The 230,686-nt window shown below is 53.3% G+C and carries 211 protein-coding genes, 8 tRNA genes, 10 pseudogenes, 2 riboswitches and 1 other annotated feature (2 of these 232 only partly in view); of the genes and pseudogenes, 136 read left to right on the forward strand and 93 right to left on the reverse strand.

The genetic code is table 11. From position 1 onward, the window contains the following. The 5 genes from bglX to LRS40_RS14525 form a co-directional block, all read left to right on the forward strand. Nucleotides 1-1,288 carry the 3' portion of a beta-glucosidase BglX gene (gene bglX / locus LRS40_RS14505; RefSeq protein ID WP_231311884.1) on the forward strand. Its footprint begins 1,010 nt before the window's first position, so only the last 1,288 of its 2,298 coding nucleotides appear in the window; its start codon lies beyond the left edge, outside the window; the stop codon is at nt 1,286-1,288. A gap of 188 nt (nt 1,289-1,476) precedes the next feature. Next, nucleotides 1,477-2,394, forward strand: coding sequence for an ABC transporter substrate-binding protein (locus LRS40_RS14510; RefSeq protein WP_231311885.1), 918 nt, complete (start codon nt 1,477-1,479; stop codon nt 2,392-2,394). Between the two features lie 15 nt (nt 2,395-2,409). Continuing rightward, nucleotides 2,410-3,567 (forward strand): ABC transporter permease, encoded by a 1,158-nt coding sequence (locus LRS40_RS14515; protein WP_285130261.1) that lies wholly within the window; start codon nt 2,410-2,412, stop codon nt 3,565-3,567. Beyond that, nucleotides 3,560-4,495: an ABC transporter ATP-binding protein gene (locus LRS40_RS14520; protein WP_231311886.1), complete on the forward strand. Its 936-nt coding sequence runs from the start codon at nt 3,560-3,562 to the stop codon at nt 4,493-4,495. The genes LRS40_RS14515 and LRS40_RS14520 overlap by 8 nt, the downstream gene beginning before the upstream one ends. Further along, nucleotides 4,492-5,229: an ABC transporter permease gene (locus LRS40_RS14525; RefSeq protein WP_156264233.1), complete on the forward strand. Its 738-nt coding sequence runs from the start codon at nt 4,492-4,494 to the stop codon at nt 5,227-5,229. The genes LRS40_RS14520 and LRS40_RS14525 overlap by 4 nt, the downstream gene beginning before the upstream one ends. On the opposite strand, the gene LRS40_RS14530 is transcribed toward LRS40_RS14525, so the two are convergent. Both LRS40_RS14530 and mlrA read right to left on the reverse strand, forming a co-directional pair. Further along, complete coding sequence (locus LRS40_RS14530) at nt 5,204-5,317, reverse strand: protein YohO (RefSeq protein WP_072036698.1); 114 nt, start codon at nt 5,315-5,317, stop codon at nt 5,204-5,206. The two genes, LRS40_RS14525 and LRS40_RS14530, sit on opposite strands and share 26 nt — an antisense overlap. A 59-nt stretch (nt 5,318-5,376) precedes the next feature. Further along, nucleotides 5,377-6,111, reverse strand: coding sequence for an HTH-type transcriptional regulator MlrA (gene mlrA, locus LRS40_RS14535; protein ID WP_156264232.1), 735 nt, complete (start codon nt 6,109-6,111; stop codon nt 5,377-5,379). Between the two features lie 217 nt (nt 6,112-6,328). On the opposite strand from mlrA, the gene LRS40_RS14540 reads away from it, so the two are divergent. Genes LRS40_RS14540 through LRS40_RS14550 form a run of 3 tightly spaced genes read left to right on the forward strand, consistent with a single transcriptional unit; the run spans nt 6,329 to nt 9,248 of the window. Then, nucleotides 6,329-8,014 carry a sensor histidine kinase gene (locus LRS40_RS14540; protein WP_231311887.1) on the forward strand — a complete coding sequence of 562 codons (1,686 nt, stop codon included), beginning with the start codon at nt 6,329-6,331 and terminating at the stop codon, nt 8,012-8,014. Beyond that, complete coding sequence (gene btsR / locus LRS40_RS14545) at nt 8,011-8,730, forward strand: two-component system response regulator BtsR (RefSeq protein WP_106995315.1); 720 nt, start codon at nt 8,011-8,013, stop codon at nt 8,728-8,730. Before LRS40_RS14540 ends, btsR begins: the two co-directional genes overlap by 4 nt. A gap of 47 nt (nt 8,731-8,777) precedes the next feature. Continuing rightward, nucleotides 8,778-9,248, forward strand: a complete 471-nt coding sequence (locus tag LRS40_RS14550) for a DUF1456 family protein (protein ID WP_231311888.1) — start codon at nt 8,778-8,780, stop codon at nt 9,246-9,248. Between the two features lie 119 nt (nt 9,249-9,367). Here the strand turns inward: LRS40_RS14550 and metG are convergent, their stop codons facing one another. Further along, complete coding sequence (metG, locus tag LRS40_RS14555; protein ID WP_142486444.1) at nt 9,368-11,401, reverse strand: methionine--tRNA ligase; 2,034 nt, start codon at nt 11,399-11,401, stop codon at nt 9,368-9,370. A gap of 165 nt (nt 11,402-11,566) precedes the next feature. Between metG and apbC the strand changes: the two genes are divergently transcribed. Next, nucleotides 11,567-12,676, forward strand: coding sequence for an iron-sulfur cluster carrier protein ApbC (gene apbC, locus LRS40_RS14560; protein WP_156264231.1), 1,110 nt, complete (start codon nt 11,567-11,569; stop codon nt 12,674-12,676). 84 nt (nt 12,677-12,760) lie between these two features. On the opposite strand, the gene LRS40_RS14565 is transcribed toward apbC, so the two are convergent. Then, a complete protein-coding gene (locus LRS40_RS14565; RefSeq protein WP_142486441.1) occupies nt 12,761-13,093 on the reverse strand; it encodes an RcnB family protein in 333 nt (110 codons plus the stop codon). A 502-nt stretch (nt 13,094-13,595) separates the two neighbouring features. On the opposite strand from LRS40_RS14565, the gene LRS40_RS14570 reads away from it, so the two are divergent. The 3 genes from LRS40_RS14570 to LRS40_RS14580 are packed head-to-tail and all read left to right on the forward strand — an operon-like array spanning nt 13,596 to nt 17,382. Next, the gene (locus LRS40_RS14570; RefSeq protein ID WP_156264230.1) at nt 13,596-14,735 is read left to right on the forward strand and encodes a polysaccharide export protein; all 1,140 of its coding nucleotides are present in this window, start codon (nt 13,596-13,598) and stop codon (nt 14,733-14,735) included. After that, nucleotides 14,735-15,199 carry a protein tyrosine phosphatase gene (locus tag LRS40_RS14575; RefSeq protein WP_304608185.1) on the forward strand — a complete coding sequence of 155 codons (465 nt, stop codon included), beginning with the start codon at nt 14,735-14,737 and terminating at the stop codon, nt 15,197-15,199. The genes LRS40_RS14570 and LRS40_RS14575 overlap by 1 nt, the downstream gene beginning before the upstream one ends. Beyond that, nucleotides 15,181-17,382 carry a polysaccharide biosynthesis tyrosine autokinase gene (locus LRS40_RS14580; RefSeq protein ID WP_231311890.1) on the forward strand — a complete coding sequence of 734 codons (2,202 nt, stop codon included), beginning with the start codon at nt 15,181-15,183 and terminating at the stop codon, nt 17,380-17,382. The genes LRS40_RS14575 and LRS40_RS14580 overlap by 19 nt, the downstream gene beginning before the upstream one ends. A 45-nt stretch (nt 17,383-17,427) precedes the next feature. Here LRS40_RS14580 and LRS40_RS14585 read toward each other — a convergent pair whose 3' ends face one another. The 3 genes from LRS40_RS14585 to LRS40_RS14595 form a co-directional block, all read right to left on the reverse strand. Continuing rightward, the gene (locus LRS40_RS14585) at nt 17,428-18,894 is read right to left on the reverse strand and encodes an aspartate aminotransferase family protein (RefSeq protein WP_142486437.1); all 1,467 of its coding nucleotides are present in this window, start codon (nt 18,892-18,894) and stop codon (nt 17,428-17,430) included. An 18-nt stretch (nt 18,895-18,912) separates the two neighbouring features. Beyond that, nucleotides 18,913-20,295, reverse strand: a complete 1,383-nt coding sequence (locus LRS40_RS14590) for a diaminobutyrate--2-oxoglutarate transaminase (RefSeq protein WP_039031094.1) — start codon at nt 20,293-20,295, stop codon at nt 18,913-18,915. 226 nt (nt 20,296-20,521) lie between these two features. Further along, on the reverse strand, nt 20,522-20,998 hold the full coding sequence (locus LRS40_RS14595; protein WP_231311891.1) for a hypothetical protein: 477 nt from the start codon (nt 20,996-20,998) through the stop codon (nt 20,522-20,524). 233 nt (nt 20,999-21,231) lie between these two features. Beyond that, nucleotides 21,232-21,327: riboswitch (TPP riboswitch) on the forward strand. A 67-nt stretch (nt 21,328-21,394) separates the two neighbouring features. Here LRS40_RS14595 and LRS40_RS14600 point away from each other — a divergent pair. Together LRS40_RS14600 and LRS40_RS14605 are read left to right on the forward strand one after the other, a co-directional pair. Beyond that, nucleotides 21,395-22,696 (forward strand): tyrosine-type recombinase/integrase, encoded by a 1,302-nt coding sequence (locus LRS40_RS14600; protein WP_231311892.1) that lies wholly within the window; start codon nt 21,395-21,397, stop codon nt 22,694-22,696. A gap of 274 nt (nt 22,697-22,970) precedes the next feature. Next, nucleotides 22,971-23,426, forward strand: a complete 456-nt coding sequence (locus tag LRS40_RS14605; protein WP_231311893.1) for a toll/interleukin-1 receptor domain-containing protein — start codon at nt 22,971-22,973, stop codon at nt 23,424-23,426. Between the two features lie 189 nt (nt 23,427-23,615). Here LRS40_RS14605 and LRS40_RS14610 read toward each other — a convergent pair. Further along, nucleotides 23,616-24,313 (reverse strand): IS1 family transposase gene (locus LRS40_RS14610; protein ID WP_223216367.1). Its coding sequence is split into 2 segments (ribosomal slippage): nt 23,616-24,064 and nt 24,064-24,313, totalling 699 coding nucleotides; the frame shifts between segments, so codons are not numbered across the junction. 81 nt (nt 24,314-24,394) lie between these two features. On the opposite strand from LRS40_RS14610, the gene LRS40_RS14615 reads away from it, so the two are divergent. Then, entirely contained in the window at nt 24,395-25,090 is a 696-nt protein-coding gene (locus LRS40_RS14615) for an ATP-binding protein (RefSeq protein ID WP_231311894.1), read from the forward strand. 10 nt (nt 25,091-25,100) lie between these two features. Here LRS40_RS14615 and LRS40_RS14620 read toward each other — a convergent pair. Then, nucleotides 25,101-25,798, reverse strand: a protein-coding gene (locus LRS40_RS14620; RefSeq protein ID WP_223216367.1) for an IS1 family transposase whose coding sequence is annotated in 2 segments (ribosomal slippage) — nt 25,101-25,549 and nt 25,549-25,798 — 699 coding nt in all. Because the reading frame shifts where the segments join, the coding sequence is not laid out codon by codon here. A 105-nt stretch (nt 25,799-25,903) separates the two neighbouring features. Here LRS40_RS14620 and LRS40_RS14625 point away from each other — a divergent pair. Beyond that, nucleotides 25,904-27,082, forward strand: a complete 1,179-nt coding sequence (locus LRS40_RS14625; protein ID WP_231311895.1) for a hypothetical protein — start codon at nt 25,904-25,906, stop codon at nt 27,080-27,082. 277 nt (nt 27,083-27,359) lie between these two features. On the opposite strand, the gene LRS40_RS14630 is transcribed toward LRS40_RS14625, so the two are convergent. The 6 genes from LRS40_RS14630 to LRS40_RS14655 all read right to left on the reverse strand — a co-directional run bounded on the left by LRS40_RS14630 (nt 27,360) and on the right by LRS40_RS14655 (nt 33,420). Beyond that, nucleotides 27,360-27,953, reverse strand: coding sequence for a recombinase family protein (locus LRS40_RS14630; protein WP_231311896.1), 594 nt, complete (start codon nt 27,951-27,953; stop codon nt 27,360-27,362). 468 nt (nt 27,954-28,421) lie between these two features. Beyond that, complete coding sequence (locus tag LRS40_RS14635) at nt 28,422-28,787, reverse strand: hypothetical protein (RefSeq protein WP_115463298.1); 366 nt, start codon at nt 28,785-28,787, stop codon at nt 28,422-28,424. Between the two features lie 36 nt (nt 28,788-28,823). Next, nucleotides 28,824-29,603, reverse strand: a complete 780-nt coding sequence (locus LRS40_RS14640) for a hypothetical protein (RefSeq protein ID WP_231311897.1) — start codon at nt 29,601-29,603, stop codon at nt 28,824-28,826. Between the two features lie 888 nt (nt 29,604-30,491). Next, on the reverse strand, nt 30,492-32,021 hold the full coding sequence (locus LRS40_RS14645) for a DEAD/DEAH box helicase family protein (protein ID WP_231311898.1): 1,530 nt from the start codon (nt 32,019-32,021) through the stop codon (nt 30,492-30,494). A gap of 353 nt (nt 32,022-32,374) precedes the next feature. Further along, nucleotides 32,375-32,551: a hypothetical protein gene (locus LRS40_RS14650; protein WP_231311899.1), complete on the reverse strand. Its 177-nt coding sequence runs from the start codon at nt 32,549-32,551 to the stop codon at nt 32,375-32,377. A 171-nt stretch (nt 32,552-32,722) separates the two neighbouring features. Next, a protein-coding gene (locus LRS40_RS14655) for an IS1-like element IS1A family transposase (protein ID WP_103215986.1) occupies nt 32,723-33,420 on the reverse strand; the annotation gives its coding sequence in 2 pieces (ribosomal slippage) (nt 32,723-33,171 and nt 33,171-33,420; 699 coding nt in all). Nucleotides 33,421-33,779: 359 nt separating this feature from the next. Beyond that, nucleotides 33,780-33,876: riboswitch (TPP riboswitch) on the forward strand. A 35-nt stretch (nt 33,877-33,911) separates the two neighbouring features. Between LRS40_RS14655 and thiM the strand changes: the two genes are divergently transcribed. The 11 genes and pseudogenes from thiM to LRS40_RS14710 all read left to right on the forward strand — a co-directional run bounded on the left by thiM (nt 33,912) and on the right by LRS40_RS14710 (nt 44,661). After that, nucleotides 33,912-34,682, forward strand: a complete 771-nt coding sequence (gene thiM, locus LRS40_RS14660) for a hydroxyethylthiazole kinase (RefSeq protein ID WP_231311900.1) — start codon at nt 33,912-33,914, stop codon at nt 34,680-34,682. Further along, nucleotides 34,679-35,479: a bifunctional hydroxymethylpyrimidine kinase/phosphomethylpyrimidine kinase gene (thiD, locus tag LRS40_RS14665; protein ID WP_142486417.1), complete on the forward strand. Its 801-nt coding sequence runs from the start codon at nt 34,679-34,681 to the stop codon at nt 35,477-35,479. Before thiM ends, thiD begins: the two co-directional genes overlap by 4 nt. A gap of 106 nt (nt 35,480-35,585) precedes the next feature. Next, on the forward strand, nt 35,586-36,638 hold the full coding sequence (gene fbaB / locus LRS40_RS14670) for a class I fructose-bisphosphate aldolase (RefSeq protein ID WP_156264224.1): 1,053 nt from the start codon (nt 35,586-35,588) through the stop codon (nt 36,636-36,638). 330 nt (nt 36,639-36,968) lie between these two features. Further along, nucleotides 36,969-38,123, forward strand: coding sequence for a mandelate racemase family protein (locus LRS40_RS14675; RefSeq protein WP_231311901.1), 1,155 nt, complete (start codon nt 36,969-36,971; stop codon nt 38,121-38,123). Nucleotides 38,124-38,156: 33 nt separating this feature from the next. Further along, nucleotides 38,157-39,773 (forward strand): ABC transporter substrate-binding protein, encoded by a 1,617-nt coding sequence (locus tag LRS40_RS14680; RefSeq protein WP_231311902.1) that lies wholly within the window; start codon nt 38,157-38,159, stop codon nt 39,771-39,773. Then, nucleotides 39,770-40,807, forward strand: coding sequence for an ABC transporter permease (locus LRS40_RS14685; protein WP_231311903.1), 1,038 nt, complete (start codon nt 39,770-39,772; stop codon nt 40,805-40,807). The genes LRS40_RS14680 and LRS40_RS14685 overlap by 4 nt, the downstream gene beginning before the upstream one ends. Then, a complete protein-coding gene (locus tag LRS40_RS14690; RefSeq protein ID WP_231311904.1) occupies nt 40,804-41,709 on the forward strand; it encodes an ABC transporter permease in 906 nt (301 codons plus the stop codon). The genes LRS40_RS14685 and LRS40_RS14690 overlap by 4 nt, the downstream gene beginning before the upstream one ends. Then, a pseudogene (locus LRS40_RS14695) lies at nt 41,681-42,361 on the forward strand (ABC transporter ATP-binding protein); the annotation flags it as partial. The gene LRS40_RS14690 and the pseudogene LRS40_RS14695, both read left to right, overlap by 29 nt. Before the next feature lie 172 nt (nt 42,362-42,533). Beyond that, nucleotides 42,534-43,674 (forward strand): annotated as a pseudogene (locus tag LRS40_RS14700) (ISAs1 family transposase). A 9-nt stretch (nt 43,675-43,683) separates the two neighbouring features. Further along, nucleotides 43,684-43,878, forward strand: a pseudogene (locus LRS40_RS14705) (ABC transporter ATP-binding protein); the annotation flags it as partial. Between the two features lie 9 nt (nt 43,879-43,887). Then, nucleotides 43,888-44,661: an ABC transporter ATP-binding protein gene (locus LRS40_RS14710; RefSeq protein WP_231311905.1), complete on the forward strand. Its 774-nt coding sequence runs from the start codon at nt 43,888-43,890 to the stop codon at nt 44,659-44,661. A gap of 87 nt (nt 44,662-44,748) precedes the next feature. Here LRS40_RS14710 and yegS read toward each other — a convergent pair whose 3' ends face one another. From yegS to ycgZ, 6 genes are all read right to left on the reverse strand, one after another. Next, nucleotides 44,749-45,648, reverse strand: coding sequence for a lipid kinase YegS (yegS, locus tag LRS40_RS14715; protein WP_142486409.1), 900 nt, complete (start codon nt 45,646-45,648; stop codon nt 44,749-44,751). A gap of 127 nt (nt 45,649-45,775) precedes the next feature. Continuing rightward, nucleotides 45,776-46,114: an anti-adapter protein iraM gene (locus LRS40_RS14720; RefSeq protein WP_142486408.1), complete on the reverse strand. Its 339-nt coding sequence runs from the start codon at nt 46,112-46,114 to the stop codon at nt 45,776-45,778. A gap of 364 nt (nt 46,115-46,478) precedes the next feature. After that, complete coding sequence (yegQ, locus tag LRS40_RS14725; RefSeq protein WP_231311906.1) at nt 46,479-47,840, reverse strand: tRNA 5-hydroxyuridine modification protein YegQ; 1,362 nt, start codon at nt 47,838-47,840, stop codon at nt 46,479-46,481. A gap of 172 nt (nt 47,841-48,012) precedes the next feature. Next, nucleotides 48,013-48,291, reverse strand: coding sequence for a biofilm development regulator YmgB/AriR family protein (locus LRS40_RS14730; RefSeq protein ID WP_185902374.1), 279 nt, complete (start codon nt 48,289-48,291; stop codon nt 48,013-48,015). A gap of 39 nt (nt 48,292-48,330) precedes the next feature. After that, on the reverse strand, nt 48,331-48,645 hold the full coding sequence (locus LRS40_RS14735; protein WP_142486406.1) for a hypothetical protein: 315 nt from the start codon (nt 48,643-48,645) through the stop codon (nt 48,331-48,333). A 139-nt stretch (nt 48,646-48,784) separates the two neighbouring features. Next, a complete protein-coding gene (gene ycgZ / locus LRS40_RS14740; protein ID WP_142486404.1) occupies nt 48,785-49,024 on the reverse strand; it encodes a regulatory protein YcgZ in 240 nt (79 codons plus the stop codon). A 305-nt stretch (nt 49,025-49,329) separates the two neighbouring features. Here ycgZ and LRS40_RS14745 point away from each other — a divergent pair, with 305 nt between their 5' ends. Beyond that, nucleotides 49,330-50,550, forward strand: a complete 1,221-nt coding sequence (locus LRS40_RS14745) for a diguanylate phosphodiesterase (protein ID WP_142486403.1) — start codon at nt 49,330-49,332, stop codon at nt 50,548-50,550. A 114-nt stretch (nt 50,551-50,664) separates the two neighbouring features. After that, nucleotides 50,665-51,408, forward strand: a complete 744-nt coding sequence (locus LRS40_RS14750) for a MerR family transcriptional regulator (protein WP_156264217.1) — start codon at nt 50,665-50,667, stop codon at nt 51,406-51,408. 35 nt (nt 51,409-51,443) lie between these two features. Here the strand turns inward: LRS40_RS14750 and baeR are convergent, their stop codons facing one another. From baeR to yegD, 7 genes are all read right to left on the reverse strand, one after another. Further along, entirely contained in the window at nt 51,444-52,169 is a 726-nt protein-coding gene (gene baeR, locus LRS40_RS14755) for a two-component system response regulator BaeR (RefSeq protein WP_142486400.1), read from the reverse strand. Then, the gene (gene baeS, locus LRS40_RS14760; protein ID WP_231311907.1) at nt 52,166-53,569 is read right to left on the reverse strand and encodes a two-component system sensor histidine kinase BaeS; all 1,404 of its coding nucleotides are present in this window, start codon (nt 53,567-53,569) and stop codon (nt 52,166-52,168) included. Before baeS ends, baeR begins: the two co-directional genes overlap by 4 nt. After that, a complete protein-coding gene (locus tag LRS40_RS14765) occupies nt 53,566-54,981 on the reverse strand; it encodes an MFS transporter (protein WP_156264215.1) in 1,416 nt (471 codons plus the stop codon). Before LRS40_RS14765 ends, baeS begins: the two co-directional genes overlap by 4 nt. Then, nucleotides 54,981-58,058, reverse strand: a complete 3,078-nt coding sequence (gene mdtC / locus LRS40_RS14770) for a multidrug efflux RND transporter permease subunit MdtC (protein ID WP_231311908.1) — start codon at nt 58,056-58,058, stop codon at nt 54,981-54,983. Before mdtC ends, LRS40_RS14765 begins: the two co-directional genes overlap by 1 nt. Further along, a complete protein-coding gene (locus tag LRS40_RS14775) occupies nt 58,059-61,184 on the reverse strand; it encodes an MdtB/MuxB family multidrug efflux RND transporter permease subunit (protein ID WP_231311909.1) in 3,126 nt (1,041 codons plus the stop codon). Next, nucleotides 61,184-62,416 (reverse strand): MdtA/MuxA family multidrug efflux RND transporter periplasmic adaptor subunit, encoded by a 1,233-nt coding sequence (locus LRS40_RS14780; protein ID WP_231311910.1) that lies wholly within the window; start codon nt 62,414-62,416, stop codon nt 61,184-61,186. The genes LRS40_RS14775 and LRS40_RS14780 overlap by 1 nt, the downstream gene beginning before the upstream one ends. 226 nt (nt 62,417-62,642) lie before the next feature. Further along, a complete protein-coding gene (gene yegD / locus LRS40_RS14785) occupies nt 62,643-63,995 on the reverse strand; it encodes a molecular chaperone (RefSeq protein WP_142486394.1) in 1,353 nt (450 codons plus the stop codon). A gap of 133 nt (nt 63,996-64,128) precedes the next feature. On the opposite strand from yegD, the gene alkA reads away from it, so the two are divergent. Then, nucleotides 64,129-64,992: a DNA-3-methyladenine glycosylase 2 gene (alkA, locus tag LRS40_RS14790; RefSeq protein ID WP_231311911.1), complete on the forward strand. Its 864-nt coding sequence runs from the start codon at nt 64,129-64,131 to the stop codon at nt 64,990-64,992. Here alkA and LRS40_RS14795 read toward each other — a convergent pair. Beyond that, nucleotides 64,963-68,292 (reverse strand): diguanylate cyclase, encoded by a 3,330-nt coding sequence (locus tag LRS40_RS14795; protein ID WP_231311912.1) that lies wholly within the window; start codon nt 68,290-68,292, stop codon nt 64,963-64,965. The two genes, alkA and LRS40_RS14795, sit on opposite strands and share 30 nt — an antisense overlap. Before the next feature lie 344 nt (nt 68,293-68,636). Here LRS40_RS14795 and udk point away from each other — a divergent pair, with 344 nt between their 5' ends. From udk to asmA, 3 genes are all read left to right on the forward strand, one after another. Then, complete coding sequence (gene udk / locus LRS40_RS14800) at nt 68,637-69,278, forward strand: uridine kinase (protein ID WP_032612454.1); 642 nt, start codon at nt 68,637-68,639, stop codon at nt 69,276-69,278. A 91-nt stretch (nt 69,279-69,369) separates the two neighbouring features. After that, nucleotides 69,370-69,951, forward strand: coding sequence for a dCTP deaminase (gene dcd, locus LRS40_RS14805; protein ID WP_231311913.1), 582 nt, complete (start codon nt 69,370-69,372; stop codon nt 69,949-69,951). Between the two features lie 27 nt (nt 69,952-69,978). Further along, nucleotides 69,979-71,832: an outer membrane assembly protein AsmA gene (gene asmA, locus LRS40_RS14810; protein ID WP_231311914.1), complete on the forward strand. Its 1,854-nt coding sequence runs from the start codon at nt 69,979-69,981 to the stop codon at nt 71,830-71,832. 46 nt (nt 71,833-71,878) lie between these two features. Here asmA and LRS40_RS14815 read toward each other — a convergent pair whose 3' ends face one another. After that, nucleotides 71,879-73,462, reverse strand: coding sequence for a TerC family protein (locus LRS40_RS14815; RefSeq protein WP_231311915.1), 1,584 nt, complete (start codon nt 73,460-73,462; stop codon nt 71,879-71,881). 691 nt (nt 73,463-74,153) lie between these two features. Between LRS40_RS14815 and LRS40_RS14820 the strand changes: the two genes are divergently transcribed. From LRS40_RS14820 to LRS40_RS14995, 36 genes are all read left to right on the forward strand, one after another. Continuing rightward, nucleotides 74,154-75,290 (forward strand): polysaccharide export protein, encoded by a 1,137-nt coding sequence (locus tag LRS40_RS14820; RefSeq protein WP_156264210.1) that lies wholly within the window; start codon nt 74,154-74,156, stop codon nt 75,288-75,290. A 5-nt stretch (nt 75,291-75,295) separates the two neighbouring features. Further along, nucleotides 75,296-75,739, forward strand: coding sequence for a low molecular weight protein-tyrosine-phosphatase Wzb (gene wzb, locus LRS40_RS14825; RefSeq protein ID WP_142486387.1), 444 nt, complete (start codon nt 75,296-75,298; stop codon nt 75,737-75,739). Nucleotides 75,740-75,741: 2 nt separating this feature from the next. After that, entirely contained in the window at nt 75,742-77,904 is a 2,163-nt protein-coding gene (gene wzc, locus LRS40_RS14830; protein WP_231311916.1) for a tyrosine-protein kinase Wzc, read from the forward strand. Between the two features lie 20 nt (nt 77,905-77,924). Beyond that, nucleotides 77,925-78,764, forward strand: a complete 840-nt coding sequence (gene wcaA, locus LRS40_RS14835) for a colanic acid biosynthesis glycosyltransferase WcaA (protein WP_231311917.1) — start codon at nt 77,925-77,927, stop codon at nt 78,762-78,764. 2 nt (nt 78,765-78,766) lie between these two features. Then, nucleotides 78,767-79,255 (forward strand): colanic acid biosynthesis acetyltransferase WcaB, encoded by a 489-nt coding sequence (gene wcaB / locus LRS40_RS14840; protein WP_142490002.1) that lies wholly within the window; start codon nt 78,767-78,769, stop codon nt 79,253-79,255. Then, on the forward strand, nt 79,252-80,469 hold the full coding sequence (gene wcaC / locus LRS40_RS14845; RefSeq protein WP_156264208.1) for a colanic acid biosynthesis glycosyltransferase WcaC: 1,218 nt from the start codon (nt 79,252-79,254) through the stop codon (nt 80,467-80,469). Before wcaB ends, wcaC begins: the two co-directional genes overlap by 4 nt. Continuing rightward, a complete protein-coding gene (gene wcaD / locus LRS40_RS14850; RefSeq protein WP_231311918.1) occupies nt 80,444-81,664 on the forward strand; it encodes a colanic acid polymerase WcaD in 1,221 nt (406 codons plus the stop codon). The genes wcaC and wcaD overlap by 26 nt, the downstream gene beginning before the upstream one ends. An 11-nt stretch (nt 81,665-81,675) precedes the next feature. Next, a complete protein-coding gene (gene wcaE, locus LRS40_RS14855) occupies nt 81,676-82,422 on the forward strand; it encodes a colanic acid biosynthesis glycosyltransferase WcaE (RefSeq protein WP_142486382.1) in 747 nt (248 codons plus the stop codon). A gap of 15 nt (nt 82,423-82,437) precedes the next feature. Further along, on the forward strand, nt 82,438-82,986 hold the full coding sequence (wcaF, locus tag LRS40_RS14860) for a colanic acid biosynthesis acetyltransferase WcaF (RefSeq protein WP_156264207.1): 549 nt from the start codon (nt 82,438-82,440) through the stop codon (nt 82,984-82,986). Between the two features lie 27 nt (nt 82,987-83,013). Next, the gene (gene gmd / locus LRS40_RS14865) at nt 83,014-84,135 is read left to right on the forward strand and encodes a GDP-mannose 4,6-dehydratase (RefSeq protein ID WP_106993498.1); all 1,122 of its coding nucleotides are present in this window, start codon (nt 83,014-83,016) and stop codon (nt 84,133-84,135) included. Nucleotides 84,136-84,137: 2 nt separating this feature from the next. Further along, the gene (locus tag LRS40_RS14870) at nt 84,138-85,103 is read left to right on the forward strand and encodes a GDP-L-fucose synthase (protein WP_231311919.1); all 966 of its coding nucleotides are present in this window, start codon (nt 84,138-84,140) and stop codon (nt 85,101-85,103) included. A 2-nt stretch (nt 85,104-85,105) separates the two neighbouring features. Continuing rightward, nucleotides 85,106-85,579: a GDP-mannose mannosyl hydrolase gene (locus tag LRS40_RS14875; protein WP_142486379.1), complete on the forward strand. Its 474-nt coding sequence runs from the start codon at nt 85,106-85,108 to the stop codon at nt 85,577-85,579. After that, a complete protein-coding gene (wcaI, locus tag LRS40_RS14880) occupies nt 85,576-86,799 on the forward strand; it encodes a colanic acid biosynthesis fucosyltransferase WcaI (RefSeq protein ID WP_231311920.1) in 1,224 nt (407 codons plus the stop codon). Before LRS40_RS14875 ends, wcaI begins: the two co-directional genes overlap by 4 nt. A 3-nt stretch (nt 86,800-86,802) precedes the next feature. Beyond that, nucleotides 86,803-88,239 carry a mannose-1-phosphate guanyltransferase gene (gene cpsB / locus LRS40_RS14885; protein WP_231311921.1) on the forward strand — a complete coding sequence of 479 codons (1,437 nt, stop codon included), beginning with the start codon at nt 86,803-86,805 and terminating at the stop codon, nt 88,237-88,239. A gap of 109 nt (nt 88,240-88,348) precedes the next feature. Beyond that, nucleotides 88,349-89,719: a colanic acid biosynthesis phosphomannomutase CpsG gene (gene cpsG, locus LRS40_RS14890; protein WP_156264203.1), complete on the forward strand. Its 1,371-nt coding sequence runs from the start codon at nt 88,349-88,351 to the stop codon at nt 89,717-89,719. A gap of 49 nt (nt 89,720-89,768) precedes the next feature. After that, nucleotides 89,769-91,163, forward strand: coding sequence for an undecaprenyl-phosphate glucose phosphotransferase (gene wcaJ / locus LRS40_RS14895; protein ID WP_142486375.1), 1,395 nt, complete (start codon nt 89,769-89,771; stop codon nt 91,161-91,163). A 1-nt stretch (nt 91,164) separates the two neighbouring features. After that, the gene (gene wzxC / locus LRS40_RS14900) at nt 91,165-92,643 is read left to right on the forward strand and encodes a colanic acid undecaprenyl disphosphate flippase WzxC (protein ID WP_231311922.1); all 1,479 of its coding nucleotides are present in this window, start codon (nt 91,165-91,167) and stop codon (nt 92,641-92,643) included. Nucleotides 92,644-92,700: 57 nt separating this feature from the next. Continuing rightward, the gene (gene wcaK, locus LRS40_RS14905) at nt 92,701-93,981 is read left to right on the forward strand and encodes a colanic acid biosynthesis pyruvyl transferase WcaK (RefSeq protein WP_156264201.1); all 1,281 of its coding nucleotides are present in this window, start codon (nt 92,701-92,703) and stop codon (nt 93,979-93,981) included. Then, entirely contained in the window at nt 93,978-95,198 is a 1,221-nt protein-coding gene (gene wcaL, locus LRS40_RS14910; RefSeq protein ID WP_231311923.1) for a colanic acid biosynthesis glycosyltransferase WcaL, read from the forward strand. Before wcaK ends, wcaL begins: the two co-directional genes overlap by 4 nt. Nucleotides 95,199-95,211: 13 nt before the next feature. Then, nucleotides 95,212-96,597, forward strand: a complete 1,386-nt coding sequence (wcaM, locus tag LRS40_RS14915; protein ID WP_231311924.1) for a colanic acid biosynthesis protein WcaM — start codon at nt 95,212-95,214, stop codon at nt 96,595-96,597. Nucleotides 96,598-96,775: 178 nt separating this feature from the next. Next, complete coding sequence (gene galF / locus LRS40_RS14920; RefSeq protein ID WP_231311925.1) at nt 96,776-97,672, forward strand: GalU regulator GalF; 897 nt, start codon at nt 96,776-96,778, stop codon at nt 97,670-97,672. A 371-nt stretch (nt 97,673-98,043) separates the two neighbouring features. After that, a complete protein-coding gene (gene rfbB, locus LRS40_RS14925) occupies nt 98,044-99,129 on the forward strand; it encodes a dTDP-glucose 4,6-dehydratase (protein WP_231311926.1) in 1,086 nt (361 codons plus the stop codon). After that, nucleotides 99,129-100,028, forward strand: coding sequence for a dTDP-4-dehydrorhamnose reductase (gene rfbD / locus LRS40_RS14930; RefSeq protein ID WP_231311927.1), 900 nt, complete (start codon nt 99,129-99,131; stop codon nt 100,026-100,028). Before rfbB ends, rfbD begins: the two co-directional genes overlap by 1 nt. A gap of 44 nt (nt 100,029-100,072) precedes the next feature. Continuing rightward, on the forward strand, nt 100,073-100,957 hold the full coding sequence (rfbA, locus tag LRS40_RS14935) for a glucose-1-phosphate thymidylyltransferase RfbA (protein WP_231311928.1): 885 nt from the start codon (nt 100,073-100,075) through the stop codon (nt 100,955-100,957). 1 nt (nt 100,958) lies between these two features. After that, nucleotides 100,959-102,227 (forward strand): flippase, encoded by a 1,269-nt coding sequence (locus LRS40_RS14940; protein WP_231311929.1) that lies wholly within the window; start codon nt 100,959-100,961, stop codon nt 102,225-102,227. A gap of 133 nt (nt 102,228-102,360) precedes the next feature. Then, entirely contained in the window at nt 102,361-103,626 is a 1,266-nt protein-coding gene (locus LRS40_RS14945) for a hypothetical protein (protein ID WP_231311930.1), read from the forward strand. Next, nucleotides 103,623-104,480, forward strand: a complete 858-nt coding sequence (locus LRS40_RS14950) for a glycosyltransferase family 2 protein (protein ID WP_231311931.1) — start codon at nt 103,623-103,625, stop codon at nt 104,478-104,480. The genes LRS40_RS14945 and LRS40_RS14950 overlap by 4 nt, the downstream gene beginning before the upstream one ends. Before the next feature lies 1 nt (nt 104,481). Continuing rightward, on the forward strand, nt 104,482-105,678 hold the full coding sequence (locus LRS40_RS14955; RefSeq protein WP_231311932.1) for a glycosyltransferase family 4 protein: 1,197 nt from the start codon (nt 104,482-104,484) through the stop codon (nt 105,676-105,678). A 1-nt stretch (nt 105,679) separates the two neighbouring features. Next, nucleotides 105,680-106,714, forward strand: coding sequence for a UDP-N-acetylglucosamine 4,6-dehydratase/5-epimerase (gene fnlA / locus LRS40_RS14960; protein WP_231311933.1), 1,035 nt, complete (start codon nt 105,680-105,682; stop codon nt 106,712-106,714). Nucleotide 106,715: 1 nt separating this feature from the next. Beyond that, nucleotides 106,716-107,819 carry a capsular polysaccharide biosynthesis protein CapF gene (locus LRS40_RS14965; RefSeq protein WP_231311934.1) on the forward strand — a complete coding sequence of 368 codons (1,104 nt, stop codon included), beginning with the start codon at nt 106,716-106,718 and terminating at the stop codon, nt 107,817-107,819. Next, nucleotides 107,819-108,949 (forward strand): non-hydrolyzing UDP-N-acetylglucosamine 2-epimerase, encoded by a 1,131-nt coding sequence (wecB, locus tag LRS40_RS14970; RefSeq protein WP_231311935.1) that lies wholly within the window; start codon nt 107,819-107,821, stop codon nt 108,947-108,949. Before LRS40_RS14965 ends, wecB begins: the two co-directional genes overlap by 1 nt. After that, entirely contained in the window at nt 108,949-110,157 is a 1,209-nt protein-coding gene (locus LRS40_RS14975) for a glycosyltransferase family 4 protein (RefSeq protein ID WP_231311936.1), read from the forward strand. The genes wecB and LRS40_RS14975 overlap by 1 nt, the downstream gene beginning before the upstream one ends. Further along, the gene (locus LRS40_RS14980) at nt 110,148-110,552 is read left to right on the forward strand and encodes a WbuC family cupin fold metalloprotein (protein WP_231311937.1); all 405 of its coding nucleotides are present in this window, start codon (nt 110,148-110,150) and stop codon (nt 110,550-110,552) included. Before LRS40_RS14975 ends, LRS40_RS14980 begins: the two co-directional genes overlap by 10 nt. Before the next feature lie 108 nt (nt 110,553-110,660). Continuing rightward, nucleotides 110,661-112,067 (forward strand): NADP-dependent phosphogluconate dehydrogenase, encoded by a 1,407-nt coding sequence (gndA, locus tag LRS40_RS14985; protein WP_225758465.1) that lies wholly within the window; start codon nt 110,661-110,663, stop codon nt 112,065-112,067. 251 nt (nt 112,068-112,318) lie between these two features. Further along, nucleotides 112,319-113,485, forward strand: coding sequence for a UDP-glucose 6-dehydrogenase (gene ugd / locus LRS40_RS14990; protein ID WP_142486359.1), 1,167 nt, complete (start codon nt 112,319-112,321; stop codon nt 113,483-113,485). A 104-nt stretch (nt 113,486-113,589) separates the two neighbouring features. Beyond that, a protein-coding gene (locus tag LRS40_RS14995) for an IS3 family transposase (protein ID WP_231311938.1) occupies nt 113,590-114,845 on the forward strand; the annotation gives its coding sequence in 2 pieces (ribosomal slippage) (nt 113,590-113,941 and nt 113,941-114,845; 1,257 coding nt in all). Here LRS40_RS14995 and LRS40_RS15000 read toward each other — a convergent pair. Beyond that, nucleotides 114,826-115,848: an NAD-dependent epimerase gene (locus LRS40_RS15000; RefSeq protein ID WP_231311939.1), complete on the reverse strand. Its 1,023-nt coding sequence runs from the start codon at nt 115,846-115,848 to the stop codon at nt 114,826-114,828. The genes LRS40_RS14995 and LRS40_RS15000 overlap by 20 nt on opposite strands. 194 nt (nt 115,849-116,042) lie before the next feature. Between LRS40_RS15000 and wzzB the strand changes: the two genes are divergently transcribed. Next, entirely contained in the window at nt 116,043-117,023 is a 981-nt protein-coding gene (wzzB, locus tag LRS40_RS15005; protein WP_231311940.1) for an LPS O-antigen chain length determinant protein WzzB, read from the forward strand. A 43-nt stretch (nt 117,024-117,066) separates the two neighbouring features. Here wzzB and hisIE read toward each other — a convergent pair whose 3' ends face one another. The 9 genes from hisIE to hisL all read right to left on the reverse strand — a co-directional run bounded on the left by hisIE (nt 117,067) and on the right by hisL (nt 124,284). Beyond that, nucleotides 117,067-117,678: a bifunctional phosphoribosyl-AMP cyclohydrolase/phosphoribosyl-ATP diphosphatase HisIE gene (gene hisIE / locus LRS40_RS15010; protein ID WP_231311941.1), complete on the reverse strand. Its 612-nt coding sequence runs from the start codon at nt 117,676-117,678 to the stop codon at nt 117,067-117,069. Then, nucleotides 117,672-118,448 (reverse strand): imidazole glycerol phosphate synthase subunit HisF, encoded by a 777-nt coding sequence (hisF, locus tag LRS40_RS15015; protein ID WP_231311942.1) that lies wholly within the window; start codon nt 118,446-118,448, stop codon nt 117,672-117,674. The genes hisIE and hisF overlap by 7 nt, the downstream gene beginning before the upstream one ends. Continuing rightward, nucleotides 118,430-119,167: a 1-(5-phosphoribosyl)-5-[(5-phosphoribosylamino)methylideneamino]imidazole-4-carboxamide isomerase gene (gene hisA / locus LRS40_RS15020; protein WP_231311943.1), complete on the reverse strand. Its 738-nt coding sequence runs from the start codon at nt 119,165-119,167 to the stop codon at nt 118,430-118,432. Before hisA ends, hisF begins: the two co-directional genes overlap by 19 nt. Next, nucleotides 119,167-119,757, reverse strand: coding sequence for an imidazole glycerol phosphate synthase subunit HisH (gene hisH, locus LRS40_RS15025; protein ID WP_142486353.1), 591 nt, complete (start codon nt 119,755-119,757; stop codon nt 119,167-119,169). The genes hisA and hisH overlap by 1 nt, the downstream gene beginning before the upstream one ends. Then, nucleotides 119,757-120,824 (reverse strand): bifunctional histidinol-phosphatase/imidazoleglycerol-phosphate dehydratase HisB, encoded by a 1,068-nt coding sequence (gene hisB, locus LRS40_RS15030; RefSeq protein WP_231311944.1) that lies wholly within the window; start codon nt 120,822-120,824, stop codon nt 119,757-119,759. Before hisB ends, hisH begins: the two co-directional genes overlap by 1 nt. Beyond that, nucleotides 120,821-121,882: a histidinol-phosphate transaminase gene (hisC, locus tag LRS40_RS15035; RefSeq protein WP_231311945.1), complete on the reverse strand. Its 1,062-nt coding sequence runs from the start codon at nt 121,880-121,882 to the stop codon at nt 120,821-120,823. Before hisC ends, hisB begins: the two co-directional genes overlap by 4 nt. After that, nucleotides 121,879-123,183, reverse strand: coding sequence for a histidinol dehydrogenase (hisD, locus tag LRS40_RS15040; protein ID WP_231311946.1), 1,305 nt, complete (start codon nt 123,181-123,183; stop codon nt 121,879-121,881). Before hisD ends, hisC begins: the two co-directional genes overlap by 4 nt. Before the next feature lie 5 nt (nt 123,184-123,188). Then, complete coding sequence (hisG, locus tag LRS40_RS15045; protein ID WP_103180189.1) at nt 123,189-124,088, reverse strand: ATP phosphoribosyltransferase; 900 nt, start codon at nt 124,086-124,088, stop codon at nt 123,189-123,191. A 45-nt stretch (nt 124,089-124,133) separates the two neighbouring features. Beyond that, nucleotides 124,134-124,258, reverse strand: a sequence feature (His leader region). After that, nucleotides 124,234-124,284 (reverse strand): his operon leader peptide, encoded by a 51-nt coding sequence (hisL, locus tag LRS40_RS15050; protein ID WP_001364200.1) that lies wholly within the window; start codon nt 124,282-124,284, stop codon nt 124,234-124,236. Its footprint overlaps the feature before it by 25 nt. Before the next feature lie 174 nt (nt 124,285-124,458). Between hisL and LRS40_RS15055 the strand changes: the two genes are divergently transcribed. The 4 genes and pseudogenes from LRS40_RS15055 (at nt 124,459) to LRS40_RS15065 (ending at nt 127,882) form a co-directional block, all read left to right on the forward strand. Next, nucleotides 124,459-125,286: an SDR family oxidoreductase gene (locus tag LRS40_RS15055; protein WP_142486349.1), complete on the forward strand. Its 828-nt coding sequence runs from the start codon at nt 124,459-124,461 to the stop codon at nt 125,284-125,286. A gap of 40 nt (nt 125,287-125,326) precedes the next feature. Next, a pseudogene (locus LRS40_RS15060) lies at nt 125,327-126,312 on the forward strand (LysR family transcriptional regulator). A 159-nt stretch (nt 126,313-126,471) separates the two neighbouring features. Beyond that, the gene (gene yoeI / locus LRS40_RS24780; RefSeq protein ID WP_138370007.1) at nt 126,472-126,534 is read left to right on the forward strand and encodes a membrane protein YoeI; all 63 of its coding nucleotides are present in this window, start codon (nt 126,472-126,474) and stop codon (nt 126,532-126,534) included. After that, nucleotides 126,524-127,882: an APC family permease gene (locus LRS40_RS15065; protein WP_231311947.1), complete on the forward strand. Its 1,359-nt coding sequence runs from the start codon at nt 126,524-126,526 to the stop codon at nt 127,880-127,882. The genes yoeI and LRS40_RS15065 overlap by 11 nt, the downstream gene beginning before the upstream one ends. Before the next feature lie 88 nt (nt 127,883-127,970). Here the strand turns inward: LRS40_RS15065 and sbcB are convergent, their stop codons facing one another. After that, nucleotides 127,971-129,395: an exodeoxyribonuclease I gene (gene sbcB, locus LRS40_RS15070; RefSeq protein WP_231311948.1), complete on the reverse strand. Its 1,425-nt coding sequence runs from the start codon at nt 129,393-129,395 to the stop codon at nt 127,971-127,973. 204 nt (nt 129,396-129,599) lie between these two features. Between sbcB and dacD the strand changes: the two genes are divergently transcribed. The 4 genes from dacD to LRS40_RS15090 all read left to right on the forward strand — a co-directional run bounded on the left by dacD (nt 129,600) and on the right by LRS40_RS15090 (nt 133,031). Further along, complete coding sequence (dacD, locus tag LRS40_RS15075; RefSeq protein WP_231313898.1) at nt 129,600-130,772, forward strand: serine-type D-Ala-D-Ala carboxypeptidase DacD; 1,173 nt, start codon at nt 129,600-129,602, stop codon at nt 130,770-130,772. A gap of 121 nt (nt 130,773-130,893) precedes the next feature. Continuing rightward, nucleotides 130,894-131,367, forward strand: coding sequence for a DNA gyrase inhibitor SbmC (gene sbmC, locus LRS40_RS15080; protein WP_142486344.1), 474 nt, complete (start codon nt 130,894-130,896; stop codon nt 131,365-131,367). Between the two features lie 102 nt (nt 131,368-131,469). Then, nucleotides 131,470-132,528, forward strand: coding sequence for an FUSC family protein (locus LRS40_RS15085; protein WP_231311949.1), 1,059 nt, complete (start codon nt 131,470-131,472; stop codon nt 132,526-132,528). Nucleotides 132,529-132,695: 167 nt separating this feature from the next. After that, nucleotides 132,696-133,031: a DUF496 family protein gene (locus tag LRS40_RS15090; RefSeq protein ID WP_103180181.1), complete on the forward strand. Its 336-nt coding sequence runs from the start codon at nt 132,696-132,698 to the stop codon at nt 133,029-133,031. Nucleotides 133,032-133,141: 110 nt separating this feature from the next. Here LRS40_RS15090 and LRS40_RS15095 read toward each other — a convergent pair. After that, nucleotides 133,142-133,217 (reverse strand) — tRNA-Asn (locus tag LRS40_RS15095). Nucleotides 133,218-133,378: 161 nt separating this feature from the next. Between LRS40_RS15095 and LRS40_RS15100 the strand changes: the two genes are divergently transcribed. The 3 genes and pseudogenes from LRS40_RS15100 to LRS40_RS15110 form a co-directional block, all read left to right on the forward strand. Next, nucleotides 133,379-134,887: an EmmdR/YeeO family multidrug/toxin efflux MATE transporter gene (locus LRS40_RS15100; protein ID WP_231311950.1), complete on the forward strand. Its 1,509-nt coding sequence runs from the start codon at nt 133,379-133,381 to the stop codon at nt 134,885-134,887. Between the two features lie 80 nt (nt 134,888-134,967). After that, nucleotides 134,968-135,043 (forward strand) — tRNA-Asn (locus LRS40_RS15105). 182 nt (nt 135,044-135,225) lie between these two features. After that, nucleotides 135,226-135,743, forward strand: a pseudogene (locus tag LRS40_RS15110) (IS630 family transposase); the annotation flags it as partial. 72 nt (nt 135,744-135,815) lie between these two features. Here LRS40_RS15110 and LRS40_RS15115 read toward each other — a convergent pair. Continuing rightward, a protein-coding gene (locus LRS40_RS15115) for an IS1 family transposase (RefSeq protein WP_223216367.1) occupies nt 135,816-136,513 on the reverse strand; the annotation gives its coding sequence in 2 pieces (ribosomal slippage) (nt 135,816-136,264 and nt 136,264-136,513; 699 coding nt in all). Nucleotides 136,514-136,567: 54 nt separating this feature from the next. On the opposite strand from LRS40_RS15115, the pseudogene LRS40_RS15120 reads away from it, so the two are divergent. After that, nucleotides 136,568-136,954: pseudogene (locus LRS40_RS15120) on the forward strand (toxin-antitoxin system YwqK family antitoxin); the annotation flags it as partial. A gap of 15 nt (nt 136,955-136,969) precedes the next feature. Here the strand turns inward: LRS40_RS15120 and LRS40_RS15125 are convergent. Then, a protein-coding gene (locus LRS40_RS15125) for an IS1 family transposase (protein WP_223216367.1) occupies nt 136,970-137,667 on the reverse strand; the annotation gives its coding sequence in 2 pieces (ribosomal slippage) (nt 136,970-137,418 and nt 137,418-137,667; 699 coding nt in all). A gap of 55 nt (nt 137,668-137,722) precedes the next feature. Here LRS40_RS15125 and LRS40_RS15130 point away from each other — a divergent pair. Next, nucleotides 137,723-138,421, forward strand: a pseudogene (locus tag LRS40_RS15130) (hypothetical protein); the annotation flags it as partial. A 56-nt stretch (nt 138,422-138,477) separates the two neighbouring features. Beyond that, nucleotides 138,478-140,208: a hypothetical protein gene (locus LRS40_RS15135; RefSeq protein WP_231311951.1), complete on the forward strand. Its 1,731-nt coding sequence runs from the start codon at nt 138,478-138,480 to the stop codon at nt 140,206-140,208. Nucleotides 140,209-140,265: 57 nt separating this feature from the next. Here LRS40_RS15135 and LRS40_RS15140 read toward each other — a convergent pair. Continuing rightward, nucleotides 140,266-140,370, reverse strand: a pseudogene (locus LRS40_RS15140) (DUF520 family protein); the annotation flags it as partial. Between the two features lie 47 nt (nt 140,371-140,417). Between LRS40_RS15140 and LRS40_RS15145 the strand changes: the two are divergent. Continuing rightward, entirely contained in the window at nt 140,418-140,591 is a 174-nt protein-coding gene (locus tag LRS40_RS15145) for a hypothetical protein (RefSeq protein ID WP_231311952.1), read from the forward strand. 91 nt (nt 140,592-140,682) lie between these two features. Continuing rightward, nucleotides 140,683-141,261, forward strand: a complete 579-nt coding sequence (locus tag LRS40_RS15150; protein WP_231311953.1) for an RHS repeat-associated core domain-containing protein — start codon at nt 140,683-140,685, stop codon at nt 141,259-141,261. A 610-nt stretch (nt 141,262-141,871) separates the two neighbouring features. Here the strand turns inward: LRS40_RS15150 and LRS40_RS15155 are convergent. The 3 genes from LRS40_RS15155 to shiA all read right to left on the reverse strand — a co-directional run bounded on the left by LRS40_RS15155 (nt 141,872) and on the right by shiA (nt 146,492). Then, nucleotides 141,872-143,638: an aminopeptidase P family protein gene (locus LRS40_RS15155; RefSeq protein ID WP_231311954.1), complete on the reverse strand. Its 1,767-nt coding sequence runs from the start codon at nt 143,636-143,638 to the stop codon at nt 141,872-141,874. An 18-nt stretch (nt 143,639-143,656) separates the two neighbouring features. Continuing rightward, nucleotides 143,657-145,111, reverse strand: coding sequence for an AMP nucleosidase (locus LRS40_RS15160; protein ID WP_231311955.1), 1,455 nt, complete (start codon nt 145,109-145,111; stop codon nt 143,657-143,659). 70 nt (nt 145,112-145,181) lie between these two features. Further along, complete coding sequence (gene shiA, locus LRS40_RS15165) at nt 145,182-146,492, reverse strand: shikimate transporter (RefSeq protein WP_231311956.1); 1,311 nt, start codon at nt 146,490-146,492, stop codon at nt 145,182-145,184. A 234-nt stretch (nt 146,493-146,726) separates the two neighbouring features. Here shiA and ldtA point away from each other — a divergent pair, with 234 nt between their 5' ends. Beyond that, nucleotides 146,727-147,683 carry a L,D-transpeptidase gene (gene ldtA, locus LRS40_RS15170; protein WP_231311957.1) on the forward strand — a complete coding sequence of 319 codons (957 nt, stop codon included), beginning with the start codon at nt 146,727-146,729 and terminating at the stop codon, nt 147,681-147,683. A gap of 57 nt (nt 147,684-147,740) precedes the next feature. Here the strand turns inward: ldtA and LRS40_RS15175 are convergent. Then, nucleotides 147,741-147,816 (reverse strand) — tRNA-Asn (locus LRS40_RS15175). Between the two features lie 319 nt (nt 147,817-148,135). Between LRS40_RS15175 and nac the strand changes: the two genes are divergently transcribed. From nac to LRS40_RS15195, 4 genes are all read left to right on the forward strand, one after another. Beyond that, nucleotides 148,136-149,053 carry a nitrogen assimilation transcriptional regulator NAC gene (gene nac / locus LRS40_RS15180; protein WP_142486333.1) on the forward strand — a complete coding sequence of 306 codons (918 nt, stop codon included), beginning with the start codon at nt 148,136-148,138 and terminating at the stop codon, nt 149,051-149,053. Nucleotides 149,054-149,149: 96 nt separating this feature from the next. Beyond that, nucleotides 149,150-150,100 carry an HTH-type transcriptional regulator Cbl gene (cbl, locus tag LRS40_RS15185; RefSeq protein ID WP_142486332.1) on the forward strand — a complete coding sequence of 317 codons (951 nt, stop codon included), beginning with the start codon at nt 149,150-149,152 and terminating at the stop codon, nt 150,098-150,100. 133 nt (nt 150,101-150,233) lie between these two features. Then, the gene (locus LRS40_RS15190; RefSeq protein WP_231311958.1) at nt 150,234-150,491 is read left to right on the forward strand and encodes an antitoxin; all 258 of its coding nucleotides are present in this window, start codon (nt 150,234-150,236) and stop codon (nt 150,489-150,491) included. Next, nucleotides 150,492-150,824 (forward strand): type II toxin-antitoxin system PemK/MazF family toxin, encoded by a 333-nt coding sequence (locus tag LRS40_RS15195; RefSeq protein WP_142486330.1) that lies wholly within the window; start codon nt 150,492-150,494, stop codon nt 150,822-150,824. 69 nt (nt 150,825-150,893) lie between these two features. Here the strand turns inward: LRS40_RS15195 and LRS40_RS15200 are convergent. Continuing rightward, nucleotides 150,894-150,969 (reverse strand) — tRNA-Asn (locus LRS40_RS15200). Nucleotides 150,970-151,069: 100 nt separating this feature from the next. Beyond that, nucleotides 151,070-151,867: a DgsA anti-repressor MtfA gene (gene mtfA, locus LRS40_RS15205; RefSeq protein WP_156264165.1), complete on the reverse strand. Its 798-nt coding sequence runs from the start codon at nt 151,865-151,867 to the stop codon at nt 151,070-151,072. Nucleotides 151,868-151,960: 93 nt separating this feature from the next. On the opposite strand from mtfA, the gene LRS40_RS15210 reads away from it, so the two are divergent. Beyond that, nucleotides 151,961-152,050 (forward strand) — tRNA-Ser (locus LRS40_RS15210). A gap of 163 nt (nt 152,051-152,213) precedes the next feature. On the opposite strand, the gene dcuR is transcribed toward LRS40_RS15210, so the two are convergent. From dcuR to LRS40_RS15225, 3 genes are all read right to left on the reverse strand, one after another. Beyond that, nucleotides 152,214-152,939 (reverse strand): two-component system response regulator DcuR, encoded by a 726-nt coding sequence (gene dcuR, locus LRS40_RS15215; protein ID WP_156264164.1) that lies wholly within the window; start codon nt 152,937-152,939, stop codon nt 152,214-152,216. Further along, on the reverse strand, nt 152,936-154,549 hold the full coding sequence (locus LRS40_RS15220; protein ID WP_231311959.1) for a sensor histidine kinase: 1,614 nt from the start codon (nt 154,547-154,549) through the stop codon (nt 152,936-152,938). Before LRS40_RS15220 ends, dcuR begins: the two co-directional genes overlap by 4 nt. A 133-nt stretch (nt 154,550-154,682) precedes the next feature. Then, on the reverse strand, nt 154,683-155,756 hold the full coding sequence (locus LRS40_RS15225; protein ID WP_231311960.1) for a porin: 1,074 nt from the start codon (nt 155,754-155,756) through the stop codon (nt 154,683-154,685). Nucleotides 155,757-156,265: 509 nt separating this feature from the next. On the opposite strand from LRS40_RS15225, the gene LRS40_RS15230 reads away from it, so the two are divergent. The 5 genes from LRS40_RS15230 (at nt 156,266) to LRS40_RS15250 (ending at nt 160,143) form a co-directional block, all read left to right on the forward strand. After that, nucleotides 156,266-156,963, forward strand: a protein-coding gene (locus LRS40_RS15230; protein WP_223216367.1) for an IS1 family transposase whose coding sequence is annotated in 2 segments (ribosomal slippage) — nt 156,266-156,515 and nt 156,515-156,963 — 699 coding nt in all. Because the reading frame shifts where the segments join, the coding sequence is not laid out codon by codon here. Between the two features lie 213 nt (nt 156,964-157,176). Next, complete coding sequence (gene drpB / locus LRS40_RS15235; protein WP_142486325.1) at nt 157,177-157,449, forward strand: cell division protein DrpB; 273 nt, start codon at nt 157,177-157,179, stop codon at nt 157,447-157,449. Between the two features lie 42 nt (nt 157,450-157,491). Further along, on the forward strand, nt 157,492-158,187 hold the full coding sequence (locus LRS40_RS15240) for a phosphohydrolase (protein WP_231311961.1): 696 nt from the start codon (nt 157,492-157,494) through the stop codon (nt 158,185-158,187). Between the two features lie 50 nt (nt 158,188-158,237). Beyond that, nucleotides 158,238-159,668 carry a DNA cytosine methyltransferase gene (locus LRS40_RS15245; protein ID WP_185902372.1) on the forward strand — a complete coding sequence of 477 codons (1,431 nt, stop codon included), beginning with the start codon at nt 158,238-158,240 and terminating at the stop codon, nt 159,666-159,668. Then, nucleotides 159,652-160,143 (forward strand): very short patch repair endonuclease, encoded by a 492-nt coding sequence (locus LRS40_RS15250; protein WP_231311962.1) that lies wholly within the window; start codon nt 159,652-159,654, stop codon nt 160,141-160,143. The genes LRS40_RS15245 and LRS40_RS15250 overlap by 17 nt, the downstream gene beginning before the upstream one ends. Here LRS40_RS15250 and yedA read toward each other — a convergent pair. After that, nucleotides 160,115-161,029, reverse strand: coding sequence for a drug/metabolite exporter YedA (yedA, locus tag LRS40_RS15255; RefSeq protein ID WP_231311963.1), 915 nt, complete (start codon nt 161,027-161,029; stop codon nt 160,115-160,117). The genes LRS40_RS15250 and yedA overlap by 29 nt on opposite strands. 178 nt (nt 161,030-161,207) lie before the next feature. On the opposite strand from yedA, the gene LRS40_RS15260 reads away from it, so the two are divergent. The 3 genes from LRS40_RS15260 to dgcQ all read left to right on the forward strand — a co-directional run bounded on the left by LRS40_RS15260 (nt 161,208) and on the right by dgcQ (nt 164,170). Then, complete coding sequence (locus tag LRS40_RS15260) at nt 161,208-162,125, forward strand: DUF808 domain-containing protein (protein ID WP_231311964.1); 918 nt, start codon at nt 161,208-161,210, stop codon at nt 162,123-162,125. A gap of 78 nt (nt 162,126-162,203) precedes the next feature. Beyond that, nucleotides 162,204-162,386 (forward strand): YodC family protein, encoded by a 183-nt coding sequence (locus tag LRS40_RS15265; protein WP_156264151.1) that lies wholly within the window; start codon nt 162,204-162,206, stop codon nt 162,384-162,386. Between the two features lie 113 nt (nt 162,387-162,499). Then, nucleotides 162,500-164,170, forward strand: a complete 1,671-nt coding sequence (gene dgcQ / locus LRS40_RS15270) for a cellulose biosynthesis regulator diguanylate cyclase DgcQ (RefSeq protein ID WP_370649911.1) — start codon at nt 162,500-162,502, stop codon at nt 164,168-164,170. Here dgcQ and LRS40_RS15275 read toward each other — a convergent pair. Together LRS40_RS15275 and yodD are read right to left on the reverse strand one after the other, a co-directional pair. Further along, entirely contained in the window at nt 164,152-164,964 is an 813-nt protein-coding gene (locus LRS40_RS15275) for a mannosyl-3-phosphoglycerate phosphatase-related protein (RefSeq protein ID WP_231311966.1), read from the reverse strand. The genes dgcQ and LRS40_RS15275 overlap by 19 nt on opposite strands. Nucleotides 164,965-165,261: 297 nt before the next feature. Then, nucleotides 165,262-165,489: a YodD family peroxide/acid resistance protein gene (gene yodD / locus LRS40_RS15280; protein WP_039032546.1), complete on the reverse strand. Its 228-nt coding sequence runs from the start codon at nt 165,487-165,489 to the stop codon at nt 165,262-165,264. Between the two features lie 128 nt (nt 165,490-165,617). Between yodD and dsrB the strand changes: the two genes are divergently transcribed. Further along, entirely contained in the window at nt 165,618-165,806 is a 189-nt protein-coding gene (gene dsrB, locus LRS40_RS15285) for a protein DsrB (RefSeq protein WP_185902371.1), read from the forward strand. A gap of 99 nt (nt 165,807-165,905) precedes the next feature. Here the strand turns inward: dsrB and rcsA are convergent, their stop codons facing one another. The 14 genes from rcsA to fliF form a co-directional block, all read right to left on the reverse strand. Continuing rightward, nucleotides 165,906-166,529 carry a transcriptional regulator RcsA gene (gene rcsA / locus LRS40_RS15290; protein ID WP_142486316.1) on the reverse strand — a complete coding sequence of 208 codons (624 nt, stop codon included), beginning with the start codon at nt 166,527-166,529 and terminating at the stop codon, nt 165,906-165,908. Between the two features lie 293 nt (nt 166,530-166,822). Further along, nucleotides 166,823-167,608 (reverse strand): flagellar biosynthetic protein FliR, encoded by a 786-nt coding sequence (gene fliR, locus LRS40_RS15295; protein WP_142486315.1) that lies wholly within the window; start codon nt 167,606-167,608, stop codon nt 166,823-166,825. 2 nt (nt 167,609-167,610) lie between these two features. After that, nucleotides 167,611-167,880: a flagellar biosynthesis protein FliQ gene (fliQ, locus tag LRS40_RS15300; RefSeq protein ID WP_142486314.1), complete on the reverse strand. Its 270-nt coding sequence runs from the start codon at nt 167,878-167,880 to the stop codon at nt 167,611-167,613. Nucleotides 167,881-167,890: 10 nt separating this feature from the next. Beyond that, nucleotides 167,891-168,628, reverse strand: a complete 738-nt coding sequence (fliP, locus tag LRS40_RS15305) for a flagellar type III secretion system pore protein FliP (RefSeq protein WP_142486313.1) — start codon at nt 168,626-168,628, stop codon at nt 167,891-167,893. Continuing rightward, on the reverse strand, nt 168,628-169,002 hold the full coding sequence (gene fliO / locus LRS40_RS15310) for a flagellar biosynthetic protein FliO (protein WP_142486312.1): 375 nt from the start codon (nt 169,000-169,002) through the stop codon (nt 168,628-168,630). Before fliO ends, fliP begins: the two co-directional genes overlap by 1 nt. A 2-nt stretch (nt 169,003-169,004) precedes the next feature. Further along, entirely contained in the window at nt 169,005-169,418 is a 414-nt protein-coding gene (fliN, locus tag LRS40_RS15315; RefSeq protein ID WP_032612268.1) for a flagellar motor switch protein FliN, read from the reverse strand. After that, entirely contained in the window at nt 169,415-170,419 is a 1,005-nt protein-coding gene (fliM, locus tag LRS40_RS15320; protein WP_231311967.1) for a flagellar motor switch protein FliM, read from the reverse strand. The genes fliN and fliM overlap by 4 nt, the downstream gene beginning before the upstream one ends. Nucleotides 170,420-170,423: 4 nt before the next feature. Then, entirely contained in the window at nt 170,424-170,891 is a 468-nt protein-coding gene (fliL, locus tag LRS40_RS15325; protein WP_156264147.1) for a flagellar basal body-associated protein FliL, read from the reverse strand. Nucleotides 170,892-171,002: 111 nt separating this feature from the next. Then, nucleotides 171,003-172,196, reverse strand: a complete 1,194-nt coding sequence (gene fliK / locus LRS40_RS15330) for a flagellar hook length control protein FliK (RefSeq protein ID WP_231311968.1) — start codon at nt 172,194-172,196, stop codon at nt 171,003-171,005. Continuing rightward, complete coding sequence (fliJ, locus tag LRS40_RS15335) at nt 172,193-172,636, reverse strand: flagellar export protein FliJ (protein WP_231311969.1); 444 nt, start codon at nt 172,634-172,636, stop codon at nt 172,193-172,195. Before fliJ ends, fliK begins: the two co-directional genes overlap by 4 nt. A gap of 20 nt (nt 172,637-172,656) precedes the next feature. Further along, nucleotides 172,657-174,027 carry a flagellar protein export ATPase FliI gene (gene fliI / locus LRS40_RS15340; protein ID WP_142486306.1) on the reverse strand — a complete coding sequence of 457 codons (1,371 nt, stop codon included), beginning with the start codon at nt 174,025-174,027 and terminating at the stop codon, nt 172,657-172,659. Further along, the gene (gene fliH / locus LRS40_RS15345) at nt 174,027-174,734 is read right to left on the reverse strand and encodes a flagellar assembly protein FliH (protein WP_142486305.1); all 708 of its coding nucleotides are present in this window, start codon (nt 174,732-174,734) and stop codon (nt 174,027-174,029) included. The genes fliI and fliH overlap by 1 nt, the downstream gene beginning before the upstream one ends. Continuing rightward, a complete protein-coding gene (fliG, locus tag LRS40_RS15350; RefSeq protein WP_156264144.1) occupies nt 174,727-175,722 on the reverse strand; it encodes a flagellar motor switch protein FliG in 996 nt (331 codons plus the stop codon). Before fliG ends, fliH begins: the two co-directional genes overlap by 8 nt. Further along, a complete protein-coding gene (gene fliF, locus LRS40_RS15355) occupies nt 175,715-177,397 on the reverse strand; it encodes a flagellar basal-body MS-ring/collar protein FliF (RefSeq protein WP_142486303.1) in 1,683 nt (560 codons plus the stop codon). The genes fliG and fliF overlap by 8 nt, the downstream gene beginning before the upstream one ends. Nucleotides 177,398-177,624: 227 nt before the next feature. Between fliF and fliE the strand changes: the two genes are divergently transcribed. Further along, nucleotides 177,625-177,939: a flagellar hook-basal body complex protein FliE gene (gene fliE, locus LRS40_RS15360; protein ID WP_142486302.1), complete on the forward strand. Its 315-nt coding sequence runs from the start codon at nt 177,625-177,627 to the stop codon at nt 177,937-177,939. 68 nt (nt 177,940-178,007) lie between these two features. Then, nucleotides 178,008-178,421, forward strand: coding sequence for a lipoprotein YedD (gene yedD, locus LRS40_RS15365; RefSeq protein ID WP_156264142.1), 414 nt, complete (start codon nt 178,008-178,010; stop codon nt 178,419-178,421). 47 nt (nt 178,422-178,468) lie between these two features. Here yedD and amyA read toward each other — a convergent pair whose 3' ends face one another. From amyA to fliD, 4 genes are all read right to left on the reverse strand, one after another. Beyond that, nucleotides 178,469-179,956 (reverse strand): alpha-amylase, encoded by a 1,488-nt coding sequence (gene amyA, locus LRS40_RS15370; protein ID WP_231311970.1) that lies wholly within the window; start codon nt 179,954-179,956, stop codon nt 178,469-178,471. 98 nt (nt 179,957-180,054) lie between these two features. Further along, entirely contained in the window at nt 180,055-180,420 is a 366-nt protein-coding gene (fliT, locus tag LRS40_RS15375; protein ID WP_156264140.1) for a flagella biosynthesis regulatory protein FliT, read from the reverse strand. Beyond that, nucleotides 180,420-180,830 carry a flagellar export chaperone FliS gene (gene fliS / locus LRS40_RS15380; RefSeq protein ID WP_231311971.1) on the reverse strand — a complete coding sequence of 137 codons (411 nt, stop codon included), beginning with the start codon at nt 180,828-180,830 and terminating at the stop codon, nt 180,420-180,422. Before fliS ends, fliT begins: the two co-directional genes overlap by 1 nt. 20 nt (nt 180,831-180,850) lie before the next feature. Beyond that, the gene (gene fliD / locus LRS40_RS15385; protein ID WP_231311972.1) at nt 180,851-182,260 is read right to left on the reverse strand and encodes a flagellar filament capping protein FliD; all 1,410 of its coding nucleotides are present in this window, start codon (nt 182,258-182,260) and stop codon (nt 180,851-180,853) included. Nucleotides 182,261-182,526: 266 nt separating this feature from the next. Between fliD and LRS40_RS15390 the strand changes: the two genes are divergently transcribed. The 8 genes from LRS40_RS15390 (at nt 182,527) to sdiA (ending at nt 190,022) form a co-directional block, all read left to right on the forward strand. Then, the gene (locus LRS40_RS15390) at nt 182,527-184,167 is read left to right on the forward strand and encodes a FliC/FljB family flagellin (RefSeq protein WP_231311973.1); all 1,641 of its coding nucleotides are present in this window, start codon (nt 182,527-182,529) and stop codon (nt 184,165-184,167) included. 162 nt (nt 184,168-184,329) lie between these two features. After that, on the forward strand, nt 184,330-185,049 hold the full coding sequence (gene fliA / locus LRS40_RS15395; protein WP_032612078.1) for an RNA polymerase sigma factor FliA: 720 nt from the start codon (nt 184,330-184,332) through the stop codon (nt 185,047-185,049). Nucleotides 185,050-185,104: 55 nt separating this feature from the next. After that, nucleotides 185,105-185,656, forward strand: a complete 552-nt coding sequence (gene fliZ / locus LRS40_RS15400) for a flagella biosynthesis regulatory protein FliZ (RefSeq protein WP_231311974.1) — start codon at nt 185,105-185,107, stop codon at nt 185,654-185,656. Between the two features lie 88 nt (nt 185,657-185,744). After that, nucleotides 185,745-186,545, forward strand: a complete 801-nt coding sequence (gene tcyJ / locus LRS40_RS15405) for a cystine ABC transporter substrate-binding protein (RefSeq protein WP_142486292.1) — start codon at nt 185,745-185,747, stop codon at nt 186,543-186,545. A 107-nt stretch (nt 186,546-186,652) separates the two neighbouring features. Further along, on the forward strand, nt 186,653-187,639 hold the full coding sequence (dcyD, locus tag LRS40_RS15410) for a D-cysteine desulfhydrase (protein ID WP_142486291.1): 987 nt from the start codon (nt 186,653-186,655) through the stop codon (nt 187,637-187,639). Nucleotides 187,640-187,660: 21 nt separating this feature from the next. Further along, nucleotides 187,661-188,329 carry a cystine ABC transporter permease gene (tcyL, locus tag LRS40_RS15415; RefSeq protein ID WP_142486290.1) on the forward strand — a complete coding sequence of 223 codons (669 nt, stop codon included), beginning with the start codon at nt 187,661-187,663 and terminating at the stop codon, nt 188,327-188,329. Continuing rightward, the gene (tcyN, locus tag LRS40_RS15420; RefSeq protein WP_142486289.1) at nt 188,326-189,078 is read left to right on the forward strand and encodes an L-cystine ABC transporter ATP-binding protein TcyN; all 753 of its coding nucleotides are present in this window, start codon (nt 188,326-188,328) and stop codon (nt 189,076-189,078) included. The genes tcyL and tcyN overlap by 4 nt, the downstream gene beginning before the upstream one ends. A 221-nt stretch (nt 189,079-189,299) precedes the next feature. Next, the gene (gene sdiA / locus LRS40_RS15425; RefSeq protein WP_142486288.1) at nt 189,300-190,022 is read left to right on the forward strand and encodes a transcriptional regulator SdiA; all 723 of its coding nucleotides are present in this window, start codon (nt 189,300-189,302) and stop codon (nt 190,020-190,022) included. Between the two features lie 66 nt (nt 190,023-190,088). Here sdiA and LRS40_RS15430 read toward each other — a convergent pair whose 3' ends face one another. After that, complete coding sequence (locus LRS40_RS15430; protein ID WP_103180123.1) at nt 190,089-190,313, reverse strand: DUF2594 family protein; 225 nt, start codon at nt 190,311-190,313, stop codon at nt 190,089-190,091. Nucleotides 190,314-190,785: 472 nt separating this feature from the next. Between LRS40_RS15430 and uvrY the strand changes: the two genes are divergently transcribed. The 6 genes from uvrY to LRS40_RS15460 all read left to right on the forward strand — a co-directional run bounded on the left by uvrY (nt 190,786) and on the right by LRS40_RS15460 (nt 194,328). Next, nucleotides 190,786-191,442: a UvrY/SirA/GacA family response regulator transcription factor gene (gene uvrY / locus LRS40_RS15435; RefSeq protein ID WP_142486287.1), complete on the forward strand. Its 657-nt coding sequence runs from the start codon at nt 190,786-190,788 to the stop codon at nt 191,440-191,442. Then, the gene (gene uvrC, locus LRS40_RS15440; RefSeq protein WP_142486286.1) at nt 191,439-193,271 is read left to right on the forward strand and encodes an excinuclease ABC subunit UvrC; all 1,833 of its coding nucleotides are present in this window, start codon (nt 191,439-191,441) and stop codon (nt 193,269-193,271) included. Before uvrY ends, uvrC begins: the two co-directional genes overlap by 4 nt. Nucleotides 193,272-193,327: 56 nt before the next feature. Beyond that, entirely contained in the window at nt 193,328-193,876 is a 549-nt protein-coding gene (gene pgsA, locus LRS40_RS15445; protein WP_130588596.1) for a CDP-diacylglycerol--glycerol-3-phosphate 3-phosphatidyltransferase, read from the forward strand. 152 nt (nt 193,877-194,028) lie between these two features. Further along, nucleotides 194,029-194,104: transfer RNA gene (locus LRS40_RS15450), tRNA-Gly, on the forward strand. A 51-nt stretch (nt 194,105-194,155) separates the two neighbouring features. Next, nucleotides 194,156-194,229, forward strand: a tRNA-Cys gene (locus tag LRS40_RS15455). Between the two features lie 12 nt (nt 194,230-194,241). Further along, a tRNA-Leu gene (locus LRS40_RS15460) sits at nt 194,242-194,328 on the forward strand. 241 nt (nt 194,329-194,569) lie between these two features. Here the strand turns inward: LRS40_RS15460 and LRS40_RS15465 are convergent. After that, nucleotides 194,570-195,309, reverse strand: a pseudogene (locus LRS40_RS15465) (hypothetical protein). Nucleotides 195,310-195,389: 80 nt separating this feature from the next. Between LRS40_RS15465 and LRS40_RS15470 the strand changes: the two are divergent. The 7 genes from LRS40_RS15470 (at nt 195,390) to LRS40_RS15495 (ending at nt 199,776) form a co-directional block, all read left to right on the forward strand. Beyond that, nucleotides 195,390-196,592, forward strand: coding sequence for a site-specific integrase (locus tag LRS40_RS15470; protein ID WP_231311976.1), 1,203 nt, complete (start codon nt 195,390-195,392; stop codon nt 196,590-196,592). 376 nt (nt 196,593-196,968) lie between these two features. Then, on the forward strand, nt 196,969-197,340 hold the full coding sequence (locus LRS40_RS15475; RefSeq protein ID WP_231311977.1) for a hypothetical protein: 372 nt from the start codon (nt 196,969-196,971) through the stop codon (nt 197,338-197,340). Between the two features lie 25 nt (nt 197,341-197,365). After that, nucleotides 197,366-197,875: a hypothetical protein gene (locus LRS40_RS15480; protein WP_047741666.1), complete on the forward strand. Its 510-nt coding sequence runs from the start codon at nt 197,366-197,368 to the stop codon at nt 197,873-197,875. Nucleotides 197,876-197,968: 93 nt separating this feature from the next. Then, complete coding sequence (locus LRS40_RS15485) at nt 197,969-198,403, forward strand: DUF2787 family protein (protein ID WP_231311978.1); 435 nt, start codon at nt 197,969-197,971, stop codon at nt 198,401-198,403. 298 nt (nt 198,404-198,701) lie between these two features. Further along, nucleotides 198,702-198,935, forward strand: a complete 234-nt coding sequence (locus LRS40_RS24785; RefSeq protein WP_167350270.1) for a DeoR family transcriptional regulator — start codon at nt 198,702-198,704, stop codon at nt 198,933-198,935. A gap of 85 nt (nt 198,936-199,020) precedes the next feature. Beyond that, on the forward strand, nt 199,021-199,341 hold the full coding sequence (locus LRS40_RS15490; protein ID WP_047741669.1) for a hypothetical protein: 321 nt from the start codon (nt 199,021-199,023) through the stop codon (nt 199,339-199,341). 42 nt (nt 199,342-199,383) lie between these two features. Next, on the forward strand, nt 199,384-199,776 hold the full coding sequence (locus tag LRS40_RS15495; protein ID WP_139157090.1) for a hypothetical protein: 393 nt from the start codon (nt 199,384-199,386) through the stop codon (nt 199,774-199,776). Nucleotides 199,777-199,825: 49 nt separating this feature from the next. On the opposite strand, the gene LRS40_RS15500 is transcribed toward LRS40_RS15495, so the two are convergent. The 8 genes from LRS40_RS15500 to LRS40_RS15535 all read right to left on the reverse strand — a co-directional run bounded on the left by LRS40_RS15500 (nt 199,826) and on the right by LRS40_RS15535 (nt 208,307). Next, entirely contained in the window at nt 199,826-200,716 is an 891-nt protein-coding gene (locus LRS40_RS15500; protein ID WP_231311979.1) for a GTPase family protein, read from the reverse strand. After that, nucleotides 200,706-201,113, reverse strand: a complete 408-nt coding sequence (locus LRS40_RS15505) for a hypothetical protein (RefSeq protein WP_114386324.1) — start codon at nt 201,111-201,113, stop codon at nt 200,706-200,708. Before LRS40_RS15505 ends, LRS40_RS15500 begins: the two co-directional genes overlap by 11 nt. After that, nucleotides 201,106-202,032 carry a YafY family protein gene (locus LRS40_RS15510; RefSeq protein ID WP_231311980.1) on the reverse strand — a complete coding sequence of 309 codons (927 nt, stop codon included), beginning with the start codon at nt 202,030-202,032 and terminating at the stop codon, nt 201,106-201,108. The genes LRS40_RS15505 and LRS40_RS15510 overlap by 8 nt, the downstream gene beginning before the upstream one ends. A gap of 257 nt (nt 202,033-202,289) precedes the next feature. Next, on the reverse strand, nt 202,290-204,890 hold the full coding sequence (locus LRS40_RS15515; protein ID WP_370649912.1) for a hypothetical protein: 2,601 nt from the start codon (nt 204,888-204,890) through the stop codon (nt 202,290-202,292). Between the two features lie 60 nt (nt 204,891-204,950). Then, the gene (locus LRS40_RS15520) at nt 204,951-205,553 is read right to left on the reverse strand and encodes a hypothetical protein (RefSeq protein WP_231311981.1); all 603 of its coding nucleotides are present in this window, start codon (nt 205,551-205,553) and stop codon (nt 204,951-204,953) included. Nucleotides 205,554-205,584: 31 nt separating this feature from the next. After that, entirely contained in the window at nt 205,585-205,773 is a 189-nt protein-coding gene (locus LRS40_RS15525; protein ID WP_164530105.1) for an AlpA family transcriptional regulator, read from the reverse strand. A gap of 136 nt (nt 205,774-205,909) precedes the next feature. Beyond that, nucleotides 205,910-207,031 (reverse strand): site-specific integrase, encoded by a 1,122-nt coding sequence (locus LRS40_RS15530; protein ID WP_231311982.1) that lies wholly within the window; start codon nt 207,029-207,031, stop codon nt 205,910-205,912. A 148-nt stretch (nt 207,032-207,179) separates the two neighbouring features. Beyond that, nucleotides 207,180-208,307: a hypothetical protein gene (locus tag LRS40_RS15535; RefSeq protein ID WP_231311983.1), complete on the reverse strand. Its 1,128-nt coding sequence runs from the start codon at nt 208,305-208,307 to the stop codon at nt 207,180-207,182. Between the two features lie 330 nt (nt 208,308-208,637). Between LRS40_RS15535 and LRS40_RS15540 the strand changes: the two genes are divergently transcribed. Genes LRS40_RS15540 through LRS40_RS15570 form a run of 7 tightly spaced genes read left to right on the forward strand, consistent with a single transcriptional unit; the run spans nt 208,638 to nt 218,630 of the window. After that, the gene (locus LRS40_RS15540; RefSeq protein WP_231311984.1) at nt 208,638-210,161 is read left to right on the forward strand and encodes a type I restriction-modification system subunit M; all 1,524 of its coding nucleotides are present in this window, start codon (nt 208,638-208,640) and stop codon (nt 210,159-210,161) included. Continuing rightward, nucleotides 210,151-211,371 carry a restriction endonuclease subunit S gene (locus LRS40_RS15545; protein ID WP_231311985.1) on the forward strand — a complete coding sequence of 407 codons (1,221 nt, stop codon included), beginning with the start codon at nt 210,151-210,153 and terminating at the stop codon, nt 211,369-211,371. The genes LRS40_RS15540 and LRS40_RS15545 overlap by 11 nt, the downstream gene beginning before the upstream one ends. Beyond that, complete coding sequence (locus LRS40_RS15550) at nt 211,368-212,051, forward strand: YecA family protein (RefSeq protein WP_231311986.1); 684 nt, start codon at nt 211,368-211,370, stop codon at nt 212,049-212,051. The genes LRS40_RS15545 and LRS40_RS15550 overlap by 4 nt, the downstream gene beginning before the upstream one ends. Nucleotides 212,052-212,103: 52 nt before the next feature. Further along, complete coding sequence (locus tag LRS40_RS15555) at nt 212,104-215,388, forward strand: type I restriction endonuclease subunit R (RefSeq protein ID WP_231311987.1); 3,285 nt, start codon at nt 212,104-212,106, stop codon at nt 215,386-215,388. Continuing rightward, entirely contained in the window at nt 215,385-216,140 is a 756-nt protein-coding gene (locus tag LRS40_RS15560; RefSeq protein WP_097466141.1) for a M48 family metallopeptidase, read from the forward strand. Before LRS40_RS15555 ends, LRS40_RS15560 begins: the two co-directional genes overlap by 4 nt. Nucleotides 216,141-216,191: 51 nt before the next feature. Continuing rightward, a complete protein-coding gene (locus tag LRS40_RS15565) occupies nt 216,192-216,701 on the forward strand; it encodes a hypothetical protein (protein ID WP_231311988.1) in 510 nt (169 codons plus the stop codon). Between the two features lie 57 nt (nt 216,702-216,758). Further along, nucleotides 216,759-218,630, forward strand: coding sequence for a DUF262 domain-containing protein (locus tag LRS40_RS15570; RefSeq protein ID WP_032665646.1), 1,872 nt, complete (start codon nt 216,759-216,761; stop codon nt 218,628-218,630). Between the two features lie 539 nt (nt 218,631-219,169). Here the strand turns inward: LRS40_RS15570 and LRS40_RS15575 are convergent. The 4 genes from LRS40_RS15575 to LRS40_RS15590 are packed head-to-tail and all read right to left on the reverse strand — an operon-like array spanning nt 219,170 to nt 223,627. Continuing rightward, the gene (locus tag LRS40_RS15575) at nt 219,170-220,135 is read right to left on the reverse strand and encodes an ABC transporter permease (protein ID WP_231311989.1); all 966 of its coding nucleotides are present in this window, start codon (nt 220,133-220,135) and stop codon (nt 219,170-219,172) included. Next, nucleotides 220,132-221,112, reverse strand: coding sequence for an ABC transporter permease (locus tag LRS40_RS15580; RefSeq protein ID WP_231311990.1), 981 nt, complete (start codon nt 221,110-221,112; stop codon nt 220,132-220,134). Before LRS40_RS15580 ends, LRS40_RS15575 begins: the two co-directional genes overlap by 4 nt. Next, complete coding sequence (locus LRS40_RS15585) at nt 221,105-222,586, reverse strand: sugar ABC transporter ATP-binding protein (protein WP_231311991.1); 1,482 nt, start codon at nt 222,584-222,586, stop codon at nt 221,105-221,107. Before LRS40_RS15585 ends, LRS40_RS15580 begins: the two co-directional genes overlap by 8 nt. A 57-nt stretch (nt 222,587-222,643) precedes the next feature. Continuing rightward, nucleotides 222,644-223,627 (reverse strand): autoinducer 2 ABC transporter substrate-binding protein, encoded by a 984-nt coding sequence (locus LRS40_RS15590; protein ID WP_231311992.1) that lies wholly within the window; start codon nt 223,625-223,627, stop codon nt 222,644-222,646. A 613-nt stretch (nt 223,628-224,240) separates the two neighbouring features. On the opposite strand from LRS40_RS15590, the gene LRS40_RS15600 reads away from it, so the two are divergent. Then, nucleotides 224,241-224,435 carry a hypothetical protein gene (locus tag LRS40_RS15600; protein ID WP_231311993.1) on the forward strand — a complete coding sequence of 65 codons (195 nt, stop codon included), beginning with the start codon at nt 224,241-224,243 and terminating at the stop codon, nt 224,433-224,435. 231 nt (nt 224,436-224,666) lie between these two features. Here the strand turns inward: LRS40_RS15600 and LRS40_RS15605 are convergent. From LRS40_RS15605 to LRS40_RS15615, 3 genes and pseudogenes are all read right to left on the reverse strand, one after another. Continuing rightward, nucleotides 224,667-225,146 (reverse strand): annotated as a pseudogene (locus LRS40_RS15605) (Hcp family type VI secretion system effector). A gap of 197 nt (nt 225,147-225,343) precedes the next feature. Then, on the reverse strand, nt 225,344-225,871 hold the full coding sequence (locus LRS40_RS15610) for a hypothetical protein (protein ID WP_231311994.1): 528 nt from the start codon (nt 225,869-225,871) through the stop codon (nt 225,344-225,346). Then, nucleotides 225,826-226,011 carry a hypothetical protein gene (locus tag LRS40_RS15615; protein ID WP_231311995.1) on the reverse strand — a complete coding sequence of 62 codons (186 nt, stop codon included), beginning with the start codon at nt 226,009-226,011 and terminating at the stop codon, nt 225,826-225,828. Before LRS40_RS15615 ends, LRS40_RS15610 begins: the two co-directional genes overlap by 46 nt. Nucleotides 226,012-226,684: 673 nt before the next feature. On the opposite strand from LRS40_RS15615, the gene LRS40_RS15620 reads away from it, so the two are divergent. From LRS40_RS15620 to LRS40_RS15635, 4 genes are all read left to right on the forward strand, one after another. After that, on the forward strand, nt 226,685-227,830 hold the full coding sequence (locus tag LRS40_RS15620) for a transglutaminase-like domain-containing protein (RefSeq protein WP_231311996.1): 1,146 nt from the start codon (nt 226,685-226,687) through the stop codon (nt 227,828-227,830). Further along, nucleotides 227,808-228,164 (forward strand): mercuric transporter MerT family protein, encoded by a 357-nt coding sequence (locus tag LRS40_RS15625; RefSeq protein WP_231311997.1) that lies wholly within the window; start codon nt 227,808-227,810, stop codon nt 228,162-228,164. The genes LRS40_RS15620 and LRS40_RS15625 overlap by 23 nt, the downstream gene beginning before the upstream one ends. Further along, entirely contained in the window at nt 228,161-228,442 is a 282-nt protein-coding gene (locus LRS40_RS15630) for a heavy-metal-associated domain-containing protein (protein WP_156264106.1), read from the forward strand. Before LRS40_RS15625 ends, LRS40_RS15630 begins: the two co-directional genes overlap by 4 nt. Before the next feature lie 286 nt (nt 228,443-228,728). Beyond that, complete coding sequence (locus LRS40_RS15635; RefSeq protein WP_231311998.1) at nt 228,729-230,303, forward strand: sulfatase-like hydrolase/transferase; 1,575 nt, start codon at nt 228,729-228,731, stop codon at nt 230,301-230,303. Between the two features lie 38 nt (nt 230,304-230,341). Here the strand turns inward: LRS40_RS15635 and LRS40_RS15640 are convergent, their stop codons facing one another. Next, nucleotides 230,342-230,686 carry the 3' end of an ABC transporter ATP-binding protein gene (locus LRS40_RS15640; protein WP_142486277.1) on the reverse strand. Its footprint extends 372 nt past the window's final position, so only the last 345 of its 717 coding nucleotides appear in the window; its start codon lies beyond the right edge, outside the window; the stop codon is at nt 230,342-230,344.

Consider the following 230,686-nt stretch of genomic DNA (forward strand, 5'->3'; position numbering starts at 1 on the left):
CACTATGGCCGAGCTGGACGACGCCACGCGCCACGTGCTGAACGTGAAGTATGACATGGGGCTGTTTAACGATCCGTACAGCCACCTGGGGCCAAAAGAGTCCGACCCGGCAGACACCAACGCCGAAAGCCGTTTACATCGTAAAGAAGCCCGCGACGTGGCGCGCGAAAGTCTGGTGCTGTTGAAAAACCGTCTGGACACGCTGCCGCTGGCAAAATCCGGTACCGTGGCAGTGGTTGGGCCGCTGGCTGACAGCAAGCGCGACGTGATGGGCAGCTGGTCTGCGGCCGGCGTGGCCGATCAGTCCGTGACCGTGTTGACCGGCATTAAAGACGCGCTGGGCGACAAGGGCAAAGTGATTTACGCCAAAGGCGCTAACGTCACCAGCGACAACGACATCGTCACCTTCCTCAACCAGTATGAAGAGGCGGTGAAGGTCGATCCGCGCCCGGCGCAGGAGATGATCGACGAGGCAGTTAACGCCGCGAAGCAGTCCGACGTGGTAGTGGCCGTAGTGGGTGAAGCCCAGGGCATGGCCCATGAGGCCTCCAGCCGCACCGATATTACCCTGCCGCAGAGCCAGAAGGCGCTGATTGCCGCACTGAAAGCCACCGGGAAACCGCTGGTGCTGGTGCTGATGAACGGTCGCCCGCTGGCGCTGGTTGACGAGAACCAGCAGGCTGACGCGATTCTTGAGACCTGGTTCGCCGGTACCGAAGGCGGTAACGCCATTGCCGACGTGCTGTTTGGCGATTACAACCCGTCGGGCAAACTGCCGATGTCCTTCCCGCGCTCTGTCGGGCAGATCCCGGTGTACTACAGCCACCTCAACACTGGGCGTCCGTACAATGCGGATAAACCGAACAAGTACACCTCGCGCTATTTCGACGAAGCGAATGGCCCGCTCTATCCGTTTGGCTATGGCCTGAGCTACACCACCTTCACCGTTTCCGACGTGAAAATGTCGGCTCCGACGATGAAAGCGGACGGTAACGTCACCGCCAGCGTCGAAGTGACCAACAGCGGCAAACGCGAAGGGGATACGGTGATCCAGATGTACGTTCAGGATGTTACCGCCTCCATGAGCCGCCCGGTGAAACAGCTGCGTGGCTTCGAGAAGGTGCACCTGAAACCCGGCGAAACCAAAACCGTCAGCTTCCCGATTGACGTGGATGCGCTCAAGTTCTGGAATCAGCAGATGAAATACGCTGCCGAGCCAGGCAAGTTCAACGTCTTTATCGGCGTCGACTCTGCCCGGGTGAACAAGGGCGAGTTCGAGCTGCTGTAAATAACGTCCGGCAGTAAGGTAAAAGCACAGCGGTAACCTCCGGGTTACCGCTTTTTTTGTAAGCCCCAAAGGTACATCTCCACCCGGCAATACGCTAATACGCCTCGCACCGCGCTAAAACCCCGCTTATCGACTACGCTTTTCTCTCAAGCCACTGAAAACGGCGGCAAAATAATGAGGAAAGTGGGATGACTATCTTAAAGGGGATTGTTGGCTCAACGGCGCTGCTGGCGGCGTTGAGCCTGCCTTTGCAGGCAGCAGAGCCGGTAAAGGTCGGGTCAAAAATTGATACGGAAGGCGCGCTGCTCGGCAACATCATTTTGCAGGTGCTGGAAAGTCACGGCGTAAAAACCGTTAATAAAGTGCAGCTGGGCACCACCCCGGTGGTCCGCGGGGCTATCACCTCCGGCGAGCTGGATATCTACCCGGAATACACCGGCAACGGGGCCTTCTTCTTTAAAGATGAAAATGACCCGGCGTGGAAAAATGCAAAGAACGGGTATGAGAAAGTCAAAAAGCTCGACGCCGAGCAGAACAAGCTGATATGGCTTACCCCGGCGCCGGCCAATAACACCTGGACCATCGCGGTACGCAAGGACGTGGCGGAGAAAGGTAAACTCACTTCCCTCGACGATCTCAGCCGCTACCTGAAAGAGAAGGGCGATTTCAAACTGGCCGCCTCGGCGGAGTTTATTGAGCGCGCGGACGCGCTTCCGGCCTTTGAAAAAGCCTACGACTTCAAGCTTGACCAAAGCCAGCTGCTGTCGCTGGCCGGCGGCGATACCGCGGTCACCATCAAAGCAGCAGCCCAGCAAACTTCGGGCGTGAATGCCGCGATGGCCTATGGCACCGACGGCCCGGTAGCGGCGCTGGGTCTGCAAACCCTCACCGATCCAAAAGGCGTTCAGCCGATCTATGCGCCGACGCCGGTCGTGCGCGAAGCGGTGCTGAAGGCTTACCCGGAGCTGGACGCGTGGCTGAAGCCGGTATTTGCAAGTCTGGATGAGAAAACCCTGCAACAGCTGAATGCCAGCATTGCGGTGGAGGGGCTGGATGCCAAAAAAGTGGCGGCAGATTACCTGAAGCAAAAGGGGCTGGTGAAGTAGCCCCGGGATAGCGCTGTGCCGATAAGATGCCATAACCGCGTCCTGCTGCTGCTGACGATGATTGCCCTGGCAGCGGGCGCGTTACCTTTCGTCAATTTCGCCCCTAACCGGCTGGTGTCCGGGGAGGGGCGCGCCCTCTGGCAGGTGTGGACGTTTTCTCCTGCGCTGCTGCTGTTACCGCTGTGCCTGCTGATTGGGTTAACCGTTGCCCGCGGACGCTGGGCGCTGGCGGCGACGCTGGTGGCGTGCGAACTGCTGTTCGCCGCGCTGGTCTGGAGCGCCGGGCTGGCGGCATCCCACCTTGCCAGCAGCGAAAGTCCGCTGGCGCGCACTGCGGTGGGCAGCGGCCTGTGGTTGTGGCTGGCGCTCTGCCTGCTGGCCTGCAGCGATGCCATCCGTCGTCTCAGCCCGCAGCCGCTCTGGCGCTGGCTGCTACAGGTGCAAATCTGGATCCTGCCGCTGCTGCTGTTATTCAGCGGCGAGCTCAACAGCCTCTCCCTGTTGAAAGAGTATGCCAACCGCCAGGATGTCTTTAACGCGGCCCTTGCGCAACATCTGACCCTGCTGGTAGGTACCCTGGTTCCGGCGCTGCTGATCGGCGTGCCGCTGGGGATCCTCTGTTATCGTCGCCCGCCGACGCAGGGGGCGGTGTTTGCGGTATTGAACGTCATTCAGACCGTGCCCTCCGTGGCGCTGTTCGGCCTGCTGATTGCCCCGCTCGCCGGGCTGACCCGCGCCTGGCCATGGCTGTCGTCGCTGGGGATTGCCGGGACCGGCATGACTCCGGCGCTGATCGCGCTGGTGCTCTATGCCTTGCTGCCGCTGGCGCGCGGGGTAGTGGCAGGGCTGAGCCAGGTTCCCACCGAGGTGCTGGAGAGCGCCGATGCGATGGGGATGAATGCCCGGCAGCGCTTCTGGCAGATCCAGCTCCCGCTGGCGCTACCGGTGCTGCTGCGTGGCCTGCGGGTGGTGGCGGTACAGACGGTAGGGATGGCTGTCATTGCAGCATTAATCGGTGCCGGGGGCTTTGGCGCGCTGGTGTTCCAGGGGCTGCTGAGCAGCGCGCTGGATCTGGTGCTGCTGGGCGTGATCCCGACCATCGTGCTGGCAGTGGTAGTGGATGCGCTCTTTGCCCTGTGGATCGCCCTGCTGCGAAGGAGAACCGATGATTGAATTTCATGATGTAAACAAAACCTTTGCCGGGGAGCCTGCGGTCAGCGATCTGAACCTGACCTTTGCCGAGGGGGCTTTTTCGGTGCTGATAGGCACCTCGGGGTCGGGCAAATCGACCACCCTGAAGATGATCAACCGGCTAGTGGAGCACGACAGCGGCCTGATCCGCTTTGCCGGACAGGAGATCCGCAGCCTGCCGGTGCTGGAACTGCGTCGGCGGATGGGCTATGCCATTCAGTCCATCGGACTGTTTCCGCACTGGACGGTGGCGCGCAATATCGCCACCGTGCCGCAGCTGCAAAAATGGCCCCGGCAAAAAATCAACGATCGGGTGGATGAGCTGATGGCGCTACTCGGGCTGGAGCCGGCGCTGCGCGAACGCTACCCGCATCAGCTCTCCGGCGGACAGCAGCAGCGGGTGGGGGTGGCTCGCGCCCTGGCCGCTAACCCGGAGGTGCTGCTGATGGATGAACCCTTTGGCGCCCTCGATCCGGTGACCCGCAGCGCGTTGCAGCTGGAGATGACTCGCATCCACCGCATCCTGGGCCGCACCATTATTCTGGTCACCCACGATATCGACGAGGCCCTGCGGCTGGCGGACCAGCTGGTGCTGATGGATCACGGCAGGGTGGTGCAGCAGGGAACACCGCTGACCCTGCTGACCCAGCCCGCGAATGGGTTCGTGCGCGAGTTTTTTGGCCGCAGCGAGCTGGGCGTGCGCCTGCTGTCGCTGCGCACGGTGGGTGAATCGATGCGCCGGGAAATCGCACCGGGTGAGGAAACCCCGTTGCGGGCGTCCATGAGCCTGCGGGATGCGCTCTCGGCCTTTGTCAGCAGCGGCTGTGAAAGCCTGCCGGTGGTGGACGACCAGGGCAGGCCCTGCGGCACGCTCTGGTTTCGCGATCTGCTGGCCCGGGAGGCGTCATGAGGCGATTACGCGATCCGCTCCTGTGGCTGGTATTGTTGTTCGTGGCGCTGCTGCTGGTGATGCCCTACAGCGCGCCGCTGTTCAGCGCGCTGTTTCCCGAACTGCCGCGCCCGGTCTATCAGCAGGAGAGTTTCGTTAGCCTGACTCTGTCCCATTTCTGGCTGGTGGGAATATCGAGCCTGATAGCGATCGTGCTGGGTGCCGGGGCCGGGATTGCCGTCACGCGTCCGGCTGGCCGCGAGTTTCGCCCGCTGGTGGAGACAATCGCCGCGGTCGGGCAGACCTTTCCGCCGGTGGCGGTGCTGGCGATTGCGGTGCCGGTGATGGGGTTTGGACAACAGCCCGCGATTATCGCGCTGATCCTCTACGGAGTGTTGCCGATTTTGCAGGCGACGCTGGCGGGGCTGGCGTCAGTGCCCGCAGCGGCCATCAGCGTGGCGGAGGGGATGGGGATGAGCGGCTGGCAGCGGCTGCGTAACGTTGAGCTGCCGCTCGCCGCGCCGGTCATGCTGGCCGGGATCCGCACCTCGGTAATCATTAATATCGGGACGGCGGCCATTGCCTCGACGGTAGGCGCCAACACGCTGGGGACGCCGATCATCATCGGCTTAAGCGGTTTTAATACGGCCTATATTATCCAGGGTGCGCTGCTGGTGGCGCTGGCGGCGATTGTGGTGGATCGCGCGTTTGAGCGGCTGGCGCGGAGCCTCAGCCGACACCGCCACGGACAATAAACGAATATCCGGCCAGCATCACGCCCCCAATACCGCTAACGGCCATGAGAAAGAACAGGGTGATAACCGCGACTTTGGTTGCCTTCATAATGTGCTCCTGATGTTAACAGAGCGATTATACGGTGAAGCACGGCTGTTAATGAACCATTAATTGCCTTTTAACGGGAACACGGGATAGCCATGCGCCTGCCACTGGGTAAGCTGCTGCTCCTGCGCCGCCGTCGGTGACTCGCCGCACCAGACCAGCAGCGTCTGTCCATCAAACAGCTCCGGGCGCAGCTGCACCAGCGAGTGCGCCAGCACGTCGACGCGCCAGCCATCCTGCGCGGCAATCCACGCCTCCAGCCAAAGGCGGGTAGTATCCTGCACGTTCCAGCCAACAACCAGCGCATCCTTGCTGTTCTTCTTTCGCGCGGTGGCCAGACAGATGCAGATGTAGTTGATCAGCACCCCATCGAGTGCACTCAGCAGCGCCTGCAGGGTAGGCTGCTGCGACTGTAAACGTCGGCGTAACGGAATAAACAGGTGCGAAATTAACGTTTGCGCAGGGTATTCGCTCCCGCGCTCCTTGAGCCAGACGCGCAGGCGATGCAGATGGCCGGACTGCAGGTAACGCAGCAGCACCTCCTGCTGTTCGCGCCAGATGTCCTGCTCCTCCTGACCCTCCGGGCTCAGTAGCGTTTTAACCTTACCGACCTGAACGCCGTTATCGATCCAGCCCTTGATCTCACGGATGCGGTCGATATCCGCATCGGTAAACAGCCGGTGTCCGCCGTCGGTTCGCTGTGGTTTGAGTAATCCGTAACGTCGTTGCCATGCGCGTAACGTTACAGGATTGATATCACACAGGAGTGCCACTTCCCCAATCGTGTAGAGCGCCATGTTATCCCCCGGCTTGCACATACCCAGATTAACTGTAGACGCAGAATGCCGAACCAGGAAGGATCCCTCTTTTTTTGCCCTGTGAATGTGAATTTCAGATTACATTGGGCGAAAGGTGTGATGCCTGGCACGAAAACACATTTTTATCCTTATGCTGCCAGGAAAGTTAACGCGCTTCGGTGTATGTTACGCTGTTTTACAGTTGTGGTTTGTGGGCATGTACGAATTTAATCTGGTGTTGCTGCTGCTTCAGCAGATGTGTGTGTTTCTGGTCATCGCGTGGCTGATGAGTAAAACACGTCTGTTCATCCCCCTGATGCAGGTCACCGTTCGCCTGCCGCACAAGCTGCTCTGCTACATCACCTTCTCCATCTTCTGCATTCTTGGCACCTATCTGGGCCTGCATATTGAAGACTCCATCGCCAACACCCGTGCGATTGGCGCGGTGATGGGCGGCCTGCTCGGCGGCCCGGTGGTCGGCGGGCTGGTGGGGCTGACCGGGGGGCTGCACCGCTACTCGATGGGCGGAATGACGGCCCTGAGCTGTATGATCTCGACCATCGTCGAAGGGCTGCTCGGCGGTCTGATCCACAGCGTGATGGTCAGGCGCGGTCGCCCGGATAAAGTCTTTAGCCCGCTCACCGCGGGGATGGTCACCCTGGTTGCCGAGCTGGTGCAGATGCTGATCATTTTGCTGATCGCCCGTCCGTTCGAGGATGCCCTGCATCTGGTCAGCAGCATTGCCGCGCCGATGATGGTCACCAACACCGTGGGTGCCGCGCTGTTCATGCGCATTCTGCTCGACAAGCGGGCCATGTTTGAAAAGTACACCTCCGCCTTTTCCGCCACCGCGCTGAAGGTCGCAGCCTCGACGGAGGGGATCCTGCGCCAGGGCTTCAATGAAGAGAACAGCATGAAGGTGGCCCAGGTGCTGCATCAGGAGCTGGATATCAGCGCCGTCGCTATTACCGATCGCGAAAAACTGCTGGCCTTTACCGGCACCGGGGACGATCACCATCTTCCCGGCAGGCCCATTTCGTCCACCTATACGCTTCGCGCCATTGAGACTGGCGAGGTCGTCTACGCCGACGGTAACGAAGTGCCGTACCGCTGCTCGCTGCACCCGCAGTGTAAGCTGGGTTCGACGCTGGTGATCCCGCTGCGCGGTGAAAATCAGCGGGTGATGGGCACCATCAAACTGTACGAAGCGAAAAACCGCCTGTTCAGCTCCATCAACCGTACCCTGGGGGAGGGGATCGCCCAGCTGCTCTCCGCGCAGATCCTTGCCGGGCAGTACGAGCGGCAGAAGGCGCTGCTGACCCAGTCGGAGATCAAGCTCCTGCACGCCCAGGTCAACCCGCATTTTCTGTTTAACGCGCTGAACACCCTGAAGGCGGTGATCCGCCGTGACAGCGAGCAGGCGACGCAGCTGGTGCAGTTTCTCTCGACCTTTTTCCGCAAGAACCTGAAACGGCCGTCGGAAATCGTCACCCTTGCCGATGAGATCGAGCATGTGAACGCCTATCTGCAAATTGAACAGGCCCGGTTCCAGTCGCGCCTGCATGTCACGCTCTCGGTACCGGATGAACTGGCGTGGCAGCAGCTTCCGGCCTTTACCCTGCAGCCAATCGTAGAGAATGCGATCAAGCACGGTACCTCGCAGCTGCTGGGCACCGGAGAAATTGCCATTACCGCCAGCCGCTTCAACCGCTATCTGGTGCTGGATATTGAAGACAACGCCGGGCTTTATACCTCGGCAAAAGAGGGCGGCGGCCTGGGGATGGGGCTGGTGGATAAACGGCTGCGCGCCCATTTTGGTGAGGACTGCGGCATTACCGTCGCCTGTGAGCCCGACAGCTTTACCCGCATAACCTTAAGACTGCCTCTGGAGGAACCCGCATGATGAACGTGCTGATTGTCGATGATGAGCCTTTGGCGCGGGAAAACCTGCGGTTTTTGCTGCAGGAGCAGAGCGATATCGAGATTGTGGGCGAGTGCGCCAACGCCATCGAAGCCATCGGGGCGGTGCACAAGCTGCGCCCCGACGTGCTGTTTCTGGATATTCAGATGCCGCGCATCAGCGGCCTGGAGATGGTAGGGATGCTCGACCCGGAACATCGCCCCTACATCGTGTTTCTCACCGCCTTTGACGAATATGCGGTCAAAGCCTTTGAAGAGCATGCGTTTGACTATCTGTTGAAACCCATCGAAGAGCAGCGGCTGGAAAAGACACTGAATCGCCTGCGCCAGGAGCGCAACGTGCAGGACGTGTCCCTGCTGGCGGAACACCAGCAGCCGCTGAAGTTTATCCCCTGTACCGGCCACAGCCGCATTTATCTGCTGCAGATGGACGATGTGGCCTTTGTCAGCAGCCGGATGAGCGGGGTGTTTGTCACCAGCGGTGAAGGCAAAGAGGGCTTTACCGAGCTGACGCTGCGCACCCTGGAGAGCCGCACGCCGCTGCTGCGCTGCCATCGCCAGTATCTGGTGAACATGGCGCACCTGAAAGAGATCCGCCTGGAAGAGAACGGTCAGGCCGAGCTGGTGCTGCGGGCCGGGCAGACGGTGCCGGTCAGTCGTCGCTACCTGAAGAGTTTGAAGGAGGCGATAGGGCTGTAAAACTGCTACACTGCGCGCCATAGCATCATCGACAGTTAAAGGCACACATGATTAGCAATGACATTCTTCGTAGCCTGCGCTACACCCTGAAAGCAAACAATAACGACATGGTGCGCATTCTTGCGCTTTCCGATATGGAATCCACGTCGGCAGGTTTCGATACCTGGATGACCAAAGAGGATGAGGAGGGTTTTGTTCGCTGCCCGGACATTATCCTGTCAGGCTTCCTGAACGGTCTTATCTATGACAAGCGTGGCAAAGATGAGTCCGCGCCTGAACTGGCGCTTGAGCGCCGGGTGAACAACAACACGGTGCTGAAAAAGCTGCGTATCGCCTTTTCCCTGAAGACCGATGATATTCTGGCCATTATGACCGAGCAGAAATACCGCGTCTCGATGCCGGAAATCACCGCCATGATGCGCGCGCCGGATCATAAAAATTACCGCGAGTGCGGGGACCAGTTCCTGCGTAACTTCCTGCGCGGGCTGACCCATCGAGTGCATCACCCGAAAGCGTGATTTGTTTGCCCGGCGGCGCTGCGCTTGCACGGGCCAACGGGTTATGTAGGCCGGGTAAGGCGAAGCCGCCACCCGGCAAAAAGGCATAAAAAAAGCCGGATTTTAATCCGGCTTTTTCGTTATTTCACCTGCTGACCCGGCTTCGCGCCTTCGTCAGGGCTTAACAGGAAGATATCCTTCCCGCCAGGGCCTGCGGCCATCACCATCCCTTCCGAGATGCCGAAGCGCATTTTACGCGGGGCCAGGTTGGCAACCATCACGGTCTGACGACCAATCAGCACCTGCGGGTCCGGATACGCGGAACGGATGCCGGAGAAGACGTTACGCTTCTCGCCGCCCAGATCCAGCGTCAGGCGCAGCAGCTTGTCAGAGCCTTCCACAAACTCAGCGTTTTCGATCAGCGCCACGCGCAGGTCGACTTTAGCGAAATCGTCGAAGCTGATGGTCTCCTGAATCGGATCGTCCGCCAGCGGGCCAGTTACCGGCGCTGCTGCGGCCTTCACTTCTTCTTTAGAGGCGTCAACCAGAGCTTCAACCTGCTTCATCTCGATGCGGTTGTACAGCGCCTTGAAGGCGTTCAGCTTATGGCCGAGCAGCGGTTGGTTAATGCTGTCCCAGCTCAGTTCGGTATTCAGGAACGCTTCGGTACGCGCGGCCAGCTGCGGCAGAACCGGCTTCAGATAAGACATCAGTACGCGGAACAGGTTGATACCCATGGAGCAGATTGCCTGCAGGTCGGCATCGCGGCCTTCCTGTTTCGCCACAACCCACGGGGCCTGCTCGTCAACGTAGCGGTTAGCCAGATCGGCCAGGGCCATGATCTCACGTACCGCTTTGCCGAACTCGCGGCTTTCCCAGGCTTCGCCAATCACGGTAGCCGCGTCGGTGAAGGTTTTGTACAGGGCTGGATCTGCCAGTTCAGCCGCCATCACCCCGTCAAAACGTTTGGCGATAAAGCCCGCGTTACGGGAGGCCAGGTTCACCACTTTGTTAACGATGTCGGCGTTGACACGCTGGACGAAATCTTCCAGGTTCAGGTCGATGTCGTCAATGCGGGAAGAGAGCTTCGCCGCGTAGTAGTAGCGCAGGCTGTCGGCGTCAAAGTGGTTCAGCCAGGTGCTGGCCTTGATGAAGGTGCCGCGTGATTTGGACATCTTCGCGCCGTTCACCGTTACATAGCCGTGCACGAACAGGTTGGTTGGCTTGCGGAAGCCGCTGCCTTCCAGCATCGCAGGCCAGAACAGGCTGTGGAAGTAGACAATGTCTTTGCCGATGAAGTGATACAGCTCGGCGTCGGAATCTTTTTTCCAGTATTCGTCGAAGCTGGTGGTGTCGCCGCGCTTGTCGCACAGGTTCTTGAAGGAGCCCATGTAACCGATAGGCGCATCCAGCCAGACGTAGAAGTATTTACCCGGCGCGTTCGGAATTTCAAAGCCGAAGTACGGCGCATCGCGGGAGATATCCCACTGCTGCAGACCGGACTCAAACCACTCCTGCATCTTGTTCGCCACCTGCTCCTGCAGCGCACCGCTGCGGGTCCACGCCTGCAGCATTTCGCTGAACGACGGCAGGTCGAAGAAGAAGTGCTCGGAGTCACGCATCACAGGGGTTGCGCCGGATACCACGGACTTCGGCTCAATCAGCTCGGTCGGGCTGTAGGTCGCGCCGCACACTTCGCAGTTATCGCCATACTGATCCGGAGATTTACATTTCGGGCAGGTGCCTTTCACAAAACGGTCCGGCAGGAACATGCCTTTTTCCGGATCGTAGAGCTGAGAGATGGTGCGGTTTTTAATAAAACCGTTCTCTTTCAGACGGGTGTAGATCAGCTCCGACAGCTCGCGGTTCTCGTCGCTGTGCGTGGAGTGATAGTTGTCGTAGCTGATGTCGAAGCCAGCAAAGTCCGTCTGATGCTCCTGACTCATATCAGCAATCATCTGCTCCGGGCTGATACCAAGCTGCTGTGCTTTCAGCATGATTGGCGTGCCGTGTGCATCGTCTGCACAGATGAAGTTTACCTGATGGCCGCGCATTCGCTGGTAACGGACCCAGACATCAGCCTGGATATGCTCCAGCATGTGGCCGAGGTGGATTGAGCCGTTAGCGTACGGCAGAGCGCACGTCACCAGAATTTTTTTCGCGACTTGAGTCATAGTAGGTATTACTTCTTTTATCTGTAAAAAGGGTTTTTGATGTTACCCGAAAGGTAATAACTACGCCAAGTGATAAGGGCATTAATCCGTAAATGAATAATTGCTGTCTCTGGGGTAAACTTTGTAGTTACATGTCTTTTTCAGAACAACTACAAAGGAGTCGGGATGAGTTCTCAATCCCAGGCCAAATCACCGGAAGCCTTGCGTGCAATGGTCGCCGGGACGCTGGCTAATTTTCAGCACCCCACCCTGAAGCACAATCTCACCACGCTGAAAGCGTTACATCATGTGGCGTGGCTGGATGACACTCTGCATGTCGAACTGCAGATGCCGTTCGTCTGGAACCACGCGTTCGAGACGCTGAAAGAGGAAACCAGCGCTGAGTTGCTGCGCATCACCGGGGCGAAGGCGATTGACTGGAAATTGTCCCACGCCATCGCCACCCTGAAGCGGGTGAAGAACCACCCGGGCATTAACGGCGTGAAGAATATTATTGCCATCAGCTCCGGCAAGGGTGGGGTGGGTAAATCCTCCACCGCCGTGAACCTGGCGCTGGCACTGGCCGCCGAAGGGGCGAAGGTCGGTATTCTGGATGCCGATATCTACGGTCCGTCGATCCCGAACATGCTGGGCGCGGAAAATCAGCGTCCGACCTCGCCGGATGGCACCCATATGGCGCCGATCATGGCCTATGGTCTGGCGACCAACTCGATTGGTTATCTGGTGACAGATGACAACGCCATGGTGTGGCGCGGGCCGATGGCCAGCAAAGCGCTGATGCAGATGTTGCAGGAGACCATGTGGCCGGATCTCGATTATCTGGTGCTGGATATGCCGCCGGGTACCGGTGACATTCAGCTGACGCTGGCGCAGAACATCCCGGTGACCGGGGCGGTAGTGGTCACCACGCCGCAGGACATCGCGCTGATCGATGCCAAAAAAGGCATCGTGATGTTCGAGAAGGTTGAAGTGCCGGTGCTGGGCGTGGTCGAAAACATGAGCATGCACATCTGCAGCAACTGTGGTCATCACGAGGCGATCTTTGGCGCAGGCGGGGCGGAGAAGCTGGCGGCGCAATATCACACCCAGCTGCTGGGCCAGATGCCTCTGCACATTACGCTGCGTGAAGATCTCGACAGCGGGAAGCCGACCGTAGTTAACCGTCCTGAAAGTGAGTTTGCTGAGATGTACCGCCAGCTGGCGGATCGCGTCGCGGCACAGCTTTACTGGCAGGGGGAAGTGATCCCGGCCGACATCGCGTTCCGCGCGGTGTAACACGTGCCCGGCGGCGCTTCGCTTGCGCGGGCCTGAAGGTAGGGTAGGCCGGGTAAGCGCAACGCTACCCGGCACAACAAGCGATTAACGGTGGTAGAAGATATCGCCGTTATACGCTTTGTAGATCTTGCCGTCGGTGTCGCCGACCAGCACGTAGTTCTCACCCATATAGGTCCAGTGCGTGCCAGCCTGCGGTTCAGGCAGGTTGCGCAGTTTAAATTGCTTGATGGTGTACTCAGGTGTCAGATACTGCGCCGGCGCGAAATCACCAATCTTGAATTTCGTAAAATCGGCTACAAACTCCTGTTCCTCATAGGCCTGGATGCCAGAGGGTGCCGCTGCGGCTTGTGGTGCAGCAAAGGCCGCGCTCGCCAGTGACATCAGTACGCCCAGAAGTAGAATTTTACCTTTCGTCATTTTTTCTCCAGATTAACCATGGCCATCACTCTTGGTCTGCTGTTTCGTGACCGAGCAACAGATAGACATATTTTATGTTTTGCCGGCTGGCTGGGTGCGTAAAAAATGTAACAAATCAACACATCCCTTCACCTGTTGGGGCGGCTTTAATTATTTTTACCATGAATATAATATTATTTAAACGTTATATTATCGATGGTTTCTTTTATAAAATCCGAAACAAACCTCCACTGCTAATATAGTCGTATCCGGACTATGTTATTTCTTTCCGGGAATGATTATGATACGGCTTAATTCATTGATGCTGTTTTTGTTTTTCTCCAATTTAAAGAAGTGACCAGACAATGTTCAGCCCGGCTGGTGCGTTTCTTCTGTCAGGTTATTTTTATTATAACTTTCTGATGTTGCTCTGTATTTTTAATATTGAGTACCTGTGGTTATTATTGGAAGTTATCCAGAAATTAATGGGCTATTAACAAAATTCATAGAGTATTATTTATTAATGACCATATCATTCCGCACCGGAGCGGGGTTTTTTGTCGCCCTGTTATTGGCAGGTTGCACAATTACGCCCGGCCAACATATAAATACTTCTGGAAAAAATAACGTTGCTGTTGCCGACAATCCGCTTGATTTGGATAAAAAAGTGGATGTCTGGCCGTTAACGCCGTCCGTCATTGAACAGCTGCGGGGCGAACGCGAGAAATCTCAGGCAAATCCGAATCTGGATGAAGAATTAAAGCGCTGGGAATACCGGATTGGCCCCGGGGACGTGCTGATGATCACCGTCTGGGATCACCCGGAACTGACCACCCCAGCGGGTCAGTACCGCAGCGCCAGCGACACCGGTAACTGGGTGGGCGCGGACGGTACGCTCTTCTATCCCTATGTCGGTAAACTCCATGTTGCAGGTAAAACTCTGGCCCAGGTGCGCAAAGAGATCACCGCCCGGCTGGACAGGGTGATTGAAAGCCCGCAGGTCGATGTCACTATTGCGGCGTTCCGGTCGCAAAAAGCGTACGTAACCGGCGAAGTGGTGAAATCGGGACAACAGCCGATTACCAATATTCCGCTGACCATTATGGATGCCATTAACGCGGCGGGTGGTCTTTCGCCAGATGCAGACTGGCGCAACGTGGTGCTGACCCATGATGGCAAAGATACGCGGATTTCGCTGTATGCCCTGATGCAGCACGGCGATCTGACACAAAACAGGCTGCTCTGGCCGGGCGACATTCTGTTTATCCCGCGCAACGACGCCCTGAAAGTCTTTGTTATGGGCGAGGTGGTAAAACAGAGTACCCTCAAGATGGATCGCAGCGGCATGACGCTGGCAGAAGCGTTAGCCAGCGCCGGCGGTCTGAATCAGGACATGGCTGATGCATCCGGCATCTTCGTGATCCGCTCCACCTCCGGTAAAAGCCGTGACGGCAAAATTGCGCGTATCTGGCAGCTGAACGCCCGCGACGCGTCTGCCATGGTGCTCGGCACGGAATTTCAGCTCCAGCCCTACGATATTGTTTACGTGACCACGGCGCCAGTCTCGCGCTGGAATCGGGTGGTGGCACAGCTGGTTCCGACCATCAGCGGCGTGCACGATCTGACGGAAACCGTGCGCTTTATTAAGTCGTGGCCCGAATAATGATTCAATCCATTCTGGTCGTTTGCACAGGAAATATTTGCCGCTCACCCATTGGTGAGCGGCTTTTACAGCAGAAGCTACCCACCTTTACCATCGCCTCGGCGGGCATCTGCGGCCTCGCCGGACGCCCGGCAGATGCCCATGCGCAGAAAATTGCAGCCATGTATGGCGTATCGCTGGCGGATCACGTTGCACGCCCGCTGACGGCGGCAATGATGCGGGAATACGATCTCATCCTTGCCATGGAGTCAGCACAGATTAATCGGATCTCGCTCATTGCACCGGAGGTGCGCGGCAAAGCCTTACTGTTTAGGCAATGGCTAAGGGAGCAGGACATTCCCGATCCGTACGGTAAAAGCATGGAAGCGTTTGAATATGTTTTTCGCCTGCTTGGCGAAGCGAGTCAGGAATGGGCCAACCGACTTACAGTTAAGGGATTATGTACATGTCGTCGAAAAGCGTAAATGCACAGGGTTATTCAGTGGATAATCATGAGCTGGATCTGGCGCGTCTTCTGGGAGAGTTAATCGATCATCGCGTATGTATTTTTAGCTGTACGCTACTTTTTACGTTGTGTGGGGTGTTGTACGCGTTATTTGCCTCACCGTTATATATCGCTGATGCGATGGTGCAAATTGAAGATAAGCAGCAGAACAGCCTGCTTAAATCGTTAAACCAACTTTCGCCCACCTTATCATCCGATTCGTCCGCCGAAATTCCGCTACTGAAATCCCGCATGATCCTCGGTGAAACCGTGGAGGCGTTGCGCTTGCGGGATGAGGTAACCCCGATCCGTTTTCCCTTGATTGGGGAGGGCTGGGCCAGGCTGACCGGCCAGCAACCCGCTATCCTGAGGCTGGACAGGTTGACGCTGCCTCCCGGGCAGGGCAAAGCGATGTCGCTTACGATCACCGCCGAAGACAACGGAAAATATCTGCTGGAAGGAGCAGGGTTGAGCCTCCAGGGGACGGTCGGCACGTTGGTACAACGTGCCGGGGTGACGATACGGGTCAGTGAAATGTCGGCTCCCCCCGGAACACGCTTCCGGGTGCAACAGCGCACGCAGCTTGAGGCCATCAATGCCCTGAGCCGTCAGTTTAGCGTCACGGCGCAGGGTAAAGAGAGTGGCATGCTGACGTTGAGCCTGACGGGTACCGATCCCGTCCGGATCGCCAGCACGCTGAACCACATTGCTGAGAGCTATCTGCATCAGAACATTGCCCGACAGGCTGCACAGGACTCACAAAGCCTGGACTTTCTCCAGCGTCAGATGCCGCAGGTGCGCGGTGAACTGGAGCAGGCAGAGGAACGGCTGAACAGCTATCGCAAACAGCGCGATTCGGTGGATTTATCGCTGGAGGCCAAAGCCGTGCTGGAGCAGATCGTCAATGTCGACAACCAGCTGAATGAGCTGACCTTCCGCGAAGCTGAAGTGTCGCAGCACTTTAAAAAAGACCACCCGACCTATCGGGCGCTGCGTGAAAAACGCCAGACGTTAGAGAGCGAGCGGGAGCGGCTGAATAAACGGATAGGGACGATGCCGTCCACACAGCAGGAGATCCTGCGTCTCAGCCGTGACGTCGATTCTGGCCGGGCGGTTTACCTTCAGCTTCTTACCCGGCAGCAGGAGCTCAACATCTCCCGCTCCAGCGCGATCGGCAACGTGCGCATTATCGATTCGGCGGTGACGCAGCCTGCGCCGATCAAACCACGCAAGGCGCTGATCGTGATTATCACGACCCTGTTTGGCTTCTGCGTCTCGGCAGGCGGAGTGCTGGCAAGATCGGCATTGCGGCACGGCATCAACGCTCCGGAACAGCTGGAAAAAGAAGGGATTAGCGTCTATGCCACTTTGCCCCATTCGGAATGGCTGCACGCTAAAACCCGGGTGGGGAACCGCTATTTCTTCCACTACTGCAAACGGCACAAAACCCGCGACGTGCCCTTTTTACCGATAGACAGGCCGCTGGATAATTTTGTCGAAGCGGTGCGCGGGTTACGTACCAGCCTGCATTTCGCCATGATGGATGCCGAAAATAACATTCTGATGTTCAGTGGTCCTTCACAGGACTGTGGCAAAACGCTGGTCAGCACCTCGCTCGCGGCGCTGGTGACCCAGGTCGATCGGCGAGTGCTGTTTATCGATGCCGATATGCGTAAAGGCTACGTGCACAATATTTTTGGTCTGCGTAATGACGCCGGTCTGTCGGACGTCCTGTCAGGGAAAGCGTCCTTCACTGAGGCGGTTCAGACTTACGCCAGCGGCCAGTTTGATGTAGTGACCTGCGGGCAATATCCACCTAACCCATCTGAGCTGCTGATGCATGACCGTTTTCGGGCGTTTATGACCTGGGCCAGCGAGCAGTACGACATGGTGATTGTTGATACCCCGCCTATTCTGGCGGTCACGGATGCCGCGCTGGTGGGCCGGATTGCAGCCTCCACGCTGCTGGTAGCACGGTTCAACGTTACCAGCGTCCGGGAGATGGCCGTCAGCCAGGGGCGCTTGCAGCAGATGGGGGTCAACATTAAAGGGGCAATCCTGAACGACGTCGTGAAGTCGGCGGCCAGCTATTATACTTTTGGTTACGATGCGTATGGCTATTCCGCTGCGCAGAGCGAAAACGCGAAGAAAAAAGCGGGATAACGAGGGGATAAAGACCCGGCAGCGAACGCTGCCGGGTTGAACAACTTACTTCGCCAGCAGCTCGTGCGCCGTGCGTTCCACCAGTGACAGCAGGACTTTGACATCCTCCAGCGTCACGATTGGGTTCAGCAGGGTCAGCTTCAGGCAGGTGATACCGTTATGCTCGGTTACACCGACGTTGGCACGCCCCGATTCCAGCAGCGCATCACCAATTTTCTGGTTGAGCAGCGCAATGCCCGCATCGTCCAGATTCAGTTCAGGACGGAAGCGGAACAGCACGCTCGCCAGCTGCGGCGGCATCACCAGCTCCAGCTGTGGCTGTTCGGTAACATACGCGGCAACCTGCTGCGCCATGGTCACACCGTGATCGATGATCTCAGCGTATTTCTTCTGACCCAGCGCTTCCAGGCTCATCCACAGCTTCAGCGCGTCAAAGCGACGGGTGGTTTGCAGGGATTTGGATACCAGGTTCGGTACGCCAGCCTCTTCGTCAAACTCAGAGTTCAGGTACGCCGCCTGATAGCGCATCAGCTCATAGTGACGCGCCTCTTTCAGCAGGAACGCGCCGCAGCTGATGGTCTGGAAGAACTGCTTGTGGAAGTCCAGGGTTACGGAATCCACCAGCTCGATACCGTCGAGGTAATCGCGATACTTCTCAGACATCAGCAGCGCGCCGCCCCAGGCCGCATCCACGTGAACCCAGATATTCTGCTTCGCCGCCAGCTCCGCAATGGCACGCAGCGGATCGATAGCGCCCGCGTCGGTGGTCCCTGCGGTGGCAACGATCGCCAGAATCTGTTCGCCGTTGGCATTGCACTGCTCGATTTTCGCCGCCAGATCGGTCAGATCCATACGCGAACATTCGTCAGTTTTTACCTGAATAACGGACTGATAGCCGAGGCCCATCAGCGCCATGTTCTTCTGCACGGAGAAGTGCGCGCTGTCGGAGCACAGCACCCGGATCTTACGCAGATCGCCCACCAGACCATCCTGCTGGACGGAGTGGCCCTGACGCGCGAAGAAAGCATCGCGCGCCAGCATCAGTCCCATCATGTTGCTCTGGGTGCCGCCGCTGGTGAAGACGCCGGCGTCGCCAGGCTGGTAACCCAGACGAGTACGCAGCCACTCGATCAGTTTTATCTCGATAATGGTCGCAGACGGGCTTTGATCCCAGGAGTCCATGCTCTGGTTAGTGGCGTTGATCATCACTTCCGCCGCCTGGCTTACCACCAGGCTTGGGCAGTGGAGGTGCGCCACACACTGCGGATGATGCACCGCCAGGCTGTCTTTCAGGAAATATTCAACGGCACGCTCGATGGCGGTCTCGTTGCCCAGCCCTTCCGGGCTGAACTCCAGGTTGATGCGCTCGCGCAGCTCGGCGACCGTTTTACCCTGGTACATTTCCGGCTGTTTCAGCCACTGCATAACCGCCTGAGTGCTCTGCTCGATGGCCTGCTGATAGGCTTCGATGCTTTGCGCCGACGACGACAAAATCGGGTTTAAATCTGACATTGTATCCATTGTCTCCGGTTAGACTGGGCGAACGCCCGCAGCAAGCAGCGCCTGCTCAAATTTGTCCAGGAACACGTTCAGCTCCTGATCGCTGATCAGCAGGGAAGGCAGCAGACGCACCACGTTACCGTTACGGCCGCCACGCTCCAGAATCAGACCGGCTTCGAAGCATTTCTTCTGGATCAGCGCGGACAGCTCGCCGTCGCCCGGGAAGCAGCCCATATGGTCGGCAGCTTCGTGCGGTTTAACAATCTCGATACCAATCATCATGCCCAGACCGCGCACGTGACCAATAACCGGATAGCGTTTCTGCAGCTCAACCAGCTTCGCCTTCAGCCACTCGCCCTGGGCGGCAACTTTATCGGCAATGTTCTGCTCTTTGAGGATCTGCAGGGTGGTGAGGCCGGTCGCCATCGCCAGTTGGTTGCCACGGAAAGTACCGGTATGGTGACCCGGAGACCAGGCATCGAACTGCTTTTTGATACCGAGAACGGCCAGCGGCAGACCGCCACCGACAGCTTTGGACATCACCACGATGTCTGGCTGGATACCCGCGTGTTCGAAGGCGAAGAATTTACCGGTACGGGCAAAGCCAGCCTGCACTTCGTCGAGGATCAGCAGGATGCCGTGCTCTTCGGTCACTTTACGGATGCGCTGCAGCCACTCAACCGGTGCCGGGTTCACGCCGCCTTCGCCCTGGACTGCTTCCAGGATCACGGCAGCAGGTTTACGCACGCCGCTCTCAACGTCGTTGATCAGGTTTTCGAAGTAGTAGGTCAGGGCTTTCACGCCTGCTTCACCGCCGATACCCAGCGGGCAGCGGTACTCGTGCGGGTAAGGCATGAACTGCACTTCCGGCATCATGCCGTCAACCGCTTCTTTCGGAGACAGGTTGCCGGTCACGGACAGCGCGCCGTGGGTCATGCCGTGATAGGCACCGGAGAAGCTGATAATGCCGCTGCGGCCGGTCACTTTTTTCGCCAGCTTCAGCGCGGCTTCAACAGCGTCCGCACCGGATGGGCCGGTAAACTGCAGGCAGTACTCTTTGCCCTGACCTGGCAGCATGGAGAGCAGGTATTCTGAGAACGCGTCTTTCAACGGCGTGGTCAGATCCAGGGTATGTAACGGCAAGCCGCTGGTAATGACACTTTGGATGCTTTTCAGCACATCAGGATGGTTATGACCCAGCGCCAGCGTTCCCGCTCCGGCCAGGCAATCAAGATACTCTTTGTTATCCGCATCGGTGATCCACACCCCATCCGCCTTAGTAATGGCTAAAGGCAGCTTGCGCGGATAACTCCTGACATTGGATTCCATTTCGGCCTGACGGGCCAGATAGGTTTCGTTGGTTTTGAAAGAAGAGGCATTCAAAGTATCAATACGGACTTTATCCGTCATCATATCACTCCTACAACCGCAGCTCAGCACGTGGCCACGATTGAATAATTAATTAAGAAAATGAGAAGGGCATCAAAAATCGCGGCCAATATAGAGCCTTTTTGCGCGGGGCTCAATGGTTAATTGTTTATCGTTTTGTTACGCGCGTTGAAACAACGCGCGTAAGCCGTAACCCCGCATGGCTACTGAGGTTTCCTGGGGAGCGCTCTGCGGAAAAAAGTGGGGTATTTTAGAATGCTTTAGGAGTATTTTGAACGACGTTCAGAATCCCATGATCGCGACCCCTGGTTTTATTCCATGACGCATCGGTGATGCCGTCGATATCAAGGGAGATCGACAGAACGTAACCGGCCCCTTTAATTTCGTAGAAGTTCGCATTCGAACGCTTTACCGTGGCTTTTTTGCCATTGATGGTGGCCTGAGTGAAACCATTGTTGATGGTGGCTTTGATGCCGTTGGCGCTAAAAGAGGCTTTACGCAGCGGGTCGCCAATACGCGCTGCCTGCGCATGCTGTATGGCGGCATGAGCATTCTCCAGGGCCTGTTTCTCAGCGGCGGCATTGATGGTGGCCTGACGGTTCTGGTCGGCGATATAGCACGCATCACGGCTGACGCCTTTTGCCTCACACTGTGCTAACCGCTGTTCTTCAGAGACGCAGCCCGCGAGAAGCGCTGCAACCACACCCACCAACAGAATCTTTTTCATACATTAACCTTTATCTTTGTTCTGGAATTTCGTATCCGGTTTCTATATTAGTAACGCAGTCATTGCGCAGGGTTACTATCCCGGAAGGCAAGTGTCCTCAGGTTGATGAAGATCACATTTAGCACGAATAGCTAAAGTTATGGGCGTAATCCTGGTGAGGCATCGCGGTAGCAGAAAGGTTCTTGCTATTGCCAGACGCATCCTCTACGCTGCCGTGATTACATCATCTTATGTAATTTGACTCGGGGTGCCCTTCCTTGTGAAGGCTGAGAAATACCCGTACCACCTGATCTGGATAATGCCAGCGTAGGGGGCCAAGATTCCGATTAGTATTCATGAGATTGCATTTCTTTTTGTCCGTGCTGAATGCACTTGAGGTACAAAAAGGGCTTGATCATGAGGTACAAAACTCTTCCATACACGTTTCAACGAAACGGCAATTACTATCTGCAAATCCGGCTTTCAAATGGCAGGATGTATAAAAAATCTCTTCTCACTGATAGTTATCGTGAAGCATCTACTTTGATGGTTAGCATCACTGCACATGTTCCTTTTGTTAAATCATTAGCTACCCCGATCCCGATGTTTGATGCCTTTGTGTCAAACCTGATTGTGTCAGAACGTAAGACTGTGAAAGTTCCGCTCCTACTCAGCCAACCGATTGTTGTACCTGATGCAATCGTTGATCCAGCATCACGAGTCGAACCGGAAAAAGTGTTAGCCCTTTCTGATGCTTGGGCTTTGTACAAAGATGAAAAAGGGCGTAACTGGACAAAATCGATCTCAATGGCAAATGAACGTTACATGGCAGTGTTGCTAACTGTCTTGGGAGGGGAAACTGATGTAACGGCGATCACCAAGCAGGACATAAAACAGGTGATGGAAGTTGTTGAGAACCTCCCTAAGCGTGTTGTTCAGCCCTATAGGTCAATGACTATTCAGCAACTGGTAAATTGCGATGATGTTCCACCTGATGAGTTAGTTGGTGTTGAGGCAATCCATAAGCATCTCAAGCTGTATAAATCACTTTTTAAAACGTTTCTCACAGGAAACAAAGATATTTTAATGAAGTCGCCAACTGATGGTGTAGTTGCAGCACCTTCTAAAGCAAGGTTTGGTGCATACAGTCTGGCGGAGATGAAGAAGATTGTAGAGTGGGCACTTAAGCAGTCTGATGGCTGGCAGAAGTGGATTATATTGCTGTTGGCGTATACTGGAGCCAGGAGAGGTGAAATTGCAAAATTGGAAAAATCACAGATCAAATATGATGAGGATAGCCAGCGATATTACTTCTTGATAGCGGAAGGAGGGCAAGGGAAAACCGAAAACGCCACCCGGCAAGTAGTGATCCACCCTAAGCTTATCGAATGGGGGTTTATGGATTATGTTGATCGGCAATGGAAAGAGCGGGTTTTTTCAGAAGTGGCGGGTACTAACATGACAAAGATCGGCAAAGAATTTGCGGATGTGCGTAATCGGCTTGGAATTCCATACTTAGATGACTTTGGGCAGCGTAGGCTTCTGCATAGCATTCGTCACTCTGTCTGCTCTGCTGCGATGTCAGGATGGGTAACGAACATCTTGCATTTGCAACAAACGGTAGGTCATGAAAAAAGTGGAGGAATCACGAAACGCTATCTGCATACCTTCCCTCTATCGTCAATTTGTTACGTAATTGATGGGATTTTTTGGATTTAAGTTTATGTTTATATTAAGGATTTAATGAGGCTCTTTAACCATGATTTAGTTTTGAAGGTTTCGAGAGTATTTGTCAACAAATGACAATCCGTGGGTAAACTGCCATTTGAAGTACGGAGACTTGTGTGTAGTAACTAAGATATTTTGATAACACTGATGATGTGATCTAACTCGCATTTTTATGAGATAACCTGATTGTTTTAGAAGTTTGGATTCTGCTATGCTTGCGATAACTAACAGCTTGAAAACAATACAAATAAGGTAAGGGATTCTAATGGCGTTGAAAGTTTTTATTAGTTACTCGCACAGAGATGAAACATATAAAGAAACTTTAGATGAACATTTATCTTTGCTTAAACGTAATGAAATAATCGATACATGGAATGATAGAAGGTTAATTGCTGGACAAAAATGGGAGAATGAGATATCTGAAAATCTTTTGGAGTCAGATGTAATTATTTTCCTTGTAAGCTCAAGCTTTATTTCATCAGACTATTGTTATGGTATTGAGATGAAAAAGGCATTAGAACTACATAATAGTGGTAATAGTATCGTTGTACCATTAATTATTCGCCCTTGTGATTGGACATCGGCAGAATTCGGAAGTATACAAGGTTTGCCAAAAGATGCTCTCCCTGTTTCTAAATGGGAGAATGAAGATGATGCGTGGTTAAACGCAGTTAACGGTATCAAGAGGTTAATTGGTAGCATTAGTGAAAAAAAAAACTAACCACTTCATCATCTTCACAGATTTTAGTAAGCAAAGATACTTTAAAATGGTTGGATGACACAGAGGTAGTTCTAACACATAGAGCTGTAACAAAGGTCACGCTACGTGATATCTATGTGTCTTGTGACATGAAAAATGCTACAGCCGTTGATGTGGTTAAAAGTAATGAAGTTGGGTAATGACTCCAACTTACTGATAGTGTTTTATGTTCAGATAATGCCCGATGACCTTGTCATGCAGCTCCACCGATTTTGAGAACGACAGTGACTTCCGTCCCAGCCTTGCCAGATGTTGTCTCAGATTCAGGTTATGCCGCTCAATTCGCTGAGTGTAACGCTTGCTGATTACGTGCAGCTTTCCCTTCAGGCGGGATTCATACAGCGGCCAGCCATCCGTCATCCATACCACGACCTCAAAGGCCGACAGCAGGCTCAGAAGACGCTCCAGTGTGGCCAGAGTGCGTTCACCGAAGACGTGCGCCACAACCGTCCTCCGTATCCTGTCATACGCGTAAAACAGCCAGCGCTGACGTGATTTAGCACCGACGTAGCCCCACTGTTCGTCCATTTCAGCGCAGACAATCACATCACTGCCCGGCTGTATGCGCGAGGTTACCGACTGCGGCCTGAGTTTTTTAAGTGACGTAAAATCGTGTTGAGGCCAACGCCCATAATGCGGGCGGTTGCCCGGCATCCAACACCATTCATGGCCATATCAATGATTTTCTGGTGTGTACCGGGCTGAGAGGCGGTGTAAGTGAACTGTAGCTGCCATGTTTTACGGCAGTGAGAGCAGAGATAGCGCTGATGTCCGGCAGTACTTTTACCGTTACGCACCACGCCTTCAGTAGCTGAGCAGGAGGGACAACTGATGGAGATGGAAGCCACGGGAGCACCTCAAAAACACCATCGTACACTAAATCAGTAAGTTGGCACCATTACCATGAAGTTGAATACATAAATTCTGATTTGATTATTGGTGATCCAAAATATTATTTGATTACTGGGGAGGAACAGCAGGGGAAAACATCTCTTCTTAAAAATACTTTTAGAAAATTAGCTGAAAGTGGTTTTCCAGTAATTTATATTGATGCAAGAAATATCAAAACATCTGACATTAACATTGTTATTGGAAGTGAACTTAAGAAACAATATGATAATTTCGCTCTTGACAGTTTCTTGCAATCAGATGAAAAAGTCATTCTAATTGATGGAATAGACTTTATAGGCTTGAATAATAAATATCGCGAGCTTTTTCTCTCGAATGTGAAGAGTCAATTTCAGCACATAATAATTACTTGTAATACTTCCTATTCATATATCTATCCAGAAGTGTACGAATTAAATGACTTTACTGTCTATGACCTATTAGGGCTTGGTCATGCTAAACGTACCGAATTAATAGAGAAATGGATTTCATTAGGTAAAGAGGAGTCTATTGACGAATCGACACTGTATGAACAATGTGATGAGTTTAAACTCAAGTTAGATACTATTATTAGGAAAAACATTGTTCCGCCAAAACCAATTTATGTTTTGATTTTGTTACAGATGTTCGAAGCGTATTCTCAGCAAAATCTGGAAATGACTTCATATGGACACTGTTATCAGCAATTGGTTTATCAGTCCTTTGATCACGCAAAAATCCCTAAAAAAGACGGGTAATGACTCCAACTTACTGATAGTGTTTTATGTTCAGATAATGCCCGATGACCTTGTCATGCAGCTCCACCGATTTTGAGAACGACAGTGACTTCCGTCCCAGCCTTGCCAGATGTTGTCTCAGATTCAGGTTATGCCGCTCAATTCGCTGAGTGTAACGCTTGCTGATTACGTGCAGCTTTCCCTTCAGGCGGGATTCATACAGCGGCCAGCCATCCGTCATCCATACCACGACCTCAAAGGCCGACAGCAGGCTCAGAAGACGCTCCAGTGTGGCCAGAGTGCGTTCACCGAAGACGTGCGCCACAACCGTCCTCCGTATCCTGTCATACGCGTAAAACAGCCAGCGCTGACGTGATTTAGCACCGACGTAGCCCCACTGTTCGTCCATTTCAGCGCAGACAATCACATCACTGCCCGGCTGTATGCGCGAGGTTACCGACTGCGGCCTGAGTTTTTTAAGTGACGTAAAATCGTGTTGAGGCCAACGCCCATAATGCGGGCGGTTGCCCGGCATCCAACACCATTCATGGCCATATCAATGATTTTCTGGTGTGTACCGGGCTGAGAGGCGGTGTAAGTGAACTGTAGCTGCCATGTTTTACGGCAGTGAGAGCAGAGATAGCGCTGATGTCCGGCAGTACTTTTACCGTTACGCACCACGCCTTCAGTAGCTGAGCAGGAGGGACAACTGATGGAGATGGAAGCCACGGGAGCACCTCAAAAACACCATCGTACACTAAATCAGTAAGTTGGCACCATTACCAAAAAGACGTTGAAAAATATCTTAATGTTTTGACAGAATTAGCTTGGAAAATGCACACAAATAATGGTCAGATTCTTGAATCTGAGCTGCCATTATTTTTCAAAGACTATGGGAATGTTTATCTAACAGTAAATGGTGAAGAAATAATTAAGACACTTAGAAATAACTCTATACTCTATTCTGATGGATTTAATATAAAATTTAAGTACCCTTATCTATTCTATTTCTTCGCTGCAAAGAAAATTGCGGAACAGTATGTACAAGACGAACAGGTTCGCAATGATTTCCGCAATCTTTTGTCATCATTGCATAGAGAGGATTATGCAAATATTTTGGTTTTTGTAACCCATCATACAAAAGATTCTTGGGTATTAACTGAAATTAAAAACACTCTTTCTGAGCTTTTTCACGAACAGCAACCTGCGACTCTTGATAAAGAGCAGCTCATCTTTATGAGTGAGTTTATTGCACAAATTCCTGACTTAATTTTAGAACAAAGGGAAATCAAAACTGAACGTGAAAAGCATGATCAGCAGCTTGATAAAATCGAAAAAGCACATTCTGAAGTAAGCGATTCAGATGATGATTACGAGCAACCAGATATATTGGCAAAAATAAATAAAACCTTCAAAGGGATGGAGGTTTCAGGGCAAATTATTCGTAATAGATATGCAACTCTAACAAGACAAGATTTATATGAGTTAGCATCCAATGGTGCTGAAACTGGCTTGAGATTTTTAGATTACTTCATCCAGCTTTCAAATACTGCGAAGAGTGAAATTGTATCACTTATTGAGAATACGCTTAAAGAACATCCAAATCTAACTGATGAACAAATAAACAAGCAAGCCAAGCATGTATTCTTACAAATGACATATGGAGTAATTAATGGAGTTATCCGTAAAATAGCCTCGTCAATAGGTTCCAGAGAGGCTTCAGAAATTTATTCATCACTTAAATATAAGAACTCTGAATCTCCTGCTATTATCCTGCTTAATCAAGCCATTGAACTACAATTTATGCGAACAATTAATATTCCAAAACTTTCTGATACTACTCAAAAGTTAAAGGGTAATCCTGTCTTCATTAGAATACTAAAGGAGATGGTCATTCAGCATACCTATATGTTCCCGGTAGGATATAAAGAAAAACAACAAATAGCCGAGTTGCTCGACTTAAGTGTCAAGCAACAACGCATAATGGATTCGAAAAAAATAGGGAAGGCTTAATTTATACTAATGACTCATTTGTTCTATTGGTGCATTATTTTCCAATAGTTCTACTCTCATATTATGTAGCGATTTAGAATGCTTAATCGCTACATATCGACTATGCTTTTAACACTTGATTAACTGTTGCGAAATGCCTTGGTTGTTCATTATTACACTTTATAATTAAGTGCAATAGACTAATCAATACAAAGTGGGGCATTACACCGAATTAATTTCAGGCTCATAATGGATATCGAAAGGATTCGAATAGTATTAAACTGCAAGCCCGTTTAATTTATCCCATCCCACTATATTGGCGTTTAACGCTGCTAATATTAGCGAGCATTTCTTTCTTAACGCGAAACACTGTAGCTCTGCCACAATCACAAAGTTTTGCGATCTCGTCAGGTGTGTTCTTGTTGGCTTGAAGCATAGCAATAATCTTGCTGTGAAGCTCTTTGTTCTTTTGTTTGCCCTTGTACTTTTTAGCCTCTTTAGCGATGGCGATCCCCTCATTGCGTCTTGAGGCAATCATTCCCCTCTCAAATTCTGCTACCGCTCCCATCATGGTTAGAATCAGTCGAGATTGCTGGGAGTTGTCAAAGTTCATCGAGTTCGTATGAAAGCGAATGACAATTCCACGCTCAACAAGGCTATCAATCATTTCCAGTAAATCGCGAGTATTTCGTGCAAGTCTATCTATGGAGTGGACAATAAGTGTATCACCTTTGCGGAGGTGGGAAAGCAGGTTCAATAGTTCAGGTCTTTCGCTGGTGGTCTTCCCGGACTCTTTTTCTATGACGATTTTATCGCAGATAGGTTCCAGTGCTGCTAACTGACGCTCAAGGTTTTGATCTTTTGTTGACACCCTCGCGTATCCAAAAATCATTCGTCTGTCCTCGATTATCTTTAGTATCATTTAAATTAACTTAATGGTACTGTATCATTTGAATCCTTTCAACAAATAAATGATACTGAGTAAGACGAGAAAACCGAGTATCGATAGGTAGTACCCTAAAGAGATTCTTGATCGTTCCGTTTTTAGGCAATATAAGTTTAGTGGGAAGTTCGGCACTGAGAACTGAGCACACAGCATTTTATTGGCGGGGTAGAACATGATCAGGCGAACGAGATTTTAAATCAGGTAGATTTAAACTGATTGTACTTTTTTCTAAGTAAAAGATTACTTAAATTTTTTTGTCAAAAATTGATGGGCTGTGTTTCGATTATTTTTCACACTAAAGTCTGGTAACTTTAGCGAGAGAGGAAAAAGCTTTAAAAAAGTAAGAAATATCATTTTACATCCATTAAAAAAGGCCGCTTTGCGACCTCTTTTATTGCATTTAAAATTTGAATGCTACTTATAAGGCTGCATTAATTCTTCGTCTGACATACTTTGAACGTATTTGCTATTTAAATTAAAACATTCATCTGCATTTTTGGACCTTTTTTTATAATTAGCTTTACTTGCCCATATTTTTAACCCTTCTTTTTTTCCATCATTAAACTCTTGACTGTTCATACTCCCTAATTTATTCACTTCAATTTGAAAGTGCTTATATGACTCTTTAGCCTCTTTGCCTATTCCTGAAAAAGGTTGAGACTCATTTATACCGCTATAAAAACCAGAGCAAAATGAATTAATATTTAAATCATTACCAGCATATGCACTTACTGATAATGATAGAATAAAACATAAAAATAAAACATGAAATTTATTCATCGCTGATTCCTTATTATATATAAAATAAATGTTTCTTTATTGCATATCAACACTTAATACTTCACCTGTATCAGCGTTGTATGTGCAGGAGTACTGTATATTTTTGAACGCACCGAAACCGTTTTGAGCTTGTGCCCGATGCCCGTAAAGAGTTACTAATCTCCTATTTTTATCGTACCAACTTAGAGAGGAAAATTTTGGTTCTGTAATTCCATCAGTCCATTTAAATTCGTACTTAGCTGAATCCTCAACAGCTTTCGCACACATATAATCTCCACGCTCATGTTTCGATATATAGCATTCGGGATTATCAAGGCGTAGGCATTCAGCTTCTTCCTCTTTTGCTCTTTGTTCTTTTTGGGCTGCAAGCAATTCCTCGTGAGCGGCCTTTTCTGCCGCTTTAGTTTTCTGTTCAGCTAAGAATTTTACGTAATCAGCAGTATTTGTAATGTTATTTTCACGGGCGTGTGAAAACTCTCTGCCGTCCTTAAAACCAAGTTTTTGTGCTCTCGCTTCATCGCTTGAGGAACGGGCTGCACTTGCCGCAATAGCAAGTCCGATGATCAGTACTGGCACCGTATAATTATTAACGAATTTATAAGGTAAGTACTTCGCTTTAAGCGTACCGGAACCCAAAACAGCCCAGCCTATCGCGGTAGTACTTGCCAGTAGCTGGCACAATCCAGCGACGGAAAGCATCACTACCGACCAGATCCCCGTACCGATTGCGAAAAGATCACCAAATTTCTCCATTGACGCAAGGAATAAAAATACTCCCCAAATACCATAGATTCCTATTTTTAAATATTTACTCACCGCAATTATCCTTTAAGAATATTCCAAACCGATGGTTCATTCCATTTGAATTATCGGCAAGAATTCGTTTACCTTTAGGAATTTCCATTAAAAAGGGATCCCGCCAAAGTCCATAGATTATCAGTTGTACAACTCTCACAGCTTTATCACTCCCGTTAGCTTCTTTCAGGCCAAAAGTACGGACTTAAGGCCGTCCGTATTTAGGTACTCAAGAGTAACATGCACGCCAATATTGATCGATATTAACGATCAAAATTTCAGAAATTGATCGTTAAAAACTATCAAAATCTATTAATTCAATACAAATCAATAGGTAAAATCGATCAAGCGGATTCTTCATCCATGTAAGTGGTTATGTACCTGATTTCAATACGGAGAGTATTTGAGATACCATCACGCAAACGCTCTTTAAGCGTCGCTACGCCGTTTTATGGGGTCGGGAATGTCGATAATGAACATCGCATTCAGGGGCTTCCTGTCCGTTTTGTCCAAAACACCACCATGAAGGGGGATAGATCGGATCGGGGTCGCTTCGCTCTGGTCAGTACTGATAGGGCTTTTCCAGTAACTGAAACAGCAGATACCCCGCTAAGTACTTAAAGGAATTATTAGTAGAATAAGTAAGGAAATAACAGGCAGTTATGTACTTACTGACAGAACAATAAAACGCGATTGGGTTCGCTCTGTAAGTGACCGAAGGGAACGCAGCAGTAGAACCGAATCCAGCGAACAGTACTCGCTTGCGGGTACTGTTTAATCGTTTTATATGTATAACAATAAGATAAGCTATCAAGTACTCACTCCGCGAGTACTCTTACTAACTACCCGAAACAGTTCGCTTGCTTCGCCGCGTCTGCTTTCAGGTAGTTAATTCGCTTTCGCTCGTTGTTATGTCCGAAATTTATTAACTAAAGGTTTATAAGGTATTATTTTTCGGACATTTATCCGTTTATATGGTGGGGTTTTGGGCTTCAATTTCTGCTTGTTTTTTTGTATTTCATTTTCGTATTTTTCCCACATAGCCTTTTTTTCTTCAGTGCTGAGATCTGCATTGGTAGAACTGGCAAGAAACGCCCTGAACACTTTTAAATCAAGCCCTGGATTGCTGCGTTTCCAACGGCGAAAACGCTTTGCTTTGGTATCATCAAGAGTGAAACGCTTTTCCTTGTTCATGGAGCCTTGCGGTCTGCCTCTCTGCCCTTGCTCGTCGTCATCAATACCGAGATCTATGTACTCAATATTATCCGTAAGTGATCTGGCCTGCCATTCATCAAAAACATAAACGGTCTGGGTTTCAGTACTTTCAAAATTCCTCGAAATCCCTCGTAGTACGAACTGGTGTAAACTTTCATACTCCCTCGCAAGGTGAATCGCCTCGCCGTCAATCTCAAAGAACAATTCACACTGTTTAGCCTCTGTTTCAGAGGGACGCATACAAGCCAACCAGACGCACGTCATAAGGTTATGGTACTGGTTCAATCCTCTGGCATCCGGGCTTATCTCTTTGCCATTTTTAAGACTCTGAGAATCGCTTTTGTTCTTTGTCCAGTAGAATTCCTTCTTCTCAAGCTTTTTATCAATATAAGTGTATATTTTTTGTGCTTTATCAGGGTTGTTAGTTTTCCATGTCCTTGATAGTTTGAATTTTTTCGAGAAGTAATAAACTTTTAATCTGTCTTTAAGTTCTGTGTTGCGTTTCAGTAATCCTTCAAGTTCAGTACTTTTAAATAATTCTTTATTTCCTTTATAGATCAAGGAGTTTTCAAAATTAGCCCCCAGAAAGGTAATTGATACATCTTTGTACTTATTGAGATCTTTCCATGCCGTGATATTAAGCTGTACTTTTTCAGGATTAGTAAAGTATTCATTATTCATGATAAAAATATCGTTATCATTCAAAACGGAAAATTCTTTGTTAACTATATTTTTCATTATGTCCCCCTGTACATCAGGGTTCCTTTTTGCGGCAATATACATATTATTATCATCTAACGACCGTATACCTTTAATGAATGCCTCGTATATTATTTTTTTAATTTCAGTATTTCCATCATTGATGCTCTGGAAAGAGTGGAAATTAGTCACATCATCTATGTAAACAATTCTGTCGGATAGAAGTTCTACAGGTATTTTGAAAAATGTTTTATCTGTTATGATTAGTGTTTTTTTGCATCCCGATGAAAGAAAGTTAATGACAGAACTAATAACACTTTCCTCTCTTGAGACTGTATCAGTAATAATATACATACAATTATTAATTTTCTTTGCTGTCTGCTTAATAAGTTCTTGTGTATTTTGTACTACAAGATATTTTTCGGTACTGTTATTGATTATATTACATATGGCGGTAGTTTTACCTGAACCACATTCAGCAGATACGTACTTAAATTTGGTAAGGATAGATGTAGGATTAATCATTTGTACATGCTCCATATTGATTAATTTAGAAAGGCCGATTCATGTGAGTGAGTCAGCCTTTCATTTTTTTTGGTTTAGATTATTTTTTTAACTGGGGGGTTGTGTAAATGCTTAAGTTTTACTTTTTGATACCAGTTTTTGTATTTCGTGAGTTTGTTATTCCTTAGCTTCCCTATGTATCCTTTGGGTAATCGCACTTTTAATATGTTACATATTCGTGCTGAGGTCATATCGCTACATAGAATGTTTTCATATTGATCAAAAGTTAGTGATATTCCTGATGCAATTCTTTTTTTACGAACTGATTTATTCAGCGTCTTTCTATTGGTACGTATCCCATTTATCTTCATATATTATTCTCCATCATCTGTTTTTTTATTTCTCTTTGAGGTTCTTTTTTTAACCCATTCTGCTGCAATAGTTGAGGTGTCTAATGGAAAATTGTTAGTGTAAACCATTAGTTCATATTCTTCTTCTAATGCTTTTAATTTGGATAGTATTTCATTTTCATAATGATTTTTCATTTTCATTTGATTACCTATTTTATGATTTGCCTGTCACTGCAAATATAGGTCATTTTTGGTTTGCGTTTCGCAGAATTTTATACAATTTCATTACTGATGAGAGAGTTGTTTTTTATATGAAGTAATTACATGATAATACTTAAATGAAAAGAACCGGTATCTGGTAATGACTCCAACTTATTGATAGTGTTTTATGTTCAGATAATGCCCGATGACTTTGTCATGCAGCTCCACCGATTTTGAGAACGACAGCGACTTCCGTCCCAGCCGTGCCAGGTGCTGCCTCAGATTCAGGTTATGCCGCTCAATTCGCTGCGTATATCGCTTGCTGATTACGTGCAGCTTTCCCTTCAGGCGGGATTCATACAGCGGCCAGCCATCCGTCATCCATATCACCACGTCAAAGGGTGACAGCAGGCTCATAAGACGCCCCAGCGTCGCCATAGTGCGTTCACCGAATACGTGCGCAACAACCGTCTTCCGGAGCCTGTCATACGCGTAAAACAGCCAGCGCTGGCGCGATTTAGCCCCGACGTATCCCCACTGTTCGTCCATTTCCGCGCAGACGATGACGTCACTGCCCGGCTGTATGCGCGAGGTTACCGACTGCGGCCTGAGTTTTTTAAGTGACGTAAAATCGTGTTGAGGCCAACGCCCATAATGCGGGCGGTTGCCCGGCATCCAACGCCATTCATGGCCATATCAATGATTTTCTGGTGCGTACCGGGTTGAGAAGCGGTGTAAGTGAACTGCAGTTGCCATGTTTTACGGCAGTGAGAGCAGAGATAGCGCTGATGTCCGGCAGTGCTTTTGCCGTTACGCACCACCCCGTCAGTAGCTGAACAGGAGGGACAGCTGATAGAAACAGAAGCCACTGGAGCACCTCAAAAACACCATCATACACTAAATCAGTAAGTTGGCAGCATCACCCGGTATCTGCTTCATCATTTTTTAAATATGATTTAATACTCCATTTATTGATAGTTGCGGTCAATCCTTCTCGCACATTTTGCTTGAGGTGGTTTATATGAATCTGGATTGACATTGAATATGGAGATTTTAATAGATTAAGTAGGTTAGAAGTAGACTTAAAAGGTATTAAGTTCTTTTGTTTTTCTGTGGGGTACAAAATGGGGTACAAGGTGAGGTACAGCGTAAAATGTAATATTCATAAGTTCAATCTTGTATCAGCACGAGACTTGGCGTAACCTACTAATTGATAAAGAAATGTAATCAACATGACTCGGGGTGCCCTTCCTTGTGAAGGCTGAGAAATACCCGTACCACCTGATCTGGATAATGCCAGCGTAGGGAAGTCAGATGCCCTCCGGGCAATCGCTTCTTCGCGCAAGGCAGGAGCGATACCATGCAGCCTGACCTGCTCAATTTACACGCCTTACACCACTTCCGAACCCGTTCCCCGCTGACCCACTGCATGACCAACGACGTGGTGCAGACCTTTACCGCTAACGTACTGCTGGCCCTCGGGGCCTCTCCGGCGATGGTGATTGAAGCCGAAGAGGCCGAACAGTTCTCCGCTATTGCCGATGCGCTGCTGATTAACGTCGGGACCCTGACCTCCTCGCGCGCTCAGGCGATGCGCCGGGCGATTGAAAGCGCGGTGGCGGCGGGTAAACCCTGGACCCTCGATCCGGTGGCCGTGGGCGCCCTGGCGTACCGGACCCGTTTTTGCCAGCACATCCTCGCCCTGAAACCGGCGGCCATTCGCGGCAACGCCTCTGAAATCCTCGCCCTCGCCGGGATGAGCGCAGGCGGGCGCGGGGTGGACACCACCGACACGGCGGCCAGCGCGCTGCCTGCGGCACAGGCGCTGGCGCGGCAGACCAATGCCATTGTGGTGGTGACCGGGGAGGTGGATTACGTCACTGACGGACTGCGTACCCAGACAATTACCGGCGGCGATCCGCTGATGGCCCGGGTAGTGGGCACCGGCTGCGCCCTGTCGGCGGTAGTGGCGGCCAGCTGCTCGCTGCCCGGGGACCGGCTGGATAACATCGCCGAGGCCTGCGGCTGGATGAAGCGGGCCGGCACGCTGGCGGCGGCGCTTAGTCGCGGCCCGGGCAGTTTTGCCCCGGCGTTTCTGGATGCACTGTGGGAACTGGGGGCGCAACGATGAAACGGATTAACGCGCTTACCATCGCAGGCACCGACCCCAGCGGCGGGGCCGGGATCCAGGCCGACCTGAAGACCTTCTCCGCGCTCGGTGCGTACGGTTGCTCGGTGATCACCGCCCTGGTGGCGCAGAACACCCGCGGGGTGCAGTCGGTCTACCGCATCGAACCTGATTTCGTGGCGGCGCAGCTGGAGTCGGTGTTCAGCGATGTACGCATCGACACCACCAAGATCGGCATGCTGGCCGAAACCGATATCGTCGAGGCGGTGGCGGAGCAGCTCCTGCGTCATCAGGTGAAAAACGTGGTGCTGGATACGGTAATGCTGGCGAAAAGCGGCGACCCGCTGCTGTCACACGCCGCTGTCGACACGCTGCGTAAAAAGCTGCTGCCGCAGGTGGCGCTCATCACCCCCAACCTGCCCGAAGCGGCGGCGTTGCTGGATGCCCCCCATGCCCGTAACGAACAGGAGATGAAAGCGCAGGGTTATGCATTGCTGGCGATGGGGTGCGAGGCGGTGCTGATGAAGGGCGGACATCTGGACGATCCCGAGAGCCCCGACTGGCTGTTTACCCGCGACGGGGCCACGCGCTTTACTGCTCCTCGGGTGAATACCAAAAACACCCACGGCACTGGCTGCACCCTGTCGGCCGCGCTGGCCGCGCTGCGTCCGCGGCACGATAGCTGGGCGGATACCGTCCGCGAGGCCAAAGCCTGGCTCTCCTGCGCACTGGCGCAGGCGGACACGCTGGAAGTGGGGCAGGGCATTGGCCCGGTACATCATTTTCATGCATGGTGGTAGACGGCTGGCAATTTGACGACCCGCAGACCAGGCTTAGGGGGCTTACAATCCTGTGAGCCTGGATAAAACACGCCGACGCTTTGTCGGCACTGACGGGAGGAAAACCATGACTGATATTACGCAATTGCTTGGCAAAGACGCCGACAGCCTGTTACAGCATCGTTGTATGACCATTCCAGCCGACCATCTCTACCTGCCTGGCCACGACTACGTTGACCGCGTGATGGTGGACAACAACCGTCCGCCGGCGGTGCTGCGAAATATGCAGACGCTGTATAACACCGGGCGTCTGGGCGGGACCGGCTATCTGTCGATCCTGCCGGTGGACCAGGGTGTGGAGCACTCGGCGGGTGCCTCCTTTGCCGCCAACCCACTCTATTTTGATCCGAAGAATATCGTGGAACTGGCAATTGAGGCGGGTTGTAACTGCGTGGCGTCCACCTACGGCGTGCTGGCGTCGGTCTCCCGCCGTTACGCGCACCGTATTCCGTTCCTGGTTAAGCTTAACCACAACGAAACCCTGAGCTATCCCACCGAATATGACCAGACCCTGTACGCCAGCGTTGAGCAGGCCTTCAATCTCGGCGCGGTCGCGGTAGGGGCCACCATCTATTTCGGCTCAGAGCAGTCGCGCCGTCAGATAGAGGAGATCTCCGCCGCCTTCGAGCGTGCCCATGAGCTGGGCCTGGTGACCGTGCTGTGGGCGTACCTGCGTAACCCGGCCTTCAACAAAGACGGCACCGATTACCACGTTTCCGCCGATCTCACCGGTCAGGCCAACCATCTGGCGGCCACCATCGGAGCGGATATCGTCAAGCAGAAAATGGCCGAAAACAACGGCGGCTACAAGGCGGTCAAATTTGGTTATACCGACGATCGGGTTTACAGCAAACTGACCAGCGATAACCCCATCGACCTGGTGCGCTACCAGCTGGCGAACTGCTATATGGGCCGCGCCGGGTTGATCAACTCCGGCGGTGCAGCAGGCGGCGAAACCGATCTCACCGATGCGGTGCGCACGGCGGTGATCAATAAACGCGCGGGCGGCATGGGGCTGATCCTTGGTCGCAAGGCGTTTAAAAAGTCGATGGCCGACGGCGTGAAGCTGATTAACGCCGTGCAGGATGTTTATCTGGATAAGAAAGTTACGATCGCGTAACCGTACTCGCAGCATGCACAATACGTCGGCCCGGCAAGCGTAGCGCCGCCGGGCATTGCCGCATCTGGTGCGGTGCGGCAAAAAAGCCGGGTGGCGACTGCGTCTTACCTGGCCTAAAAACTTCATTCAAAGATCCCTCCCGATCCACTTCACACTTCCCCGGTCTTTTGTGAAAAGTGTCACTTCCCCCCGTGCAGATGCACAAGAAATGGTCAGCGCTTAGCGGAATTTGTCTAAGGCAGTGGATGAATTTTGCGCTTACAGTTAGTTTCGAAACAGCTTTTCAAAATGACAGAACATGCTGAACCTACGTTGTTTTAAGGACTGAAAATGAAAATCGAATCTGTAAACGTCACCGTCTTTCAGTATCCCACGCGCCGGGTCTCCGACACCGCCGGACACTCCCACCCGGGACCGGAAGGTCTGGCAAAAATGGCGATGCTGACCCTTACCGCAGACGATGGCACCAAAGGGTATTCATTTGCACCGCCGGAAGTGGTGCGCCCTTTTGTGGTCAACACCTTCTTTCGTAAAGTGATGGTCGGCCAGGACGCGTTTAATCGCGAGAAGATCTGGCAGGAGCTGGCCCACTGGCAGCGCGGCAGCGCTCACCAGCTGACCGAACGCGCGCTGGGTTTTGTTGAGCAGGCGCTGTGGGATCTGATTGGCCGTAAGCTCAATATGCCGGTGTGGAAACTGCTCGGCGGCTACCGCGACAAAGTCCCGGCCTACGGCAGCACCATGTGCGGGGATGACCTGCCCGGTGGCCTCTCGACGCCGGAAGAGTACGCCAGCTTCGCCGAGACGCTGGTGGCCCGCGGCTATAAGGCGATCAAGCTGCACACCTGGATGCCGCCGGTCTCCTTCGCCCCTAACCCGAAGATGGACGTCAAAGCCTGCGCCGCAGTGCGTGAAGCGGTCGGCCCGAACATTGACCTGATGATCGACGGCTACCACTGGTACAGCCGCACCGAGGCGCTGTACATCGGCAAGGAGCTGGAGAAGCTTAACTTCGCGTGGTTTGAAGAGCCGATGGAAGAGGAGAGCATGTCCTCCTACGCCTGGCTGGCGGAAAACCTCTCCATTCCGATTATCGGGCCGGAAAGCCTGGGCGGTAAGCACCACAGCCGCGCCGACTGGATCAAAGCCGGGGCCTGCGACATCCTGCGCGCCGGATCGAACGGCGTCGGCGGTATCTCGCCGACCCTGAAAGTAGCGAATCTCGCGGAGTCGTTCGGCATGGACTGCGAAGTGCACGGCAACGGCGCGGCGAGCCTGGCGGTGATTGGCGCCATCAAGAACTGCCGCTGGTACGAGCGCGGCCTGCTGCACCCGTTCCTCGATTACGACGAACCAGCGGCCTATCTGCACAGCCTGATCGACCCGATGGATGACGAGGGCATGGTCAGCCTACCGACGCGCCCGGGACTCGGCGAAGACATTAATTTTGCGTATATCGAAGCCAATACCGTCAGCCACGACTGACAGATAAAAACGTACCCTACAGGCGATATATACATGAAACGAACCTCTCTGGCTGGAGCGTGCTTACTCGCGCTCTCGCTGATGATGGGGAGCGGTGCGGCGTACGCGAAAACGCCGCCCGATCAGCTCATCATCGGTATGAACATGAACAACCTGCTGACCCTCGATCCGGCCGCGATGACCGGTAACGAAGTGGTCGGCATTGTGGTCAATCTCTACGATTCGCTGGTGGAACTGGATCCCAATACTCTCACCAACGTCAAACCGGCGCTGGCCAAGTCCTGGGACATATCACCGGACGGCAAAACCCTGACCTTCCACCTGCGCGACAACGTGACCTTCCACTCCGGCAACCCGCTCACCGCCGAGGATGTGGTCTGGTCGATGCGCCGCCTGCTGCACCTGAACCTCGCCCAGGCCTCGGTGTGGAAATCTTATGGGTTTTCTAAAAAGAACATCGACCAGCAGATTAAAGCCCTCGATGACTACACCGTGCAGCTCACCCTGCCGAAGGCCAACGATCCGCAGCTGGTGATCTACTCCCTCGGCGCGCTGGGCAACCTCGGCGTGCTGGACCGCAAAACGGTGCTCAGCCACGAGGTCAACAGCGACTGGGGCAACCGCTGGCTGACCACCAACGAAGCCGGTTCTGGGCCGTTTATGCTGGAGACCTGGCAGGCAAAAGACGTGCTGCGCATGCAGCGTAACCCGAAATACTGGCGCGAAGCGCCGAAGATGAACCGCGTGGTCCTGCGCCATTTCCAGGAGTCGCAAACCCTGCGCCTGATGGTGGAGAAGGGCGATCTGGATATTGCCAGCAATATGGCGGTGGCGGACATCAACGCCCTGCGTAAGGATCCGCAGCTGACGGTGGAAGCCGTGCAGAAGGGTACGGTCTACTACGTGGCGATGAGCATGAAGGAGGCGCACTTCGCCAACCCGAAAGTGCGCGAAGCGGTGCGCTACCTGATCGACTATCAGGGCATCAACAAGGCGCTGATGCCGGGCTACGGCGTGCTGCACCAGCGGCCTATCAAGGCGGGGATGCCGTCGACCCTGCCGGACCCCGGTTACAAGCTCGACATCCCCCGCGCCAAAAAGCTGCTGGCGGAAGCGGGCTACCCGGACGGCTTCGACACCACCCTGCGGGTGCTGGCGGATCAGCCGTTCCTTAATATCGCCATCGCCGTGCAGTCCACTCTGATGCAGGCGGGCATCAACGCCAAAATCATCACCGGCACCGGGAACCAGATCTACGGCGCGATGCGCGAGCGTAAGTTCGACATGCTGGTCGGGCGCGGCGGCAGCGGCGTGGAGCCGCATCCGCACTCCAGCCTGCGCGCGCTGGTCTACAACCCGGACAACAGCGACGAGGCCCGGCTGACCAACTTCCAGGGCTGGCGCACCGGTTTTTACGACAAGCCGCTGAACGAGATGATCGACAAAGCCCTGCTGGAGCGCGATCCGCAGAAACAGATCGCCGACTATCAGCAGATCCAGATGCGTTATGACCAGCTGATCCCGGCCCTGCTCCCGCTGTCGCAGATGGTCGACTCGGTGGTGGTGCGTAACGAAGTGAAAAACTTCCAGTCGCATCCGTCGGCCACCACCTTCCTGCGGGAAGTGTACAAAACCGGAGGTGAAAAATGAGCGTTGCGATCCTCGCCCCGGGCTCCCGCACCCGGCGTTTCTCGAAACGATTAACCCAGGTGCTGGTGACCCTGTTCGGCCTGCTGGTGCTGACCTTCTTTATCGGCCGGGTGATGCCGGTGGATCCGGTGCTGGCGATTGTCGGCCCGGATGCCGACCACAGCACCTATCAGCAGGTTTATCACCAGCTGGGCTTTGATAAATCGTTGCTGACCCAGTTCGGTATCTACCTGAACAACCTGCTGCACGGCGATTTCGGCAATGCCCTGCTGACCGGCAAACCGGTGCTGGACGACATTATGCGCGTCTTCCCGGCGACCCTGGAGCTGGCGACGATGGCGATTATTGTCGGGGCCGGGTTAGGCATTCCGCTGGGGATGCTGGCCGCCGCGCGTCGTAACAGCGTCTCAGATTATGTAGTGCGCATCATCAGCCTCGCCGGTTACTCCACGCCGATCTTCTGGGTCGGGATGATGGGGCTGCTGCTGTTCTACGCCTGGCTCGGCTGGGTGGGCGGCGCCGGACGGCTGGATCTGGGTCTGGATGGCCTGGTGCCGCGTCGCACCGGACTGATGACCGTCGATGCCCTGCTGGCAGGCAATAGTGCGGTGTTCTGGAACGCCATTAACCACCTGGTGTTGCCGGCTTCGCTGCTGGGCTTCCACTCCCTGGCCTACATCAGCCGCATGACCCGCAGCTTTATGCTGGCCCAGCTGTCGCAGGAGTTCATCATCACTGCCCGGGTGAAAGGTTTAACCGAGCGGCAGGTGATCTGGAACCACGCGTTTCGCAACATCCTGGTGCAGCTGCTCACCGTGGTGGCGCTGGCCTACGGCTCGCTGCTGGAAGGGGCGGTGCTGATTGAAACCGTCTTCTCCTGGCCGGGCTTTGGCTCCTATCTCACCGGCAGCCTGCTGCTGGGGGACATGAACGCGGTGATGGGCTGCGTCCTGCTGGTGGGGATGATCTTCGTGATGCTCAACCTGCTCTCCGACATGCTGTATCAACTCTTTGACCCGAGGACGAAATCATGACCGTTTCTCTGGATACACCGCTGCAGCCCGTTCGCAGCGAAGGACGCCAGCGCCTGGCGCGGATGGCCCGTCGCAGCTTCGGCTTTGTCGGGCAGATGGCGCGCAACCCGCTGACGGCCATTGGCGGCGGCATCATCCTGCTGCTGTTGATTGTTGCGGCCTTCGCGCCCTGGATCGCACCGTACAACCCGCTGGTGCAGGATCTGAATAACGCCCTGGTGGCGCCGAACGCGCAGCACTGGTTTGGCACCGACGAGTTTGGCCGGGATATCTTCAGCCGCCTGGTGTACGGCTCGCGCATCACGCTCTATATCGTGCTGCTGGTGTCGGTCACCGTCGGTCCGCTGGGGCTGCTGCTGGGGGTTACCGCCGGGTACTTTGGCGGCAAGGTCGACGCAGTGCTGATGCGCGTCACCGATATCTTTATCTCCTTCCCGAGCCTGGTGCTGGCGCTGGCCTTTGTCGCCGCCCTCGGTCCGGGGCTGGAGCACGTGGTGATTGCGATTACCATCACCGCCTGGTCGCCGATTGCCCGCCTGGCCCGCGCCGAAACCCTGTCGTTGCGCCAGGCCGATTTTATCTCCGCCGTGCGTCTGCAGGGGGCCTCCCCGGTGCGGGTGCTGTGGCGTCACATTGTGCCGCTGTGCCTGCCGTCGGTGATTATCCGCATCACCATGAACATGGCGGGGATCATCCTGACCGCCGCCGGTCTCGGCTTCCTCGGTCTCGGCGCACAGCCGCCGGAGCCGGAGTGGGGGGCGATGATCTCCAGCGGGCGTACCTACATGATGGAGTGCTGGTGGGTAGTGACTATTCCGGGGCTGGCAATTCTGATTAACAGCCTGGCGTTCAACTTCTTAGGAGATGGCTTACGTGACATCCTCGATCCTCGCAGCAACTGATGCGCCACTGCTGGACGTGCGCGATCTGCACGTCGACTTTATCAACGGACGCGCGGTGACCAACGCGGTGCGCGGCGTCTCCTTTCAGCTCGGGCGCGAGAAGCTGGCGATTGTCGGCGAGTCGGGCTCGGGGAAATCCACCGTCGGGCGGGCGCTGCTGCGCCTGCACCCGGCAAAGGCGCAGATCGCCGCCACCCGGATGCACTTCGGCGACGTCGATCTGCGCAGCGTCAGCGAAGCGCAGATGCGCGGCATTCGCGGCAAGCGCATCTCGATGATCATGCAGGATCCGAAATACTCCCTGAACCCGGTGGTCTGCGTCGGGGATCAGATCGCCGAGGCCTGGCTGACCCACCATCCGGGGCGCAAGGCGGAGGCGAAAGCCAAAGTGCTGGAGATGCTGGATGTGGTGCGTATTCGCCAGCCGGAACGGGTGTATCAGCTCTATCCGCATGAGATCTCGGGCGGGCAGGGGCAGCGCATCATGATCGCCATGATGTTAATCACCGACCCGGAGCTGGTGATCGCCGATGAACCGACCTCGGCGCTGGACGTCTCGGTGCGGTTGCAGGTGCTGGGATTGCTGGACGATTTAGTTCAGTCCCGCGGGCTGGGGCTGATCTTTATCAGCCACGATATCAACCTGGTGCGCAGGGAAAATTCATGAACATGCCCGTATTTACAGGCTTCGTAGTGTAGCAGGTTCTCAAATTTTGAACTTTATGAGTTAGCGCTATCACACAACAATCAATTATCCGATGATCGATTTGTAGATCATTTTCAGTGTTTTCTAATACCTCCATAGACAAATTGGAGGTCCAACGATGAGTAACCAGCACCCATTTATGCATTTCGATGCCATCCCAGATTATCGCCAACAAGGTAAAGTCGAGCACAAGTTAACTGATATCATTTTGTTAACAATTTGCGCGGTGCTTTCCGGTCAAGATGACTGGAAAGCTATCCATCTTTACGGCACTAGATGGTTAGATTTTCTCAAACGCTTTGGTGATTTTAGTCATGGTGTTCCCTCTGCCATTACCATTGCAAGAGTGATGGGAATGATTAGCGCGACACGCTTACAAAAGTGTTTTATCGAATGGATGAAATCCTGCTGTGAACTGACGGACGGTGAAGTGATCGCCATAGACGGTAAAACCGTGCGTGGCTCTTATGATGATTCCCGTGGGCTTGGTGCTATCCATATGGTTAATGCGTTTTGCGACAGAGAATGGCGTGTGCCTTGGACAACATAAAGTTTACGAGAAGTCCAATGAGATAACCGCTATCCCTGAGTTGCTTCAACTGCTTGATATATCGGGTTGTTTAGTCACAATTGATGCGATGGGATGCCAAAAGAAAATCGCGCAAAAGATCCTTGAAAAAAACGCTGATTACTTGCTGGCCGTGAAAGGAAATCAAGGCCGACTTGAGCAAGCTTTTGATAACTATTTTGATATGAGCATGCTGCAAAAACATGATGGTGATTCTTACAGTACCCAAGAAAAATCGCGAGGCAGACAGGAAACACGACTGGCTTTAGTGAATGAAGATTTAAGTGTTTTGGGCGATCTTGAGTTTGATTGGCCAGGGCTAAAAACGATGGGAATTGTGGTATCGATTAGACAAGAATCAGCAGTGGCCCAAGAGTCAGAAGTAACGGTGCGATATTATATTAGTTCGAAAGCGCTCAGTGCTAAAGAATTGTTAAATGCTTCACGCTCGCACTGGTTAGTCGAGTCGATGCATTGGATGTTGGATACTGCATTTGGTGAAGATGCTTGCCGTAAACGAGCGGAAGAACGAGCAGAGAATTTCGCAAGGATCAGACAGATGTGTTTAAACATGCTAAAAAGTGAAACGACACTAAAAGCGAGTATTAAACACAAAAGAGCGATGTGCGCGATGGATCCGGAGTACCTTTTGAAGGTTCTGGGAAGCCTTTATTTACGGGAATGTTCATGATTTTTCCGTGACCTGGTGCGCAGCTTCTGCGACCGGGTACTGGTGATGTACGCCGGGCGGGTGGTGGAGTCGATTGCCGCCTGTGACCTGCACAACGCAAAACATCCCTATACGCAGGGGCTGATCAATGCCCTGCCGGAGATGAACCACCGCCGTCCGGTGCTGCCGGTGTTGCAGCGCCAGGCCAGCTGGCTGACCGAATAAGGAGCGAAGATGATCGAGGTAAAAAACCTGAATCTGGCATTCGGCGAAGGCGAGAAACGCAGCCAGGTTCTGTATGACGTCAATATTAACGTCCAGCCGGGGGAGATTTACGGCCTGGTGGGGGAGTCGGGCTCGGGCAAAACCACGGTGCTGAAGTGCCTGGCCGGGCTGTTCACCCACTGGGACGGGGCGCTGGCGATCAACGGCCAGCCGCTGGAGCGGCGCATCAGCCCCCAGCGCTGTCGGCTGGTACAGATGGTGTTTCAGGATCCCTACGGTTCGCTGCACCCGCGGCATACCATCGGCGATATTCTGGAAGAGCCGCTGCAAATCCACGGCATCAACGACCGGGATCGCCGTATTTATGCCCTGCTGGATAAAGTCGGCCTCAACCGTGCCTTCCGCGATCGCTATCCCCATCAGCTTTCAGGCGGCCAGCGCCAGCGCGTGGCGATTGCCCGGGCGCTGATCCTTGAGCCGCAGGTGCTGCTGCTCGACGAACCCACCTCGGCGCTGGATGTCTCGGTGCAGGCGGAGATTTTAAACCTGCTGGCGGAACTGCAGCGCGAGTCGAAGCTCACCTACCTGATGGTGACCCACGATTTGGGCGTGATCGCCCATCTGTGCCAGAAGGTGGCGGTGATGCAGTACGGGAAAATCCTTGAAACGCTGACGGTAGATGATCTGGTGGCGGGGCAGGCGCAAACCGATTACACCCGGATGCTGGTCAACGCCAGCCAGCAGTACTCCCATGAGATGGCCAGGGAGGTGGCGGTGTATTAGTGCGGTTTGTTTGCCGGGTGGCGGCTTCGCCTTACCCGGCCTACGAAACCCGTAGGCCCGCGCAAGCGCAGCGCCGCCGGGCAAAACTCAGCGCAGAAGGGGACAATCCGGCGGTAGCCGGCACCGGATCGCGCCCGGTAACAGGGCGATGCGGAAATGGTCGCCACTCAGCGGCTCGCCGTCCAGGTTAAAGGTCATCCCGTGCGGAGCGACGACCTCGAACCAGGCGGACTGTCCGTCAATCACGTTCGGGCTCTCCTCCGGTTTAGTCAGGGTGGTCAGCAGGGCCGGGAGCAGTTCATTGGCAGAAAAAATTCGCAGCTGTAGTTGCCCGTCGTTAATCAGCGCATCCGGACAGAGCTGCTGCCCACCGCCCGCCTGACGGCCATTGCCAATACCGATCACCAGCGCATCACCCTGCCAGCGAAAGTTCTCGCCGCGAATTTCACAGGTGTCGGGTTTGAGCAAATCCATGCGTGCCAGACCGTGGATCAGGTACGAAACGCCGCCCAGCGCGGCTTTCAATTTTTCCGGGGTTTCGCTGGTAATACGGGTGCCAAACCCGCCCGTTGCCATATTGATAAAGCAGGTTTCATTGTTCACCCGGGCGATATCCACCGCCGTGGCTTTACCGGCGATTGCCAGCTGCAGGGCTTTATCGAGCGCCTCCGGGATCCCGGCGCTGGTAGCAAAATCGTTGGCGGTGCCCAGCGGCAGAATGCCCAGCGCCGGACGCTGCGCCTCTGGCAGGTCAATCAGCGCTGTCGCCACTTCATTTATGGTGCCGTCGCCGCCACCCGCAATGACGGTCTCCACCCCGAGGTCGCAGGCTTCCTGAATATAACGGGCTGCATCACCTTTCTCCCATGTCACGCGGACATGGATCACCACCCCTTCTTCACGAAGAAGCGTCACGGCCTCGCGCAACAGATCGTTGCCTGTTCCTTTGCCGTTCAGAATTAATAAACTTGCCGGATAGGTCGTCATCCACATTGCTCCTGTGCTGATCTTTCAAAAGTGTATCGCAGCGCGGGAAAAAGCGGGTAAGAAGAGGATGAAAGGAAAAAAATAAATGAGTGGCGAGCCGAAACGTGCGCCACTCGGACCGTAACTTTTATGATGCAATGGCGCCATACGGGCATAACGCGAAAACACAGTCGGGGTGATGTTTGCAGCGGGTCACCAGGGTGCCATCGTTACCGGGGCATCCCGAATTTGCGACAAATGATGACCAAAAGGTGGCGTTATAAGGAAAGGTTCGCAGGATGTGTAGCTTTCTGAGTGTGCCATCAACGGCAATGCCGAAGGGACTGGTAATAAGAACCGAGCCGGTGCTGATAAAGTAATCGCCTTTATACCAGATTATCAATCTAAGATTTTTAACAGTCAGAACGTGAATGAATATTGTTCCGGTACGAGGGCACACCATCCTGTTTTCAACCACCCAGTACATAGATTTCTCCTTCTCCTTAAGTGAAATTTCATTCATAAGAAGAATAGCATTCTGGATGTCTATGAATACCCTACCTTTAATAAATTGATGATTTCAGTTACTTCTCGTTGTAAATAAAGAAAAATTTACGTTAGGGACGCTAATGGTTGTATTGCGACAGCAGAGAGTGAAAGGGGGATGAGAGGAATTTCAGGCAAAAAAATTAGCCTGCGTAAGGGAGATTACACAGGCTAAGGAGGTGGTTCCTGGTACAGCTAGCATTTATGGGTTATGTTTTTCAGCGTCATAGATAATACCCGTATCAAACGCAGCGGTATGTGATCGGATTCTAAGAATCATCTCATACCAAAAATAACCCTTAATCTTAACCGGCGTGAGGATTACGGGTATTTTCCCCGATGAAGTTACGCATCAGCAGGGCATAGTCCAGCGAGATATCTTCCGGCACCGGCAGCCAGACGGTATGTCCGTCTCCCGGCGCGACCGATACCGCTTCCCCTTTACCATTCTCCATATGTTCGAGGGTGAAATTGACGTTGCCCTGCGGGGTCATCAACTCCAGGCTGTTGCCCACGAGGAATTTGTTTTTCACCGCTACCGCCGCAAGAGGACCCTTGCGCTCGCCGGTGAACTCACCGACAAACTGCTGGCGCTCGGAAAGCGAGTGACCGTAGTCGTAGTTCTGGTAATCGTCATGAGTATGACGACGCAGGAAGCCTTCGGTATAGCCGCGGTGCGCCAGCCCTTCCAGCGTTTCCAGCAGGGTCGGGTCGAACGGTTTACCCGCAGCCGCGTCGTCGATCGCCTTGCGATAGACCTGGGCGGTACGTGCGCAGTAGTAATAGGATTTGGTGCGGCCTTCAATCTTCAGGGAGTGCACGCCCATCTGGGTCAGGCGCTCAACGTGGGCGATGGCGCGCAGATCTTTGGAGTTCATGATGTAGGTACCGTGCTCGTCTTCGAACGCGGTCATGTACTCGCCCGGACGCTGGGCCTCTTCAATCATAAACACGCTGTCGGTCGGCGCACCGATGCCCAGCGTCGGCTCAATGGTCTGCACCGGAATAGGCTCGTGTTTATGCACGATGTTGCCCACCTCATCCTGCTTACCTTCCTGGACCTTATATTCCCAGCGGCAGGCGTTGGTGCAGGTGCCCTGATTCGGGTCACGCTTGTTGATGTAGCCAGAGAGCAGGCAGCGGCCGGAGTAGGCCATGCACAGCGCGCCGTGGACGAAAATCTCCAGCTCCATTTCCGGCACCTGGCTGCGGATCTCTTCGATCTCTTCCAGCGACAGCTCGCGGGATAAAATCACACGGGTCAGCCCCATCTGCTGCCAGAATTTCACCGTTGCCCAGTTAACGGCATTGGCCTGCACCGAGAGGTGAATGTCCATCTCCGGGAAGTTCTCCCGCACCAGCATGATTAAACCCGGATCCGACATAATCAGCGCATCCGGCCCCATCTCCACCACCGGTTTCAGGTCGCGGATAAAGGTTTTCAGCTTGGCGTTATGCGGCGCGATGTTGACCACCACGTAGAATTTTTTCCCCTGCGCGTGGGCTTCGTTGATGCCGAGCTGCAGATTCTCGTGGTTGAATTCGTTATTACGCACGCGCAGCGAGTAACGCGGCTGGCCCGCATAGACGGCATCGGCGCCATAGGCGAAGGCGTAACGCATATTTTTCAGCGTTCCCGCCGGGGAGAGGAGTTCCGGTTTAAACATGATTGTTCTCGTTCTGATGACAGGTCAGATGCGCACACCAGGTGGGCGCCGGGAGGAGATCCCATACTTTAAGGGCGGGCATTGTAACGCTGCGGGGCAGGGAGGTAAATCCTTCAGATAACAAAACGCCGACGGCAGGACAGTACCGTCGGCGTTTCATTCACCGGGGCGATTAGAGATCGTCCTGGGTATGATCGACAATAATTTCCAGCGTTTTACGGATGATATCGGCTTTGACGACGTCGCGCGTGGACTCAATCTGCTGGATCAATCGTAAAATAATCGCTTTGTTGGTCAGCGGTTCCTTCGCATCCAGAATTGCGCTCATGACAGATTCCAGCAACGCCCACTCTTCGGCTAACAAACCGCCGGCGCTGCGAAAATAGTTAGACAACGCGTCGTTTGGCAGTTCTTCATAAAAGTCTGATTTCTGGAGCATAGCCTGGCTCATAGGTGTCACACCGGTTTAGTTAATAAATTAATGTTACAGCTAGTGTTTTTTGCTGTTGGCTTGCTGGCTATTGCCAAACAGGGGATACACATTACTGTTGTTTCGACCATCCGTGTCCCAATCCTGCTGTTCACTTTTAGGTTCGCGCCGGGAGCCACCCTTGCCGTCGCTGGAAATTTCCAGAATGATTTGGGAAAGCACATTCCGACGCTGGCCGTCTCGCTCTGCCGATAACATCTGTTGCAGCCTCTGCAGCAAGAGCTTCATGCTGATAGGGCCGTTTTCCTTAAGCAGAGAAAGGGTGGCTTCGCCAATAAGTTCATCAGTAAGTCGTTCATGGTCACTTCTGTTCATAACTACGTCTCTGTTGCCACGTCCACCTGCAGGGGGAATCGCGGCATTAAGTCAGTCTGTAGCGACAGTATAAAAAACCTGGCCTGAAGAAAAAACTGACTTGAAAACAATTCAATTAGCGGCTGTGGGCGTACGTCTCTTAACGATCGAACAGCAGGCCAATCAGCGTTTGGTAACGGCTCTCCTCTTCCCGATCCGATGCCTGTTCCATCCGGTAAAGCAGTCGGGTGCAGATGGCTTTTCGGTTGAGGATTTTTCCTTCCCGAAGGATCTCCACCACAATTTGTCCCAGCGTCTCCTGCTGGGAAGGCTGGTTTGCTTTATTAAAATATTGGGCAATGGCATTGGCTGTATTCGGTGCAAACCCGTTCTCGCGCATATGTCACTCCTGAAATTTGCATAGCTAAAAAATGGTTAATGTCTTGTTAACTGGTAAATACTGTACATACTAATTGTACAACTTAACAAATATATTTTGATCATTATGTGCTAACTTATAATTATCAATGTGTTAACTGTAAAAAATTTGGTAAAAAAGAAAAGAAATATTGTACATTTTCGGCGATTTTCGCCATTACTCCCGAAACAGAAAAAGGGCGCGATAGCCCCCGGGTCGGTTAACAAGACGTAGCGCCAACCATCTGATACTGTGGACTTTCATTCACCTCCTCTATTGGAAACCCTATGCTCACTACCATCATTTACCGTAGTCACTTTCGTGACCACGTGCCGGTTACTGTGCTGGAAGACATGGTTGTTGCAGCAAACAAAAAGAACAGCGAAGCCGGGGTCAGCGGCATTCTTCTGTTTAACGGCAAGCTCTTTTTTCAGCTGCTCGAAGGGCCTGAGGAGAACGTAAGAGCCATTTACCGCGCGATATGTGAAGACCCGCGCCACCACAACGTAGTGGAACTGCTGTGTGATTACTCCCCTGCGCGGCGTTTCGGCAAGTGCGGTATGGAACTCTTTGATTTACGCAAATATATTCGGCATGAGGTACTGCAAAGCGTGCTGGATAAAGGCACGACCAGGTACCAGCTTACCTATAACGACAGGGCACTGCAGTTCTTCAGAACCTTCGTCGAGGAGAGTGAAAAAGAGAACTATTTTGAGCTGCCGTCAGGGGATCACTGGGAGTTTATTGCCGATACCGACGCCCCCAGCGTTCGCTCCCTGAAGCAGCGCTACAGCGAGGTGTGCAGCTTCGCCTTTCAGCCGATTATCGATCCGCTGGCACGGGAAATTGTCTCACTGGAAGCCCTGATCCGCACTGCGGAAGGGGAGGAGTCCCGCCACTGGTTCGAGGGGCTGGTGGGAGATGAACTCTACGAAGCCGACCTCAAAAGTAAGAGCGTTGCCTTTGCAATGGCCAGCGCGCTGGGGCTGGGGGATCAGAGCCTCTCTGTTAACCTGCTCCCGATGACCCTGGTCAAGGTGCCCAATGCGGTGAGCTATCTGATTCAGGAGATAGAGGCCCATGGGCTGGTGGCCGAGCAGATCGTCGTGGAGTTTACGGAGAACGAAGTTATCTCCCGTCTCGATGAGTTTACCGGCGCGGTGCGTGAGTTGAAGGCGGCGGGCATCGGCGTGGCGATTGACCACTTCGGCGGTGGGTTTGCCGGGCTACTGCTGCTGGCACAGTTCCAGCCAGACCGGATTAAGATCAACCGCGACCTGATCCGCGACGTACACAAGAGCGGCCCGCGTCAGGCTATCGTGCTGGCTATCATCAAATGTTGTACAGCTTTGGAAATTCTGATCTCGGCGGTGGGTATTGAGCAGCCCGAGGAGTGGATGTGGCTCGAATCGGCCGGCGTTTCTCACTTCCAGGGACACCTGTTTGCCCACCCTGAACTGGCCGGGGTCCCGCCAGTTTGCTGGCCTGAGCCGCGCGATACCTTCTGAAAGTGATACACCCCAGGCAGTGATACAATTCTGTTGTACAATATAACGGGTTGTACAGCCCGATGAGATTCGTTACTTTGTTTACAGAATATATCGGTCAGGCATGGGGAATTGATGGCCTTTTACAGTATTGGCGACGTGGCAGAACGCTGCGGTATCAACCCCGTCACACTACGCGCATGGCAGCGCCGGTATGGTCTGCTCAAGCCGCAGCGCAGTGAAGGCGGGCATCGACAATTTGACGACGACGACATCCTGCGCATTGAGGAGATCAAGCGCTGGATTGAACGTGGCGTGCCTGTCGGTAAGGTTAAAGCCCTGCTCGATCAGGACAAAGCCCCCGAGCCGGGGGACTGGGGCACGCTGCAAGATGAGATGATGGGCACGTTGCGTCAGGTCAGTCCGGGAAAATGCCGTGCCCAGATCGTGACGTTTTGCCAGCATCATCCTGTGGATGCGCTGATCGACCAGGTATTTATTCCTGTCCGGGAAACCCTCAGCCTCGATCAAAATACCGCGGGCATAATGTGCAGCATGCTGGACGGTATTCTGATTGAGCAGGCGGTCACCAGCCTGAGCGAATCACGCGCCAAAGCGGGCAGGGATGCATTGCTGATTGGCTGGAGCGTTGAGGACCGTACCCGCCTCTGGCTGGAGGCGTGGCGTCTTTCGCAGCGTGGCTGGCGTATTAACGTGTTCGCTGAACCACTGGAGTTACCCCATCCGGAGTTCTTCCCCGGACAGCATATCCTCGTCTGGGCCGGGCAAACGTTATCGCCGCAACAGCGCCTGCAGCTGGAGCACTGGCAAAAGCAGGGTTATAGCATTACCGCCCACGGGGCAGCCGAAGCTGCCTGAAAGATTACCCGCCGTAGCGGGTCACTTTTCACCTGTCACGCGCCGATCCGGCACGCATCCGCTTCCCAGCGATAACCCACACCGTATACCGCACGAATAAACGACTGATCCGCGTCGAGGGATTCCAGCTTGCGACGCAGGTTTTTGATATGGCTGTCGATAGTACGGTCGGTCACCACCCGGTAGTCATCATACAGATGGTTCAGCAGCTGCTCGCGGGAGAAGACCTTGCCCGGCTCGTGCGACAGGGTTTTCAGCAGGCGGAACTCGGCGGGGGTCAGGTCCAGCAGCTTGCTGCGCCAGCTGGCCTGGAAACGGCTTTCGTCGATGATTAACGGACTTTCGGCATCCAGCGCCTGCAGCTCGCGCTGCGGCTTGCAGCGACGCAGAATGGTTTTCACCCGGGCCACCACTTCGCGCGGGCTGTAGGGCTTGCAGATGTAATCATCAGCACCGATCTCCAGCCCCAGCAGGCGGTCGATCTCTTCGATTTTAGCGGTCACCATCACAATCGGCACTTCGGAGAAGCGGCGGATCTCGCGGCACAGGGTCAGGCCGTCGGTGCCGGGCAGCATCAGGTCCAGTAGGATCAGATCCGGCGGGGTCTGGCGCACGTAGGGCAGGACCCGATCGCCGTGGCTGATTAGCGACGGGGCATAACTCGCCGCCCGCAGATAGTCGATTAATAACTGCCCAAGCTTAGGCTCATCCTCCACGATCAGGATGCGGGGTGTGTTTTCGTCAATGGGTAACTCAGTCATGCTTCTCTCGATAAATCGCGTTCCAGCGGTAGCTCTACTGTAATGCTAACCCCGCCAAAAGGCGAATGGGCGGCGCGGAGGGTTCCCCCGTGGGCCTCGACGATATTCACGCAGATTGCCAGCCCCAGGCCGGATCCGCCGCTGGCACGGTTGCGTGAGCCTTCGGTGCGATAAAAACGTTCAAACAGCTTGCTGAGCTGTTCGTCAGAGACACCGGGCGCAGTGTCGGCAAAGGTTAGCGCAAAGCGGTGATCTTCGCATTTGCCGGAAATACGCAGCGCGCCGCCCGCGTCGGTATAGCGCAGGCAGTTTTCCAGCAGGTTGTTGAAGAGCTGCATCAGCCGGTCGCGATCGCCAAACACCACCGCGTTCTCCGGCAGCGACAGCTCGATGCGCAGGTCGCGGCTGGCAAAGCGTTCGCGGAAGGCGCCGCTGGCGACTTCCAGAATATTAATCACATCGACAGGCGCTTTCTGATAGGCTAGCGCCCCCTCGTCGGACATCGACAGCTGATGCAGGTCCTCCACCAGCTTGGTGAGGGTGCCCACTTCCGCCTGCAGTGAGGTGACGGATTCAGGGGTGAATTTGCGCACGCCGTCCTGGATCGCCTCCAGCTCGCCGCGCAGCACCGCCAGCGGGGTGCGCAGCTCGTGGGAGATATCGGCCATAAAATCCCGGCGCATCTGCTGATTTTTCTCCAGGGTGCTGGCGAGCTGGTTAAAGTCCTGCGCCAGCTTGCCCAGCTCGTCCTCGCTGCAGGTATCCACCCGGGTGGAGAAATTGCCCGCCGCCAGCTGATGGGTGCCGTCCACCAACCGTTTGACCGGGGCCAGCAGGCCGCGCGCCAGCGGGAAGGTCGCCAGCGCCGCCAGCAGGGTTGAGAGGGCGACAATCAGCCAGCTGGTCTGGCGCTGCTGCCGGTCGAAGTTGATGTCGGTATTGCGCGTCAAGCGTTCTACCGGGGAGGCGATCACCCAGCCGACGGCAGCGCCATTCACGGTGATGGCGCGCTTCGTGCCGTCCGGCGGCACCGGGGCGCGCGGGCCGACCAGCACCCGCATATCCTGGTCGATCACCCAGAACTGGGTACGCCAGCCGTGGGGCGGCATGCCGGGGCCGGGGCGATCGTCGTCGGTGTCGTGCTCCAGCGAGCGCAGGATCTGGAAAATAAAGCGGTCATTATTGCGTAAAAAACGCCAGTTGCCGTGCAGGGCGTACTGCTCGGCCAGGGCATCGCTTAAGCCCTGTAAACGCTGCTCATTACCGTGTTTGATGTAGTCGATAAAGCCGCGCTCAAAGCTGACCCGCACCGCCCAGTGCATAGTGATCAGCAGTACGATGCAGGTAGCAAAGATGGCCAGAAACAGCTTACCGGTAATGCCGGGCCGCCAGAACTTCATGGTTCACTCCTTTTGCGCCGCCTGATGACGACATTCTTGCTGGTATCATCCGGGACCCGGGCGAAAACAAAGGCCGGCAGGGCGATAATCACCGCCATGCTCAGGTAGGTGTAGAGGAACACCTGATGGACAACGGGGCTGTCCGCCGTCAGGTGATGCTGGCCGTACATGCCCAGCAGCAGCCCGGCAATGGTGACGCCGACGCTCATCGACAGCTGCATGATCATCGACAGCAGGCTGTTGCCGCTGCTCGCCTGCTCGTCGGGCAGATCCTTCAGGGTCAGGGTGTTCATGGAGGAGAAGCGGATGGAGTTAATCATCCCCTGGCAGAACAGCACCAGCGGCAGGACGTAGTACCAGCCGAGCAGCGCGACGCCCATAAACAGCAGGCTCACCAGCGCCAGCCCGAGGGTTGAGGCCACCAGCACCCGGCGATAGCCGAGAGCGTTCACCACCTGGACCACAATGCGCTTCATCCCCATGCTGCCGAGCACCATCGGGATCATCATTAGCCCGGCGTGGAACGGCGAGAAGCCGAGGCCAATCTGTAAAAATACCGGGGTCATAAACGGCAGCATCCCGCTGCCGATGCGTCCGACAAAGCTGCCGAGCAGCCCCAGCCGGTAAGTGGTATTGCGAAACAGGCTCAGGCTGAACAGGGCGCGATCGTTATCCCGGGCATGCCACAGATACCAGAGAATGGAAATCACCCCGATGGCGACCAGCCCGGCCAGCGACAGGGTGGAGATCCCCAGCCCCTTTTGACCGTCAAGGGCTAACGTCAGGGTCGCCATCCCTGCCGCCAGCAGGAAGAACCCCACCAGATCGAAACGCCGGGTCTGCATTTTGTAGTTTGGCATCAGCCAGAGGGTGGCTATCGCCCCGATAATGCCCACCGGCAGGTTGATCAGGAAGATCCAGTGCCAGGAAGCATACTCCACCAGCATCCCGCCAAGGGCCGGGCCGAGCAGCGGCCCCACCTGGCCGGGCAGGGTGACGAAGGTCATTGCCGCCATGTACTGCTCACGCGGAACGATCTTCATCACCGTCAGCCTGCCGACCGGGACCATCATCGCCCCGCCGACGCCCTGCAACACCCGGGACATCACCAGCTCGTTCAGCGTTTCCGCCCGGGCGCAGAACAGCGACCCGGCGGTAAACAGCACGATGGCGGTAAAGAAGATATTGCGCACCCCGACCTTGTCCGCCAGCCAGCCGCTGGCGGGCAGCATTACCGCCACCGTCAGCACATAGGCGACGATCACCATATGCATATGCAGCGGGCTCTCCCCCAGGCTCTGCGCCATTGAGGGGAGGGCGGTGTTAACGATGGTCGTATCCAGGGCCTGCATAAAAAAGCCAAAGGCGACAATCCATAGCTGCCAGCGAACGTTGCCGGGGAGATCAGTCATTAGCCGGTTACCGTCTCTTTCTGTTTACGTGAAAAACGCACCCGTAAGCGATCAAAGAACAGATAGACCACCGGGGTGGTGTACAGGGTCAGCAGCTGGCTCATCACCAGCCCGCCGACAATGGTGATCCCCAGGGGCTGACGCAGCTCTGCGCCATCACCGCTGGAGATTACCAGCGGCAGCGCGCCAAACAGCGCCGCCAGGGTAGTCATCATGATCGGGCGAAAACGCAGCAGGCAGGCCTGGAAGATCGCCTCCTGCGGAGTCATGTTGCCGTTGCGCTGTGCCTCCAGCGCAAAGTCGACCATCATGATGGCGTTTTTCTTCACGATCCCGATTAACAGCATAATGCCAATCAGCGCAATCAGGCTGAACGGGGCGCCAAACAGCTCCAGCGCCAGCAACGCCCCCACGCCCGCCGAGGGCAGGGTGGAGAGGATGGTCAGCGGATGGACGTAGCTCTCGTACAGCACGCCGAGAACGATATAGACCGTGGCGATCGCCGCCAGAATCAGGATCATCTGCGAGTTCATGGTCTCCTGGAACACCTGGGCGGTGCCGGCGAAGCTGCCGCGCACCGTTGACGGCACCCCGAGCTGGGTCATGGCGCGGGTGATGGCCTCGCTGGCTTCCGAGAGTGATTTGCCGGTCGGCAGGTTATACGACACGGTCGACGCCGCCGACAGCCCCTGGTGATTGACCGACAGCGGCGCGTTAGCGGGCTGCCAGCTGGCGAAGTAGGAGAGCGGGATCGCCTTGCCGTCGCTATTAATCACAAACATCTTATCCAGGGCGCTGATGTCCTGGGTATAGCGCGGATCGACCTCCATCACCACCTTGTACTGGTTCATCGGCTGATAGATGGTCGAGATCTGCCGCTGGCCGAAGGCGTTGTTCAGCAGGCTGTTGGCGGCGTTGACATCGATGCCCAGCTGGGACATGGTTTCGCGGTCGTAGGTCAGGGCCATCTCGGCGCCGTTGTCCTGCTGGTCGGAGTTAACGTCCGCCAGCTCCGGCAGGGCCGCCAGCGCCTTGCGGATCTTCGGCTCCCACTCCCTGAGGGCCGCGAGATCGTCCGACAGCAGGGTATACTGGTAGCTGGCGTTCGACTGACGCCCGCCGACGCGGATATCCTGCACCGCCACCAGGAACATGTTCGCCCCGGGCTCTTTGGCGAGCTTCACCCTCAGGCGGTCGATCACCTGCTGGGCGGTTTCGTTACGCTCGTCGCGGGCTTTGAGAGTGATAAACATCATCCCGCTGTTGACCCGCGACCCACCGGTAAAGCCGGTGACGTTATCCACCGCCGGATCTTCGCGGATGATCTTCATGAAGTCCTGCAGCTTGCCGCGCATCGCCTGGAAGGAGATGCTCTGGTCGGCCTGAATGCCGCCCATCAGCACCCCGGTGTCCTGCTCCGGGAAGAAGGTTTTCGGGATGGTGATGTACATCCAGACGTTAAGCGCAATGGTACCGACCAGCACCAGGCCGACGATCCGGGTGTGGTTCAGCACCCATTTGAGCGATTTGCCGTAGCCCGCCTGCAGCGCCATCAGCATCCGGCCAAAGCCTTTCTTGCGCGGCTGCGACTGGGGCGGGCTGCGCTTGAGCATCCAGCCGCACATCATCGGGGTCAGGGTTAAGGATACGAGCAGCGAAATGCCGATCGCCACCGACAGGGTGACGGCGAACTCTCTGAGCAGACGCCCCGGCAGACCGTCCATCAGCAGCAGCGGCAGGAACACCGCCACCAGCGACAGGCTCATGGAGAGCACCGTAAAGCCCACCTCCCGGCTGCCCTGCAACGCCGCCTGGAGCGGTTTCATCCCCGCTTCGAGGTGGCGGGAGATGTTCTCCAGCACCACGATGGCGTCATCCACCACAAAGCCGGTGGCGATGGTCAGGGCCATCAGCGACAGGTTGTTGAGGCTAAAGCCGCACAGGTACATGGCGGCGAAGGTGCCGATCAGCGACACCGGGACCGCCACCGCCGGGATCAGCGTCGCGCGCCCGGAGCGCAGGAACAGGAACACCACCAGGATCACCAGCGCCACCGAGATAATCAGCGACTGCTCCACCTCCTCCAGCGAGGCGCGAATGGTGGGGGAGCGGTCCTGGGCGATCTGCAGGTCAATGGCCGCCGGAATAGTCTCCTGCAGCTCCGGCAGCCGGGCGCGGATGCTGTTCACCGTCTCAATAATGTTGGCTTCCGGCAGCTTGCGGATCATCAGCAAAATGGCCGGTTTGGCGTTGGTCATCCCGGCGTTACGCACGTCCTGCACCGAGTCGGTGACGCTCGCCACGTCGCTTAAGCGCACCGCCGCGCCGTTGTTGTAGTGGATGATTAAGGGCTGATATTCCGCCGCGGTTTTCAGCTCGTCGTTGGTCTGGATCTGCCAGCGGTGGCTGCCGTCCTCCACCGACCCCTGGGGTTTACGCACGTTGGCGTTGCTGATGGCGCTGCGCACGTCGTCCAGCGACACGCCCTGGTTAAACAGCGCCTGCGGGTTGAGCCCCACGCGCACCGCGGGCAGGGAGCTGCCGCCGACGTCGACATCGCCCACGCCGTCGATCTGGGCGATGGTTTGCGCCAGCTGGGTGGAGGCGAAGTCGTACAGCTGCCCCTGGGAGTAGGTTTCCGAGGTGAGCGTCAGGATCATGATCGGCGCATCGGACGGGTTGGCCTTGCGATAGGTCGGCCGGCTCGGCATCCCGCTCGGGAGCAGGCTTTGCGCGGCGTTGATCGCCGCCTGCACGTCCCGCGCCGCGCCGTTGATGTCGCGGTTAAACTTGAATTCCAGAATGATGCGCGTGCTGCCGAGGGAGCTGCTGGAGGTCATCTCGTTGACCCCGGCAATGCGTCCCAGGGAGCGCTCCAGCGGCGTCGCCACCGATGAGGCCATGGTCTCCGGCGAGGCCCCGGGGAGTGAGGCGCTGACCATAATCACCGGGAAATCCACCTGCGGCAGCGGGGCCACCGGCAGCAGCCGGAAGCCGAGCACGCCGCAGAGGGTGATGGCGAGCGAAATTAAAATCGTCGCCACCGGGCGGTAAATGAAGAGGGCAAAAAACTTCACTTACGCCTCCTCTTCTTCACGTTTCGGGAAGCGGCTTTTGCTCCACAAGGCCAGGCGGTCAAACAGCAGATAGATCACCGGGGTGGTGAAGAGGGTTAACACCTGGCTCACCAGCAGACCGCCGACCATACCGATGCCTAACGGACGACGCAGCTCTGCCCCGACCCCGGTGCTGAGCATCAGCGGCAGGGCGCCGAGCAGCGCGGCCAGGGTAGTCATCAGGATCGGACGGAAACGCAGCAGGCAGGCCTGATAGATCGCCTCCCGCGGCGGCATGCCCTGCTCGCGCTCGGCGGCGAGAGCAAAGTCGATCATCATGATGGCGTTCTTCTTGACGATACCGATCAGCAGGATGATGCCGATAATCGCAATCACGTCCAGCTCGCTGCCCGCCAGCATCAGGGCCAGCAGGGCCCCCACGCCCGCGGTCGGCAGGGTTGAGAGAATGGTGATCGGATGGATAAAGCTCTCGTACAGCACCCCCAGCACGATGTACATCGCCACCACCGCGGCCACGATCAGCCAGATGGTACTCCCGAGCGCCGCCTGGAATGCCAGGGTACTGCCCTGGAATTTAGTCTGGATGTCGGTCGGGAAGCTGAGGTTTTTCTCCGCGTCGGTAATTGCCTGCACCGCTTCGCCCAGCGAGTAATCATCCGGGACGTTAAACGAGATGGTGGTGGATGGGAACTGATCCAAATGGTTCACCGCCAGCGGCGTATAGCGCTCCTCCACTTTGGCAATCGCGCTCAGGGGCACAACCCCGCCGTCTTTGCTGGTCAGGCGTACCGAATCCAGTGCCGCCAGGCCTGGCGTCTGCCGGGTGTCGTGCTCGAGCACTACCCGGTACTGGTTGGCCTGGGTGTAGATGGTGGAGATCAGGCGCTGACCGAAGGCGTTGTACAGCGCATTATCCACATCCGCCATGGAGATCCCCAGACGGCTGGCGCTGTCGCGGTCGACGTTGATGTACGCCGCCAGCCCTTTGTCCTGCCAGTCGCTGCTGACGTCGGAGAGCTGCGGCAGCTGCTGTAGCTCATCCACCAGCTGCGGCACCCAGGTGCTGAGGGCGTCGAGGCTGGTGGCCTGCAGAGTGAACTGATACTGGGTGCGGCTCACCGTAGTGTCGATGGTCAGGTCCTGAGTCGGCTGCAGATAGAGCGCCACGCCCGGCACTTTCGCCACCGCGCTCTGCAATCGTTCGATCACCGTGTTGACCCGATCGTCACGATCGTCCAGCGGCTTGAGGTTGATCTGCAGGCGGGCGCTGTTCAGCGACGGGTTGGTGCCATCGACGCCGACAAACGACGTCAGGCTCTCCACCGCCGGATCTTTCATGATCGCTTCCGAGACCGCCTGCTGGCGCTGGGCCATGCTGGCAAACGACACCGACTGCGGGGCCTGCAATGTGCCCTGAATAATGCCGTTATCCTGAACAGGGAAGAAGCCTTTCGGGATCATCACCCACAGCAGCACGCTCACGGCCAGGGTGCCCAGCGCCACGCCGAGGATGGCCCACGGGTGGTTCAGCACTTTCGTCAGCATGCGGCCGTAGGCGGCAATAATGCGCTCGAACATACGTTCCGAGGCGCGGGAGAAGCGGTTCTGCTTGCGCAGGGACTCATGGCTCAGCATGCGGGCGCACATCATCGGCGTCAGGGTGAGCGACACCACCGCCGAGATTAAAATCGCCACCGCTAGGGTCACCGCAAACTCGCGGAATAGTCGCCCGACGATATCGCCCATAAACAGCAGCGGGATCAGCACCGCAATTAACGAGAAGGTGAGGGAGATGATGGTGAAGCCGATCTCGCCGGCCCCTTTCAGCGCCGCCGCCAGCGGCTTTTCCCCTTTCTCGATATAGCGGGAGATGTTCTCGATCACCACGATGGCGTCATCCACCACAAAGCCGGTGGCGATGGTCAGGGCCATCAACGTCAGGTTGTTGATCGAGAAGTCGAGGAACACCATCACCGCGAAGGTGCCGACCAGCGACAGGGGGACCGCCACGGCGGGAATAATGGTCGCCGGAACGTTGCGCAGGAACAGGTAGATGATCATCACCACCAGCGCGATGGCCAGCATCAGTTCAAACTGGGTGTCGCTAACCGAGGCGCGAATGTTGGTGGTGCGATCCGACAGCACCTTGACGCTGACCGATTTCGGCAGGCTGTCGATAAGCGTTGGCAGCATGGTGCGAATGCTGTCGGCGGTATCGATGATGTTCGCCCCCGGCTGGCGCTGAACGTTCATCACGATCGCCTGCTGCTTGTTGGCCCATGCGCCGAGCCAGCTATTTTCAGCCCCTTGTTCGACGGTGGCGACATCCCCTAAGCGGATCGCCGCTCCGTTCTGATACGCGACAATCAGCTGACGATATTCGTCGGCAGACTGCATCTGGTCGTTGGCGGAAAGCGTCACTGCCCGGGTCGGGCCATCGAGCGAGCCTTTCGCAGAGTTGACGTTGGCGTTGCTGATGGCGGTGCGGATGGTTTCGCTGGTCAGCCCGAGGGAGGCGATCGCCTGGGCGTTCAGCTTCACGCGAACCGCCGGGCGCTGGCCGCCGGACAGGGTCACCAGCCCGACGCCGGAGACCTGAGAGATCTTCTGCGCCACGCGGGTTTCCACCATGTCTTCGACCTGGGTCATCGGCATGGCGGAGGAGGTGACGGCGAGGGTCATGATCGGCGGATCCGCCGGGTTGACCTTGCTGTAGACCGGCGGGTTAGGCAGGTCGGAGGGCAGCAGGTTGGTGGCGGCGTTGATCGCGGCCTGCACCTCCTGCTCGGCGACGTCCAGCGACAGGCTGAGCTGGAACTGCAACGTCACCACCGACGCGCCGCCGGAACTCTGGGAGGACATCTGCTTCAGGCCCGACATCTGCCCAAACTGGCGCTCCAGCGGGGCGGTAATGGCCGAGGTCACTACATCCGGGCTGGCGCCGGGGTAGAGCGTGACCACCTGAATGGTGGGGTAATCCACTTCCGGCAGAGCGGAGACCGGCAGGAAGCGGTAGCCGATGATCCCCGCCAGCAGGATCGCCACCATCAACAGGGTGGTGGCGACAGGGCGCAGGATAAACAGACGTGACGGCCCGCCTGTAGAGCTCGGGGGCATCACCTGCATCAGGCGTTCTCTCCCTGTTTTTTATGTTCGCGTTTTGCAGGCCCGGCAGGGGTGTCGGCGTGGGCTTCCACCACTTCCACTTTCGCCCCTTCGGTCAGACGGTCGATGCCGTCGGTTACCACGCGGTCGCCTGCCGATAATCCGGCGGCAATCACCACGCTCTGGCTGTCCTGAATCCCCGGTTTCACCAGGTGCTTGCTGACTTTGTTGTCGCTATTCAGCACCCAGACAAAGTTGCCTTCGTTACCCATCTGCAATGCCGCGGTCGGGATCACCACCGCGTTCTCTTCGGTGGCAACCAGCATCCGGGCGTTAACGAACTGGTTAGGGAACAGGGCATCGTCCTGATTGTTAAAACGCGCTTTCAGCTTGATGGTGCCGGTGGTGGTGTCGATCTGGTTGTCGAGGCTCAGCAGGGTGCCGTCGCTCAGCTTCTGCTTGTTGGCCCGGTCCCAGGCTTCCACGGTTAAGCTCTGACCCGCTTTCTGCGCCTGGATCACGGTAGCGATATCGCTCTCCGGCAGGGTAAACACCAGATCGATAGGGTGGGTCTGAGTCAGCACCACGATCCCGGTGGTATCTCCGCTGGAGATCTGATTACCGATATCCACCTGCTTCAAGCCGACGCGCCCGTCGATAGGGGCGGTGATGCGGCTCCAGTCGAGCTGGAGTTGCGCGCTGGCAACAGCGGCCTGATCGGCTTTAATGGTCCCCATGCTTTCGCTGACCAGCGCCTGCTGGGCATCAAGCTCCTGGCGGGAGACGAGATTGGTTTTCACCAGCTGTTGATAACGGGCCAGATCGCGGCGGGCATTGGCGAGGGTGGCGGTGTCTTTCGCCAGCTGGCCCTGGGCCTGAGCCAGCGCCACTTTGAACTGGCTGGGATCGACTTCCGCCAGCAGATCGCCGGCTTTCACCTGTTGCCCTTCCTGGAAGTGCAGGGCGATCAGCTGCCCGTCGACGCGGCTGCGCACGGTCACGGTATTGGCGGCGGTAATGGTGCCAAGCCCGGAGAGGTAGCGCGGCACGGATTTGCTGACCGCGGTCGCGGCCTGCACCGGCGCCAGCGCACCGCCACGCATCCCGTGGCGTCCACCGCCCGCCGGGCGCTGCGCCTGGCTGGTCGCACCGGCAGGGGCCGAAGAGTGTTGATGCCAGTACCACGCGGCGGCAAGGGCCACCACAATGATGCCAGCGGCGATTACCCAGCGGGATTTATTGCGGCCTTTCATCGTTATACGTACTCATCCTGAAACTGTGCGGAAAATAATACTAGTTTAGTGAGGCAATGGAGCAGAAAAATGGAGGAAATATGGAAGACTGTCGGGAATTGTCTGAATGGCGCGGGGCGCGGACGGTGCGGTCTGCATGCCGGGTGGCGGCGTTGCCTTACCCGGCCGACGTGTTGGTGCGGATTTTGTAGGCCGGGCAAGCGCAGCGCCGCCCGGCATTTCCACACTAGCTAAAGACCACCTGCGCCCAGCGGGCCAGCCCGGCGGTGACGGAGCCGAAATCATCGCCCCCGGCAATCGGGATGCCCGGCAATTGCTGCGCCAGCGCTTTTTTAATCAGCGGTGAGCGGGCGCTGCCCCCGGTGAGGTAGATCACGTCCGGCTTTTCGTTGCCGTTATCCAGCGCCAGCTGCACCTGTTCCAGAATGCGCTGTAACGGCTGAGCAAGCGCGGCTTCCAGCCCCTGCTGGCTGATGGCGGTCGCCAGCTCGTCGCTGATAAACGGCAGCGTCACGGCGTGCTCTGCGGCCCCGGAGAGCGCAATTTTGCTCTCTTCCGCGCTGCGCACCATCCGGTAGCTCAGGCGCTGGCGCCAGACTTTATGCAGCAGCGCTACTTTGTCGCCGTCCTGGGCGTCGCGCACCAGATCGTTAAGAAAACGCCCGTTGGCGACGCTGTAGAAATCGCTCTGGGCCGGCACGTCGTTGATCGCCACGGCGTTCCACCACGGCAGAATGGGCAGGGCGGTGCCTTTTTCAGTTTGTCCGCCCATGCCGAGCAGCGGCATCAGGCTTTTGAAGGCCAGGGCGATATCCAGGTCGTTACCGCCGATACGGCAGCCGCTGTGCCCGAGCAGGCTGGTTTCGCGATCGCGACGCTGGCGCCACTGCGGGCCCATCAGCAGCAGCGAGCAGTCGGTGGTCCCGCCGCCGATATCCACCACCAGCACCCGTTTTTCACTACTCAGGGTCGCTTCAAAATCCAGACCGGCGGCAACCGGCTCATACTGGAACACCACGTCGCGGAACCCGGCGCGCTGTGCGGCACGCTCGAGGATCCCCTGCGCCTGCTGGTTCGCCTCATCGCCCCCCAGCCCCTGGAAGTTGATAGGACGACCAATCACCGCCTGGGCGATCTCCTCCGTCAGCTGGGACTGCGCCTGCTGGCGAATATGCAGCATCATGGCGCAGACCAGATCTTCAAACAGCGCCACCTGCTGCGGCTTCAGGCCGCTGGCCCCGAGGAAGGATTTCGGTGACTTAACGAAGTACACCTCCTCCGGATCTTCAACGTAGTGACTCAGTGACGACAGGCCAAACTGCACGCTCCCCGGGGTGACGTCGATGTCTTCCTCGCGGTTAAAGTTGACCGCGCGGCGCAGCAGCGCCTGGGTTTCCGTACCGGTGGCCGGAACCTGGTGATGGCGGTACAGCCACTCGCTTACCGCCTCGCGGGTCGGTGCGCAGAGCATCGACGGCAGCAGCGTGCTGTTGTTTTCCATTTTCAGCAGCTGCGGCTGCCCGTTCTGCATTACCGCAACTGAGCAGTTGGCGGTGCCATAGTCAAATCCGATAAACACTTCAACGTCCCCATGCCATTGAGAAGGGGCGAGACTTTAGCGAAATGTCAGGCTGGCGACAACAGGAATATGAAAGCAAGGCGCAACCCGCCATCTCCGTTTATGCTGAGACAGGACAAAATAAGGAGCGACAATGTTTACCCTGACCTGGCAGCCGCCCTATGACTGGCAATGGATGTTGAAATTTCTTGGCGATCGTGCGGTCGCCGGGATTGAAATCGTGACCCCCACCTCCTACACCCGCAGTTTTGCCTGCGAAGGATACCGGGGGGTGATCCACGTGACGCCGCAACCCAGGGGCACGCTGGAGGTGGTGCTCAGCGACGGACTGTTGCCGATTGCCGATCTCTGCCTGGCGCGCATCACCCGCCTGTTCGATCTGCACTGCGATCCGCAGCAGATCGCCGCTGCGCTGGGCACTCTGGGAGCCGCACGGCCTGGCCTGCGCCTGCCGGGCTCCGTTGATACCTGGGAGCAGGGCGTGCGCGCGATCCTCGGGCAACTGGTCAGCGTGGCGATGGCCGCGAAGCTGACGGCTAAGCTGGTGGCGCTCTGCGGCGAACCCCTGCCTGAGGCACCGGGCTATCGTTGTTTCCCGACGCCTGCCGCGGTGGCGGGTGCCGATCCGCTGGCGTTGAAAGCGCTGGGCATGCCGCTGAAGCGCGCGGAAGCGCTGATTCATCTTGCGCAGTCGGTGGTGGCGGGGGATTTCCCCCAGGAGACCCCGGAGGATATCGACAGCGCGATAAAAGCCCTCCAGACCCGACCGGGGATCGGCCGCTGGACGGCGAACTACTTCGCCCTGCGCGGCTGGCAGGCCAAAGATGTCTTTCTGGCGGATGATTATGCGATTAAGCAGCGCTTTGCCGGGATGACCCCGGCGCAAATACGCCGCTATGCCGAACGCTGGCAGCCGTGGCGTTCGTACGCCCTGCTGCACATCTGGTATACCGAGGGCTGGACGCCATCAATTGATGGCGAAATAAGTGGTATTTAGCAGGAGTTCCAGCGGCTGCGGCTCACCGATGGTATTGCCGAAGATATAGTCAATACCAATGCCGGAGAGGGTATCCATCATGATCGGCTGATTGCTCGGCCCGGCAATGGTCTTGATGCCCAGACGGCGGGCATGACCCTGAATAATGGTCACCAGCATCTCATCCATCAGATTACCGTGGACGTTAATCACCAGCTCCGGATCGAGGAGCAGATAATCGGCCATCTGCGCGCTCAGGTGGTTGAACACCTCCATATCGCGGCCCACGTGGCTCAGGATAATCTGGCATCCGGCCTGACGCAGCTTGTCCAGGTTGTTGCGGCTGTGCTCATCCTCCAGCGTCAGCACGCTGACGTGCACCACTAGATGCAGCAGACGCGGCTGCAGCGGGCTGGCGCTCAGCATCTCCAGCAGTTCATCCACCAGCGTGGCGCTGGCGAGACCGGCCATCGACAGCGGCAGGGCGACCCCGGTGCCTTTGCTGGTCAGTGGCGTGGCGAAATTGCGGAAAAACTCCTGCAAAATACGTCTGTCGAGGGCGTGTACCAGCTCAGGCTCTGCCAGCCCGGCCCGGAAGGCTTGCTCTTCCAGCATCTCGCCGTCGTTGGTCCACAGTCGCAGGGCCAGCATACAGAAGGTGCTGCTTTCAGGGATCCGCGGCGACGCGACGCTGCGGGCGATCATCAACAGATGGTTGTCTTTGATCATGTGCCACTGTTCGTCGAGCGAGATGGTGCCCGGCGCGTCAAGCATCCGTTCCTGCTGCGGTTCATACACCGTCACTACGCCGCGACCGTTGTTTTTCGAGGAGTAGCAGGCGATATCGGCCTGCGACATCACCTCTGAGGCCTGATTGTTGCGCTCGTCGATCTGGGTGATCCCGGCGCTGGCGCCAATCCGGTGCAGGCGGTCTTCCCACATAAAGTGATACTCGTTGATAGCGTCAATGATGCGACCGGCAATGTAGCGCGCGCTTTCGGTATTGCAGTCCGGCAGCAGCAGGCCGAACTCATCCCCGCCGAGGCGCGCCAGCATGTCGGTGGAGCGCAGCATACTGAGCATCAGCGACGACAGCTCCCGGAGCAGCGCATCCCCCGCCGCGTGGCCTGCCGTGTCGTTGACCGCCTTAAAGCGGTCGAGATCGATAAACACCAGCGCATGACGCTGACGGGTATCCTGCACGGTGTGTAACATCCGCTTGAGATAGGCTTCAAAGCTGACGCGGTTCGCCAGGTGGGTAAGGGCATCGTGAGAGGCGTTATAGCTCAGCTCGCGCAGCATTTTGCGCGACTCGGTGACGTCCTGAATGACCAGCACCGAGCCAATGTTTTGCCCGTCGAGGGTGCTCAGCGGGGTAATGCTGTAGTGGATGTCGTAGCTGCCGCCGTTGCGGCTGTGCAGCACCACATCCTGTTCAATATCCGTCCGGGACATATCCCCGCTATGAATATTCTCCATCAGCGGGCCGTTATCCCCGAAGGTAATATGCAGCACCGAGAGGATCGGTTGCCCCAGCGCATCCTGCTGCAGCCAGCCGCTCATTTTCTCCGCCACCGGGTTCATAAAAGTGACGTTCATATTCACATCGGTACAGAGCACCGCTTCACCGATGGAGTCGAGGGTAATATGCAGACGCTCTTTTTCCTGGAACAGCGCCTCATTCAGCTCTTTGACCTCGGTCATATCCATATTGATGCCGAGCAGGCGTTCCACTTCCCCCTGCTTATTGAGAACCCGGTTCGCCAGGGCGCGGATATGGCGAATGCCATCCTTCACCCGGATGCGGAACTCCAGCTTGAACGGAATGCGGGCTGCCAGCGAATCACGTACCACCTGTTCTGCCAGGGCGCGATCTTCCGGCAGCATGCACTCGTGCCACAGCTGCCAGGTAGGTTTGACGTGCGCTGGCACTTCGTACATCTCGAACATGCGTTTGTCCCAGCTGATGACGTTAGGTTTAACGTCCCACTCCCAGATGCCGATACCGCCCGCTTCGTTGGCCAGGGTAATACGCTCCATCAGGCGCTTATTGACCCATTCGGTATGCTTGAGATCGTTAATGTCTTCGATCTGGGCGATAAAATAGAGTGGCGTGCCGTCGGCGTGACGCACCAGCGACACCGCCAGCAGCGCCCAGACCACCTCACCGTTACGGGTGTAATAGCGTTTCTCCAGCGAGTAACTGTTGATTTCGCCGTTCAACAGCTGCTCAAGCTGCTCCAGATCGCTTTCAAGATCTTCCGGCCAGGTTAATTGCTGGAAGTTAAGGGAGCGCAGCTCTGACTGGCTGTAGCCGAGGAACTGACACAGCGCCTTGTTGGCCTGTAGCCATTGGCCGTCGGTGCTGACCAGCGCCATGCCGATAACGGAATATTCCATCGCATTACGGAAACGCTCTTCGCTCTCGGTGATGTGCTTACGCTCTGCGCGAAACGCATACATCACCATGGTCATGATGTTAGCGGGGAGCAGCATCATCAGGAACGGCAGCCAGGGGGCGTTGATCATCGCGCTGGCATATTGTGTCGCCAGCGGGGTGGGGTTTTTGGCGATCATCAACGACACCATCATCACCGTGACCAGGAAGACCAGGAAGGCTTCCAGGCGCGGCAGCCGCACGGCGCTCCACATCAGCAGAACGATAATGGCCGTAAACGGCCACGGCAGAAACTGCAGGGAGATCCAGCTCAGAACCAGCGTTACCGCCATGGTCAGCAGGGTTTCAAACAATAACCGCGGATTGCGGTGACGCAGAAGATAGTGCGGCTTGAACAGCAGGCCTAAAGGCACCAGCGCCAGCGAGCCGATGGACTCCGACAGCACCCAGACCAGGAAACTGCGCAGCGGCTCGTCGCCCGGCACCAGCAGATAAATCAGCACCCCGCCCAGCAGGGGAGGGAGCACGGCGCTGCCGATCGCCAGACGGATCCAGTCGGCCAGATTCTGCAGCGGATTGTAGCTGGGCAGCAGTTTACGCAGCAGCAAGGCCCCAACGAAGGCCTCCGCGATGTTAACGCCGGCATACCAGAAGTTGATCGACGCCCAGGAGAAGATCAGCCAGGAGGCCAGGATGTTACCGAGGGTGCAGGCGAAGGCGATCCCGGGCCACATCTTTCCGGCGTGGCGGTAAAACGCCACCATCATAATGGAGGTCGGGAACCATAAAGGTGCCAGAAATGTTCCGAAACGGGTTAGTTCGAGCGAGAAAAGAGTGAAGATGAAGGTAACCAGACCAAGACTGACAAGCCGTAGTAAAGGATGTGGCGTAGTTACCAAAACGCGCTGGTATTTTTTATTCATTACCGCTTTATCCGAAGACGCCATGCCGCCAGGAGCCAACTCCGGACGAGTTCATTTTCTAATTTGGATCATGCTAGTACAAACAATTTACAATTAATATGGTATGTGCTCATAATTTGACATCACAGAGTTATTAAATACTTATCCTGCAAAAATTTCACCTTTGACGCTGGAAAAGTAACCGGGAAAATTTACCAGAGGGACGATCGGCACGGACTTTGAACGCGTCTCGCATAACATTTCTATTCGACTGGTATCAGGCCCGTGAAATCCCTATAATTGCCGCGTTTGACGCTCAGGCGTCGTCCTTCCTTACATCCAGGTTACTCAGGTCGCAAAAATTTATGACTGATAAGTCTCATCAGTGCGTCATTATAGGCATCGCCGGCGCATCGGCTTCAGGTAAAAGTCTCATTGCCAGTACACTTTACCGTGAATTACGTGAACAGGTCGGTGATGAGCACATCGGTGTGATTCCAGAAGACAGCTATTACAAAGATCAAAGCCATCTGTCGATGGAAGAGCGTGTTAAGACCAATTATGACCATCCAAGCGCGATGGATCACAGCCTGTTATTCCAGCACCTCCAGGCCCTGAAGAACGGCACCGCCATTGAGTTGCCGGTCTATAGCTATGTCGAACACACCCGTCTGCAGGAAACCGTGCGCATCGCCCCGAAAAAGGTCATCATCCTCGAAGGGATCCTGCTGCTGACCGACGCCCGTCTGCGCGAGTCGATGAATTTCTCGATTTTTGTCGATACGCCGCTGGATATCTGCCTGATGCGCCGCATCAAACGCGACGTGAACGAACGCGGCCGCTCCATGGATTCGGTGATGGCGCAGTACCAGAAAACGGTACGCCCAATGTTCCTGCAGTTCATTGAGCCCTCCAAACAGTATGCCGATATCATCGTGCCGCGCGGGGGTAAAAACCGCATTGCCATTGATATCCTGAAAGCGAAAATCAGCCAGTTTTTTGAATAACACGCGCGAATTGTGTACCGTTCAAAGATAATCGGGTTCGCCCTCCGGCTTTATCGGCCTGAGGGCGCGATGCACGAAAGGAGAAAGTGGCATGCGTCTTTGTGACCGAGATATTGAAGCCTGGCTGGACGAAGGCCGTCTGACCATCACCCCGCGCCCGCCGGTCGAGCGGATTAACGGCGTCACTGTTGATGTGCGTCTGGGGAATAAGTTTCGTACCTTCAGCGGACATACCGCGCCCTTTATCGACCTCAGCGGGCCGAAAGATGAAGTCAGCGCCGCGCTCGATCGGGTGATGAGTGATGAAATCGTGCTGGACGACGGCGACGCGTTTTACCTGCACCCGGGTGAACTGGCGCTGGCGGTCACTTTTGAGTCCGTCACCCTGCCGGCGGATCTGGTCGGCTGGCTCGACGGCCGTTCCTCTCTGGCGCGTCTGGGGCTGATGGTGCACGTCACCGCGCACCGTATCGATCCAGGCTGGTCCGGGCGGATTGTGCTGGAGTTTTTCAACGCCGGTAAGCTGCCGCTGGCGCTGCGCCCGGGCATGATGATCGGCGCGTTGAGTTTTGAGCCGTTAACCGGCCCGGCGGCACGTCCTTATAACGCCCGTCAGGACGCCAAATATCGCGACCAGCAGGGTGCGGTCGCCAGTCGTATTGATAAAGATTGAGCTTAAACCCGGTCCATTGAGGAAGCCATGAGAAGAGTTCTGACAACGCTGATGATTTTGCTGGTGGTGCTGGTTGCTGGCCTGTCAGCGTTGGTTCTGCTGGTCAACCCCAATGACTTCCGCGCCTACATGGTGCGTCAGGTCGAGGCGCGCAGCGGTTACGCTCTGAAGCTGGAGGGGCCGCTGCGCTGGCACGTCTGGCCGCAGCTCAGCATCCTGTCCGGGCGTATGTCGCTGACCGCACCGGGGGCGACAGTGCCTTTGGTTGCCGCCGACAACATGCGCCTCGACGTGGCGTTGATGCCGCTCTTTTCGCATCAGCTACAGGTCAATCAGGTGATGCTTAAAGGGGCAGTGATCCAGCTGACCCCGCAGTCTGAAGCGGTACGTAATGCCGATGCGCCGGTGGCCCCGCGTGAAAACACGCTCCCGGATAAAGCGGACGATGCCGGCTGGTCATTCGATATTGGCCGCCTGAAGGTGGCAGACAGCCTGCTGGTATTTCAGCATGAGGGTGACGAGCAGGTCACGGTGCGCAATATCAACCTGCATATGGAGCAGGATGAACATCACAAAGGCAAGATTGACTTTAGCGGCCGCGTTAACCGCAATCAGCGCGATCTGACCCTCTCCTTTGCAGCAAATGTCAACGCCTCTGATTATCCCCACCTGCTCAGCGCCGACATTCAGCAGCTGAGCTGGCAACTGACCGGTGTTGATCTGCCTGCGCAGGGCATCAGCGGGGAGGGTACGCTGCAGGCGCAGTGGCGCGAAGAGCAGAAGCAGCTTGAGCTTAACCAGCTCAGCTTACAGGCCAATGACAGCGCGCTCACCGGACAGGCGAGCGTGATCCTGGGCAAGGAACCGCAGTGGAACATGAACCTGCAGTTCGACAAGCTCAATCTTGAAAACCTCCTTCCGGCGCAGGACGCCGCAGCCGCCGACGGCGAGGTGGTACAGCAGGGGCAAACTCAGGCTAAACCGCAGCGCCCGGTGATCGCCTCCAGTCTGGAGCAGCCCGATTACAACGGCCTGCGCGGTTTTAGCGCCGATATTCTGCTGAAAGCCAATACCGTTCACTGGCGAGGGATGGATTTTACCCAAGTCTCCAGCCAGATGAGCAACAAAAACGGTCTTCTGACCATTGCTGAACTGAGCGGTAAGCTGGGGGAAGGGCATATCTCCTTACCCGGTACGCTCGATGTGCGTAAAGCCGTTGCCCGGTCGATGTTCCAGCCGCGTCTGGACAACATTGAGATCGGCACCATCCTGAAGGCCTTTAACTACCCGATTTCGCTGACCGGTAGCCTGACCATGGCGGGTGATTTCTCTGGCAGCAAGATTGACGCCGACGCCTTCCGTCACCACTGGCAGGGTCAGGCCCATCTGGAAATGCAGAATACCCGGATGGAAGGGCTTAACTTCCAGCAGCTGGTGCAGCAGGCCGTAGAACGCAGCAGCAATGTGAAGGTGAAAGAGAACGTCGATAACGCGACCCGTCTGGATAGCTTTGTCACCGATCTGCGCCTCGATGAAGGTCAGGTGACGCTGGATGATATGCAGGGCGCCTCGCCAATGCTGACGCTCGAAGGTAACGGCACCCTGGATCTGATCAAGGAGACGGCCGACACCCGCTTCAAAATCCGCGTGCTGGAGGGCTGGCTGGGTGAAGGTAAGCTGATCGATTTCCTCAAAACGACGCCGATCCCGCTGAACGTCTATGGCAACTGGCAGGCGCTGAACTACAGCCTGCAGGTGGATCAGCTGCTGCGTAAACATCTTCAGGATGAGGCGAAACGCCGTCTGAGCGGTTGGGCGGATAAGAATAAAGACTCGCAGAACGGCAAAGATGTGAAGAAGTTACTGGAGAAGCTTCAGTAAGCGCTCATTTCTCTCACACCCCGCCCGGGAAGGCGGGGTGAAAGTATCACAACTCGTAATCCACATCATCCTGCGTCATTAGCGGGATCAGCTGCACCTTCTGCACCCGGTGGTTTTCCACCTCCAGCGTTTTCAGCGCATAATCCCCCACCTGAACCTCTTCGCCCGGCTGCGGGATCCGCTGCAGGTTCTCCATCAACAGACCGGCAATGGTGTGATATTCCCGCTTATCGTCCAGCGGCAGCGGCACATACTGGACCAGATCTTCCAGCGGCATATGGCCGTTGGCAGTCCAGCTGCCGTCAGCATTCTTCTGAATATCGTGCCGGGCGTCGATCTCCTCCACTTCGTTCGGCAGGTTCCCGGCGATGGTTTCCATCACGTCGCTGAGGGTCACGAGCCCCTCTACGGAACCAAACTCATCCACCACGAAGGCGAAATGGGTACGCGCATTACGGAACTGCTCCAGCGCCTGCAGCAGCGGCAGCATCTCCGGGAACACCAGCGGCTGACGGATCAGCACCCGCAGGTTAAGCGGCTCGCCGCGCAGCTGCTGATTGAGCAGGTCGATAACGTGTACCACCCCCAGTAGCTCCTCTTCCTTTTCGCCACCTGTAACCACGATGCGGGTGTGCTGGTTTTTATCCAGCAGCGCACGAATGCTGCTCTCGGGTGTGTTGAGGTCGATATGCTCAATATCGTGGCGCGAGGTCATGATGCTGCTGACGGAGCGCTGGTTAAGGTGCAGCACCCGCTCAATCATCCGCCGCTCCTGCGGGGCAAAGATCGGGCTGTCGTCGTGGTCGGCCAGCAGCGAGGCGGCCTGCGCATCCAGTTCGGCATCCTCTTTTTTACCGCTCAGCAGACGAATAACCGTGTCGGCGGTACGCTGGCGCAGCGTCTGATTAGCGGAGAGGAAGCGGCGGCGGTTGAAGATCGCCAGCTGGTTCAGGGCCTCGATAATCACCGAGAAGCCAATCGCGGCATACAGATAGCCTTTCGGAATATGGAAGCCAAAACCGTCGGCCACCAGGCTAAAGCCGATCATCAGCAGGAAGCTGAGACATAAAATCACAATCGTCGGATGGTCATTCACAAAGCGCGTGAGCGCCTTGCTGGCCATCACCATCAGCGCAATGGCGATAATAACCGCAGCCATCATCACCGCCAGGTGATCGACCATTCCCACGGCGGTGATCACCGAATCCAGTGAGAAAACGGCGTCCAGCACCACGATTTGTGCGACCACGGCCCAGAATTTGGCTCCGCGCCGCTGGGTGGGGTTCTCGCTGTCCTTGCCTTCAAGCCTTTCGTTGAGTTCGACGGTGGCTTTGAAAATCAGGAAAAAACCACCAAACAGCATGATCAGATCGCGGGCGCTAAAGCCAAAACCGTGGACGGTAAACAGCGGGCGGGTGAGCGTCACCAGCCAGGAGATAGAGGCCAACAGCAGCAGGCGCATCACCATCGCCATTAACAGGCCGGTGATGCGGGCGCGGTCGCGCTGAGCAGGGGGCAGTTTTTCGGCGAGAATAGCGATAAAGACCAGGTTATCGATACCGAGCACGAGTTCCAGCACCACCAGGGTGACCAGACCGGCCCATATTGATGGATCTGCTATCCATTCCATAGTGTGAGTAATACCTTTCGTTATATGACAATTGTCACATTTCGATCATGGATACTGCGCCTGAAAAATGCAATGCCAGCCGGGCATTTATCTGCACAGATTTTCCTGAATCATGGGGGAAATAAACCCCGCACTCTGTAGGTTAATATTGTGAATAGTCTGTATTCTCGCAAAATAAGAAATATCGCAGGTCGAAGAGGGCTATTGAATAAAGTCAATATAAAGCTATTCCTAAAAATGCAGAAATGTCGGCGTTAATATTAATCTTAAAAGCCACGCCTTCGTTGATGTTTCCTTGCCTGCTATTCCGTTAGCTGCAACAATTCTTTCAGCATCAAATTGCGCTGCTTCCTGATGCTATTTCTGTGTCGGTTTAATGACGTGAAAAACTTATATCGGGTTCGGAATTTTCCTGCCTTTTATATTTTTCCGTTATGCCATATCAAAGAGGGTGTTTATCCCTAAATTACTGTTTATGCAGTGAATTGGTAACTGAAAGCCAAGGGCGGTAGCGTGCCTGAAGGCGTGATGATCAGCCTCGATTATTCTGTCAATAGCCTTAAGGTGAATAAGCTTCTTTTAGGACTGATGCCAGTTATATTTCTCTTTTATTAACTGCATGCTAAAACTAATACGCCTTTAGCTTATTTAAACGCACAGGGTAATTACCTGCCAAAGTGATAAATAATCAATGATGAAATCCAAAATGAAATTGATGCCATTATTGGTATCTGTGACCTTGATGAGTGGTTGTACAATCTTCCCCGGCAGCAATATCTCAACTTCCGGTAAGGATGTGATTAAACAGCAGGATGCTGATTTTGATATCAACCGCATGGTGAATGTTTATCCAATGACTCCGCAGCTGGTTGAACAATTACGCCCTCGTCCGGTCGTGGCGCGACCTAACAACAGCCTCGACCAGGAGATCGCCAACTACCAGTACCGCGTCGGGCCCGGGGATGTCATTAACGTCACCGTCTGGGATCACCCGGAGCTGACCACCCCGGCGGGGCAGTATCGTAGCTCCAGCGATACCGGCAACTGGGTTCAGGCGGATGGCACCATGTTCTATCCCTATGTCGGCAAACTTCGCGTGGCGGGCAAAACGCTCGCGCAGATCCGTAGTGATATTACCGGCCGTTTAGCGCAATACATCGCTGACCCGCAGGTGGACGTTAATATCGCCGCATTCCGTTCGCAGAAAGTCTATGTCTCCGGCCAGGTGAATAAATCCGGCCAGCAGCCGATCACCAACGTGCCGCTGACGGTGCTTGACGCTATCAACGCCGCGGGCGGCCTTACCGATGGCGCCGACTGGCGCAACGTGGTGCTGACCCATAAGGGCAAAGAGGAGCGTATCTCCCTGCAGGCGCTGATGCAGAACGGCGATCTGAGCCAGAACCGTCTGCTCTATCCGAGCGATATCCTGTTTGTGCCGCGTAACGACGACCTGAAAGTGTTCGTGATGGGTGAAGTGAAGAAACAGAGCACTCTTAAGATGGACTTGAGCGGTATGACCCTGACCGAAGCGCTCGGCAACGCGGAAGGGCTGGATATGAGCACCTCCGACGCCAGCGGTATCTTCGTGATCCGTCCGATTACAGGAAACGCTGGGAAGGGCAAGATCGCCAACGTCTACCAGCTGGATATGTCTGATGCCACCTCGCTGGTGATGGCAACCGGGTTCCGCCTGCAGCCGTACGACGTGGTCTACGTCACCACCGCGCCGATAACGCGCTGGAACCGTGTGATGAACCAGCTGATGCCGACCATCAACAATATCCATACCATGACCGACACGGTACATCAGTACCACAACTGGTGATAACGATGTTTAACAAAATACTGGTGGTTTGTGTGGGGAATATTTGCCGTTCCCCCACCGCTGAGCGGCTTTTGAAACAGTACCAGCCACAGCTGACCGTCGCGTCAGCCGGGCTGGGGGCACTGGTAGGTAAAGGTGCTGACGAGCGCGCAAGTCAGGTCGCGGCAGAGCATCAGCTTTCGCTCGATGGGCATTGCGCCCGTCAGGTGTCAGCCAGCCTGTGCCGTGACTATGACTTGATCCTCGCCATGGAAAAACGCCACATCCACGCCCTGTGCGATATCGCACCGGAGATGCGCGGCAAGGTGATGCTCTTTGGTCACTGGGATAACGAGCGTGAGATCCCCGATCCGTATCGCAAAAGCCATGAAGCGTTTGAGGCGGTTTACACCTTACTCGACCAGTCTGCCCGCCAGTGGGCACAGGCACTGAACGTTCAGCAGGGATAATAATGACAGCAAACGTAAAACCTTCTGCCGCCCCGAGTGCGGGCAGTGATGAAATTGATATTGGTCGTCTGATCGGCACCGTGGTTGAGGCGCGCTGGTGGGTGATAGGGATCACCGCGGTATTTGCCGTTGCGGCGGTGATTTACACCCTCTTTGCCACCCCGATCTACAGCGCCGACGCGCTGGTGCAAATTGAGCAGAACAGCGGCAGTTCGCTGGTGCAGGACATTGGTTCGGCGCTGGCGAACAAGCCGCCCGCCTCGCAGGCGGAAATCGAGCTGATTCAGTCCCGCCTGGTGTTGGGTAAAACCGTGGACGATCTGGATCTCGATATCGGCGTCAGCAAAAACACCTTCCCGGTGTTTGGCGCAGGCTGGGATCGGCTGATGGGCCGTCAGAACGATACCGTCAAAGTGACCACCTTTACGCTGCCAGCCGGGGGGGCCAGCCAGGTCTTCACCCTCGAGGTGCTGGGCAAAGATCAGTATCAGCTCACCAGCGACGCCGGGTTCAGCGCCCGCGGCAAGGTGGGTGAAATGTTGACGAAAGACGGCGTGAGCATGATGGTCAGCGCCATTCATGCCGAGAGCGGCAGCGAATTTACCGTCAGCAAATTCTCAATGCTGGGGATGATCAATAACCTGCAGGGCAACCTGACGGTCACCGAAACCGGGAAAGATACCGGGGTGCTGAGGCTGAACTTTACCGGGGAAGACAAGGATAAGATCCGCGACATTCTCAACAGCATCACCCGCAACTACCAGGCACAAAACGTGAAGCGCAAGTCGGAAGAGGCGTCAAAAAGTCTCGACTTCCTTGCCAAACAGCTCCCGGAGGTGCGCGGTCATCTGGATGAGGCCGAGAACAAGCTCAACGCCTTCCGCCAGGATAAAGATTCCGTCGACCTGCCGCTGGAGGCTAAGTCAGTGCTGGATTCGATGGTCAACATCGACGCCCAGCTCAACGAGCTGACCTTTAAAGAGGCGGAAATTTCCAAACTCTACACCAAACGCCATCCTGCCTACCGCACGCTGCTGGAAAAACGCCAGACGCTGGAAGAGGAAAAAGCGAAACTCAACGGTCGCGTCACCGCGATGCCAAAAACCCAGCAGGAAATCCTGCGTCTGACCCGCGATGTGGAGTCCGGTCAGCAGGTCTATATGCAGCTGCTGAACAAACAGCAGGAGCTGAAGATCACCGAAGCGAGCACCGTTGGCGACGTGCGGATTGTCGATCCGGCCATCACCCAGCCCGGCGTGCTGAAGCCGAAGAAGGCGCTGATTATTCTCGGCAGCATCATTCTCGGCCTGATGCTCTCTATCGTTGGGGTCCTGCTGCGCTCCCTGTTTAACCGTGGGATCGAAAGCCCGCAGGTGCTGGAAGAGCACGGCATCAATGTCTACGCCAGCATCCCGCTGTCGGAATGGCAGAAAACCCGTGACAACGTCAAAACCACGAACGGGGTTAAACGTTACAAACAGAGCCAACTGCTGGCGGTGGGTAACCCGACGGATCTGGCCATCGAAGCCATTCGTAGCCTGCGCACCAGCCTGCACTTCGCCATGATGCAGGCCAGCAACAACGTGCTGATGCTCTCGGGGGTCAGCCCGTCGATCGGTAAAACCTTCGTCTGCGCCAACCTGGCGGCGGTGGTCAGTCAGACCAACAAGCGTGTGCTGTTGATCGACTGCGATATGCGTAAGGGCTACACCCACGAACTGCTGGGCACCAACAACGTAAACGGGCTGTCGGACATCCTGCTTGGCAAGGGGGATATCAGCCAGTGCGCGATACCGACCTCCATCCCTAACTTTGACCTCGTCTCGCGTGGGCAGGTGCCACCGAACCCGTCGGAACTGCTGATGAGCGAGCGTTTCACCCAGCTGGTGAAATGGGCCAGCGAGAATTATGACCTGGTGCTGATCGATACCCCGCCAATCCTTGCGGTGACCGATGCGGCGATTGTTGGTCGCCACGCGGGTACCACTCTGATGGTGGCGCGTTATGCGGTGAACACCCTGAAAGAGGTCGAGACCAGCCTCAGCCGCTTTGAGCAGAACGGCATTGCGGTGAAAGGGGTGATCCTCAACTCCATCTTCCGCCGCGCTACCGGGTATCAGGATTACGGATATTACGAGTACGAATATAAATCGGACAGCAAGTAATGAGCCATTCGGGGAATACCATGACACCACGCCCTTTGATTTCTATTTATATGCCGACATGGAACCGTCAGCAGCTGGCGATCCGTGCGATAAAGTCGGTATTGCGCCAGGATTACGACCACTGGGAATTGATCATCGTTGACGACTGCTCCTCCTCCTGGGAACAGCTGCAGCAGTTTGTTACTGACCTCAACGATCCGCGCGTAGTCTATACCCACAACGCCATCAACTCTGGCGCCTGTGCGGTACGCAACCAGGCGATCCTACAGGCCAACGGCCAGTACCTGACCGGCATTGACGATGACGACGAATGGACGCCGAACCGGCTCTCTACCTTCCTGGCGCATCAGCACCATCTGGTGACCCATGCGTTCCTCTATGCCAACGACTATGTCTGCGAAGGGGAGGTCTACTCCCAGCCCGCCAGCCTGCCGCTCTACCCGAAATCGCCATACTCGCGCCACCTGTTCTACAAGCGCAACATCATCGGCAATCAGGTCTTTACCTGGGCATGGCGCTTTAAGGAGTGCCTGTTCGATACCGAACTGAAGGCCGCTCAGGACTACGACATCTTCCTGCGGATGGTGATGGAGTATGGCGAGCCCTGGAAGGTGGACGAGGCGACGCAGATCCTGCACATCAACCACGGGGAGATGCAGATCACCTCCTCGCCGAAAAAGTTCTCCGGCTACTTCCACTTCTACCGCAAGCACCGGGACAAGTTCGACCGCGCCAGCCGTAAGTATCAGCTGTTTACCCTGTATCAGATCCGCAACAAGCGCATGAACTGGCGCACGCTGCTGACGCTGATCTCGGTGCGTAACGGCAAGCGCCTGGCTGACGGACTGCGGGGGAAATAATGGTGCTGGAAGATTGTCGCGCAAACAGCTGGAGCCTGCGCCCCTGCTGCATGGTGCTGGCCTACCGGGTGGCACATTTCTGCTCCGTCTGGCGCAAAAAGAACGTCCTCAACAATCTGTGGGCGGCCCCGGTGCTGGTGCTGTACCGCATCATCACCGAGTGCTTCTTCGGCTACGAAATCCAGGCCGCGGCCACCATCGGACGGCGCTTTACCATTCACCACGGCTATGCCGTGGTGATCAATAAGTTCGTGGTCGCCGGGGATGATTTTACCATCCGTCACGGCGTAACCCTCGGCAACCGCGGCCCGGACAGCCTGGCCTGCCCGGTGATCGGCAATAACGTTGAGCTGGGCGCCAACGTGGTGATGATCGGCGATATCACCGTGGGCAATAACGTCACCGTGGGAGCGGGAAGCGTGGTGCTCGATAGCATCCCGGACAACGCGCTGGTGGTGGGCGAGAAGGCCCGGGTGAAGGTAATAAAATGAATATTCTGCAATTTAACGTGCGTCTCGCCGAGGGCGGGGCGGCAGGGGTGGCGCTGGATCTGCACCAGCGCGCGCTGCAAAAAGGGCTCCAGTCGCGCTTTATCTACGGCTACGGCAAGGGCGGCAAGAAGAGCGTCAGCCACGACCGCTACCCGCAGGTGGTGAAACACACCCCGCGGCTGACCTCGGTGGCGAATATTGCGCTGTTCCGTCTGTTTAACCGCGATCTTTTCGGCAACCTTAACAACCTGTATCGCACCGTGACCCGCACGCCGGGCCCGGTAGTGCTGCATTTTCACGTGCTGCACAGCTACTGGTTGAAGCTGGAGGAGGTGGTGGCCTTCTGTCAAAAGGTGCAGGCGCATAAGCCCGATACCACCTTCGTCTGGACCCTGCACGATCACTGGAGCGTCACCGGCCGCTGTGCCTTTACCGACGGCTGCGAAGGTTGGAAAGACAATTGCCAGAAGTGCCCGACGCTCGGCAACTATCCCCCGGTGAAGGTGGATCGCGCCCACCAGCTGGTGGCGGGTAAACGCCAGCTGTTCCGCGACATGCTGGCGCTCGGCTGCCAGTTTATCTCCCCCAGCCAGCATGTGGCCGACGCCTTTAACAGCCTGTACGGAGCAGGGCGCTGCCGCATCATCAACAACGGTATCGACGTGGCGACGGAAGCCATTCTGGCGGAGCTGACGCCGGTCGCCGTCACGCCGGGCAAACCGAAAATCGCGGTGGTGGCCCACGACCTGCGCTACGACGGTAAGACCAACCAGCAGCTGGTGCGCCAGATCATGGCCCTTGGCGATAAGGTCGAACTGCACACCTTCGGCAAGTTTTCGCCCTTTGACGGCGCCAACGTGATCAACCACGGCTTCGAAACCGACAAGCGCAAGCTGATGAGCGCCCTGAACGGTATGGACGCGCTGGTGTTCAGTTCCCGGGTTGATAACTACCCGCTGATCCTGTGCGAGGCGCTCTCCATCGGGGTGCCGGTGATCGCTACCCACAGTGACGCCGCCCGGGAAGTGCTGGAGAAATCAGGGGGCAAAACCTTCAGTGAAAACGAGGTGCTGCCGCTGGTGCAGCTGTCGAAGGCGGAGATCGCCCAGGCGGTTTTTGGCACTGACCTGGAATCGTTCCGCACCCGCAGCCGCCAGGCCTACAGTGGACAACAGATGCTGGAGGAGTATGTCTCGTTCTATCAGAATCTGTAGCTATCTGCTGCTGCCGCTGATCTACCTGCTGGTCAACGTCAAAATTGCCCAGCTGGGTGAGAGCTTCCCCATCACCATCGTCACTTTTTTACCGCTGCTGCTGTTGCTGTTCGTCGACAAGATTAGCGTGAAAAAGTTGATGATTGCGCTGGGATTGGGCGTCGGGCTGACGACCTTTAACTACATCTTTGGTCAGTCGCTGGACGCCAGCAAATATGTCACCTCTACCATGCTGTTCGTCTATATCGTGATCATTATCGGTATGGTATGGAGTATTCGTTTTAAAACTATCTCGCCGCACAATTATCGGAAGATCCTCAGGTTCTTTTATCTGGTCATCGGCATCATTGTTATGATAGCGGCGCTGGAGATGGCGCAAATTATTTTGACGGGCGGCAGTAGCCTGATGGAAATAATTTCGAAATATCTTATTTACAGTAATAGCTATGTACTGAATTTCATTAAATTTGGCGGCAAGCGTACCACGGCACTCTATTTCGAACCGGCATTCTTCGCTCTGGCGTTAATCTCAATTTGGCTCAGCATCAAACAGTTTGGTATCAAAACGCCCAAGAGCGATGCTATGATTCTTGCAGGAATAGTCCTGTCTGGATCGTTCTCCGGGGTAATGACCTTTATTCTTTTTTACCTCCTGGAGTGGGCGTTCCAGTATCTGAATAAAGAGGCCATCAAGAAAAAGTTACCTTTGGCGATCATTTCATTGTCAGTGTTTCTGGTCGGGGTGGTATTCGCCTTCCCGTATATTTCCGAGCGTCTGGGTGATTTAGGAACCGAAGGATCGTCATCCTATTACCGTATTATCGGTCCACTGGTGATGGTGGGTTACTCTTTAACCCATATTGATGGCGTTGTCAGATTTGGCTCACTTTATGAATATGTCGCATCATTCGGAATCTTTAACGGTGCGGATGTCGGAAAAACCATAGACAATGGCTTGTATCTGCTGATTATTTATTTTTCCTGGTTCGCAGTGTTATTAACGGCGTGGTATCTGTTCAAAGTTTTCAAAATGACGATCAGCGCCTTTGGTGATAATCAGAATTTTCGCGTACAGCTTTATCTTTTTACGCCGGTGTCGCTGTTTTTTACCGGGTCAATATTTAGCCCGGAGTACGCATTCTTAATTGTTTGCCCGTTTATTTTGCGCAAGGCGCTTAATATTACGCATTCATAACGAGGTGGTTTATGTTACTCAGCGTTATTACTGTTGCCTTCCGTAACCTTGACGGCGTGGTAAAAACCTGGCGGTCGCTGCGCAATCTGGCCCGCGATCCCAGCCTCAGCTTTGAATGGATTGTGGTGGATGGCGGTTCGAACGACGGCACGGCGGAGTTTCTCGAAAAACTGAACGGGGAGTTCAACTTACGTTACGTCAGCGAGAAGGACCGCGGTATCTACGATGCGATGAATAAAGGCATCGATATGGCCCAGGGGCGCTACGCTATCTTCCTCAACTCCGGCGATATTTTTCATGACGACGTGGCGCAGTTTGTACGCCAGCTCAACCGGGTGCAGGGTAACGCCATGGTCATGGGCGACGCCTTACTCGATTTTGGCGACGGCAATAAAGTCCGCAGGGCAGCGAAGCCGGGCTGGTATATTTACCACAGCCTGCCGGCCAGCCATCAGGCGATTTTCTTTCCCCTGAGTGGATTAAAAACGTACCCCTACGATCTGCAGTATCGCGTCTCGTCAGATTACGCCCTGACCGCCAGAATGTATAAAGCCGGTTATCCGTTTAAACGACTGCCGGGCCTGGTCTCTGAATTTTCGATGGGCGGGGTGTCAACCTCGAATAATCTTGAATTATGCCAGGATGCAAAAAAAGTGCAGCGCCAGATATTGCGCATGCCGGGCGTGCTCGCGGAATTATCTTATTTATTACGTCTGAAAACGACGGGTAAAACCAAAGCCTTATATAACAAAGCCTGAATATAAGGAAACACAATGCAGGAATTAAGTGGCTTCTCTGTGCCAAAAGGTTTTCGTGGCGCAGGCGGTATTAAGGTGCAGTTATGGTGGGCAGTGCAGGCAACGTTATTTGCCTGGTCACCACAAATAATGTACCGCTGGCGCGCCTTTTTATTACGCCTGTTTGGCGCAAAAATCGGAAAAAACGCAGTGATTCGACCGTCGGTAAAAATTACCTACCCGTGGAAATTAACCTTAGGGGATAACGCCTGGGTGGGCGACGACGCGGTGTTATATACGCTGGGTGATATTTCGATTGGTGCCAATTCGGTGGTGTCGCAAAAGTGTTATCTCTGTACCGGCAGTCACGATTATATGAGTCAACATTTTGATATTAATGCGCAGCCCATCACCCTGGGTGAGAAATGCTGGCTGGCGACCGACGTCTTTGTCGCGCCCGGCGTTTCCATCGGCGATGGCACCGTTGTAGGTGCGCGCAGCAGTGTTTTTAAATCGCTACCGGCAAATAAGCTTTGCCGTGGCAATCCCGCAGTGGCGATACGCGAACGCGTTGAAACTGAATAACTTCTGATAAGTCTGGAGAAAATAAACATGTCTAAAGTCGCTCTCATCACCGGCGTTACCGGACAGGATGGTTCTTATCTGGCGGAACTCCTGCTGGAAAAAGGCTACGAAGTGCACGGAATCAAACGTCGTGCCTCCTCGTTTAACACCGAGCGCGTGGATCATATCTACCAGGATCCGCATGCAGCAAACCCGAAATTCCACCTGCATTACGGTGACCTGACCGACAGCTCCAACCTGACCCGTATTCTGCAGGAAGTGCAGCCGGATGAGGTCTACAACCTGGGCGCGATGAGCCACGTAGCGGTCTCCTTCGAATCCCCGGAATACACCGCCGACGTGGATGCGATGGGTACCCTGCGTCTGCTGGAAGCCATTCGCTTCCTTGGTCTGGAGAAGAAAACCCGTTTCTACCAGGCGTCCACCTCCGAGCTGTATGGCCTGGTGCAGGAGATCCCGCAGAAAGAGACGACCCCGTTCTACCCGCGCTCGCCGTATGCCGTGGCTAAAATGTACGCCTACTGGATCACCGTGAACTACCGTGAGTCCTACGGCATCTACGCCTGTAACGGCATTCTGTTCAACCACGAATCCCCGCGCCGCGGCGAAACCTTCGTCACCCGTAAGATCACCCGCGCTATCGCCAACATTGCCCAGGGTCTGGAATCCTGCCTGCACCTCGGCAACATGGACTCCCTGCGTGACTGGGGCCATGCCAAAGACTACGTGAAAATGCAGTGGATGATGCTGCAGCAGGAAAAACCAGAAGACTTCGTTATCGCCACCGGCGTGCAGTACTCCGTACGTCAGTTCGTTGAGATGGCGGCAGCCCAGCTGGGTATCAAACTGCGCTTTGAAGGCACCGGCGTGGAAGAGAAAGGTATCGTCGTTTCCGTCACCGGTCATGACGCACCGGGCGTGAAGCCGGGCGATGTGATTGTTCAGGTTGACCCGCGCTACTTCCGTCCTGCTGAAGTGGAAACCCTGCTCGGCGACCCAAGCAAAGCGCACGAAAAACTGGGCTGGAAGCCGGAAATCACCCTCCAGGAGATGGTGTCAGAGATGGTGGCCCACGATCTTGAAGCGGCGAAGAAACACTCCCTGCTCAAGTCCCATGGCTACGAGGTTGCCATCGCGCTGGAGTCCTGAGTATGAGCAAACAACGAATTTTTGTTGCCGGTCATCGCGGGATGGTGGGTTCCGCGATTGTCCGCCAGCTGGAACAGCGCGGCAACGTTCAACTGGTGCTGCGCAATCGTGATGAACTGAACCTGCTGGATGCGGGCGCGGTACAGGCCTTCTTTGCCGAACAGCGTATCGATCAGGTCTATCTGGCGGCGGCAAAAGTGGGCGGTATTGTTGCAAACAATACCTACCCGGCGGACTTCATCTACGAAAACATGATGATCGAGAGCAACATCATTCACGCTGCGCATCTGCATAACGTGAACAAGCTGCTGTTCCTCGGATCCTCCTGTATCTATCCGAAGATGGCGAAACAGCCGATCGCCGAGAGCGAGCTGCTGCAGGGCACCCTTGAAGCCACCAACGAGCCCTACGCCATCGCCAAGATTGCCGGGATCAAGCTGTGCGAATCTTATAACCGCCAGTACGGTCGCGACTATCGCTCGGTGATGCCGACCAACCTGTACGGCCCGAACGATAACTTCCACCCGAGCAACTCGCACGTGATCCCGGCGCTGCTGCGTCGTTTTCACGAGGCGACCGTCAGCAACGCGCCGGAAGTGGTGGTGTGGGGCAGCGGCACGCCGATGCGCGAGTTCTTGCACGTGGATGATATGGCTGCCGCCAGCATTCACGTGATGGAGCTGGCTCGCGAGGTGTGGCAGGAGAACACCGAGCCGATGCTGTCGCATATCAACGTCGGCACCGGGGTGGACTGCACCATTCGCGAGCTGGCCGAGACCATCGCTCAGGTGGTGGGATACAAGGGGCGCGTGGCCTTCGACGCCAGCAAACCCGACGGCACGCCGCGTAAGCTGCTGGATGTGACCCGTCTGCATCAGCTGGGCTGGTTCCATGAGGTGACGCTGGCCGCAGGGCTGGCCAGCACTTACCAGTGGTTCCTGGAAAACCAGCAGCGCTTCCGGGGGTAGATATGTTTTTAAGTCAGGAAGATTTTGCCACTGTGGTGCGTTCCACGCCGCTGATCTCCATCGATCTGGTTGTGGAGAACGAGCGGGGCGAGTTCCTGCTCGGACAGCGTACCAACCGTCCGGCGCAGGGCTACTGGTTCGTGCCGGGGGGGCGGGTGCAGAAAGACGAGACGCTGGAAAATGCTTTCGCGCGTCTCACTGAGGCGGAGCTGGGGCTGCGCCTGCCGATGACGGCGGGGCAGTTCTACGGGGTCTGGCAGCACTTCTATGACGACAACTTTTCCGGCACCGGTTTCACCACCCACTACGTGGTGATCGGGTATCGCCTGCAGGTGAATCAGGCAGACCTGCGTCTGCCTGATTCCCAGCACGACGACTACCGCTGGCTGAAACCGGACGCCCTGCTGGCAAGCGATAACGTGCATGACAACAGCCGGGCCTATTTTCTGGATCAGGTTGGGGTACCGGGACTATGAAGATCCTCGTGTACGGCATTAACTACTCTCCCGAACTGACCGGTATCGGCAAATACACCGGCGAGATGGTGGAGTGGATGGCCAGCCAGGGTCATGAGGTGCGGGTCATTACGGCCCCGCCTTACTACCCGGAATGGAAAGTGGGCGAGCGCTATTCAAGCTGGCGCTACCGCCGTGAAGAGGGGGCTGCCACCGTCTGGCGCTGCCCGCTGTACGTGCCTAAGCAGCCCTCAACCTTAAAGCGTTTGATTCACCTGGGCAGCTTTGCCCTGAGCAGTTTCTTCCCGCTGATGGCGCAACGTCGCTGGAAGCCGGATCGCATTATCGGCGTGGTGCCGACCCTGTTTTGTACCCCGGGCATGCGCCTGCTGGGCAAACTCTCCGGGGCCCGCACCCTGCTGCACATTCAGGATTATGAAGTGGACGCCATGCTCGGTCTGGGCATGGCGGGCAAAGGCAAGGGCGGCAAAGTCGCGAAACTGGCCAGCGCCTTCGAGCGCAGCGGCCTGCACAACGTGGATTATGTCTCAACCATCTCCCGCTCAATGATGAACAAGGCGCAGGAGAAGGGCGTGGCGGCAGAGAAGGTGATCTTCTTCCCTAACTGGTCTGAAGTGGCGCGTTTTCGCGACATCACGCCTGAAGACGTGGCGGCGCTGCGCGCGCAGCTGGGTCTGGCTGAAGCGCAAAAGATTGTGCTCTATTCCGGCAATATCGGTGAGAAGCAGGGGCTGGAGAACGTCATCGACGCCGCCGCAGCGCTCAGCGATAAGCCCTGGCAGTTTGTGATTGTCGGCCAGGGAGGCGGTAAAGCGCGGCTGGAGAAAATGGCCCGCGAGCGCGGCCTGCAGAATGTTCAGTTTTTCCCGCTGCAGTCTTACGACGCCTTACCGGCGCTGCTGAAGATGGCCGACTGCCATCTGGTGGTGCAGAAGCGCGGCGCGGCGGATGCGGTTCTGCCCTCAAAGCTGACCAACATTCTGGCGGTAGGCGGCAACGCCGTGATCACCGCCGAAGCCCACACCGAGCTGGGCCAGCTGTGCGACACCCTGCCGGGGATCGCCGTGTGCGTGGAGCCCGAGTCGGTGCCCGCGCTGGTGGCCGGGATCGAACAGGCGCTGACGATGCCCAAAGAGAACAGGGTCGCCCGTGACTATGCCGAACGCACGCTCGAGAAAGAGAACGTGCTGAGCCAGTTTATTGCAGATATTCGGGGATAAATCATGAGTAAAAATACGTTGTACCCGGTGGTAATGGCAGGTGGCTCTGGCAGCCGGTTGTGGCCGCTCTCCCGCGTGCTCTATCCAAAACAGTTCCTCTGCCTGAAAGGGGAACTCACCATGCTGCAGACGACGGTTAATCGTCTGAATGGCGTGAATTGTGAAAGCCCGGTGGTGATCTGTAATGAACAGCACCGCTTTATCGTCGCCGAGCAGCTGCGTCAACTGAACAAGCTGACCGAAAACATCATTCTTGAGCCTGCCGGGCGCAACACCGCCCCGGCCATCGCCCTGGCGGCGCTGGCGGCGCAACGCAGCAGCCCGGATTGCGATCCGCTGATGCTGGTGCTGGCGGCGGATCACGTGATCCAGCAGGAAGAGGCCTTCCGCGATGCCGTGCGTTCAGCCATTCCCTATGCCGAAAGCGGCAAGCTGGTGACCTTCGGCATCGTGCCGGATCTGCCGGAAACCGGCTATGGCTACATTCGCCGCGGCAACGTCACGCCGGGCGAGGGCGACAGCCTGGCCTTTGACGTGGCGCAGTTTGTCGAAAAGCCGAATATGGAAACCGCCCAGGCCTACGTCGCCAGCGGTGAATATTACTGGAACAGCGGCATGTTCCTGTTCCGCGCTGGTCGTTATCTGGAAGAGCTGGCAAAGTTCCGTCCGGATATCCTGGATGCCTGCGAAAAAGCCATGGCAACCGTCGACCCGGATCTGGACTTTATTCGCGTCGATGAAGCCGCGTTCCTCGCCTGTCCGGAAGAGTCGGTGGATTATGCGGTAATGGAACGTACCGCTGATGCGGTAGTGGTCCCGATGGATGCGGGCTGGAGCGACGTTGGCTCCTGGTCATCGCTCTGGGAGATCAGCGCCCAGACCCCGGAAGGCAACGTCCATCACGGGGATGTGATCAGCCATAAAACCGAGAACAGCTACGTTTATGCCGAATCCGGGCTGGTGACCACCGTCGGCGTCAAAGATCTGGTGGTGGTGCAGACCAAAGACGCGGTGCTGATTGCCGATCGCAACGCGGTGCAGGACGTCAAAAAAGTGGTGGAGCAGATTAAGGCCGATGGCCGCCATGAACACCACATTCACCGCGAAGTCTACCGTCCATGGGGCAAATACGACTCCATCGACGAGGGCGATCGCTACCAGGTCAAACGCATCACCGTTAAACCGGGCGAGGGGCTGTCGGTGCAGATGCACCATCACCGCGCCGAGCACTGGGTGGTGGTGGCGGGTACCGCCAAAGTGACCATCGACGAGGTGGTGACGCTGCTGGGGGAAAACGAATCGATCTACATCCCACTGGGCGCGACCCACTGCCTGGAAAACCCGGGGAAAATCCCGCTCGACCTGATTGAAGTGCGCTCCGGCTCGTACCTGGAAGAGGACGATATTGTCCGCTTTGAGGATCGTTACGGGCGCGTATAGCGCTTACGCATTTGCCCGGTGGCGCTGCGCTTACCGGGCCTACGAAAAGATAAAAATTTAATTGGCCCTGTCCGGGTCGGGCCAACTGTTGCCTGAATAAGGGGTAATGATGCAAAAATTAACCTGTTTTAAAGCCTACGATATTCGCGGCAAGCTCGGTGAAGAGCTGAATGAGGACATTGCGTGGCGCATTGGCCGCGCGTACGGCGAATACTTAAAGCCGAAAACCATTGTGCTGGGCGGCGACGTGCGTCTGACCAGCGAATCCCTGAAGCTGGCGCTGGCGAAAGGGCTGCAGGACGCGGGCGTCGACGTGCTGGACATCGGTTTGTCCGGTACCGAAGAGATCTACTTTGCCACCTTCCATTTAGGCGTCGACGGCGGTATCGAAGTCACCGCCAGCCACAACCCGATGGACTACAACGGCATGAAGCTGGTGCGCGAAGGGGCTCGTCCGATCAGCGGCGACACCGGCCTGCGCGACGTGCAGCGTCTGGCGGAAGCCAACGATTTCCCGCCGGTGAACGAGGCGAAGCGCGGCAGCTATAAAACTATCGATCTGCGTGAGGCCTATATCGACCACCTGCTGGGCTACATCAATCTGGCGAACCTCAAGCCGCTCACGCTTGTGATCAACTCCGGTAACGGCGCGGCAGGCCCGGTGGTGGATGCCCTGGAAGCCCGCTTTAAGGCGCTTAACGTGCCGGTGACCTTTATCAAAGTTCACAACACCCCGGACGGTACCTTCCCGAACGGTATTCCGAACCCGCTGCTGCCGGAGTGCCGGGCCGACACCCGCAACGCGGTAATTGAGCACGGCGCGGACATGGGCATCGCCTTTGACGGCGATTTCGACCGCTGCTTCCTGTTCGACGAGAAAGGGCAGTTTATCGAGGGGTACTACATCGTCGGCCTGCTGGCGGAAGCCTTCCTCGAGAAAAACCCCGGCTCGCGCATTATTCACGACCCGCGTCTCTCCTGGAACACGGTGGATGTGGTCGCGGCGGCGGGCGGTACCCCGGTGATGTCGAAGACCGGCCATGCGTTTATCAAAGAGCGGATGCGCGAAGAAGACGCGATTTACGGCGGCGAGATGAGCGCCCATCACTACTTCCGCGATTTTGCCTACTGCGACAGCGGGATGATCCCGTGGCTGCTGGTCACCGAACTGCTGTGCCTGAAGGGCCAGTCGCTGGGTGAGCTGGTGCGTGACCGCATGGCGGCCTTCCCGGCGAGCGGGGAGATCAACAGCACCCTCGCGGCCCCGGCCGAAGCGATTGCCCGGGTGGAGAACCACTTCGCTCTGCACGCGCTGGAGATCGACCGTACCGACGGCATCAGCATGACCTTCCCCCAGTGGCGCTTCAATTTACGCTCGTCGAATACCGAGCCGGTGGTGCGCCTGAACGTGGAATCCCGCGCCGATGCGGCGCTGATGGCGGCGCGAACGCAGGACATTATGGCGCTGTTGAATCAGTAATCCTTGCCCCTCTCCCGACGGGGGAGGGGACCCTGAAACAGGAACAACGATGACAAATCTAAAAAAGCGCGAGCGAGCCAAAACGAATGCATCGTTAATCTCTATGGTGCAGCGTTTTTCTGATATCACCATCATGTTCGGTGGCTTGTGGATGGTGTGTAAACTCAGCGGGCTGCCTTTCCTCTACATGCACCTGCTGATGGCGCTGATCGCGCTGGTGGTCTTCCAGATGATCGGCGGGATGACCGACTTCTACCGTTCATGGCGTGGCGTCAAGATCGCCACCGAGCTCCTGCTGCTGTTGCAGAACTGGACCTTAAGCCTGGTCTTCAGCTTCGGGCTGGTGGCGTTTAACAACGACTTTGATAATCGCTTTGCAACCTATTTTGCCTGGTACCTGCTCACCAGCGTGGGGATGGTGGTCTGCCGATCGCTTATCCGCTATGGCGCGGGCTGGCTGCGTAACCGCGGCTACAACACTCGCCGGGTGGCGGTGGCCGGGAGTATGCCCGCGGGACTGGCGTTGCTGGACGGTTTTCGCAAGGAGCCGTGGCTGGGATTTGACGTGGTCGGGGTCTATCACGACGCGCAGCCCGGCGGTGTCTCTGCTGACTGGGCCGGTAATTATTCCCAGCTGATTGACGATGCCAAAGCCGGCAAGATCCACAACGTCTACATCGCCATGCCGATGAGCGACGAAGCCCGAATCAAAACCCTGATGCGCAAACTGGCGGATACTACCTGCTCGGTGATCCTGATCCCTGATGTCTTCACCTTTAACATCCTGCATTCCCGCATTGAAGAGGTAAACGGCGTGCCGGTGGTGCCGCTGTATGACACGCCGCTCTCCGGGCTCAACCGGGTGCTGAAGCGCGCGGAGGACATCGTCCTCTCCTCGATGATCCTGCTGCTGATCTCCCCGGTGCTCTGCGCCATTGCCCTGGCGGTGAAACTCACCTCAAAAGGGCCGGTGATCTTCCGCCAGACCCGCTACGGCATGGACGGTAAGCCGATCATGGTGTGGAAATTCCGCTCCATGAAGGTGATGGAAAACGACGAGGTGGTGACCCAGGCGACGCAGAACGACCCGCGCGTCACCCGCGTCGGTAACTTCCTGCGCCGCACCTCCCTCGACGAACTGCCGCAGTTTATTAATGTGTTAACCGGGGGCATGTCGATTGTCGGCCCGCGTCCGCACGCCGTGGCACATAACGAGCAGTATCGCGCCCTGATTGAAGGCTACATGCTGCGCCATAAAGTGAAACCGGGCATCACCGGCTGGGCGCAGATCAACGGCTGGCGCGGTGAAACCGACACCCTGGAGAAGATGGAAAAACGCATTGAGTTCGATCTGGAGTACATCCGTGAGTGGAGCCTCTGGTTCGATATCAAAATCGTTTTTCTCACCGTCTTCAAGGGCTTCGTGAATAAAGCGGCGTACTAACATGAGCTTACGTGAAAAAACCCTCAGCGGAGCAAAGTGGTCGGCTATCGCCACGGTGATCATCATCGGCCTCGGGCTGGTGCAGATGACGGTGCTGGCGCGCATTATTGATAACCACCAGTTTGGCCTGTTGACCGTCTCGCTGGTGATCATCGCTCTGGCCGATACGCTGTCGGACTTCGGCATCGCCAACTCGATTATTCAGCGTAAGGAGATCAGCCAGCTGGAGCTGACTACCCTTTACTGGCTAAACGTTGGCCTTGGGGTGCTGGTATTTGTCGCACTTTTCCTGCTCAGTGATGTTATTGCTGACGCGCTGAATAACCCGGAGCTGGCCCCGCTGATGCGCGCCCTGTCGTTTGCGTTTGTGGTGATCCCCCACGGGCAGCAGTTCCGCGCCCTGATGCAAAAGGAGCTGGAGTTCAGCAAAATCGGCATGATCGAGACCAGCGCGGTGCTGGCCGGGTTTACCTTTACCGTGGTGAGCGCCCATTTCTGGCCGCTGGCAATGACCGCGATCCTCGGGTATCTGGTGAACTCTGCCGTACGCACCCTGCTGTTCGGCTACTTTGGCCGCAAGATTTACCGTCCTGGCTTCCACTTCTCGCTCTCTTCGGTATCGTCCAACCTGCGCTTCGGTGCCTGGCTGACCGCCGACAGCATCATCAATTACGTCAACACCAACCTTTCCACTTTAGTACTGGCGCGCATCCTCGGGGCCAGCGTGGCGGGGGGCTATAACCTGGCGTACAACGTGGCGGTGGTGCCGCCGATGAAGCTTAACCCGATCATCACCCGCGTGCTGTTCCCGGCTTTTGCCAAAATTCAGGACGACACTGAAAAGTTGCGGATCAACTTCTACAAGCTGCTGTCGGTGGTGGGGATCATTAACTTCCCGACCCTGCTGGGGCTGATGGTGGTTTCCGGAAATCTGGTGCCGCTGGTGTTCGGTGAAAAGTGGGTCAGCATTGTGCCGATCCTGCAGCTGCTGTGCGTGGTGGGGCTGCTGCGCTCGGTTGGTAACCCGATTGGTTCCCTGCTAATGGCCAAAGCCCGCGTCGATATCAGCTTCAAATTCAATGTGTTTAAAACATTCCTGTTTATCCCGGCGATCGTCATCGGCGGCCATCAGGCCGGCGCGATGGGGGTAACGCTGGGCTTCCTGCTGGTGCAGATAATCAATACCGTGCTGAGCTACTTCGTAATGATTAAGCCGGTGCTGGGCTCCAGCTATCGTCAGTACATCCTGAGCCTGTGGCTGCCGTTTTACCTGTCGCTGCCGACGCTGGCGGTGAGCTATGGCCTGGGTATCGCCCTTAACGGCCAACTGCCGCTGGCGGCGCTGCTGGCGGTGCAGGTGGCAGCCGGTGCGCTGGCCTTCGCGGTGATGATCGTGCTGTCGCGTAATGCGCTGGTGGTGGAGATCAAGCGTCAGTTCTGCCGCAACGAAAAGATTAAAATGCTGCTTCGCGCAGGCTAATTATTTCCTCCCCCTCACCCTCACCCTTTGGGGAGGGGAATCTTTTAAGAGGTTATTATGAAATTACTGATTCTGGGCAACCATACCTGTGGTAACCGTGGTGACAGCGCCATTCTGCGCGGCCTGCTGGATGCCATTTACGCTCTGTCGCCGGAGACCGAAGTTGATGTGATGAGCCGCTACCCGGTGAGCTCCTCCTGGCTGCTGAACCGTCCGGTGATGGGCGATCCGCTCTACAGCCAGATGAAACAGCATAACAATGCCGCAGGCGTGATGGGGCGGGTGAAAAAGGTCCTTCGCCGCCGCTATCAGCACCAGGTGCTGCTGTCCCGCGTGACCGACACCGGCAAGCTGCGCAACATTGCTATCGCCCAGGGCTTTACTGATTTTGTCCGTCTGCTCTCCGGCTACGACGCCATCATCCAGGTGGGCGGCTCCTTCTTCGTTGACCTCTACGGCGTGCCGCAGTTTGAGCATGCGCTCTGTACCTTTATGGCGAAAAAGCCGCTGTTTATGGTCGGCCACAGCGTCGGGCCGTTCCAGGATCCGCAGTTCAACCAGCTGGCTAACTATGTATTTGGCCACTGCGATGCCCTGATCCTGCGTGAGTCGGTAAGTCTGAATCTGATGCAGCGCAGCGAGATCGATACCACCAAAGTGGAGCAGGGTGTGGACACCGCCTGGCTGGTGGATCATCAGGAGGCAAATTTTACCCCGAGCTATGCCGTGCAGCACTGGCTGAACGTGGTGGGGCAGCAAAAAACCGTCGCCATTACCCTGCGCGAACTGGCCCCGTTCGACAAACGTCTGGGCACCACCCAGGCGGCCTACGAAAAGGCCTTTGCTGAGGTGGTCAACCGGGTACTGGACAGTGGTTATCAGGTGCTGGCGCTCTCCACCTGTACCGGGATCGACAGCTACAACAAAGATGACCGCATGGTGGCGCTCAACCTGCGCCAGCACGTCAGCGATCCGTCCCGTTATCACGTGGTGATGGACGAACTGAACGACCTCGAGATGGGCAAACTGCTGGGGGCCTGCGATCTGACCGTCGGCACCCGTCTGCATTCCGCGATCATCTCCATGAACTTTGGCACCCCGGCCATTGCCATTAACTATGAACACAAGTCTGCCGGGATCATGCAGCAGCTGGGGATGCCGGAGATGGCGGTGGATATTCGCCATCTGCTGGATGGCTCCTTGGGCGCGATGGTGGGCGACACCCTCGGCCAGTTGCCGGCCATCAACGAACGCCTCGCGGTGGCGGTGAAAGCCGAACGTGAGAACGGCATCAGGATGGTGAAATCGGTGCTGGATCGGGTCGGGGAGGGCAAATGAAGGTTGGTTTCTTCTTGCTGAAATTCCCGCTCTCGTCAGAAACTTTTGTGCTGAACCAGATCACCGCGTTTATTGATATGGGTTATGACGTGGAGATCGTCGCCCTGCAAAAGGGCGATACGCAAAATACCCACGCCGCCTGGACGCAGTACGACCTGGCCAGCAAAACCCGCTGGTTGCAGGACGAGCCGCAGGGCAAGCTGGAAAAACTGGGCTACCGCGCCCGCCAGACCCTGCGCGGGCTGCATCGCCCCGGCACCTGGAGGGCGTTGAATGTTTCCCGCTATGGCGCCGAATCGCGCAACCTGATCCTCTCCGCTATCTGCGGCCAGACGGCACGGCCCTGGCGCGCCGATGTGTTTATCGCCCACTTTGGTCCGGCGGGCGTAACGGCCGCCAAACTGCGCGAGCTGGGGGTTATAGAGGGGAAAATTGCTACCGTCTTCCACGGGATCGACATCTCCAGCCGGGAGGTACTGGCGCACTACACCCCGGAGTATCAACGCCTGTTTCAGCGTGGCGATATGATGCTGCCGATAAGCGATCTCTGGGCTGGACGGCTCAAAAATATGGGCTGCCCGCCCGAAAAAATCACCGTCTCGCGCATGGGCGTGGATATGGATCGCTTTACCCAACGACCGGTGAAGGCCCCGGGAACTCCGCTGGAGATTATCTCAGTGGCACGCCTGACCGAGAAAAAAGGGCTGCACGTGGCGATCGAGGCCTGCCGGCAGCTAAAAGCGCGCGGGGTAGCTTTTCGCTATCGTATTCTCGGCATTGGCCCCTGGGAGCGCCGCCTGCGCACCCTGATCGAACAGTACGAGCTGGAGGAGTATGTCGAGATGCCGGGGTTCAAGCCCAGCCATGAGGTCAAAGCCATGCTCGATGCCGCCGATATCTTCTTACTGCCGTCGGTCACCGGCACGGATGGCGATATGGAAGGCATCCCGGTGGCGCTGATGGAGGCGATGGCGGTGGGGATCCCGGTGGTTTCCACGGTACACAGCGGCATTCCTGAACTGATCGAACCCGGCCACTCCGGCTGGCTGGTGGAAGAGAACAACCCCGAGGCGCTGGCCACGCAGCTGGAGCGCTTCGCCGCGCTGGATCACCATGAGCTCTCGCCCGTGCTGCACAATGCGCGCCGGAAAGTCGAGAACGATTTTAATCAACACCTGATCAACCGGCAGTTAGCCACTCTGCTACAGACGCTTTAAAAAGGGAGGCGATATGCCGAAAGAGATGACGCGACGCGCCTTTGTCGCCACCTGTTCCGTACTGGCCGCCGCATCCATGACAGGCGTGCGTGCCGCCGCGAGCGGCGCCACGGTGGATATCAGCCGGTATAACCATCGTGACTGGATCGCAGCCTTCAAAAAGGCCTTTACCGACGGCGACACCGTGGTGGTACCCGCCGGGCTCACCTGCGACAACATCAACACCGCCATCTTTATCCCCGAGGGCAAAACCCTGCGCATCCGCGGCGCGCTGACCGGCAACGGACGGGGGCGGCTGGTATTGCAGGATGGCAGTAAAGTGATTGGGGAAGGGGAGGGGCGCAGCGAAAACATCACCCTCGACGTTCGCGGCTCCGACTGCGTGATCCAGGGGCTGGCCATGAGCGGCTATGGCCCGGTAACCCAGATTTACATCGGCGGTAAAAAACCGCGGGTGATGCGCAACCTGCTGATCGACAATCTGCGGGTCACGAAGGCGAACTATGCGATCCTGCGTCAGGGGTTCCACAACCAGGTAGATGGCGCCAGAATTACCAACTGCCACTTCAGCTATCTACAGGGCGATGCCATTGAGTGGAACGTGGCGATCAACGACCAGAACATCCTGATCTCAGACCACGTTATCGACCATATCGACTGCACCAACGGTAAAATTAACTGGGGGATCGGCATTGGCCTGGCCGGAAGCACCTATGACAATGCCTACCCGGAAGACCAGGCGGTGAAGAACTTTGTGGTGGCCAATATCACCGGCAGCAACTGCCGCCAGTTAGTGCACGTTGAGAATGGTAAACACTTTGTTATCCGTAATGTTAAAGCCCGAAATATCACTCCGGACTTCAGCAAAAAAGCGGGGATCGATAACGCAACGGTAGCGATATATGGCTGCGATAATTTTGTCATCGATAATGTTGAAATGGTCGAGAGCGCGGGGATGTTAATTGGCTACGGGGTGATCAAAGGCGATTATTTGTCGATACCGCAGAATTTTCGCCTGAACAATATTCACCTCGACAATCATAACCTTGCACGAAAATTGCGCGGAATACAGATCTCCTCCGGCAATGCCACTTCGTTCGTGGCGATCACCAATCTCGAGATGAAGCGCGCCACGCTTGAGTTACATAATAAACCGCAGCATCTTTTTATGCGTAATATCAACGTGATGCAGGACGCAGACAGAGGGCCGGCCCTGAAGCTGAATTTCGATCTGCGCAAGGATGTGCGCGGGAAATTTATGGCTCGCGAAGAGACGCTGCTCTCGCTGGCGAACATTAAGGCGATTAATGAGAAGGGGCAGAGCTCGGTGGATATCGACCGCATCGATCAGCATACGATTAATACGGAGCGGCTGAATTTTAGTCTGCCGAAGCGTTAAATATTAACCAGACGGCATTTTGCGAGGATTCCTGGAATTAAAGCGCGCGGATTCAGACTGCATCCACTGGTATTCGTAAGGCACCGGCGTAACATCTACGCCTGATTTGTAGCAAATCGTGCTGGCGAAACCAGGCTAAAGAGCTATAATTCGGCAACCATTTTAAGGTGGAAGAAATATGATTAATTTGAAAGCGGTTATTCCGGTAGCCGGTCTGGGCATGCATATGCTCCCGGCCACAAAAGCCATTCCTAAAGAGATGCTGCCGATCGTTGACAAGCCGATGATTCAGTACATCGTCGACGAGATTGTTGCTGCAGGGATCAAAGAAATCGTTCTGGTGACCCATTCTTCGAAGAATGCGGTAGAAAACCACTTCGACACCTCCTATGAACTTGAAGCCCTTCTGGAGCAGCGCGTGAAGCGTCAGCTGCTGGCGGAAGTGCAGTCCATCTGCCCGCCAGGTGTGACCATCATGAACGTGCGTCAGGCGCAGCCGCTGGGGCTTGGCCACTCTATCCTGTGCGCACGCCCTGTCGTTGGCGATAACCCGTTTGTGGTCGTTCTGCCGGACATTATTCTGGACAACGCCTCTGCCGATCCGCTGCGCTACAACCTTGCTGCTATGGTTGCACGCTTCAACGAGACCGGTCGCAGCCAGGTGCTGGCGAAGCGTATGAAAGGCGATCTGTCCGAATACTCTGTCATTCAGACCAAAGAGCCGCTGGATTCAGAAGGTAAAGTCAGCCGTATCGTTGAGTTTATCGAGAAACCCGATCAGCCGCAGACTCTCGACTCCGATCTGATGGCCGTCGGCCGCTATGTGCTCAATGCTGAAATCTGGGCCGAACTGGAACGTACCGAGCCAGGCGCCTGGGATCGTATTCAACTGACGGATGCTATCGCGGAACTGGCGAAGAAGCAGTCTGTCGATGCCATGCTGATGACCGGTTACAGCTACGACTGTGGTAAAAAAATGGGCTACATGCAAGCCTTTGTACAGTATGGCCTGCGTAACCTGAAAGAAGGGCAGAAGTTCCGGGAAAGCATGAAGAAACTTTTAACCAACGACTAACATCTGATTGGTTGTTGACTAAACGGCAGTGGATCATTCCAGGCTTTCATAAGCTGTAAGAATGACACTGCCGTTTTCTTTTTTAAATATATTCTTAAGTTTCAGTGGGTTAATTGCTGTTTTTTTGTATTGGCAGACAGCTTTTTCCCCTTGTTTCTGCAAGCATTTAAGACGACAATTATTAATTGACTTATACGCCACCCTGCCGAGAGTTTGCCAGGGAATGGTGACAAAATACCTCTAAATTATGTCACGATCAGTGCACTGGTAGCTGTAAAGCCAGGGGCGGTAGCGTGTCTGATTTCTGAATTTTTTCTTCAAATTTTCAGATTTCCAAAATCCCAATGAATTCATTTAACGGAAAATAACGCGTGAAAATTCTTGTTACTGGTGGTGCCGGTTTTATCGGCTCTGCGGTTGTCCGACATATTATTCAAAATACACAGGATGACGTGGTTAATGTCGATAAATTGACCTACGCCGGTAACCTGGAATCTCTGGCTGAGGTTAGCGCCAGTTCACGTTACGCCTTTGAGCATGCCGATATTTGCGACAAAGCAGCGATGGATCGCATTTTTGCCGAGCACAAGCCTGAAGCCGTTATGCATCTGGCAGCAGAGAGTCACGTTGACCGTTCGATTACCGGTCCGTCTGCATTTATTGAGACCAACATCGTCGGTACTTACGTGCTGCTGGAAGCGGCCCGTGCATACTGGTCCACACTTGGCGAAGAGGTGAAACAAGCCTTCCGTTTCCACCATATCTCCACTGACGAAGTGTATGGCGATCTGCCGCACCCGGATGAACACCCTGCATCTGCTGAGCTGCCGCTGTTTACCGAGACTACGGCATATGCACCAAGCAGCCCGTATTCAGCCTCGAAGGCCTCCAGCGATCATCTCGTGCGCGCCTGGTTGCGAACCTACGGTTTCCCGACCATCGTGACCAACTGCTCCAATAACTACGGTCCTTATCACTTCCCGGAAAAACTGATCCCGCTGGTGATCCTGAACGCCCTGGACGGAAAAGCACTACCGATTTACGGCAAGGGCGATCAGATCCGCGACTGGCTGTATGTCGAAGATCACGCCCGTGCACTCTATACCGTGGTAACCCAGGGTAAGCCAGGCGAGACCTACAACATCGGCGGGCATAACGAGAAACAAAACCTGGATGTAGTTCATACCATTTGCGATCTGCTTGATGAAATTGTGCCGAAAGAGAACTCTTATCGCGATCAAATCACCTGGGTGACCGATCGCCCAGGCCATGACCGTCGTTATGCCATCGATGCCGATAAGATTAGCCAGACGTTAGGCTGGAAGCCGCAGGAAACGTTCGAGAGCGGGATCCGCAAAACGGTGGAGTGGTATCTGGCCAATATCCAGTGGGTTGAGAATGTGAAAAGCGGCAACTATCAATCCTGGATTGAACAGAACTACGGGGAACGCCAGTAATGAATATCCTTTTGTTCGGCAAAACAGGACAGGTGGGTTGGGAGCTGCAGCGCTCGCTTGCGCCGCTAGGTAACCTGATTGCCGTCGATGTTCATTCTAGCGAATATTGCGGTGATTTCAGTAATCCAGAAGGCATTGCTGAAACAGTACGACGCATTAAACCTGATGTGATTGTGAACGCGGCGGCCCATACCGCTGTGGATAAAGCCGAGTCAGAAGCAGAATTCGCGCAGTTGCTGAATGCCACGAGCGTCGAAGCCATTGCCAAAGAAGCCGCTAAAATCGGTGCCTGGGTAGTTCACTACTCTACCGACTACGTCTTCCCCGGACATGGAGATACTCCCTGGCAGGAAACAGATGCCACCGCACCTCTGAATGTGTACGGCGAAACCAAGCTGGCCGGTGAGAAAGCGCTACAGAATTACTGCGCGCGCCATTTAATTTTTCGCACCAGTTGGGTTTATGCGGGTAAGGGGAATAATTTTGCGAAAATCATGCTGCGCCTCGCAAAAGAGCGTAGCGAACTGTCGGTAATCAACGATCAATTCGGCGCGCCTACTGGTGCCGAACTTTTAGCTGATTGCACCGCACACGCTATCCGCACGGCACTGATAAAACCGGAAGTTGCGGGGTTGTATCATCTGGTCGCTGGCGGAACCACCACATGGCATGATTATGCAGCGCTGGTATTCGACGAGGCCCGTAAGGCGGGCATTACGCTGGCACTGACCCAGTTAAAGGCGGTACCGACAAGTCATTACCCTACACCGGCGCGTCGACCTAATAACTCCAGACTGGATACCACTAAATTTAAGCAAAATTTCGGGATGGTCCTTCCCCAGTGGGAGACCGGTGTCAAACGCATGCTGGCAGAATTGTTTACAACCACCGCCGTTTGACGAGAACGATGCTCCATAACAGGCATCTGGAAAGAGATAACGATATGAAAACGCGTAAAGGCATTATTCTGGCGGGTGGTTCGGGAACACGTCTTTATCCCGTGACGATGGCCGTCAGCAAACAGCTGCTTCCGGTTTATGATAAACCGATGATTTATTATCCGCTGTCCACGCTAATGCTTGCAGGGATCCGCGACATCCTCATCATTAGCACACCGCAGGATACACCGCGTTTTGAGCAACTGCTTGGTGACGGGAGCCAGTGGGGTCTGAACTTACAGTATCAGGCTCAGGCGAGCCCGGATGGTCTGGCGCAGGCTTTCATTATTGGCGAAGCCTTTATTGGAAACGATGATTGTGCCTTGGTGCTGGGCGACAATATTTTTTATGGTCACGATCTGCCAAAACTGATGGAGACCGCTGTTAATAAAGAGGGCGGGGCAACCGTATTTGCCTATCACGTTACCGATCCTGAGCGGTACGGTGTTGTTGAGTTCGATAAAGAAGGCACTGCCATCAGCCTGGAGGAAAAACCCATCGAACCACAAAGTAACTACGCCGTCACGGGACTCTATTTCTACGACAACAGTGTTGTAGAGATGGCGAAGAGCCTGAAGCCGTCCGCGCGTGGCGAACTTGAAATTACCGATATTAACCGCATCTACATGGAGCAAGGGCGCTTGTCCGTTGCCATGATGGGACGCGGATTTGCCTGGCTGGATACGGGCACCCATCATAGCCTGATCGAAGCCAGTAATTACATTTCGACCATTGAACAGCGTCAGGGGCTTAAAGTAGCTTGTCCGGAAGAGATTGCCTATCGCAAAGGGTTTATTGACGCTGAACAGGTGAAGCAACTAGCTAAACCATTGTCAAAAAATGCATATGGGAAATACCTATTAAATATGATAAAACAATCGAGCAAATAAGATGTTTAAAAATATTTTAATAAAAAATAGTTTTTTTAATTTAGCTGGCTATGTAATTCCTTCAGTAATTGCCATACCAGCACTTGGTTTATTAGCTAGGAAACTTGGATTAGAACTGTTTGGTGTATTTACGTTAGCAATGGCGCTGATTGGATATGCTAGCGTATTTGATTTCGGTTTGACTAGGGCCATTATAAGAGAAATCGCAATTTATCGTAATGATGAGAAAGAAAAAAACAGAATCATATCTACATCAACGGTATTTATACTGGTGACAGCAATCATAATATCCATAATTATATATGCTAATGTTGAAAGGATTATTGAATTAATTAGCGTAAGCGACAAAAACAAATTAGATGTGGAAATGTCTATTAAGTTAATAACGATGTCATTGCCATTTTTTTTGTTGAACCAGTTATGGATTTCAATATTGGAGGGCGAAGAGAAATTTGCCACGCTTAATATACAAAAAACTATTTCTAACACTTTTTTAGCTGGCTTTCCTGCTTTAATGATATTTATTAAGGTAAACTTATTTTATGCGGTAATGGGATTGGTTATCGCTAGGGTTATATCATTAGTTATTTCATTTATTTGTATTAGAAAAGATATTGTTTCCGCTGGGCTGGACTTCCATTTTGACTGCTTTAAACGACTTCTGTTATTTGGTGGATGGATGACAGTAAGTAACCTAATAAGTCCTATGATGGTGTATTTTGATCGATTTATTATTTCACATTTAATGGGGGCTAAGAATGTTGGTTATTATACAGCCCCAGCTGAAATTATATCAAGGATGAGTATCCTTCCTACCTCAATATCGCGGACATTATTTCCGCGATTAAGTAGCTTATCAGACGCTAAAGAATTCTTTAAAGAATTGAAAATTTCATACATTATAATGCTTGCTGTTTGTCTACCTTTAATAATCTTGTTGATGATATTGTCTAATCAAATAATGTTTTACTGGTTAGGGTCGGAGTATTATTTACAGTCTTCCATGATATTTAAGGTATTGCTTTTAGGTTTTTTCTTTAATGCATTGGCGCAGATTCCCTTTGCTTCAATTCAGGCGCTTGGCTTTTCAAAAATCACAGCTCTCTTGCATTGTGCTGAGGTGCTTCCTTATTTGATGTTGCTTTATTACCTAACTAATCAATTTGGATTGTTAGGGGCAGCATATGCATGGTCTATCAGAGTTGTTATTGACTGTTTTTGTCTCTTTTTATTTGCTAAACTATTAACTAAAAAAAGATTATGTATGTAATCGTTAGAAATGAGTAATAATTAATATTTTCGTTGAGAGTAATATTTATTAATAAAGCTCATAGAGGGGCCGAAAAAGGCTATTTAAAATAGTACATATCTGCAAAATAATCTTGAAAATTTAAGGCGTATATGTGAGATCGGTAAATAATTTAGCAGAGTTTATTATTATAACATGTTTTTGTATGTTCCTTTTTGATGTCACCTTACTGGGTTCAGGCGCGTGGAGTATTAACGTAATTGGTGTATCAATACGAAAGATAGAGTATGCATTTATTCTATTATTTGTTTTATTTACGCTGAGAGGTGTTTATAATTTCATATATGTTATAGAAGCGCTTGTTTTTTCTCTGGTATTCGGCCTTGCGGTGCCAATGCTGAATGGAGTTAATCTTAATTATTCATTAGCAGAACTAATGCCCTTTTTAGGGGTATTATTTTGCCCTTTGATTGTAACTAATAAATATATATTAAATAACTGGCAGTTTTTGAAACGATGCATGTTATCCTTTTGTTTGTTAAGTGCAGTTGGGCATATACTAATTTGGTGTTTTGGGCTTCTGCATTTGCCTTATGCTGATATTACTAAAGCCATGTTAACTAATGCATTAACATCGGGCACTGAAGACGCAATAGATAATATTATCATTGCTGACACACCAGACGGATTATTTAGAGTTTTATTGCCTAATAGTTCTTTGCTCGTTGTTGGTTTTTATTTAGCTATTCAAAGATATTTAGAATTCAAAACGATCAAGCATCTTTTATACGTGGTGATAATCTTTGTGGCTTTATATAGTACTTGGACTAGAGCTTTATATTTGTCCCCAGTTATTGTTATGCTTGGCTTGTTTGCTTACAAATTATGTCCACTTGCTATAAAGCTCAAAAGTTATTTGACATATTATATACTTTCTTTAGCTATAGTGATGTTTATAATTATAACTGGGCTGATAATTCACCCTAAAGTACTTTCAGTTCTAGGTATAGCAAGTGTTAGCAGTGATGATGTGCGATTTGAACAGGTAACATGGATACTTAACACCTTTATTGAAAATCCATTATTCGGTACTGGATTAGGCGGTAATGCCCAATACTTGCGATCAGATATAGCACCATGGACTTACGAAATGAGTTTAATGTCCTTAATTATGAAAATTGGGATAATAGGCTGCATGCTATTTTTCATAATACAGCTGACAATAATTCCAGGTTTTTTTAAGAATTTCTTTGATGGGCATAGGCTTTCGTCAAATAAGGTGCTTTGGTTGCTATTTTCATTTTCAATATTAGTTATGTTCTCAACTAATCCGTTTATGTTGTCATTCCCGGGGGTGACTATAACAGTTTTTATTCTCGGTGAATTACTTGTGATTAATAAAAGGAAAGTGGTGTTTTGAAAATGATAAAAATAGCCGTAATCATTATTTGCTATTATCCGGATAATCAAAAGTTAAGTAATCTCATTAATGCATGTTCACATGAAAATGGCATGATATATATTGCTAATAACGGCGGTATTAATGAGGAGGAAGTAAGTGCTTTCTCATCGAATAACGTTAAAGTAATATCGTTTAATCAAAACCTAGGGTTGGGTAAAGCAATTAACACTATTGCTTCTTCCCTTGATGACTCAGTAGAGGTTATTTTTACCTTTGATCAAGATAGCGCACCTCCGTTAAATTATATTGATGACGTATGGCATCATTATCTTGAGCTTATGGAGCTCAAGGTCAAATTAGGTGTATTAACTCCAAGATTCATCGATGCCAGATCGGGAGAGGAATATAATCTTAAGCCTCTGAGTTCTGGGGGGGGGTATACTGAATTACTTATTACATTACAGTCAGGCATGTGTATACCTAGAAATACATGGGAGCAACAAAGATTTAACTCGGAATTATTCATAGAGTTTGTTGATACAGAGTGGTGTTATCGAATTGCAAGTAAAGGATTTAAAATATTACAGATGAATGATGTTATTATGCATCATGAAGTATCTGAAAAAGCACCTGTCAATTTTTTAGGCTTTAAATTGCTTAAATATAAACCTATAAGAAGATATTATTTCTATAGAAATGCTGTTTTTTTAATAAAGCAAGAATATGTTCCTACTTATAACAAAGCAAGATTAATCACCGGAGCAATTAATAGATTGCTATCTATTTTTCTATTGGATGACAACAAAGGTAAGTCTTTGCGAGAGGCGAGTCGCGGTATAATTGACGGCTTTAAAATGAGCAAAAGAAAATAAAATGGAAAAAATATTAATTATTTGTACTAAATATCCTCTTGAACTTAATAATACTTGGTTGACAAGAGAGTTAGCCGAGGAATTAGCATCAAGGAAGAAAGAGGTTCATGTGTTATGTATGGATTGGAATGGTAAGAATAAACCTTTGACAGTAAAGATAAATAATATTAATGTTTCTTATTTTCCTGCGTTGAAATACTCAAAGTCAGGATTCTTTAATTTTATTGTAAAATGGATGTTCTCATCCGTAATTGCTTCGATTAAATATTGTAAAATAATAACTAGAAATTACGATTTAGTAATATGTTTTTCTCCTTGCGCTTCTACATGGTTTCCAATCTTATTAGGGAAAGTGTTCAGTAAAAAAAACCTACTAATATACTGGGATTTCTTTCCAATTCATCAGGTTAAAATTAACTTGATAAAAGGAAAGTTCAAGGAGAAAATACTTTATACATTTGAGCGCTCTTTAGTACGTTTATTTGATTATGTTGGTTGCATGTCTGAAATGAATTGTGAGTTTTACAAAAACTATTTTGGAAGCAAAGCCAGTAATGTTGTTTTTGAATTGCCTATCTGGAGCGAGCAGATAGATAAAAATGTAGTACTAAATAATAAAAAAAATGTTAGTAATCTAATTGATGACAATTCAATCTATTTTGTTTTTGGTGGTCAAATTGATTATGGGCGTGGTGTTGAATGCATCTTAGAAGCTGCTGCTATTGCCCATGGAAAAAACAGTAAAATAAAAACAATAATTATTGGTAAAGGTAGGTTAGTGGGATTGGTCAAAAAAACATCAGAAGACGCCGGCTCAGGTATAATTTACTCGGATTATATACCAAGAGATGAATACATGAATCTACTGTCTTTTTGTCGAGCCGGGATTGTTGCTACTGTCCCAAATGTACCAGTACCGACTTACCCCTCAAAAAGCCTCGATTACATGAAATTGAGTTTACCTGTAATTGCATCTGTAGAGGAAAGTACAGACTTTGGTGATATAATTGTAGACGCTCAGGCTGGTCTAAAATGTACAGCCGGTGATGCAGAATCATTATCCAACGCAATAATTAAACTTGCTGAGGATGCAGGTACAGCTATTGAAATGGGTAAAAAAGCTAATGCTTTGTTTGCTAAGAAACATGAAATAAAAAAAGTTGTTGATGAGTTCATGTTGTTTATTAAAGAGGACTAAAATGTTTAAAGATAAAATTCTATTGATTACTGGTGGTACAGGTTCATTTGGTAATGCTGTACTTAATCGTTTTCTTGAAACTAATATTAAAGAAATTCGTATTTTTTCACGCGATGAGAAAAAACAAGATGACATGCGTAAAAAATATAATAACCCTAAGCTGAAGTTTTATATTGGAGATGTCCGCGATTATACAAGCATTTTAAATGCAACTCGTGGTGTTGACTATATCTATCATGCAGCAGCGCTTAAGCAAGTTCCATCCTGTGAGTTTCATCCTATGGAAGCGGTGAAAACCAACGTTCTTGGGACAGAAAATGTACTTGAAGCTGCTATTTCCAATAAAGTAAAACGTGTGGTATGTTTAAGCACAGATAAAGCTGTTTATCCAATCAACGCCATGGGCATTTCTAAGGCAATGATGGAAAAAGTTATGGTTGCTAAATCCCGCAATGTTGACAGTAGTAAGACTGTTATTTGCGGAACTCGCTATGGTAACGTCATGGCTTCCCGTGGGTCAGTAATACCTTTATTTGTAGATTTAATAAAAGAAGGCAAGTCCTTAACGATTACCGATCCTAATATGACTCGTTTTATGATGACCCTAGAAGATGCTGTTGATTTAGTATTGTATGCATTTGAGCATGGTAACAATGGTGATATTTTCGTTCAGAAAGCACCCGCTGCAACTATTGAGACTCTGGCCATTGCGCTCAAAGAATTGTTGAATGTCGAAAATCATCCAATCAATGTGATTGGGACGAGACATGGCGAAAAATTATTTGAGGCTTTATTAAGTCGTGAGGAAATGATTGCTGCAATAGATATGGGTGATTATTATCGTGTGCCACCAGATTTGCGCGATTTGAATTACGGTAAATATGTTGAACAGGGTGATCGCCGTATATCTGAAGTAGAAGATTACAATTCGCACAACACCCAACGTCTTGATGTTGAAGGTATGAAAACATTGCTTCTTAAACTTCCTTTTATCCGTGCGCTTTGTGCTGGTGAACAATACGATTTGGATGCCTGATATGAAAATTTTGATTACTGGAGCCGATGGCTTTATCGGGCGTAACTTATGTTTGCGTCTTCAGGAGATGGGGGAGCATGAGCTTACCCGAATTGATCGACATTCATCTTCGGAAGAGCTCGATAATGCCATACAGAAAGCGGACTTTATATACCATCTTGCTGGCATCAATCGCCCTAAGACAGAACATGAATTTGCTGAAGGCAACAGTAATCTAACAAAATACATTGCTGATGCTCTATTAGCTAGCGGTAAAAAAACGCCTGTAATGCTCAGCTCTTCTATACAAGCTGAACAGGATAACGCTTACGGTCAAAGCAAAGCAGCCGCTGAAAAACATATCGAGCATTATGCGGAACAGAGCGGGGCATCAGTTTATATTTACCGATACCCTAATGTTTTTGGCAAGTGGTGCAAACCAAATTACAATTCATTTGTTGCAACCTTTTGCCATAACATTGCACATGGTTTGGATATTGTTATCAATAATCCGACAGCTGCTGTTAATCTCATTTATATTGATGATATTTGTGACGAAGCGATAACATTACTTGCAGGGGACGTTCAGACTGGATATAAATCTGTTGATCCTGTTTATTCTACAACCGTTGGTGAAGTTGCAGAGTTAATTAATCGTTTCAAAAACAGCCGTTCTACTTTAATTACAGAGAATGTCGGTACGGGCTTCGTTAGGGCTTTATACTCCACTTGGTTAAGTTATCTCCCGAAAGAGGAATTCGCCTATACGGTTCCGTCTTATGGTGATGCCCGCGGTGTTTTTTGCGAAATGCTGAAAACACCGGATGCAGGTCAGTTTTCCTTTTTTACCGCTCATCCTGGCATAACACGTGGCGGGCATTATCATCATACCAAAAATGAGAAATTCTTGGTTATCCGTGGCGTCGCCTGCTTCAAATTCGAACATGTAATAACGGGTCAGCGTTATGAGCTCAATGTTTCCTCGGATGAGTTTAAAATTGTAGAAACAGTGCCAGGTTGGACGCATGATATTACTAATACCGGTAATGACGAACTTATTGTCATGCTTTGGGCTAACGAAATTTTTGACCGTGAAAAACCTGACACTATAGCGAGACCTTTATAATGAAAAAATTAAAAGTGATGTCCGTGGTGGGTACCCGCCCTGAGATTATTCGTTTATCGCGTGTTCTTGCTGCGCTGGATAAGCACTGTGAGCATATACTTGTCCATACGGGACAAAACTACGATTACGAACTAAATGAAGTCTTTTTTAATGATCTGGGCGTACGCAAACCTGACTATTTTTTAAATGCTGCAGGTAAAAATGCTGCGGAAACCATTGGTCAGGTGATTATTAAAGTGGACGAAGTTTTAGAGATTGAAAAACCTGAGTCTATGCTCGTTTTAGGTGATACCAACTCTTGCATTTCAGCAATTCCCGCGAAAAGACGTAAGATTCCTATTTTCCATATGGAAGCAGGTAACCGCTGTTTCGATCAACGTGTTCCAGAAGAGACTAATCGGCGTATAGTTGACCATACAGCTGATATCAACATGACATACAGCGATATTGCGCGCGAATACCTTCTTGCAGAAGGCATACCTGCTGACCGTATTATTAAAACTGGTAGCCCGATGTTTGAGGTTCTATCTTATTACATGCCTCAAATTGATGCTTCAGATGTGTTGTCGCGTTTAAATTTACAGCCAGGTGAGTTTTTTGTTGTGAGTGCTCATAGAGAGGAAAATGTCGACTCTCCTAAACAGTTGGTTAAACTCGCGACTATTCTCAACACCATCGCTGAAAAATATGACATACCTGTAATTGTTTCAACGCATCCACGTACTCGCAACCGTATTAATGAACAGGGCATTGAATTCCACCCTAACATTAACTTATTGAAACCTCTTGGTTTTCATGACTATAACCATTTACAGAAAAACTCCCGAGCTGTTTTATCGGACAGTGGTACAATCACTGAAGAATCTTCAATCATGAACTTCCCGGCATTAAATATACGTGAAGCCCATGAACGGCCGGAAGGTTTCGAGGAAGCCTCAGTAATGATGGTTGGACTGGAATGTGCACGAGTGATTCAGGCCTTAGATATTTTAGCTACCCAGCCGCGTGGTGAAGAGCGTTTATTACGCCAGGTGAGCGATTACAGTATGCCTAATGTCTCTGATAAAGTAGTTAGAATCGTACATTCTTATACAGATTACGTTAAGAGAGTCGTCTGGAAAGAATATTAATGAAACTTGCTCTGATCATTGATGATTATTTGCCTGATAGCACTCGGGTTGGTGCTAAAATGTTTCATGAGTTGGCAAAGGAATTTATAGCTCGTGGACATGAAGTAACCGTTATTACACCTTCTGCTGATTTGCCACAAAAACTGAATGTCGACAATTTTGAGAAGGTTAAAGTATGGCGTTTTAAAAGTGGCGCACTAAAGGATGTAAGTAAATTTCAGCGTGCCGTTAATGAAACCATGTTATCCTGGAAGGCATGGGGTGCTGTAAAGCACCTCATCAAGGAAGATACTTTTGAAGGCGTTGTTTATTATTCCCCTTCTATTTTCTGGGGGGGGTTAGTAAATAAAATAAAAAGTCGCTGTCAATGCCCCGCTTATCTGGTTTTGAGAGATATGTTTCCTCAATGGGTAATTGATGCAGGTATGATAAAATCTGGTTCTGCGATTGAAAGATATTTTCGCATCTTTGAGAAAAAATCATATATTCAAGCCAATCGTATCGGATTTATGTCAGAAAAAAACATTGAGTCGTTCCAGATAACGCATAAAGGCTATCCTTGTGAAGTTTTGCGTAATTGGGCTTCACTGGCACCTGTTTCCTTGCCATCAGACTACGTGCCGCTACGCCAGCGTCTTAGTTTAGAAAACAAAGTTATCTTTTTCTATGGTGGTAACATAGGCCATGCTCAGGACATGGCCAACCTTATGCGTCTGGCGCGCCGTATGAATCAACATGCGGATGCTCACTTCCTTTTTGTTGGGCAGGGCGATGAGGTTACATTAATTAATGCATTGGCGACTGAGTGGGGTTTGACAAATTTCAGTTATTTGCCTTCGGTTAACCAAACTGAATTTAAATGCATTTTATCTGAAATCGATGTGGGTTTATTCTCACTTTCTGCCAAACATTCTTCCCATAACTTCCCTGGTAAAATATTGGGGTATATGGTGCAGTCAATTCCTATATTAGGTAGCGTTAATGTCGGGAATGACCTTCTGGGAATAATCAACAATAACAATGCCGGTGTGATTCATATCAATGGTGAGGATGATAACCTTTATCAATCTGCCCTGTTGATGATGGAAGATATCGAATTTAGAAAGCAGTTAGGTATGAGTGCAAATCAACTATTAGAAAAAGAATTTTCAGTTGAGTCTGCGGCACAAACAATTGAAATGAGACTGGAGGCGAGTCGATGCGTTTGATTGATACTGAACAGCTGGACAGTTTGTATAAAGAAGCTGAACAATCTGAACGATTGCGTTCTCACCTTTTATTGCATGATTCTCATCAGGATAAAGTTCAGCGCTTGTTAATAGCGATGAAAAAGGGCAGTTACGTCGATCCTCATTTCCATATTCTTAAACATCAATGGGAAATGTTCACTATTATCGAGGGGCAATTACAGGTTTGCTTATATAGTGATGAAGGCAAGGTAATTAAGCGCTTTACCGCTGGGCAAAATACAGGCATTACGGTGGTGGAATTTGCCCCTGGTGATATTCATAGTGTTGAATGTTTAACTGAACAAGCATTGCTCCTAGAAGTTAAAGAGGGCCCGTTCGATCCGGCTTATGCAAAGTCATCACCCCAATGGTAAGTTGAATCGCATCTTACGCTATCAACGTTAGCACTTCCTGAGTTAACATCTAAGCCACATTTCAAGCCGCGTGCATGACGCGGTGACCACACCTGACAGGAGTATGTAATGTCCAAACAACAGATCGGCGTCGTCGGTATGGCAGTGATGGGGCGCAACCTGGCGCTGAACATCGAAAGCCGTGGTTATACCGTCTCCGTTTTCAACCGCTCCCGTGATAAAACCGAAGAAGTGATTGCCGAGAACCCAGGGAAAAAACTGGTTCCTTTCTATACGGTTCAGGAGTTCGTTGAATCTCTGGAAACGCCTCGTCGTATCCTGTTAATGGTGAAAGCAGGCGCTGGCACAGATGCGGCCATCGACTCCTTGAAACCTTATCTGGAAAAAGGCGATATCATTATCGATGGCGGTAACACCTTCTTCCATGACACCATTCGTCGTAACCGTGAACTTTCTGCAGAAGGCTTCAACTTCATCGGTACCGGTGTATCCGGCGGTGAAGAGGGCGCACTGAAAGGCCCATCCATCATGCCTGGCGGCCAAAAAGATGCTTATGAGCTTGTTGCGCCTATCCTGACAAAAATCGCTGCCGTGGCTGAAGACGGTGAGCCATGCGTGACCTATATCGGTCCTGACGGCGCGGGTCACTATGTGAAGATGGTTCACAACGGTATTGAATACGGTGACATGCAGCTGATCGCAGAAGCCTATTCTCTCCTGAAAGGCGGCCTGAACCTCTCCAACGATGAACTTGCGCAAACCTTCACCGACTGGAACAACGGCGAGCTGAGCAGCTACCTGATCGACATCACCAAAGATATCTTCACCAAGAAAGATGAAGAGGGTAAATACCTGGTCGATGTGATTCTGGATGAAGCGGCGAACAAAGGTACCGGTAAATGGACCAGCCAGAGTTCACTGGATCTGGGCGAGCCACTGTCACTGATCACCGAATCGGTCTTTGCACGTTACATCTCTTCTCTGAAAGAGCAGCGTGTTGCAGCATCTAAAGTGCTGACCGGTCCACAGGCGAAGCTGGCAGGTGATAAAGCAGAATTTATCGAGAAAGTCCGTCGCGCACTGTACCTGGGTAAAATCGTCTCCTACGCGCAGGGCTTCTCTCAGCTGCGTGCCGCGTCTGATGAGAACAACTGGGATCTGAACTACGGTGAAATCGCGAAGATTTTCCGTGCCGGTTGCATCATCCGTGCTCAGTTCCTGCAGAAAATTACCGATGCGTACGCCGAAAATGCGAACATCGCTAACCTGCTGCTGGCTCCATACTTCAAGCAGATTGCTGATGATTACCAGCAGGCGCTGCGTGACGTTGTGGCTTACGCAGTGCAGAACGGCATTCCGGTGCCAACCTTCTCTGCTGCAGTCGCTTATTACGACAGCTACCGTGCTGCCGTTCTGCCTGCTAACCTGATTCAGGCGCAGCGCGACTACTTCGGCGCGCACACTTATAAGCGTACCGATAAAGAAGGTGTGTTCCACACCGAGTGGCTGGATTAATCTGATTTAACTCAGTCATGTAGCGAGACCCGGTGAACGTCACCGGGTTTTTTTACCTGTAATATCCCCGTGTTGCCTCAACTGATTCATCCGACAGGTTATAGTGCAGCATAAATCACTATAATTGTTCCTTTCTGCAGCCAGCCATTCGCCTTGACAGCAACTCAGCATACGCGGTAAAAACCCCAAAAGTTGCTTATTGCGGTGGGGCGGTTGTCGCTCCCGACACTTAACTTAAAGAAGTTAATTCAATGAAAATAACAATCTCCGGAACAGGTTATGTAGGTCTCTCTAACGGGATCCTGATTGCACAACACCATGAAGTAGTGGCCCTGGATATCGTGCAGGCCAAGGTTGATATGCTTAACCAGAAGATCTCGCCGATTGTGGATAAAGAGATCCAGGACTATCTGACCAATAAGCCGTTGAATTTCCGTGCCACGACAGACAAAGTTGACGCCTACAGCGGTGCGGATTATGTGATCATTGCGACGCCAACTGACTACGATCCGAAAACCAACTATTTCAACACTTCAAGTGTAGAAGCGGTGATTAAGGACGTGACGGCAATTAACCCGAACGCCGTGATGATCATTAAATCGACCATTCCTGTCGGCTTTACCCAATCCATCAAAGAAGAGCTGGGTATCGATAATGTCATTTTCTCACCGGAGTTTCTGCGTGAGGGCAGGGCATTGTACGATAACCTGCACCCGTCACGTATCGTCATTGGTGAGCGCTCGGAGCGCGCGGAACGTTTTGCTGCCCTGCTGCAGGAAGGCGCCATTAAAAAAGACATCAATGTCCTGTTTACCGATGCGACTGAAGCTGAAGCCATCAAACTCTTTGCCAATACCTATCTGGCAATGCGTGTCGCCTACTTTAACGAGCTGGACAGCTACGCAGAGAGCCTGGGGTTGAATACCCGTCAGATCATCGAAGGCGTCTGCCTTGACCCGCGTATCGGCAACCACTATAACAACCCTTCCTTTGGATACGGTGGTTACTGTTTGCCGAAAGATACCAAGCAGCTGCTGGCCAACTACCAGGCCGTACCGAACAACATAATTTCTGCGATTGTGGATGCTAACCGCACGCGTAAGGATTTTATCTCCGATTCCATCCTGGCGCGTCAGCCGAAAGTAGTGGGCGTATACCGTCTGATCATGAAGAGCGGTTCGGATAACTTCCGTGCCTCCTCAATTCAGGGGATTATGAAGCGTATTAAGGCGAAGGGCGTTCAGGTCATCATTTATGAACCGGTAATGAAAGAAGATGAATTTTTCCATTCACGTGTGGTTCGCGATCTGGATGCCTTCAAGAAAGAAGCGGACGTGATCATCTCCAACCGGATGGCGGAAGAGCTGTCTGACGTGGCGGATAAGGTCTATACCCGCGATCTTTTTGGCAGTGACTGATTGCTCTGTAGCATGAAAAAGCCCGGCGACGCCGGGCTTTATTTTTTTTAATGACCCGTCCTGAATAGCGTTGACACGTTCCTGACTTAAATCCGGAGAACGTGATGATGACTGACTTCAAACGTACCCAACGTGATTATCCTCTATCCTTTAAAATAGCCGTTGTCGGGCAGGTCGAAAAAGGCGAGATGACCTATAAACAGGCCCAGCAGCGATACGGCATTCAGGGGCGCTCCACCGTTCTTGTCTGGCTGCGTAAATATGGCAGGCTTGACTGGAGCCCCGGACTTCCTGAGCTGGTGAAGAGGAGACTGCCTGTGGCTCAGACAAATATCCCACTCACACCCGAGCAAAGGATCAGAGAGCTTGAAAAACAGCTTGAACTGGCGAACCAGAAAGCCGAGTTTTTCGAATCTGTTATCAACGTTCTGAAAAACGATTACGGGGTGAGTGTCGTAAAAAATCGGCCCGGCAAGTCCTCACGCAAAGTCAAACAACAAAAATAACGGTAACGCGTGCATGCCAGTTCCCGGGACACAGCAGACAGGCATGGTATCAGGACAATGCAAGGTGCAGAAAACGACAGGAACATAATGCTCAGGTTCTTGATTTTGTTGCCCGAGTCCGGTGCCGCCAGCCACGAATGGGGACATGTAAACTGCACTATCTGCTGAACAGTCAGGCGGATGAAATACTGAATATCGGGCGTGACCGCCTGTTCAGTCTGCTGGATGAACACCGGCTTCTGGTGCCTGTGAAACGCGCATATCACAAAACCACCAACAGCCACCATCGCTTTCACCGGCATCCTAATCTGCTGAAGCCCGGCCCCGGACAGGTGGCCGCCCTTGAGCCGGAGCAGGTCTGGGTCGCCGATATTACTTACCTTGCGCTGCGCAGTGGCACCGCTTATCTGAGTCTGGTCACGGATGCCTGTTCCAGGAAAATCATGGGCTACCATGTGGGGGAAAATCTGCAGACGGAGAATGTGGTAAAAGCGTTCAGGCAGGCACTGAAACAAAGAAAAGCGACAAGCCCCCGGATACATCATTCTGACAGAGGGCTACAATACTGTTCAGCGCTTTACCAGTCAGTACATGAGAACAACGGTATAACCTGTTCAATGACTGACGGGTATGACTGCTACCAGAATGCGCTGGCAGAGCGAATAAACGGGATCCTGAAAAATGAGTTTTTACTCTCGCGCCCGGTTGATCTTGAGCAAGCCAGGAAGATGGTAAAAGAATCTGTGGCGATCTATAACCATGAGCGGCCACATCTGGCCCTGAAATATAAAACGCCCGATGAGGTTCATCAGGCGTTTTACAGGCAGAAAACTGTCAACCTATATCAGGACTAGTCACTTTGTAAAATTCGCGATACCAGTCCACGAAGTTCTTCACACCCTCTTTAACCGAGGTCTGAGGCTTAAACCCGATAACCTCATACAGCGCCGTAGTATCCGCGCTGGTTTCCAGCACATCACCCGGCTGAATTGGCATCATGTTTTTCTCGGCTTCAATGCCTAACGCCTCTTCCAGTGCGGTTATGTAATCCATCAGCTCAACAGGCGAGCTATTACCAATGTTATAGACTCGATAAGGGGCGGAGCTGGTCGCAGGGGAACCCGTCTCAACCGTCCAGTTGCTGTCCGCGTGCGGAATAACATCCTGCAGGCGAACAATCGCTTCGGCAATATCATCGATATAGGTAAAGTCGCGCTTCATCTTACCAAAGTTATAAACGTCAATGCTTTTTCCTTCCACCATGGCTTTGGTGAATTTAAACAGCGCCATGTCGGGACGGCCCCAGGGGCCATATACGGTAAAGAAGCGCAGGCCGGTCGTTGGCAGTCCATACAGATGCGAGTAGGTGTGCGACATCAGTTCGTTAGCTTTTTTAGTCGCGGCATACAGCGATACCGGATGATCAACGGAATCGTCGGTAGAGAAAGGCATCTTACGGTTTAGTCCGTAAACGGAGCTTGAAGATGCGTAAAGCAAGTGTTGCACCTTATTATGACGACAGCCTTCCAGCACGTTCAGATGACCTACCAGATTGGCTTCGGCATAGGCATGTGGGTTGTCCAGGGAATAACGTACACCCGCCTGAGCGGCGAGATGGATCACGCGATCAAATTTTTCCGCAGCGAAGAGAGCAGCCATACCTTCTCGATCTGCCAGATCAAGCTTATGGAAAGTAAAGTTCGCGGATGTTAGCAGATCAAGACGCGCCTGCTTCAGGTTCACATCGTAATAGTCATTGAGGTTGTCAATACCTACAACCTGATGCCCGGCGTCCAGCAGCCGCTTGCTGACATGTGCGCCGATAAAGCCTGCTGCGCCAGTGACCAGAAATTTCATAACTGTCCTCATCTGTTACTTATCATGCCCGGTGCGTTAAATACCGGATTTAAGGTATGATAACGCGATGCGCAGGGTTCCCAAACATCATATTTTCGATATGGCTAATCGGATTCCTATAGAAAATCCGTCAACAATCGATAAACTATATCTGAAACTTTATTATTTGCGCTTTTTCGCCTTCGAAGGATTATATGACGCAGAACAACAATAACGTGGTCACGCGAAGCAGTGACCCTGAGCAGATTGATTTGATTGATCTTTTGGTGCAGCTGTGGCGTGGGAAATGGTTAATCGCTGCGTTTATCGCCATTGCTCTTGTGATTGCCGGCGCGTACCTGGCCTTTGCCAAAGAGAAGTGGACATCTACCGCGATCATTACTCAACCTGATGCCGCCCAAATTGGCGGTTTCAGCAATGCGATGAATATCCTTTATGGTAGTAACGCGCCGAAATTAACGGATATCCAGGAGAGCGTGATCACTCGCTATAACGCCTCTTTCTCTGCATTGTCCCAGACGCTGGAAAACAAGGTTGACGCGGAAAAGCTGACAATCGAGCCTACAGTAAAAGGACAAAACTTCCCTCTGAGTATCAAATATGTAAGTTCTTCGGCCGAAGCGGCACAAAAGCAGGTGGCGCAATATATTCAGCAGGTAGATGAGCTGATTCAAAAAGAGCTTCAGGTTGACCTTAACGATAACATCAAGCAGCAGGTCACAAGTTTGAACGATGTGCTGAGTAACCAGGAAACCATCGCTCAGGAGCAAAAAGATCTGCGGATCAAACAGATCACGGAAGCATTGAAATATGCTGAGGCAGCAAACGTTACAACCCCAAAAATTCAGCAGACACAAGATGTTACGCAAGAATCAATGTTTCTGTTAGGTACCGAAGCGTTGCAATCCATGATTGCTCATGAATCTTCACGTCCGCTGACGCTGTCCGACAGCTACTATCAAAACAAACAGAAACTGCTCGATATTCAGAAACTGAAAATCGATCCGACCACCATCCATGCGTATCGTTACGTAATGAAGCCAGATCTGCCGATTCGCCGTGACAGCCCGAAACGTTCAATCGTACTGATCCTCGCGGTACTGTTGGGTGGGATTATTGGCTCTGGCGTCGTCTTAGGTCGTAACGCTCTGCGCAACTACCAGACCAGAGCCTGATACAGGCCTGCAAGCTGAAAAAAAACCGGGTTTCCCCGGTTTTTTATTTGTGTCGCTGACGCAGATTCTCAATTACGGCGGTCAAATCTAACTCCTGATCCTGCAGCAGCACCAGCAGGTGATACATCAGGTCAGAGGCTTCATTCGTCAGCTCAGCCCGGTCGTTAACGGTCGCGGCCAGGGCTGTCTCTACGCCTTCTTCGCCCACTTTCTGCGCAATGCGCTTGGTGCCGCTGGCATAGAGCTTCGCAGTGTAGGAGCTTTGCGGGTCGGCAGTTTTGCGCTCGGCCAGAAGTTGTTCCAGCTGATACAGGAACAGCCACTGGTGGCTGGCATCGCCAAAGCAGCTGCTGGTGCCCAGATGGCAGGTCGGCCCGATTGGGTTCACCAGTACCAGCAAGGTATCGTTATCGCAGTCCGGGGTGATGCTGACCACGTTCAGAAAATGGCCGGAGGTTTCGCCCTTGGTCCACAGACGCTGTTTAGTGCGCGAGAAAAAGGTCACTTTACCGCTGTCGATGGTCTTCGCCAGCGCGTCCTGATTCATATAACCCAGCATCAGCACTTCACCGGATACTGCGTGCTGCACGACCACCGGCATTAAGCCGTCAGTTTTTTCCCAGTCCAGCTGCGCACGTTGTTGCTCTGTTAACATACCCTGATCTCCACGCCCTGATTTGCCAGGAACGTTTTTAACTCACCAATATTAATAATCTGCTTGTGGAACACCGAGGCCGCTAGCGCGCCGTCAACGTCGGCATCGCGGAAGGCTTCAAGGAAGTGCTCCATCGTACCCGCGCCGCCAGAGGCGATCAGCGGCACATGGCATACCTCGCGCACTTTTTTCAGCTGCGCCAGGTCATAGCCGTTACGTACGCCATCCTGGTTCATCATGTTCAGCACGATCTCACCCGCGCCGCGCTTCTGCACTTCCTGCACCCAGTCCAGCGTCTCCCACTGGGTGACGCGGGTACGGCTCTCATCGCCGGTATACTGATTGACGTGATATTTGCCGGTGGCGTCGTCAAACCAGGTATCAATCCCGACCACGATACACTGTACGCCAAAACGATCGGCCAGACGGGTGATGAGCTCAGGATCGGCCAGGGCAGGGGAGTTAATGGAAATTTTGTCGGCGCCGAAGGAGAGGATCTTTGACGCGTCGTCTGCCGATTTAATCCCACCCGCTACGCAGAAAGGAATATCAATCACTTCCGCAACGCGCGCGACCCAGCTTTTATCCACCACACGGCCATCGCTGGAGGCGGTGATATCGTAGAAGACCAGCTCATCCGCACCTTCCTCCGCATAGCGTTTTGCCAGGGGAACAATATCGCCGATAATCTCGTGGTTGCGAAACTGCACACCTTTTACGACCTGACCATCACGCACGTCGAGACAAGGAATTATCCGTTTTGCCAGCATTGAATCGCCTCCTTAACCGTAAATTTTTCTTCCAGCAGGGCGCGCCCAACGATGACCCCACGTACACCAGTCCCGCGCAGGGCGGCAATATCGTTCAAATCACCAATGCCGCCGGATGACTGAAACGCCACCTGAGGATAACGGGCACAGATCTCTTCATACAGCGACACGTTAGAACCGGCCAGCGTGCCGTCGCGGGAGATATCAGTGCACAAAACATGCTTCAGACCCACCGGCAGATAGCGCTCCACCAGCGCTTCCAGGGTCACGCCGGAGTTCTCCTGCCAGCCGCTGACCGCGACCTGTTTGTTACCCTGTTCGTCGATACGCACGTCCAGCGCAAGCACCAGCGCGTCGGCGCCAAAGCGCTTGAACCAGCCCTGTACCGTCTCAGGATCTTTTACCGCCGTAGAGCCCACCACCACGCGCGCCACGCCGGCTTCCAGCAGCGCCGCTACGTCCTCTTCGGTGCGCACGCCGCCGCCAACCTGGACCGGAACGTTCATGCCCGCGACCAGTTTTTTCAGCAGTGGGATCTGGCGTTTGGCCGGATCTTTCGCGCCGGTCAGGTCAACCAGGTGCAGCACCTCGGCTCCCTGCGCGGCATAGTCCTGCAGACGCGGCAGCGGATCGTTGCCGTAGTCGCGTTGCTGACCGTAATCGCCCTGGTGCAGACGAACAACCGTGCCGTCAATTAAATCTAAAGCGGGAATAATCATTACATCTCCAGGAAGTTTTTCAGCAACTGCGCGCCAGCGGCCCCGGAACGCTCCGGGTGAAACTGCACGCCGTAGAAATTGTCTTTCTGCACGGCGGCGGTGAAGGGCTCGCCGTAATGGCACTGGGCGATGGTATTCGCGTTTACCGGCATCGCGTAGCTGTGAACAAAATAGAAATACGCTCCGTCCTCAATACCGCGGAACAGTCGATCGCCCGCTTTGGGATAGACCCGGTTCCAGCCCATGTGTGGCAGTGGCAGGCCGTGGTCGGTCATTTTCGGCACGTCCTCGTCGATGATGCCCAGCAGATCCACGCCGTTGGACTCTTCACTACGACGCCCCAGCAGCTGCATGCCCAGACAGATACCCAGCACCGGCTGGGTACAGGCTTTAATCAGATCAACCAGCTCACGCTGGTGGATCTGATCCATCGCCGCCTGCGCCGTACCGACGCCCGGTAAAAAGAGTTTGCTTGCGTGCAGCACCACATCCGGATCGCGGCTGACCAGCGGGTCGTAACCGTGGCGGGCAATCGCGGATTTCACCGAATTGAGGTTGGCGCAGCCGGTATCGAGGATCACCACGTTCATTACAGCACTCCTTTCGACGACGGCAGGGTATCGCCTTCCACGCGAATGGCCTGGCGCAGGGTGCGGCCGAAGGCCTTAAACAGGCTCTCCACTCGGTGGTGATCGTTCTTACCTTTGGTTTTCAGGTGCAGCGTCAGGCCCATGGTGTAGGAGAGGGAGCGGAAAAAGTGCTCAACCATCTCGGTGCTCAGGTCGCCCACGCGCTGATAGGTAAAGTCGGCTTTATATTCCAGGTGCGGACGGCCGGAGATATCCAGCGCACAGCGAGCCAGGCACTCATCCATCGGCAGTACAAAGCCAAAACGGCTGATGCCGCGCTTGTCACCCAGCGCCAGCTTCAGCGCTTCGCCCAGCGCCAGGCCGGTATCTTCCACGGTGTGGTGATCGTCAATGTAGAGATCGCCCTTAACGCCGATCTCCATGCGGAAGCCCCCGTGGGTGGCGATCTGATCCAGCATATGATCGAAGAAGCCCACGCCGGTGTGGATCTTGCTGCCGCCTTCGCGATCCAGCCACACCTTGACGTCAATCTGCGTCTCTTTGGTATTGCGCTCGACGTGGGAGTAGCGGTCCCGTTTGGTCAGCTGATCGCCAATCATCGCCCAGTTCAGACCCTCACGCTGATAGCGCAGGCCGGTGATGCCCATGTTGGTCGCCAGCTCGATATCCGTAGCGCGATCGCCGATGACATAGCTGTTGGCTTTATCCAGCGCCGTGTCTGCCAGGTACTGCTCAACCAGCTTCACTTTCGGCTTACGGCAGTCGCAGTTGTCGGCAGGCAGATGCGGACAAATCAACACCTCATCAAACACCACGCCCTGAGAGGTGAGGATCTGCATCATCAGGTCGTGCGGGCCGTCAAAATCAGCCTGCGGGAAGCTGTCGGTGCCGAGGCCGTCCTGATTAGTGATCATCACCAGCTTAAAACCGGCTTTCTGCAGTTTCAGCAGCACCGGAATAACGTCGGCTTCAAAGGCCAGCTTGTCGAAACGATCGACCTGATAATCACTGGGTGGTTCCGAAATGATAGTGCCGTCACGATCGATAAAGAGGTACTTCTGGCTCATACTTTCTCCGCATTCAGGGCGTCGATAACGCGCTGGCTCTCTTCCCGGGTGCCCACGGTAATGCGTAAGCAGCCACTCAAAGAGGGTTGTTTGTTCTGGTCTCGTAAGATAATGCCCTGATCCCATAAAGATTTAAACACTGCACTCGAGGCGGTAAAACGCGCCAGAATATAGTTGGTTTCCGAGTCGAAAACCTGCTCCACGCAGGGGATAGTTTTTAACTGGCTGACTAGATACGTACGCTCGTCGACGATCTGCGCCACACGACGCCGCATGGCGGTGATGCCGTCTGGCGACAGCGCCTGGGCGGCGATATCCGCTACCGGCGTCGAGAGCGGATAAGGCGCAATCACCTTCATCAGCAGATCGATCACCTCTTTATTCGCCAGCGTAAAACCGCAGCGCAGCCCGGCCAGGGCGAAGGCTTTTGACAGGGTACGCAGGATCACCAGGTGCGGATATTCCGCCAGCCAGCCGGCGAGCGTCGCCTGCGGGCAAAACTCGATATAGGCTTCATCGGCCACCACCAGCGCTTTACCGTGGGTCATCTCCAGCAGCGTGCGGATATCCTGCGGGTTAATCAGCTGGCCGGTGGGGTTGTTCGGGCTGCAGACAAACACCACCTTCACGCCGTCGAGATTGTCGGCAATGCCCTGCAAATCGAGCTGCCAGTTTTCCAGAGCAGGCACTTTACGCAGCTCAACGTTAAAGGTTTCGGCGCTGACGCTGTACATCCCATAGGTCGGCGGGCAGTAGAGCACCGCGTCTTTACCCGGCTCGCAGAAGGCGCGGATCAGCAGTTCGATGCCTTCATCCGCTCCGCGGCTGACCAGCACCTGCTCCGGCTGTACACCGGCATAGGCGGCATAGTTTTCAATTACCGCTTTCGGCTGACACTCCGGGTAGCGGTTCAGCGTCTGCTGGGTCAGCTCGAAGCTGACGGCAGTGGGGAATTCATTGGCATTCAGCCAGACATCGCCATTACCACCCAGACGGCGGGCAGACTGATATGGGGTCAGGGCGCGAACGTTGTCGCGGGCTAACTCTTCAATACTCATGCTTGCTCCTTCAGGGCGGCAACGCGCAGCGTCACGGCATTTTTGTGGGCGGTCAGACGTTCGGCGGCGGCCAGCGTTTCGATGGTAGAGGCCAGTGAGGCAAAGCCCTCGCGGGAAAGTTCCTGCACGGTCATGCGCTTCTGGAAATCCGCCAGTCCCAGACTGGAACAGGTGGCGGTATAGCCGTAGGTCGGCAGCACGTGGTTGGTTCCGGAGGCGTAATCGCCTGCGGATTCCGGGGACCAGTCACCAAGGAACACCGAACCGGCGCTGGTGATGCTGTCCACCAGCTCACGGGCGTTGCGGGTCTGGATGATCAGGTGCTCAGGGCCGTAGAGGTTGGAGATAGCGATGCATTGGGCCAGATCCCGGGCCACGATCAGGCGGCTGGCGGAGAGCGCCTGGCGGGCGGTTTCTGCACGCGGCAGATCGGCCAGCTGACGTTCAACCGCTTCGCCCACGCGTTTTGCCATACCGGCATCCGGCGTCAGCAGGATCACCTGCGAGTCCGGGCCGTGCTCTGCCTGGGAGAGCAAATCGGAGGCCACGAAATCCGGCGTCGCGCCGCTGTCGGCGATAACCAGCACTTCCGACGGGCCGGCCGGCATATCGATGGCCGCGCCGTCCAGCCGCTGGCTGACCTGACGCTTGGCTTCGGTCACAAAGGCGTTGCCCGGCCCGAAGATTTTATCCACCCGCGGCACAGATTCGGTGCCCAGCGCCAGCGCCGCGATAGCCTGCGCCCCGCCGACGTTGAAAATCTCCTGCACGCCGCACAGCTGCGCGGCATACAGAATTTCATCGGCAATCGGCGGCGGAGAGCAGAGCACCACTTTGCGACAGCCGGCGATACGGGCAGGGGTCGCCAGCATCAATACGGTTGAGAAGAGGGGGGCGGAGCCACCCGGAATATACAAGCCCACCGAGTCGACCGGACGGGTCACCTGCTGGCAGCGCACGCCGGGGAGGGTTTCCACATCGACGGTTTGCAGCTTCTGCGCGGTGTGGAAGGTATCAATGTTCTGCACCGCGACGGCCATCGCCTGCTTTAACTCATCGCTCAGACGCGCGGCGGCTTCGGCAATCGTCTGCTCGCTCACCTTCAGCGCGCCGACATCGGTTTTGTCGAATTTCGCGCTGTACTCCCGCAGGGCATCGTCGCCACGGGTTTTCACATTTTCCAGAATTTCCGCCACGGTGCGGGTAATGCTTTCCGACGCAGAGATGGCCGGGCGCATCAGCAATTCACGCTGCTGTTCTGCGCTACAGGTGTTCCAGTCGATAACGGTGTTAAAGGTCATGGTTGTTACTCCATCATCTTCTCAATCGGCAACACCAGGATTGAGCTGGCGCCCAGCGCTTTCAGTTTTTCCATAGTTTCCCAGAACAGGGTTTCGCTGCTGACCATATGCATCGCCACGCGCTGCTGATCCCCTGCCAGCGGCAGAATGGTTGGACGTTCAGCGCCCGGCAACAGGGCAATGACTTCATCCAGACGCTCGGTCGGGGCGTGCATCATGATGTATTTCGATTCGCGGGCCTGGATCACCCCCTGAATACGGGTCAGCAGGCGGTCAATCAGCTGCTGTTTGGCTTCCGGCATCTCGCCGTCGCGCTGGATCAGGCAGGCTTTGGAGCGGTAGATCACTTCCACTTCGCGCAGGCCGTTGGCTTCCAGGGTGGCGCCAGTGGAGACCAGGTCACAAATCGCGTCAGCCAGGCCGGCACGCGGGGCCACTTCGACAGAGCCGTTCAGCAGGCAGGATTTGAACTGCACCCCTTTCTGATCGAGGTAACGCTTCAGCAGGTGAGGGTAGGAAGTCGCGATACGCTTGCCGTTCAGGGAAGCCGGACCGTCCCAGGGTTCGTCTGCCGCGGTCGCCAGCGACAGGCGGCAGCCGCCAAAGTCCAGGCGACGCAGGGTAAAGTAGCGCGGGTCTTCTCCCTGCGCGCGGCGGGTCAGGAGCTCTTCTTCCAGCACGTTTTCGCCAATGATGCCCAGATCCACTACGCCGTCCATGACCAGGCCCGGAATGTCGTCGTCACGCACGCGCAGAATATCAATTGGCATGTTCTCTGCCAGCGCAATCAGGCGCTGAGTGTGCAGGTTAATTTTAATGCCGCAGCGGGCCAGCAGTTCGCGGGAATCGTCGCTAAGACGACCTGATTTCTGCATAGCTATGCGTAAACGTGAATTATCTAACATTTTCGGTTCCTCATGATCCTGTTGTAACTTGCCTGAATACGGTCCAAAAAAAAGCCCCCGGAAGATGATCTTCCGGGGGGCTTTTTCTTGCGTTCATGCACCGCTGGAAGATCTAACTGTCTTCCAGCACACATCGCCTGAAAGACTAGTCAGGATGATGGTGATGATGGTGGTGTTTAAATTGAACGCGTGTCATAAAATTCTCGATGAATGCTTATTCATGTGATGTCGTTTAACCTAAACCACTTGCGCTACATAAAGCAAGGGCTTTTTTCAATCATTAAATGATTTCATATTGGTGCTATCAATTGTCAGTTGCGTATGGCTGGCGTAGCCTTAAAGCAGAGGCGTAAACGTCAGGAGAAAACGCATGAAAAAGGTCGCAATTGTCGGTCTGGGATGGCTTGGAATGCCGCTGGCCATGTCGCTACTGGCGCGGGGCTGGGAGGTCACCGGCAGTAAAACCACAGCGGATGGGGTCGAAGCGGCGCGAATGTGCGGCATCGAAAGCGTTGAATTGCGCCTGGAGCCAGAGCTGGTGTGCAACACCGACGATCTGGATACGCTGATGAGTGATGTGGATGCGCTGGTGATCACGCTGCCGGCGCGTCGCACCGGGCCGGGGGAGTCTTATTATCTGCAGGCAGTCCAGGAAATTGTCGACAGCGCCCTGGCGTACCATATTCCCCGCATTATTTTCACCAGTTCCACGTCGGTATATGGCGATGTGGAAGGCGCGGTGAAAGAGAATATGCCGCGCCAGCCGGTAACGGCCAGCGGGCGGGTATTAAAAGAGCTGGAAGACTGGCTGCATAATTTACCCGGCACCCAGGTGGATATATTACGCCTGGCGGGGCTGGTGGGGCCCGGTCGTCATCCCGGTCGTTTTTTTGCCGGAAAATCAGCGCCTGATGGACAACATGGCGTCAATCTGGTGCATCTTGAAGACGTGATCGGCGCAATTACCCTGCTATTACAGGCCCCGAAGGGCGGGCACATCTATAATATATGTGCGCCCTCTCATCCAACACGCAGTACATTTTATCCGGTGATGTCGCGTCAGCTCGGCCTGGCACCGCCGCACTTCCACGATGCCCCCGGAGAGGGGAAGGGCAAATTGATTGATGGGAACCGCATCTGTCATGAACTGGGATTTGAGTATCTCTTTCCCGATCCGCTGGTTATGCCTATGGAGTAACGCCGCTGGCGGAGCGTAAGCGCACCACAAGGGGGTGAGCATGAAACCGCTGCTGGATGTCCTTATTATCCTTGATGCACTGGAAAAGGAGGGGAGCTTTGCTGCGGCCTCGGCGAAGCTCTTTAAAACCCCCTCAGCGCTCAGCTACACCGTTCACAAGCTCGAAAGCGATCTTAATATTCAGATCCTGGACCGCTCCGGCCACCGGGCGCGCTTTACCCGCACCGGGCAAATGCTGCTGGAGAAAGGGCGGGACGTACTGCATACGGTACGTGAGCTGGAAAAGCAGGCCGTTAAACTGCATCAGGGCTGGGAAAACGAGCTGATTATCGGAGTCGATGATACCTTTCCGTTTTCCCTGCTGGCACCGCTTATCGAGGCCTTCTACGAGCGACACAGCGTTACCCGTCTCAAGTTTATCAATGGCGTGCTGGCCGGCTCCTGGGAGTCGCTGGTGCAGGGGCGGGCGGATATTGTCGTCGGCGCACTGCATGAGCCGCCGCAGCTCAGCGATTTTGGCTTTGCCTGTCTCGGACAACTGGAACAGGTATTTGTCATCGCTCCACACCATCCGCTGGCCCAGGAGCCGGAGCCGGTGAATCGCCGGACGATCAAAAATTATCGCGCTATCGTGGTGGGTGACAGTTCCTTACCCGGCTGCGCGGTCTCTTCCCAGCTACTGGACGATCAGGAAGCCATTACCGTATTTGATTATAAAACCAAGCTGGAGCTGCAAATTAGCGGCTTAGGCTGCGGCTATCTGCCACGTTATTTAGCCCAGCGCTTTATTGAAAGCGGTGCGCTGGTAGAGAAACAGGTCATAGCGCAATCCAGCTATGATTCCGTATGGATTGGCTGGAATGAGCAGACTGCGGGGCTTGCCAGTGCATGGTGGCGACAAGAAATTTTAGCAAATAGTGCTATCGCTGCCGTTTATGCACAGGGCGCCGCTGAGAAATCAGGCGATTAAATAAAAATTTAACTTTAGGATGCCTTTCGATCTCTTGCATTTTCACTATCATTTAGGGAAAATGCGCCGCAGCAAACATGGAATAATCGACGATATAAAAGGCGTCGGTTATTTTTTTTTGCATGTAAGAAAACCATTAAATCCAAGAGGCCGGGCTTCGTACCGGATAGATATTTACTAAAATCCGACAGTTGTTGTCGCTGAGGAAGAAAGAAATGGGGCAATCATTCGCTTACGTGGCGGTATTCACCGTAAAGGAGAATAACTATGTCGCATAACGCAACTCCAAAAACCTCTCGCGTGGAATTACGTAAAACGCTTACGTTGATTCCGGTTGTTATGATGGGCCTTGCCTATATGCAGCCGATGACGCTGTTCGATACGTTTGGTATCGTCTCAGGCCTCACTGACGGTCACGTTGCAACGGCATATGCCTTTGCGCTGATCGCGATCCTCTTTACCGCGCTGAGCTACGGCAAGCTGGTTCGCCGCTTCCCGTCCGCAGGCTCTGCGTACACCTATGCTCAGAAGTCCATTAGCCCGGCTGTCGGCTTTATGGTGGGCTGGTCATCCCTGCTGGACTACCTGTTCATGCCGATGATCAACATCCTTCTGGCCAAAATTTACTTCGAAGCGCTGATGCCTTCCGTACCGTCGTGGATCTTCGTTGTGGCGCTGGTGGCCTTTATGACCATCTCTAACCTGCGCAGCATCAAGACCGTTGCCAACTTCAACACCCTGATTGTTATCCTGCAGATGGGGATTGTTGCGGTGATCGTGGGTCTGATCATTTACGGCGTTTCTCACGGTGAAGGCGCAGGTACGCTGACCAGCACCCGTCCATTCTGGTCTGAAGGCGCGCATGTGGTGCCGATGATCACCGGTGCGACTATCCTGTGCTTCTCGTTCCTCGGCTTCGACGGTATCTCTTCTCTGTCTGAAGAGACCAAAGACGCTGAGCGTGTGATTCCGCGCGCTATCTTCCTGACGGCATTGATTGGCGGCATCATCTTTATCGGTGCTTCTTACTTCCTGCAGCTGTACTTCCCGGATATCTCTCGCTTCAAAGATCCGGACGCGTCACAGCCAGAAATCATGCTGTATGTTGCCGGTAAAACCTTCCAGTGGGGCGTGCTGATCTTCTCCAGCGTCACCGTACTGGCATCCGGTATGGCGGCACACGCAGGCGTTTCCCGTCTGATGTACGTGATGGGCCGTGATGGCGTGTTCCCGACTCGCTTCTTCGGTTATGTTCATCCGAAATGGCGTACCCCGGCATGGAACGTGCTGCTGGTGGGTGCCATTGCGCTGCTGGCGATTAACTTCGACCTGGTTACCGCGACTGCGCTGATCAACTTCGGTGCGCTGGTTGCCTTTACCTTTGTTAACCTCTCCGTGATCTCTCAGTTCTGGATCCGTGAGAAGCGCAACAAAACGCTGAAAGACCACTTCAACTACCTGCTGCTGCCGGTATGTGGCGCGCTGACTGTAGGTGCGCTGTGGATCAACCTGGAAGAGAGCTCAATGGTTCTGGGTCTGATCTGGGGTGGTATCGGCCTGATTTACCTGGCATGCGTAACCAAAAGCTTCCGCAACCCGGTTCCTCAGTACGAAGACGTAGCATAACAAACCTCCAGGTCCGGCAAGCGTAGCGCCGCCGGGCAAAGCAAAAAAAACCGGAGAACATCGCCTCCGGTTTTTTTATATCCTGCGCTTACACAATCTCCTGCGCATACTGATACAGCGCCTTCAACAGCGCCTGCTTTTCAGCATTGCCTTCATACTCGCCGTAGAGCATCTCCAGCTCCTGGGCGTAAGCCTGCAAATACTCCGGCGTAAACACATTGCGGCGATGCTGCAACCACCGTTCCTGCTCGGCCTCATCCAGCGTGCCGGGGAAATTACGCGCCCGGTAGTTAAAGATCAGCTTGTTGATGCGCTGGTCGGCAAAGGTGATATCCAGTGCGGGCAGGTTACGGGGATCGGTCTGCAAAACAATATTCATGGCAGAGCGGTCAGCATCGCTGAAAAAGCCGTTATAGAGCTGGGCATCAACGTTCTCTGACGGGACAAACGGCTCCGCCTCGGCAAAAATCGCCACCACCTTTTCGCGCACCTGCGGGTTCTCACGCAGCCGTTTCAGGTTGTCCAGGCAGTGCTGACGGTCGATACCCAGCCGTTCGGCATCTTCCGGACGCAGGGTATTGGCGGGGGCCAATACCGGGCACTTGTTAATATGCACCAGCTTCACCGGCACGGCAGCATCGTCGCCCAGCGCCTCTTTCGGCGTGTACAGCCGCTCGCGCAGGGCGTCGCTTTCAAGCGTCAGCAGGGGGGTAATATCCCCGGCCAAATCCACCATAATCACCGCGTTGCGGTTTTCCGGGTGCCAGGCCAGCGGGGCCACCCAGCTGGTATTCCCGCGCCAGGCGCCAAACATCCCGGAGATGTGCATCAGCGGCTTCATCTGCGGCACGTCTATCAGGGTGGTGAGTTTCTGTTTACTGCGATGGCTGAGCAGGTACTCGAACAGCTTCGGCTGCCGGGTCTTCACCAGCTTCGCCATGGCGATAGTGGCGTAGACGTCCGCCATCGCGTCATGGGCGTTGCTGTGTTCAATGCCGTTCGCGCGGGTCAGATGTTCCAGGCGGAAGCTGGGTAGCCCGTCTTCATTATCAGGCCAGACGATCCCCTCCGGGCGCAGGGCATAGCAGGCGCGCATCACGTCCAACAGATCCCAGCGCGAGTTCTTATTTTGCCAGCTCCAGGCATAGGGATCGTAGAAGTTGCGGTAAAAAATATGCCGGGTCACTTCGTCATCGAAGCGCACGTTGTTGTAGCCCACCACGCAGGTGTTGGGCACGGTAAACAGGTCGTGAATGCGACGGGCAAACTCCGCTTCATTCACCCCTTTCTCCCGGGCTTCCTGCGGCGTAATGCCGGTGACCATCACCGCACCGGGCTGGGGCAGATAGTCATCTGCGGGTTTACAAAAGAACACCTCCGGCTCGCCGATGATATTGAAATCGGCATCGGTGCGGATCGCGGCAAACTGAGCAGGGCGATCCAGCGAGGGGCTGGTGCCAAAGGTTTCGTAATCGTGGAATAAAAATGTAGGCAGCGCGGCGGAGTCAGACACCAGTAATACCATCCTGTTTATGAGTGACACCACTATGGTAAACCATCCGGCCTGGCACGCCGAAGGAAAAGCGCCCTCAGCTTGCAAATTTGCGAGGCATCGTCCGGGAAAAACCTGCGTGCTGTCACATTTTTTTGCAATTATTCCAGGTATCCAGCGGAAAACTTCCGTAAAAAGGGCAACGATTTTAAATGACCTGAGGATATACCGTTGAAACGCCGTCTGTTTATTGCTGTTTCTTTACTCACTTTGAGCATTTCTTCCGCGCTGGCTGCCGATCCAATTAATTATGCGCCGCAGCCGCCAGCCATCCAGGCAGGCTCCTGGGTGCTGATGGATTATACGACGGGGCAGATTTTAACGGCGGGCAACGAACATCAGCAGCGTAATCCGGCCAGCCTGACCAAGCTCATGACCGGCTACGTGGTGGATCGCGCCATCGACAGCCATCGCATCACCCCGGACGATATGGTCACGGTTGGACAGGATGCCTGGGCCAAAGGCAATCCGGTGTTTGACGGCTCCTCGCTGATGTTCCTGAAGGCGGGCGAGCAGGTGTCGGTGCGCGATCTTAGCCGCGGTTTGATTGTCGACTCCGGCAACGACGCCTGCGTGGCGCTGGCCGATTACGTGGCGGGCGGACAGCCTCAGTTCGTCACCATGATGAACGACTACGTTAAAAAGCTGAATCTGCGCGATACCCATTTTGAAACGGTTCACGGTCTGGACGCCCCGGGCCAGCACAGCTCGGCGTACGACCTGGCGGTGCTTTCCCGTGCCATCATTCACGGTGAGCCGGCGTTTTATCACATGTACAGCGAGAAGAGCCTGACCTGGAACGGCATCACCCAGCAGAACCGTAACGGCCTGCTGTGGGATAAGTCCCTCAGCGTTGATGGCCTGAAAACTGGTCACACTTCCGGTGCCGGCTTTAATCTGATCGCCTCTGCCGTGGACGGTCAGCGCCGCCTGATTGCCGTCATTATGGGGGCCGAGAGTCCAAAAGGTCGTGAGGATCAGGCGCGCAAGCTCCTGCACTGGGGACAGCAGAACTTCGATACCGTGCAGATCCTGCGTAACGGTAAGCAGGTAGGCATCGAGCGTATCTGGTACGGCGATAAAGAGCAGATTTCGCTGGGCACCGATCAGGACTTCTGGCTGGCGCTGCCGAAGGCGGAGCTGCCGAACATTAAAGCCAAATATGTGCTGGATAAAAAAGAGCTGGAAGCGCCGATTGCCGCGCATCAGCGGGTCGGGGAGATTGAGCTGTACGATCGCGATAAAGTGGTCGCCCACTGGCCGCTGGTGACCCTAGAAGGGGTGGGTAAAGGTGGGATGTTCTCACGCCTGAGCGACTATCTGCACCACAAAGCCTGACGGCAGGATGAGCAGGCTGGCGACTGTGCGAGCCTGCTCGCATAATAGACAGATCATCATTGTTAAACCGCTTTTCTCTGCATTACAGTGTATGTATATACAGTAACCAATCGGAGGCAGCATGGACTACAGCATCAAGCACCAGAACAAACGCAAAATCGCCGGTTTTCATATGGTTGGCCCCTGGGAGCAAACGGTTAAGCAGGGTTTTGAGCAACTGGTGATGTGGGTAGACGGCAAGCATATTCAGCCGCTGGAGTGGGTGGCCGTCTATTATGATAATCCGGATGAAGTGCCCGCTGAAAAGTTACGCTGCGACACGGTGGTCACCGTGCCGGACGATTTTGTCATCCCCACCAACAGTGAAGGGGTGATCCTCACTGAAGTAGCCGAAGGCGAGTACGCGGTAGCCACCGCCCGCGTTGAGAATTATGACTTCGCCACCCCCTGGAACCTGTTTTTCGACAGCCTGCTTGAAGATGGCGATTACCAGATCGCACCGAAACCCTGCTTCGAACGTTACCTGAACGACGGTAACGCCGACGGCTACTGGGATATCGAGATGTTTATTCCGGTACAAAACCGGGTCGCGTAACGCTGCAGGTATGCTCACGCTTCACAGGGTTTTTCTGCCGGGTGCCACCACTCCGGCAGAAAACGCAGTACAATCAGGGTTTGCCGTAATGCTGGAGAGCGTGTGCGCCCCGACAAAACTCTGACGCCTTTTGAAATTCGACTATATCGCCATTACCGCACCGTACACGGGTGCCGTATCGCGCTGGCGTTTGTCCTTACCTTTTTACTGGTGCGTCTGCTGGACGTGCCGGAAGGGACATGGCCGCTGATTACCCTGGTAGTCATCATGGGGCCCATCTCCTTCTGGGGCAACGTGGTGCCGCGCGCGTTTGAGCGCATTGGCGGCACCATTCTGGGTTCGGCACTGGGGTTGATTGCCCTGAAGCTGGAGCTAATCTCTCTGCCGCTGATGCTGCTGTGGTGCGCGGCGGCGATGTTCCTCTGCGGCTGGCTGGCGCTGGGTAAGCGGCCCTATCAGTCGTTGCTTATCGGGATCACCCTTGCGGTGGTAATAGGCGCGCCCACCGGGGATATGCATACCGCCCTGTGGCGAAGCGGCGACGTGATCCTCGGTTCTCTGCTGGCGATGCTGTTTACCGGTATCTGGCCGCAGCGGGCGTTCCTGCACTGGCGTATCCAGATGGCGAACTATGTCACCGCCTTCAATCGGGTCTATCAGGCGGGCTTTTCCCCAAACCTGGTGGAACGTCCGCGGCTGGAAAAACATCTGCAAATCATCCTCAACGACGTGGTCAAAATGCGCGGACTGATTACTCCTGCCAGCAAAGAAACCCATATCCAGAAATCCATTTTCGAAGCTATCCAGACCGTCAGCCGCAATCTGGTCTGCATGCTGGAGCTGCAAATCAACGCCCACTGGGCCTCCCGGGCCAGCCATTTTGTGATGCTGAATGCCCGGACCTTAAAAGAGACGCAGCAGATGACGCAGCAGACGCTGCTCACCATCGCTCATGCGCTCTACGAAGGTAATCCGCAGCCGATTCTGGCCAATACCGAGCGGCTGAACGAAATCGTTGCCGAGCTGCGCCAGCTGATCAAGGATCAGTCCAGTGAAAACGTGGCGGAAACGCCCATTCACGGCTATGTATGGTTGAGCATGGAGCTTGCGCGTCAGCTGGAACTGTTGTCACATCTTATCTGCCGTGCATTGCGCAAATAAAAAGCGGCTATGCGTGGTTGTGTTGCCTGCTGCTTCGATTCAGCAGAAATTGAGGTTATGATAGGGACAAAGGAAAAATTATTGTCATCAGCAATCGCTGTCAGTAAGGTTAACGGCATCGCGGTTGTTTAAACGAATCCGAATCTCACATTATCAGGGGTGTAAAAATGGAAACTACCAAGCCTTCTTTCCAGGATGTTCTGGAATTCGTCCGCCTGTTCCGCCGCAAGAACAAACTGCAACGTGAAATCCAGGACGTTGAGAAAAAGATCCGTGACAACCAGAAGCGTGTTCTGCTGCTGGACAACCTGAGCGATTACATCAAACCAGGCATGAGCGTTGAAGCTATCCAGGGCATTATCGCCAGCATGAAAAGCGACTACGAAGACCGCGTAGACGACTACATCATCAAAAATGCTGAGATCTCTAAAGAGCGTCGTGAAATCTCGAAAAAGCTGAAAGTCATGGGCGAGATGAAGCACGCTGAAGCCAAAGGCGAATAAGCGTCGCTGAACAAACTAAGCCCTCCGACTTGTCGGGGGGCTTTTTTTTGTCCGCGGTTTGCCGAACCCGGAAAAGCAAAAAGCCTGCTCGAAAGCAGGCTTCTTAAATGTGGCTCCTCTGACTGGACTCGAACCAGTGACATACGGATTAACAGTCCGCCGTTCTACCGACTGAACTACAGAGGAATCGTTGTGGAGCGTTATCTTAGCGGCGAAAAAACTTTTGTCAAACCTGATCTTACCTGATTTCGATCAACTGCTGATTCCGTCGTCAGTTTGACGTAATTACCAACATATTTTTGTGGGAAATACTTTGCAGGATCTGCATTTCTCCCTCATCATTTGAAATGGAGTTTCAACTTTTCTCGCTAAGGTCCATTTTGAACGTCACCTCCGCTTTACGCCAGGCCGTGATGCGCACGCCCTGGTATACCAAACGTAAGAGCTACAAGGTTCTCTTCTGGCGCGAAATCACCCCCCTTGCCGTGCCTATCTTCCTGGAAAACACCTGTGTCCTGCTGATGGGGGTGCTTAGCACCTTCCTTGTCAGCTGGCTCGGCAAAGAGGCGATGGCGGGGGTTGGGCTGGCCGACAGCTTTAACATGGTGATCATTTCATTCTTTGCGGCGATCGATCTCGGGACCACGGTAGTGGTGGCCTTTAGCCTGGGGAAACGCGATCCGCGACGGGCGAGGGCCGCTGCCAGGCAGTCGCTGGTGATCATGACCCTGTTCTCCATTGTGCTGGCGGCGGTGATCCACTATTTCGGTGAAGAGATCATCAACGTGGTGGCTGGCGAGGCCACCGGCGAGGTGAAAGCGCTGGCGCTGTCGTATCTCGAGATGACGGTGCTGAGCTATCCGGCCGCGGCGATTGCGCTGATTGGCAGCGGGGCACTGCGCGGAGCGGGGAACACCAAAATCCCGCTGCTGATTAACGGCGGGATGAACATCCTGAACATTATCATCAGCAGCGTGCTGATTTACGGCCTCTTCTCCTGGGACGGGCTCGGCTTTGTCGGGGCGGGTCTGGGGCTGACAATCTCGCGCTATATCGGTGCCATCGCCATCATCGTAGTGCTGGCGGTCGGTTTTAACCCGTCGCTGCGCATCAGCATTAAGAGCTATTTCAAACCGCTCAACTTCGCCATTATCTGGGAAGTGATGGGCATCGGCGTGCCTGCCAGCATTGAATCTGTACTGTTTAACGGCGGCAAACTGCTGACCCAGATGTTCGTAGCAGGAATGGGTACCGACGTGATTGCCGGTAACTTTATCGCCTTCTCCATCGCGGCACTGATCAACCTGCCGGGCAACGCCCTCGGCTCGGCCTCCACCATTATCACCGGTAAACGACTTGGGAAGGGCCAGATCGGCCAGGCGGAGCGTCAGCTGCGCCACGTCTTCTGGCTCTCGACCATCGGCCTGACCGCTATTGCCTGGGGAACCGCGCCGTTCGCCAGCCTGATGGCCTCGTTCTACACCCATGAGCAGGACGTTAAGGATGTGGTAGTGATCCTCATCTGGCTGAACGCCGCCTTTATGCCGATCTGGGCCGCCTCGTGGGTATTGCCTGCCGGGCTGAAAGGGGCGCGCGATGCCCGCTTTGCGATGTGGGTCTCGATGCTTGGGATGTGGGGCTGCCGCGTTGTGGCGGGTTACACCCTGGGGATCATGCTGGGGATGGGCGTCGTCGGGGTCTGGCTGGGGATGTTCCTCGACTGGGCGGTACGCGGAGCGCTGTTCTACTGGCGAATGGTCAGCGGCCGCTGGCTGAAGAAATACCCACGACCGCAGCGTGACAATGTGGCGGTTGTAGCCTCAGAACGGGTAGCAAATGCGCAAAGTGGGGAATAAATCGGCAAACGATGCAAAATCTGCATTCTGCCTTTGACAACGCCAGGTGGCATCGCTAATATTCGCCCCGTTCACACGATTCCTCTGTAGTTCAGTCGGTAGAACGGCGGACTGTTAATCCGTATGTCACTGGTTCGAGTCCAGTCAGAGGAGCCATATTTAGTATTAAGATGTCTGAGTGAGTCTTGATACGTTATAAAACAAGCAGTTAGATTGACCCGGTTGTCCTGGTAAGGATTGCCGGGTTTTTTGACATCTGTAGTTTTTGGGGGCTTAATCGGGGGCCTCACGGTTCGCTGAACGAATGGAGCCCCCCACTATGGCACTCACTGATACCGCTATCCGATAATTTATTTCACCATACCCGCGATGTTATTGCGTTTTTCACCCGGACATGGAACATCATTTTCAGCATTCCGGGGATGAATAAGTGGCTGCATCGTAATAGTTTCACTTACAAAAAACCGTCAGGCGTCCCCCATAAATTCAGTGAAGAGAAAAAAAAGGCAATTCATTGAATATTATGAGGAACTGAAAATAACTGTGGGTGATGAACCGGTTCTTTTTATTGATGCAGTCCATCCTACTCAGGCCACTAAAATCAGCTATGGATGGATACGCAAAGACCAGAAAAAAGCAGTAAAAACAACAGGCAGCCGCACACGCCTGGATATCATGGGGGCGCTGAATCTTAAAGCACTGACGTCACCGCTAATCTGCGAATATAAAACCATTAATGAATATAATGTATCCATTTTTTTTCAATGAGATACGAAAGGTTTATCCTGATTATAACCAGAAAATCCACGTCATTCTGGATGGAGCAGGTTACCACCGTTCACAGTTAGTGAAAGACTAGACGGAGGTGGTAAATATCAGGCTGCATTACCATCCCCCTTTCAGTCCAAACCTGGGTAATGACTCCAACTTACTGATAGTGTTTTATGTTCAGATAATGCCCGATGACCTTGTCATGCAGCTCCACCGATTTTGAGAACGACAGTGACTTCCGTCCCAGCCTTGCCAGATGTTGTCTCAGATTCAGGTTATGCCGCTCAATTCGCTGAGTGTAACGCTTGCTGATTACGTGCAGCTTTCCCTTCAGGCGGGATTCATACAGCGGCCAGCCATCCGTCATCCATACCACGACCTCAAAGGCCGACAGCAGGCTCAGAAGACGCTCCAGTGTGGCCAGAGTGCGTTCACCGAAGACGTGCGCCACAACCGTCCTCCGTATCCTGTCATACGCGTAAAACAGCCAGCGCTGACGTGATTTAGCACCGACGTAGCCCCACTGTTCGTCCATTTCAGCGCAGACAATCACATCACTGCCCGGCTGTATGCGCGAGGTTACCGACTGCGGCCTGAGTTTTTTAAGTGACGTAAAATCGTGTTGAGGCCAACGCCCATAATGCGGGCGGTTGCCCGGCATCCAACACCATTCATGGCCATATCAATGATTTTCTGGTGTGTACCGGGCTGAGAGGCGGTGTAAGTGAACTGTAGCTGCCATGTTTTACGGCAGTGAGAGCAGAGATAGCGCTGATGTCCGGCAGTACTTTTACCGTTACGCACCACGCCTTCAGTAGCTGAGCAGGAGGGACAACTGATGGAGATGGAAGCCACGGGAGCACCTCAAAAACACCATCGTACACTAAATCAGTAAGTTGGCACCATTACCAAGAGGGCAAACTCCTTTCTAAAGCGGCCTATAAAAATGGCAAACAGCTTTCTGCTCAGAGCTGGTATGGAAATGGGCATCCCAAAGAAGAATCCTCTTTTGATAGTGAAGGCCGTAAACATGGTGCGGTCAAAGAATGGTTCAGCAACGGAAAGCCTGCCTCATCCAAAATGTATAAACATGATGTGTTAGACGGGGATTCCGAAAAGTGGTACGAAAATGGTCACCGTGAATCAGTCTATCCCTATAAAAACGGTATGCTAAATGGGGACGCTAAGCACTGGAATGAACAGGGAAAACTCACCTATACCACCGAATATAAAGACGATAAAAAGCAGGGAGCCGATCGCCGCTGGAGCGAACGTACCGGCAAACTTGTTGAAGAGGGTAATGACTCCAACTTACTGATAGTGTTTTATGTTCAGATAATGCCCGATGACCTTGTCATGCAGCTCCACCGATTTTGAGAACGACAGTGACTTCCGTCCCAGCCTTGCCAGATGTTGTCTCAGATTCAGGTTATGCCGCTCAATTCGCTGAGTGTAACGCTTGCTGATTACGTGCAGCTTTCCCTTCAGGCGGGATTCATACAGCGGCCAGCCATCCGTCATCCATACCACGACCTCAAAGGCCGACAGCAGGCTCAGAAGACGCTCCAGTGTGGCCAGAGTGCGTTCACCGAAGACGTGCGCCACAACCGTCCTCCGTATCCTGTCATACGCGTAAAACAGCCAGCGCTGACGTGATTTAGCACCGACGTAGCCCCACTGTTCGTCCATTTCAGCGCAGACAATCACATCACTGCCCGGCTGTATGCGCGAGGTTACCGACTGCGGCCTGAGTTTTTTAAGTGACGTAAAATCGTGTTGAGGCCAACGCCCATAATGCGGGCGGTTGCCCGGCATCCAACACCATTCATGGCCATATCAATGATTTTCTGGTGTGTACCGGGCTGAGAGGCGGTGTAAGTGAACTGTAGCTGCCATGTTTTACGGCAGTGAGAGCAGAGATAGCGCTGATGTCCGGCAGTACTTTTACCGTTACGCACCACGCCTTCAGTAGCTGAGCAGGAGGGACAACTGATGGAGATGGAAGCCACGGGAGCACCTCAAAAACACCATCGTACACTAAATCAGTAAGTTGGCACCATTACCGTTGAAGAGGTTATGTTTGCTAATGATGAAAGAAACGGCCTGAAAAGAGAGTTTAACGATCGTACGGGTAAGGTCTTAAGTGCGCTGCCCTATGTCGATGGCGACAAGGAAGGTACAGAAGAAGCCTATGATGAAGACGGCATAAAATACATTCGTTGTTACCACAACGATGAAGAGCTTTCAGAGCTATATGCGCCGACTGACGTCACTAATAAGGCAAAGCAGGGTGACAGCACTGCGCAATATCATTTAGGTAAGTATGAGTTTGAATGCACAAACTACGATGCGGCGATGAAATGGTTAACTCAGTCCGCAGAGCAAAATCATCCCGGCGCGCTTCTCTTTTTGGCCTATGCGTACAACGACGGTGATGGCGTAGCGCAAGACAGAAAAAAATATCTCTCCTATTTATTCAAAGCGGCAGAGCTTGGCGAAAGTGATGCGCAGTTAGAAGTGGGATATTTAAATCTTATCGGCGAAGGAATGCCGAAAAACCTGCCGGAAGCCTATAAGTGGATTAAAAAATCCGCTGACCAGGGAAATGCTCAGGCGCACTATAACCTTGGACTCATGTACAGGAATGGTGATGGCGTTGAGAAAGACCTCAACAAAGCCAAACTTCATCTTACAGCGGCGGTAAAAGGCGGCGTCAAACCTGCACTGGCAGCCTTAAAGGAATTAACGCCTCAAACTAAGTAAATATGACTTTGCTGTAAAGAGGCTATTCAAACGGAACTGAAAGGATACACGTTGCTATGAAATTTAAATTCGCCACATTACTCACAGCCGCCACGGTTTTTTACTCTTATCAGAGCCTTGCACAAAGTCAGCAATCGCCTGATGTCTGGTCAGTTGTCGAACAGAAACTGCAAAATGCCGTCCCTTTAAATGAAAACACCACTTTTAAATCGCAGGCAGCCTGGTTTGAATTACACAGGGAACTGTTTATGTACGGCCCGATGAGCCGTGCGGATGCATTACTGAAAAAGCTGGACACACAATCGAATGATGCGAAGTTTTCGCTAAACCGTGAGGCCTCGTGGATCGCTGAAAATAATAGCCCGGATGCCGCGATGGTTTTCCTGTCCAAAATTGGTCTCGATAAACCGTCGAGCATTACCGCCTACGAGAGCTACGTTGATGGCTGGGTTAATCGCAAACAGCCTGAAAAAGCCTTAGCCCTTCTTAGCAAAAATCCCGACGCGAGGAATTTTTATTTAGCCACGTTTTTAGAATCCTGGCACTCAGAGCCTGATAAAACCGCCGCTATTTATAATGAAAATTACGCTGATAAAATTGTTGTTCCTTATACTCAGCTAAAAATGCTGGTTATTATTGCGAAGCAGTACCATGCCAAGGGCGACACCGCAAAGGCGTTGGTTTACGCAGATAGCGCGCTGAAAATGTTTGATACGGCTATTGCTCAACAACCGAGTGCTGAAGCCTACCGTTATCAGGAGTATCTCGACCTGATGGAGATCTATTACGCCACGGGTAATAAAGAGAAGGCGATGGCGTTGTCTGCGAGATTGCGCAAAGCAACCGGCAATAAAGGAAACTATTTCCAGTATTCATTACCGGGATTGCTCTCTTTTTATAAGAAAAACGAGCTGACACAGAATTATCAGGAGACGCTTTCAACCTATGTGACGCAGGTCGATAAAATATTCAATTTTGCCCCTTCGCCGCGCATTGAAATGGAGCTGATTGATTTATTAAGCAAGCTTGATGATGTCGCGCTGATGAATAAGCGTATCGATTTGCTGATGAGCGCGCCGGAATATACCTGCTACGACGACAGGTATTGCTACGAGTACAAAATCAAAGCGCTGAAGAATCTCTTTCAGCATAAGCAGAATGCTGTGGCAGAAAAGCATATCGCAACTCTCTCCGCCGAGGCGCAAACCCTGACGTTCGCCGAATGGGAAGATGCAACAAATGAAATGGGTGAAGTGCTCGAAGAAATTGGTCATCCTGAGGCAGCGCAAACATTAGCCGTCAGCGCCGAGGCGATTTACATCAGCCAAGCAAAAGCCTGGCCTGATGAAGATATGTCGCGTTCCTTTCAAAGACTTGCGGAGCTTTACGGCTATGGCAACGACACGGTGAATGCCAAACGGGTGTTACATCAGCACGTTCCCTCTCTAGAAGAGGAGGCGATGATCGACCACTACATGAATGCAAAACAGTGGAGTCAGGCAAGAGAATTGATGATTAACGCAGATAGGGTCGATAATAAAAACCTGATGCTGTTACACCAGATTTGTGCTGAAAACACGCCCGAGTGTCAGGAACATATTACCTTTACGCTGAAAAAATTAACCACGCAGGCGTCGATTACCCGCCAGGACGACACCGGTAATCAGCAGCTTTATCAGATTGGGAATATTTTTCACAGATTGGGTATCACGCCGGGAGCGGAACAGCAGGCGCTGATTCAGGCGTTGTATAACAAGGCCGCAGAGCCTAAAAAAGCCACGCCTTAATGGATTTACCCGCCCGGCCACCTTTCTCACATGCGGGAAGGCGGCGGGCGGGAAAAATCAATCGCGGAAGTTTTTGAACTGGAACGGCTGGCCCAGATTGCCGCCGCGCACCAGCTGCATCGCTGCCTGCAGATCGTCGCGGGATTTACCGGTCACACGCACTAACGTAAATCCGAATCCAAACCCACAGAGATTACCGCAAGATATTAATGTTGACCCAATACCGCCTGCCGGAAGACCCGCGCTGGAACGCCCTGCAAGAGGAGTTCAGCTTTGACGGCGACGACAACCTGCTGTGCATGAACATGCCGCCCGAAGGTGGCGAGCATCAGGCGAAAGTCAAAGGCGACCGCCTGCTACTACAGGGCAGACCACCACTATGAGTACGACGAGTTCGGCAATCTCATCGCTGACCGTTGGGGCAAGGCGCAGTGCCGCGAGCACCGATTTGAATGGAACTGCGAGCACCGGCTGGTGCGCTTTACCGATGTGCGCCACTATGATGATGAAGGCTTTCCGCGCCACACCCTCACCCACTCGTGGCGCTATGAGTATGACGTCTTCGACAGGCGCATCCGCAAGACCAACGAGGAAACCGGCAAATCCACCCTGTTCTTCTGGCAGGACGGCCGAATGGTCACCGAGTGTGACGAAGCGCACGCGCATTTTACCCGCAGCCTCATGTTTAAACGGCACACGAAAGCCACCGACTTTGACTGCACCAGCTACCTGTACGAGCCGGGCGGCAGCTTCCGCCCGCTGGCTCAGCTTAAAGGACGCGGCGTCGGCAGCACCGTCAGCTACTACATCAACGACCATATCGGTACACCGCAGGAGCTGCTGGACGAGGACGGCAACGTACTGTGGAGTGCCATTTATCACACCTACGGCCATACAGAAATGCAGGCGGGTATCTGCCAGCCACTGCGTTTGCAGGGGCAGTATGCCGATGAAGAATCAGGGCTGCATTTTAACCGCTACCGGTACTTTAATCCGTTAGCGGGGAGGTATATCAGTAAGGATCCGATTTCGATTCGGTTTGAATACCTATAGTTATGTACATGATCCGCTGGGGTGGGTGGATCCACTGGGATTGGATGGGTGTCCGGGAACAGAAGGCCCTTAAACACAAGACCCAAAGAAAGACCATACATGATTATGTCCCCTAAGACCTCAGTGACGGTCACAATGGGTGTGATAAGATCTTTCCAGTCAAACGGCATGGCCTGTATTTCCTGATACAACGATGAATTTCCTGGGAGATGGCATCCGAGGTTGCAAAACGGCTGCAGCCAGCGCTTGGCGGGCAGCGGACACACTATAGCTGGCAAGGTGGCTGCGGTTAAGGCGGTAAATGCTGTTTTTACGGAGGGATTGGTCTGTCGTCCTCCTGGCACAGAGCCAACCGCCATATCTACCTACGGTCAGAACAACAATCACAAACGTGATATATATCACATTTAATAACAGCAATAACATTTGGGGCCTTATTGAGGCCCTCGTTTTAATATTTAAAACTAAATTAATTAAAATTCAAAGAGATATATTAGATATCGCATCCAGTCAGAGGAGCCATATTTAAGAAGCCCGCTTAAGGAAACTTAAGCGGGCTTTTTGCTTTTGCAGGTTCGCCCTCACCCGGTGGGTGAGGGCGTCAGCCAGACTACCTCTGTACCGGTGCCGTCGCGGCAACCAGCCACGGTAGCGCATCGCTGTTAACATGCGGCGAGAGCGTCTCGCGTACCTGCTGGTGATACGCATCCAGCCACTGGATCTCTTTTTCGCTCAGCAGATGCAGCTCCACCTGGCTCAGGTCAATCGGCGCCAGCGTCAGGGACGCGAAGCGGCAGAAACCCGGCAGGCTCTCCACAATCTCCACCTGATTTTCAATGCGGATCCCATACGCATCGGCCAGATAATAGCCCGGCTCGATGGTGATGATATTGCCTGCCACCAGCGGCCACGGATTGACCTTCTTAGCAATACGCTGCGGATTCTCATGGATCAGCAGCTGATGGCCTACGCCGTGTCCGGTGCCATGATCAAAATCGAGCCCCAGCTCCCACAGCCCACGCCGTGCGAAGGCATCTATCTGATGTCCGCAGGTCCCGGACGGGAACTGCAGGGAGATGAGCGATAAAAAGCCTTTCAGCACCGCGGTGTAGTGCAGACGACACTGGGCGCTCAGCGGACCGAAGGCCAGCGTTCGCGTGGCATCGGTGGTGCCGTTATGGTACTGGCCGCCGGAATCGTTCAGATAAAAGTTGTCGCGGGTAATGGCGGCATTGGTCTGCTCGCTGGAGTGGTAATGACACATCGCCGCATTGCTGGCCGAGGCGGAAATGGTGGCAAAACTCTGCTCGATAAAGCCTGGTCTCTGCTGGCGGAATGCCAGCTGCTGGGCCTGCGCTTCCAGCTCCGTAAGGGGATTGCCCGCGGCCTCGCGGCGGGGCACCTCGTGCGCCAGCCAGGCCAGGAAGTTGACCCACGCCACGCCGTCCTGCTGATGGCTGTCGCGGTAGCCCGCCAGCTCGGTCGGGTTTTTATGGGCTTTCATGGCGGTGATCGGGTCGGCGTGCCAGACGATCTCTCCCTGCGGTTCGACGGCAAAACGCAGGGCCACAGGCGCTGAATCGGCGTCCACCATTATGCGTTTCCCCGCACACAGCAGCTGGCTGCGCGGCAGAAAATCGGCTTCAGGAGCCAGCACCAGGCTCTCCTGCAGCGATGCTGACAGACCCTGCGTTTTCTCCGGGATGACAAACCACTCCACCGCGCCCTCGCGGCTCAGCAGGGCAAACGAGTTAGGCACCGGACTGGTCGGAATATCGCTGCCGCGCACGTTCAGCAGCCAGGCAATGTTGTCCGGCTGGGTGATGGCCAGATAATCAGCATTCTGCCCGGCGAGAATGGCGGCGACGCGCTGGCGCTTGTCAGCGCGGCTCTCGCCGCTGATTTCCACCGGCATCTCGCGGATCGCGCCGACGGGCGGAGCCGGGCGATCCTGCCACAGGCTGTCGAACGGTGAATCATTCAGAGCAATCAATTCGCAATGGCTGGCGTTCAGCGCCTCATACTGGGCATTGGTCATCAGCAGCGCTTCAAAGGCAATACGGGAGCCTGCTTCAACATGTCGATCCAGCCACTCCGCGAGCGGATCGTTGTGCAGATGCAGGATCTCAATCTCAGCCAGATCCACCTGTTCGCGGGCCTGTACCTGATAGCGTCCGTCGACAAACAGCAGGGCGCGATCGCGCAGGATCAGGGCGTGGCCCGCCGAGCCGTCAAAGCCGGTCAGCCAGGCGAGAACATCGTCATGCGGGTGGCAATATTCGCTCTGAAAGGCATCGGTACGCGGAACGATAATGCCATCCAGCGCCTGGGTTTCCAGCCACTGGCGCAGGGCAGAGAGCGGGGATGTGGTTTGCATAACTTTCCTTTTTTATGATTAGCGGAACGGCGGCTCGTTAAAGGTACGCAGTTTGCGTGAATGCAACTTATCGCCTTCGGCACGCAGCAGGTCGATGGCGCGAATGCCAATCTGCAGATGCTCAGAGATCGCCCCCTCGTAAAAACGGTTCGCCTGGCCGGGGAGTTTAATTTCACCGTGCAGCGGCTTATCAGAGACGCACAGCAGGGTGCCGTAAGGCACACGGAAGCGGTAGCCCTGGGCGGCGATGGTGGCGCTCTCCATGTCGATAGCCACCGCGCGGCTTAAGTTAAAGCGTAGCGCCGAGGCCGAGTAGCGCAGCTCCCAGTTCCGGTCGTCGGTCGTGACCACCGTTCCGGTGCGCAGTCGCTGCTTAACTTCTTCGCCCGGCATGCCGCTCACCTCTTTGGTGGCGTCGTACAGCGCCCGCTGCACTTCAGCAATGCTCGGGATCGGAATGTCCGGCGGCAGTACCGCATCCAGGACATGATCGTCACGCAGGTAGGCGTGGGCCAGCACGTAATCGCCAATCAGCTGGCTTTCACGCAGCCCGCCGCAGTGGCCAATCATCAGCCAGACGTCAGGGCGCAGCACCGCGAGATGATCGCAGATGGTTTTGGCGTTCGAGGGGCCAACGCCGATGTTGATCAGGGTAATGCCCTGACCATCGGCGGTCACCAGGTGCCAGGCCGGCATCTGATGCTTCTTCCACGCCAGGTCGGAGATGGCCTGCTCCGGGGCTTCGGTTTCAGCGGTGATCCAGATCCCACCCGCGCAGGAGAGGGCGATGTACGGGCTGTCAGGATCGAGGATCTGGCTGCAACCCCAGCGCACAAACTCATCCACATAGCGGGTGTAGTTGGTGAACAGCACGAACGGCTGGAAATGTTCCGCCGGGGTGCCGGTGTAGTGACGCAGGCGCGCCAGGGAAAAATCGACGCGGCGGGCGTCAAAGTGCGAAAGCGGGGAAAACTCCGCCGGATGGTAGATCCCGTCGGCGGTCTCATCCCCGATCTGCGACAGCTCGGTGGTCGGGAAGTGGCGCGTCAGGCCCGCGCTCATGGAGCGGTCCAGCGTCAGCTCTGAGCCGTCGATAACATACGGATAGGGGATCTCATGGCGCGACGGCTCCACGGTGATATGGGCGCCGTAATCCTGATACAGCAGCGTCAGCTGCTCCTCCAGATACGGGCGAAACAGCGTCGGGCGGGTAATGGTGGTGGAGTAGCATCCCGCGTGGGTGAATCGCGCATAGGCGCGGGTCTTCGGCGTATTGGTGGCGCTACCATCCCAGGTCACTGAAAGCGATGGATAAACAAAGAGGCCATTGATTCTGGCCTCTGCATCGGGGAGCGTTCCGTCTTGAATATAGTCGCTGATGGCGCTGCGCAGGGCGTTGACCGCCTGGTCGTACAGCGCATCCAGCGTTTCCAGTGCCTGAGCCGGGGTCAGGCTGGAGCCCTTATTATTCATCTCTGTCTCCTTGTTCCACAGGTGTACGGCTTTCACCGATAGTATGTCACCTGGATGTGAAACTAAAGTATCAGGATGAAGCCTGTTTCATCAGCAGGGCCGTGGCGGCAGAAAGCAGACAACCGGCCAGCAGATAGATCGCCACGCTGTGCCAGTCGCCACCGGAGAAGGTCACCAGCGCGGCGGCGATAAATGGCGTAAACCCGCCGCCCACCACGCTCGCTACCTGATAGCCAACGCCCGCGCCGCTGTAGCGGTAGCTCGCGCCAAACATCTCGGTGAACATCGGCTGCTGGACGCAGACCACCATGTCATGGGCGATATTCGCCAGCAGGATAGCGAATACCACAATCCAGACTATCGACTGGGCTTCGAGCGCCATAAAGAACGGGAAAGTGCTCAGGGCGCCGGTGAGCGCACCGGTGATATAGACCCGGCGGCGACCAAAGCGGTCCGCCAGCCAGGCGAAACAGGGGATGGTCAGGCAGCTGATACCGCCCACCAGCAGACCAATATTGAGGAACAGCTCGCGGGGCAGGCCGAGATTCTGGGTGGAGTAGCTCAGGGCAAAGGCCGTGACGATGTACATGGTCAGCAGCTCGCACAGGCGCAGGGCGATGATTTTTAAAAAGGCGCCCGGATGGCGGATCAACGCGTCCATCACCGGCAGGCGGCGCTTCTCAGCGGGCTGCTGACGCTGCTGCTCGAATTCGGCGGACTCGTCCATCCCCTTACGCACCCATAAAGCACCCAGCACCAGCACGATGCTGAACAGGAACGGGATCCGCCAGCCCCAGCTCAGGAACTGCTCGTCGGTAGTAAGCGTGCTGATCAGCGATACCAGCCCGGTGGAGAGCAGCAGGCCAACGCCATATCCCACCTGCACGCCGCTGCTGTAGAACGCTTTTTTTCGTGCCGGGGCGCTTTCCACCGACAGCAGCGCTGCGCCGCCCCATTCGCCGCCGACGGCGAAGCCCTGAACGGCGCGCAGGGTGACCAGCAGAACCGGTGCCCACCAGCCAATCGTAGCAAAGGAGGGCAGGATACCAATCAGCGCGGTGGCGATGCCCATCATCCACACCGTCAGCATCAGCATCCGTTTGCGTCCCAGCTTGTCGCCAAAATGGCCAAAGATCACCCCGCCGAGCGGGCGGAACAGAAAGCCGACGCCAAAGGTGGCAAAGGCAGCGAGCGTACCCATTGCCGGGCTAATCTGCGGGAAAAATTCGTGGTTAAAGACCAGCGCGGCGGTAATGCCGTACAGCAGAAAATCGTACCAGTCGACTACCGCACCGGCAAAACTGCCGAGGGCCGCGCGGCGCGCACGATTTAGCGATGGTGTTGCCCCGTCGGGGGACGAGGATGCGAGGGTGGTGTCCATAGTGGTCCTGTCTGACGTTATTTTTTTATTGGTATAGGAAGAAGATCACTCACAATGCGGTCGCCTGAAAATAGCGACGGGTATGAGACTACCCCGACAGCGGGCAGGTGAAAACGTTTTTATCCCCGAGTGGGCTAAACGGGTGATATTTATCGACATGATGATTTGTTATCTGGCGATAAACGCAGCAACAAGGCTATGCTTGTCTGATACGTGGAGCGACAGAGGAAGGGAATGATGCGTCGTAGTACTATTTTGGGCTGTTTTGCAGCATTACTGGTCAGTCAGAGCGCGCTGGCGGTGAGCTACCCGTTGCCGCCTGAAGGCAGTCGTCTGGTGGGAAGCCCACAAACGATCACCGTTCCGGCTGACAACAGGTTGCCGCTCGAAGCCTTTGCGGCGCAGTACGGGCAGGGGCTGAGCAATATGCTGGAGGCCAACCCGGGAGCCGATCCGTTTTTACCTAAATCAGGCTCGCAGCTGATCGTCCCACAGCAGATCATCTTACCGCCGACCGTGCGGGAGGGGATTGTGGTGAACGTGGCGGAAATGCGCCTGTACTACTACCCCAAAGAGGGCAATACCGTTGAGATCTTCCCTATCGGCATAGGCGAGGCCGGACGGGAAACGCCGCGTAACTGGGTCACTGCCGTCGAGCGTAAGCAGGACGGGCCAACCTGGTCGCCAACGCCAAACACCCGTCGCGCCTACGCCAAAGAGGGCAAGACCCTGCCCGCATTTGTTCCCGCGGGCCCGGACAATCCGATGGGGCTGTATGCTCTCTATATCGGCAGGCTGTATGCCATTCATGGCACCAATGCGAACTTTGGCATCGGGCTGCGCGTCAGCCAGGGCTGTATTCGTCTGCGGAACGACGATATTAAGTATCTGTTCGATAATGTCCCGGTCGGAACCCGTGTCCAGCTGATCGATCAGCCGGTGAAAGTCACCACCGAGCCGGACGGCAGTCGCTGGGTGGAGGTCCACGAACCGCTGTCGCGTAATCGTGCAGAGTTTGAATCGACGAATAAAGTGCCGCTGCCGATGACGCCAGGATTACGCGCGCAGATTAACGGTGGGGATGTGGACGCCGTGCGCGTTAGCGAGGCGCTGGAGCGCCGGTCGGGAATGCCGGTGAATATCAGTTGGGGTGCCCGGAGTGCGCCACTGGTGATGACGTCCAGCCAGTAAGCTGGACAGAGAAAGCAAAAAGCCCGCTTAAGTTTACTTAAGCGGGCTTCTTAAATATGGCTCCTCTGACTGGACTCGAACCAGTGACATACGGATTAACAGTCCGCCGTTCTACCGACTGAACTACAGAGGAATCGTGTGAACGGGGCGAATATTAGCGGCGTCACCTGCACTTGTCAAAGGGTGATCCCGCCTGGGTGGATCGTTTGCTGACAAAACCAGCAAGGTGGCGGTTTAAGCAACAAATTGCACGTTTTTGGTGCGCCTATACCCCGAATGGGGCAGATCATAAACCGTTGTTTCATGTTTGAAACCGACGGCAGTGATTAGATTTCCTTATTTTCCGCCGCTTAGCGCACATATCGGACCTCTTCGCAAAACTGGCAAGCATCTTGCAAAACCCTCAGTACACTCGCGCCGGAACCGGCAACGCATTTCGTACAGGGGGCAAAATGAACTTAAGACGACTGAAATACTTCGTAAAAATCGTCGATATCGGTAGCCTGACCCAGGCCGCTGAGGTGTTGCATATCGCACAGCCGGCACTGAGCCAGCAGGTGGCCACTCTGGAAGGTGAGCTGGATCAGCAGCTGTTGATCCGCACGAAACGCGGCGTGACTCCTACCGAAGCGGGCAAGATCCTCTACACCCACGCACGTACCATTCTGCGCCAGTGCGAACAGGCGCAGCTGGCGGTGGGTAATGTCGGGCAGACGCTGAGCGGGCAGGTGTCGATCGGACTGGCACCGGGCACGGCAGCCTCGTCAGTCACCATGCCGCTGCTGCAGGCGGTGCGCGCGGAGCTGCCGGAGGTGCTGGTCTATCTGCACGAGAACAGCGGTTCGGCGCTGAACGATAAATTGCTCGGTGGGCAACTGGATATGGCGGTGCTCTACGATCGCTCGCCCGTGGCGGGGATCACCAGCCAGCCGCTGCTGAAGGAAGATCTCTTCCTGGTGGGAACGCGCGACTGCCCGGGGCAGAGCGTGGATTTGACCGCGGTGGCCGAGATGAATCTGTTTCTGCCTCGCGATTACAGCGCCGTGCGGTTACGCGTCGATGAAGCTTTCTCCCTGCGCCGTCTGACGGCCAAAATCATTGGTGAGATTGACTCTATCTCCACGCTGACCGCCGCTATCGCCAGCGGGATGGGCGTGACTGTCCTGCCTGAATCGGCAGCCCGATCGCTCTCCAGCGCCGCAAACGGCTGGATGGCAAGGATCTCCTCGCCGTCGATGAGCCTGCCGCTGTCGCTGAACGTCTCTGCACGCGGCGCGCTGTCACCGCAGGCGCAGGCGGTAAAAGAGATCCTGATGTCGCTGGTAAGTCGTCCATCGCTGGAGAACCGTGAGCTACAACTGGTCAGCTGATATTCCATAAAGGTATAAGTTGCGGGTTTTTATTATTTGTTCTCACGACGAGCACACTCTAACAATAGCGTTATGTCAGATGCGCCGGAGTGAACCGTGAATTTCCAGCAACTTAAAATTATTCGTGAGGCGGCCCGTCGGGATTACAACCTGACCGAGGTCGCCAACATGCTCTATACCTCCCAGTCGGGCGTCAGCCGTCATATCCGCGAGCTGGAGGAAGAGCTGGGCATTGAGATCTTCATTCGTCGTGGCAAGCGCCTGCTGGGGATGACCGAGCCCGGCAAGGCGCTGTTGACCATTGCCGAACGCATTCTCAATGAAGCCAGCAACGTGCGTCGGCTGGCCGATCTCTTTACCAATGATGCCTCCGGTGTATTGACCATCGCCACCACTCACACTCAGGCCCGCTACAGCCTGCCGCCGGTGATAAAGGCGTTCCGCGAGCTGTTCCCGGACGTGCGTCTGGAGCTGATCCAGGGTACGCCCCAGGAGATTGAAGTCCTGCTGCAAAACGGCGGGGCGGATATCGGCATCGCCAGTGAGCGCTTAAGCAACGACCCGCTGCTGGCCGCGTTCCCGTGGTTCCGCTGGCATCACAGCCTGCTGCTGCCGGTCGACCATCCGCTGACCCAGGTCTCCCCGCTGACGCTGGACGCTATCGCCAAATGGCCGCTCATTACCTATCGTCAGGGCATTACCGGGCGTTCCCGCATTGATGAGGCCTTTAACCGTAAAGGCCTGACGCCGGATGTGGTGCTCAGCGCGCAGGACTCCGACGTGATCCGCACCTACGTCGAGCTGGGGCTGGGGATTGGGCTGGTGGCGGAACAGTCCGGCGGCGAGCGCGAGCAGGGGAGCCTGGTGCGCCTTGATACCCGTCATCTGTTTGATGCCAATACCGTCTGGCTCGGGCTTAAGCGCGGCCAGCTGCAGCGCAACTATGTCTGGCGCTTTATCGAACTCTGCAACGCCGGGCTCTCGGTGGATGAGATCAAACGCCAGGTCATGGAGCCGGAAGAAGTGGCGATTGACTACCAGATTTAGGCCAACCAACCCCGCATCGCGGGGTTTTTTCTCTGAAGCGTTTTCGCATTTCTTGTAAAACCTGATTCTGCCTGGAAAATGTACATCATTAAATTCCAATGTTATATTTAAATATAATATCTGGAGGAGTTCTATGTACATAACACGTCTGAAAAAAGTGGGCGGCTCTGTCATGCTGGCAGTCCCTCCAGCGATTTTGAAAACGCTCGACCTGCAACCAGACAGCGAGGTCAGCGTCACTATCGACAACGGCTGCCTGATAGTTGAACCGCAAAAACTCCCGCATTATTCACTTGCTGAACTGCTGGCGCAGTGCGATCCGCACGCCGAACTCAGTGAAGAAGATCGAGAATGGGTTGATGCGCCAGCTGCAGGCAAGGAGATCCTGTAAATGGATAGAGGGGAAATCTGGCTCGTTTCACTTGATCCTATTGCCGGGCATGAGCAAAGCGGAAAACGTCCGGTGCTTATCGTATCGAAGGCTGCGTTCAATCATCTCACCCGCCTGCCTGTTGTGGTTCCTGTCACCACTGGCGGCAAGTTTGCCCGTACTGCGGGTTTTGCCGTATCCCTGGATGAAGCGGGCTCAAAAACCAGGGGCGTGATTCGCTGCGATCAGCCTCGTACCATAGATATGGGAGCACGGCATGGCATAAAGTTGGAGCGTGTGCCGGATAGCGTAATGAATGAGGTACTTGCGAAGTTGGGTGCTTTGTTAACCTGATGTCGTGCTTAGAAATATCCAGAATAGCAAAAAGCCCGCTTAAGTTTCCTTAAGCGGGCTTCTTAAATATGGCTCCTCTGACTGGACTCGAACCAGTGACATACGGATTAACAGTCCGCCGTTCTACCGACTGAACTACAGAGGAATCGTGTGAACGAGGCGCATGTTAATGGCCCCGCTAGTTTGTGTCAACACTAAATTCAACGCGCTGATTCAATTGATTAATTAAGCCTCAGAGTGCTGATTTAGTGTACTTGCGTGGCAGGATCATCGCCCTGGCCGTCATTTTCACGTAACCGTTGCAGCGGGTCCTGCTGGTAAAACTGACAAAAACGCTGCCAAAGCGCCGGGAAGCGGGGGGCGAAAAGCTCGGGTGCGCTGAAGAAATATTCTGATAACACCGCAAAGCACTCAGCAGGATCGGTGGCAGCATAGGCATCAATGCTGGCTGCGCTTTCGCCCACCAGATCGATCTCATCCTGGATGTTGTTCATCGCAGCGTGCAAATCGTGTTCCCAGCCCGCCACTTCACGCAGGGGGATAAACGGCACGCCGCTGGCGCGATCGCCGTTGCGGGTGTCCAGCTTATGCGCCACTTCATGAATGATGAGGTTAAAACCGGAGGCGTCGAACGAGTCCTGAATGTCCAGCCAGTTAAGAATGATCGGTCCCTGCTGCCAGCTTTGACCGGACTGCACCATTCGCTGACTGTGCACCAGCCCAATGTCGTCCTCCCATTCGTCGTCCACCACAAACGGCGCCGGGTAGATCAGCACTTCATGGAAACCGTCCAGCCATTCGATACCCAGTTCCAGAACCGGCAGGCAGAAGAGCAGGGCAATGCGGGTGCTCTTGCGATCGTCGAGTTCAAAACCCTGCAGCGGGACCAGGCGTTTTTGCTGTAGGAATCGCACGGCAAGCTGCACCAGACGCGATTTATCCTCATCCGATAAAGTGGACAGGACGGGGATCGCCAGCGCCTCTTCCCACGGCAGCGCCGCGCTTCGGGCGGATTCATTCGATTTCCAGGGCCACTTAATCATCGCTTTGCTCGCAAACTCGTCACTTGAACAAAATTGACCGGTTATGGTCTGTTAAAATGCCAAATTACCCGGCATGATGGCAACCATCAAAACGGAGAGATGCCGGAGCGGCTGAACGGACTGGTCTCGAAAACCAGAGTAGGGGCAACTCTACCGGGGGTTCAAATCCCCCTCTCTCCGCCACTTCATCTCTTCAGTCAGTCTTCCTGCTAGCTTTCTCGTCAGACATCCTGTGCGCTGGGTACCTTATCATTCCACTTACGGGAAGTAACAGCCCTTTACCGCTTCAAAACAATATATGTGAACTAAATCAGGATGTTTACCTGAAGAGGTTGTATTGCGGGCGTTACTCCTGGTGGCAATATTGCCGAAGCAGGGCAACCTGCTCGGGCCGCAGACGATAGCGATACACGGGCCGGCCGGTGGCGCCATAGTGAATGCTGGTGTGCAGAATGTTGACCTGCGCCAGCCAAATCAGGTATTTGCGGCAGGACACCCGGGAAATATTGACTGCGCTAGCCAGATCGTCGGTCGAAAATTCCGTCCCCGGATGGGCGTCAATCCACAGGCACAGCGTGCGCAGCGTCTGCGGGGTGAGCCCTTTCGGCAGGCGTCGACTGTCCGCCAGCCCTGGCGCGCCGCCGCGCAGCAGCCGGTCAACATCGGCCTGGTCATGATACTGATGCGATCCCATCAGGGCTTTTTTCTCACGCCAGCCGTTCAACGCCTCTTCGAAGCGCGGGAACTGGAACGGTTTGATCAAATAGTCCACCACCCCGTAATGCATGGCGGTCTGAATAGTCGCGGCATCGGAAGCCGAGGTGATCATGATGACATCGGTGTCACGGCCGGATGCCCGGATAACCGGTAGCAGGCTCAGGCCATTGTCACGCTGCATGTAGACATCCAGCAGGATCAGATCGACCTGCCGGGCGGGGGCGTTCAGCACGGCCCCCGCCTCTGCCAGTGACGTGGCAATACCGCAGCAGCAAAAGCCGTCGACCCGGTTAACGTACTGGCGGTTAAGATCGGCCACCATGGCATCATCATCGACAATCAAAACATGTATCACGCGCTTTTCCTTTCACTGTCCCAGGGGAGCTGAACAAAAAACTGGGTAAATACGCCCGGCTCAGATTCAACGGCGATCTCCCCGCCCAGGTTTTCAAGTTGCTGGCGGGCGAGAAATAACCCCACCCCCCGGTTTTCCCCTTTCGTGGAATACCCTTTGTTAAAAATGGCCTGTAGATGGTCGGGGGCAATGCCCGGTCCATCATCACTGACTTCCGCACTGAGCCAGCCCTGCTGATAGTGCAGCAGCAGGCTGATTTCCCCCTCGGGCTGCGCGGCCATGGCATCCAGCGCATTTTCGATCAGATTACCGAGCACGGTGACCAGGCCTGCAACCTGCTGTTCATTGGGATTATCCGGGACCTGGCTGGCGTCGGAAAGCGTCAGGCTAAACCCCAGCTCTCTGGCGCGGTTGATCTTACCCAGCAGAAACCCGGCCACTACCGGCGATTTGACGTTGCGCTGCAGCGTGCCGACGTCGGTCTGCCAGGCGTTGGCGGTCTGGAGGACGTACTCTTCCAGTTTGGCATAGTGCTTCATATGCAGCAGGCCGAGGATCACATGTAGCTTATTCATAAACTCGTGGGAATGGCTGCGCAGCACATCCAGATAGCTCACCATCCCGTCCAGCCGCTGCAACAGCTGGCTGATCTCGGTCTTATCGCGGAAGGTAGTGATGGCACCCATCAGCTGATTCTCACTTTTGACGGGCAGGGTGTTGCAGAGCAATAGCCGCCCATGGCAGTTGATCTCCTGATCCTGACGCGGCAGCCCGGTTTGCAGTACCTCGCGCAGGTTTGCCAGCAGCGGCGTCTCGCGCAGGGCAGGGTTGCTGGGGCTCGCATTCAGGATCTGCCGGGCTGCATGGTTTATCATCGTCACATGCCCCTGCTGATCCACTGCGATCACGCCCTCGCGAAGGGATTGCAGCATCGCCTGGCGCTGCTCCAGCAAGGCTGAAATTTGATACGGTTCGAGGCCAAACAGCACCCGCTTCAGCATCCGCACCAGCCCCCATGCGCCGAGCGCGCCCATCAGGGCGCTGAACAGCACCAGCCAGATGGCATCCCAGCGGTTGCGGGCGATCTGCTGCTCTACTTTAATCAGGGAGATCCCCACCGCAACCACGCCAATCTGCTGATGCTGTGCGTTATAGACAGGCGTAAACACCCGCAGCGCCTCGTCGAGTACCCCGTGGTTGACAGCAACATTCTCTTTATCTTCCAGCGCAGGCCGAAGGTCGTCCCCAATAAAGGCTTTGCCGAGCAGGGCGCTGTTGGGATGCGAATAGCGGCTCCCCCGCATGTCGGTGACAACGGCAAACAGCAGGTTGTTGCGCTGCATCACCGCCCGGGCGACAGGCTGGATGATGTTACTGTCCGGGGGCAGGGACAAGCCGCGGGTCACCTCCGGGCTATCAGCCAGGGTTCTGGCGACCGCCAGGGCGGTATCCCGCACGCCATCGCGCGTAGCCCGGGTGATTTGCGCAAAATAGAGGACAAAAATCACCAGCAGAATCGCGCCCGTCACGCTGTAGACCATCAGCGTGACCAGGGTGTTCAGTTTCATTGGGCGCTTGCGCGTAGGAGGGAGGGGCGGCAAATCGCGCATTGAAACTCCAGGACATACAGAAAGTGGGCATTATGGCTGATGGCGCTAATTTGTTAAAGCTATGTAAATCTGGTGGCGGTTAAAAAGCAAAAAGCCCGCTTCGTAGCGGGCTTAACAGAGTCTTGCCGGACAATCAGAACTGGTAAACGATACCCAGCGCGAACTGGTCGTCAGCAGGCATGCCGGTACGGGCCGCGTCATCATCATCCAGCAGGTTGAATTTATACGCAGTGTAGACGTTCATGTTCTTGTTGAAGTAGTACCAGGTACCCAGTTCAACATAGTTCACGAGGTCGGCATTCACGCCGCGAACGCCGTTGCGTTCACCCAGATCTTTGCCTGTGGAGTAGACGTAGCCCAGGGAGGGACGCAGGCCAAAGTCAAACTGGTACTGCACCACGGCTTCAACGTTCTGCGTTTTGTTGGCAAAACCTTTATTGCTCACATAGGTCATGTTGCGGGTTTCACCGTACATCACCGCAGCGTAGAGGTTGTTGGCATCATACTTCGCGGCCAGCGACCAGACTTCAGCGGTATCGCCAAAGCCGTCCAGGGACTGTTTGTTGGTACGGTCAGACTTGCCGTAGACGCCGACGAAGCCAAAGCCATCGAAGTTGTAGGCGAGGGAGGTGCTGTAACCGTCACCGTTGGCTTTTTTCACCTTGCTATCGTGGTTTTTACCCTGGTACTGCAGCGCAAAATCCAGCCCTTCAACCGCGCCGAAGAAGTCCGTGTTGCGATAAGTCGCCACGCCGGTGGTACGGCCAGTCATAAAGTTATCGGTGTGAACCCAGGAATCGCCACCCCATTCCACGAGCATATCGGTGTACGCCCCGGCGTCGTAAGCCACACCGTAGTTGCGGCCATAGTCAAACGAACCGTAGTCACCGAATCTCAGACCTGCGAACGCCAGACGGCTACTTTCATCCTGTTCGCCCTCCGGGGCGCTGGCACCCATGTTGTACTCAAACTGACCGAAACCGGTCAGGTCGTTGTTGATTTGTGTTTCGCCTTTAATGCCGAAACGGGCGTAGGAGTCATCAAAGTTTTCGCTGTTGCTATCGTCGGTATTGTTCCAGATGCGCTTTCCGACCATTTTTCCGTAAAGATCGAATTTATTGCCGTCCTTGTTGTAGATTTCAGCCGCATTTACCGCGCCAGCGCTCAACAAAACAGGGACGAGAACTGCCAGAACTTTTCTTTTCATTATATATTCCCTTGAATGTATTTTTTTAATGAATATACGCAACCCCCTCCGGGTTACGGGCTCAATACTATTTCAGGGTGGGTTTTTACTGTTTAAAAATAAATGTAACTAAATCATTTAGATTATTTCAAAATATTGATTACGGTGTCATTATATTTTATATTTATGGTTCTGGAAAATGTATTATTGCTTTTTATTGATATGTATTTCAAGTAGTTATTGATTTTCACGGATCTATTGATGAAGAAGGGGCCCTGCGGAAAAGACAATAAAAAGCCCGATAATAGTATCGGGCAAAAATAAAGGGGTAATTTAAGAGTATTTAATAGTGAAGCGATAAAAAAGCACATAACCCCGTCATCATTGCACAGTTATCCGCTTTGGAAAATATGTTCCTTGAATAATAAGAGTGAAATAACGCATTTACAGCCTTGCATTAGGCTATGACATTTTCGGTAATGGTGCCAACTTACTGATTTAGTGTACGATGGTGTTTTTGAGGTGCTCCCGTGGCTTCCATCTCCATCAGTTGTCCCTCCTGCTCAGCTACTGAAGGCGTGGTGCGTAACGGTAAAAGTACTGCCGGACATCAGCGCTATCTCTGCTCTCACTGCCGTAAAACATGGCAGCTACAGTTCACTTACACCGCCTCTCAGCCCGGTACACACCAGAAAATCATTGATATGGCCATGAATGGTGTTGGATGCCGGGCAACCGCCCGCATTATGGGCGTTGGCCTCAACACGATTTTACGTCACTTAAAAAACTCAGGCCGCAGTCGGTAACCTCGCGCATACAGCCGGGCAGTGATGTGATTGTCTGCGCTGAAATGGACGAACAGTGGGGCTACGTCGGTGCTAAATCACGTCAGCGCTGGCTGTTTTACGCGTATGACAGGATACGGAGGACGGTTGTGGCGCACGTCTTCGGTGAACGCACTCTGGCCACACTGGAGCGTCTTCTGAGCCTGCTGTCGGCCTTTGAGGTCGTGGTATGGATGACGGATGGCTGGCCGCTGTATGAATCCCGCCTGAAGGGAAAGCTGCACGTAATCAGCAAGCGTTACACTCAGCGAATTGAGCGGCATAACCTGAATCTGAGACAACATCTGGCAAGGCTGGGACGGAAGTCACTGTCGTTCTCAAAATCGGTGGAGCTGCATGACAAGGTCATCGGGCATTATCTGAACATAAAACACTATCAGTAAGTTGGAGTCATTACCACATTTTCCTGACTGCATCAATACTGTGGAATTATAATTATAATCAATACAAAATTGCGAAAGATCAACTTAACGCAAATCGACAGGGGAAAGTTTTACAGGTAGCGTGTTTTTTATCAGAAAAGGTGATTTATTTACCGGTTCGAATTGGCGATGTGAATGCGACGGCCAGCGTGCCGTGAAAAAGGAAAGGACAACATGGAACAAAAACACGATCGCAGCCTGGGAGGCAAGCTGGCCCTGTGGGTTTTTTACGCCTTTTGCGGCTATTTCATCTGGGCGATGGCGCGCTATTTGTGGATCGTCAGCAAAGTCACCTCGGTATCAGGGCCGCTGATTGAGGACGATCTCGGCTCAACGTCCGGGAAATGGCTCAGTGCCCTGTGCGGTTTTCTGCTTTTAAGCGCGGTGGGGGGAATCCTGGGCGCGATTGCCTGGTACACCCGGCCGCGTGATGTGTCAGAAGAGTAAATAATTGCTATTGTACGGCTTTTCACTTTCTGGAAAGCCGATATGGAACTCGTGCAGTGGCAGCAACGTTTTGAAAACTGGCTGAAGGCGCATCATGCCACCGATGATACCGCCCATGATATCTCCCATTTCCGTCGTGTCTGGAATACCGCACAGCGGTTGATGAAAGATTTGCCGGTCGATCCCCTGGTCATCCTGACGGCCTGTTATTTTCACGATATCGTCAGCCTGCCGAAAAACCATCCGCAGCGCGGCCGCTCGTCGCAGTTGGCCGCCGAAAGAACGATGGCCATCCTGCGCGACGACTTTGCCGATTTTCCTGCCCATCACTATGCCGCGATCCAGCATGCCATCGAGGCGCACAGCTTCAGCGCGGGCATTACGCCGCTTACCGATGAAGCCAAAATCGTGCAGGACGCCGACCGGCTGGAGGCCCTGGGCGCGATTGGTCTGGCGCGCGTCTTTGCCGTGTCCGGCGCGCTGGGGGTTCCGCTGTTCGACCCGGAGGATCCCTTTGCTGATGCGCGCGAGCTGAACGACCGGGCATACGCCCTGGACCATTTCCAGAGCAAACTGCTCCGCCTGCCCGGGACGATGCAGACCGCCGCTGGTCGGCAGCTTGCGCGACAGAGTGCCGATGTGCTGATTCAATTTATGGCCCGGCTCAGCGCCGAGCTACGCGGCGATTACGAGGGTATTGACGCCGCGGTAGTGCAGCGTTTCCGCGACAGTCTGTAATGCCTTTCTGTGTTACTCTCTCTTAAGTCTTTTTTGGCCCGGTTAAATGTATGCAGGAAAATGTATCAGTGACGGAGTCGGCGCTTGTGCTGGCAGATAAATCAACGGCGTCAGTTCAGGCGTTATTGAGCCAGCTTCTGGAAATTTACGATGCCAGAACGCTGGCTCATCTTCTGGTTGCTCAGGGTGACAGCCACTGGAGCCCGGCGATCCTCAAACGACTGGTGACCAGCGAGCGGGCAGGGCATCGCCTCAGCGATGGTGAATACCGCTTCCTGCAAAACCTGCTGCCGCGCCCTCCGGCCTGTCATCCTCACTATGCGTTCCGCTTTGTCGATCTGTTCGCCGGGATCGGCGGCATCCGTCATGGATTTGAGGCGATTGGCGGCCAGTGCGTATTTACCAGTGAGTGGAACAAACATGCGGTACGCACCTACAAGGCCAACTGGTACTGCGATCCGGATGCGCACCAGTTTAATGATGACATCCGCGAAGTGACGCTCAGCCACCAGAGCGGCGTGACGGACGACGAGGCGGCGCAGCACATCCGCAACGCCATTCCGGCGCACGACGTGCTGCTCGCAGGCTTCCCGTGCCAGCCGTTTTCGCTGGCTGGCGTATCAAAGAAGAACGCTCTGGGTCGCGCGCACGGTTTTGCCTGCGACACTCAGGGCACGTTGTTCTTTGACGTGGCGCGCATTATTGACGCCCGCCGCCCGGCAATCTTTGTGCTGGAGAACGTGAAAAACCTGAAGAGCCATGACGGCGGTAAAACGTTCCGTATCATCATGCAGACCCTGGACGACCTGGGGTATGACGTGGCGGATGCCGCGGAGAGCGGGCCAGACGATCCGAAGATTATCGATGGTAAACACTTCCTGCCCCAGCACCGCGAGCGCATTGTGCTGGTGGGCTTTCGCCGCGATCTCAACCTGCGGGGCAACTTCACCCTGCGCGATCTCCCGGGGCTGTGGCCGGCACGGCGACCCACAATTGCCGATCTGCTCGAGCCCGTCGTGGACGCAAAATTCATTCTCACCCCGGTGCTGTGGAAGTATCTCTATCGCTATGCGCAGAAGCATCAGGCGAAGGGTAACGGGTTTGGCTTCGGGATGGTCGATCCGACGAACCCGAACAGCGTCGCCCGCACCCTGTCGGCACGCTATTACAAAGATGGCGCGGAGATCCTTATCGACCGGGGCTGGGACAAAGCCCTTGGCGAGCGGGATTTCGACGATCCTGAAAACCAGCGTCATCGGCCGCGCCGTCTGACGCCGCGCGAATGTGCTCGTCTGATGGGCTTTGAAACCCCGCAGGGCTACCAATTCCGCATCCCGGTATCTGACACCCAGGCCTACCGCCAGTTTGGCAATTCGGTAGTGGTACCGGCGTTTGCCGCCGTCGCCCGACTGCTGGAGTCGCGTATTCTGCAGGCGGTAGCGCAACGTAAGGCTGAGACTGTCAATGGCGGACGTACATAATAAGGCCACCCGCAGCAAAAACATGCGCGCCATCGGCACGCGGGATACGGCCATTGAAAAACGGCTGGCTGGCCTGCTGGCGCAGGTCGGCTTTGAGTTCCGCGTGCAGGATGCCAGCCTTGCCGGACGGCCCGATTTTGTGGTGGATAGCCACCAGTGCGTGATCTTCACGCATGGCTGTTTCTGGCATCGCCACGACTGTTATCTGTTTAAGGTCCCGGCGACCCGCACCGACTTCTGGCTGGAGAAGATTGGTAAAAACATTATTCGCGACAACCGCGATATCGCGCTGTTACAGCAGCAGGGCTGGCGGGTGCTGGTAGTGTGGGAATGCGCGCTGCGCGGCAGGCTGAAGCTGGATGACAGGGCGCTTACTGAGCGTCTGGAAGAGTGGATCTGCGGCGGCGGCGAGACCGCGCAGATCGACACCCTGGGCATTCGCCCGCTTAGGGTTTCTCCGCCTGACACGGCGTAACCACCGGTTTGGCCGGGAACAGATACTTGCCTAAGGTCACCAGCACCACCGCCATAATAATGATCCCCAGCGCCATCCACTCAACCGGGGAGAGCGATTCCCCACCGAGACCCGTACCCAGCAGCACGGCGACCACCGGGTTCACGTAGGCATAGCTGGTGGCAACCGCCGGAGAGACATTGCGGATCAGGAACATATAGGCATTAATCGCGATCACCGAGCCGAATATCGCCAGATAGCCCACCGCCAGGAAGCCTGACAGGTCGGGAAGGGCAGTCAGCTTCTCGCCGGAAAGCATTGACGCTACCAGCAGCACAATCCCCGCGGTGACCATCTCAATGGCCCCGGCCATCATCCCGGTGGGTAATTCAATGCTCGAGCCGTACACCGAACCAAACGCCCAGCTCATCGACCCGATCAGGATGAGCAGCGCACCCCACGGATTGCCGCTCAGGTTTCCGCCGCTGTTGAGCAGAATAATGCCTGCCATCCCGATGGCGATCCCCAGCCACTCCAGCTTGCGCGTTTTGATGCCAAACAGGCGGCTGAAGCAGAGGGTGAACAGCGGAACGGTCGCCACCACCACAGCCGCGATCCCGGAGGGCACGTTTTGATGTTCCGCGACGGTAACAAAGCCGTTCCCGACAGCCAGCAGCAGGACGCCGATCAGAGCGGCGTTGAGAAGCGGGCGCAGCGGCGGCAGCTTATGGCCACGCAGGAATAAAAACGCCAGCAGCAGCACGCCCGCAGAAAGAAAACGCACTCCGGCCATCATCAGGGGTGGCCAGCTCTCCACGCCGATACGGATCACGAAATAGGTGGAACCCCAGATGATATAGAGCGCAAACAGCGCGCCCGCTAATGGTAAAACGTGCCTGAAACGCATACTCCCTCACAATGAAATAATTCGGTCGCATAGAGTTAACGTGAAAACTATCGCGCTGGCGAGCGCTTTAATTGTGTTACATAAGTGAATTATTTGTTGACTTAAACGGGATAGTTTCGGGGTTCCGGGTTTTACTCCATACTGTTCAGGTTATTAACAAAAAAGAAGGAACGTTATTTTGGCGGGAAGTAGCTTATTAACACTGCTGGATGATATTGCCACGCTGCTGGACGATATTTCGCTGATGGGAAAACTGGCGGCCAAGAAAACCGCGGGCGTGCTGGGGGACGATCTCTCTCTCAATGCCCAACAGGTCTCGGGCGTGCGCGCCAATCGCGAGCTGCCCGTAGTTTGGGCCGTGGCGAAGGGTTCACTGCTCAATAAAGTGATCCTCGTGCCGCTGGCGTTGCTGATCAGCGCCTTTATTCCGTGGGCCATTACGCCGCTGCTGATGGTTGGCGGGGCATTTCTCTGCTTTGAAGGGGCAGAGAAAATATTGCACTCCCTCGAATCGCGTAAAAATAAAGGGAAGGAGAGCCCGGAAGCGCGGCAACAGCGTCTGGAAGCGCTGGCCGCACAAGATCCTGTCACCTTTGAGCGGGATAAAATCAAGGGCGCGATCCGTACCGACTTTATCCTGTCGGCGGAAATTGTGGCTATTACTCTGGGGATTGTGGCGGATGCGCCGCTGCTGAACCAGGTGCTGGTGCTGTCCGGGATCGCCTTTGTGGTCACCCTGGGCGTCTACGGCCTGGTGGGCATCATCGTCAAACTGGATGACGTCGGCTACTGGCTGAGTGATAAAACCAGCGCGCTGGCGAAGATGACGGGTAAAGCCCTGCTGGTGATAGCCCCCTGGCTGATGAAGTCCCTGTCGGTAATCGGCACCCTGGCCATGTTCCTCGTCGGCGGCGGGATTGTGGTGCATGGCATTGCGCCGCTGCATCATGCCATCGAGCATTTTTCTGAGGCTCAAGGTGCTGTTATTGCAACTGTTTTACCCACCTTACTGAATCTGGTGCTCGGGTTGATTATTGGCCTCGTGGTGGTCGCGGTGGTGAAACTCGTGGAAAAAATGCGAGGTCGCTCACATTAATAACTTCTGGCTATACCAGGCATAACTGTTATTCCTCGACTAAATTGATACAGTTTCACACTGATAAAGGAGGCGGTTATGGTCTTTCTGGTCAGCGATGAAGTTAAGCCAAAAAACGGCGGTCCACGTATGGTCGTCACCGGCTATGCAAGCGGAATGGTGGAGTGTCGCTGGTACGACGGTTACGGCATCAAGCAGGAAGCGTTTCGTGAAGAAGAGCTTCAGCATGGTGACGGCACCCGGCGACAGGACAAGGCTTAAGTCACGCTACGCCCGGCAATGCCGGGCGTTTTTGTGCGCTATAATCGCTTACAGGCAGTAACATTGCCGTCCCCGCCCATGCGGATGGCGCAGGTGGCTTTCAGGGAGTGTGTGTGCAGCCCGACGATATTGTAAGAAAAGAGGTTTTTTCGGCACGTCATCGTTTTCATCCGGGCCGGGTTGTAAATATTTGCTTTATTGCTGTCCTCATCGTCTCCACGTTACTGACCTGGCGCGAGGCTGTGGTGCTGGAAGACGCCTACGCCGCGACTCAGCACACCCATCTTGAGAACGTGGTCAACTCGCTGGATCGCCAGCTGGAGTTCAGCGTCGAAAAGCTGCTCTTCTTTCGTAACGGCATGCAGGATGCCCTTGAAACTCCGCTGGCCGCGCCTGTGCTGCACGACACGGTCTCCCGTTTCAATGACCTGCGAAACAAACCTTTCTGGCAGTTGGCCTTCGACGAGCGGCGTACTTTACCGCTGAACGGCATTTCCGATGCGTTTGTACAGCAGACCACCAGCCTGATACGCGACGACGAACGGCTCGAAAAGGAGATGAGCGCTGCCTTTGAAATGGGCTATTTGCTGCGGATTAATGCCCCGGCGGCGCACGCGAAGCGCATCGTTTATGTCTCGCGTGCGGGGTTTTATGTCTCGACCGATCCAATCGATACCGTACGCGACATTCCCACCCGCTATTATCAGCTGGTGACCAGCCCGTGGTTTACCCAACAATCAGAGCGCGATAATCGGTCCCGCAGCGTGCGTTGGCTTACGCTGATAAATGAAAAAATCGTTAACGTCAGCGTGCCGGTCGACTATCAACGTGACTGGTACGGCGTGCTGGCGATTGATTTTACCTTCCAGGGGCTTAAGAAACTGCTCCAGGATGCGGTAGGGGATAACGGCGAAGGGGAGTTCCAGCTCTACGACAACAGTTTTACTCTGCTCGCCACCTCGGAGAGCGTCGCCAGTCATGTGAACCATTTTGACGAGCGTGAGCGGGCGCAAATTGCCAGCACGCTTGAGAACGATACCGTAGGAGAGATCCGGCTGGGGAGCCGTTACGTTAACTGGCAGCATCTGGACCACTTCGACGGTGTTCTGCTGCGCATTCACACCTTACGGGAAGGGGCGCGCGGCGATTTTGGCAGCATTACGATTGCCCTGACGCTGCTGTGGCTGCTGTTCACCGCGATGCTGATTGGCTCATGGTTTGTGATCCGCCGGATGGTCAGCAACATGTACCGGCTGCAACACTCGCTCCAGTGGCAGGCATGGCACGACCCTCTGACGCGGATCAATAACCGCGGCGCGCTGTTTGAGCGGGCGAAAGCGCTGGCGAAAAGATGCGAACAGCAGCATCAGCCCTACTCGGTAATGCAGTTGGATCTTGACCATTTTAAAAGCGTTAACGACAGGTATGGTCATCAGGCGGGCGACAAGGTGCTCACCCATGCGGCCAGGTTAATCACCAGCACGATACGGGAGGCTGACGTCGCCGGGCGCGTGGGGGGCGAAGAGTTTTGCGTCGTCCTGCCGGGGGCCGGGCCTGAAGAGGCGATGCGGATTGCAGAGCGGATCCGCGCGCGCATCAACGACCGCGAAATCCTGGTGAAAAAGAGCCAGACGGCGCGGATCAGCGTGTCGATCGGCGTCAGCAGCGCCCGTGAAAGCGATAATTATGACTTTGAGCAGCTGCAGTCCATCGCTGACGCCCGTCTCTACCAGGCGAAACAGCGAGGACGCAACCAGGTTGTTGGTCAGGACGAGAAGAAGTGATCCAGCCCTTCACGCCAGCCCGCAGGGCCGGGCTGTTGGGTATGGTAAACCCGCTCAGGGTCGTCGTTTTTCAGCTGTACGCCCTGGCGGTTAATCCCTTTGACCACCACCGCCAGGTCCACGCTGTCCAGCAGAGGGGCATCGTTTGGCCCGTCACCCAGGCCTAAGGTTGTAGGAAGCATGCCGTCGCGCTGCAGGTACTGCTCGTTGAGCCAGCTGATGGCCTGATCTTTACCGCCCCGGGCATCGAGGATGTGCCAGAAGCGCGCGCCCTGAACAAACTTCAGCCCCAGTTCTAGCAGCGCCGCCTCAAAGGCCGCCATTTTTTCGTCGCTGTCGCGCCAGATCAGCGTTACCGAGGCTTCGTGCAGCCGCGCCAGCATCGCGCGTTCGCGGCTGAGCCCGGTCCACTCGCTAATCACCCGATCGTCGACATCATCGAAGGTAGTGAACCTGTAGCCTGCATCGTCGCGCAGCTGATTGATTACCTGGACGATGTCGGTATGGGGAACGCCGTTGATCAGCCGGGGGGCGTCGGGATGGTCGTTCCAGCGTACATCCAGCTGGATCACCGCGCCGTTTTCGGCAATAAAGGGCAGGCCATCCAGCCCGAGATCGCTCTGGATCTCCAGCATTTCAGCCGCCGTTTTGCTGCTGCAGAGAACGATCGGGATTTGATGGTCCTGCAACCTCTCCAGCCAGCCGGCCGCAGGCTGCCAGTCGTAGGTATGAATATCCAGTAGCGTGCCATCCAGATCGCTATAGATGAGCAGCGGGTCCTCAAGTGAAGGCATAGCATCTCCCGTAACAGATGAAGGTTGCAGATAAGATTTATCTTAAAAAAACAGAGCGGAAAAGTTTCTCTTATGGAACCGATCCCGTTCAGGCCGCGTCCCAGGCTTGTTGGCAACCATAACTAAAACTTTAATTTCGTGTAGTAACTATAAATGTGAAAAATATATCCTTGTCTTACAAAAATTTTGCAGATAATGTCATCACGACATCAGATTTCCTGGTGTAACGAATTTACAAGTGCTTCTTGCATAAGCAAGTTTGATCCCGGTCACCCCATGACCGGGATTTTTTTCGCCTCAGCGATTAACTTCCGTCACGCTAAAATCATGGATATCGAGCTCGAACGCCTCAGCCAGCTCGCGCCAGGTGTGATAATCCCGGTCATTCACTCTCACGCGGGTAGGGTCATCCTCGATCCGTTTTACCTCACTCTCGCTGATTTCATTGATCGCGGCGAGCAGGGCATCAACGTCAACGTTCACTTCGCGTTTTGCCGTTTCGCTGTACTCTTTTGCGGTCTTCATCACTTACTCCTCATTTCACGGGGTGAAGTTATTAGTATAGACCGCCGATAAAAGCGCCAATCACGCGGCAACACGCTGCCAGTTTTCACGTTTTGTTCTACACTGGCTCAAAACCAGAGGAGGATTCTATGAAGGTTAACGATCGGGTGACAGTCAAAACGGACGGCGGGCCGCGCCGCCCGGGTGTTGTCCTGGCAGTTGAGCAGTTTAATGAAGGCACGATGTATCTGGTCTCACTGGAAGATTATCCGCTTGGGATCTGGTTCTTTAACGAGCTTGGCCACCCTGACGGTATTTTCGTCGAAAGCCAGGAGTAAGGCCCGTGTCGGGTAGCGCGGGCTGGCCCGACCCGTTTACAGCAGGGAAAAATCTCTGGCATAGCCAGAGATCGGGGAATAATTGAAAAGGGGAGGGGGTTAACGCAGGTTAACGTAGATTCCGTTGGTCACATTGTCTGTCAGACGGACGACATGATAGATCACTTGCTTATTATGCGTTTTTATCTTCCTTTTAATATTTCCTTTATGTGACGAAACGGTCTTGGCTTTGATATTCATCTGATCGGATATCTGAATGGTTCCCTGTCCTGCCATCCACATTCGCAGCATACTGGATTCAGTCCGGCTTAATGATAAAGTCGGAAAATTAAATTCCGCTACATTCTTTATCTCTTTGCTTAAATAATCCCCCACCAGGTCATCCAGTGACTCGGGCTTAATGGATTTCGAACTAATCAGAAGATTCTGACGTACCCGTAAATATTCGTCGAAATGAAGATTGGCAATTGCCATAAATACAATAAACAGCGTGCCGGGATGTTGATTAATGATGTGCTTTATTTGCTGACTGTTGGCAGGATCGTGAATGAAACAGTCCTCATTAATAAACACCACACCTGGCGCCAGGGCCTCACACGCGGCGGCAAGTTCGTCAACGTTATGTACGTCGTTGATGTCTTTTTTCTTTACCCCTCTGCTGGCCAGATACCCGGTTAACCCTAGCCGGGTGTAACTGCATAAATCCATAATGATCGTTGACATGGCATACCCTCACTCAATGCATAACGATAATTTACCATCGGCCTGAGAGCTCTATAACAGCCATACGGGATGGAATAAATAATTACCTGTGAGCATTACAAGGACTTTCAGGCGAACTCACTATCCCGTAAAGTTACGTATAATTTGCCAGGAAACATCTTAAAGTAAAGTAAATGTTTAATATTGTGAGGTGGGTAAAAACATTCAGGCCGCACCAGATATATCCTGGCAGATGTTTCTCAATTCTTATTTTAGGAATATCCTCAAAGAGACAATATAAAACACAGGGGTTATTACTTTGTCGACAGTTCGCTCAGGATATTGCTCAGCAGATTAAATACCTCACTGAATAAGCGTTCGCAGAAAGGTGCAATAAGGGGCATTAACAGGGAAATAAGCAAAAGACCGACGGTCAGGGTGATCGGGAAACCAATAACAAACACCGAGAGCTGGGGAGCCATACGGTTCAGTAAACCCAGCGCGAGGTTGACGGTCAGTAGCAGGGTGATAACAGGTAGCGCCAGCATCAGGCCATTGAGGAAGATCATTCCGGCCGCGCGGGTCAGGGCCATAAAGGCGTTGCTGTTCACCGGCTCGCCGCCAATCGGCAGGCTATGGAATGTGTCCACCAGTATTGAAATCAGCCACAGATGACCATCAAAGGCCAGAAATAGCAGCATTGCCAGCAGGTCGATAATACGTGCGATGATCGGCATGTTGAGCCTGCTGCCCGGGTCGAAGAAGGTGGCGAACGACAGGCCCATCTGCAAACCGATCAGCTCTCCGGCAGTACGCACGGCGGCAAAGGCAAACTGCATGGTAAAGCCGATGGCCACGCCAATCAGGATCTGCTGCAGCCCAACCCACAGCGCAGGGGCCGAAAAAATCGGCACGTTCACCGGCGGCAGGCTCGGGGCAACGATGATGGTAATAAGAATGCCAAGGCCGATTTTTACCCGCTTGGGGATCGCCCGTTCACTGAAGATCGGCGCGGTGGAGATCAGGGCCAGAATGCGCAGCAGGGGCCAGAAGTAGAGGCCGAGCCACTCAAGCCATTGATCGCTGGTGATTTGCAGCATAGCTAGCCGATGATGTACGGCAGGTTGGTAAACAGATTACGCATGTAATCCAGCATCAGGTTCAGCATCCACGGCCCGGCAACAATGATCGCCACGAACACGGCGATGATTTTCGGGATAAATGACAGGGTCATTTCGTTAATCTGCGTGGCGGCCTGCAGGATACTGATAATCAGACCGGTGACCAGGGCCACCAGCAGCAGGGGAGCGGCAACGGAGATCGCGACCTTCATCGCTTCCGTGCCCATCATCATGACCGATTCTGGCGTCATTGCGCGCTCCTTAACTGTAGAAACTTTGCGCCAGCGAGCCGACCAGCAGCTGCCAGCCGTCCACCAGCACAAACAGCATCAGCTTGAAGGGCAGGGCAATGGTTGCCGGAGGCACCATCATCATCCCCAGCGCCATCAGCACGCTGGCGATCACCAGGTCGATAATCAAAAACGGAATGAAGATCGTAAAACCAATCTGGAAGGCGGTTTTCAGCTCGCTGGTGACGTAGGCGGGCAGCAGAATGCGCATCGGCACCGCTTCCGGACCCTGAATCGGCCCGGCGTTGGCCAGACGGGCAAACAGGGCCAGGTCTGATTCGCGGGTCTGACGCAGCATAAATTCTCGCAGCGGCTGCGCCCCTTTCTCCAGCGCCACCTGCATTGAGATCTTGTCTTCGCTGAACGGCTGATACGCATCGACATAAATCTTGTCGATCACCGGCGACATAATGAAGAAGGTCAAAAACAGGGACAGACCGAGCAGAACCTGGTTCGGCGGTGCCGAAGGGGTGCCCAGGGCATTACGCAGCAGACCAAAGACGATGATGATGCGGGTGAAGCTGGTCATCATCAGCAGGATTGCCGGGATAAAGGTGAGCGAGGTGATAAACACCAGCGTCTGAACCGGCAGGGTCCAGCTCTGGCCGCCCCCGGCCATCGGCGTGGAGATCAGGCCTGGCAACTGGGCGTACACGGCGGGAGCAAACAGGCCAAGGCCTGCAAGCGCAAGGGATAAAACAGGGCGCATCACGATCTCCCGGAACGCTTAAGCAAACTCTTCATCACGGACTGAAAATCCGGTGGAACCTCTGGGCTGCTCCCTTCAGAGACCGGCGCAGGCGGCAATGTATGCAGGATATTGATTTGCGAGGCGGTCACACCCAGCACGAGCCGGGCGTCTTCCACTTCCACGATCACCACGCGTTCGCGCGGCCCCAGCGAGGTGCTGGCCGTAAGCTTCAGCCCGCGCGCACCGGCGGTTTTACCCGCCAGGCCGACGCGTTTTGCCAGCCAGGCGACGATCAAAATAAAGGCAATGATCCCCAGCAGCGCACCGCTGACCTGCAGCAGCGGCGAACCGGGCACTGCAGAGGGTTGAGAGACGGTGGCCTGGGTCTTCATGTTTAGCGGCTCAGACGACGCATACGTTCGGATGGGGTGATGATGTCGGTGATACGCACGCCGTATTTATCGGCGACAACCACGACTTCACCCTGGGCAATCAGGTAGCCGTTGATCAGAATATCCAGCGGCTCACCGGCCAGACCATCCAGCGCCACCACGGAACCCTGCGTCAGGCGCAGCAGCTCTTTGATGGTCATTCGGGTACGACCCAGCTCCACGGTCAGCTTGACCGGGATATCCATAATCAGATCGATATCCTGCAGCGTGCCGCTGACGTCACCGCCGCCCAGCTGCTGGAACACCGCATCGGCAACGCTTTTGCTGGCCGGTGCTTTTTGTTCGTTTAACGCCTCAGCCCACAGATCGTCCAGTGCTCCGTTGTTGTCATCGGACGGATTGTTCATATCACTCATTTGGGCTGTTCCTCATTCAGAGAATTCAACATCGGGTTAATCAGGTGCTCAACGCGTAACGCGTATTGATTGTTCACGGTGCCATACTGGCTGGTCAGCACGGGCACGCCATCCACATGGGCAATGATGCGATCGGGTTTTTCGATCGGCAGCACATCGCCGGGTTTTAATTTTAAGATCTGCGATAAACGCAGCGGGACGTCGGCAAAGTTCGCTACCAGTTCCAGCTGGGAGTGCTGTACCTGGCGCACCAGGTTCTCGCGCCAGTTCTGATCTTCATGGCGGGAGTTTTCCAGCGGCGGGTTCACCAGCACTTCGCGCAGCGGTTCAATCATGCTGAACGGCAGGCAGATATTGAACTCACCGGTCAGGTTGCCGATCTCCACGTGGAACGGGGTGTTAACCACGATGTCGTTTGGCGAGGTGGTGATGTTGGTGAACTTCACCTGCATCTCGGAACGGACATACTCCACGTCCAGCGGATGAATCGCTTTCCACGCGTCGCTATAGCCTTCAAGGGCCAGCTTCAGCATGCGGTTGATGACGCGCTGTTCGGTATGGGTAAACTCGCGGCCTTCCACTTTGGTCGGGAAACGTCCGTCGCCGCCGAACAGGTTATCCACGGCGATAAACACCAGGCTTGGCGAGAAGACGAACAGACCCGTGCCGCGCAGGGGTTTCAGATGGATCAGGTTGAGGTTCGTCGGTACCGGCAGGTTACGGGCGAACTCATGATACGGCTGAATGCGGATCGCGCCGACGGTGATATCCGGGCTACGACGCAGCAGGTTAAACAGCCCCATACGGAACTGACGGGCAAAACGTTCGTTGATGATCTCCAGCGCCTGCAGACGCTCGCGCACCACGCGACGCTGGGTATTGGGATCGTAGGGGCGAATGTCACTTTCGCCCACTTTACCCGGTTTTGGATCGTCGGTCTTATCGCTGTCGCCGTTAAGCAGCGCATCGATTTCCGCCTGAGAAAGAATACTGTCGCCCATGTCGTTACCGCAGAATGAAAGCTGTATACAGAACGTCAGTGACTTCCTGCTTAGGTTGACCGCTTATCAGAGGCGCGGCCAGCGTTTGCTTAATGTCTACCACCAGTTTTTGTTTACCTTCATCGGTAGACAACTGCGCGGCATCCTGACGCGAGAACAGCAGCAGCAGACGGCTGCGCACTTCCGGCAGATATTCACTCAGACGTGCGCGCGTGGCCTCGTCTTTCAGACGCAGCGTAATGCCCACGTAGAACACGTGCTCGGCATCACCCAGATTAACGGTAAAAGTATCCAGTGCGAAAAAGACCGGGGCCGCCGGCGGTGGTGGCTCCGCTTTGGCTGCGGCTGACGGTGCTTTATTCATGCGCCAGTAGCTGTAACCTGCGGTAGCGCAGGCGGCGAGCGTAATTAACACCAGAAGCGGGATCCAGATGGAACGCTTACTTTTCTTGGTGATGGCGGAGTCAGTCATCTGATTCGTGCTTCCTGTTTCGGGACTGCTAATGGGGTGATTATCCCGTGTCCGCTCGCCGTCAAAGGGTCGAAAAGACGGGGATAATCACGCTACCTCTGGCGTTTAGGTTTAGGCGAAGATATCGACAGCGTTGTTTCCACGTGCCGCGGACTGCAGGGAGGCAGGCACTGCCAGCAGCTCATCGCTCTCTTCATCAAATCCACCCGGCGCCCCGGAGCGGGATGTTTGCTGCTGATGCTGAGAGGAGGCCTGCTGTTGGCCATTAAAGTTTTCACCGCTGATGCTGCTTTGCGTCAGCTCAATGCCGTTTTCCGCCAGCTGGGTACGCAGCACCGGCAGGGCCGCTTCCAGCGCCGCACGAACGTGGCTATGGCCTGACACCATCTGCAGCTGCGCCTGGTTATCATCCAGCTTGAGCGTAATTTGTACCTGACCCAGATCCTCCGGATGCAGACGCAGCTCGGCGCTCTGCTGGCCCTGGCGGGTGAACAGGGTGATGTGCTGGCTGATGGTCTGCTGCCACTCGTTGCTGCCCAACTGGGCGCTGACCACGGGCGCTGCGGCAAAGGTCGGTTGCGCCGAGGTAAGATTGCTGACAATCGGCCCCATAGTGACGGTTGGCCCGGTCGGGGACGGCGCGCTCTCTGCCGCCTGCTTTGTGGTGGACGCGGCAACGGCTGGCGTCAGCTGAGAGTCGGAGGCTAATGCCGCATCTTTATCCTGGGCTACGGCTTTGGCGCTGCGCAGGGCATCGGTATCCAGCGCAGGCTGACGGCCACGATCGCTGGTCAGGGCGGCATCAACGTCCAGGCCCCCGGCGCTCACCGGTTGAGGTGCGGCGGCGGTGGCCGTCTGCTGGTGAGGCAGCATTGCCATCAGGGCGCTTAATCCCGCCAGCTCGTCATCGCTAAGCTCGGTTTTGCTGTCGGCCTCTTTGGCCGCCTGGGTCAGGCTCTTCAGTACGTCGCCTTTAAGCGCGGGCAGCAGGCCGGTGCTCAGACCGGGCTGGGTGACGCCCTCGTCGGTGACGCTGAGCTCCTGATGCGCCAGCAGTTCGGCCAGCTTTCCGGCGTCGGTATCAGCATCGATGGCGTCGGCTTTCAGCGCCACGCTTGCCCGCTTGTCGCCCGCTGTCTGCAGATCGTTCAGCGTCAGCCCGGCCTCTTTGCCCTGGCCTTTGGCATCGCTTAACGCGCCCGCCAGCAGGGCAAGAAAGTCCTGCGCGCCGTCGGCCGCTTTTCCGCCCCGGACCCCGCCCGTAAGGTCGGTGTCGCCCGAAAGCAGTTGTTGAAGGGTGATCATTCCGGTGTCCTCATTGTTGCGCGCTGGGCAAATTCATCCATTTTTTTCTGATCGAGACGGCTTTCCGCCAGGGTTGCTGCGGCAAGCTGGCGATCCTGCAAGGTTTGCCAGGCCTGTAAACGCTGTTTCTTCTCACGCCAGAAGTTCAGGGCCCGGTCAACCTTCTCGGTCCACAGAAACACCTGCTGGCGATGCTGATCTATGGCTTTCTCCAGCGTCTGGATGAACTGTTGATAGTTAATCCAGCGCTGGCTGCCGATACCCTGGGCCATGTCCGTGTTGAGGTTGGTGCGATACTCATGCTGGTAGTCGATCAACATCTTCAGCTGCTCTTCCGCCTGTTGATGCCCGCGGCGCATCGTGCCAAGCTGCTGTGCGGCATTATCAACGTCTTTCTCGGCCAGATCTTTCAGCGTGGCTAATGCGCCGTGTTGTGCCATGACATTTCCCCTCTATTCTGTTACACCTGCGGGAAAATCATCTCCAGAGCCTGGATCGAGCTTTCCCAGTCGGCTTTTTCAAAAATACCCTGTTGCAGATACGCCTCAAGGTGCGGCCACAGGGCTATTGCCTTGTCGAGCATCGGGTCGCTGCCTTTGGCATAGGCGCCGACGCTGACCAGATCGCGGTTGCGCTGGAAGCTGGAGAGCAGCTGCTTAAAGTTACGCACGCGGGCATAGTGCTTCTCGCTAATCAGCGCCGTCATTGCGCGGCTGATCGAGGCTTCGATATCAATCGCCGGGTAGTGGCCTGCTTCGGCCAGACGGCGCGACAGGACGATGTGACCGTCGAGGATCGCCCGCGCCGAGTCGGCAATCGGATCCTGCTGATCGTCGCCTTCGGTCAGAACCGTATAAAACGCGGTAATCGAGCCGCCGCCGCTGATGCCGTTACCGGCGCGTTCAACCAGCGCCGGTAATTTGGCAAATACCGAAGGCGGATAGCCTTTGGTCGCCGGCGGTTCACCGATCGCCAGGGCGATTTCACGCTGCGCCATCGCATAACGGGTCAGGGAGTCCATGATCAGCAGGACATGCTGACCCCGATCGCGGAAATCTTCCGCGATGCGCGTGGCGTAGGCGGCACCCTGCATACGCAGCAGGGGAGAGACATCCGCCGGGGCGGCAATCACCACCGACCGGGCGCGCCCTTCGGCACCGAGGATGTTCTCGATAAAATCTTTGACTTCACGGCCACGCTCGCCAATCAGCCCCACCACGATAACGTCGGCCTGGGTGTAGCGGGCCATCATCCCGAGCAGCACCGATTTGCCGACGCCGGAGCCGGCAAACAGGCCCATACGCTGGCCGCGACCGACGGTCAGCAAGGCGTTGATCGGGCGCACGCCGGTATCCAGCACGTGCTCGATCGGCGTACGTTGCAACGGGTTAAAGGGTTGCGTGATCAGCGCCCCGGTTTCGGCGGTATCGGGGGAGGGCAGACCATCCAGCGGTTTACCGCCGCCGTCCAGCACCCGCCCGAGCAGCGCCGGGCCGAGCGGCAACTGCTTGCCGCTGTGCAGTCCGTCGGCGGATAGGTTTTTGGCGTAAACGCGCGCGCCGGGCAGAACGCCTTCCACCTCTTCCAGCGGCATCAGGAACAGACGCTGGCCGTTAAAGCCAACCACTTCGCTCTCGACTTCGCGGATCTCGTTCCCGTCCTGGCGTTCGATAATGCAGGTGGCCCCCAGCGGCAGTTGCAGGCCGGTCGCCTCCAGCACCAGGCCGGTGGCGCGGGTTAAGCGGCCATAACGGCGAACGGACGGCAGCTGCGCCATCTTCGCTTCAAAATTGTCGAGACTGTTGAGCCAGCGGGTGAGGCGTGCGGTCATCAGATGACTCCCGGTGCTGCCAGGCGGCACAGTTCCTGCCAGCGGGTTGCCACGCTGGCGTCCAGATCCCCTTCATCGGCAGAGACTTTGCAGCCGCCGTGATGCAGGGTCGGATCGCCGCGCAGGCGCCAGCCGTGCAGGCTCAGGGTCGCGCCGAGCATCTCTTCCACTCGCTGCAGATCGTCCGGGTGGACGCGCAGCTGTGGTTTGCCGCTGAACAGCGGCTCCTGCTGCAGCAGACCCTGGATCTGTTTAATCAGCGACGAGTTATCTACCGGCGGGGTATGGCCGATCACCTGACGTGCCGCCTCGAGCGCCATCTGCATCAGGCGCGAGGCGATAACGCTGTCCAGCGCGTCCAGCGTATTCTGGAACTCGCTGACCAGCTGCTGCATCCGGGCATGGATCGGCGCCTGCTGTGAGCGCGCCTGCTCTAACCCTTGCGCCATCCCCTGGGCCAGCCCTTCCTGATAGCCCTGGTCGTGACCTTTCTGCCGGCCTTCGTTTACGCCGGCGGTGTAGCCCTGATCGTGGGCCTGCATCTGGATCTGCGCCAGCTGCTGCGCGCGCAGCTCCTCTTCGCTCAGTTCAGGCTCTGCGTTCTCCTCATCCATCCCGTCGGAGTCGAGGTTGGCAGGGACAAATTCCGCGCGAGGAGGGGAGAGGTCATCCGGCGTCCAGACCTTCCACGGCAGTTCATCAGACATAGGTATCCTCGCCGCTGCCTACCACCATCTCGCCGGTTTCGGCCAGACGACGCACAATAAGGAGGATCGCTTTCTGTTCGTTTTCCACCTGAGACAGACGCACCGGGCCACGGTTGGCAAGGTCGTCGCGCAGGATATCCGCCGCACGCTGGGACATGTTGCGCAGGAACTTCTCGCGCAGCGGCTGTTCGGCACCTTTGAGGGCGATAAGCAGCGATTCGGAGTCCACTTCCTGCAGCAGGCGCTGGATACTGCGGTCGTCCACGTCGACCAGGTTTTCGAACAGGAACATCTCGTCGATAATTTTCTGCGCCAGTTCGCCGTCGAACTCGCGCACCGCGGTAATGACGGCCTCTTCCTGCTGCGTTTTCATCAGGTTGATAATTTCTGCTGCCGTTCTCACGCCGCCCATTTTGCTGCGCTTGAGGTTCTGGCCGTCGAGCAGACCGTTCAGTACTTCGGTCAGTTCCGCCAGCGCCGCCGGCTGGACGCCGCCGAAGGTGGCGATACGCAGCATCACATCGTGACGCAGGCGTTCGTCGAACAGCGCCAGAATATCGGCCGCCTGGCCACGCTTGAGGTGGACCAGGATAGTGGCGATGATCTGCGGATGCTCGTCGCGAATAAGGTCTGCGGCGGTCTGCGGCTCCATAAAGTTGAGCGTTTCGATACCGCTGGCGGTATCGCGGGTCTCGAGAATATCCTCCAGCAGGCTGGCGGCGCGCTCTTCCCCGAGCGCCTTGACCAGCACTGAACGCAGGTATTCGTTGGCGTTGACGTTGAGCGCCGCAAACTGTTCGGCTTCCTGTTCAAACTCCGCCAGCACTTCGGTCAGCTGCTTGTTGGAGATCTGACGCACGTTGGCCATCGCCGAGCTGAGAACCTGCACTTCACGCTGGGAGAGGTGTTTGAACACCTCTGCCGCCCGGTCCTCGCCAATGGTCATCAGCAGGATGACGCTTTTATCCGTTCCGGTAAGGTTACTCATTTTCGTTACTCATCCACTGGCGAATGACCAGCGCCACGACGCGCGGATCGTTATCTGACATTTCGCGAATACGCTGGCTCATTACTTCAGCGCCCATGCGCTGGTTAGCACGGCGTTGCTGCATTTGTTCGTCTTTGCTGAGGCGCACTTCCACCGCTTCCTGCGTCTCTTCGCGCAGCAGGGTTCTCTCTTGCAGCGCTTTGGCCTCTTCTGCGCGGCGTACAAGCTGCGGACGTACCGCTTTACGCCACAGCAGCCAGGCAACAATCACCACCAGCAGCCAGCGACCGGCTTCAATCAGCAGCTCGATAAATGCCTGCTTCTGCCAGAACGGCAGTTCACCGCTGGTATCGTCAACGGCGCTGAACGGCGAGTTCACGACGTTAAGGGTATCGCCCCGTTTCTCTGAATAACCCATGGCTTCACGGGTCAGGTCTTCGATCTGCTTCATCTGCTCGGTGGTCAGCGGCAGGGGCTTACCATCCGGCAGGGTTTTGTAGTTGACGACTACCGCCACGGAGAGACGCTGCACATCACCGGTGTTCATTTTGGTGTGACGGATGGTGCGATCGACTTCGTAGTTAGTGGTTTCGTTGCGGCTGCTGGTCCGCGGGCCAGCGTTGGCCGCCGCTGCGGTTTGCTGCTGCTGCGCGCCCTGCTGTCCGTTCTGCTGGTTCTGCGCCGGGGCATTAATCGGCGCGGTATTGGCCGGGGCTGGCTGGTTAGAGAGCGCACCCGGTACGCCGCCCGCGTTCGGGCCGCCGATTTGTAAGTTTTCATTCACCTGACGCGAACGCATCACGGCCTGAGCGGCATCGCCGTTCGGACGATACTGCTCTTCCGTCTGCTCTTTATCCGCAAAATCGATCTGCGCGGTGACCTGGGCATGAACGTTGCTGGTCCCGACAATCGGGCCGAGGATGGCTTCGATACGGCTCTGAACGCGGTTTTCCACGTCGGTGGCATATTTCAGCTGCGCATCATTCAGATCGCGATCGCTGGTGTTGGATTTGGTTAACAGGCGACCCATCTGATCCACCAGGGTCACGTTACCCGGCGGTAAACCCGCTACGGCGCTGGAGACCAGATGGACCACGGCGCTGATCTGCCCTTCATCCAGCGCACGGCCAGGCTGCAGATTGACGGTAACGGAGGCCGAAGGTGCTTTCTGTTCGCGGACAAACAGGGTCGGTTTTGGCATTGCCAGGTGCACGCGGGCACTTTTCAGCGGGCCGAGGGTTTCGATGGTGCGGGCCAGTTCGCCCTCCAGCGCGCGCTGGTAGTTAACCTGCTCGCTGAACTGGCTGATACCGAATTTTTCCTGATCCAGCAGTTCAAAGCCTACCGCGCCGCCTTTCGGCAGACCTTGCTGGGCAAGACGTAAGCGAAGTTCGTGAACTTTATCGGCAGGGACTTCCAGCGCGCCGCCATTATCCGAGAAACGGTAGGGGACGTTCATCTGGGTTAACTGGGTGACGATAGCGCCGCCATCCTGGTCCGAGAGGTTGCTGAACAGCGTGCGATAGTCAGGCTGTTTGGCCCATAAGACCATCGCGACAACAATAGCGATAGCGGCGGCACCTGCCACGATCAACGGCACTTTAGGGTTCGCGCGCAGGCGGCTCATCCATTCGAGAGATTTAGTTTGAGGGCTGGATGTTGCTGACGCACTCATAGCGCACCTCGTGGCTCATCGTGGATTTCATTATTCGTGTGGAGAAACAAAACAGACTCCCGGGTCGGCAAACACAACAAAAATTCCATAATCATGGCTGTGCCATTATTTGATGAAACGGGAATTTCTATGGGTCAAATAACCTGGTTTTTTAACGCTATTTAGCGCCTTTATCTCATTGACAGACTGGTACTCTTGAGCGCGTAAAAATCCATCAGGGGAAAGTCATGGCAATACAGGGGATTGAAGGCGTCATTAGCCAGTTGCAGGCAACGGCAATGACCGCCCGTAATCAGAACGTGGCTGACGTGCAGTCGACGGTCAGCTTCGCGGGTCAACTGCATGCGGCGCTGGACCGGATCAGCGACACGCAAACCGCGGCGCGCGTGCAGGGCGAAAAATTCACCATGGGCGTGCCGGGCATTGGTCTCAACGATGTGATGACCGATTTGCAAAAAGCGTCGGTATCGATGCAGATGGGCATTCAGGTGCGTAATAAGCTGATGCAGGCGTATCAGGACGTCATGTCGATGCAGGTTTAGTTCCTCTGGTGCTGGCACCAGTCTCGCTTTAATGCCACACTGTTTTTTTCTGCATAAATGGAAAAATGATGAAAAAAATAGCAATGATGGCGGGGCTGCTGGCGTTAACTGGCTGTGTGCAGGTCGACAGATATCAGGACGTGATCAAGCATCCCGTTCCGGCTGAGCTGGCAGGGTACTGGCAGTCGAAAGGGCCGCAAAGCAGAATGGTCAGCCCGGAAGCGATCGCTACGCTGGTGGTGACGCAAGAGGGGGATACCCTCGACTGCCGCCAGTGGCAGCGCGTGGTGGCCGTGCCGGGTAAAATCATGCTGCGCTCGGATGATTTTTATAACGTCACCAGCAAACTGGATATCTACCCGCTGGAAAGGGAAGGCTCCGCCATTGAGTATGACGGAATGATTCTGCAGCGCGTCGAGCGGCCCACCGTTGAGTGCACAAATTATCTGAGTAAAAACCCGCTGGAAAGTAAGCTGCCATAAGCGATATGTAGGCCGGGCAAGCGTAGCGCCGCCCGGCTTCCCATAGCTTAGAGTACGTCCTCTATCACCCAGACGCTGACGCTGCCCCCGTTGCAGGTAAACACGCCAGTGCCGGTTTCGTCGGTGGTGACGATCTCCTCCCGGTTGCCGAGAAAATCTTTCCATCTTCTGTTGCCGTAGTTCTCACCCAGCGTCAGGGTCTTTTCACCCTCATCGCCGTTCGAGAGCACGACCACGCAGCCCGGATCCTCATCGGTGCCGCTGCGGCTGAAGGCAATGCAGTTAGGGTGATCGAACCACAGGGTCTGAACGCCGTGGGCAAAACGCTGGCGGGCGAGGATCAGCTGGTCGAGCTGTTCAATCACCGGCATCTCGATATGGTACATCTCGCCGTCACCGCCGGTGTCGTCATAGCTTGCACCGTACAGATCGGGATAGAAGACGCTCGGCACTCCGTTCTCCCGGAGCAAAATCAACGCGTAGGCCAACGGTTTAAACCAGGCTTCGACCGGAGCCTCCAGCGCCTGTAGCGGCTGAGTGTCGTGGTTAGCTACCAGCGTCACCGCGTGGAAGGGATCGACTTCTACCAGCGTGCCGGTAAAGATCTGGCTCATGTCGTAATCACGTCCCTGCAGCGAGGCTTCGTGAAACTTCATGTGCAGCGGGGCGTCAAACAGCATGGTTTGTCCATCCACCTGATCGATATAGTGCTGCAATTTATCGACATCTTTAGACCAGTATTCCGCCACGATAAATAGCGGTTTCGGCGCGACTTCCTGCACGTGCTCGATCCACTCTTTATAGAACCATGCCGGAATATGTTTCACCGCATCCAGACGGAAGCCGTCGCACTGGGTCTGCTCCATCAACCAGCGCGCCCAGTATTTGATCTCCTCGGTCACCGCACGGTTACGAAAATCGATGTTTTCGCCCATCAGGTAATCAAAGTTCCCCATCTCGTTATCGACCTGATCGTTCCAGCCATCACCCGTGTAATCATTAACGATCTTGAAGATGCCGTCTTCATCGGGATTTTCGATATGATCGATGCCGCTGAAGCATTTGTAATCCCAGACGAATTCCGAGTACTGTCCGGCGCGCACCGGGAAGGTGTAGCGGGTCCAGGCTTCACACTCGACGATCTCGTCGTGGATCTGATTGCGATCGTCGGCGTTGACCCGCTGGACGCGGATGGCCTCTTTCTCGTCGGCGCCCATCTTGTGGTTGACCACCACGTCCATCAGCACCGCGATGTCGTTGCGCTTTAAAGCCCCGATAGCGGCCAGCAGCTGGGCTTTGTCGCCGTATTTGGTGGGAACCGATCCTTTTTGATCGAACTCGCCGAGATCGAAGAGATCGTAGCAGTCGTAACCGACGGAGTAACCACCGGACGCCCCTTTGTAAGCTGGGGGCAGCCAGACCATGTTAATACCGATATCGTTGAGAAGATCGGCGCGCTCGGCGACTTCCGGCCAGAGTTGACTGCCGTCAGGGTAATACCAGTGGAAAAATTGTAAGAGAGTGGGGTTTTTCATGAACCGTTTCCATGAGATCGCGGATCTCTAGTATGGAATACAGTTTGCAGAAATGCCTGACGTACGAAGCGAAACCTTTTCGTACGTCAGGATAATCGCTATTCCTGAGTCGCCTGGGGCACCAGAATGTGGCCACCCTGTTTGCCGTAGGCGGAGAGAACTGATTTTTGGATGGACGTTTGGCCCACCATTTTTGACAGTTCATCCATCCGGCTCTGCAATAGCGCTTTGACCTGGCTTTCGTTATCCAGGATCCCACGCAGGGTGGGCCTGAGCTGCTCCTGTAACTGCAGAGAGAGTTCAGATTCCTGAGTGACACGTGCCAGCGTATGCACCGCATTAACATAATCGGTTTCACAGGCGATCAGTTCATCCCACAAGCCATTACTGGCGAGCCGCAGCATTAACTTGCTGTGATCAAGTAACTGCTGATAAAGGGTGTAGAGTTGCGGTGCTGTGGTCATTAGACGGCGTCCTGAATCAGATGTGGCGAGCCGGCCGCTTCCTTCCAGCCGTCTGCGATATTGCGCAGCAGGTTTTCCACTTCTTCGATGGCGCTGACATCATTGCGCACATTCGCCTGCAGAAGACGGCGGACCATATAGGCATAAAGGCCAATCAGGTTTTGTGTTAACTCATCGCCACTCTCTTCATCCAGGCCCAGTTTCAGCCCGTTTTCGATAATGTTAATGGCTTTGGAAAGCGCCTGGCCTTTTGCCGGGATGTTACCGTCCTGCAGGAACAGACGCGCACGGACCAGCGCGCTGAGCGCACCATCAAACAGCATGATAATCAGCTGCTGCTGGCTGGCACTCATCACCGCACTTTCAACCTCAATTTTTGCGTAGGCTTGCGTGCCTTTTGCGCCGTACATGTTAATCCCCTCGGTTCAGATTAATTTTTGCTGCTGGTGTTTTCGAACTGCTGAGTCAGATAGCTGCTGGTGGAGTTCAGCGAGTTCATCATCACGTCAAGCTGGGTAAACTGCTCTTTGTAGCGCGCGACCATCGTATCGATTCGTGCGCTGGCTGCGTTGTACTGCGTTGTTAAGTTGTTCAGCGTTTTGCTGACGCCATCTTTTGCGGCCTGGATAATGCCTGTACTGGAGAGCCAGCTGGTGGCGCTTTTACCAATAGTGGTGGTGATACCGGTCGTTTTACCGTCACCAATCAGCAGATCTTTGATCCCTGAGGCGCTGGTTTTCATCGCCGCACTCAGTTTGTCTGCATTCACTTCAAGCTTGCCGCTATCCGGATCGGTGGTGATGCCTACCTGCGACAGCGTTTTAATGGTGGAACCGCCTACAGAGCTGCTCAGCAGGCTCTTTAATTGGGTCTGGATGGTGCGTAACGTGGTATCACCCAGCAAGGCGCCATTGCTGCTGCTCTGGGCATCGGCCCCGGCATCGACGGCGGTATATTTGGTCAGGCTGCTGAAGGTGTCCTGCAGCGCGTTATAGGCCGTCACCCAGTCATTAATCGCTTTTGTCGCTTTGGTGTTGTCGGTAGCAATCGTTAAGGTCTGGTTACCGGTCGTGACGTCGCTCAGGTTCAGGGTAATATCTTCCAGCGCATCGCTGATGGTATTGCTGCTGTTTACGATATCAACGTTATTGACCTTCAGCTCGGCATTCAGCGCGGTCACGCTCTCTTCCATGCCATTGCTGCTGTCGCCTTTAGTGCCGTTGTAGCCCATAAAGGACTGCAGCGCGGTGTCTCCGCTGACGCTAATCTTCATCGCGTTGGCTTCACCGGTCTCTTTCGAGGTGATAGACAGGCGATATTCACCGTTCCCGACGTTAATGATACTGGCGCTGACGCCGGCATCGGCTTTGTTGATCGCGTCGCGGATCCCGGTCAGCGAGGAGTTCGCCGCGCTGATATCAATGGTGACCGGTTTTTTATCGCCGCCTTGCTGAATCGTGATCTTGCTGTCGCTGGTGGCGAGGGCCGCTTTATTGTCTTTCTGTATGCCACTTGTCAGGGTTTGCGCCTTGGCAAGCTGCGTGACTTCAATGGTGTATTTCCCGGGCAGCGCGCTGCCTGTGGTGGTCGCGCTGAATGCCGTGCTGCTGCTGGTCGTCGTCGTGGCCGTAAACAGATCGGCTTTACTTAATGCGGTATTGGCGGTCTGAAAAGATTCCAGGGCGCTTTTCATCGTGCCGTAAGCGCTAAGTTTTGACGTATAGGAAGACTGCTGATTAGAGATCGGGGTCAACTGCGCTTTTTGTGCGGCGGTCAGACTATCCAGAATATCACCTAACTTCAGACCAGAGCCGACTCCCAACGAAGAAATACTTGCCATTTTAGTTCCTTAAAGTAACGACACGTAAAACGAATAAAGGGGTTATCGGCGTTAACGGAACAAAGTTTACGGTTTATTTCTTTTTTTAATGGCGAGAAAAGCGGGAATAGAGAGGAGTATTTCCGTGACTAAAAAAAATCATGAGATTCGTAAAAAAATTCTAAAGGTTGTTTTGGACCAGACGATAACACTCTTGACGGCGAAGAAGCCGAAGGGTGGAAACCCAAATCTAACTCAAGATTTGATGAACAACAGGAAACGAAATCATGGCACAAGTCATTAATACCAACAGCCTCTCGCTGATCACTCAGAACAACATCAACAAAAACCAGTCTTCAATGTCTACTGCCATTGAGCGTCTGTCTTCCGGTCTGCGTATCAACAGCGCAAAAGATGACGCTGCTGGCCAGGCGATTGCCAACCGCTTCACCTCTAACATCAAAGGTCTGACTCAGGCAGCTCGTAACGCCAACGACGGTATCTCCGTTGCACAGACCACTGAAGGCGCACTGTCTGAAATCAACAACAACCTGCAGCGTATCCGTGAGCTGACTGTTCAGTCTCAGAACGGTACTAACTCCCAGCAGGACCAGGACTCCATCCAGGACGAAATCAAATCCCGTCTGGACGAAATTGACCGCGTATCTGGTCAGACCCAGTTCAACGGCGTGAACGTGCTGGCAAAAGACGGCACCATGAAAATTCAGGTTGGCGCGAATGACGGTCAGACTATTTCTATCGATCTGAAAAAGATTGACTCTTCTACGCTGAAATTGACTGGCTTCAATGTCAATGGAAAAGGTGAAACTGCTAATACTGCTGCTACGTTGAAAGATATGGCGGGACTTACTGCAGGAACCCCGCCAGGCAACACCGTAGGTGTTACCATGTATACTGACACTGCAGCAGTTGCATCCAGCGCTGATATCCTTAATGCGGTTGTTGGTGATAAAAATAACACTATTACCACTACTGCAGATGTTGGCTTTGGTACACCAGCTGCGTCAGTAACATATACTTACGATAAAGATAATAACAATTTCACTGCTGCTTCTGATGATATTAAGGCTGCAGATTTAGTTTCATTCTTAAACCCAGTAGCTGGTGATTCTACCAAAGCATCAATTACTATTGGTGGTCAAAAGCAAGATGTTAACATTGATAAAGCTGGTAATATCACTGCCGCAGATGATAATGCTGTGCTTTACCTTGACTCTACTGGCAACTTGACCAAAAACAAAGCCGGCACAATTAACCAAGCAACGTTAACAAATTTAGCTGGCGGTACAGGTGCTACAGCTGCAACCATTAAAACTGACAAAGGTACCTTCACTAGTGATGGTACTAAGTTTGATGGTACAAACATTAAAGTTGACGCATCAACTATCGAGAATGCAGTTAAAAATGGAACCTACAATGCGAAAGTAGGTGCCAATACTTATATTGTTACCAATGGTACTTCTACTGCAGCATATATCAACAATGGTACATTGAGTAAGACTGCACCTACTTACTTCGCTCAGAAAGATGGTTCTATCACCACTACTGAAGATGCGTCTTTAGGTAAAGTTGTTTATAAAGATGCTAATAATAAGTTAACAACAGAAGCGACAAGTAAAGCACAAACCACAGCTGACCCGCTGAAAGCACTGGATGACGCTCTGAGCACCATCGACAAATTCCGTTCTTCACTGGGTGCTATCCAGAACCGTCTGGATTCTGCGGTAACCAACCTGAACAACACCACCACCAACCTGTCTGAAGCGCAGTCCCGTATTCAGGACGCCGACTATGCGACCGAAGTGTCAAATATGTCTAAAGCGCAGATCATCCAGCAGGCCGGTAACTCCGTGTTGGCTAAAGCTAACCAGGTTCCTCAGCAGGTTCTGTCTCTGCTGCAGGGCTAATTGCCTGACGATGCTCAAACCCCGCTCCGGCGGGGTTTTTTACTTTCCAGAAAACCAATAACCCCCAAATAACCCCCCATTCCCCCCCCTATTCACACGATTAAAAACCCTCCAGAAACGGATAATCATGCCGATAACTCAACTAACGCAGGGCTGTTTATCGTGAATTCACTCTATACCGCTGAAGGTGTAATGGATAAACACTCGCTGTGGCAGCGTTATGTTCCGCTGGTGCGTCATGAAGCATTGCGGCTTCAGGTGCGGCTACCGGCGAGTGTGGAACTGGACGATCTGCTACAAGCGGGCGGTATCGGGTTATTGAATGCAGTTGACCGGTACGACGCTCTGCAAGGAACGGCATTTACGACTTACGCAGTACAGCGTATTCGTGGTGCGATGCTCGACGAACTGCGCAGCCGGGATTGGGTGCCGCGCAGCGTTCGACGCAATGCACGCGAAGTCGCGCAAGCAATGGGGCAGCTGGAGCAAGAGCTCGGACGTAACGCAACGGAAACGGAAGTTTCGGAGCGTCTGGGGATCTCAACGGCTGACTATCGCCAGATGTTGCTCGATACCAACAACAGCCAACTCTTCTCCTATGACGAGTGGCGCGAAGAGCATGGCGATAGCATCGAACTGGTGACGGACGATCATCAGCAGGAAAACCCATTGCACCAGTTAATGGAAGGCAATGTACGCCAGCGCGTGATGGAAGCCATCGAAGCTTTACCGGAACGCGAGCAGCTGGTGCTGACGCTCTATTACCAGGAGGAGCTCAATCTTAAGGAGATTGGGGCCGTACTGGAAGTAGGGGAGTCGCGGGTTAGCCAGCTGCACAGCCAGGCCATTAAACGCTTACGTACCAAGCTGGGTAAGTTATAGGTGATTTATATCACCCGTTAAGTGCCGCACAACGTATTGACAACCAGGAGTTATCATGACGGTGCAGCAATCAAAAAGACGGCCATTAAGCCGCTACCTGAAAGATTTTAAACACAGCCAGACGCATTGCGCCCATTGCCATAAGCTGCTCGATCGCATCACGCTGGTTCGTCGCGGCGAAATCGTCAATAAAATTGCGATTTCCCGTCTCGACACCCTGCTGGATGAGGCCGGATGGCAGCAAGAGCAACAGGAGTGGGTGGCGTTATGCCGTTTTTGTGGCGATCTTCACTGCAAAGAGCAGAGCGACTTTTTCGATATCATCGGCTTTAAGCAATTCCTGTTTGAGCAAACAGAGATGAGCCATGGCACGGTGCGCGAATATGTCGTGCGTCTGCGTCGTCTGGGCCAGCATCTGACCACGCTGCGGATCTCCCGTGAGTTACTGACCAGCGGCTATCTGGATGAGAATCTCGAGCCGTGGCTGCCTGCGACCAGCACCAACAACTACCGGATTGCGCTGCGCAAGTATGCGCAATTTAAAACGCAAATGCCGGTGACGCCAAAGCAGAAAGTCCACCGTGAAACAACTTCTGATATATATTAAAAATGAATAACATGTAGCGTAGTCGTGTTTGACCTTGCGGCCGAACGCCCTACACTACAATCAAAATTCCAATGATATCGGGGTAAGTATGAAATTTGCACTTCTGGGTCGTCAGGCGCTGATGGGTGTAATGGCCGTTGCGCTGGTAGCCGGTATGAGCGTGAAAACGTTCGCGGCAGAAGGTCTGTTAAATAAAGTCAAAGAGCGCGGCACGCTGCTGGTTGGGCTGGAAGGCACTTATCCTCCGTTCAGCTTCCAGGGTGACGACGGTAAACTGACCGGGTTTGAAGTGGAGTTCGCTGAAGAGCTGGCGAAACACCTCGGCGTGAAAGCGTCGCTGAAGCCGACCAAATGGGACGGCATGCTCGCTTCGCTGGACTCCAAACGTATTGATGTGGTGATTAACCAGGTCACCATCTCTGACGAGCGTAAGAAAAAGTATGATTTCTCCACCCCGTATACCGTCTCCGGTATCCAGGCGCTGGTGAAGAAAGGCAACGAAGGCACCATTAAATCTGCTGCCGATCTGAAAGGCAAAAAAGTCGGTGTCGGTCTGGGAACCAACTACGAAGAGTGGCTGCGCCAGAACGTGCAGGGCGTCGATATTCGTACCTATGATGATGACCCGACCAAATACCAGGATCTGCGCGTAGGCCGTATCGACGCCATTCTGGTTGACCGCCTGGCGGCGCTGGATCTGGTGAAGAAAACCAAAGACACCCTGGCGGTTGCCGGTGATGCCTTCTCCCGTCAGGAAGCTGGCGTTGCGATCCGCAAAGACAACGACGACCTGGTGAAAGCCGTCGACGGTGCGATTGCTGAGATGCAGAAAGACGGCAGCCTGAAGGCGCTCTCCGAGAAATGGTTCGGGGCAGACGTCACAAAGTAAGCAGTTGAATGCAAAAAAAGGCGCTTTGATAAGCGCCTTTTTTATTTCCTCGCCAGCAACGTGCATAATAAAAAAAGACAGACTTAGACAGGGTTATGGAGGTTTTCATGTCATTACAGAATCTAACGCGTTTTCCGCGCCTTGAATTTATTGGCGCCCCGACGCCACTGGAGTATTTGCCGCGCTTATCGGACTACCTCGGGCGCGACATCCTTATCAAACGTGATGACGTGACGCCGATGGCGATGGGTGGCAACAAACTGCGCAAGCTGGAGTTCCTCGCGGCGGATGCCCTGCGTGAAGGGGCCGACACGCTGATTACCGCGGGGGCAATCCAGTCCAACCACGTGCGCCAGACGGCGGCCGTTGCGGCAAAACTGGGCCTGCACTGTATCGCCCTGCTGGAAAACCCGATTGGTACAAAGGCAGAAAACTACCTCAGCAACGGCAACCGTCTGCTGCTGGACCTGTTCAACGTGCAGATTGAAATGTGCGATGCGCTGACCGACCCGGTGGCGCAGCTGAGTGAACTGGCCACCCGCGTGGAAGCTCAGGGCTTTCGCCCGTATGTGATCCCGGTTGGCGGCTCGAACGCCCTGGGGGCATTGGGCTACGTCGAAAGCGCGCTGGAGATCGCCCAGCAGTGCGAAGGGGCCGTGGGCCTCTCCTCGGTGGTGGTCGCCTCCGGTAGCGCAGGCACGCATGCCGGGCTGGCGGTAGGGCTGGAGCAGTTGATGCCGGACGTCGAGCTGATTGGCGTTACCGTGTCGCGCAGCGTAGCTGACCAGAAACCAAAAGTGGTCACGTTACAGCAGGCGGTGGCCCGGCAGCTGGAGGTGAGCGCCAGCGCCGATATTATCCTGTGGGATGACTACTTCGCACCGGGTTACGGCACCCCAAATGACGAAGGCACCGAGGCGGTCAAACTGCTGGCACGTCTGGAGGGGATCCTGCTGGATCCGGTCTATACCGGTAAAGCGATGGCGGGTCTGATCGACGGCATCAGCCAGAAGCGCTTTAAGGATGAAGGGCCGATTCTGTTTATTCATACTGGCGGGGCGCCGGCTCTCTTTGCCTACCATCCTCACGTCTAAATCACAGGCAGAAAAATCATAATGCAAGAAAGTATTCAACTGGTGATGGATTCGTTGCCTTACCTGCTGAAAGGTGCGGTGTTTACGCTGCAACTGAGTATTGGCGGGATGTTCTTTGGGCTGCTGCTGGGCTTTGTTTTAGCGCTGATGCGCCTGTCGCCTCTGCTGCCCGTGCGCTGGCTGGCGCGTTTTTATATTTCCATCTTCCGCGGCACGCCGCTGATTGCCCAGCTTTTCATGATTTACTACGGCCTGCCGCAGTTTGGCATTGAGCTGGATCCCATCCCGGCGGCAATGATCGGTCTGTCGCTCAATACTGCTGCCTATGCGGCGGAAACCCTGCGCGCGGCAATCTCCTCTATTGAAAAAGGGCAGTGGGAAGCTGCAGCCAGTATCGGCATGACCCCATGGCAAACCCTGCGCCGGGCAATCCTGCCCCAGGCCGCACGGGTGGCGCTGCCGCCGCTGAGCAACAGCTTTATCAGCCTGGTGAAAGACACCTCGCTGGCGGCTACCATTCAGGTGCCGGAGCTGTTCCGCCAGGCGCAGCTGATCACCTCGCGCACGCTGGAGGTTTTCACCATGTACCTGGCCGCCTCGCTCATTTACTGGGTGATGGCGACGGTGCTGTCGGCGCTGCAAAACTATTTTGAAAACCAGCTTAATCGCCAGGAGCGTGATCCGAAATGAGTGCTATCGACGTTAAAAACCTGGTGAAAAAGTTTCACGGCCAGACGGTGTTGCACGGGATCGACCTGGAAGTGCAGGAGGGCGAAGTGGTGGCGATCATCGGGCCAAGCGGCTCCGGTAAAACCACGCTGCTGCGCAGTATCAACCTGCTGGAACACCCGGAAGGCGGCACCATCCGCGTGGGGGAGATCACCATCGATACCGGCAGGTCGCTGAGCCAGCAAAAGGGACTGATCCGCCGTCTGCGTCAGCACGTTGGCTTCGTCTTCCAGAGCTTTAATCTGTTTCCCCATCGCACGGTGCTGGAGAACATCATTGAAGGGCCGGTGATTGTCAAAGGCGAACCGAAAGAGGAAGCTACCGCCCGCGCCCGCGAGCTGCTGGCGAAGGTAGGGCTTTCCGGCAAGGAGAGCAGCTACCCGCGTCGTCTTTCCGGCGGGCAGCAGCAGCGGGTGGCGATTGCCCGCGCGCTGGCGATGCGTCCTGACGTGATCCTCTTTGATGAACCGACGTCGGCGCTGGATCCGGAGCTGGTGGGGGAAGTGCTGAACACCATTCGTCAGCTGGCGCAGGAAAAGCGTACCCTGGTGATCGTCACCCACGAGATGAGTTTTGCCCGCGACGTGGCGGACAGGGCCATATTTATGGATCAGGGGCGTATCGTTGAGCAGGGGCCGGCAAAATCATTGTTTGCCGATCCTCAGCAGCCGCGCACCCGGCAATTCCTCGAAAAATTCCTCATGCAGTAGCATATTTGTTCTCAATTGCTCCGGAATTAAACGCCGGAGCAATATATTCACCCACGCTATGAATGCCATCCTGATTTTATCCCGTCTTAACCGCCCTAAGTGTATAAAATGTGTAGATAATTATCGTTGGGTCGATATTTTATACATATAAATAAGATTTATGTGTTAGTTTAAGAATCCATAATAATGATTATCTTTTACAGGGGCTTAATTCGGTCAGTATGAAGGATTTAGATTTTTTCACATGGCGACGGGAATGCTTCCTCCGTTTTCAGGAGATGACTTCTGCCGACGAGGTATATCCCGAACTTCAGCGACAAACTCAGAACCTGGGGTACGATTTCTTTTCCCTCTGCGTTCGTCATCCGGTACCTTTCACGCGGCCTAAAGTCTCGGTACATTCGACCTATCCGCAACAGTGGATGGCCCAGTATCACGCAGAAAATTTCTTTACCATCGATCCGGTGCTCAAACCCGAGAATTTCGTTCACGGGCATTTACCCTGGAACGATGCCTTATTTGCAGAGGCGCAACCTTTATGGGACGGCGCGCGCGACCACGGGCTGCGTAAAGGGATCACCCAGTGCCTGATGCTGCCTAATCATGCGATGGGCTTTCTGTCGGTCTCCAGTACCAGTCTGTCCGTGAACCTTATGGCGGGTGAAGTGGTTGAATTGCGTCTGCAAATTCTGGTGCAACTGGCGTTGACCACGCTGCTACGGCTGGAACATGAAATGGTGATGCCACCGGAGATGAAATTCAGCAAGCGCGAGAAAGAGATTCTGAAATGGACGGCGGAAGGGAAAACATCGGCAGAAATAGCCATCATTCTTTCTATTTCTGAAAATACGGTGAACTTCCATCAGAAAAATATGCAGAAGAAATTCAATGCGCCGAACAAGACGCAGATAGCGTGCTATGCGGCAGCGACGGGGATTATCTGACTACACTTCTGTTCTGCGTGGCAGGCGAGTAAACGGCTGAATGCACTGCGTTCAGCCGTTTTTGTTTTATTGACGGTAAGCTTGCTTGATCTGCTTAACGGTGCTGGAAAATACCTCGGCCTGAGCCTGGTCTTCCATCTGGGCAATCTGGCGTTCCATCTTAATGATCACACGGCCGGCGTCCGCCTGACCCATCGCCTGCAGCATCAGGGTCAGCAGGGATTTCAGACAGGAGACTTCCTGTGCCAGTTCTTGATTATTCTCCGCAGTGGCGAAATCAGGTGTGCTCATTTATTTTCCTCGTGATAAAAACAGCGCTTAAGCGCATAGATCAAAGTTAAGGCGGCGGAGTATATCACAAGCCGTCAGGAAAAACGCAGTGCTTGTTTTTTGTACTTTCTCCCATTTTGTTTATTCAAATGAACAAACATTAACGCTGAATTTTCTAAGACTTTAGTGTGGGTTAATTGTTTAACAAAGGTAGGAGGGAAGTTAATTATTGTTACAAATTTAAAAGGTGTATTCTAACAGCATTAATAGAGTGCTTAAAGTTTGTAAGTTTTTGAAAACATCCGCCTAAAAAAAGTGGCCGAAGGCGCATCGCGCAAGGCTTCCGTTTCCAGTTGATGTACAACTTAATTTCCAAAAAAGAGAGCATTGTCGAAGCCATGCTTTTTTTAACGTTTTCAGTTTCGGATAAAAACCGTTAATATATGCCGAATTAACTGTCTGTAGCCGTTATCCCTATTCTGGAGAGTTTCCTTTGATCAACGTCCTTCTTGTTGATGACCACGAACTGGTGCGCGCAGGGATACGACGCATTCTTGAAGATATAAAAGGTATTAAAGTCGCTGGTGAGGCCTGCTGCGGTGAAGATGCCGTAAAATGGTGCCGGTCGAATAGCGCTGACGTTGTCCTGATGGACATGAACATGCCCGGCATCGGCGGCCTGGAAGCGACGCGCAAAATCGCGCGATCCTTTGTTGATACCAAAGTGATCATGCTGACGGTTCATACTGAAAATCCCCTTCCTGCAAAAGTAATGCAGGCCGGCGCTGCTGGCTATTTAAGCAAAGGCGCAGCTCCCCAGGAGATGGTCAATGCGATCCGCTCCGTATTTTCCGGGCAGCGCTATATCGCTTCTGATATCGCACAGCAGATGGCACTCAGCCAGATTGAGCCAGAAAAGACCGAATCACCCTTTGCCAGTTTGTCTGAGCGCGAATTGCAGATTATGCTGATGATTACCAAAGGCCAAAAGGTGAATGAGATCTCCGAGCAGCTTAATCTCAGCCCGAAAACGGTGAACAGCTACCGCTACCGTATGTTCAGTAAACTGAACATACATGGCGACGTTGAACTCACTCACCTGGCCATCCGTCATGGTCTGTGCAATGCCGAGACCCTAATTAGTCAGTGAGTGATGTGTTTGAATCCAGTGCTTTCCTGAAAACTGTTACCAGCCAGCCAGGCGTCTACCGGATGTATGACGCCGGCGGGACGGTTATCTACGTCGGAAAAGCGAAAGATCTCAAAAAGCGACTTTCCAGCTATTTCCGCAGCAATCTTGCCTCCCGCAAAACAGAAGCGCTGGTCGCCCAGATCCAGCAGATCGATGTCACTGTGACCCACACGGAGACCGAAGCGCTGTTGCTGGAGCATAACTACATCAAGCTCTATCAGCCGCGTTACAACGTGCTGCTGCGCGATGACAAATCCTATCCGTTTATCTTTCTCAGCAGCGATACCCATCCGCGTCTGGCGACCCATCGCGGCGCTAAACATGCGAAAGGCGAGTACTTCGGCCCGTTCCCTAACGGTTATGCCGTGCGGGAAACGCTGGCGCTGCTGCAAAAGATCTTCCCGATTCGCCAGTGCGAAAACAGCGTCTACCGCAACCGCTCCCGCCCTTGTCTGCAGTATCAGATTGGTCGTTGCCTCGGGCCCTGTGTGGAAGGGCTGGTCAGCGAAGAGGAGTATGCGCAGCAGGTAGAATATGTGCGCCTGTTCCTCGCCGGTAAAGACGATCAGGTCCTGACCCAGCTGATTGCCCGCATGGAGAAGGCCAGCCAGGCGCTGAACTTTGAAGAGGCGGCGCGGATCCGCGATCAGATCCAGGCCGTACGTCGGGTCACGGAAAAACAGTTTGTCTCCAATACCGGCGATGACCTGGACGTGATTGGCGTCTCCTTTGATGCAGGCATGGCCTGTGTGCATGTGCTGTTTATCCGTCAGGGCAAGGTGCTGGGCAGCCGCAGCTACTTCCCGAAAGTGCCGGGCGGCACCGAGCTGGGCGAAGTGGTGGAGACCTTTGTCGGCCAGTTCTATTTGCAGGGCAGCCAGATGCGAACCCTGCCGTCGGAAATTTTGCTCGATTTTAATTTGAGCGATAAGACGCTGCTGTCCGATTCCCTGTCGGAGCTGGCAGGTCGTCGGGTGAACGTTCAGACCAAACCGCGTGGCGATCGGGCTCGTTACCTTAAGCTGGCGCGCACGAACGCGGCGACGGCACTGAGCACCAAACTGTCTCAGCAGTCCACCGTTCATCAGCGTCTTGCCGCGCTGGCGACGACGCTGCAGCTGCCAGAAGTGAAACGGATGGAGTGTTTCGACATCAGCCACACGATGGGTGAGCAGACCGTTGCCTCCTGCGTGGTGTTCGATGCCAACGGGCCGCTGCGCGCGGAGTACCGTCGCTACAACATTACCGGCATCACCCCCGGGGATGACTACGCCGCAATGAATCAGGTGTTACGCCGCCGCTACGGCAAAGCCATTGAAGAGAGTAAGATCCCGGACGTTATCGTCATTGACGGTGGTAAAGGGCAGCTCGGCCAGGCAAAATCGGTATTTGCCGAGCTGGATGTCCCCTGGGATAAGCATCATCCGCTATTGCTGGGCGTGGCCAAAGGCACCGACCGTAAAGCCGGGCTGGAAACACTGTTCCTGGAACCGGAAGGGGAGGGCTTTAGCCTGCCGCCGGATTCACCCGCGCTGCATGTGATCCAGCATATTCGCGACGAGTCGCACGATCATGCGATCGGCGGCCATCGTAAGAAACGGGCAAAGGTCAAAAACACCAGTACGCTGGAAACGATCGAAGGGGTCGGGCCAAAGCGTCGCCAGATGCTGCTGAAATACATGGGCGGTTTGCAAGGATTACTCAACGCCAGCGTGGAGGAAATTGCAAAAGTGCCGGGTATTTCGCAGGGGCTGGCAGAAAAGATCTACTACTCGTTGAAACATTGAGGGCTCTGTAGCAACATAGGGCTAATAATTACTGACAACAAACAGTTACCGTCACTATGCGATTAAACATCCCTACGTTGTTAACGCTTTTCCGCGTCGTCCTTATCCCTTTCTTTGTGCTGGCGTTTTACCTGCCTTTCGTCTGGGCGCCTTTTGCCTGTGCTCTGATCTTTTTTGTCGCGGCCGTGACCGACTGGTTTGACGGCTATCTGGCGCGTCGCTGGAACCAAAGCACCCGTTTCGGTGCCTTCCTCGACCCGGTAGCCGATAAGGTGATGGTCGCCATCGCCATGGTGCTGGTGGTGGAGCATTATCACAGCTGGTGGGTGACACTGCCTGCCGCCACTATGATTGCCCGTGAAATTATCATCTCGGCCCTGCGCGAGTGGATGGCCGAGCTGGGTAAACGCAGCAGCGTGGCGGTCTCCTGGATCGGCAAGGTGAAAACCACCGCGCAGATGGCGGCGCTGGTGTGGATGCTGTGGCGTCCGAACGAGTGGGTGGAGTGGGCTGGTATCGGCTTGTTTATGGTCGCCGCAGTGCTGACGCTCTGGTCAATGTTGCAATATTTGAACGCTGCGCGCAGCGATTTGCTTGATCAGTGATCGTTTCGCCGTAATTTTCAGCAAACGATCTTGAGTTAAGAAAAATAACGTTGACTCAAAGCGTCAGGTAAGTAGAATGCAACGCATCGAACGACGGCACGGTTCGTTAGTCGATAACAAAATCAAGTGATTAGCACAATGACTTGATGATTGCGGGAATAGCTCAGTTGGTAGAGCACGACCTTGCCAAGGTCGGGGTCGCGAGTTCGAGTCTCGTTTCCCGCTCCAAATTTAAGACAGTCGCAATAGCGGGTGTCAGTCGCAAGACAAAAGATTTAAGGCGCGTTAGCAAAGCGGTTATGTAGCGGATTGCAAATCCGTCTAGTCCGGTTCGACTCCGGAACGCGCCTCCAATTTCTTCCCGAGGCCGGATGGTGGAATCGGTAGACACAAGGGATTTAAAATCCCTCGGCGTTCGCGCTGTGTGGGTTCAAGTCCCACTCCGGCTACCATGGGAAAAAGTAGAATAATCAAAGCAATAAGCAGTGTCGTGAAACCACCTTCGGGTGGTTTTTTTGTGCATGCAATTCACGCCCTGTGCATATCCTGTGCTCACGGGGTGCAATGAGCTGCAATCTACAGCCTGGCAATGCCGAATTGAACGTGTCGCCTCCAGCATAGAGAACCAGGCCGCTTTGCCTGTTTTCCGGTACACTTCCGGGAAGGGGGGCCTGCTGAGAAAACTGTAATGTTCTAGCCACCCTGAGTACAAAGTTGCTTAATTCGTGCAATCACCTCTTCCTGTACTTCTGGTGTCCGCGCATAGCCCTTGGATGGGCAATTCTGAAACAGATTGTATTATCTGTTTTGAACTCCCATAGCTTCCCCAAAATGACTGAAGAAGTCTCATAGCCGCCCAGTTCAGTAAGCACCTGTTTTATGATGTAGTCTGTTCTCCGTGCTCCGGATGCAAAGATGATGAAATCAGGCTCAAGGTGTTTAATTTGTACCGCCAGAAGTTTCAGCGAGGCTAATATGACTTCCTGCACTTCATTTTGAGGGCGATTGAGAGGGGTCAGTCCGTCGTAATCCCACGCCAGTAGATTGGCATACACGATAGCCTGAGGAGGAAAATTAAGCTCCCGGGCCAGTCGGAAATGATATTGCGTGAAGTGGCTACGTGATTTGAGGTTGGTGGTGCCTTCATTTTGTACCGGAAGATGATTCCTGTAACGAGCTACAGCCTCTTCAACCACTTGCCCGATGGTGACGTCAGGTATAAGTCCCAGCACCCGTGACATCGTATTCTTACCATTCAGCGTATTCCAGCCAGCGGTTTCACGTCCAACCAGCATGATTTTTACCGGTGAATGCAAGTATTCTTCAAAGGGTACAGGTAAAAAGACGCCTGAGTATTTATCCTCACTCAGGTTAAATTACCGGGCGTCAACCTCCTGTAATATCCGTTTGTACGCGTCTAATAGCTTTTCCATTCTCCAATCACGCCCCGTAATAAATACACCTTCAGATATATATTATTTTCATGATATCAGTAAGATACATGAGGATAATCATGCAGAAATCCTTCCGATTCACCAATTCATCCATCAAAGCCCTTCCGGCAAACACAGATACCCGATCTACAGAGCTTGAGGTATCTGATACCGAAGTCATCGGCCTTAAGTGTCTCTCAGGCCGAACAGGTAACAAACGTTTCCTCCTGCGCTACACATTCCACGGTACCAAAAAAAGTATCAGTATTGGCAGATTCCCTGAAATTGATGTGGGGACAGCTCGCCAGATAGCTCGCCGTCATAAGGAGGCGATTGCACTGGGAAATGACCCCAAGGCAGAGCGCGATAATTATCGTGCGATGCCAACGCTTAGTGAGTTTTTTCACCAGACCTATGTTCCGTTCATCAAGCGCCATAAAAAGTCCTGGCATAAGGATGTTCAGCGTTTCACGCAATACATTGAACCTCGTCTGGGGAAGATTCGTTACTGTGACCTTCGGGCCCGGGAAATCCAGCAGGTGCTTTTCGACATGCTTGAAGGTCGTATTCACGGCCAGCAGTATGCACCGTCTACCTGTAACAGGGCACTGGCTATTCTGAAAACTATGGGGCGTTATGCGCTACGACAGGATGTCCTGGAGAAGAATGAAGCCGATAAGATCCCTTTGCTGAAGGAGAATAATCAGCGGACGCGCTTTTTTGACGCCGATGAGATCAGAAGGATCCTCGACGCTGCGGTACGATACCCCAATAAGGCAGCCGGGGGACTGATAGCCATGCTGCTGTTAACCGGTACACGCAAATCAGAAATGCTGAACGTCATGCACAAACATATTGATCGGGATAACAGGTCGTTATTCATTCCTTATACTAAGAATGGTCGCAGCAGAACTGTGTATCTCAGTGATATTGCATTATCCATTATTGATTCGATCCCACGGGCTGGCAGCAACCCCTATCTGTTTGCCGTAAAAGATAATGGAAAACCGATATCAGAACCCCGGTGGGCCTATGAAAAAATACTGACAGAGTGCGGGATAGATAAAAGTGAAGTCTGTTTCCACACTACGCGCCATTCCGTCGCATCATTACTTGTCTCCAGTGGTCAGTACAGTTTGTATGACGTTAAAGCCCAACTGGCCCATGCCAGCATTCAGAGTACTGAACGCTACGCAAAATTGACACCAGAGCGTATGCGTCAGACCGGGCAGGGCGTAACCGATCTTCTATTGAACACCGTTACAACCGGTAAAGAACATTGATTTTAGCATCCCTAAAACGTGGAGAATGATTATGTCGTTAAAATGTCCTAAGTGCGGTGGCCGAAACACAGTGACAGAAACAGCCGGAAAGATAGCTGAGTTGACTCGCGATGATCGGTTCCTGACAACGTCTGCTGGTTATATTAGCCCGGAGCAATTATCTGAATTGCTCAAAAACATCATCACGGCAATAAAACGTTTCTTTGGATTTCTGAAGCAACGAGAAAGAAATAATGCACCAGTGCTGATCTGTAAATCGTGTGGATATTATGAGAGAATATAGATGACCACGGAAGGAAATTTCAGATTATTAACCCTGTCTATGTAACCCCGATACTTAAAACGTATCGGGGTTTGTGTTTATGAGGATTATTCAATGAAATTTGTCTCGAGCTGGAAAGACCTGCCATCGCTCCTTCTTCCCGATTCAGTTATGACTGTCCTGAGAAAAGAACTGATACTTCCATTTGATGATGAATTCTCCGCAAGAAATTTCTGGTGTGAGGTTGGCGTAACATTAATGTACATTGAACCTGATGATGTTCCCGAAGATTTTAAACGGCACCTGTTAGATGTAATTCATCATTTAATTGCAAACCCTGAGTTCGTGGTCCGTCTGACAGATGAATATTACTTGATGCTAACCATTACAGAGGATAACGGGAATGGTATTTATTTGTTATTTCACCCCAATTGTTCTCTTGGTGGGATTGATACATTAATGTCTATGGCGGAATTGCGTCTGTAAATCGGATTAAAATCAGGAGAAGAAAATGAGAAAATCAAAGGCAGGGAAAAACAATAATGAACACGATGAGCTGGAGTTAAATAATGATTTAAGTGATGTTGAAAAAGGTATCACTGAAGATGAGCGAATATTACCTGAAGAGAGTTATAAGCTGCTCATTGAATCAGGACAGGCGGAAAAAATCAGTCCTAAAGCCAGTGGTATGCTGACATGGCAACTGGCAATGTCTGAAACGGATAATGAACTTTACCTGCGTCTCATGGCAAATGGTAGCGGAGGATTGTTCTCTAAAGACTGGATCGCACTTTCTAAGATTGAAAGTGTACTCGAAGTTCAACCGACAACGGGCTTCACATCTGGCGTATTCAGACCATTATTTAAAGGGGCTAGTGCCAATAATGCTGGTTTTCTGGCTGCTGTTTTACGCTCCCCGGATATATGTCTGCTTGAGGCGCACCCTGAGAAGTTGTTTACGCATGTTTTATATGCTGACTGGCGGGCGCGTCTTAAAACACTCGGTAAGGTTGGCGATTAAGAAAGGATTGCGAAGAATTAATTCTTTACCAGAACTGTTATACAACCAGAAACTACTACACACCTCTACTCACCTTTTACAGGAAAATCTATTATGCAAACCCAGTATGTCTTAAAACAGGCAGGATTAACGCTGCCTGTCACTAAATTATTTCAGCAGCACATCGTTACGCTTCTGGCAGAACAATCTCAGCAAACATCGGTCAGGGCAGTAGTCATTAATTTTCGTGACCCGGACTACAGTGCAGAATCCGGCGGATTTCATCCGGTTGAAATGCGGTTCATCCGACAGGATAACGAATGGTATTTCGATTATGTCACAGACTTTAGTTACATGGGGCGAGTTTACCCGGAGCTGGAAAAGGAAATGGACTTTTGCTGGTCGGGTCATTACGTCTCCCATTATCTGATTGGAGATATTTCATTGGCATCTGAGAAGAATGAACTCTGGTCCCTGTGGGAGAGTAATTTTATGGAATATCTCTCTATGGGGATTTACCGGGTAACGGTAACTGTGGAAAGTTGTTGACCCGTTATGAACAGGAAGAAAGCGGGCGGCTTTGTAATCTTCTGCATGTGGCGTGCATCACAGCATGGGGATGATGTTTATTTTACCAGGCTGTTCGCAAAAACATGTGCAGACACGGGGGATCTCAGATCCCTCGTGGTTCAGGCCCAAATGGCGCATTCCTCAGTGACAGGGTGATAACGAAGAGTTCATTACCCCAACGGCTGTTTTACACCGCATAAATAACATCGATATTACAGTGTGTTAGAGCCAATTTTGGCCGATGGACTGTTAAAACAAAACTAGACAGGTACCCATGATGCGTCAGTCACGAGGCGAGAAGATCGCTGAAAGACTGGGGTGGATATTGCTCCAGCTCTATACTGGCAATTCTCTGTCGGTTAATGATATTTGCCAGCAGTTTTCTGTTTCCCGTCGGACAGGACGACGGGACTTATTGAGGGTGGAAACAGTAACGGAGGTTATTTCTCCCGGGAAAGTGCGGTTGGCTCCTCTGATAAGAGAGCGAGTCAGGCAAGGAATATTCAAATAATTTTCTCTACATGGACATAACCTGTCCTCGCATTGCATTAGGCTCTGCAATGAACCAAAAAAATCACCTTAATGAAGGATGTAAGATGAAAAGAATGATAATAGCAGCTCTGTTATTCACGGGTTTTTTGTCACAGGCGCATGCCGGGCTTGTTCAGGTAAATAACCGTGTAGCCTGTTACCTTGCGATGGACAGTATAAACAGGCAACTCATGGAGACAGATAAAAAGGTCACTGCTGAAATTTACAAATATCTGGAGGGAGAACTACAACGTTATGGCGTTGACGAAGAATCGATTAATGAAAACACCACCGCCCTGGATAATGAACTTCCTCGGGCATACCAGCAGGCAGCATTTGCAGATAAGTGTGTGACATTTTACCGCAAATCATCGAACAGACAGTAGTAAGAACAGATAATCTTTCTCACCCAATTGGATAATAATGATATGAAAAAGATAATTACTGCATGTATCGTGGCCATCGTGCCTGTCACCTCAATAGCCGCTTCTGTTTCGCTTGATACAGCAGGACGATGTTATGAAGCAACTCGTCAGTCGACTCAAATGGCGATGTTACTGGATCCAAACGCAGCAGAATACAAAAATCTTAACAGTAATGCCAAAGAACTATTTGGCACACTCTCCGGTGGCGTCGGCGAAAAGGACTCAAAGAAAATTCGGGATGCCTGGAAGGCCATTCTGGATAATGCCGGAATGGAAGGCCGCATGGCTAAATCTGATGGTTATCGGGAAATGAACAGATATCCCCAGGACGTCATTATGCAGGAGGCCAATAAATGTGTCCGTCTGGCAATTAAATCAGGGCTGGTGAAATTATAATGATTAATGGGATATGAATATTACGGGAGCAGTTGCTCCCGTTATTTTTTTATCCAAAGATCCAGTTCCAGGCTTTTTTCAGCCCATTGACTACAGCTTTTTTGGCAGCTTTCACCACCACGCGCAAAGGTGCTGGCAGGGTATTATCAATAATATCATCAAGAACGCGATCAACGGTATCACCAAATCCTTCCGTTGCCTCTTCTGTAACTGTACGGGTTTTGTGCTCGTCTCTCACCTGAGAAGCAACGCCGCTTTGAGCGTGCTTTGGGAGCGCACGAACCATTGCCTCCACCAAATGGGTCACATTGTATCCCTCACTGGCGGCGACAGCGATCACCGGATGGTCAGTAAACCCAAATCGCTGTGTGATATATGCTTCTTTATCGAGGATATTTTGCATCTGGGATGGAGAAGGCCGGGCGTTGACAACATCCCATTCACGGAATGGCTCAATTTTGTCGACCTGATTAAGCACAAACAGTGTTTTAGCCTCACCGCCAGCAGGGGCCAGCACATTTTTGTAGAAATGTTCATCCGCAGAAAAGGCGCGGTCATCGCCTTTAATCACCCAGAGAACCAGATCCAGTTGTGGTAACAGGTCACGATAAAGTTGTTCATATTCAGCGTCACGCTCAGCATTTTCTCCCACACCCGGAATATCAATCAACCGCACTGAGCGTTTGCCAAACTGGATGCGCATTTCCTGCGTTTCACGGGTACAGGCGGCGACATCGCTGACTGCACAAATATCACCCTTAAAAATCGCATTACATAAGCTGGACTTCCCGGCTCCGGTCTTTCCCATAATGCCAATGACCGGCTCATAACTGATAACGTCATTGATGCGTCGGGCAATACTTTCCCTGATATTTTCAGGTAATATTTCAAGAGCATCCTTCACAGGATTTCGATTTTTAGTTTCTGTATTATTCATCATGAGCACCATTCTCCATTTTCGCTTTAATTAACGCACACTCGTAATAAGAAATAATTACTTTTAGCAAGGCATTCACTTTTTCCAGATCACGGGGTGCCGCGTAACCGACGATCCCTTTTTTCATAGGGCTGAAGCGCTCCTTGCGGGAAAGGTTCATTGCGGCCAGTTGATCATCAATACCGTGCATTAACAAATGACCGTTTTCACCGGCACTGAAGTGATTGCAAATCATCTCGGCATGCTGGAGAAGGCGTTCGGGAACCACATTGAATGGCGCGTCAAGCCAGGCTTTGAGATGCGCATTCTCTTCATTATCATTGGCGTCAAGAAGGCCGCTGAGTAAATCCGTTGCTATGGTTTCGAAAAAATTCTCGAGCGCTTTTTCATCTTTATTCATTAGAGGTATCTCCGGTTGATTCCGTACTTTCATTCTGCTCGTATAGTTCCAGAGCAAGGCGTATGTCTTGCGTAACCTGATTACGAATCGATGCTGGTTTTAGAACTTCAACCTCGGGCATCCAGTATTTGATGAGTGGGATAATTTGGCCGAAGTGAGCCACCCGTGAAATTACGAGCAAATCACCGCTTGCGGAAGTGTGAATAATTTCCTGACCGGGCAACAGAGCGCGGCGCAAGAACCACGGGGCTACACGTGCAGAAACTGACATCAGTACTTCAGTAAGCTCTGCGCCATACCAGATACTTTCCGCATTCTCGATTTGCAGATGAATCTCCGTCGACATGGTAAACGACACGTTACTGGGGAGAACCTTTTTCATCTCTGAAATGACGAAACTCTTCAGCACTCCTCCCTCAATCGCAGCGAGATACCAGATCCCTCTGTCACTGACGAGACGGTAGGGCTCAATGGCGCCGTAGCTTTTCGCTTTATATATGAAGCTTATTTTTTTACTGCCGCGAATTGCATCTGACAATGTATTCAACGTAGACATAAAAATCCCACAATCTTCGTAGGGACGTTGTTTGATCAGAAACGGATTATTTTCGGCATTGCCCAGCAATATGCCTAACAGACGGTCATCCCAGCGTGGAAATAACCCCTCAATACCCAGAATACGCGTAAAGCGGCGCAAGTCCGTATTGCTGCGCTGTCCCAGAACGCCAACGGGAAGGTGATATTTCTTACCACTGCGAAGAAGGTTGAGATAAGCCAACCGCTGCGTGAGGTCACGCCGGATGGTTTTATCACAGACATTAAATTCTTCAGCGAGCCCACTCACCGTGACCGATTCACCGTTGTTAAGGCGAGTCAGTATCAATCCAAGGCGATACCCAAGTTTGTCATGCTTATCCATTCAGGCATCCAATCAATTGAAGCTGGAAGGATATTTTCAGTAGGGTGCTGGACAAGATGAGTCCAGGTTGAAAGGGAATTTCTAAAAAATAAAATCCTTAAAATACAGTGGTATATTTTCAATGCAGTCTTTGTGGACTCAACCTGTCCTGAATGTGGGGGGAAGCGGCTTTATTACAGGAGTTTCATTATCTACCAGGCAGTAAAGCCCACGACAGGGAGCGTGGGCTCAGCAAACAGATATTCAGCGTGAAGGATTTACAACACTGCCGAGGGCAATACGAAGCCAGGATATTTCAGCTTTATATGGTCCATCAGGCGAGTCATTCGGGGAGTCACAGGATCAAAGATAATGGGTGGGAGCTTAGCCCGACCTGCATTTTTTACATCGCTGGGTGTCACAGAGTAGCCTGCCTCGACCAGCCATGCAGCTATCTCCACACTGGTTTGTCGCTTTCTGTCGTCCGGCGTGAGCCCCCATTGATGTTGAGCCAGGGCCCGCAGGAAAAGGCGAACAAGGACATCATCGCTTCGATTTTGTCCTACTTTTAGTTTCAGTGGGGTAAAAACGTTTCTGCAATAGAGGAAATCACACCAGTCTTCCCAGTCGGCTTCATCTTTCAAAGCATGTGTCTGCCGCCAGTCATCGAATAGCTGGCGTTGCTTAAGTGCCTGTGACATATCATCCCACGGACGGGAATGCATTAACAAATGCCCTTCATTCATAGTGGGTGTTATCAATTGGCGTTTGAAGTCGAATTCCAGGTTTAACCTGATCTCGGACTCAACAGCGACCAGATCGCTTTCATTCAACCACATATCACGGGTTGAAATGAGAGACCCTCTGCGTAGTTTCTGACCCGGAGCCCTGTTTATATAGAGGTCTACCATATAGCGGTTATAATCGTCGCGTGGAATATCGGCAGGGGGTTTAACGCCTGCACGTGCGTGGACGATTGGGAAGCCTTCTGATTCCTTATAGGTCAACTGCCCCCGGGTTTTCATGGCAACAAGTTGTCGGACCTGATGTTTACAGGTCAGCATGGACGAGCCCGGATCAGCAATGTCACATAACGCCTGAAAACGTGACGATAACGGCCCAGACATATCGATATCCTCGATAGAAGCATCCGTCAGAAAACCATCTGTAGTCACACTGACCACGATTGCATTCGGCGGAAGTGCATTCATCAACTCGCCCACCACCGCGCGGACAAATCCCGTGACATGTGCAGCAAAAAATGGCTGGGTGACTGACGAAGGCGGCAGAGGGCTGTTCAGCCCACGGGCGGTATCAAATGCAGTCTTTGCGTGAAGACCCTGAGCGAGTTTTCCGTATAGTGAATTTCCGATCTCTTTCCAGAATTTCTCCTCCAGAGATCCTTTATCATGGCGATTACGATTTTCGCGTACCTGTTGCACAAAGGGTAAAAACACGGAGCATGCTGGTTCTGTCGGGGACGAGGCATTATCAGATTTATACTGACGCCATGGGATGATAATACCGTGCTGAATAGTTATTTCCGCACCCAAAGACAGAGCGAGGGCTATTTCCGGGGCGGTCGCCCATGACTCACCTGTCAAAGGGAAAAACAATCCGTACTGGTCGGTTCTGACGGGCAGGCAGGGGTAGCGTACCGTGTCGGGAAACCGAAAACTGACCAGCGCAAATCCCATGGTATGTCCGCAAAATTCCTCAGGATTTTGGCTCGTATAAAGATTGTCATAATCGGGTTGCAAAACATCTAACAGGCCTGTGGTGTATGCGCCTGCCAAATCGTAGTCATACCATTGGCTTTCAGGGGTGATACCCATCATAAAGCACTCATTTCGACCGCCGTGATAGCAGTTTATGGCGAACGTCTCATAGAGTTCCCTTGAGGGTATACTCTGCGTCGATTTTAACGTTCTGAATCCATGAGTATCCGGGTTCCAGCACTGTCGCGATATTGTCCTGGTACCCATACAGACTTCAGGAGACTGGCCGCTTTCCTTAATGGTCTTAAGAAACCGGGAAACAGCCATAGCACCAATCGTAGTGGGGACGCGCTCAATCATCAGACTTTCAGTGCAGAACGATTTCACCTGTAAGGCATAGCGCACGGCAATTTCGGCATCACGAACTGCATAAGCTTCGAAACCGCGTCGATCGCCTTTTAAATACTGGCGCATATCGTTGATTGAATAAGGGGCTGGAACGGTTAGTTTCGGCAGACCAAGTAATTGGCCACATTCCGCCAGCCCCATCCCACCCGGAGTGATCAACAACGTATCGGTGAACGTCACATTGCTACAACGGGGCGGGCTGGTCCGTTTATCAAACGTGATGAGGCTATTTTTTTCACGACGATTTTCGACTTCATCAAAATCAATACCGTAGCGGTTTTTAAAACTGCTAACTGTACTGCGAATTCCTTTCAGCAATATTTTGTGATCGCTCCAGAAATCGGAAAACGAGGCAACATCAGCCCGCAGGAAATGAGCATACAGCGTCATCGAACCCGGCCATTCGGTAATCTGCTCATTCTTCAATAGCGGCGTCAGGGTTTTCGCGAGAAAGTTTTTCAGCGACAGGCGATCTTTTTTGTGGGCGCTGGCGGGGTACAGGATTCCGGGAACACCCGTTCCATCAGGCAGCACGACATAGCTCTGATAAGACAGAATGTCGTTTTGCTTTGTATGTGGGTTATAGACATATTCAGTATCAAAGCCGATATCAAGATGTAGCTCGCTGCTGACGTCCAGTCGTTTTTTGGATTTTTGCGGTATTAACGGAAAGTTATCAAGCGTTCTAGCAGAGCGGGCGTCAGGTTGCGTCACACCCGCCGCATTCGCGAGCAGTGCATTCATGTCAATCATTGGGGGTTCTCTTATTCAGGTGAACGGTGCCATTACTGGCACCGAGAAGAAAGGGGGAAATCAGACGAGGGCTGTACGAATTTCAGTAAACAATTGTTCTTTTTGTTCTTCGTCCTTCGTTGCCAGGAAAGATACGAACTTATCGTTTACTTTGATGACGACGCCGTTGGGGGTTTTTTCAACCATTGGGAGGAGTCGCGATGAAAGCAGGCAATTAGCATGTAACCAACGGAAGCGCATCGCTTCATATGCGCGACCATCAAGAGCGGTAGCCAGCTCCTGAAATGCTTCATCAAGAGTGTCAGGTTTCGCTGATTCATTGACGAGTGTTCCACCATAACGGTTAATGAGCATCAGGATAGCCTGCTCATCGTTCTGGAACAGGCTGATGCCGTGGACGTACTTCAGTCTGGCAATGCAGTTATTACCCCTGTAGACAACCTCTTCAGGTAGGTTACTTTCGAAGATGCGGGCATAGGTGTTAAACGTAGTTTTCGCAGCGTCATTCGTATCAAAAGACTCGGTGTGCAGCAGGCGGCACGCCGGACTAATAAAGTTCAGACGGTTTTCAATGAGACTGAAGCCACTGACATCAGAGACAGGGATGATCTTATCGCTTGAGTTCACCAGGTAATCAGAGCTGAGTGTTGTTGCGGTTGTCATGATTTCTTCGCCTTATCAGAAATTAATGTGATTAACGTGGAATTTGGATGTTCGTGAGTTGCTGCTTTTCCCAGGCTTCCACCTCAGCCACTGGAAAACGGATCGCACGTCCCAGCCGGATGAACGGAGGGAGCTTGGCCGGGTTACGGGTGATATCGCTGGCAATGGTGCTGGGTGAAACGCCCCAGCGGAGAGCAAGCTGTTTGCTATTTATGTACATATCAGGGCTCCTCTGAGCTAAAAGTCGTTAGGGTTTTATCAGTCACTGCCGGGCCCTGCAGTGGTGTGCTCTAACCATACGAGCCGCGCAGTTTGATGACACGCCAAAAAACTCACAGCTCATTCCGTCAGATTTTTTATTTATATGCATCAACAACTTGTGATACGACCGCCTGAGAGTCCGCTGCATTATGAAATGCATAGCGGCGGGTCGCAGTGAGTGAATGGTGATTCAGTAAACGGGAAGCCATGGCGATATCGCTGGTTGCCTGTAGCACACGGGTGGCAAACGTCCGGCGAAGGTCATGCATGCGCAGGTTTTCTATATGGGCGTCCCGACAGATACGGGCAAAGGTTTCACGCGGATAGCTCAACTGACGAGTGGTGTCGGTCAGGCGAGGAAAAATCCAGGTCGTGCTGAGTGCCAGTTGTGCCTGTCGCTGAATAATGGTCACTGCGGGATTTGCAAGCGGACAGGTGAATGGGTGCCCTGATTTCGTATCCGGGAGAAGTAACTGCTGTACATCGGGATGCCAGTAATCCCATTTCAGCGTACAAACTTCACCAATACGCATACCGGTATAGAGTGCGAGCAATATGGCATCAGCAGCGGGCGTATTCAGGGCTTCAGCGGCAGCAATAAATAATGGAATTTCAGTGGCAGAAAGTGTGCGATACCGGACGTTACTCTCTTTCAGATAACGAACGTGGGTCATCGGAGAATGATTTATCCATTCAGCACGTACAGCCAGAGAGCATATCTTTGAGAGCAGTGCCAGAAGGCGGTTTATGGTTGCCGGGCGTAATGTTGAACGCAGGTCAGCCGCGAATTTTTCGATTTCACCGGCAGTAATATCGCGCAGGTGACGCTGTCCCCAGAAGGGGCGGATATAGCGATTGAGTTTTGAGAGCTCAGACTGTGGGCTTTTTTTATATAACCGCATGTCAGGTAGCCACAAGTCGTTGATAGCCTGTTCGACGGTATATCGGCGGGATTGTATGGCAAGGCGTTTTTTATTGCCAAGAAGAATCATGGTGTGCAGGCGGGCATCTTCCACACCGAGAAGTGGAAAAGAGCCCAGTGTTTCATAAATGCGCTGATTGTTGATGGTCGCCCGAAACGCCAGCGTGATTTGATTGGGATAGACCAGCGCCCTCAGATGGGGGCAGTGAATATCACGGTATTCCTGACAACCAGTCGTCGGATGCGGCAGTTGCTGAAGTGATTTAGTGCTGAAACGCAGATCAATAATGGACATCGTAGTTCTCCTGTGAATGTTTGCCAGGAAAAAATACGATGTCAGGTGAGCTAATTACGAGTTGACGTTTTCACAGTTCATCATTTCAATTTAAAACTGAGCTTTTTATCTACAGAGGCCATTCTCTGTGGATTGTGACGCTATGGGTTCATTTAGTCTGAGCAAGTGATAGTAATCGGATGACATATTCCTCTTTGCTGAGACGGCCTACATCGTTAATCTGTGAACTTAGTCCCAGTGCTGTCGATTTTAGATCTAACAATCCCTTAACAGTTTTACTCTTACCTTCAAGGAAAAGGATGATTTCTTTGGCTGTGGGTTTCCATTTGGGAAATAAAAGTAGTGCAATGTAAATATAGGTCTTGTGTAAAATCTGGTTTATGTTTTTTTGTATTCCTGTCATGTTTTCTTTGTTGCGGGGAATGGTTTCATCAATAACAAATCGGTCGGGGCTGGTTAATGTAATTGCATCGTCTTTTTCATTAATAAAGTGTTGCATGACCTCATGGGGTAACATTGCAAGAGTAATCAATTGAAACATGGCGGGGTGGTTGAGGTAATTATCTTTGATAAGCCCGGAGTTTTTCATCTTGTCTAATATTTGCAATAAAAAGTGAAAATAAAATTCATCACAAAATCTTGCAAAGAAAAGGAGGGCGGTGTCCTGGGCTTCCAGATTTGAAACTTTCGGGAGTGAATTAGTGAAATCCGATGATTTGATATAGGTTATGATTCTTCTGTGGGCAATTTTGAGTGCTGTATTATGAATGGATATTGAAAACTTACCATTCCGGATGTAGGGTTTGTTATTTTGATATGTATTTTCATCCGCAAGTGTATCAAGAATATTTAGTAATGTGAGAATCGGATGTGTCGGGTCTTTGGATGCCTTATCAATAAATATCTCCAGGAATTCGTCAATTTCCTTTAGGGTTTTAGCTGGGATTTTATTTTGTTTAATCGATTTACGGCCATAGATATTAATAGCCAATGTCTCGAACTCCTTGCGTTGTAGCGCACACCATTTCTCAAGGTAATCGGTATGCTGAAAAAAATTAATCTGATTGGACATTAATGCGGATGGCGAGAATATCTCGATAGAGGATAATGACGGGCGCATCTTACGCGTTCCATCCGGTTGTTCTTGTGTCATCAGGTGTAGTAAATCATCCTCAGTGAAAATATCGGATAATTTATCAATGTCATTCTGATATTTAGCGAGAAGGTTAGCGTTTTTTTGTTCTCGTTTAGGGTGTTCAAGATAGTTTTCAAACATAATGTGCCTCGTTTATTTAGGGCTGATACCCTTTACTGATGGAGGTTTGCAAGGTAATGCTTTGATTACAAGAGCATGAGTAGGGTATTTACCCCAACGGCAGTTTTACACCATAGCTTACATTGAGTCTATCCTGCTAATATCATTAGAATTTACAAGCTTGTAAGTATAAGGGCATCCGTAAGTCATCTGTCGGTATCAGGTTGACAATTCCCGTAAAGATACTGTGATTCAGGTGTGTCCAGGGGTGTTTCTTGAGGTATCATTTACCACAATTTTTTACGATGCAAAGCCCTGCATCGCTAGCTTTTCTTCATACCAGGATGACTCATGAACGACAAAATCAGTCAGGATACAATCAACAGAGCCCTGTGGGCCGCGTGTGATACCTTCCGTGGCACCATCAATGCTGGTACGTACCAGGATTTTCTCCTTACTATGCTGTTCCTCAAGTACATTTCGGATGTCTGGCAGGATCATTACGATGAATATAAAAAACAGTATGGTGATGCACCAGAACTCATTGAAGCCATGATGGCGAATGAACGTTTCGTATTGCCGAAAAGCGCCAGTTTCTATGCGCTGTATGAACGTCGTCATGAACCGGGTAACGGTGAGCGTATCGACCAGGCTCTGCATGCGATTGAAGAAGTTAATGGCACCAAACTGAAAGACGCCGGGAAAAGCGTGTTCCAGGATATTTCGTTTAACACCGATCGCCTAGGTGAAGAAAAACAGAAGAACACCATCCTGCGCCAGCTGCTGGAAGACTTTGCGGGTGAAGATCTTAACTTGAAGCCGAGTCGTGTAGGTACGCTGGATGTCATCGGTAATGCTTACGAATATCTGATTAAAAACTTTGCCGCCAGCGGTGGGCAGAAAGCGGGGGAATTCTATACCCCGCCGGAAGTCTCAGACCTGATTGCTGAACTGCTCGATCCGCAGCCCGGAGATACCATCTGCGATCCGGCCTGTGGTTCCGGTTCGTTGTTGATGAAGTGCGGACGTAAAATTGTCTCCGGGCATGACAGCCGTAACTATGCCTTGTTCGGTCAGGAAGCGATTGGATCTACATGGTCGCTAGCGAAAATGAATATGTTCCTTCACGGCGAAGATAACCACAAAATCGAGTGGGGCGATACCATTCGTAACCCGAAGCTGCTCGATAAAAATGGCGACCTGATGCTGTTTGATATCGTGACCGCAAACCCACCGTTCAGCCTGGACAAGTGGGGCCATGATGAGGCTGAAAACGATAAGTTTGGTCGTTTCCGTCGCGGTGTACCGCCGAAGACTAAAGGAGATTACGCCTTTATCTCGCATATGATAGAAACCCTGAAACCGGGAACGGGTCGGATGGGCGTGGTGGTACCACACGGTGTGCTGTTCCGTGGCTCCAGCGAAGGCAAAATTCGCCAGAAACTGATTGATGAAAATCTGCTGGATGCGGTGATTGGTCTGCCTGAAAAACTGTTCTATGGTACGGGAATTCCAGCTGCGATTCTGATTTTCAAAAAGCAGAAAGTTGATGACAAGGTGCTGTTTATCGATGCCAGCCGTGAATTCAAGGCAGGTAAAAACCAGAACCAGCTTAGCGAAGAAAACATTAAGAAAATCGTCAAGACCTACCGTGATGGCGATAACGTCGAGAAATACGCCTATCTTGCCAGCCTGAAGGAAATTCAGGACAACGATTACAACCTCAATATTCCGCGCTATGTCGATACCTTTGAAGAAGAGGATGAGATTGACCTGGTGGCGGTGCGAGTAGAGCGTGAGCAACTGAAGGTGGAACTGGCGAAGCTGGAAGTTGAGATGGCGGGTTATCTGAAGGAGTTGGGTTATGGTGCCTAAGGGGTGGACGCTTCTCCAAGTGTCAGATATTTGTAAGTTACAAAATGGTAATAGTTTCAAGCCACATGAGTGGGATACACAAGGTCTCCCTATCATTCGAATTCAAAATTTGAATGGAAGCGATAATTATAACTATTTTTCAGGTGTTCCTCAGGATAAATGGTTGGTTGAACCAGGGCAGTTACTATTTTCCTGGGCAGGTACAAAAGGTGTATCCTTCGGTCCTTTCATTTGGAATGGGCCAAAAGGTGTTTTGAATCAGCATATCTACAAGGTATTTGCAAATGAAAATGTTCATGGACACTGGCTGTATTTAGCTTTATTGCATATAACTCAAAAAATTGAAGCGCAGGCTCATGGTTTCAAATCAACATTATTACATGTTCAAAAAAAAGACATTGATAATCAATTTGTGCTTACCCCGCCTGTTGCTGAACAAAAGAAAATAGCCCAAATCCTATCAACCTGGGATAAGGCGATTTCGGTGACGGAAAAGATTCTAGCCAACAGTCAGCAGCAGAAAAAAGCCCTAATGCAGCAATTGCTTACTGGAAAGAAGCGCTTACTGGATGAGAATGGGGCAAGGTTTTCTGAAACTTGGAAATTATATGCCTTATCGAAATTATTTCAGAGAGTTACGACTAAAAACAATGGAAAAAGCAACAATGTTGTAACCATTTCTGGACAACATGGTTTGATTAAACAGGAAGACTTTTTCAAGAAAACAGTCGCATCAGATACCCTTGATGGTTATTTCTTATTAAAAAAAGGGCAGTTTGCTTACAATAAAAGTTACTCTAATGGTTATCCGATGGGTGCAATAAAAAGATTAAATCGATATCCAGAGGGAGTAGTAACAACTCTGTATATATGTTTTGAACTTACTACACCCAAAAAATCATGTGGTGACTATTGGGAGCATTATTTTGAGTCAGGGCTTTTGAATAACAGTTTGTCTCAAATTGCTCATGAAGGTGGACGGGCTCATGGCTTGCTAAATGTAAAACCTTCGGACTTCTTTTCATTAAAAGTTGCGGTTCCTGGCTTTGAAGAGCAACAAAAAATCGCATCAGTTCTGTCCGCTGCCGACACCGAAATCTCCACACTGGAGAAAAAGCTCGCCTGCCTGAAAGACGAGAAGAAAGCCTTGATGCAGCAACTGCTGACCGGGAAACGTCGGGTGAAAGTGGATGAGGCGGTTGCCGTATGAAACTGACGAAAAGCGGTCCACTGACTGACCGGGAAATCGACTGGCTGGAAGAAATATTAATGAAGTATGGAATGGATGATTCTGTACTCTGTTTCTCTGAGCTGGATGGATTGCTGACGGCGATTTTATCAGGTCCAAATATGGTTTCACCCAATATCTGGCTGAGTGCTATTTGGGGAGGAGGCGATTATCATCCGAAATGGTCATCTGAGAGAGAGATGGAGCGTTTTGTCAGTCTGTGTTTTCAGCATATGAACGATATCGCTGGTTGCCTTTATGACGCCCCTGAACTGTTTGAGCCGATTTTCAATGAGCGTGAGGTAAAGGGGGAAAAATATACCATTGTGGAAGAGTGGTGTTTTGGTTATATGAAAGGAAAGTCACTGGATGACTGGTCTGGTCTTCCCGGTGAGTTACGGCCTTCTCTGGAAGCGATCGCTCTTCATGGCGTGGAGAAGAATTTTCCTGTACTTGAGAAAATGACCGGAGAGCAGTTTGAGAAAAGTATCTCCCTTATTCAGCCTGCTGCACTGGCGCTTTATCAGTACTGGTTGTCAGTGAGAATGTCAGAGGCATCATCCCGGCCTGTTCCAGTGAAGGGGGCAGAAAACATGCCCGGGCGAAATGACCCGTGTCCGTGTGGCAGCGGTAAAAAATTTAAGAAGTGCTGTCTGCATTGATGAATCTTCATGTGACCAGTAGCGAGTAGCGCCAGAAAGAAAAGGATTAATGATGAACCAGACGTACACGCCAAAATTCCAGGAAGAATACAGCGCCAAAATCCCGGCACTGACGTTACTGACCAGCCTTGGCTGGACGTTTTTATCCCCGAAAAAAATTATGGATTACAGGGGCTATAAACAGGATGAGGTGGTGCTGCGTCCGGTTCTGCGTGAGGCGTTGTCGAAGCGTTCCTTTATGGCGGGCGGTAAAACTTGCCAGTTATCGGAAAAGGCACTGGATAACCTGATATCGCAGGTCTGTTCTCCGGCGCTGAATGAAGGGCTGCTGAAAGCCAATGAGCGGATGTATAACCACCTGCTTTATGGAATCGCCGTCACGGAATTTATCGACGGCAAGAAGGTGAACCCCACCATTGCGCTGATTGACTGGGAACATCCGGAAAATAACCAGTTCCACTTTACTGAAGAGTTTACGGTATTGCGGTCAGGCGGTGTCGAAACCCGCAGACCGGATATTGTGTGTTTTGTGAATGGTATCCCGCTGGCCGTCATTGAAGCGAAAAGCCCGGCGGGTCACGGCAAGAAAGGGCCAACCATTGACGAAGGGATATCCCAGAGTATCCGCAATCAGCTCAACGACGAAATCCCGCAGCTGTTTGCTTACAGCCAGATATTACTGTCGATTAACGGGCATGACGGGCGCTACGGTACCTGTCATACACCAATGAAATTCTGGGCGGCATGGCGCGAAGAAGATATTACTTACGCGCAGATGTATGCGCTGCGCAACCATAAGTTATCGACTGAACAAATTCATGCGTTGTTTGATCATCGTCCTTCAGCCGATCTCGACTGGTACCAACAGTTAATAGCTGCTGGTGAACTGGCCGTCAGCGGGCAGGATAAGCTGCTCATCAGCCTGCTTTCACCGGAACGTCTGCTGGAGATGACCCGCTTTTTCACCCTGTTTGATAAAAAGACCGGGAAAATTGTCGCCCGCTATCAGCAGGTGTTCGGGATTAAAAGGCTGTTGGAACGCATAAGCACTCGCAGACCGGACGGGGGCAGAGAAGGTGGTGTGATCTGGCATACCACGGGGTCCGGTAAATCGTACACCATGGTGTTCCTCAGTAAGGCGCTGATTCTTCATGACAGCCTGAAGCAGTGTCGCATTGTGGTGGTGACGGACCGTGTCGATCTTGAAGGGCAGCTCAGCGGCACTTTCGCTTCTGGTGGCGAACTGGCCGGAAAGGATGATAAGGCCAAAGCAATGGCGACCTCTGGCCAGAAACTGGCACAGCAGATTGGCTCTGGTAAAGAACGCATTATCTTCACCCTTATCCAGAAATTTAACTCAGCGACAAAATTGCCTGAATGCGTCAATACCAGCCCCGACATCATCGTTCTGATTGATGAAGGACACCGTAGCCAGGGGGGTGAGAACCATGTTCGTATGAAACTGGCTCTGCCGAACGCCGCCTTTGTTGCGTTTACCGGTACGCCATTGCTGAAAGAAGATAAGACCACCAATAAATTCGGGCCGATTGTCCACGCTTATACCATGCAGCGGGCGGTAGAAGATCAGGCCGTGACGCCTCTGCTCTATGAGGAACGTATTCCTGATCTTGAGGTAAACGACCGGGCAATAGATGCCTGGTTTGACCGTATTACCGATGGATTAAGCGAAGCGCAAAGAGCCGATCTTAAGCGTAAATATGCCCGAAAGGGTGAGGTTTACAGTGCAGATGACCGCATCCGGCTGATCGCACTCGATATCGCCACACACTTCTCGAAGAATATTGATGAGGGGCTGAAAGGCCAGCTTGCCTGCGACAGCAAGATTTCCGCCATCAAATATAAAAAGTATCTTGATGAAGCCGGGTTGTTTGAGTCAGCAGTAGTTATCAGCCCGCCGGATACCAGGGAAGGGAATACCGAAGTGGATGAAAGCAAACTGCCGGAAGTGACGAAATGGTGGAAGGATAATGTCGGCACGCAGGATGAGTCCGCGTATACCCGCAATATCATCAGTCGTTTCGATACCGATGATAAGCTCAAATTGCTGATTGTTGTTGATAAACTTCTCACCGGGTTTGATGAACCGAAAAATACCGTGCTGTATATCGACAAGCCGCTTAAATCCCATAACCTTATCCAGGCGATTGCCCGGGTAAACCGACTGCATCCACTGAAAAAGTTTGGCCTGCTGATAGATTATCGCGGCATTCTGGCTGAACTGGACACGACTATCGGCAAATATCAGGACCTCGCCTCCCGAACTCAGGGCGGATACGACATCAAAGATATTGACGGGCTGTACAGCGCCATGAGCTCTGAATACAAGCGTCTACCGCATCTGTATAACCAGCTGTGGGCCATATTTGCCGGTGTTAAAAACAAAAATGATACTGAGCAGTTACGTGCGGTACTGGTGCCTAAAATGGAAGAACGTGACGGAGAGATGGTCGATATCCATCAGAAAACCCGTGATGATTTCTTCGAGGCGTTAACGGCCTTTGCCGGATGCCTGAAAGTGGCACTGCAGTCCGCTACCTTCTTCACCGACAAGAGCTTTACGGAACAAGACCGAAATCTCTATAAAGAAACCGTAAAACAGATGTCCAGCCTTCGCCAGTGGGCAATGCAGGTAAGTGGAGAGCAGGTCAATTATGACGACTACGCCGAGCAGGTGAAAAAACTGCTGGATAAGCATGTCACTGGCGTTGAGGTTCGTGAACCGGATGGCGTGTATGAAGTCGGTAAAATGGGCAAGAGCGAAAAACCCGAAGAGTGGGATAACAATAAAACCCGCAATGAAACCGACATCATTAAAACCCGTGTGACGAAGATGATTGAGCAGGAGCTGCGTGATGACCCGTATGCTCAGGAGGCCTTTTCCAGACTCCTGCGTATGGCAATCGAAGAGGCTGAAAAACTGTTCGACCATCCACTGAAGCAGTACCTCTTATTCCGTGAGTTTGAAGAGCAGGTTGAAGCCCGTAAGCTCAGTGATATCCCGGATGCACTAGCGGTAAACAAACATGCTCAGGCATATTACGGCGTATTTAAAAAAGAGCTGCCTGAGGTTTTTGCGGTCAACGACGTTCAGGTGCAGGAGAAGTGGACGAAGCTGGCTTTTGAAGTGGACAATATCATCGTCAAAGCAGTGGCAGAAAACTCCCTGAACCCTCAGGATATCGAGAAAGCAGTCAAGACAAATCTCTTACCGCTGCTGTTTACGGCCTGCCGGGAAATAGGGGCCGGAATGAACCAGGTAAACCGTATTGTGGAAACTATCATCCAGATACTGCGCGTTGGTTTGATGAAATCATGAGTGAAAAAGAATCGCCATCAATGAAAGCGTTACGCATTGTCTATGGTGATGAGGTCATCGTCGTACAGTGTGTTCCGCGTCAGGTCGTAAAGGGCAGGGTGCTCATCAAGGTGCATCCGGACTGCCGGGTTATTGTCTCTGTACCTCCAGAAACACCGGAGCACGAGCTGTTGTCTGCGCTGAAAAAAAGAAGTCGCTGGATATACCAGCAACTGCGTGATTTCAGGGAGCAACAGACACACATTGTTCCGCGTCAGTATGTCAGCGGAGAAAGCCATTATTATCTCGGTAAGCAATATCAGTTGAAAGTTACAGAAGACGCTACTGTACCGCAACGAGTGAAAATGTTGCGTGGGCGTCTGGAAGTGACTGTCAGACACAAATCGGCAGAAAAGGTAAAAGCGTTGCTGGCCGAATGGTATCGGGAACGTGCCAGAGATGTATTTCAACGCAGGCTTGATTTATTGATACCCCAGACCCTTTGGGTCAGTGAGCGTCCTCCGATACGTCTGCGGGCGATGCAAACGCAATGGGGCAACTGTTCAGCAAAAGGCTGTCTGACCCTGAATCCATGGCTGGTTAAGGCATCCTCAGAATGTATCGATTATGTTTTGCTACATGAGTTATGCCATGTTGCTGAGCACAACCACAGTGAAGAGTTTTACCGCCTGATGGGGCAGGTTATGCCTGGGTGGGAAAAGGTCAAGAAACGGCTGGATGGCATGGCTGGGATGTTGTTGGCTGATATGTAGTAAGAGCCCAGCTAAATTAAAATATTACAGAACTATATAAGAAGGGGTTTTATGTTTTTCAAAATTGTTAGAAACTTTAAAGCCAAGATTGGACCGTTCTTATTAACCCTGTTTTTGGCTCCAGGTTATGTTCATGCCAATACGTGGGAAATAAATGTCACAAGAAAAGATAGTAATTTATATCAAATTACTGGGAAGGATTCTTTTGTTAATACTAAATATTGTTATGTTTATGCTTATTCTGAAGACGCATATCTCAGGGTTGATGGCTATGATAAAAAAATAATTTTTACAGATAGCAAGGATTCATGTGATGTAGATAATGTATTTAGCATGGTTAATATTGACTCAGGAAAGTATGAGGTAGAGGTTTCTAAAAAAGAAGATAACTGGTATGAGGTTTATGGTACAGATAATATGATAAAAACATCAATGTGCCTTAGTCTGGCTCTCAATGAAAAGGCTATTTTATCCATGGATGGTTATAGTGCAGGAGAGTTGATTTTTGATGACGGAGATAGCTGTAATGTAGAAGGGATCTACTCTCCTGTTCGTTTGTGAATTGGATCTGGGATCAGTATGATCTGTGGTGTTCATCCAGCTATGTAAGGATATAAAATGAAAATAGAAGCCGATGTAAAAAATATATCAAAATTAAGCGATTATTATTTTTTAGTTCCCGATTATCAACGTGAGTATGTATGGAAGGTTGATGATCAGGTTGAACAGTTTATCATGGATTTAGACAATGAATACCAACCAGAGCAGAAAGATCAAAATGGTTATTTTCTCGGTTCTGTTATTATCGTAAAGAATGGGGAAAAGCATGATGTTATTGACGGACAGCAGCGGTTGACCACTATTGTCATCACTATGTGTGCCTTACGGGATCTATTAAAAGATAGATTGGATACACTTGACAAAAAAGGGCTGGAATATCTGAAAACTATTGAGGAATGGCTCTCTAGTTATGATATTAATAGTGAGGAAAATCTAATTAGACTAGATCTTCAATATGAAGAAAGTCGAGGATTTATTTCGCGGTTAATTGAAGGGCAAACCAATACCTTTGCGGAAACAGCTTCAGTAAAAAAAATGGCTGACGCGTATGATCACATTCGTGATTATCTTAAATACCAATTGCAAGATAGCTTGAATGGATTAATCTCCTTCGCTCGCTTTTTTTTAACAAAAGTTGAGCTGGTTGTCATTGAATCAGAGAACTTAAGTAGCGCATTAAAGATCTTCGAAACGATCAATCAGCGTGGTGCCAGCCTTAATGCTATGGATCTTGTTAAGAATTTGATTTTCAGTCAGATAAAAGAAGAACAGTTTTCGGCAATAAAGACAACATGGAAATCCATCACTAATAACCTTGAGTCTTGCGGCGAAAGTGATAACCCGCTTCGTTTTTTACGTTACTTTCTGATGGCACGATATCATCACGGGATTTTGCGTGAAGATGATATATATAAATGGATCATTTCAGCTGAGGGGGAACTGTCGTTGCAGTATAAGACCCGCCCTATGGTCCTCGTCAAAGAATTGGAAAAATTATCAGAACGATACGCTAACCTGGTCAATGCAACAAATGAAGCAGCCTACTGGCGTGAAAATATCCGTTTTCCAAACGTAAGTAACATTGGATATATTAATAAATATCGCTCACGTCAGCATTTGGTTTTACTAATGGCATTGGACATTAGTTGTTCTGATGATGTAATGGATTTCTTAGGTGCTCAACTTGAGAGCTTTTTATTCTTTACAAATACAATGGCTATTCAATCGAAGACATATGAGCAACGCTTTACTCAATGGGCTGTAAAGCTTCGGGATGTGAAAACGAAAGCAGAGGTTGCAAATGTTGTTTCAGCAACACTTATACCTTTTGTTGTGGAGCGTTTAGATGAATTTAAAGAACGATTCTCAATTATTAATGACTATAATTTTACGCCTCAGTATCGCCAACGTTATGTATTGGGTAGATTAGAGAATCATATCCGCCATCTTTGCGGTTTTCCGGAAAAGAGCCAGCAGGCTATTCAGCAGATGCAAATTGAGCATATTCTTCCTCAGACGGTACGAAACGCCCCTGAAAACGGGGAGTTCTCTGATGCAAATCGAACAAGTTATCTCTACAAGATTGGTAATGTAACATTATTAGAGGGTACAATTAACCAGTCCGTCAATAACTGCAATGATTTGAGTGAAGACTGGTTTTTGAAAAAACAAACAGAATATTTAAACTCTGAAATCATCATGACTCGATTACTCCATTCCCAGTACTCAATTGGTGATAACACTGCATTAAATCGCTTTAAGCTGAAATATGGTTATGAATATCAAGACTGGTCCGCGGAAAGCATCACAGCAAGGCAACGCCTGCTGATGGATCTTGCCATTGACTGCTGGCGATTTAATGATCAGAGAATAGATGCTTATATAGTAAATAACCTGGGCACTGGACCCGGAAACGAATTTACGCTGTAAAAATATCCTTCATCGCAAAGTACCCCCTGGAACGTTATGTTTACCAGGGGCTGGGTATTCAACCTCTAAAGGTAGCGCTGATTATGAATGGATCACATTCAGAGAGCGGTTCACAGAACAGATATTACTAACTGACAGTTGTACCGAATACTGGGGGCAGGTCAAGCGCTTTAGCTTGTGTGGCAACAACCTCCTTTACAGGACCAGGTAGACGATTACCCTGTGCTGTTTCTGTGCTCAACGCAATCTACGGCTATCCATTTTCTGCCAGTGGTTGCAATGACGACCATTCAACGTCAGCAAAGTTTCGCAATGCACTGCTATGTAACTCATTGATCCTACGTAGAATTTAAAATCCCTCGGCGTTCGCGCTGTGTGGGTTCAAGTCCCACTCCGGCTACCATGGGAAAGCAAAGAATAATCAAAGCAATAAGCAGTGTCGTGAAACCACCGAAAGGTGGTTTTTTTGTGCCTGAAATTTGGCTTATCTGACATCATTTCGCGATGGGTGACCGCTTTCCGATTAGCTCCTCTGACGATCAGGATCGGCTGAAAAGGCGCGACAAATTAGCCCCCTTCAGGAAAATAAACGCCAGCAGCAGGCCGCCCCACAGGGCCATGGTGATATAGCTACTCACCCCAAGAATGTTCAGACCACTCTCCAGCATCTGCAGCAGGATCAGCGCCATCACCATGCCAAAGACCTTGCCGAAGCCGCCGTCGGGGTTTACCCCGCCCAGCACCGCCGCCAGAATCGATACCAGCAGATAAGATTCACCGTAAGAGGCCTTGGCCGAGTTGAGCTTGGACATCATCAGCAGCGCGGCAATCACGCACAGTACCGATGAAAGTATATAAACCCAGATAAGGGTCTTACGGGTGTTGATCCCGGCGTAGTGGGTCGCCTGTTCATTCGAGCCGATGAGGTAGATCGTGCGCCCAAAGGCGGATTTTTCGAGGATCACCCACAGCACCGCCACCACAGCCAGAAACACCAGTAACGGCAGCGGGATGCCGAGGATATTGGTGCTGTTAATCGCCAGAATGGTGTCGGGGAAGTTCGAGATCGACGAGCCTTTAGAGATCAGAATATTTATCCCCTTCAGCAGGGTCATGATCCCGAGCGTCGCCAGAATGGGCGAGACCCGCACCACAGCAACCAAAAATCCAATAACCGATCCAATCACGATAGCCATGGCCATTCCGGCAGCCAGCACCAGCAGCATACTGCTCAGGGTCGGGGGATAATGCGTGGCGACCCAGGCCATCACCAGCCCACAGGCGTTCATGGTGGCGATGATGGACAGATTGATCCCACCGGTAAGGATGGTGACCGCCATGGCTAACGCCAGTACCCCGAGGATCGGCATCTGCGAGGCGACAGACTGGAAGTTGGCTGACGACCAGAAGACAGAGGGGATAAGGCAGCTAAACGCAATCACGACGACGGCGATTAACACACTCAGGTAAATCTCAACGCGATCCTGGGTTTTTCTGGCGTTCATGCTACTACTCCCTGACCTTTGCGCTGACTCCATGCCGTCATGCTGATGCTGGTGACGATCACCACACCGGTAACGACCGTATGCCAGTAAGAGGAGACCCCTGTCAGATTGAGGCCGTTTTGTATCACGGCCAGTAAAATCACCCCCAACAGGGTGCCGAGTAAGGTCCCGCGCCCGCCGACAATACTGGTTCCGCCTAACACCACCGCCGCGAGCACCGTCAGCTCATAGCCCAGCAGGGAGTCGGGGGCGACGGTTAAGACGGTCGCGGACTGGACCACGCCGGCCACGCCGGACATCAGCCCCATATAGCCGTAAACAAACAGCTGCATTTTAAAGATGCCGAATCCCATCCGGGAGGCCGCTTCGCGGTTGCCGCCCATGGTGTAAATCATCCGGCCAATGCTGGTTTTGTTCATGATAAAGCCGGTTAACGCCACCACTAGCAGCAGGGTAAGGATTGGCAGGCTTAAACCGTAATCGTAGCCATCGGCAGCGGTGAATTTAAACAGTATCACCCCCTGTTCAAACCACTCCGGATAGCTGTACAGCCAGACTCCTTTGGTCAGGTACAGCAGCAGGCCGTAAAAAATATTGAGGGTTGAAATGGTAATGATGATGGAGGGCACCTTTAGCCGGTTAACCAGCGTGGCGTTGACCAGGCCGAGCAGTAAACCCAGCCCGCCTGACAGCGCAAACGCCAGGGCAAAGTTGCCGCTGGTGCCCTGTATCAGGGTGACCATAACGTACTGGGAGATGATGGTCATGGCCGGGAATGAGATATGGATCCCGCCAGAGATCAGGACGATGAACAGGCCGCAGGCCAGGATGGTTAACATGGCGTAGTTGTTGATCAGGTCGTAGATATTGCCGAGGGTCATAAAATCGGCGCTGGCAAACGACAGATAGCCGCCAATCAAAATAATGGTCAGCCCGAGGAACAGCTCATGGGTTTTCACCCCGATTTTCTTAACCATTGACGACCTCTGCCAGCGCGGCCTCTGTGGTCTTTTCCGGGAGGATCTCCGCGACGATCTCGCCCTTGCGCATCACTAAAATCCGATGGCTGTTAAAGAAGGCTTCGTCGATCTCATCGGTGATCATCAGCACCGCGATCCCCTTGCGTGACAGGGCTGAGATGATCTGGTAGATCCCGGCTTTATTGGCAATGTCGACGCCGACGGTGGGCGAGTCAAGGATCAGTACTTTAGGGTTGATGGCCAGCCATTTGGCAATCGCCACGCGCTGGGCATTGCCGCCGGAGAGGGTGTTAACGGGCAGATCCACGCTGCCAATTTTTATGCTCAGCTGCTCGACGAGTTCCGCGACGATGCGGTCCGATTTAGACCTTTCCAACAGCCTGAAGGGCGTTTTTAGCCGCTTCAGTATGGTCGAAATAATATTGTCATTGATCGACTGATCCATCACCAGGCCGGTGCTCATCCGGTCCTCCGGGACATAGCCAATTCCGGCTTTCACCGCATCCCGGTTGCTGGCGAAATGAACCACTTTGCCCTCCAGTACTATCTCACCGGAATCGGGTTTTGTGAGACCGAACAGGCTGAGGCAGAGCTCCGTGCGCCCGGCACCCAGCAGCCCGGTTATGGCGAGGATCTCCCCCTGATGGATCTGAAAAGAGATATCTTTATATTGCTGAGCTTTGGTGAGGTTATTAACCTTTAGCGCCACCTCGCCAATTTTCTCAATCGGCGGCAGCACCGCATACGAGAACTCTTTGCCGGTCATCAGGAACGCCAGTTTTTTATTATTGATCTCGCTGGCGGGGAAGGTGCCGATCAGGCTGCCGTTTTTCAGTACGCTGATACGGTCGGAGATTTCCAGCACCTCATCCAGCCGGTGGCTGACAAAAACCACGCAGATATTTCTTTTCTTCAGGTCGCCGATCACCCGCAGCAGCCCCTTTACCTCCTGGATGGTCAGCGAGGCGGTGGGTTCATCCATAATGATTAGCCTGGCTTCCTGGGCCAGCGCCCGGCAGATGGCCACGAGCTGACGTTGGGCGATGGGCAGGGAGTCCACGTTGGCATCCAGATCTAATTTCGCATCGATACTCTTCATCGTCAGCGCTGCGATACGGCGGATCTCGCGCTTGTTGACCAGCAGATGGTGGTGGTGCTGGTGAATACCGATATTTTCCGCAACGGTTAAATTGGGGAATAAGGAGAGATCCTGATAGATAACCTGAATTCCGGCTTTAACGGAGTCGATGGGTGAAAGATGGGCGTAAGGTTTACCCTCGATGGCGAGCTCAAAACCGGGATCGGGTTTATAGACGCCGGAGATGATTTTAATCAGCGTCGATTTACCGCAACCGTTCTGCCCGGCCAGACAGTGAACTTCTCCGGGAACCAGCGTCAGGTTGATGTTATCCAGCGCTTTCACACCGTAGAAGGTTTTGCTGATCTTACCCAGTGAAATAAAGGGCGCCATATCTACCTCTCAGGGGCTCATGCCGCACGCCCTGACAGGGCGTGCGGGTTCAACCGATTAATACAGGCTATCAATATTCTCTTTGGTGACGCGCAGGACTTTGTGGAACTTGATAATGCGTTTATCGCTATCGACGTCCGCTTTACCGAGGTTGGGGATCTCCAGACCCTGGGTAATCTCTTCCCCTTTCAGGACCTTGTCGGCGATGGCGGTGATGGCATAACCCGCAGAAGCCGGATCGTAGGTGATCCCCATGGCAATATCGCCGCTTTTAATCAGCGAGGCGGCCTGGGATGGGATCATCATGCCGTAGACAAAGACTTTGCCTTTCGCTCGTTTCTCTTTCACCGCGCGGCCCGCACCGATAGGCCCCTGAGAACCAAATGAGACAATCCCTTTCATGTCGGGATGGGCTTTCATCAGATCGATGGTGGTGCGGCGGGCGTCGTCGATGTTTTCAGCCACCGGCATCCGGTTGGTGACTTCATGCATTTCCGGGTAATGCTCTTTCTGGTATTTCACGAACAGATCCGCCCACAGGTTATGCTGCGGCACGGTCAGGCTGCCAACATAGATGACATAGCCCCCTTTACCGCCAATGGCTTTCGCCATCTCTTCAACGTTGTCGGCGGCAAATTTCTGGTTATCGATAATTTCCACATCCCAGTTGGCGCTGGGTTGCCCCGGGGATTCATTGGTTAATACCACGATGCCCGCCTCACGCGCCTTTTTAAATACCGGCTCGAGAACATCGGCGTCATTAGGCACGATACCGATCGCGGAAACTTTTTTAGCGATTAAGTCCTCAATGATTTTTACCTGTTGTGGCGCATCGGTACTGGATGGCCCCACCTGAGAAGCTTTAATCCCGAGGTCGCTTCCCGCTTTAGTGACCCCTTCACCCATGCGATTAAACCAGGGCATGCCATCTATTTTTGAGATATTAACCACTTCAATTTCTTTCGCCATTGCAGAGGTTGAGAAAACCATCAACCCGAGCAAGCTCGCAGACAATAATTTTGTTAAGCTTATTTTACTCATCTCATACCTCTGTAGGGTGGTAAAAAATTAAAATGACTATCTGGATTTGTTGTTAGAGATAGCGGTGTTCATTTTTAATATTAGGTGAGAATAATCATTCCCTCATGCTGTATATCTCTGGTCAGGAAATGGGGAATATATTTTTAAATCCGGCCCTTAAAGAATTAACAGTAGGGTTTTCATATTTATAATGTTATGGAGTTACCAGCTTATAGCATGGACTATTATGCCAATACTCTATTTTGGGAGATGTATCACAAATATTTGTCGATGAATTAAATACATAGCACAGACGATCCCCTCGCCCCTGCGAGGAGAGGGCGAGGGGCCGCAGGCTTTTCGGGCGCGACTATGAACGCCTTATCATCACGCGAGGGTATCCCCGCAAAGATGATGCCTCACGCTGTCTGGTGATGCCGTATGACGGGTTCGAGATAAAAACCATCACACATAAGCACTTTGGTTCGGATCTGGTGAAAGTCTTCGCGGTAAAAATCAGTCTCTGAACCATCTAGCCCACACCAGCGGGCTTTTTTATGCGCCGCTTCGGTTGACGGGCCGCCTTCAGCAAAGATCTGTATATATACAGTATTAATTTTAAAGGAGGGGGACTATGGGCAAAGACGGCAACTACAACATCATCTATCGCGGCGAACAACGAGACTACATTGCGCTGGGCAGGAGGATATTCGTTGAGCGCGCTAAAGAGGTGGGCGGTGGTTTCTGGCTTGGCCGGACATGGCCAGATTATTTTTTGAGTTTGGCCTGGAGCAGCCGACGTCGCTATCAAACGGACTGGCGTTCCTGAACGCTGCCGGTAGGGTTGCAGCCCTTCCTGATTGGGATTACGATTTTAAGCTGGAGGGATAAATGACCTTCCCGTCCCCCGCGACCGACTATGTAGGGGTCGGTTTGGGAAACGGGAATTATTGTGTGTCAGGAGCGCTTTTTAACCTAAACGGGTAAGTAACGACACCCTATTGCGATAGCATAAGCCTGTTCAAAAAATAGGCTTGCGTTCGACTGAGCATCAAGCCCCTTATGCTACTGCGCGGTGATTCCATGCATCAGTAAACACGATATTGCCGTCGCAATGCTTCCGTGTGATTTTTTCATATTGAATCTCGATTGACTCCGTGTGTGTGCCTGTTTGATTGCCCGGGTACAAATTAGGAGTAATTGATACAACCTTTATATTTTCAAGAATAATATTGAAATATTCTGTTTCCATTCCAGAATCAAGAACTCGATACATTTTTAACGTTGCTGATTTCAATGTCATATTCTGACTAATTGCTCGATAGAGTTAAGGTGTAGTCTTATCAAACTCTTTTTGCATTATCATCGGGGTATGAATACGCGTTCCCGTTAAACGCCCAGTATTTGGGCATGACGGAATATTCATATTATGCGTAAGTGCTTTTATCTCAATGGCTCCCAGTCTCCCAGGGATTAAACAGGAGCCTATAATTGGTGAGCCGTTTTCGTCAGTTAACCATAAATAAGCAGGGTTTGACATTTTTTTATTCCTTGTCTTTAAATTTATAAAAGCGGTCTGCTAGTTTTGCTAATAGCAGCCCAGTTATAATTGTAATGACTATGAAAAACAATGTTACAGACCATGAATCAAAATAAGAAAGATAGAATATGCAAAGGCAGGTAATAACCCACGAAACCATATCCGCAAGCCATCCGACCACGCTATCAACGATTCTTTTAATATCCATTTATTTTTTTATTCGCCAAATCAATCAAATGATCAAACGCCGACTCTCCTGACTCACGTCGCACTTGCAAAGCCTGAGCAAATGGAGTAATTGACGACTCAAAAAGGAAATATAATAAATCATAATCGCAAGGACGTAAAACTTCGTATATTTCAGGATTATTAATAGCAAGTTGTTGCGATGTTCTTATGCTGCGTTCCGCCATTCCACCAAGGAGTAACAAGTTTCCTAAAAAAATACTATTCCGCATTTTTACGAAGAAGGTCACTCGCTCAATAATGGCTGCTGTTATTTTTGTAGTAATATATGAATTGGCAGAGGCTCGCCCGATAAGTGAAAATACTGTTTTGCTATAGGCCCCATCCTTTTTCTTTTTGGTCAGGCGCTTTTCAAATTCTGTAAGCGCTAAAGCGATAGCCTCTTTTAATTTTTCATAATTTAGGAACCCTCGCCGAACAGCAGCAAGTAGTCTTATTCGTTCTGTTTCACGGTGATAGCGAGAATCGGTATCAAACACCCCCCAACCAGATAACCAAAATCCAGAGGGACAGATAAAGCCCCCTCTGCAAAACCGATAGCTGAGTTTGGATTTATCATTATGTCGGCTAAACGTTCAACTATTTCCTTAATGCTATTCATTTCTGTGATATTTCCCATTCCTTCTCCCTCGGCAAAACCATCCCTTCCTCATGGTTTTATCATGCAATGCTCAACTGAGCAACGGTATGGAAAACAAACAACTTTGCTTGCTTCTGTTTAACAGAAAACTTGTTGCGCCTGACGGGCAGCATATGAGCGTATTTGAGGGGTATCTAAGCCAGTCTTTTAACCCAGCAATCAGTTGGCATAGAAGCAGTACGCGAAAAGTGTCTTTTCGCTATTGTTCATACTGCATATACTATGCCTCCGGCGAAAAGCCGGAGGAGTTAACTTAGAGGAGCGAAGCGACGACTATCCCATCGGTCGGTGTGGTGACCAACCAGAGTTGGCAAAGTGGTTCAGGGATGACGATCGTCGTCCGCGTACCTGTTTTCTTTCTCACATAGTTGAGTTTCATTGCCGTGATTCGCCTTGTTTGGAGACAGGCATTTTAACCGCAATAACGTAATGAGTAAGTATTTACTCAAAAGTGTTGACTCCATTACCTTATGTTGCGGTTATTGTAGTTTTTTGCCTTCATGCCTGTACAACCCCGCCAGAATGCCGCCTAATAACGGCGCTTAATCTTTTATTCACAGTTAACAGGTCTGTTATTGATGAATCATCTCTATCACTCCGCGCCAGCCCCTGTCTGCTGTGATGAACATTCATTTACAAGGGACAGATAGCCATGCAGCGTCGACAATTTCTTAAATCCAGCGTTCTTCTTTCTGCCGTAGGCTTAGTAGGCCCGGTCGTTGCCAGCCAGACGGTGGCGCAAAACAGCGCTCCGCTCGCCGCGCCGGTGATGCGCCGTCGTTTTGTCCTGTCACAAACCTATAAACTGGCACCGCCGCAGGGCTCCAGCGGGACAGTCAAACTCTGGATCCCGTTACCGGTGGATACCGCCTTTCAGCAGATGACCGGCCTGACGTTCAGCGGTAACTACCAGCAGGCGTATATCACCACCAACAACGCCTATGGGGCTAAAACGCTGTTCGCGACCTGGCCAAAATCCGACGGCGATCTGCTGCTCCAGCTCGATCTGGAGATCGAAACGGCAGACTGGGAGCCGCTGAAGCATGAGGCTCTGAAACACTGGCAGGCACCGGAACAGATCGTCTATCCGCTGGCGGTGAAGCCGTACCTGCTGCCGACAACCCATACCCCGGTTGATGGACTGGTGCGCGAAACGGCGCAAAAAATCACCGCCGGCGAAACCGATCCGCTGAAGAAAGCGCGTCTCATCTACGAGTGGGTCAGCAGCCATATGGAGCGCGATAACGACGTGATTGGCTGTGGCACCGGCGATGTGGCCACCATTTTGCAAAGCGGCAAGCTCAGCGGCAAATGCACCGACATCAGCTCGGTGTTTGTCGCCCTGGCGCGGGCCAGCGGCATTCCGGCGCGGGAGCTGTTCGGCATCCGCCTGGGCCGGGCCAATAAACTGGAGCGTTACTCCGCCAGCGCCTTCGGCAAGGCCGACAGCGCGGGCGTCTCCGACGTCAGCGGCGGGCAGCACTGCCGGGCGGAATTTTATCTGGCGGGATACGGCTGGCTGCCGTGCGATCCGGCGGACGTCACCAAAATGCGTCTGGCGGAGAAAAAAGCCCATCAGGATCCCGATGTGCAGGCGGTGAATACGTACCTGTTTGGCAACTGGGAGATGAACTGGGTGGGCTTCAACTACGGGCGCGATTTCGAGCTGTACCCGGCGACGGAGCAGGGCGCGGTGAATAACTTTGGCTACCCTTATGCCGAGGTGGACGGCGACCCACTCAATTTTTACGATCCAAAGGTGTTTACGTACCACTATGTCTCAACAGAACAACGCTAAGGGTGCAGGGCTGACCCTGCTGACGGCGGCCGCGGCGGCCGTCACCGCCGGGCTGTGCTGCGTCGGGCCGCTGCTCTATCTGCTGTTTGGTATCTCGGCCGCCGGTTTTGCCGGCCTCAGCCAGCTTGATTTCCTGCGGGTGCCGATGATCCTGCTCTCGTCAGCACTGATGCTGCGGGTGTTCTGGCGGCTCTATTTTTCAACGCGGCCGTGGTGTACCGGGCGGATGACGCTGGGGCAAATGCGTCTGCTGTTCTGGCTCTCGCTGCCGGTACTGTTGCTGGTACTGTTCTACCCCACGGTGGTGGCCTGGTATTATGAGGTGATGGAATGAAACGACTGCTGATAACCGCGAGTCTGTTACTGCCCCTGTGCGCGCAGGCTGCAAATGAAAAAGTGGTGCTGGATGTGCAGGGCATGACCTGCTCGCTGTGCGTGATTTCGGTCAACCAAGCCCTGCGTGAAACGGAAGGGGTGGTAAAAGCGAAAGCGTCGTTGAAGACGCGGCAAACTGACGTCATCGTCCCGGAGGGATTCCCGACGGAGACGTTATTACAGGCGGTGGCAAAAACCGGCTATACGGCAACCGTGAACCGCATTGAAAAACCGTAAAACTAATAATAATTGATGATGGTTTAATTCATATTATCGCCTTTGCGTCTTTCTTAAATTGTGAGAAAGACGCGCTACCACACAATTATTAATAAATTATGATGATATTGCTTCAATTTGCTGAAGATGAGATGACAAAACGTTGATTTTCCCATCCCCGCGCTCTATCTTTGGATAAGTTTCTCCCTAAAATGCTCCATTTTTATCCCTAGATCGCCTTTCCGGCGGTTTTTTTTGATCCTTGGCGCCAGCATTTTGCTGCGGCTTATTGTGGATTACGGTCAATATGAATATAACCGCGAGTAAATATACCCTCTGGATGCGCGATATTACGCTTAATCCATGGACAGCTTTTTATTTTCTCCAGTCCGTGCTGATTAATTATTCGTTTGGGTATTCTTTCAGCCTGATCTATTCGGTGGCCTTTAGCTGCGTATTATTTGTTCTCTGGCGGATCGCGCCGCGCGTGCAGAAAGGGTTTATTGCCCTGTGCAGCCTGCTGGCGGCAATGTACTTCCCGTTTCAACAGGCCTATGGCGCGCCGAATTTTAATACGTTGCTGGCGCTACACTCCACCAACGTGACTGAATCCGTTGAGATCCTGACGATATTCCCCTGGCACAGCTATCTTGTTTCATTAATTATTCTGGCACTAGGCGGGGTAGCGCTACGGCGTAAAATTACGCCGCATATGGCGTGGCGCCGCGTGGATATGCTCTGTCTGGCCTTCAGCGTCGCCTGTTTCTTTATGACGCCGATGAAAAACCTGGTCCACTGGGGAAGCTTTACCCTGCTGGATGTGGGCTATCCGGTGTTCCGCTTCGTGAAGGACGTGGCGATCAACAACCACGAGGTGGTGCAGGAAAAAGCACACATGCTGGAGCTGGCTAAAATGAAGGACAACTGGACCGTGCTGGCGGTGAAGCCCCGCTACCACAACTACGTGGTGGTGATCGGTGAAAGTGCGCGTCGGGATGCCCTGGGGGCTTTTGGCGGGCAGTGGAATAACACCCCCTTTGCCAGCACGGTTAACGGCACTTTGTTCACGGATTTTGTCTCCTCCAGCGCCTCCACCCAAACCTCACTGGGCCTGTCCATGACCCGGGTGAACGGGGGGAATCCGGAGTATCAGAATAACTTCGTCACGCTGGCAAACCGCGCCGGATTCCAGACCTGGTGGTTCTCCAATCAGGGACAAATTGGGGAAAACGATACCGCTGTCGCCAGTATTGCGAAGCGTGCGAATAACGTGCAGTTTTTGCGCAAAGGGTATTATGAAGATGAAAATAATCCCCGGGATGAAGCCCTATTGCAGATGACGCAGCAGGTGCTCTCTACCCGCCACAGCCAAACGCAGCTGATCGTCCTGCATTTAATGGGCTCGCATCCCCAGGCCTGCGAGCGCACCCAGGGAAAATATACCGAATTTGTACAGTCGAAAGAGACCTCCTGCTACATCTACAGCATCACCCAGACCGACACCCTGTTAAAACAGCTTTATCAGCAGCTACAAAATACCGGCGACAGCTTCTCGATGGTCTATTTCTCCGATCACGGTCTGACCTATAAATCCCGTCTGACCGGGGGCCAGTATATGGGGCATGGTGATGCCTTCCAGCAAAACTATCAGGTGCCCTTTATGATCATGTCGAGTGACGACAAAGAGCATCGCCTGATTAAAGCCCGCCGCTCTGCCAACGATTTTCTCGATTTCTTCTCCGTCTGGACCGGGATCGAGGCCAAAGAGTTAAGCCCGAAATACCCCTTTGTCTCGGAGCAGGATGTGGGCTCCCCCTCGGTGACCAACTTTAAGCAGCAGAAAGTGGCGTACGCGCAGCTTCCTGACGATCTCCACGAGTGACGCCAGTCAGGGAGAGCTGACTGGCGGGATCGTCCTGGCTACACGCCGCCCAGATAGGCCTTTCTGACGTCTTGATTGCCGAGCAGCTCCTCGCCGCTGCCGCTCAGGCGGATCTGGCCGTTGACCATCACATATCCACGATCGGAGAGCTTTAGCGCATGGTGCGCGTTCTGTTCCACGAGAAATATCGTCATCCCGTTGCGCGCCAGCTCGCGCAGGGTCTGGAAGATCTGCTTCACCACTATCGGCGCTAACCCTAAGCTCGGCTCATCAAGCAGTAGCAGTTTTGGCCGGCTCATTAAGGCGCGGGCGATAGCCAACATCTGCTGCTCGCCGCCGGACATGGTCATCGCCCGCTGTTTACGCCGCTCTTTCAGACGCGG

Origin of the sequence: Leclercia sp. G3L (assembly GCF_021117075.1) — a bacterium.
GTDB lineage: Bacteria > Pseudomonadota > Gammaproteobacteria > Enterobacterales > Enterobacteriaceae > Enterobacter > Enterobacter adecarboxylatus_C.

What these genes read in the sequence shown, in the direction of transcription:
- wcaE (WP_142486382.1), top strand. Translation starts at nt 81,676, where the DNA reads ATGTTACTCAGCGTTATTACTGTTGCCTTCCGTAACCTTGACGGCGTG.
- LRS40_RS15575 (WP_231311989.1), bottom strand. Translation starts at nt 220,135, where the DNA reads ATGAACGCCAGAAAAACCCAGGATCGCGTTGAGATTTACCTGAGTGTG.
- wcaC (WP_156264208.1), top strand. Translation starts at nt 79,252, where the DNA reads ATGAATATTCTGCAATTTAACGTGCGTCTCGCCGAGGGCGGGGCGGCA.
- alkA (WP_231311911.1), top strand. Translation starts at nt 64,129, where the DNA reads ATGTTTACCCTGACCTGGCAGCCGCCCTATGACTGGCAATGGATGTTG.
- LRS40_RS15495 (WP_139157090.1), top strand. Translation starts at nt 199,384, where the DNA reads ATGAAAAAGATAATTACTGCATGTATCGTGGCCATCGTGCCTGTCACC.
- dsrB (WP_185902371.1), top strand. Translation starts at nt 165,618, where the DNA reads ATGAAGGTTAACGATCGGGTGACAGTCAAAACGGACGGCGGGCCGCGC.
- LRS40_RS14585 (WP_142486437.1), bottom strand. Translation starts at nt 18,894, where the DNA reads ATGTCAGATTTAAACCCGATTTTGTCGTCGTCGGCGCAAAGCATCGAA.
- fliP (WP_142486313.1), bottom strand. Translation starts at nt 168,628, where the DNA reads ATGCGCCCTGTTTTATCCCTTGCGCTTGCAGGCCTTGGCCTGTTTGCT.
- LRS40_RS14780 (WP_231311910.1), bottom strand. Translation starts at nt 62,416, where the DNA reads ATGAAAGGCCGCAATAAATCCCGCTGGGTAATCGCCGCTGGCATCATT.
- rfbD (WP_231311927.1), top strand. Translation starts at nt 99,129, where the DNA reads ATGAATATCCTTTTGTTCGGCAAAACAGGACAGGTGGGTTGGGAGCTG.
- LRS40_RS15245 (WP_185902372.1), top strand. Translation starts at nt 158,238, where the DNA reads ATGCAGGAAAATGTATCAGTGACGGAGTCGGCGCTTGTGCTGGCAGAT.
- LRS40_RS14605 (WP_231311893.1), top strand. Translation starts at nt 22,971, where the DNA reads ATGGCGTTGAAAGTTTTTATTAGTTACTCGCACAGAGATGAAACATAT.
- LRS40_RS14550 (WP_231311888.1), top strand. Translation starts at nt 8,778, where the DNA reads ATGATTAGCAATGACATTCTTCGTAGCCTGCGCTACACCCTGAAAGCA.
- LRS40_RS14580 (WP_231311890.1), top strand. Translation starts at nt 15,181, where the DNA reads ATGTCGTCGAAAAGCGTAAATGCACAGGGTTATTCAGTGGATAATCAT.
- pgsA (WP_130588596.1), top strand. Translation starts at nt 193,328, where the DNA reads ATGCGATTAAACATCCCTACGTTGTTAACGCTTTTCCGCGTCGTCCTT.
- LRS40_RS15470 (WP_231311976.1), top strand. Translation starts at nt 195,390, where the DNA reads ATGCAGAAATCCTTCCGATTCACCAATTCATCCATCAAAGCCCTTCCG.
- LRS40_RS14645 (WP_231311898.1), bottom strand. Translation starts at nt 32,021, where the DNA reads ATGATTAATCCTACATCTATCCTTACCAAATTTAAGTACGTATCTGCT.
- LRS40_RS15480 (WP_047741666.1), top strand. Translation starts at nt 197,366, where the DNA reads ATGAGAAAATCAAAGGCAGGGAAAAACAATAATGAACACGATGAGCTG.
- LRS40_RS15430 (WP_103180123.1), bottom strand. Translation starts at nt 190,313, where the DNA reads ATGAGCACACCTGATTTCGCCACTGCGGAGAATAATCAAGAACTGGCA.
- wcaI (WP_231311920.1), top strand. Translation starts at nt 85,576, where the DNA reads ATGAAGATCCTCGTGTACGGCATTAACTACTCTCCCGAACTGACCGGT.
- hisH (WP_142486353.1), bottom strand. Translation starts at nt 119,757, where the DNA reads ATGAACGTGGTGATCCTCGATACCGGCTGCGCCAACCTCAATTCGGTG.
- LRS40_RS14730 (WP_185902374.1), bottom strand. Translation starts at nt 48,291, where the DNA reads ATGAGCCAGGCTATGCTCCAGAAATCAGACTTTTATGAAGAACTGCCA.
- LRS40_RS15550 (WP_231311986.1), top strand. Translation starts at nt 211,368, where the DNA reads ATGAAACTGACGAAAAGCGGTCCACTGACTGACCGGGAAATCGACTGG.
- fliM (WP_231311967.1), bottom strand. Translation starts at nt 170,419, where the DNA reads ATGGGCGACAGTATTCTTTCTCAGGCGGAAATCGATGCGCTGCTTAAC.
- udk (WP_032612454.1), top strand. Translation starts at nt 68,637, where the DNA reads ATGACTGATAAGTCTCATCAGTGCGTCATTATAGGCATCGCCGGCGCA.
- LRS40_RS14530 (WP_072036698.1), bottom strand. Translation starts at nt 5,317, where the DNA reads ATGAAGGCAACCAAAGTCGCGGTTATCACCCTGTTCTTTCTCATGGCC.
- LRS40_RS14965 (WP_231311934.1), top strand. Translation starts at nt 106,716, where the DNA reads ATGAAAATTTTGATTACTGGAGCCGATGGCTTTATCGGGCGTAACTTA.
- drpB (WP_142486325.1), top strand. Translation starts at nt 157,177, where the DNA reads ATGGAACAAAAACACGATCGCAGCCTGGGAGGCAAGCTGGCCCTGTGG.
- LRS40_RS15275 (WP_231311966.1), bottom strand. Translation starts at nt 164,964, where the DNA reads ATGCCTTCACTTGAGGACCCGCTGCTCATCTATAGCGATCTGGATGGC.
- LRS40_RS14520 (WP_231311886.1), top strand. Translation starts at nt 3,560, where the DNA reads ATGATTGAATTTCATGATGTAAACAAAACCTTTGCCGGGGAGCCTGCG.
- asmA (WP_231311914.1), top strand. Translation starts at nt 69,979, where the DNA reads ATGAGAAGAGTTCTGACAACGCTGATGATTTTGCTGGTGGTGCTGGTT.
- LRS40_RS14745 (WP_142486403.1), top strand. Translation starts at nt 49,330, where the DNA reads ATGCTCACTACCATCATTTACCGTAGTCACTTTCGTGACCACGTGCCG.
- fliS (WP_231311971.1), bottom strand. Translation starts at nt 180,830, where the DNA reads ATGTACGGCGCAAAAGGCACGCAAGCCTACGCAAAAATTGAGGTTGAA.
- thiM (WP_231311900.1), top strand. Translation starts at nt 33,912, where the DNA reads ATGCAGCCTGACCTGCTCAATTTACACGCCTTACACCACTTCCGAACC.
- LRS40_RS14595 (WP_231311891.1), bottom strand. Translation starts at nt 20,998, where the DNA reads ATGAAAAAGATTCTGTTGGTGGGTGTGGTTGCAGCGCTTCTCGCGGGC.
- fliQ (WP_142486314.1), bottom strand. Translation starts at nt 167,880, where the DNA reads ATGACGCCAGAATCGGTCATGATGATGGGCACGGAAGCGATGAAGGTC.
- LRS40_RS15510 (WP_231311980.1), bottom strand. Translation starts at nt 202,032, where the DNA reads ATGGATAAGCATGACAAACTTGGGTATCGCCTTGGATTGATACTGACT.
- LRS40_RS14775 (WP_231311909.1), bottom strand. Translation starts at nt 61,184, where the DNA reads ATGCAGGTGATGCCCCCGAGCTCTACAGGCGGGCCGTCACGTCTGTTT.
- LRS40_RS15055 (WP_142486349.1), top strand. Translation starts at nt 124,459, where the DNA reads ATGAAAAAGGTCGCAATTGTCGGTCTGGGATGGCTTGGAATGCCGCTG.
- rfbA (WP_231311928.1), top strand. Translation starts at nt 100,073, where the DNA reads ATGAAAACGCGTAAAGGCATTATTCTGGCGGGTGGTTCGGGAACACGT.
- LRS40_RS14710 (WP_231311905.1), top strand. Translation starts at nt 43,888, where the DNA reads ATGATCGAGGTAAAAAACCTGAATCTGGCATTCGGCGAAGGCGAGAAA.
- LRS40_RS15065 (WP_231311947.1), top strand. Translation starts at nt 126,524, where the DNA reads ATGTCGCATAACGCAACTCCAAAAACCTCTCGCGTGGAATTACGTAAA.
- fliH (WP_142486305.1), bottom strand. Translation starts at nt 174,734, where the DNA reads ATGTCTGATGAACTGCCGTGGAAGGTCTGGACGCCGGATGACCTCTCC.
- wecB (WP_231311935.1), top strand. Translation starts at nt 107,819, where the DNA reads ATGAAAAAATTAAAAGTGATGTCCGTGGTGGGTACCCGCCCTGAGATT.
- gndA (WP_225758465.1), top strand. Translation starts at nt 110,661, where the DNA reads ATGTCCAAACAACAGATCGGCGTCGTCGGTATGGCAGTGATGGGGCGC.
- LRS40_RS14540 (WP_231311887.1), top strand. Translation starts at nt 6,329, where the DNA reads ATGTACGAATTTAATCTGGTGTTGCTGCTGCTTCAGCAGATGTGTGTG.
- LRS40_RS24785 (WP_167350270.1), top strand. Translation starts at nt 198,702, where the DNA reads ATGCGTCAGTCACGAGGCGAGAAGATCGCTGAAAGACTGGGGTGGATA.
- LRS40_RS15555 (WP_231311987.1), top strand. Translation starts at nt 212,104, where the DNA reads ATGAACCAGACGTACACGCCAAAATTCCAGGAAGAATACAGCGCCAAA.
- LRS40_RS14980 (WP_231311937.1), top strand. Translation starts at nt 110,148, where the DNA reads ATGCGTTTGATTGATACTGAACAGCTGGACAGTTTGTATAAAGAAGCT.
- sdiA (WP_142486288.1), top strand. Translation starts at nt 189,300, where the DNA reads ATGAAGGATTTAGATTTTTTCACATGGCGACGGGAATGCTTCCTCCGT.
- wzc (WP_231311916.1), top strand. Translation starts at nt 75,742, where the DNA reads ATGACAGCAAACGTAAAACCTTCTGCCGCCCCGAGTGCGGGCAGTGAT.
- LRS40_RS14955 (WP_231311932.1), top strand. Translation starts at nt 104,482, where the DNA reads ATGGAAAAAATATTAATTATTTGTACTAAATATCCTCTTGAACTTAAT.
- cpsG (WP_156264203.1), top strand. Translation starts at nt 88,349, where the DNA reads ATGCAAAAATTAACCTGTTTTAAAGCCTACGATATTCGCGGCAAGCTC.
- baeR (WP_142486400.1), bottom strand. Translation starts at nt 52,169, where the DNA reads ATGACTGAGTTACCCATTGACGAAAACACACCCCGCATCCTGATCGTG.
- LRS40_RS15620 (WP_231311996.1), top strand. Translation starts at nt 226,685, where the DNA reads ATGCAGCGTCGACAATTTCTTAAATCCAGCGTTCTTCTTTCTGCCGTA.
- LRS40_RS15590 (WP_231311992.1), bottom strand. Translation starts at nt 223,627, where the DNA reads ATGAGTAAAATAAGCTTAACAAAATTATTGTCTGCGAGCTTGCTCGGG.
- LRS40_RS14815 (WP_231311915.1), bottom strand. Translation starts at nt 73,462, where the DNA reads ATGGAATGGATAGCAGATCCATCAATATGGGCCGGTCTGGTCACCCTG.
- fliL (WP_156264147.1), bottom strand. Translation starts at nt 170,891, where the DNA reads ATGACTGACTCCGCCATCACCAAGAAAAGTAAGCGTTCCATCTGGATC.
- LRS40_RS15535 (WP_231311983.1), bottom strand. Translation starts at nt 208,307, where the DNA reads ATGTTTGAAAACTATCTTGAACACCCTAAACGAGAACAAAAAAACGCT.
- amyA (WP_231311970.1), bottom strand. Translation starts at nt 179,956, where the DNA reads ATGAAAAACCCCACTCTCTTACAATTTTTCCACTGGTATTACCCTGAC.
- LRS40_RS15000 (WP_231311939.1), bottom strand. Translation starts at nt 115,848, where the DNA reads ATGAAATTTCTGGTCACTGGCGCAGCAGGCTTTATCGGCGCACATGTC.
- baeS (WP_231311907.1), bottom strand. Translation starts at nt 53,569, where the DNA reads ATGAAGTTCTGGCGGCCCGGCATTACCGGTAAGCTGTTTCTGGCCATC.
- LRS40_RS15195 (WP_142486330.1), top strand. Translation starts at nt 150,492, where the DNA reads ATGGATAGAGGGGAAATCTGGCTCGTTTCACTTGATCCTATTGCCGGG.
- wcaD (WP_231311918.1), top strand. Translation starts at nt 80,444, where the DNA reads ATGTCTCGTTCTATCAGAATCTGTAGCTATCTGCTGCTGCCGCTGATC.
- hisA (WP_231311943.1), bottom strand. Translation starts at nt 119,167, where the DNA reads ATGATTATTCCCGCTTTAGATTTAATTGACGGCACGGTTGTTCGTCTG.
- dcyD (WP_142486291.1), top strand. Translation starts at nt 186,653, where the DNA reads ATGTCATTACAGAATCTAACGCGTTTTCCGCGCCTTGAATTTATTGGC.
- LRS40_RS14680 (WP_231311902.1), top strand. Translation starts at nt 38,157, where the DNA reads ATGAAACGAACCTCTCTGGCTGGAGCGTGCTTACTCGCGCTCTCGCTG.
- LRS40_RS15580 (WP_231311990.1), bottom strand. Translation starts at nt 221,112, where the DNA reads ATGGTTAAGAAAATCGGGGTGAAAACCCATGAGCTGTTCCTCGGGCTG.
- shiA (WP_231311956.1), bottom strand. Translation starts at nt 146,492, where the DNA reads ATGGACACCACCCTCGCATCCTCGTCCCCCGACGGGGCAACACCATCG.
- LRS40_RS15630 (WP_156264106.1), top strand. Translation starts at nt 228,161, where the DNA reads ATGAAACGACTGCTGATAACCGCGAGTCTGTTACTGCCCCTGTGCGCG.
- fliF (WP_142486303.1), bottom strand. Translation starts at nt 177,397, where the DNA reads ATGAGTGCGTCAGCAACATCCAGCCCTCAAACTAAATCTCTCGAATGG.
- LRS40_RS14690 (WP_231311904.1), top strand. Translation starts at nt 40,804, where the DNA reads ATGACCGTTTCTCTGGATACACCGCTGCAGCCCGTTCGCAGCGAAGGA.
- LRS40_RS15250 (WP_231311962.1), top strand. Translation starts at nt 159,652, where the DNA reads ATGGCGGACGTACATAATAAGGCCACCCGCAGCAAAAACATGCGCGCC.
- yegQ (WP_231311906.1), bottom strand. Translation starts at nt 47,840, where the DNA reads ATGTTTAAACCGGAACTCCTCTCCCCGGCGGGAACGCTGAAAAATATG.
- mlrA (WP_156264232.1), bottom strand. Translation starts at nt 6,111, where the DNA reads ATGGCGCTCTACACGATTGGGGAAGTGGCACTCCTGTGTGATATCAAT.
- LRS40_RS14570 (WP_156264230.1), top strand. Translation starts at nt 13,596, where the DNA reads ATGACCATATCATTCCGCACCGGAGCGGGGTTTTTTGTCGCCCTGTTA.
- hisG (WP_103180189.1), bottom strand. Translation starts at nt 124,088, where the DNA reads ATGTTAGATAATTCACGTTTACGCATAGCTATGCAGAAATCAGGTCGT.
- LRS40_RS14940 (WP_231311929.1), top strand. Translation starts at nt 100,959, where the DNA reads ATGTTTAAAAATATTTTAATAAAAAATAGTTTTTTTAATTTAGCTGGC.
- LRS40_RS15490 (WP_047741669.1), top strand. Translation starts at nt 199,021, where the DNA reads ATGAAAAGAATGATAATAGCAGCTCTGTTATTCACGGGTTTTTTGTCA.
- mtfA (WP_156264165.1), bottom strand. Translation starts at nt 151,867, where the DNA reads ATGATTAAGTGGCCCTGGAAATCGAATGAATCCGCCCGAAGCGCGGCG.
- LRS40_RS15540 (WP_231311984.1), top strand. Translation starts at nt 208,638, where the DNA reads ATGAACGACAAAATCAGTCAGGATACAATCAACAGAGCCCTGTGGGCC.
- LRS40_RS15565 (WP_231311988.1), top strand. Translation starts at nt 216,192, where the DNA reads ATGTTTTTCAAAATTGTTAGAAACTTTAAAGCCAAGATTGGACCGTTC.
- LRS40_RS15485 (WP_231311978.1), top strand. Translation starts at nt 197,969, where the DNA reads ATGCAAACCCAGTATGTCTTAAAACAGGCAGGATTAACGCTGCCTGTC.
- hisD (WP_231311946.1), bottom strand. Translation starts at nt 123,183, where the DNA reads ATGACCTTTAACACCGTTATCGACTGGAACACCTGTAGCGCAGAACAG.
- yedD (WP_156264142.1), top strand. Translation starts at nt 178,008, where the DNA reads ATGAAAAAAATAGCAATGATGGCGGGGCTGCTGGCGTTAACTGGCTGT.
- rcsA (WP_142486316.1), bottom strand. Translation starts at nt 166,529, where the DNA reads ATGTCAACGATCATTATGGATTTATGCAGTTACACCCGGCTAGGGTTA.
- fliT (WP_156264140.1), bottom strand. Translation starts at nt 180,420, where the DNA reads ATGACCACAGCACCGCAACTCTACACCCTTTATCAGCAGTTACTTGAT.
- ldtA (WP_231311957.1), top strand. Translation starts at nt 146,727, where the DNA reads ATGATGCGTCGTAGTACTATTTTGGGCTGTTTTGCAGCATTACTGGTC.
- LRS40_RS15100 (WP_231311950.1), top strand. Translation starts at nt 133,379, where the DNA reads ATGGAGTTTCAACTTTTCTCGCTAAGGTCCATTTTGAACGTCACCTCC.
- LRS40_RS15155 (WP_231311954.1), bottom strand. Translation starts at nt 143,638, where the DNA reads ATGCAAACCACATCCCCGCTCTCTGCCCTGCGCCAGTGGCTGGAAACC.
- cpsB (WP_231311921.1), top strand. Translation starts at nt 86,803, where the DNA reads ATGAGTAAAAATACGTTGTACCCGGTGGTAATGGCAGGTGGCTCTGGC.
- fliZ (WP_231311974.1), top strand. Translation starts at nt 185,105, where the DNA reads ATGACGGTGCAGCAATCAAAAAGACGGCCATTAAGCCGCTACCTGAAA.
- wcaM (WP_231311924.1), top strand. Translation starts at nt 95,212, where the DNA reads ATGCCGAAAGAGATGACGCGACGCGCCTTTGTCGCCACCTGTTCCGTA.
- LRS40_RS14875 (WP_142486379.1), top strand. Translation starts at nt 85,106, where the DNA reads ATGTTTTTAAGTCAGGAAGATTTTGCCACTGTGGTGCGTTCCACGCCG.
- LRS40_RS14630 (WP_231311896.1), bottom strand. Translation starts at nt 27,953, where the DNA reads ATGATTTTTGGATACGCGAGGGTGTCAACAAAAGATCAAAACCTTGAG.
- yodD (WP_039032546.1), bottom strand. Translation starts at nt 165,489, where the DNA reads ATGAAGACCGCAAAAGAGTACAGCGAAACGGCAAAACGCGAAGTGAAC.
- LRS40_RS15525 (WP_164530105.1), bottom strand. Translation starts at nt 205,773, where the DNA reads ATGTACATAAATAGCAAACAGCTTGCTCTCCGCTGGGGCGTTTCACCC.
- fliD (WP_231311972.1), bottom strand. Translation starts at nt 182,260, where the DNA reads ATGGCAAGTATTTCTTCGTTGGGAGTCGGCTCTGGTCTGAAGTTAGGT.
- nac (WP_142486333.1), top strand. Translation starts at nt 148,136, where the DNA reads ATGAACTTAAGACGACTGAAATACTTCGTAAAAATCGTCGATATCGGT.
- wcaK (WP_156264201.1), top strand. Translation starts at nt 92,701, where the DNA reads ATGAAATTACTGATTCTGGGCAACCATACCTGTGGTAACCGTGGTGAC.
- LRS40_RS14635 (WP_115463298.1), bottom strand. Translation starts at nt 28,787, where the DNA reads ATGAATAAATTTCATGTTTTATTTTTATGTTTTATTCTATCATTATCA.
- LRS40_RS15635 (WP_231311998.1), top strand. Translation starts at nt 228,729, where the DNA reads ATGAATATAACCGCGAGTAAATATACCCTCTGGATGCGCGATATTACG.
- fnlA (WP_231311933.1), top strand. Translation starts at nt 105,680, where the DNA reads ATGTTTAAAGATAAAATTCTATTGATTACTGGTGGTACAGGTTCATTT.
- LRS40_RS15545 (WP_231311985.1), top strand. Translation starts at nt 210,151, where the DNA reads ATGGTGCCTAAGGGGTGGACGCTTCTCCAAGTGTCAGATATTTGTAAG.
- hisF (WP_231311942.1), bottom strand. Translation starts at nt 118,448, where the DNA reads ATGCTGGCAAAACGGATAATTCCTTGTCTCGACGTGCGTGATGGTCAG.
- LRS40_RS15585 (WP_231311991.1), bottom strand. Translation starts at nt 222,586, where the DNA reads ATGGCGCCCTTTATTTCACTGGGTAAGATCAGCAAAACCTTCTACGGT.
- LRS40_RS15220 (WP_231311959.1), bottom strand. Translation starts at nt 154,549, where the DNA reads ATGCGCGATTTGCCGCCCCTCCCTCCTACGCGCAAGCGCCCAATGAAA.
- wzb (WP_142486387.1), top strand. Translation starts at nt 75,296, where the DNA reads ATGTTTAACAAAATACTGGTGGTTTGTGTGGGGAATATTTGCCGTTCC.
- wcaF (WP_156264207.1), top strand. Translation starts at nt 82,438, where the DNA reads ATGCAGGAATTAAGTGGCTTCTCTGTGCCAAAAGGTTTTCGTGGCGCA.
- fliJ (WP_231311969.1), bottom strand. Translation starts at nt 172,636, where the DNA reads ATGGCACAACACGGCGCATTAGCCACGCTGAAAGATCTGGCCGAGAAA.
- tcyJ (WP_142486292.1), top strand. Translation starts at nt 185,745, where the DNA reads ATGAAATTTGCACTTCTGGGTCGTCAGGCGCTGATGGGTGTAATGGCC.
- fliR (WP_142486315.1), bottom strand. Translation starts at nt 167,608, where the DNA reads ATGCTGCAAATCACCAGCGATCAATGGCTTGAGTGGCTCGGCCTCTAC.
- LRS40_RS14735 (WP_142486406.1), bottom strand. Translation starts at nt 48,645, where the DNA reads ATGAACAGAAGTGACCATGAACGACTTACTGATGAACTTATTGGCGAA.
- thiD (WP_142486417.1), top strand. Translation starts at nt 34,679, where the DNA reads ATGAAACGGATTAACGCGCTTACCATCGCAGGCACCGACCCCAGCGGC.
- fliI (WP_142486306.1), bottom strand. Translation starts at nt 174,027, where the DNA reads ATGACCGCACGCCTCACCCGCTGGCTCAACAGTCTCGACAATTTTGAA.
- gmd (WP_106993498.1), top strand. Translation starts at nt 83,014, where the DNA reads ATGTCTAAAGTCGCTCTCATCACCGGCGTTACCGGACAGGATGGTTCT.
- LRS40_RS14870 (WP_231311919.1), top strand. Translation starts at nt 84,138, where the DNA reads ATGAGCAAACAACGAATTTTTGTTGCCGGTCATCGCGGGATGGTGGGT.
- yedA (WP_231311963.1), bottom strand. Translation starts at nt 161,029, where the DNA reads ATGCGTTTCAGGCACGTTTTACCATTAGCGGGCGCGCTGTTTGCGCTC.
- apbC (WP_156264231.1), top strand. Translation starts at nt 11,567, where the DNA reads ATGAGTTCTCAATCCCAGGCCAAATCACCGGAAGCCTTGCGTGCAATG.
- LRS40_RS15505 (WP_114386324.1), bottom strand. Translation starts at nt 201,113, where the DNA reads ATGAATAAAGATGAAAAAGCGCTCGAGAATTTTTTCGAAACCATAGCA.
- LRS40_RS14765 (WP_156264215.1), bottom strand. Translation starts at nt 54,981, where the DNA reads ATGACTGATCTCCCCGGCAACGTTCGCTGGCAGCTATGGATTGTCGCC.
- LRS40_RS14795 (WP_231311912.1), bottom strand. Translation starts at nt 68,292, where the DNA reads ATGAATAAAAAATACCAGCGCGTTTTGGTAACTACGCCACATCCTTTA.
- LRS40_RS14510 (WP_231311885.1), top strand. Translation starts at nt 1,477, where the DNA reads ATGACTATCTTAAAGGGGATTGTTGGCTCAACGGCGCTGCTGGCGGCG.
- LRS40_RS14565 (WP_142486441.1), bottom strand. Translation starts at nt 13,093, where the DNA reads ATGACGAAAGGTAAAATTCTACTTCTGGGCGTACTGATGTCACTGGCG.
- hisIE (WP_231311941.1), bottom strand. Translation starts at nt 117,678, where the DNA reads ATGTTAACAGAGCAACAACGTGCGCAGCTGGACTGGGAAAAAACTGAC.
- galF (WP_231311925.1), top strand. Translation starts at nt 96,776, where the DNA reads ATGATTAATTTGAAAGCGGTTATTCCGGTAGCCGGTCTGGGCATGCAT.
- LRS40_RS15475 (WP_231311977.1), top strand. Translation starts at nt 196,969, where the DNA reads ATGAAATTTGTCTCGAGCTGGAAAGACCTGCCATCGCTCCTTCTTCCC.
- LRS40_RS15600 (WP_231311993.1), top strand. Translation starts at nt 224,241, where the DNA reads ATGGGCAAAGACGGCAACTACAACATCATCTATCGCGGCGAACAACGA.
- LRS40_RS14720 (WP_142486408.1), bottom strand. Translation starts at nt 46,114, where the DNA reads ATGTACTGGGTGGTTGAAAACAGGATGGTGTGCCCTCGTACCGGAACA.
- LRS40_RS14650 (WP_231311899.1), bottom strand. Translation starts at nt 32,551, where the DNA reads ATGAAAATGAAAAATCATTATGAAAATGAAATACTATCCAAATTAAAA.
- fliK (WP_231311968.1), bottom strand. Translation starts at nt 172,196, where the DNA reads ATGATCACCCTTCAACAACTGCTTTCGGGCGACACCGACCTTACGGGC.
- LRS40_RS14820 (WP_156264210.1), top strand. Translation starts at nt 74,154, where the DNA reads ATGATGAAATCCAAAATGAAATTGATGCCATTATTGGTATCTGTGACC.
- LRS40_RS15560 (WP_097466141.1), top strand. Translation starts at nt 215,385, where the DNA reads ATGAGTGAAAAAGAATCGCCATCAATGAAAGCGTTACGCATTGTCTAT.
- LRS40_RS14975 (WP_231311936.1), top strand. Translation starts at nt 108,949, where the DNA reads ATGAAACTTGCTCTGATCATTGATGATTATTTGCCTGATAGCACTCGG.
- LRS40_RS14675 (WP_231311901.1), top strand. Translation starts at nt 36,969, where the DNA reads ATGAAAATCGAATCTGTAAACGTCACCGTCTTTCAGTATCCCACGCGC.
- LRS40_RS15190 (WP_231311958.1), top strand. Translation starts at nt 150,234, where the DNA reads ATGTACATAACACGTCTGAAAAAAGTGGGCGGCTCTGTCATGCTGGCA.
- fliE (WP_142486302.1), top strand. Translation starts at nt 177,625, where the DNA reads ATGGCAATACAGGGGATTGAAGGCGTCATTAGCCAGTTGCAGGCAACG.
- sbmC (WP_142486344.1), top strand. Translation starts at nt 130,894, where the DNA reads ATGGACTACAGCATCAAGCACCAGAACAAACGCAAAATCGCCGGTTTT.
- LRS40_RS14600 (WP_231311892.1), top strand. Translation starts at nt 21,395, where the DNA reads ATGAGGTACAAAACTCTTCCATACACGTTTCAACGAAACGGCAATTAC.
- tcyL (WP_142486290.1), top strand. Translation starts at nt 187,661, where the DNA reads ATGCAAGAAAGTATTCAACTGGTGATGGATTCGTTGCCTTACCTGCTG.
- LRS40_RS14525 (WP_156264233.1), top strand. Translation starts at nt 4,492, where the DNA reads ATGAGGCGATTACGCGATCCGCTCCTGTGGCTGGTATTGTTGTTCGTG.
- wcaL (WP_231311923.1), top strand. Translation starts at nt 93,978, where the DNA reads ATGAAGGTTGGTTTCTTCTTGCTGAAATTCCCGCTCTCGTCAGAAACT.
- fbaB (WP_156264224.1), top strand. Translation starts at nt 35,586, where the DNA reads ATGACTGATATTACGCAATTGCTTGGCAAAGACGCCGACAGCCTGTTA.
- wzzB (WP_231311940.1), top strand. Translation starts at nt 116,043, where the DNA reads ATGACGCAGAACAACAATAACGTGGTCACGCGAAGCAGTGACCCTGAG.
- LRS40_RS15515 (WP_370649912.1), bottom strand. Translation starts at nt 204,890, where the DNA reads ATGATTGACATGAATGCACTGCTCGCGAATGCGGCGGGTGTGACGCAA.
- LRS40_RS15625 (WP_231311997.1), top strand. Translation starts at nt 227,808, where the DNA reads ATGTCTCAACAGAACAACGCTAAGGGTGCAGGGCTGACCCTGCTGACG.
- hisC (WP_231311945.1), bottom strand. Translation starts at nt 121,882, where the DNA reads ATGAGTATTGAAGAGTTAGCCCGCGACAACGTTCGCGCCCTGACCCCA.
- LRS40_RS14575 (WP_304608185.1), top strand. Translation starts at nt 14,735, where the DNA reads ATGATTCAATCCATTCTGGTCGTTTGCACAGGAAATATTTGCCGCTCA.
- LRS40_RS15090 (WP_103180181.1), top strand. Translation starts at nt 132,696, where the DNA reads ATGGAAACTACCAAGCCTTCTTTCCAGGATGTTCTGGAATTCGTCCGC.
- wcaJ (WP_142486375.1), top strand. Translation starts at nt 89,769, where the DNA reads ATGACAAATCTAAAAAAGCGCGAGCGAGCCAAAACGAATGCATCGTTA.
- LRS40_RS15530 (WP_231311982.1), bottom strand. Translation starts at nt 207,031, where the DNA reads ATGTCCATTATTGATCTGCGTTTCAGCACTAAATCACTTCAGCAACTG.
- ugd (WP_142486359.1), top strand. Translation starts at nt 112,319, where the DNA reads ATGAAAATAACAATCTCCGGAACAGGTTATGTAGGTCTCTCTAACGGG.
- fliN (WP_032612268.1), bottom strand. Translation starts at nt 169,418, where the DNA reads ATGAGTGATATGAACAATCCGTCCGATGACAACAACGGAGCACTGGAC.
- LRS40_RS15135 (WP_231311951.1), top strand. Translation starts at nt 138,478, where the DNA reads ATGAAATTTAAATTCGCCACATTACTCACAGCCGCCACGGTTTTTTAC.
- hisB (WP_231311944.1), bottom strand. Translation starts at nt 120,824, where the DNA reads ATGAGCCAGAAGTACCTCTTTATCGATCGTGACGGCACTATCATTTCG.
- LRS40_RS15160 (WP_231311955.1), bottom strand. Translation starts at nt 145,111, where the DNA reads ATGAATAATAAGGGCTCCAGCCTGACCCCGGCTCAGGCACTGGAAACG.
- metG (WP_142486444.1), bottom strand. Translation starts at nt 11,401, where the DNA reads ATGACTCAAGTCGCGAAAAAAATTCTGGTGACGTGCGCTCTGCCGTAC.
- LRS40_RS14750 (WP_156264217.1), top strand. Translation starts at nt 50,665, where the DNA reads ATGGCCTTTTACAGTATTGGCGACGTGGCAGAACGCTGCGGTATCAAC.
- tcyN (WP_142486289.1), top strand. Translation starts at nt 188,326, where the DNA reads ATGAGTGCTATCGACGTTAAAAACCTGGTGAAAAAGTTTCACGGCCAG.
- fliG (WP_156264144.1), bottom strand. Translation starts at nt 175,722, where the DNA reads ATGAGTAACCTTACCGGAACGGATAAAAGCGTCATCCTGCTGATGACC.
- LRS40_RS15225 (WP_231311960.1), bottom strand. Translation starts at nt 155,756, where the DNA reads ATGAAAAGAAAAGTTCTGGCAGTTCTCGTCCCTGTTTTGTTGAGCGCT.
- LRS40_RS15500 (WP_231311979.1), bottom strand. Translation starts at nt 200,716, where the DNA reads ATGATGAATAATACAGAAACTAAAAATCGAAATCCTGTGAAGGATGCT.
- LRS40_RS15240 (WP_231311961.1), top strand. Translation starts at nt 157,492, where the DNA reads ATGGAACTCGTGCAGTGGCAGCAACGTTTTGAAAACTGGCTGAAGGCG.
- wzxC (WP_231311922.1), top strand. Translation starts at nt 91,165, where the DNA reads ATGAGCTTACGTGAAAAAACCCTCAGCGGAGCAAAGTGGTCGGCTATC.
- LRS40_RS15390 (WP_231311973.1), top strand. Translation starts at nt 182,527, where the DNA reads ATGGCACAAGTCATTAATACCAACAGCCTCTCGCTGATCACTCAGAAC.
- LRS40_RS14625 (WP_231311895.1), top strand. Translation starts at nt 25,904, where the DNA reads ATGCACACAAATAATGGTCAGATTCTTGAATCTGAGCTGCCATTATTT.
- yegS (WP_142486409.1), bottom strand. Translation starts at nt 45,648, where the DNA reads ATGACGACCTATCCGGCAAGTTTATTAATTCTGAACGGCAAAGGAACA.
- LRS40_RS15265 (WP_156264151.1), top strand. Translation starts at nt 162,204, where the DNA reads ATGGTCTTTCTGGTCAGCGATGAAGTTAAGCCAAAAAACGGCGGTCCA.
- ycgZ (WP_142486404.1), bottom strand. Translation starts at nt 49,024, where the DNA reads ATGCGCGAGAACGGGTTTGCACCGAATACAGCCAATGCCATTGCCCAA.
- LRS40_RS15570 (WP_032665646.1), top strand. Translation starts at nt 216,759, where the DNA reads ATGAAAATAGAAGCCGATGTAAAAAATATATCAAAATTAAGCGATTAT.
- fliO (WP_142486312.1), bottom strand. Translation starts at nt 169,002, where the DNA reads ATGAAGACCCAGGCCACCGTCTCTCAACCCTCTGCAGTGCCCGGTTCG.
- btsR (WP_106995315.1), top strand. Translation starts at nt 8,011, where the DNA reads ATGATGAACGTGCTGATTGTCGATGATGAGCCTTTGGCGCGGGAAAAC.
- LRS40_RS15145 (WP_231311952.1), top strand. Translation starts at nt 140,418, where the DNA reads ATGTTGACCCAATACCGCCTGCCGGAAGACCCGCGCTGGAACGCCCTG.
- LRS40_RS14590 (WP_039031094.1), bottom strand. Translation starts at nt 20,295, where the DNA reads ATGATGACGGATAAAGTCCGTATTGATACTTTGAATGCCTCTTCTTTC.
- LRS40_RS14685 (WP_231311903.1), top strand. Translation starts at nt 39,770, where the DNA reads ATGAGCGTTGCGATCCTCGCCCCGGGCTCCCGCACCCGGCGTTTCTCG.
- wcaA (WP_231311917.1), top strand. Translation starts at nt 77,925, where the DNA reads ATGACACCACGCCCTTTGATTTCTATTTATATGCCGACATGGAACCGT.
- LRS40_RS15615 (WP_231311995.1), bottom strand. Translation starts at nt 226,011, where the DNA reads ATGGGAAATATCACAGAAATGAATAGCATTAAGGAAATAGTTGAACGT.
- dcd (WP_231311913.1), top strand. Translation starts at nt 69,370, where the DNA reads ATGCGTCTTTGTGACCGAGATATTGAAGCCTGGCTGGACGAAGGCCGT.
- LRS40_RS15520 (WP_231311981.1), bottom strand. Translation starts at nt 205,553, where the DNA reads ATGACAACCGCAACAACACTCAGCTCTGATTACCTGGTGAACTCAAGC.